The organism is Ensifer sp. CCNWLY38 (assembly GCF_037120565.1).
In the GTDB taxonomy this organism is placed as follows: Bacteria; Pseudomonadota; Alphaproteobacteria; order Rhizobiales; family Rhizobiaceae; genus Ensifer; species Ensifer adhaerens_H.
On record NZ_JBBBBO010000002.1, the window covers coordinates 351,022 to 579,796 of the forward strand.

At 62.3% G+C, this 228,775-nt stretch carries 201 protein-coding genes, 1 tRNA gene, 1 pseudogene and 2 riboswitches (2 of these 205 running past the window's edge); of the genes and pseudogenes, 105 read left to right on the forward strand and 98 right to left on the reverse strand.

Annotated features, from left to right (window positions below):
* The 6 genes from V7S54_RS05940 to V7S54_RS05965 form a co-directional block, all read left to right on the forward strand.
* On the forward strand, nt 1-1,243 hold the 3' portion of the coding sequence (locus V7S54_RS05940) for an extensin-like domain-containing protein (protein WP_065373491.1). Its footprint begins 14 nt before the window's first position; only the last 1,243 of its 1,257 coding nucleotides appear in the window; its start codon lies off the left edge, out of view; it ends in the stop codon at nt 1,241-1,243.
* A 624-nt stretch (nt 1,244-1,867) separates the two neighbouring features.
* A complete protein-coding gene (locus V7S54_RS05945) occupies nt 1,868-2,200 on the forward strand; it encodes an ArsR/SmtB family transcription factor (protein ID WP_065373492.1) in 333 nt (110 codons plus the stop codon).
* On the forward strand, nt 2,197-2,604 hold the full coding sequence (locus V7S54_RS05950) for a YeeE/YedE family protein (RefSeq protein WP_065373493.1): 408 nt from the start codon (nt 2,197-2,199) through the stop codon (nt 2,602-2,604). Before V7S54_RS05945 ends, V7S54_RS05950 begins: the two co-directional genes overlap by 4 nt.
* On the forward strand, nt 2,601-3,083 hold the full coding sequence (locus tag V7S54_RS05955; protein WP_065373494.1) for a YeeE/YedE family protein: 483 nt from the start codon (nt 2,601-2,603) through the stop codon (nt 3,081-3,083). The genes V7S54_RS05950 and V7S54_RS05955 overlap by 4 nt, the downstream gene beginning before the upstream one ends.
* Nucleotides 3,084-3,189: 106 nt before the next feature.
* Nucleotides 3,190-4,116: an ABC transporter ATP-binding protein gene (locus V7S54_RS05960; RefSeq protein WP_065373495.1), complete on the forward strand. Its 927-nt coding sequence runs from the start codon at nt 3,190-3,192 to the stop codon at nt 4,114-4,116.
* Nucleotides 4,113-4,874, forward strand: a complete 762-nt coding sequence (locus V7S54_RS05965) for an ABC transporter permease (protein WP_065373496.1) — start codon at nt 4,113-4,115, stop codon at nt 4,872-4,874. The genes V7S54_RS05960 and V7S54_RS05965 overlap by 4 nt, the downstream gene beginning before the upstream one ends.
* A 37-nt stretch (nt 4,875-4,911) precedes the next feature.
* Here the strand turns inward: V7S54_RS05965 and V7S54_RS05970 are convergent, their stop codons facing one another.
* The 3 genes from V7S54_RS05970 to V7S54_RS05980 are packed head-to-tail and all read right to left on the reverse strand — an operon-like array spanning nt 4,912 to nt 6,656.
* Entirely contained in the window at nt 4,912-5,613 is a 702-nt protein-coding gene (locus tag V7S54_RS05970) for a retropepsin-like aspartic protease family protein (protein ID WP_065373497.1), read from the reverse strand.
* Nucleotides 5,610-5,831 (reverse strand): DUF1289 domain-containing protein, encoded by a 222-nt coding sequence (locus V7S54_RS05975; RefSeq protein ID WP_065373498.1) that lies wholly within the window; start codon nt 5,829-5,831, stop codon nt 5,610-5,612. Before V7S54_RS05975 ends, V7S54_RS05970 begins: the two co-directional genes overlap by 4 nt.
* Before the next feature lie 36 nt (nt 5,832-5,867).
* Complete coding sequence (locus tag V7S54_RS05980; RefSeq protein WP_065373743.1) at nt 5,868-6,656, reverse strand: adenosylcobinamide-GDP ribazoletransferase; 789 nt, start codon at nt 6,654-6,656, stop codon at nt 5,868-5,870.
* Between the two features lie 214 nt (nt 6,657-6,870).
* On the opposite strand from V7S54_RS05980, the gene cobT reads away from it, so the two are divergent.
* Complete coding sequence (cobT, locus tag V7S54_RS05985) at nt 6,871-7,887, forward strand: nicotinate-nucleotide--dimethylbenzimidazole phosphoribosyltransferase (protein WP_065373499.1); 1,017 nt, start codon at nt 6,871-6,873, stop codon at nt 7,885-7,887.
* A 228-nt stretch (nt 7,888-8,115) separates the two neighbouring features.
* Nucleotides 8,116-8,529, forward strand: a complete 414-nt coding sequence (locus V7S54_RS05990) for a diacylglycerol kinase (protein ID WP_065373500.1) — start codon at nt 8,116-8,118, stop codon at nt 8,527-8,529.
* 4 nt (nt 8,530-8,533) lie between these two features.
* Here V7S54_RS05990 and V7S54_RS33265 read toward each other — a convergent pair.
* Together V7S54_RS33265 and V7S54_RS06005 are read right to left on the reverse strand one after the other, a co-directional pair.
* A pseudogene (locus tag V7S54_RS33265) lies at nt 8,534-9,062 on the reverse strand (GNAT family N-acetyltransferase).
* A gap of 3 nt (nt 9,063-9,065) precedes the next feature.
* Nucleotides 9,066-10,601, reverse strand: a complete 1,536-nt coding sequence (locus V7S54_RS06005) for a sensor histidine kinase (protein ID WP_058324053.1) — start codon at nt 10,599-10,601, stop codon at nt 9,066-9,068.
* Between the two features lie 309 nt (nt 10,602-10,910).
* Between V7S54_RS06005 and V7S54_RS06010 the strand changes: the two genes are divergently transcribed.
* The 3 genes from V7S54_RS06010 (at nt 10,911) to V7S54_RS06020 (ending at nt 12,683) form a co-directional block, all read left to right on the forward strand.
* A complete protein-coding gene (locus tag V7S54_RS06010; RefSeq protein ID WP_442892541.1) occupies nt 10,911-11,498 on the forward strand; it encodes a thermonuclease family protein in 588 nt (195 codons plus the stop codon).
* Complete coding sequence (locus V7S54_RS06015) at nt 11,491-12,129, forward strand: uracil-DNA glycosylase family protein (RefSeq protein WP_065373502.1); 639 nt, start codon at nt 11,491-11,493, stop codon at nt 12,127-12,129. Before V7S54_RS06010 ends, V7S54_RS06015 begins: the two co-directional genes overlap by 8 nt.
* A gap of 65 nt (nt 12,130-12,194) precedes the next feature.
* Entirely contained in the window at nt 12,195-12,683 is a 489-nt protein-coding gene (locus V7S54_RS06020; RefSeq protein WP_336408405.1) for an Lrp/AsnC family transcriptional regulator, read from the forward strand.
* A gap of 21 nt (nt 12,684-12,704) precedes the next feature.
* On the opposite strand, the gene V7S54_RS06025 is transcribed toward V7S54_RS06020, so the two are convergent.
* Complete coding sequence (locus V7S54_RS06025; protein WP_336408404.1) at nt 12,705-13,406, reverse strand: DNA alkylation repair protein; 702 nt, start codon at nt 13,404-13,406, stop codon at nt 12,705-12,707.
* Complete coding sequence (locus V7S54_RS06030; protein WP_065373505.1) at nt 13,403-14,272, reverse strand: NAD(P)-dependent oxidoreductase; 870 nt, start codon at nt 14,270-14,272, stop codon at nt 13,403-13,405. Before V7S54_RS06030 ends, V7S54_RS06025 begins: the two co-directional genes overlap by 4 nt.
* A 503-nt stretch (nt 14,273-14,775) precedes the next feature.
* Between V7S54_RS06030 and V7S54_RS06035 the strand changes: the two genes are divergently transcribed.
* Nucleotides 14,776-15,744, forward strand: coding sequence for a DMT family transporter (locus tag V7S54_RS06035; protein ID WP_065373506.1), 969 nt, complete (start codon nt 14,776-14,778; stop codon nt 15,742-15,744).
* Nucleotides 15,745-15,942: 198 nt separating this feature from the next.
* Here V7S54_RS06035 and V7S54_RS06040 read toward each other — a convergent pair whose 3' ends face one another.
* Entirely contained in the window at nt 15,943-16,770 is an 828-nt protein-coding gene (locus V7S54_RS06040; protein WP_065373507.1) for a class I SAM-dependent DNA methyltransferase, read from the reverse strand.
* 204 nt (nt 16,771-16,974) lie between these two features.
* Here V7S54_RS06040 and V7S54_RS06045 point away from each other — a divergent pair, with 204 nt between their 5' ends.
* A complete protein-coding gene (locus tag V7S54_RS06045; RefSeq protein ID WP_065373508.1) occupies nt 16,975-17,700 on the forward strand; it encodes a DUF2270 domain-containing protein in 726 nt (241 codons plus the stop codon).
* Between the two features lie 119 nt (nt 17,701-17,819).
* Here V7S54_RS06045 and V7S54_RS06050 read toward each other — a convergent pair whose 3' ends face one another.
* The 4 genes from V7S54_RS06050 to V7S54_RS06065 all read right to left on the reverse strand — a co-directional run bounded on the left by V7S54_RS06050 (nt 17,820) and on the right by V7S54_RS06065 (nt 20,833).
* Nucleotides 17,820-18,086, reverse strand: coding sequence for an usg protein (locus V7S54_RS06050; RefSeq protein WP_057248840.1), 267 nt, complete (start codon nt 18,084-18,086; stop codon nt 17,820-17,822).
* A 165-nt stretch (nt 18,087-18,251) separates the two neighbouring features.
* Entirely contained in the window at nt 18,252-19,082 is an 831-nt protein-coding gene (locus V7S54_RS06055) for an ABC transporter permease (protein ID WP_065373509.1), read from the reverse strand.
* Nucleotides 19,079-19,882, reverse strand: coding sequence for an ABC transporter permease (locus V7S54_RS06060; RefSeq protein WP_065373510.1), 804 nt, complete (start codon nt 19,880-19,882; stop codon nt 19,079-19,081). Before V7S54_RS06060 ends, V7S54_RS06055 begins: the two co-directional genes overlap by 4 nt.
* A gap of 168 nt (nt 19,883-20,050) precedes the next feature.
* The gene (locus tag V7S54_RS06065) at nt 20,051-20,833 is read right to left on the reverse strand and encodes an ABC transporter substrate-binding protein (protein ID WP_065373511.1); all 783 of its coding nucleotides are present in this window, start codon (nt 20,831-20,833) and stop codon (nt 20,051-20,053) included.
* A 417-nt stretch (nt 20,834-21,250) separates the two neighbouring features.
* On the opposite strand from V7S54_RS06065, the gene V7S54_RS06070 reads away from it, so the two are divergent.
* The 3 genes from V7S54_RS06070 (at nt 21,251) to V7S54_RS06080 (ending at nt 26,318) form a co-directional block, all read left to right on the forward strand.
* Nucleotides 21,251-23,545, forward strand: coding sequence for an OmpA family protein (locus V7S54_RS06070; RefSeq protein WP_065373512.1), 2,295 nt, complete (start codon nt 21,251-21,253; stop codon nt 23,543-23,545).
* Between the two features lie 166 nt (nt 23,546-23,711).
* Nucleotides 23,712-24,455 (forward strand): polysaccharide deacetylase family protein, encoded by a 744-nt coding sequence (locus tag V7S54_RS06075; RefSeq protein WP_065373513.1) that lies wholly within the window; start codon nt 23,712-23,714, stop codon nt 24,453-24,455.
* A 261-nt stretch (nt 24,456-24,716) separates the two neighbouring features.
* Nucleotides 24,717-26,318: a tetratricopeptide repeat protein gene (locus tag V7S54_RS06080; protein ID WP_336408403.1), complete on the forward strand. Its 1,602-nt coding sequence runs from the start codon at nt 24,717-24,719 to the stop codon at nt 26,316-26,318.
* 26 nt (nt 26,319-26,344) lie between these two features.
* Here the strand turns inward: V7S54_RS06080 and mobB are convergent, their stop codons facing one another.
* From mobB to V7S54_RS06095, 3 genes are read right to left on the reverse strand one after another with little or no spacing between them, the layout of a single operon-like run.
* Nucleotides 26,345-26,872: a molybdopterin-guanine dinucleotide biosynthesis protein B gene (gene mobB, locus V7S54_RS06085; protein ID WP_065373516.1), complete on the reverse strand. Its 528-nt coding sequence runs from the start codon at nt 26,870-26,872 to the stop codon at nt 26,345-26,347.
* The gene (gene mobA / locus V7S54_RS06090; RefSeq protein WP_065373517.1) at nt 26,869-27,534 is read right to left on the reverse strand and encodes a molybdenum cofactor guanylyltransferase MobA; all 666 of its coding nucleotides are present in this window, start codon (nt 27,532-27,534) and stop codon (nt 26,869-26,871) included. The genes mobB and mobA overlap by 4 nt, the downstream gene beginning before the upstream one ends.
* Before the next feature lie 10 nt (nt 27,535-27,544).
* Nucleotides 27,545-28,453, reverse strand: a complete 909-nt coding sequence (locus V7S54_RS06095) for a DMT family transporter (protein WP_065373518.1) — start codon at nt 28,451-28,453, stop codon at nt 27,545-27,547.
* 455 nt (nt 28,454-28,908) lie between these two features.
* Between V7S54_RS06095 and V7S54_RS06100 the strand changes: the two genes are divergently transcribed.
* Complete coding sequence (locus V7S54_RS06100) at nt 28,909-31,452, forward strand: methyl-accepting chemotaxis protein (protein WP_065373519.1); 2,544 nt, start codon at nt 28,909-28,911, stop codon at nt 31,450-31,452.
* A 283-nt stretch (nt 31,453-31,735) separates the two neighbouring features.
* Here the strand turns inward: V7S54_RS06100 and moaA are convergent, their stop codons facing one another.
* The gene (moaA, locus tag V7S54_RS06105) at nt 31,736-32,785 is read right to left on the reverse strand and encodes a GTP 3',8-cyclase MoaA (protein WP_083203539.1); all 1,050 of its coding nucleotides are present in this window, start codon (nt 32,783-32,785) and stop codon (nt 31,736-31,738) included.
* Between the two features lie 251 nt (nt 32,786-33,036).
* On the opposite strand from moaA, the gene V7S54_RS06110 reads away from it, so the two are divergent.
* Nucleotides 33,037-33,411 carry a gamma-butyrobetaine hydroxylase-like domain-containing protein gene (locus V7S54_RS06110; RefSeq protein ID WP_065373521.1) on the forward strand — a complete coding sequence of 125 codons (375 nt, stop codon included), beginning with the start codon at nt 33,037-33,039 and terminating at the stop codon, nt 33,409-33,411.
* 18 nt (nt 33,412-33,429) lie between these two features.
* On the opposite strand, the gene V7S54_RS06115 is transcribed toward V7S54_RS06110, so the two are convergent.
* Nucleotides 33,430-33,942, reverse strand: a complete 513-nt coding sequence (locus tag V7S54_RS06115; RefSeq protein ID WP_336408402.1) for a MarR family winged helix-turn-helix transcriptional regulator — start codon at nt 33,940-33,942, stop codon at nt 33,430-33,432.
* 17 nt (nt 33,943-33,959) lie between these two features.
* Between V7S54_RS06115 and V7S54_RS06120 the strand changes: the two genes are divergently transcribed.
* The 3 genes from V7S54_RS06120 to V7S54_RS06130 all read left to right on the forward strand — a co-directional run bounded on the left by V7S54_RS06120 (nt 33,960) and on the right by V7S54_RS06130 (nt 36,465).
* On the forward strand, nt 33,960-34,868 hold the full coding sequence (locus tag V7S54_RS06120) for an alpha/beta fold hydrolase (RefSeq protein WP_065373523.1): 909 nt from the start codon (nt 33,960-33,962) through the stop codon (nt 34,866-34,868).
* 127 nt (nt 34,869-34,995) lie between these two features.
* Nucleotides 34,996-35,604, forward strand: a complete 609-nt coding sequence (locus V7S54_RS06125; protein WP_065373524.1) for a pyridoxamine 5'-phosphate oxidase family protein — start codon at nt 34,996-34,998, stop codon at nt 35,602-35,604.
* 63 nt (nt 35,605-35,667) lie between these two features.
* A complete protein-coding gene (locus V7S54_RS06130) occupies nt 35,668-36,465 on the forward strand; it encodes a M15 family metallopeptidase (RefSeq protein WP_234792954.1) in 798 nt (265 codons plus the stop codon).
* 113 nt (nt 36,466-36,578) lie between these two features.
* Here V7S54_RS06130 and V7S54_RS06135 read toward each other — a convergent pair whose 3' ends face one another.
* Both V7S54_RS06135 and fumC read right to left on the reverse strand, forming a co-directional pair.
* The gene (locus V7S54_RS06135; protein WP_336408401.1) at nt 36,579-37,649 is read right to left on the reverse strand and encodes a GGDEF domain-containing protein; all 1,071 of its coding nucleotides are present in this window, start codon (nt 37,647-37,649) and stop codon (nt 36,579-36,581) included.
* Between the two features lie 191 nt (nt 37,650-37,840).
* A complete protein-coding gene (gene fumC, locus V7S54_RS06140) occupies nt 37,841-39,232 on the reverse strand; it encodes a class II fumarate hydratase (RefSeq protein ID WP_065373745.1) in 1,392 nt (463 codons plus the stop codon).
* 511 nt (nt 39,233-39,743) lie between these two features.
* On the opposite strand from fumC, the gene V7S54_RS06145 reads away from it, so the two are divergent.
* Nucleotides 39,744-41,636 carry a L,D-transpeptidase family protein gene (locus V7S54_RS06145; RefSeq protein ID WP_065373526.1) on the forward strand — a complete coding sequence of 631 codons (1,893 nt, stop codon included), beginning with the start codon at nt 39,744-39,746 and terminating at the stop codon, nt 41,634-41,636.
* A 49-nt stretch (nt 41,637-41,685) separates the two neighbouring features.
* On the opposite strand, the gene V7S54_RS06150 is transcribed toward V7S54_RS06145, so the two are convergent.
* A complete protein-coding gene (locus tag V7S54_RS06150) occupies nt 41,686-42,363 on the reverse strand; it encodes an HAD family hydrolase (protein WP_065373527.1) in 678 nt (225 codons plus the stop codon).
* A 224-nt stretch (nt 42,364-42,587) separates the two neighbouring features.
* On the opposite strand from V7S54_RS06150, the gene rpiA reads away from it, so the two are divergent.
* From rpiA to V7S54_RS06175, 5 genes are all read left to right on the forward strand, one after another.
* On the forward strand, nt 42,588-43,283 hold the full coding sequence (gene rpiA / locus V7S54_RS06155; protein WP_057248861.1) for a ribose-5-phosphate isomerase RpiA: 696 nt from the start codon (nt 42,588-42,590) through the stop codon (nt 43,281-43,283).
* Between the two features lie 121 nt (nt 43,284-43,404).
* Nucleotides 43,405-43,950, forward strand: coding sequence for a DUF2059 domain-containing protein (locus V7S54_RS06160; protein WP_065373528.1), 546 nt, complete (start codon nt 43,405-43,407; stop codon nt 43,948-43,950).
* Nucleotides 43,951-44,137: 187 nt separating this feature from the next.
* A complete protein-coding gene (gene gor, locus V7S54_RS06165; RefSeq protein WP_065373746.1) occupies nt 44,138-45,526 on the forward strand; it encodes a glutathione-disulfide reductase in 1,389 nt (462 codons plus the stop codon).
* Between the two features lie 255 nt (nt 45,527-45,781).
* The gene (locus V7S54_RS06170; RefSeq protein WP_065373747.1) at nt 45,782-47,155 is read left to right on the forward strand and encodes a class II 3-deoxy-7-phosphoheptulonate synthase; all 1,374 of its coding nucleotides are present in this window, start codon (nt 45,782-45,784) and stop codon (nt 47,153-47,155) included.
* 187 nt (nt 47,156-47,342) lie between these two features.
* On the forward strand, nt 47,343-47,741 hold the full coding sequence (locus V7S54_RS06175; RefSeq protein ID WP_057248864.1) for a GFA family protein: 399 nt from the start codon (nt 47,343-47,345) through the stop codon (nt 47,739-47,741).
* A gap of 4 nt (nt 47,742-47,745) precedes the next feature.
* Here V7S54_RS06175 and V7S54_RS06180 read toward each other — a convergent pair whose 3' ends face one another.
* The 5 genes from V7S54_RS06180 to V7S54_RS06200 all read right to left on the reverse strand — a co-directional run bounded on the left by V7S54_RS06180 (nt 47,746) and on the right by V7S54_RS06200 (nt 53,766).
* The gene (locus V7S54_RS06180) at nt 47,746-48,663 is read right to left on the reverse strand and encodes a hypothetical protein (RefSeq protein ID WP_065373529.1); all 918 of its coding nucleotides are present in this window, start codon (nt 48,661-48,663) and stop codon (nt 47,746-47,748) included.
* Nucleotides 48,664-48,858: 195 nt separating this feature from the next.
* Nucleotides 48,859-50,598 carry a pilus assembly protein TadG-related protein gene (locus V7S54_RS06185; RefSeq protein WP_065373530.1) on the reverse strand — a complete coding sequence of 580 codons (1,740 nt, stop codon included), beginning with the start codon at nt 50,596-50,598 and terminating at the stop codon, nt 48,859-48,861.
* Nucleotide 50,599: 1 nt separating this feature from the next.
* Nucleotides 50,600-51,022, reverse strand: coding sequence for a TadE/TadG family type IV pilus assembly protein (locus V7S54_RS06190; protein ID WP_065373531.1), 423 nt, complete (start codon nt 51,020-51,022; stop codon nt 50,600-50,602).
* Nucleotides 51,023-51,148: 126 nt separating this feature from the next.
* Nucleotides 51,149-51,697: a DUF1003 domain-containing protein gene (locus tag V7S54_RS06195; RefSeq protein ID WP_065373532.1), complete on the reverse strand. Its 549-nt coding sequence runs from the start codon at nt 51,695-51,697 to the stop codon at nt 51,149-51,151.
* Between the two features lie 137 nt (nt 51,698-51,834).
* Nucleotides 51,835-53,766 carry an LTA synthase family protein gene (locus V7S54_RS06200; protein WP_083203549.1) on the reverse strand — a complete coding sequence of 644 codons (1,932 nt, stop codon included), beginning with the start codon at nt 53,764-53,766 and terminating at the stop codon, nt 51,835-51,837.
* 268 nt (nt 53,767-54,034) lie between these two features.
* Here V7S54_RS06200 and V7S54_RS06205 point away from each other — a divergent pair, with 268 nt between their 5' ends.
* The 5 genes from V7S54_RS06205 (at nt 54,035) to V7S54_RS06225 (ending at nt 60,599) form a co-directional block, all read left to right on the forward strand.
* Nucleotides 54,035-55,717 (forward strand): NAD+ synthase, encoded by a 1,683-nt coding sequence (locus V7S54_RS06205; RefSeq protein WP_065373534.1) that lies wholly within the window; start codon nt 54,035-54,037, stop codon nt 55,715-55,717.
* A 3-nt stretch (nt 55,718-55,720) separates the two neighbouring features.
* Nucleotides 55,721-56,056: a hypothetical protein gene (locus V7S54_RS06210; protein WP_065373535.1), complete on the forward strand. Its 336-nt coding sequence runs from the start codon at nt 55,721-55,723 to the stop codon at nt 56,054-56,056.
* 27 nt (nt 56,057-56,083) lie between these two features.
* Nucleotides 56,084-56,911: a TolB family protein gene (locus V7S54_RS06215; RefSeq protein WP_065373536.1), complete on the forward strand. Its 828-nt coding sequence runs from the start codon at nt 56,084-56,086 to the stop codon at nt 56,909-56,911.
* Between the two features lie 165 nt (nt 56,912-57,076).
* Complete coding sequence (locus V7S54_RS06220; protein WP_065373537.1) at nt 57,077-58,810, forward strand: ankyrin repeat domain-containing protein; 1,734 nt, start codon at nt 57,077-57,079, stop codon at nt 58,808-58,810.
* 298 nt (nt 58,811-59,108) lie between these two features.
* Nucleotides 59,109-60,599 (forward strand): sensor domain-containing diguanylate cyclase, encoded by a 1,491-nt coding sequence (locus V7S54_RS06225; RefSeq protein WP_336408400.1) that lies wholly within the window; start codon nt 59,109-59,111, stop codon nt 60,597-60,599.
* Here V7S54_RS06225 and V7S54_RS06230 read toward each other — a convergent pair.
* The gene (locus V7S54_RS06230) at nt 60,574-61,593 is read right to left on the reverse strand and encodes a LacI family DNA-binding transcriptional regulator (protein WP_065373539.1); all 1,020 of its coding nucleotides are present in this window, start codon (nt 61,591-61,593) and stop codon (nt 60,574-60,576) included. The genes V7S54_RS06225 and V7S54_RS06230 overlap by 26 nt on opposite strands.
* 104 nt (nt 61,594-61,697) lie before the next feature.
* On the opposite strand from V7S54_RS06230, the gene V7S54_RS06235 reads away from it, so the two are divergent.
* From V7S54_RS06235 to bluB, 3 genes are all read left to right on the forward strand, one after another.
* Nucleotides 61,698-62,891, forward strand: coding sequence for a phytanoyl-CoA dioxygenase family protein (locus V7S54_RS06235; protein WP_065373540.1), 1,194 nt, complete (start codon nt 61,698-61,700; stop codon nt 62,889-62,891).
* An 88-nt stretch (nt 62,892-62,979) separates the two neighbouring features.
* Nucleotides 62,980-63,792: an SDR family oxidoreductase gene (locus V7S54_RS06240; protein WP_065373541.1), complete on the forward strand. Its 813-nt coding sequence runs from the start codon at nt 62,980-62,982 to the stop codon at nt 63,790-63,792.
* Between the two features lie 142 nt (nt 63,793-63,934).
* A riboswitch (cobalamin riboswitch) is annotated at nt 63,935-64,146 on the forward strand.
* A 46-nt stretch (nt 64,147-64,192) separates the two neighbouring features.
* Complete coding sequence (gene bluB / locus V7S54_RS06245) at nt 64,193-64,888, forward strand: 5,6-dimethylbenzimidazole synthase (protein WP_065373542.1); 696 nt, start codon at nt 64,193-64,195, stop codon at nt 64,886-64,888.
* A 56-nt stretch (nt 64,889-64,944) separates the two neighbouring features.
* Here the strand turns inward: bluB and V7S54_RS06250 are convergent, their stop codons facing one another.
* From V7S54_RS06250 to V7S54_RS06265, 4 genes are all read right to left on the reverse strand, one after another.
* A complete protein-coding gene (locus V7S54_RS06250; protein WP_065373543.1) occupies nt 64,945-66,051 on the reverse strand; it encodes a DUF2865 domain-containing protein in 1,107 nt (368 codons plus the stop codon).
* Nucleotides 66,052-66,178: 127 nt separating this feature from the next.
* Nucleotides 66,179-66,820: an acyl-homoserine-lactone synthase gene (locus tag V7S54_RS06255; RefSeq protein ID WP_058328281.1), complete on the reverse strand. Its 642-nt coding sequence runs from the start codon at nt 66,818-66,820 to the stop codon at nt 66,179-66,181.
* Between the two features lie 142 nt (nt 66,821-66,962).
* Nucleotides 66,963-67,700, reverse strand: a complete 738-nt coding sequence (locus V7S54_RS06260; RefSeq protein ID WP_057248881.1) for a helix-turn-helix transcriptional regulator — start codon at nt 67,698-67,700, stop codon at nt 66,963-66,965.
* A gap of 282 nt (nt 67,701-67,982) precedes the next feature.
* Complete coding sequence (locus tag V7S54_RS06265) at nt 67,983-70,295, reverse strand: NADP-dependent malic enzyme (RefSeq protein ID WP_065373544.1); 2,313 nt, start codon at nt 70,293-70,295, stop codon at nt 67,983-67,985.
* 173 nt (nt 70,296-70,468) lie between these two features.
* On the opposite strand from V7S54_RS06265, the gene V7S54_RS06270 reads away from it, so the two are divergent.
* Both V7S54_RS06270 and V7S54_RS06275 read left to right on the forward strand, forming a co-directional pair.
* Entirely contained in the window at nt 70,469-71,305 is an 837-nt protein-coding gene (locus V7S54_RS06270) for a UDP-2,3-diacylglucosamine diphosphatase (protein WP_065373545.1), read from the forward strand.
* 97 nt (nt 71,306-71,402) lie between these two features.
* On the forward strand, nt 71,403-72,623 hold the full coding sequence (locus tag V7S54_RS06275; protein WP_065373546.1) for an MFS transporter: 1,221 nt from the start codon (nt 71,403-71,405) through the stop codon (nt 72,621-72,623).
* Here the strand turns inward: V7S54_RS06275 and dgcA are convergent.
* Nucleotides 72,575-73,558, reverse strand: a complete 984-nt coding sequence (gene dgcA, locus V7S54_RS06280; RefSeq protein ID WP_065373547.1) for an N-acetyl-D-Glu racemase DgcA — start codon at nt 73,556-73,558, stop codon at nt 72,575-72,577. The two genes, V7S54_RS06275 and dgcA, sit on opposite strands and share 49 nt — an antisense overlap.
* 257 nt (nt 73,559-73,815) lie before the next feature.
* On the opposite strand from dgcA, the gene V7S54_RS06285 reads away from it, so the two are divergent.
* From V7S54_RS06285 to V7S54_RS06300, 4 genes are all read left to right on the forward strand, one after another.
* On the forward strand, nt 73,816-74,943 hold the full coding sequence (locus V7S54_RS06285; protein ID WP_065373548.1) for an ABC transporter permease: 1,128 nt from the start codon (nt 73,816-73,818) through the stop codon (nt 74,941-74,943).
* Nucleotides 74,944-74,965: 22 nt separating this feature from the next.
* The gene (locus V7S54_RS06290) at nt 74,966-75,775 is read left to right on the forward strand and encodes an ABC transporter ATP-binding protein (protein WP_065373549.1); all 810 of its coding nucleotides are present in this window, start codon (nt 74,966-74,968) and stop codon (nt 75,773-75,775) included.
* An 81-nt stretch (nt 75,776-75,856) separates the two neighbouring features.
* Nucleotides 75,857-77,227: an MlaD family protein gene (locus V7S54_RS06295; protein ID WP_065373550.1), complete on the forward strand. Its 1,371-nt coding sequence runs from the start codon at nt 75,857-75,859 to the stop codon at nt 77,225-77,227.
* An 85-nt stretch (nt 77,228-77,312) separates the two neighbouring features.
* Nucleotides 77,313-77,927: an ABC-type transport auxiliary lipoprotein family protein gene (locus V7S54_RS06300; protein WP_065373551.1), complete on the forward strand. Its 615-nt coding sequence runs from the start codon at nt 77,313-77,315 to the stop codon at nt 77,925-77,927.
* Between the two features lie 6 nt (nt 77,928-77,933).
* On the opposite strand, the gene V7S54_RS06305 is transcribed toward V7S54_RS06300, so the two are convergent.
* Nucleotides 77,934-78,206, reverse strand: coding sequence for a BON domain-containing protein (locus tag V7S54_RS06305; RefSeq protein ID WP_065373552.1), 273 nt, complete (start codon nt 78,204-78,206; stop codon nt 77,934-77,936).
* Between V7S54_RS06305 and V7S54_RS06310 the strand changes: the two genes are divergently transcribed.
* Nucleotides 78,196-78,534 (forward strand): hypothetical protein, encoded by a 339-nt coding sequence (locus V7S54_RS06310; protein WP_141679339.1) that lies wholly within the window; start codon nt 78,196-78,198, stop codon nt 78,532-78,534. The two genes, V7S54_RS06305 and V7S54_RS06310, sit on opposite strands and share 11 nt — an antisense overlap.
* A gap of 46 nt (nt 78,535-78,580) precedes the next feature.
* Here the strand turns inward: V7S54_RS06310 and hemF are convergent, their stop codons facing one another.
* Nucleotides 78,581-79,492, reverse strand: coding sequence for an oxygen-dependent coproporphyrinogen oxidase (hemF, locus tag V7S54_RS06315; RefSeq protein ID WP_065373554.1), 912 nt, complete (start codon nt 79,490-79,492; stop codon nt 78,581-78,583).
* A gap of 217 nt (nt 79,493-79,709) precedes the next feature.
* Here hemF and V7S54_RS06320 point away from each other — a divergent pair, with 217 nt between their 5' ends.
* The gene (locus V7S54_RS06320; protein WP_057248891.1) at nt 79,710-79,970 is read left to right on the forward strand and encodes a hypothetical protein; all 261 of its coding nucleotides are present in this window, start codon (nt 79,710-79,712) and stop codon (nt 79,968-79,970) included.
* A gap of 15 nt (nt 79,971-79,985) precedes the next feature.
* Here V7S54_RS06320 and soxR read toward each other — a convergent pair whose 3' ends face one another.
* Nucleotides 79,986-80,456, reverse strand: a complete 471-nt coding sequence (soxR, locus tag V7S54_RS06325; protein ID WP_065373555.1) for a redox-sensitive transcriptional activator SoxR — start codon at nt 80,454-80,456, stop codon at nt 79,986-79,988.
* Between the two features lie 76 nt (nt 80,457-80,532).
* Between soxR and V7S54_RS06330 the strand changes: the two genes are divergently transcribed.
* A complete protein-coding gene (locus V7S54_RS06330) occupies nt 80,533-81,108 on the forward strand; it encodes an NADPH-dependent FMN reductase (protein ID WP_065373556.1) in 576 nt (191 codons plus the stop codon).
* 85 nt (nt 81,109-81,193) lie between these two features.
* Here the strand turns inward: V7S54_RS06330 and V7S54_RS06335 are convergent, their stop codons facing one another.
* A complete protein-coding gene (locus V7S54_RS06335; protein WP_065373557.1) occupies nt 81,194-81,655 on the reverse strand; it encodes a tRNA (cytidine(34)-2'-O)-methyltransferase in 462 nt (153 codons plus the stop codon).
* A 6-nt stretch (nt 81,656-81,661) separates the two neighbouring features.
* The gene (locus tag V7S54_RS06340) at nt 81,662-82,234 is read right to left on the reverse strand and encodes a GNAT family N-acetyltransferase (RefSeq protein WP_065373558.1); all 573 of its coding nucleotides are present in this window, start codon (nt 82,232-82,234) and stop codon (nt 81,662-81,664) included.
* Between V7S54_RS06340 and V7S54_RS06345 the strand changes: the two genes are divergently transcribed.
* The 6 genes from V7S54_RS06345 to V7S54_RS06370 all read left to right on the forward strand — a co-directional run bounded on the left by V7S54_RS06345 (nt 82,222) and on the right by V7S54_RS06370 (nt 89,713).
* The gene (locus V7S54_RS06345) at nt 82,222-82,632 is read left to right on the forward strand and encodes a hypothetical protein (RefSeq protein WP_336408399.1); all 411 of its coding nucleotides are present in this window, start codon (nt 82,222-82,224) and stop codon (nt 82,630-82,632) included. The two genes, V7S54_RS06340 and V7S54_RS06345, sit on opposite strands and share 13 nt — an antisense overlap.
* Nucleotides 82,633-82,644: 12 nt before the next feature.
* The gene (locus tag V7S54_RS06350) at nt 82,645-84,498 is read left to right on the forward strand and encodes an ABC transporter ATP-binding protein (RefSeq protein ID WP_065373559.1); all 1,854 of its coding nucleotides are present in this window, start codon (nt 82,645-82,647) and stop codon (nt 84,496-84,498) included.
* Nucleotides 84,499-84,678: 180 nt separating this feature from the next.
* Nucleotides 84,679-86,568, forward strand: a complete 1,890-nt coding sequence (locus V7S54_RS06355) for an ABC transporter ATP-binding protein (RefSeq protein WP_336408398.1) — start codon at nt 84,679-84,681, stop codon at nt 86,566-86,568.
* Between the two features lie 369 nt (nt 86,569-86,937).
* A complete protein-coding gene (petA, locus tag V7S54_RS06360; RefSeq protein ID WP_057248898.1) occupies nt 86,938-87,516 on the forward strand; it encodes a ubiquinol-cytochrome c reductase iron-sulfur subunit in 579 nt (192 codons plus the stop codon).
* A 14-nt stretch (nt 87,517-87,530) separates the two neighbouring features.
* Nucleotides 87,531-88,811, forward strand: a complete 1,281-nt coding sequence (locus V7S54_RS06365; RefSeq protein ID WP_065373561.1) for a cytochrome b — start codon at nt 87,531-87,533, stop codon at nt 88,809-88,811.
* A gap of 32 nt (nt 88,812-88,843) precedes the next feature.
* Nucleotides 88,844-89,713 carry a cytochrome c1 gene (locus V7S54_RS06370; RefSeq protein ID WP_065373562.1) on the forward strand — a complete coding sequence of 290 codons (870 nt, stop codon included), beginning with the start codon at nt 88,844-88,846 and terminating at the stop codon, nt 89,711-89,713.
* A gap of 235 nt (nt 89,714-89,948) precedes the next feature.
* Here V7S54_RS06370 and V7S54_RS06375 read toward each other — a convergent pair whose 3' ends face one another.
* On the reverse strand, nt 89,949-90,422 hold the full coding sequence (locus V7S54_RS06375) for a GrpB family protein (RefSeq protein ID WP_210183790.1): 474 nt from the start codon (nt 90,420-90,422) through the stop codon (nt 89,949-89,951).
* A 269-nt stretch (nt 90,423-90,691) separates the two neighbouring features.
* Between V7S54_RS06375 and V7S54_RS06380 the strand changes: the two genes are divergently transcribed.
* Nucleotides 90,692-91,624 carry a ribose-phosphate pyrophosphokinase gene (locus tag V7S54_RS06380; RefSeq protein WP_065373563.1) on the forward strand — a complete coding sequence of 311 codons (933 nt, stop codon included), beginning with the start codon at nt 90,692-90,694 and terminating at the stop codon, nt 91,622-91,624.
* 169 nt (nt 91,625-91,793) lie between these two features.
* Here the strand turns inward: V7S54_RS06380 and V7S54_RS06385 are convergent, their stop codons facing one another.
* Complete coding sequence (locus V7S54_RS06385; RefSeq protein WP_065373564.1) at nt 91,794-98,567, reverse strand: kinesin; 6,774 nt, start codon at nt 98,565-98,567, stop codon at nt 91,794-91,796.
* A gap of 538 nt (nt 98,568-99,105) precedes the next feature.
* Between V7S54_RS06385 and V7S54_RS06390 the strand changes: the two genes are divergently transcribed.
* On the forward strand, nt 99,106-99,474 hold the full coding sequence (locus tag V7S54_RS06390; protein WP_065373565.1) for an Hpt domain-containing protein: 369 nt from the start codon (nt 99,106-99,108) through the stop codon (nt 99,472-99,474).
* Nucleotides 99,475-99,800: 326 nt separating this feature from the next.
* Nucleotides 99,801-100,121: a 2Fe-2S iron-sulfur cluster-binding protein gene (locus tag V7S54_RS06395; protein WP_065373566.1), complete on the forward strand. Its 321-nt coding sequence runs from the start codon at nt 99,801-99,803 to the stop codon at nt 100,119-100,121.
* A 525-nt stretch (nt 100,122-100,646) separates the two neighbouring features.
* Here the strand turns inward: V7S54_RS06395 and V7S54_RS06400 are convergent.
* Nucleotides 100,647-101,276, reverse strand: a complete 630-nt coding sequence (locus tag V7S54_RS06400) for a DUF922 domain-containing Zn-dependent protease (RefSeq protein WP_065373567.1) — start codon at nt 101,274-101,276, stop codon at nt 100,647-100,649.
* A 107-nt stretch (nt 101,277-101,383) separates the two neighbouring features.
* On the opposite strand from V7S54_RS06400, the gene folP reads away from it, so the two are divergent.
* From folP to folK, 3 genes are all read left to right on the forward strand, one after another.
* Nucleotides 101,384-102,235, forward strand: coding sequence for a dihydropteroate synthase (gene folP / locus V7S54_RS06405; RefSeq protein WP_065373568.1), 852 nt, complete (start codon nt 101,384-101,386; stop codon nt 102,233-102,235).
* Between the two features lie 125 nt (nt 102,236-102,360).
* On the forward strand, nt 102,361-102,729 hold the full coding sequence (gene folB, locus V7S54_RS06410) for a dihydroneopterin aldolase (RefSeq protein WP_057248908.1): 369 nt from the start codon (nt 102,361-102,363) through the stop codon (nt 102,727-102,729).
* Nucleotides 102,719-103,243 (forward strand): 2-amino-4-hydroxy-6-hydroxymethyldihydropteridine diphosphokinase, encoded by a 525-nt coding sequence (folK, locus tag V7S54_RS06415; RefSeq protein WP_065373569.1) that lies wholly within the window; start codon nt 102,719-102,721, stop codon nt 103,241-103,243. The genes folB and folK overlap by 11 nt, the downstream gene beginning before the upstream one ends.
* Before the next feature lie 88 nt (nt 103,244-103,331).
* Here folK and V7S54_RS06420 read toward each other — a convergent pair whose 3' ends face one another.
* Nucleotides 103,332-103,883 (reverse strand): hypothetical protein, encoded by a 552-nt coding sequence (locus V7S54_RS06420; protein ID WP_065373570.1) that lies wholly within the window; start codon nt 103,881-103,883, stop codon nt 103,332-103,334.
* A 292-nt stretch (nt 103,884-104,175) separates the two neighbouring features.
* On the opposite strand from V7S54_RS06420, the gene V7S54_RS06425 reads away from it, so the two are divergent.
* Nucleotides 104,176-104,985 (forward strand): cytochrome b/b6 domain-containing protein, encoded by an 810-nt coding sequence (locus tag V7S54_RS06425; RefSeq protein WP_065373748.1) that lies wholly within the window; start codon nt 104,176-104,178, stop codon nt 104,983-104,985.
* Nucleotides 104,982-105,773, forward strand: a complete 792-nt coding sequence (locus V7S54_RS06430) for a molybdopterin-binding protein (RefSeq protein ID WP_065373571.1) — start codon at nt 104,982-104,984, stop codon at nt 105,771-105,773. Before V7S54_RS06425 ends, V7S54_RS06430 begins: the two co-directional genes overlap by 4 nt.
* 117 nt (nt 105,774-105,890) lie before the next feature.
* On the opposite strand, the gene V7S54_RS06435 is transcribed toward V7S54_RS06430, so the two are convergent.
* The 3 genes from V7S54_RS06435 to V7S54_RS06445 form a co-directional block, all read right to left on the reverse strand.
* On the reverse strand, nt 105,891-106,976 hold the full coding sequence (locus V7S54_RS06435) for a YcjF family protein (protein WP_065373572.1): 1,086 nt from the start codon (nt 106,974-106,976) through the stop codon (nt 105,891-105,893).
* The gene (locus V7S54_RS06440) at nt 106,973-108,469 is read right to left on the reverse strand and encodes a YcjX family protein (protein ID WP_065373573.1); all 1,497 of its coding nucleotides are present in this window, start codon (nt 108,467-108,469) and stop codon (nt 106,973-106,975) included. The genes V7S54_RS06435 and V7S54_RS06440 overlap by 4 nt, the downstream gene beginning before the upstream one ends.
* Nucleotides 108,470-108,600: 131 nt before the next feature.
* On the reverse strand, nt 108,601-109,119 hold the full coding sequence (locus V7S54_RS06445; RefSeq protein ID WP_336408396.1) for a SixA phosphatase family protein: 519 nt from the start codon (nt 109,117-109,119) through the stop codon (nt 108,601-108,603).
* A gap of 48 nt (nt 109,120-109,167) precedes the next feature.
* Here V7S54_RS06445 and V7S54_RS06450 point away from each other — a divergent pair, with 48 nt between their 5' ends.
* Entirely contained in the window at nt 109,168-109,425 is a 258-nt protein-coding gene (locus V7S54_RS06450) for a hypothetical protein (RefSeq protein ID WP_141679342.1), read from the forward strand.
* 112 nt (nt 109,426-109,537) lie between these two features.
* Nucleotides 109,538-109,957 carry an RNA polymerase-binding protein DksA gene (gene dksA, locus V7S54_RS06455; RefSeq protein ID WP_034794589.1) on the forward strand — a complete coding sequence of 140 codons (420 nt, stop codon included), beginning with the start codon at nt 109,538-109,540 and terminating at the stop codon, nt 109,955-109,957.
* 230 nt (nt 109,958-110,187) lie between these two features.
* Here dksA and V7S54_RS06460 read toward each other — a convergent pair whose 3' ends face one another.
* A complete protein-coding gene (locus V7S54_RS06460) occupies nt 110,188-111,189 on the reverse strand; it encodes a flagellar biosynthetic protein FliO (protein WP_065373575.1) in 1,002 nt (333 codons plus the stop codon).
* A 264-nt stretch (nt 111,190-111,453) separates the two neighbouring features.
* Here V7S54_RS06460 and cckA point away from each other — a divergent pair, with 264 nt between their 5' ends.
* Entirely contained in the window at nt 111,454-114,075 is a 2,622-nt protein-coding gene (gene cckA, locus V7S54_RS06465; protein ID WP_065373576.1) for a cell cycle histidine kinase CckA, read from the forward strand.
* Nucleotides 114,076-114,172: 97 nt separating this feature from the next.
* On the opposite strand, the gene V7S54_RS06470 is transcribed toward cckA, so the two are convergent.
* Nucleotides 114,173-115,102 (reverse strand): pseudouridine-5'-phosphate glycosidase, encoded by a 930-nt coding sequence (locus V7S54_RS06470; protein ID WP_065373577.1) that lies wholly within the window; start codon nt 115,100-115,102, stop codon nt 114,173-114,175.
* A 31-nt stretch (nt 115,103-115,133) separates the two neighbouring features.
* A complete protein-coding gene (locus V7S54_RS06475; protein WP_065373578.1) occupies nt 115,134-116,081 on the reverse strand; it encodes a carbohydrate kinase family protein in 948 nt (315 codons plus the stop codon).
* A gap of 320 nt (nt 116,082-116,401) precedes the next feature.
* On the opposite strand from V7S54_RS06475, the gene recA reads away from it, so the two are divergent.
* Together recA and alaS are read left to right on the forward strand one after the other, a co-directional pair.
* Nucleotides 116,402-117,493 carry a recombinase RecA gene (gene recA, locus V7S54_RS06480; RefSeq protein ID WP_057248921.1) on the forward strand — a complete coding sequence of 364 codons (1,092 nt, stop codon included), beginning with the start codon at nt 116,402-116,404 and terminating at the stop codon, nt 117,491-117,493.
* Between the two features lie 228 nt (nt 117,494-117,721).
* Entirely contained in the window at nt 117,722-120,385 is a 2,664-nt protein-coding gene (alaS, locus tag V7S54_RS06485) for an alanine--tRNA ligase (RefSeq protein WP_065373579.1), read from the forward strand.
* 96 nt (nt 120,386-120,481) lie between these two features.
* Here alaS and V7S54_RS06490 read toward each other — a convergent pair whose 3' ends face one another.
* Entirely contained in the window at nt 120,482-122,140 is a 1,659-nt protein-coding gene (locus tag V7S54_RS06490) for a SulP family inorganic anion transporter (RefSeq protein ID WP_065373580.1), read from the reverse strand.
* A gap of 192 nt (nt 122,141-122,332) precedes the next feature.
* Between V7S54_RS06490 and V7S54_RS06495 the strand changes: the two genes are divergently transcribed.
* A complete protein-coding gene (locus V7S54_RS06495) occupies nt 122,333-123,184 on the forward strand; it encodes an AraC family transcriptional regulator (RefSeq protein ID WP_065373581.1) in 852 nt (283 codons plus the stop codon).
* Between the two features lie 237 nt (nt 123,185-123,421).
* Here V7S54_RS06495 and V7S54_RS06500 read toward each other — a convergent pair whose 3' ends face one another.
* Together V7S54_RS06500 and V7S54_RS06505 are read right to left on the reverse strand one after the other, a co-directional pair.
* Nucleotides 123,422-123,901, reverse strand: coding sequence for a GNAT family N-acetyltransferase (locus V7S54_RS06500; RefSeq protein ID WP_065373582.1), 480 nt, complete (start codon nt 123,899-123,901; stop codon nt 123,422-123,424).
* Nucleotides 123,902-124,014: 113 nt separating this feature from the next.
* Nucleotides 124,015-125,229: an NADP-dependent isocitrate dehydrogenase gene (locus V7S54_RS06505; protein ID WP_065373583.1), complete on the reverse strand. Its 1,215-nt coding sequence runs from the start codon at nt 125,227-125,229 to the stop codon at nt 124,015-124,017.
* Nucleotides 125,230-125,504: 275 nt separating this feature from the next.
* On the opposite strand from V7S54_RS06505, the gene V7S54_RS06510 reads away from it, so the two are divergent.
* The 3 genes from V7S54_RS06510 (at nt 125,505) to murI (ending at nt 129,224) form a co-directional block, all read left to right on the forward strand.
* Complete coding sequence (locus V7S54_RS06510; protein WP_065373584.1) at nt 125,505-127,481, forward strand: FUSC family protein; 1,977 nt, start codon at nt 125,505-125,507, stop codon at nt 127,479-127,481.
* 65 nt (nt 127,482-127,546) lie between these two features.
* Nucleotides 127,547-128,392, forward strand: a complete 846-nt coding sequence (locus tag V7S54_RS06515; RefSeq protein ID WP_065373585.1) for an RNA methyltransferase — start codon at nt 127,547-127,549, stop codon at nt 128,390-128,392.
* The gene (murI, locus tag V7S54_RS06520) at nt 128,379-129,224 is read left to right on the forward strand and encodes a glutamate racemase (protein ID WP_065373586.1); all 846 of its coding nucleotides are present in this window, start codon (nt 128,379-128,381) and stop codon (nt 129,222-129,224) included. The genes V7S54_RS06515 and murI overlap by 14 nt, the downstream gene beginning before the upstream one ends.
* Here murI and V7S54_RS06525 read toward each other — a convergent pair.
* A complete protein-coding gene (locus V7S54_RS06525) occupies nt 129,221-129,406 on the reverse strand; it encodes a hypothetical protein (protein WP_141679343.1) in 186 nt (61 codons plus the stop codon). The two genes, murI and V7S54_RS06525, sit on opposite strands and share 4 nt — an antisense overlap.
* A 256-nt stretch (nt 129,407-129,662) precedes the next feature.
* On the opposite strand from V7S54_RS06525, the gene V7S54_RS06530 reads away from it, so the two are divergent.
* Nucleotides 129,663-131,180: an ATP-binding protein gene (locus V7S54_RS06530; protein ID WP_065373587.1), complete on the forward strand. Its 1,518-nt coding sequence runs from the start codon at nt 129,663-129,665 to the stop codon at nt 131,178-131,180.
* Between the two features lie 51 nt (nt 131,181-131,231).
* Here V7S54_RS06530 and V7S54_RS06535 read toward each other — a convergent pair whose 3' ends face one another.
* The gene (locus V7S54_RS06535) at nt 131,232-131,567 is read right to left on the reverse strand and encodes a cupin domain-containing protein (protein WP_065373749.1); all 336 of its coding nucleotides are present in this window, start codon (nt 131,565-131,567) and stop codon (nt 131,232-131,234) included.
* Nucleotides 131,568-131,684: 117 nt separating this feature from the next.
* Here V7S54_RS06535 and V7S54_RS06540 point away from each other — a divergent pair, with 117 nt between their 5' ends.
* The 5 genes from V7S54_RS06540 (at nt 131,685) to V7S54_RS06560 (ending at nt 135,956) form a co-directional block, all read left to right on the forward strand.
* Nucleotides 131,685-132,212 (forward strand): MarR family winged helix-turn-helix transcriptional regulator, encoded by a 528-nt coding sequence (locus V7S54_RS06540; protein WP_065373588.1) that lies wholly within the window; start codon nt 131,685-131,687, stop codon nt 132,210-132,212.
* A 226-nt stretch (nt 132,213-132,438) separates the two neighbouring features.
* Nucleotides 132,439-133,056, forward strand: a complete 618-nt coding sequence (gene rpsD / locus V7S54_RS06545) for a 30S ribosomal protein S4 (RefSeq protein ID WP_065373589.1) — start codon at nt 132,439-132,441, stop codon at nt 133,054-133,056.
* 136 nt (nt 133,057-133,192) lie between these two features.
* Nucleotides 133,193-134,140 (forward strand): glutaminase, encoded by a 948-nt coding sequence (locus V7S54_RS06550; RefSeq protein ID WP_065373590.1) that lies wholly within the window; start codon nt 133,193-133,195, stop codon nt 134,138-134,140.
* A gap of 110 nt (nt 134,141-134,250) precedes the next feature.
* Nucleotides 134,251-135,135, forward strand: a complete 885-nt coding sequence (ttcA, locus tag V7S54_RS06555) for a tRNA 2-thiocytidine(32) synthetase TtcA (protein WP_065373591.1) — start codon at nt 134,251-134,253, stop codon at nt 135,133-135,135.
* Nucleotides 135,132-135,956 carry an inositol monophosphatase family protein gene (locus V7S54_RS06560; RefSeq protein ID WP_065373592.1) on the forward strand — a complete coding sequence of 275 codons (825 nt, stop codon included), beginning with the start codon at nt 135,132-135,134 and terminating at the stop codon, nt 135,954-135,956. Before ttcA ends, V7S54_RS06560 begins: the two co-directional genes overlap by 4 nt.
* Before the next feature lie 77 nt (nt 135,957-136,033).
* On the opposite strand, the gene V7S54_RS06565 is transcribed toward V7S54_RS06560, so the two are convergent.
* From V7S54_RS06565 to V7S54_RS06600, 8 genes are all read right to left on the reverse strand, one after another.
* On the reverse strand, nt 136,034-137,326 hold the full coding sequence (locus V7S54_RS06565; protein ID WP_065373593.1) for a multidrug effflux MFS transporter: 1,293 nt from the start codon (nt 137,324-137,326) through the stop codon (nt 136,034-136,036).
* A gap of 49 nt (nt 137,327-137,375) precedes the next feature.
* A complete protein-coding gene (locus V7S54_RS06570) occupies nt 137,376-138,614 on the reverse strand; it encodes a multidrug effflux MFS transporter (RefSeq protein ID WP_065373594.1) in 1,239 nt (412 codons plus the stop codon).
* Between the two features lie 462 nt (nt 138,615-139,076).
* Nucleotides 139,077-139,415, reverse strand: coding sequence for a Grx4 family monothiol glutaredoxin (gene grxD / locus V7S54_RS06575; RefSeq protein WP_057248938.1), 339 nt, complete (start codon nt 139,413-139,415; stop codon nt 139,077-139,079).
* A gap of 234 nt (nt 139,416-139,649) precedes the next feature.
* A complete protein-coding gene (locus tag V7S54_RS06580) occupies nt 139,650-139,895 on the reverse strand; it encodes a hypothetical protein (protein ID WP_065373595.1) in 246 nt (81 codons plus the stop codon).
* Between the two features lie 6 nt (nt 139,896-139,901).
* The gene (locus V7S54_RS06585) at nt 139,902-140,135 is read right to left on the reverse strand and encodes a BolA family protein (protein WP_057248940.1); all 234 of its coding nucleotides are present in this window, start codon (nt 140,133-140,135) and stop codon (nt 139,902-139,904) included.
* Nucleotides 140,136-140,370: 235 nt separating this feature from the next.
* Nucleotides 140,371-142,602, reverse strand: a complete 2,232-nt coding sequence (purL, locus tag V7S54_RS06590; protein WP_065373596.1) for a phosphoribosylformylglycinamidine synthase subunit PurL — start codon at nt 142,600-142,602, stop codon at nt 140,371-140,373.
* Nucleotides 142,603-142,799: 197 nt separating this feature from the next.
* Nucleotides 142,800-143,312 carry an acyloxyacyl hydrolase gene (locus V7S54_RS06595; RefSeq protein ID WP_234792955.1) on the reverse strand — a complete coding sequence of 171 codons (513 nt, stop codon included), beginning with the start codon at nt 143,310-143,312 and terminating at the stop codon, nt 142,800-142,802.
* Between the two features lie 99 nt (nt 143,313-143,411).
* Complete coding sequence (locus V7S54_RS06600) at nt 143,412-144,830, reverse strand: aminotransferase-like domain-containing protein (RefSeq protein WP_065373597.1); 1,419 nt, start codon at nt 144,828-144,830, stop codon at nt 143,412-143,414.
* A gap of 82 nt (nt 144,831-144,912) precedes the next feature.
* Here V7S54_RS06600 and V7S54_RS06605 point away from each other — a divergent pair, with 82 nt between their 5' ends.
* Nucleotides 144,913-145,167 (forward strand): DUF1127 domain-containing protein, encoded by a 255-nt coding sequence (locus tag V7S54_RS06605; RefSeq protein WP_234792957.1) that lies wholly within the window; start codon nt 144,913-144,915, stop codon nt 145,165-145,167.
* 96 nt (nt 145,168-145,263) lie between these two features.
* Here V7S54_RS06605 and V7S54_RS06610 read toward each other — a convergent pair whose 3' ends face one another.
* The 4 genes from V7S54_RS06610 to purC all read right to left on the reverse strand — a co-directional run bounded on the left by V7S54_RS06610 (nt 145,264) and on the right by purC (nt 147,596).
* A complete protein-coding gene (locus tag V7S54_RS06610) occupies nt 145,264-145,671 on the reverse strand; it encodes a hypothetical protein (RefSeq protein ID WP_057248958.1) in 408 nt (135 codons plus the stop codon).
* A gap of 56 nt (nt 145,672-145,727) precedes the next feature.
* Nucleotides 145,728-146,399: a phosphoribosylformylglycinamidine synthase subunit PurQ gene (gene purQ / locus V7S54_RS06615; protein WP_065373599.1), complete on the reverse strand. Its 672-nt coding sequence runs from the start codon at nt 146,397-146,399 to the stop codon at nt 145,728-145,730.
* A 171-nt stretch (nt 146,400-146,570) separates the two neighbouring features.
* On the reverse strand, nt 146,571-146,813 hold the full coding sequence (gene purS, locus V7S54_RS06620; protein ID WP_065373600.1) for a phosphoribosylformylglycinamidine synthase subunit PurS: 243 nt from the start codon (nt 146,811-146,813) through the stop codon (nt 146,571-146,573).
* Between the two features lie 18 nt (nt 146,814-146,831).
* Nucleotides 146,832-147,596: a phosphoribosylaminoimidazolesuccinocarboxamide synthase gene (gene purC, locus V7S54_RS06625; RefSeq protein WP_065373601.1), complete on the reverse strand. Its 765-nt coding sequence runs from the start codon at nt 147,594-147,596 to the stop codon at nt 146,832-146,834.
* Between the two features lie 337 nt (nt 147,597-147,933).
* Between purC and V7S54_RS06630 the strand changes: the two genes are divergently transcribed.
* Nucleotides 147,934-148,248 carry a DUF1476 domain-containing protein gene (locus V7S54_RS06630; RefSeq protein WP_065373602.1) on the forward strand — a complete coding sequence of 105 codons (315 nt, stop codon included), beginning with the start codon at nt 147,934-147,936 and terminating at the stop codon, nt 148,246-148,248.
* 53 nt (nt 148,249-148,301) lie between these two features.
* Here the strand turns inward: V7S54_RS06630 and V7S54_RS06635 are convergent, their stop codons facing one another.
* Together V7S54_RS06635 and V7S54_RS06640 are read right to left on the reverse strand one after the other, a co-directional pair.
* Nucleotides 148,302-150,836, reverse strand: coding sequence for an EAL domain-containing protein (locus V7S54_RS06635; protein WP_065373603.1), 2,535 nt, complete (start codon nt 150,834-150,836; stop codon nt 148,302-148,304).
* Nucleotides 150,837-151,032: 196 nt separating this feature from the next.
* Nucleotides 151,033-151,587 (reverse strand): RBBP9/YdeN family alpha/beta hydrolase, encoded by a 555-nt coding sequence (locus V7S54_RS06640; RefSeq protein ID WP_065373604.1) that lies wholly within the window; start codon nt 151,585-151,587, stop codon nt 151,033-151,035.
* A gap of 258 nt (nt 151,588-151,845) precedes the next feature.
* Between V7S54_RS06640 and V7S54_RS06645 the strand changes: the two genes are divergently transcribed.
* Nucleotides 151,846-152,661 (forward strand): DUF2189 domain-containing protein, encoded by an 816-nt coding sequence (locus tag V7S54_RS06645; RefSeq protein ID WP_065373605.1) that lies wholly within the window; start codon nt 151,846-151,848, stop codon nt 152,659-152,661.
* Between the two features lie 204 nt (nt 152,662-152,865).
* On the opposite strand, the gene V7S54_RS06650 is transcribed toward V7S54_RS06645, so the two are convergent.
* From V7S54_RS06650 to V7S54_RS06680, 7 genes are all read right to left on the reverse strand, one after another.
* Nucleotides 152,866-153,171, reverse strand: a complete 306-nt coding sequence (locus V7S54_RS06650) for a PilZ domain-containing protein (protein ID WP_058328250.1) — start codon at nt 153,169-153,171, stop codon at nt 152,866-152,868.
* Between the two features lie 152 nt (nt 153,172-153,323).
* Nucleotides 153,324-154,625 carry an adenylosuccinate lyase gene (gene purB, locus V7S54_RS06655; protein WP_065373606.1) on the reverse strand — a complete coding sequence of 434 codons (1,302 nt, stop codon included), beginning with the start codon at nt 154,623-154,625 and terminating at the stop codon, nt 153,324-153,326.
* A 62-nt stretch (nt 154,626-154,687) separates the two neighbouring features.
* The gene (locus V7S54_RS06660) at nt 154,688-155,248 is read right to left on the reverse strand and encodes a hypothetical protein (protein WP_419178155.1); all 561 of its coding nucleotides are present in this window, start codon (nt 155,246-155,248) and stop codon (nt 154,688-154,690) included.
* On the reverse strand, nt 155,245-155,988 hold the full coding sequence (locus tag V7S54_RS06665) for a DUF2259 domain-containing protein (protein ID WP_065373607.1): 744 nt from the start codon (nt 155,986-155,988) through the stop codon (nt 155,245-155,247). The genes V7S54_RS06660 and V7S54_RS06665 overlap by 4 nt, the downstream gene beginning before the upstream one ends.
* Nucleotides 155,985-156,662, reverse strand: a complete 678-nt coding sequence (gene rpe, locus V7S54_RS06670; protein WP_065373608.1) for a ribulose-phosphate 3-epimerase — start codon at nt 156,660-156,662, stop codon at nt 155,985-155,987. Before rpe ends, V7S54_RS06665 begins: the two co-directional genes overlap by 4 nt.
* A gap of 75 nt (nt 156,663-156,737) precedes the next feature.
* Entirely contained in the window at nt 156,738-157,745 is a 1,008-nt protein-coding gene (locus tag V7S54_RS06675) for a P1 family peptidase (protein ID WP_065373609.1), read from the reverse strand.
* On the reverse strand, nt 157,742-158,830 hold the full coding sequence (locus V7S54_RS06680; RefSeq protein WP_065373610.1) for a branched-chain amino acid ABC transporter substrate-binding protein: 1,089 nt from the start codon (nt 158,828-158,830) through the stop codon (nt 157,742-157,744). The genes V7S54_RS06675 and V7S54_RS06680 overlap by 4 nt, the downstream gene beginning before the upstream one ends.
* Nucleotides 158,831-159,160: 330 nt before the next feature.
* Between V7S54_RS06680 and V7S54_RS06685 the strand changes: the two genes are divergently transcribed.
* The 7 genes from V7S54_RS06685 to V7S54_RS06715 all read left to right on the forward strand — a co-directional run bounded on the left by V7S54_RS06685 (nt 159,161) and on the right by V7S54_RS06715 (nt 164,924).
* Entirely contained in the window at nt 159,161-159,610 is a 450-nt protein-coding gene (locus tag V7S54_RS06685) for a flavin reductase family protein (RefSeq protein ID WP_083203551.1), read from the forward strand.
* A gap of 126 nt (nt 159,611-159,736) precedes the next feature.
* A complete protein-coding gene (locus V7S54_RS06690) occupies nt 159,737-160,666 on the forward strand; it encodes an AAA family ATPase (protein ID WP_065373612.1) in 930 nt (309 codons plus the stop codon).
* Between the two features lie 2 nt (nt 160,667-160,668).
* Nucleotides 160,669-161,922: a vWA domain-containing protein gene (locus tag V7S54_RS06695; protein ID WP_065373613.1), complete on the forward strand. Its 1,254-nt coding sequence runs from the start codon at nt 160,669-160,671 to the stop codon at nt 161,920-161,922.
* Between the two features lie 24 nt (nt 161,923-161,946).
* Nucleotides 161,947-162,279: an XdhC family protein gene (locus tag V7S54_RS06700; protein WP_057250185.1), complete on the forward strand. Its 333-nt coding sequence runs from the start codon at nt 161,947-161,949 to the stop codon at nt 162,277-162,279.
* A gap of 2 nt (nt 162,280-162,281) precedes the next feature.
* Nucleotides 162,282-162,989 carry an XdhC family protein gene (locus tag V7S54_RS06705; RefSeq protein WP_065373614.1) on the forward strand — a complete coding sequence of 236 codons (708 nt, stop codon included), beginning with the start codon at nt 162,282-162,284 and terminating at the stop codon, nt 162,987-162,989.
* Nucleotides 162,986-164,602 (forward strand): NTP transferase domain-containing protein, encoded by a 1,617-nt coding sequence (locus V7S54_RS06710; RefSeq protein ID WP_065373615.1) that lies wholly within the window; start codon nt 162,986-162,988, stop codon nt 164,600-164,602. The genes V7S54_RS06705 and V7S54_RS06710 overlap by 4 nt, the downstream gene beginning before the upstream one ends.
* Before the next feature lie 4 nt (nt 164,603-164,606).
* Nucleotides 164,607-164,924: a TfoX/Sxy family protein gene (locus tag V7S54_RS06715; RefSeq protein WP_065373616.1), complete on the forward strand. Its 318-nt coding sequence runs from the start codon at nt 164,607-164,609 to the stop codon at nt 164,922-164,924.
* Nucleotides 164,925-165,075: 151 nt separating this feature from the next.
* Here V7S54_RS06715 and V7S54_RS06720 read toward each other — a convergent pair whose 3' ends face one another.
* The 5 genes from V7S54_RS06720 to V7S54_RS06740 all read right to left on the reverse strand — a co-directional run bounded on the left by V7S54_RS06720 (nt 165,076) and on the right by V7S54_RS06740 (nt 169,957).
* Nucleotides 165,076-165,495 (reverse strand): NUDIX domain-containing protein, encoded by a 420-nt coding sequence (locus tag V7S54_RS06720; RefSeq protein WP_065373617.1) that lies wholly within the window; start codon nt 165,493-165,495, stop codon nt 165,076-165,078.
* Nucleotides 165,496-165,503: 8 nt separating this feature from the next.
* Complete coding sequence (locus V7S54_RS06725; protein WP_065373618.1) at nt 165,504-167,018, reverse strand: DEAD/DEAH box helicase; 1,515 nt, start codon at nt 167,016-167,018, stop codon at nt 165,504-165,506.
* A gap of 200 nt (nt 167,019-167,218) precedes the next feature.
* Nucleotides 167,219-168,550, reverse strand: coding sequence for a M23 family metallopeptidase (locus V7S54_RS06730; protein WP_065373619.1), 1,332 nt, complete (start codon nt 168,548-168,550; stop codon nt 167,219-167,221).
* Nucleotides 168,551-168,653: 103 nt separating this feature from the next.
* A complete protein-coding gene (locus V7S54_RS06735) occupies nt 168,654-169,481 on the reverse strand; it encodes a ferritin-like domain-containing protein (RefSeq protein WP_065373620.1) in 828 nt (275 codons plus the stop codon).
* Between the two features lie 8 nt (nt 169,482-169,489).
* A complete protein-coding gene (locus V7S54_RS06740) occupies nt 169,490-169,957 on the reverse strand; it encodes a peroxiredoxin (protein WP_065373621.1) in 468 nt (155 codons plus the stop codon).
* A gap of 412 nt (nt 169,958-170,369) precedes the next feature.
* On the opposite strand from V7S54_RS06740, the gene V7S54_RS06745 reads away from it, so the two are divergent.
* Nucleotides 170,370-173,762, forward strand: coding sequence for a YhdP family protein (locus V7S54_RS06745; RefSeq protein WP_065373622.1), 3,393 nt, complete (start codon nt 170,370-170,372; stop codon nt 173,760-173,762).
* Between the two features lie 51 nt (nt 173,763-173,813).
* Here V7S54_RS06745 and tyrS read toward each other — a convergent pair whose 3' ends face one another.
* Nucleotides 173,814-175,067 carry a tyrosine--tRNA ligase gene (tyrS, locus tag V7S54_RS06750; RefSeq protein ID WP_065373623.1) on the reverse strand — a complete coding sequence of 418 codons (1,254 nt, stop codon included), beginning with the start codon at nt 175,065-175,067 and terminating at the stop codon, nt 173,814-173,816.
* A gap of 98 nt (nt 175,068-175,165) precedes the next feature.
* On the opposite strand from tyrS, the gene V7S54_RS06755 reads away from it, so the two are divergent.
* Both V7S54_RS06755 and V7S54_RS06760 read left to right on the forward strand, forming a co-directional pair.
* The gene (locus V7S54_RS06755) at nt 175,166-176,293 is read left to right on the forward strand and encodes an anhydro-N-acetylmuramic acid kinase (protein WP_065373624.1); all 1,128 of its coding nucleotides are present in this window, start codon (nt 175,166-175,168) and stop codon (nt 176,291-176,293) included.
* A 135-nt stretch (nt 176,294-176,428) separates the two neighbouring features.
* Nucleotides 176,429-177,628, forward strand: coding sequence for a GGDEF domain-containing protein (locus tag V7S54_RS06760; RefSeq protein WP_065373625.1), 1,200 nt, complete (start codon nt 176,429-176,431; stop codon nt 177,626-177,628).
* A gap of 114 nt (nt 177,629-177,742) precedes the next feature.
* Here the strand turns inward: V7S54_RS06760 and V7S54_RS06765 are convergent, their stop codons facing one another.
* Complete coding sequence (locus tag V7S54_RS06765) at nt 177,743-178,591, reverse strand: alpha/beta fold hydrolase (protein WP_065373626.1); 849 nt, start codon at nt 178,589-178,591, stop codon at nt 177,743-177,745.
* 296 nt (nt 178,592-178,887) lie between these two features.
* The gene (locus V7S54_RS06770) at nt 178,888-179,565 is read right to left on the reverse strand and encodes an alpha/beta hydrolase (protein ID WP_057250211.1); all 678 of its coding nucleotides are present in this window, start codon (nt 179,563-179,565) and stop codon (nt 178,888-178,890) included.
* A gap of 224 nt (nt 179,566-179,789) precedes the next feature.
* On the opposite strand from V7S54_RS06770, the gene V7S54_RS06775 reads away from it, so the two are divergent.
* The 9 genes from V7S54_RS06775 (at nt 179,790) to V7S54_RS06815 (ending at nt 189,067) form a co-directional block, all read left to right on the forward strand.
* Nucleotides 179,790-180,956 carry a cysteine desulfurase family protein gene (locus V7S54_RS06775; RefSeq protein WP_065373627.1) on the forward strand — a complete coding sequence of 389 codons (1,167 nt, stop codon included), beginning with the start codon at nt 179,790-179,792 and terminating at the stop codon, nt 180,954-180,956.
* Nucleotides 180,957-181,107: 151 nt separating this feature from the next.
* Nucleotides 181,108-182,577 (forward strand): Fe-S cluster assembly protein SufB, encoded by a 1,470-nt coding sequence (sufB, locus tag V7S54_RS06780; RefSeq protein ID WP_058328235.1) that lies wholly within the window; start codon nt 181,108-181,110, stop codon nt 182,575-182,577.
* Between the two features lie 80 nt (nt 182,578-182,657).
* On the forward strand, nt 182,658-183,413 hold the full coding sequence (gene sufC / locus V7S54_RS06785) for a Fe-S cluster assembly ATPase SufC (RefSeq protein ID WP_065373628.1): 756 nt from the start codon (nt 182,658-182,660) through the stop codon (nt 183,411-183,413).
* 22 nt (nt 183,414-183,435) lie between these two features.
* On the forward strand, nt 183,436-184,716 hold the full coding sequence (gene sufD, locus V7S54_RS06790) for a Fe-S cluster assembly protein SufD (protein WP_065373629.1): 1,281 nt from the start codon (nt 183,436-183,438) through the stop codon (nt 184,714-184,716).
* A gap of 130 nt (nt 184,717-184,846) precedes the next feature.
* Nucleotides 184,847-186,088 carry a cysteine desulfurase gene (locus V7S54_RS06795; RefSeq protein ID WP_065373630.1) on the forward strand — a complete coding sequence of 414 codons (1,242 nt, stop codon included), beginning with the start codon at nt 184,847-184,849 and terminating at the stop codon, nt 186,086-186,088.
* 69 nt (nt 186,089-186,157) lie between these two features.
* Entirely contained in the window at nt 186,158-186,538 is a 381-nt protein-coding gene (locus V7S54_RS06800; protein ID WP_065373631.1) for an SUF system Fe-S cluster assembly protein, read from the forward strand.
* Between the two features lie 98 nt (nt 186,539-186,636).
* A complete protein-coding gene (gene sufA, locus V7S54_RS06805; protein ID WP_057250226.1) occupies nt 186,637-187,029 on the forward strand; it encodes a Fe-S cluster assembly scaffold SufA in 393 nt (130 codons plus the stop codon).
* A gap of 93 nt (nt 187,030-187,122) precedes the next feature.
* The gene (locus tag V7S54_RS06810; protein WP_065373632.1) at nt 187,123-188,628 is read left to right on the forward strand and encodes a sensor histidine kinase; all 1,506 of its coding nucleotides are present in this window, start codon (nt 187,123-187,125) and stop codon (nt 188,626-188,628) included.
* Between the two features lie 10 nt (nt 188,629-188,638).
* Nucleotides 188,639-189,067 carry a response regulator gene (locus V7S54_RS06815; protein ID WP_065373633.1) on the forward strand — a complete coding sequence of 143 codons (429 nt, stop codon included), beginning with the start codon at nt 188,639-188,641 and terminating at the stop codon, nt 189,065-189,067.
* Between the two features lie 270 nt (nt 189,068-189,337).
* On the opposite strand, the gene gcvP is transcribed toward V7S54_RS06815, so the two are convergent.
* From gcvP to gcvT, 3 genes are read right to left on the reverse strand one after another with little or no spacing between them, the layout of a single operon-like run.
* Complete coding sequence (gene gcvP / locus V7S54_RS06820; RefSeq protein WP_065373634.1) at nt 189,338-192,202, reverse strand: aminomethyl-transferring glycine dehydrogenase; 2,865 nt, start codon at nt 192,200-192,202, stop codon at nt 189,338-189,340.
* Nucleotides 192,202-192,564, reverse strand: a complete 363-nt coding sequence (gene gcvH, locus V7S54_RS06825) for a glycine cleavage system protein GcvH (RefSeq protein ID WP_057250234.1) — start codon at nt 192,562-192,564, stop codon at nt 192,202-192,204. The genes gcvP and gcvH overlap by 1 nt, the downstream gene beginning before the upstream one ends.
* Before the next feature lie 16 nt (nt 192,565-192,580).
* Nucleotides 192,581-193,720 carry a glycine cleavage system aminomethyltransferase GcvT gene (gene gcvT, locus V7S54_RS06830; RefSeq protein ID WP_065373635.1) on the reverse strand — a complete coding sequence of 380 codons (1,140 nt, stop codon included), beginning with the start codon at nt 193,718-193,720 and terminating at the stop codon, nt 192,581-192,583.
* Between the two features lie 141 nt (nt 193,721-193,861).
* Nucleotides 193,862-193,949: riboswitch (glycine riboswitch) on the reverse strand.
* 162 nt (nt 193,950-194,111) lie between these two features.
* Between gcvT and V7S54_RS06835 the strand changes: the two genes are divergently transcribed.
* Nucleotides 194,112-194,501, forward strand: coding sequence for a hypothetical protein (locus V7S54_RS06835; RefSeq protein WP_065373752.1), 390 nt, complete (start codon nt 194,112-194,114; stop codon nt 194,499-194,501).
* Nucleotides 194,502-194,577: 76 nt separating this feature from the next.
* A complete protein-coding gene (locus tag V7S54_RS06840) occupies nt 194,578-195,564 on the forward strand; it encodes a DUF1775 domain-containing protein (protein WP_065373636.1) in 987 nt (328 codons plus the stop codon).
* A 22-nt stretch (nt 195,565-195,586) separates the two neighbouring features.
* Here V7S54_RS06840 and V7S54_RS06845 read toward each other — a convergent pair whose 3' ends face one another.
* Nucleotides 195,587-195,943, reverse strand: coding sequence for a hypothetical protein (locus V7S54_RS06845; RefSeq protein WP_336408395.1), 357 nt, complete (start codon nt 195,941-195,943; stop codon nt 195,587-195,589).
* Between the two features lie 209 nt (nt 195,944-196,152).
* Here V7S54_RS06845 and V7S54_RS06850 point away from each other — a divergent pair, with 209 nt between their 5' ends.
* Complete coding sequence (locus V7S54_RS06850; protein WP_065373637.1) at nt 196,153-196,632, forward strand: nuclear transport factor 2 family protein; 480 nt, start codon at nt 196,153-196,155, stop codon at nt 196,630-196,632.
* Here V7S54_RS06850 and V7S54_RS06855 read toward each other — a convergent pair.
* Both V7S54_RS06855 and V7S54_RS06860 read right to left on the reverse strand, forming a co-directional pair.
* On the reverse strand, nt 196,596-196,910 hold the full coding sequence (locus V7S54_RS06855) for a chaperone modulator CbpM (protein WP_065373638.1): 315 nt from the start codon (nt 196,908-196,910) through the stop codon (nt 196,596-196,598). The two genes, V7S54_RS06850 and V7S54_RS06855, sit on opposite strands and share 37 nt — an antisense overlap.
* Nucleotides 196,907-197,827, reverse strand: a complete 921-nt coding sequence (locus V7S54_RS06860) for a DnaJ C-terminal domain-containing protein (protein WP_065373639.1) — start codon at nt 197,825-197,827, stop codon at nt 196,907-196,909. Before V7S54_RS06860 ends, V7S54_RS06855 begins: the two co-directional genes overlap by 4 nt.
* 269 nt (nt 197,828-198,096) lie before the next feature.
* Between V7S54_RS06860 and V7S54_RS06865 the strand changes: the two genes are divergently transcribed.
* Nucleotides 198,097-198,339, forward strand: a complete 243-nt coding sequence (locus V7S54_RS06865) for a hypothetical protein (RefSeq protein WP_065373640.1) — start codon at nt 198,097-198,099, stop codon at nt 198,337-198,339.
* A 217-nt stretch (nt 198,340-198,556) separates the two neighbouring features.
* Nucleotides 198,557-198,682, forward strand: coding sequence for a hypothetical protein (locus V7S54_RS06870; protein ID WP_268753030.1), 126 nt, complete (start codon nt 198,557-198,559; stop codon nt 198,680-198,682).
* A 173-nt stretch (nt 198,683-198,855) separates the two neighbouring features.
* On the opposite strand, the gene V7S54_RS06875 is transcribed toward V7S54_RS06870, so the two are convergent.
* The 6 genes from V7S54_RS06875 to V7S54_RS06900 all read right to left on the reverse strand — a co-directional run bounded on the left by V7S54_RS06875 (nt 198,856) and on the right by V7S54_RS06900 (nt 209,372).
* Nucleotides 198,856-200,526, reverse strand: coding sequence for an ABC transporter ATP-binding protein/permease (locus V7S54_RS06875; protein ID WP_065373641.1), 1,671 nt, complete (start codon nt 200,524-200,526; stop codon nt 198,856-198,858).
* Nucleotides 200,527-200,552: 26 nt separating this feature from the next.
* Complete coding sequence (locus V7S54_RS06880) at nt 200,553-201,872, reverse strand: glucoamylase family protein (RefSeq protein ID WP_065373642.1); 1,320 nt, start codon at nt 201,870-201,872, stop codon at nt 200,553-200,555.
* A 2-nt stretch (nt 201,873-201,874) separates the two neighbouring features.
* Nucleotides 201,875-205,726 carry a GH36-type glycosyl hydrolase domain-containing protein gene (locus V7S54_RS06885; protein ID WP_336408394.1) on the reverse strand — a complete coding sequence of 1,284 codons (3,852 nt, stop codon included), beginning with the start codon at nt 205,724-205,726 and terminating at the stop codon, nt 201,875-201,877.
* Nucleotides 205,727-205,748: 22 nt separating this feature from the next.
* Complete coding sequence (locus V7S54_RS06890) at nt 205,749-208,211, reverse strand: phosphoketolase family protein (protein ID WP_083203542.1); 2,463 nt, start codon at nt 208,209-208,211, stop codon at nt 205,749-205,751.
* 210 nt (nt 208,212-208,421) lie between these two features.
* Nucleotides 208,422-209,087, reverse strand: a complete 666-nt coding sequence (locus V7S54_RS06895) for a CBS domain-containing protein (protein WP_065373644.1) — start codon at nt 209,085-209,087, stop codon at nt 208,422-208,424.
* 209 nt (nt 209,088-209,296) lie between these two features.
* Nucleotides 209,297-209,372 (reverse strand) — tRNA-Ala (locus V7S54_RS06900).
* Between the two features lie 464 nt (nt 209,373-209,836).
* Here V7S54_RS06900 and adhP point away from each other — a divergent pair.
* Nucleotides 209,837-210,862 (forward strand): alcohol dehydrogenase AdhP, encoded by a 1,026-nt coding sequence (adhP, locus tag V7S54_RS06905; protein WP_065373645.1) that lies wholly within the window; start codon nt 209,837-209,839, stop codon nt 210,860-210,862.
* A gap of 200 nt (nt 210,863-211,062) precedes the next feature.
* Complete coding sequence (locus V7S54_RS06910) at nt 211,063-213,411, forward strand: ethanolamine ammonia-lyase (RefSeq protein WP_065373646.1); 2,349 nt, start codon at nt 211,063-211,065, stop codon at nt 213,409-213,411.
* A gap of 240 nt (nt 213,412-213,651) precedes the next feature.
* Here the strand turns inward: V7S54_RS06910 and V7S54_RS06915 are convergent, their stop codons facing one another.
* From V7S54_RS06915 to uvrA, 4 genes are all read right to left on the reverse strand, one after another.
* Nucleotides 213,652-217,455 (reverse strand): vitamin B12-dependent ribonucleotide reductase, encoded by a 3,804-nt coding sequence (locus V7S54_RS06915; protein WP_065373647.1) that lies wholly within the window; start codon nt 217,453-217,455, stop codon nt 213,652-213,654.
* Between the two features lie 780 nt (nt 217,456-218,235).
* Nucleotides 218,236-219,039 (reverse strand): DUF72 domain-containing protein, encoded by an 804-nt coding sequence (locus tag V7S54_RS06920; protein ID WP_065373648.1) that lies wholly within the window; start codon nt 219,037-219,039, stop codon nt 218,236-218,238.
* 41 nt (nt 219,040-219,080) lie between these two features.
* Complete coding sequence (locus V7S54_RS06925) at nt 219,081-219,533, reverse strand: GNAT family N-acetyltransferase (RefSeq protein ID WP_057250263.1); 453 nt, start codon at nt 219,531-219,533, stop codon at nt 219,081-219,083.
* A 45-nt stretch (nt 219,534-219,578) separates the two neighbouring features.
* A complete protein-coding gene (gene uvrA, locus V7S54_RS06930) occupies nt 219,579-222,500 on the reverse strand; it encodes an excinuclease ABC subunit UvrA (protein ID WP_065373649.1) in 2,922 nt (973 codons plus the stop codon).
* A gap of 279 nt (nt 222,501-222,779) precedes the next feature.
* On the opposite strand from uvrA, the gene V7S54_RS06935 reads away from it, so the two are divergent.
* On the forward strand, nt 222,780-223,340 hold the full coding sequence (locus V7S54_RS06935) for a single-stranded DNA-binding protein (protein WP_065373650.1): 561 nt from the start codon (nt 222,780-222,782) through the stop codon (nt 223,338-223,340).
* A gap of 96 nt (nt 223,341-223,436) precedes the next feature.
* On the opposite strand, the gene V7S54_RS06940 is transcribed toward V7S54_RS06935, so the two are convergent.
* Complete coding sequence (locus tag V7S54_RS06940) at nt 223,437-224,066, reverse strand: MarC family protein (protein ID WP_065373651.1); 630 nt, start codon at nt 224,064-224,066, stop codon at nt 223,437-223,439.
* Nucleotides 224,067-224,488: 422 nt separating this feature from the next.
* On the opposite strand from V7S54_RS06940, the gene gyrA reads away from it, so the two are divergent.
* Together gyrA and V7S54_RS06950 are read left to right on the forward strand one after the other, a co-directional pair.
* Nucleotides 224,489-227,266: a DNA gyrase subunit A gene (gyrA, locus tag V7S54_RS06945; RefSeq protein ID WP_065373652.1), complete on the forward strand. Its 2,778-nt coding sequence runs from the start codon at nt 224,489-224,491 to the stop codon at nt 227,264-227,266.
* A 271-nt stretch (nt 227,267-227,537) separates the two neighbouring features.
* Nucleotides 227,538-227,915 (forward strand): YybH family protein, encoded by a 378-nt coding sequence (locus V7S54_RS06950; protein WP_210183791.1) that lies wholly within the window; start codon nt 227,538-227,540, stop codon nt 227,913-227,915.
* A 117-nt stretch (nt 227,916-228,032) separates the two neighbouring features.
* Here the strand turns inward: V7S54_RS06950 and V7S54_RS06955 are convergent, their stop codons facing one another.
* A protein-coding gene (locus tag V7S54_RS06955) for a LysR family transcriptional regulator (RefSeq protein WP_065373653.1) crosses the window boundary here: on the reverse strand, nt 228,033-228,775 show its 3' portion. The gene runs 187 nt beyond the window's last position; only the last 743 of its 930 coding nucleotides appear in the window; its start codon lies beyond the right edge, outside the window; the stop codon is at nt 228,033-228,035.

Sequence of the window (228,775 nt, forward strand, 5' to 3'; positions counted from 1 at the left end):
TCGTCTCCATCGCCCGCTGACGGCACTCGTTCTGTCGCTATCGCTTGTCGCCTGTTCGACCGACGACGCGCTTTCGCCGCCGGGCCGCATCGATGGCGGCTCCCGGGTCGGTTCGATCGGGCCGGTGCCGGTCGACGCGGTGCCGCAAGACGAGGTGGCGGCCTATCCCGCCGCAACATCGGCTTCGACAGGCAACGGCAATCCGGACTATGTTGCACCGGCGCAGGCGGCGCCCCAACAAACGCGGCGCTCGCTGCCGATGATCGATAGCGACGAGGCGGTCTCCTCCGGCGCGCAGCCGGCGAGTGCGGGCTCCACGGCCATTCCCGATGAAGGCGTCAACATGGATGCCATGCTCGGCGTCGAGCAGCCGGTCGTCGGCCTGGCGCAAGAGCAGAGCAACGAGATCGCCGAAGGCAATGCCAGCCAGCCGGTCGTCGGCGGCATCGGCGAAGACAATGTGCGCCAGCTCGGCGGGGCGTCAGGCGCTGCGCCTGCGGACGAGGAGAACCTTGGCTACGATCCGGACCTGCCGCCGCTTTCTCCCGAGAAGGCTGCGGCCGAAGAGGCGCAGCGTGCACGCGCCATGGAAGAGCAGCGCGCACTTCAGCGGACCCAGGAGCCGCAGCAGGTCGCCATGTTGCCGCGGGCGCGCAATCCGATGTCGACGCCCGACTACACCGGCGAGATGCCGGCTTCCGAGATTGCCTGCCGCCAGCGGCTGAAGAAGCTCGGCGTGGTGTTCCGTGACATTCCGCGCATCAGCAACGGGCCGTCCTGTGGCATCGACTACCCGATCGAGCTCAGCGGTCTCTCCGGCGGCATTGGCGTGAAGCCGGCGGTCAAGCTCAATTGCGAGGTGACGGAAGCCTTCGCCAAGTGGGTGAAGTACGAACTCGCGCCGTCGTCCCGCTACCGCTACTGGTCGGGCGTCAAGACGATCAGGCCGCTCGGCGGCTATTCCTGCCGCACGATGAATTCCCGCCGCGGTAACCCGATGTCCGAACATGCGCGCGGCAACGCCATCGATGTCGGCAAGTTCGTCTTGAAAAACGGCAAGGAAATCGATGTCCGCAAGAAGGGCTTCTTCGCGTTCCGCGAACGCGGCCTCCTGAAGGCCGTGCGCTCCGATAGCTGCAAATATTTCAACACCGTGCTCGGGCCGGGCAGCGACCCGTTCCATAAGGACCATTTCCACTTCGATCTGAGAACCCGCAAGACCGGCTATCGTCACTGCGACTGACGTCGAGTGCCGTGCCTTCCTCCTGCCGCCTATGAAAACCCTATGCCGGCAAAAAAAAGAGGCCGGCGGGGAGGCCGGCCCAACAACCGAAGCAAAAGGGGGGCTCCGGCGTGCAAATCACGAACGCAAATCAAAAGGGCGATATCGCGTCGCGCGAGCAAATTGCTCGAAGACCATCACCGTTTCGTGACAAGGGAACGGGATTGGCGACGATTCATTCGCAGATCTTTCGCCGGATAACGGATGATGCCTGCATTTGCGCCGGCGCTTACCCTCCGTCGAACCGGAGTTTAGCGCGCTCGGGCCGGGGGCCCGAAATGTCGCCGCAGGCTCGTATTTGCGTTTACTATACCAGAAGTTTTACCGCTGCCCGAGCTTGTCCGGGCGGTTGCCCCAAATATGGCGTTTTCACCCTAATTGCAGTCGCGTTGTAACGATCTGAATTTTCTATATGATTTGAAAGCCGACGAACAGGAGCGCTGGCGGCGCGGTCTTGATTCGTCTGGTTTGTTGATAAGTAATACGATATTATATTACTTCGTATAACAATCACGGATAGTAGTCGGCAAACCGCAGCAAGCATTGGGGCTCCACTCACTCCTAGGGCAACGACAGGAGGAAGTTATGGGAACTGTTATGCAATTTCCGGGGGTGCGCGCGGATATGGCCGTGCACGCTGCCGAAGTTTCGAAAATCCTGAGAACTCTCGCCAACCGAAATCGACTGTTGATCGTGAGCGCTTTGCTGGAGGGCGAGCACTCGGTGGCGGCACTGGAAGAAAGCCTGAGCATTCGTCAGCCGACCCTCTCGCAGCAATTGACGGTGTTGCGCGATGCCGGCATTGTCTCGACCCGTCGGCAGGCCAAGCAGGTGTTCTATCGGCTTAGCCACGACAAGGTGGCGCGCCTGGTTGGCGCGCTCTATCAAATCTTCTGTCGGGATGGTTCCAAAACATGAATGAATACGGGAATGCGCTGGCGGGTGGGCTGTTGATTGGCCTTTCGGCGGCGATCCTGATGGTGGCCAATGGCCGGGTGGCCGGGATCAGCGGTATCGCCGGACGTCTGCTGCAGGGCGCGCAGGTTCGCACCGGCGTGTTGTTTGTGCTGGGGCTGATGGCGGGGCCGCTGCTTTTTCGTCTCGTCTTCGGCGCCTGGCCCGTGGTGACGGTCACATCCTCCTGGCCGCTTCTGGTGGCTGGCGGCCTGCTGGTCGGTTTCGGGTCCCGCATGGGCTCCGGCTGCACCAGCGGCCACGGCGTCGTCGGACTTGCAAGGCTGTCGCGGCGTTCGATTGCGGCGGTTGCCACCTTCATGGCCGCGGCGATCGTCACGGTCTTTGTCATGGGCTTGTTCGTATGAGCGGCGCCAATCTCCGCCTCGCGGCGACGCTCGTCTCCGGCCTCGTGTTCGGTTTTGGCCTGTCGCTATCCGGCATGCTCGATCCCGCGCGCGTGCGGGCGTTTCTGGATATCACCGGCAAGTGGAACCCGAGCCTTGCCTTCGTGCTCGGCGGCGCTGTCTTTGTTTCCGCGCTTGGTGTCCTGCTGGCGCGCCGGCTCAAGCGTCCTTTGTTCGACGAAACCTTCCATTTGCCGGACAATCAGGTCATCGACAGGCGACTGATTGTCGGCGCGGCAACCTTCGGCGTCGGCTGGGGGCTGGTGGGGCTTTGCCCGGGCCCGGCGCTCGCTTCCTTGTCGCTCGGTTTGCCGGCGACGATGCTCTTTGTGGTGGCGATGGCTGTCGGAATGCTCATCCATGACCGGCTGGTGGCCCGCAAACCGTCGCGAACGGGCGGCGGCACGGAGGCAGGTGCGCGTCTGTCGCAGCCGCATTGACAAAGCGTCACCTTGTTTTTTCCATCCGGTAGGCTGCAAATCGCATCCAATTGCCCCATATAGGCGAAACCTGCCGACTCTGCCCCCCCCGCATCCGGATCAGCTCATGGCGCCTATCGTTTCCGTTTCCAATCTGTCGAAGACCTATGCCTCCGGCTTTCAGGCGCTGAAGGGCGTCAGTCTCGATATCGAGGAAGGCGAGATCCTCGCGCTTCTCGGGCCGAACGGCGCCGGCAAGACGACGCTGATCTCGATCATCTGCGGCATCGTCAATCCGAGCAGCGGAACGGTGACGGTTGGCGGCAATGACGTGGTGCGCGAGTTTCGCGAGACGCGCGCGATGATCGGGCTCGTGCCCCAGGAACTGACCACCGACGCCTTCGAAACCGTGTGGAACACGGTCTCCTTCTCCCGCGGCCTGCACGGCAAGAAGCCGAACCCCGCCCATATCGAGAAGGTGCTGAAGGACCTGTCGCTCTGGGACAAGAAGGACAACATGCTGCGCGAACTCTCCGGCGGCATGAAGCGGCGTGTGCTGATCGCCAAGGCGCTGTCGCACGAGCCGCGGGTGCTTTTCCTCGATGAACCGACGGCCGGCGTCGACGTCAACCTGCGCAAGAGCATGTGGGAGGTCGTCGAGCGGCTGCGCGCTTCCGGCGTCACCATCATCCTGACGACGCATTACATCGAAGAGGCGGAGGAAATCGCCGACCGCATCGGCGTCATCAACGGCGGCAAGATCCTGTTGGTCGAAGACAAGGTTGCACTGATGTCGAAGCTTGGGCGCAAGCAGTTGCGGGTCGATCTCGCCAATCCGCTGGATGGCGTTCCCGAAACGCTGTCGAGCTACAATCTGACGCTCGAGGGCGATGGGCACTGTCTGATCTACGATTACGACACGAGCGCCGAACGCACCGGCATTACCGCGCTGCTGGCAGCGCTCGCCGAAGCCGGTATCCGGCTCAAGGACATTTCCACGCGGCAGAGCTCGCTGGAAGACATCTTCGTCGAAATCGTGGGGGCAGGGCGATGAACATCGAAGCGATCAAGTCGATCTATTTCTTCGAGATGGCGCGTACCCGCCGCACCCTGCTGCAGAGCGTGGTATCGCCCGTCATCTCGACCTCGCTCTACTTCATCGTCTTCGGCGCCGCGATCGGCGGGCGCATCCAGGAGATCGACGGCGTTTCCTACGGCGCGTTCATCACGCCCGGCCTGATGATGCTGACGCTCTTGACGCAATGTATCGGCAACGGCTCCTTCGGTATCTATTTCCCGAAATTCACCGGCACGATCTACGAGGTTCTGTCGTCGCCGGTCTCGATGGTCGAGATCGTGCTCGGCTATGTCGGCGCGGCGGCGACCAAGGGGCTGATGATCGGGACGATCATCCTTTTGACGGCCTCGCTGTTCGTCGACCTGACGATCGCGCATCCGTTCGTGATGATCTTCTTCTTCGTGCTGACGGCGATTTCCTTCAGCCTGTTCGGCTTCATCATCGGCATCTGGGCCAAGGACTTCGAGCAGCTGAACCTGATCCCGATGCTGGTGATCCCGCCGCTCGTCTTCCTCGGCGGCAGCTTTTATTCGGTCAAGATGCTGCCGCCTTTCTGGCAGGCGGTCAGTCACTTCAACCCGGTGCTCTATCTGATCAGCGGCTTCCGCTGGAGCTTCTTCGAGGTTTCCGACGTCAACCCGATCTTCAGCGCGGTGATCATCCTCGCCTTCCTGGCGGCCTGCATGTCGATCCTCGCCTGGATCTTCCGCACCGGCTACCGCCTCCGCAACTGACGGCGGGCGCTGCTGCGGTTTGTCCGACGCCTGTGGCTCAGTCGCGCAGGCGCAACTCGTCAGTGCGCATCTGCAGCGTCTCCAGCGTCGACAGGAAGCTCATGCCGAGCAGGCTCTGGTCGAGCCGCCCCTTGGCGGCCACCGTCGCGCCGATGTTGCGCCGGGTGATCGGACCGATGGAGATTTCCTGGAGCATGACGGGTGCGGCCTGGGCCCGGCCATTCGCCGTCATGACGGTGACGATGTAGCTGAGGTTTTCCGGATCGAGGCCGATCCGCTCGGCATCCTCGTAGGTCAGCGCGATGCTGCTGGCGCCCGTATCGACCAGCATGTTGATATCCTTGCCGTTGACCGTCACGCCGGTTTCGAAATGGCCGTTCAGCATCTTGTGCAGCACCACTTCCTGCTGGCCTTCACTGTCGGTGATCACGGTCGCGCGGCCGGGAACGAGGCCGGCGAGCAGGCGATTGCCAAAGCCCTGCAGTTCGAAGCGGTAGACATAGGCCGAGACGAGGGCGAGCGTGACGAGGAGCCAGATGGCGACCTGGCGTAGTCCTTCGCCGAAGCGGCGGCGGCTCTGCAGGACCCCGGCGCCGATCAGCGTCGCGATCGCACCCAAGGAGACCAGCCGGCCGAAATCGTCGTTGGCAAGGCCCATGGTGCGGCCGGCATCGTGGTTGACGATCAGCAGAATGAGGCCAATGGCCAGGATCGAGAGCAGAATTGCGAGACGGGTCATGCTTCTCCGCGTTCCTTCGCCATGCGGCTGCGGCGCGTTTCGCGCCGAGGCTTGCGTTCGACCGTCTCGAGACGGTCAGGCAGCGTGGTCATGATCGCCCTGCGTTCGGCGTCGGTATAGAGCGTCCAGCGGCCGATCTCGTCACGCGTGCGGCCGCAGCCGAAACAGTAGCCGGTCTTGTCATCGATCGAACAGACGAGAATGCAGGGAGATTCCATGGCGTTTCCCAGTTTTTCCCGGATTATATCGATGTTTCAAACCGTCAGCGCAAGGGCGCCGAGCACCGCGATTTCCGTAAGCTGCTGCGTGGCACCGATCGTGTCACCCGTATGTCCCTCGATCTTGGCGGCCGCGAGCCGGCCGAAGCCTTTGACTGCGGCGAAGAAGGCGAGGAGCGTCGCGAGCAAGCCGAGCACCGGGACCTTGGCGAAATAGAAGAGCAGCATCGCGGCGAGAAGACCAAAGCCGAGGGCGAAGCGGCCAGCTCCCGGCTCCGGCGTGCCGGCGGAAGCCGCAACACCGCCGCTGCGTGCCGGCGGCAGGCTGGACCAGTGCCAGACCATGGCGGCGCGGCTGAGCGCTGCGGCGCCAAGGATCACCATGCCGGCGCCAAGAGGCGTGAACAGCGGCAGGATAGAGGCAAGCGCCGAGACCCGGAGGCCGAAAGACAGAATGAGCGCGACGGCACCATAGGTGCCGACGCGGCTGTCCTTCATGATCGTCAGCGCCGCGTCGCGATCGCGTCCACCGCCGAAGCCGTCGGCGGTATCACCAAGTCCGTCCTCGTGCAGTGCGCCGGTCAGCAGCGCCTGGATGGCGACGACGACGAAGGCGGCAAAAAGCGAACTCACCTGCAATGCGATCATTGCGCTGGCAGCGGCTGCGGAAGGCAGGACGATCACGATGCCCGCAAGCGGGAAGGCGCGCACGGCCCGGTCCAGCCGTCCGTCATATCCGACGAAGTGGCGTCCGGGCATGGGAATGCGGCTCAGGAAGCCGATCGAGCGCGCCACGTCGTCACAGAAATCGCCCAGAAAGCCCATGGCTCCTCCAAAGATCCGGCCCTCAGCCGCATCGCAGATGTCACCGCTGCCCGCAAGCGAGAGCAGGGTGAGCATGCAAAACCGCGGTGCGTCGAATCGTCCGCCCCGTGACGGATCATGCTCCGGCGACGCCGATTGGCGCAAATGCCGTTGCCCGAATATTCGACGCCCTCTATGAGGAGCGTAGATTCACGATGATGCAAGGATTCCCAGCATGAGTGCCAGCGGCCTGCCGTTTGATGATTTCCGCGAATTGTTGCGCAACCTGCCGGGGCCGGATGCGGCGGCGCTGGTCGCGGCGCGCGAGCGGGACGCACAGCTGACGAAGCCGCCGGGCGCGCTCGGACGTCTCGAAGAGATCGCCTTCTGGCTCGCCGCCTGGACCGGCAAGGCGCCGGCCGTCAACCGGCCGCTGGTGGCGATCTTCGCCGGCAACCACGGCGTCACCCGGCAGGGCGTCACCCCGTTCCCGTCGTCCGTTACCGCCCAGATGGTCGAGAACTTCGCTGCCGGTGGTGCTGCGATCAACCAGATCTGCGTCAGCCACGACCTCGGCCTCAAGGTTTTCGACCTGGCGCTTGAATATCCGACCGGCGACATCACCGAGGAAGCGGCACTTTCGGAGCGGGATTGTGCGGCCACCATGGCCTTCGGCATGGAGGCGATCGCCGGCGGCACGGATCTGCTCTGCATCGGCGAAATGGGCATCGGCAACACCACCATTGCGGCGGCGATCAATCTTGGCCTCTATGGCGGCACGGCCGAGGAATGGGTCGGTCCCGGTACCGGTTCCGAAGGCGAGGTATTGAAGCGCAAGATCGCCGCCGTCGAGAAGGCGGTGGCGCTGCATCGCGATCACCTTTCCGACCCGCTCGAGCTGATGCGCCGCCTCGGTGGCCGCGAGATCGCGGCGATGGCGGGCGCGATCCTCGCAGCCCGCGTGCAGAAGGTTCCGGTCATCATCGACGGTTATGTGGCGACCGCGGCGGCCTCGATCCTGAAGGCAGCCAATCCGTCGGCGCTCGATCACTGCCTGATCGGCCATGTCTCGGGCGAACCGGGCCATATCCGCGCAATCGAGAAGCTCGGCAAGACGCCGCTGCTGGCGCTCGGCATGCGGCTCGGCGAGGGCACGGGTGCGGCTCTTGCCGCCGGCATCGTCAAGGCGGCGGCGGCATGCCACAGCGGCATGGCGACCTTCGCGCAGGCTGGCGTCAGCAACAAGGAATAATCAAGATCCGGCCGGCTTTCGCGGCAAAGCCGGCCGATTGCTGTCCAAAGCCTGTCGCGGGCGCTATTCCCGCGTGTGGCGGGCCTTGATGGCCGCGTGCTTCTCGCCTATCCAAATCGCACATGCAGCCCTAACTATAGGCTTGGGCTCCCGCAACCGGGAAACGCCTTGCATTCGCCTCATTCACGATGTCGAAGCAAGCGCAGTTTCAAGCCCTGTCGAGAAGAAATGGACGCCAAGAACACCACGCACCGTATTGGACAGACGAGTCCCGTCGAGAAGCAGACCGGCATTCGGCATCTCTTCGCTGCCGCCAGCTATTCGCTGGGCGGCGCGAAACGGCTGATCAGCGAGGCTGCTTTCCGCCATGAGCTTATCGCCTTCGGCATCGCCATGGTTGCCTTCGCCATCGTCGGCGCGACCTTCTTCCAGTTCGTGGCAATGGCGATCCTGTTCCTGCTGATGATGGCCTTCGAGGCGATCAACACGGCGATCGAGGAGATCGTCGACCGCGTCTCGCCGGAAATCTCGGAAATGGGCAAGAACGCCAAGGATCTCGGCTCCTTCGCCTGCCTCTGCCTGATCATCGCCAACGGCGTCTATGCCGGCTACGTCGTGATCTTCGCCGGCTTCATGAACTGATCCGTTACCGCCGATCATTCGGCGTGATCCTGTAGAGTACGTGCGGGCGCAGCGGATTGCCTTCCGGCACCGTCACGTCATCGAAATCCTCCGCCGGATCCGAGCGCATGCCGAGCTTTTCCATAAGCGCGCGGGATGGCTCGTTGATGCGCGAGGTATAGCCGATGACTTCGGCAAGCCCGAGCGTCGACCAGGCATGGTGCAGGCAGGTGCTTGCCGCTTCGAGCGCCCTGCCGCCAGTAGGGGCGGGCGAGGATCCAGCCGATTTCGACGTGCGGGCCACCGGGAATTTCGTCTCCCGCATGCGAAAGGCCAAGACCGCCGATGAGCGCTCCGTCCGCCTTGCGCTCGAGGGCCACAAAGCCGAAGCCGTGCTGGTCGCAGTCGGCAATCATCGCCGCGGTCTCTTCCCGCGTCAGCACGTCGGGAAAGTAGTAGCGGCGCACGTCCGGATCGGCATTGGCGACCGCAAAGGGCGCGACGTCGCGCTGCTCCCAGGGCCGAAGCCTGAGACGTGGCGTTTCAATGAACATGGATCAGGCGAAGCTCTTGCGACGACGGATCGGGGCTGCCACGTCCTCGACTGCCGGCAGGCTTTCGAGCACGCGGCGGGCTGGCAGGATGGCGATCGCCTCCGTGCCTTCGCGGAGCTTGGAGCGCAGGATGAATTCGCCATTGTGCTTGGCGAGAATGGCCTGGACGATGGGCAGGCCGAGGCCGGTGCCCTGTTCAGCGCTCTTGATGGCGATCGAGCCCTGGCCGAAGGCCGACAGAACGATCGGGATTTCCTCTTCCGGGATGCCCGGACCGTTGTCCTTGATCGAGAGATATTGTCCGCCGCCGGCCGTCCAGCCGACCTTGAAGGTGACTTCGCCGCCCGAATTGGTGAATTTCACGGCGTTGGACAGCAGATTGAGGATGACCTGCCGCATTGCCTTCTCGTCGACCCAGACCGAGGGCATGCCAAGTTCGAACTGCGAGTGGATGGTGATGTTCTTGGCGCGTGCCCTCAGTTGCACCATGCCGACGCAGTCCTCGGCGATCTCGACGAGGCTGACCGCATCCTCGTTCAGGTCGTAGCGGCCGGCCTCGATGCGCGACAGGTCGAGAATCTCGTTGATCAGGTTCAGCAGATGCTCGCCGGAACGATGGATATCGTTGGTGTATTCCTTGTAGGTCGGGTTGCTGAGCGGACCCAGGACCTCCGTCGACATGACCTCGGAGAAGCCGAGAATGGCGTTCAGCGGCGTGCGCAATTCATGCGACATGGAGGCCAGGAAGCGCGACTTGGCGAGGTTTGCCTCCTCCGCCCGGCGCCGCGCTTCATCCGACATCGATTTTGCCACTTCGAGCTCGGCGATCAGATCGTCCTTCTCCGATTGAACCGAGAGGATGTGGACATTGGCGCGGTTCATGCGATCGGTCATGAACACGAGGAAGAGCAGCGCCAGCGAGATGATGCCGGTGAGGCCGATATAGATCGGATTGCCCGTCGTCAGCGAGACGAAGGCCAGTGCGGCGACCACGGGCGTGAAGGTGCAGAGCAGGGCATTGCGCAGCAGGAACGTGCCCATGGCAGTGGCCGCGAGCGCGAAAAGCAGGGCAGTGCCTTCGAAGAAGCCGAAGCGGACATCGCCGCACGACGCACAGTCCTGCGCAACGAAGGCTGCCCAGCAGAGGCCAATCAACACCTGGCCGAGCAGGAAGCGCCGGCGCCAAACCGGGACCTTTTCGGCAACGATGTCCTTCTTGCACGCTTTCCTCGCCAGCACCAGCGTCACCGCATGCGCCGAAAGGGTCATGACGGCCCAGACGATGATGCTGAGATTGCCGGAGAGATAGACCCCGACGGCCGCAATCAGGGCGACGAGCACCGGTATGGCGATGGCGCCGTGCAGGGCCGAATCGATGTAAAGATTGAGCATTTCGCGCTCGAAGCCCGAAGGCACGGACGAGCCCGTTTGCAGCCGCTCTCGCGTCGCGCGAACCGTCCTCGAAACGGCCTTGTTTCGATGGTTTCGCGACTTGTCGACAATGATCTTATCTGTCGAGGTGCTGGCAGCGATACTCATGCTCATATGCGAAGGTTATGGTTTCCTTGCAGTCTAGTGAGCAATCCTTAAGAAGTTGCTGCGGTGCGTGAAGGATTCGACAACCATTGTGGCGCAGTCGTGTCTTTTCGCCAAAGTGGGAGTTGGCGCATGAGATTCCACCTCTAAGATTATGGAATCGTACATGTTTCTAGTTTTATCCCGCGCCTGGTTGGAGCGCAAAGCTATAGAGGTGCAGGAAACGTGAAATCGGGTCGGGCGAGATACCGCTTCACCGGCGGGCGAGGCGGAGGCTCTTCGGGACGGCCGCGATCGGCCGGCCGTGGCGGCATGCTCGGCGGATGGATCATCCTTTTGCTGCTTTCGATCGTTGCCTACTACGCCGACAAGCTGCCCGTGGGGGAGCGTGCGGCGACCGGGGAGGCGCGCGGAGCCGCATTGGCGAGCGACGGCGACAGTCTTCGCCTTGACGGCAAGCGCATCCGCATCGAGGGGATCGATGCGCCGGAACTCGACCAGAGCTGCGAGCGCGACGGCGCGAGCTGGGATTGCGGCTGCCAGGCGCGCGATCGCCTGAGAGCGCTGATTTCCACCGACGATGTCCGCTGTCGTTTTCACGGTCGCGATCGGTACGGTCGCGACCTCGGCACATGCGAAGCGGGCGGGCGTGACATTGGCCGTGAGATGGTGCTCTCCGGCTATGCGGTCAGCTACGGGCGCTATCAAGCGGAAGAGGCACGGGCAGAGAAGGAGCGGCGCGGTATGTGGGTCGGCACGTTCACGACGCCGCAGGAATGGCGCCGCACGAATGGCCATCCGGACGAGGGGCCGCATCTGGTGGACGGTTGGCTCGAAACCATAAGGCGCTGGCTGATGGAGCGGCTGACCGCCTTGTTTGCGGGTATCGGCGATGCCTGAGAACGATTTCCCGGACCTGGAGCGCCTGAGGGCGGAAATTGCCGCCTGCCGCATCTGCCGCGACAGTCCGCTGCGTGGCGACGACGACCGTCTGCCGCATGAGCCGCGCCCGGTTGCGGTGATCTCGACCACCGCACGCATCCTGATCGCCGGGCAGGCGCCCGGGTTGCGTGTGCATGACAGCGGCTTGCCGTTCAACGATGCATCCGGCGATCGGCTCCGCCAATGGCTGGAGGTGGATCGGGAGACCTTCTACGATCCGGCGAAATTCGCGATCGTGCCGATGGGCTTCTGCTTTCCCGGTTATGACGCGCATGGCAGCGACCTGCCGCCGCGCCGGGAATGCGCGCCGCTCTGGCGGCAGCGGGTGATAGATCAGATGCCGCAGGTCGAGCTGGTGCTGGCGATCGGGCATTATGCGCAGCGCTGGCATATCGGTCCGGAATGCCCGAAATCGATGACGGAGACGGTGAAGGACTGGCGGCGCTACGCGCTGCGCAATGCGGATCCCACCATCCTGCCGCTGCCGCATCCGAGCTGGCGCAACACCGGCTGGCTGAAGCGCAATCCCTGGTTCGAGGCCGAAGTTCTGCCGTTCCTGCGGGAGCGGGTTCTTATGCTCACAACCTGAAACAATTTTCTTTATCTTCACCAAATTCGCGCTATAGAGGGAAAAATAATTCGAGAGGGACTTTCATGGACCGCCTAGACCGCAAAATCCTGCGCCTGTTGCAGGAGGATTCCACGCTGGCCGTTGCCGACCTTGCCAAGAAGGTGGGACTTTCGACCACGCCGTGCTGGCGGCGCATCCAGAAGATGGAAGAGGACGGCGTCATCCGCCGCCGTGTCGCCCTTCTCGATCCGGTGAAGATCAACACCAAGGTCACGGTGTTCGTTTCGATCCGCACGAATTCGCACTCGATGGAATGGCTTCGCCGGTTCTCCGAGGTCGTCGCCGAGTTCCCTGAAGTCGTCGAGTTCTATCGTATGAGCGGCGAAGTCGATTACCTTCTGCGTGTCGTCGTGCCCGATATCGCTGCCTATGACGCTTTTTACAAGCGCATGATCGCGAAGATCGAGATCCGCGATGTTTCCTCCGCCTTTGCCATGGAGCAGATCAAATACACGACCGAGCTGCCGCTCGACTACATGATGATCGACCAGGCGAAATCCAGCGAAGACTGAGCCCGGCTCACGCGGAAGGGTTCAGCTTTCGACGAGGCCAAGCTTGGCGCGGACCTTGTCGCTCGAAAGCTCGCGAACCGCGTCCTTGCCCGTCCAGCGGGCGGCGCGGTTTGTGCTTGCGGCCAGGTGCTCCGCGAGCGCCAATGCCGGACCGTGGCAGGCGGCATCGCGCTTGCCGATCTGCCGGAGCGCCCAGTTGACTGCCTTCTTGACGAAGTTCCGCTCGTCGGTTGCGTGCTTTTCGATCAGCGGCAGCCAGGTGAGGAGCGTCGCGTCCGGTTCCTTCTTCAGGTGAACTGCGGCGGTCGCAATCATCGCGAAGGCGATGCGCCGGACGAATTCACGTTCGTCGGCCGCGAATTCCGGGATCAGTTCGCGCTCGAAGCGGGCGGCGATGAAAAGGTCGGCAACGGTGTCGACCACTTCCCAGGAATTGCAATCTTCAGCCCAGCGGCGCGCCTCTTCCAGCGTCAGAACTTTCGGGTCGGCGGTAAACGCAGCCAAAATGCGCGCCTCGCGGATGCCGGACTGCCAAAGCTCCAGCGCCCGGCGGTGATCCACCTTCGCCAGCCGCGCCACCCTGTGCAGCTCGACATTTGAGAGCCCGAGGGCGGCTTCGGTGACGATACCGAAGCGCGCCATGCCGGCGAGATAATCTTCGGACCTGAGCGACCGCAGGTGAGCGATGATCTCGTCTGCGGTCGAGGACGGGCCGAGGCTCATTTTTCGAGGCGGGCGAGCAGCGAGGACGTATCCCAGCGGTTGCCGCCCATTTCCTGGACATCGCCGTAGAACTGGTCGACGAGAGCCGTCACCGGCAGCTTGGCGCCGTTGCGGCGGGCTTCCGCCAGCACAATGTCGAGATCCTTGCGCATCCAGTCGACGGCGAAGCCGAAGTCATATTTGCCGGCGTTCATCGTCTTGTGGCGGTTCTCCATCTGCCAGGAGCCGGCAGCCCCCTTGGAGATGACGTCGATCACCTTCTCGATGTCGAGACCGGCCTTCTTGCCGAAGTGGATGCCTTCGGCGAGCCCCTGGACAAGGCCGGCGATGCAGATCTGGTTGATCATCTTGGTGATCTGGCCGGCGCCGGCCGTTCCCATCAAGCCGACCATGCGGGCAAACGCTTCGATGACGGGCTTTGCCCGGTCGAAGGCCGCTTCGTCGCCACCGCACATGACGGTCAGCACGCCGTTTTCGGCGCCGGCCTGTCCGCCGGAGACCGGCGCATCGATGAAGTGGGCCTTGCGGACCTTTGCGGCTTCGTAGAGCTCGCGGGCGACTTCGGCAGAGGCCGTGGTGTTGTCGATGAAGACGGCGTCGGCCTTCAGTGTTTCAAAGGCACCGTCCTTGCCGGTCGTGACCGAGCGCAGGTCGTCGTCATTGCCGACGCAGGAGAAGACGAATTCGGCACCATCGGCAGCTTCGGCCGGTGTGCGCGCCGCGCGGCCGCCAAACTCGGCCGCCCATTTCTCGGCCTTGGCGAAGGTGCGATTATAGACCGTGAGTTCGTGTCCGCCGCGGACCTTGAGGTGGCCGGCCATGGGATATCCCATCACGCCGAGACCGATGAATGCGACCTTTGCCATTTTCCGAATACTCCCATTGCTTTCGCTTTGGTGTAGCCGATGGAACGGGAGCGGAAAAGAGTGCTGTTATGCGGCACAGGCCAGCAATGGTGACGAGGGTGGCGTGGCAGTTGCGTACCGCGAGCAGTCACTAGAGCGCCGTGCGTTCAGACGAACGCACTAAGGACGCTCTAGCACTTTGATTCTAGAGCATCTTATCCGCTTTCAGTGATTCCACTTGAAAGCGGGATGCTCTAAGCGCCTCAACTGCCGAGAAAACCCACCCGCCGTACGTTCTGGTACACATCTGCGGTCGCCAAACACACGCCGTATACATGTAGCCGCTCTAATCCAGCGACGTTGGCCCCGAAGTAGAAGTCCAACGCGCCCTTCCAGGCACGGTTCGCTCAATTGCTGGGTGGTTCAAGCGCCGACTTCCAATCTGGAAAAGGTGTTTGTCAAACACATGCATGGCGGACCGTGAAGGGAAGCATTTGCGTCCGAAAAACCAATGAGGCCGGACTATGGACAAGAGTTTCTACATAGGCGTTCTTGCCGCGCTCTTCGCGGCTTTCGCCTTTTCACTCAACTTCGTTGTGCCTTTCATCATCGGCGACTACTCCACCTTTGATTTTGCTCTTGTCCGTCATGTGGTCTCGGCTCTGGTCGGCCTCGGTATTCTGTTTTCGGATAAAGGGGTGATACAACACCTGACGCTCCGAAACTGGCTTTCAGCAATCTGGCTCGCCTTCATCGGCTATGTCGGCTACTTCCTGACGGTGACAGGAGCTGCCATCTTTGCCGGGCCGGTGATCGCTCCCGCCTTTCTCGGTTTGGTTCCGCTCGTTCTGATGGTGGTCGGCAACCAGCGGCAGGGATCGGTGTCATGGCAATCCCTGATGGTGCCTCTCATGTTGGTGCTGCTCGGTCTTGTTTTCGTCAACGGCACAGCGTTCACGGCCGAGGGACTGGAATCCGTCCGTTCCTTCTGGATCGGTGTTCCGCTGGCGCTTGCGGCGGTGGCGTTATGGGTCTGGTTTGCGATTGCCAATCAGGCCGCCTTGGCCGCCCGACCTGAAATGCCCTCTGGTGTGTGGTCCGCGCTTATACTCGTTGGCGGAGGGGTCTTGATGCTGGCCTTCTACCCGGCTGGAGCAGCGATGGGTCTCTTTCAGCTGCCAAAACTCGGTTTTGGGTGGCACGCCGCCGGCTCACTCTATCTTTGGGGTACGTCCTTCGCGCTTCTGGCAACCGTATGCGGAGTGTGGGCGTGGAATGTCGCGTCTCGAAGCTTGCCCGTTGCACTGGCCGCGCAATTGATCGTTTCGGAAACGGCATTTGGGGTCGTCGGCGGTCTGATCGTTCATGCTCGATGGCCGACCGCGATGGAAGCTGCAGGGGTCGCAATCCTCATCGGTGGGGTCGTTCTGTCAGTTCGCATTTTCTACGAAAGGCAGTTTTCATTGGGCAAGACGGCGCTGGCGCACCAGTAAGGGCTCAGCGCCCGATCATCGTCGGCGCCCAGTCGCGCTATGGGCCAAAAGGTGCGACTGGTGGCACCTGTTAGATAGCTCTCGAGAAGAGGGAAGGGCGCAAAGTGGGATGCTCCCTTCGTATGCGGCCATGCCGCGCCGCCTTCAGCGCCGCGGCACCCCTTACATCGCTGACGACTTAAGGAAGCATGCAGGTGATCAGGGCTTGAAGCGGGCGACCACCAGATGGCCGGCGATCGGCTCGCCTTCTTCCAAACGCACGGTGATGTCGCCGACCTCGACGATCTCGAAACCGGTGGCGGCAAGGCGGTTGCGCAGGTAGCTCTCGGCGTGGGCGAAGCGCTGGTGCGGGCCAACCATGAAATCGCGGCCGGCGAAGGTCTCTGTAGGCAGGGTCTCGCTGGAGAAGATCAACAGGCCGCCGGGCACCAGATTGTCGACGGCGCCAAAGAACAGCGCTTCGAGCGCGCCCATGTAGGGAAGCACGTCGGTCGCGACGATCAGATCGAAGGGCTCGTCGTCGTTGTCATCGAGATAGTCGACGGCTTCGGCGACGTAGAGCGTCTCGTAGAGATCCTTCTCATGGGCGATCTCGACCATGTTTTCGGAGAGGTCGACGCCGGTGATGTCGTCGGACATGTCGCGGAGCGCGCCGCCGGTGAGCCCCGTGCCGCAGCCGAGATCGAGCACACGATCGAACGGACCAAGCTCAAGCGCCTGCAGCCGCTGGCGCACGAGGAGCGGCACGCAGTAGCCGAGCTGGTCGACAAGCACGTTGTCGAAGACTTCGGCATGCTGGTCGAAGAGGGTGGCGACATAGGCGTCAGGCGCCTTCACCGGCGTCTCGCCGCGTCCCATCGAGGCAAGGCGCACGGCAGCGCCGCCGTGGTCTTCCGGGTCGAGCGCCAGCACTTCGGCATAGGCGTCGGCGGCGGCATCGAACTTGCCGGATTTTTCCAGGGAAAGGGCGCGGTTATAGGCTTCCGCCAGCGCTTCCTCGTCGATTTTCGTGCTCTTCTGGGTCATGGGCGCTTCTTACGTCCGCAGAGGCGGTTTGGCAATCGCCGTCGCCGATCGTTTACCGGGGCGGATCAAGCGGTATCCGGGAGAGAGTCAGGATTTCATTGGCCTTTTTGAACGAAAAACGGCGCCATGCGACGCCATCGGGATTTATCGGCGAGGGGAAAGGAGTCATCATCGCAAGCATAAGAAAAGACGGGAGGAACGCCGATGTCCGCCGAGCTCGGTCCGCTGATCATCAGTGCGGAGGTCAAGGAGCCGAAGGGGCCGCCGCTGCCGCAAACATCCCAGGAGCAGATCAACGCAGTCGTGCACTATTATCGCGGTGAAATGGGCCGCATGGCCGGCTGGCGCGACCGCATCGACCGAACCTCGAACTGGGCGATCACCGTTGCCGCGGCGCTGCTGTCCGTTTCCTTGTCGACCCCATCGTCGCACCACAGCGTGCTGTTGTTCGCGATATTGCTGATCACGCTGCTGCTCTTGATCGAGGCACGTCGCTATCGCTTCTTCGATGTCTACCGGGCGCGTGTCAGGCAGTTGGAGCGGGGCTATTTCGCGCAAATTCTGGCACCTGATAGCACCCCGAACCTCAACTGGGCGGTGGCGATCGCCAAGAGCCTGCGCAAGCCGGCCTTTCTGATGAGCTACCGCGAGGCCGTCTGCCGGCGGCTGCAGCGCAATTACTGCTGGATGTATCTGATCCTGCTGCTTGCCTGGACGCTGAAGATTTCCTCGCCGAAGATCTCGACCAATGGCGAGCCCTTCGGCCACGTGCGCACCTGGGCCGATGTCGCCCAGAATGCGGCGCTCGGCCCCTTGTCCGGCTGGCCGGTGATCATCGGTGTTCTGCTATTCTATGCCCTGGTGCTCTACGGCTCGCTACATCGGGAACCGCGCGAAGGCGAACTGGCGCATGGGGAGGTGCATGTCTGAGGGCCCATCGCCTGCAGGGGCCGCAACGCAGAGCGATCGCAGTTATCAAGGCTTGCCGATCGCAACGTCGGCAGCTTGACCGAAAGGCCGCTCCAGGCTCCTCGGTTTCGATCGGCGGTTCAGTGCAGGATGAACTCGCCCTTCAGTGCCCGCCATTCCGTGGCTGAGATCAGCTTGCGGTGGACATAGCGCACCGAATGCAGCGGCCCGTCCAGTTTCTCTTCCCAGAATTTCAGGAAGCTGCGCATTTCCGGAAAGTCCGGTGCCAGGTCGTAGTGCTGCCACACATAGGTCTGGAGGAAGGTCGGATGATCCGGCATGTGGTAGAGGATCTGGGCGGTCGTCAGGCCGTAGCCCTTCAGTTGCAGTTCCATTTCGTTCGTCATTAGGACCTCACTTCTCGCAAAGGTTGGTCTCTATGATGAAACGCTCGATTTCTTAATCAAGGGCTAATATTTGCCCTGAAATGAAACTTTCGTCAGAAATAACAAAAGCTTGGCAGCATCTCACGGAGAGTGCTGCCAAGCTTTGTTCGTCGGCGATATCAGGAATTAGCGCTTGAGGTGACGGGTCAGCCGCGCTTCCAGCAGGCTCCAGATGTTGCGCAGGATCTCGACCATGATCAGGTAGAGAATGGCTGCCCAGATATACATCTGGAAGTCGAAGGTGCGGGAAAAGGCGTAACGGGTTTCGCCCATCAGGTCGAAGACGGTGACGATCGCGACGATCGCCGAGCCCTTGATCATCAGGATGATTTCGTTGCCGTAGGGGCGCAGCGCCACGATCATCGCCTGCGGCAGGATGATCTTCCAGAAAGCGACGCGTTCGGGCAGACCAAGGGCGGCGGCACCTTCACGCTGTCCGCGCGGCACGCTCTCGATTGCGCCACGCAGGATTTCCGCCTGGTAGGCTGCGGTGTTGAGCGTGAAGGCGAAGAGCGCGCAGTTCCACGCATCGCGGAAAAACCACCACAGGCCGACCGTTTCCAGCTGCGGGCGGAAACTGCCGAGGCCGTAATAAATCAGGAAGAGCTGCGCGAGCAGCGGCGTGCCGCGGAAGAAATAGACATAGCCGTAGGCGAGCCACGACCAGAGCTTGTTCTTCGACATGCGGGCAAACGCGATCGGCAGCGACAGAATGGCGCCCAGCACGATCGAGATCGAGACCAGCATCAGCGTCACGCCGAGACCGGAAAGGAAGCGCGGACCGTATCTTGCGAATTTTTCCGGGTCCCAGCCATCGACGATGGTCAGGAAGATGCCGACGCCAAGCGCCAGCCAGACTCCGAGCGCGACGCTGCCGACGAAGCGGGTCAGCGTATAGGGCCTGGGCGGAACCGGAGGCGGGGCCTGCGGCGGGATCATCGTTGCAACAGCGCTCATCGGCCCATCTCCGCACGTTTGGTCCAGCGTTCCAGGTTCGCAAAGACGATCGAGGAAATCATCGCGAGGATCAGGAAGAGCACGCAGGCGACACCATAGAATTCAAAGGCTTGCTTGGTAACGCGGGCGGCGATGCCGGTCTGGCGCAGGATGTCGGTCAGGCCCACCACCGAGACCAGCGCGGTGTCCTTGAGCAGCGCCATCCAGAGATTGCCGAGACCGGGCAGCGCGATGCGCACGAGCTGCGGCAGGATGATGAGGCGCATGGTCCTGCCGCGATGCAAGCCAAGGGCATCGCCGGCTTCGTATTGTCCGTGTGGAATGGCCTTGAAGGCGGAGAGCAGCACTTCGGAACAATAGGCGGAGAACACGACGCCGAGCGCGATCATGCCGGCGAAGAAGGCGTTGATCTCCACCGGCCCCTCGTAGCCGAGCGTCGCCAGCAGCTGCTGAACGAGGATCTGCAGGCCGTAATAGACGATGAAGAGCGTCAGCAGTTCGGGCAGGCCGCGGAAGATCGTCGTGTAGATGTTGGCGGCCAACCGTATGGTGCGCTCTTCGGACTGCTTTCCGAGAGCGATGAAAAAGCCGATCAGCAGGCCGACGGGCAGCGTCGCGATGGCAAGGCTCGCGGTTACCACGAAGCCGTAGGCGATATCGTCGCCCCAGCCCGTATCGCCGCAGGCCAGCAAGGTGCCGGGCGCCAGCCAACGAAAGACCCCGACGGGGCCGCAGAATGGATCGACGATCGATCCGATCCAGGAGAGGATGGAATAGAAGCCGGCAAACAACCCGCTCATGTCAGAAGTTTCCCCTTTGCGCCGTTTTTGTGTGTATCGATCGCGCTTTGTTTTAGGCTCTTGTCAAACAAAAACGGCGGAAGGGCAAGCCGTCCGCCGTTGCAATTTTCGCATGAACTGACGTTTCTCCGGCATGATTCACTAGGAAATCGCGCCGGATCCCGTCAATCAGCTGCCGTAAACGTCGAACGGGAAGTACTTTTCGTTGATTTCCTTGTACTTGCCGTTGGTGCGGATCGCTTCGATCGCCTTGTTGAACTTTTCGCGCAGCGCGTCGTCGCCCTTGCGCACGGCAATGCCGGCGCCTTCGCCGTTGATGACGGGGTCGATCGGCAGCGTGCCGAGCAGCTTGCAGCAAGCACCGTCAGTCGACTTCAGCCATTCGGAGAGCACGACGACGTCGTCGATGACGGCGTCGATACGGCCGTTGGCGATGTCGAGCTTGTACTCGTCAGCCGTCGGATAGAGCTTGATGTCCGCACCCTTCATATGCGCTTCGGCATAATTGGAATGGGTGGTGGAGCCCTGCGCGCCGAGCGTCTTGCCCGCAAGCGCTGCCTCGGTCGCCTCGGTGATCGGCGAGTCCTTCGGCACGACGATTGCCGGCGGCGTGTTGTAGTACTTGTTGGTAAAGTCGACCTTTTCCTTGCGCTCGGCAGTGATCGACATGGATGCGATGATGGCGTCGAACTTCTTGGCGATCAGCGCCGGAATGATGCCGTCCCAGTCCTGCGTGACGAAGGTGCACTCGGCCTTCATTTCCGCGCACAGTGCCTTGGCGATGTCGATGTCGAAGCCCGTCAGCGTGCCGTCCGCTGCAAGGTTGTTGAAGGGCGGGTAGGCGCCTTCCGTGCCGATAACGACCTTTTCGCCGTCGGCCATGGCCGAGCCTGCCATGAGCACGAAAACGGCAGCCGATGCGGCGGCTGCCAGCCGCTTGGAAATACGCATGATAGTCCTCTCTGTTGGCCGACATCCGGTTTCTTGTTTTTCACGGATGCCAATTTGCGCCGGAGCGTTTGCCTCCGGTTGCGGCGATATTCGTACTCTTTTCCTGTAAAAATCAACAGGAAAGCGAAGGTGCTCACCGGGAAAAGGATTTCGACCGCAGATTGTGGTGACGGGGCGCGCAATGAACATGAACGGTGCGTTCAGCGCCGGTTAATCTTGCCTCCGCTAGCCCTTATCAAGGAACCGGCGCGTGGCTCGGGCATTGCACTTGACGGCGCGTGTCGTTGGCAACACAAAAAAGCCGGAACCTTGGGTCAAGGCCCCGTGAGTATTCGCGTTCGCATCCATTCTTAGCCGTGTCATACGCTGGGAAGAGGATGCGGGACCAGGACCTCCCAAGAAGAGGAAGGAAGACAAATGTCGATTCGATCCAAACTGTTTGCAACCGTCGCGCTGCCGGTGCTGTCGGTGTCCGTCGCGGTTCCGCCCGCGGTCGCCGACAACCTGATGAAGCCATTCGAGGTTGCACAGGAGGGCGGCGGTCAGTCTGAGGAAGAGCTGCTGCTGCAGAAGCAGCGCCAGGCTGAAGAAGAGGCCGCGCGCCAGGCTGCCGAACAGCAGAAGGCTGCCGAGGAAGAGGCCGCCCGTGCGGCGGCTGAACAACAGAAGGCTGCCGAGGAAGAAGCTGCCCGCGCGGCCGCTGAACAGCAGAAGGCTGCCGAGGAAGAGGCTGCCCGCGCGGCCGCTGAGCAGCAGAAGGCTGCCGAGGAAGAGGCTGCTCGCGCAGCCGCTGAACAGCAGAAGGCTGCCGAAGAAGAGGCTGCCCGCGCAGCCGCTGAACAACAGAAGGCAGCTGAAGAAGAAGCCGCTCGCCAGGCGGCTGATCAGCAGAAGGCCGCTGACGAGCAGAAGGCAGCTGACGAGCAGAAGGCTGCCGAAGAGCAACAGAAAGCCGCTGAACAGCAGAAGGCTGCAGAAGACGAAGCTGCCCGCCAGGCTGCCGAACAGCAGAAGGCAGCTGAAGAGCAGAAAGCTGCCGAGCAGCAGAAAGCTGCGGAACAGGCTCAGCCCGGTACCTGTGTCGTTCCGGAAGGCCAGGATGCATCGACCGCATGCCCGCCGGAAGGTGGCAAGGCAGCCGAACAGCCTGCGACCACCGAGGAGCAGAAGGCTGGCGAGCAGCCGCCCGTGACCGAGGAGCAGAAGGCCGGCGAACAGCCCGCGCCGACCGAAACGGCGCCGGGCACGGAGCCGCAACCCCAGACTGGCGAAGGCCAGCCAGTACCTGGCACGGAGCAACCGCAGACCGGCGAGGGCCAGCCAGTACCTGGCACCGAGCAGCCGCAGACCGGCGAAGGTCAGCCCGTCCCGGGGACCGAGCAGCCGGCGACCGCCGAGCAGCAGCCGCAGGTGCAGCAGCCGGTTCCGGAGGTGGTCGACACCCGCACCGAAGAAGAGAAGGTGAAGATCGCCGAAGACCCGGCGGCGACCGACGAGACCGTCGTTCTGCCGGTTGAAAACGGTGCGGCCGTGCTCGACAGCGACAAGGACGCCGACAATGCCGGCGGCAACCAGGCGCGCGAAGAGCGCCAGAAGCTGCGCGAGGAGCTGCGCGCCAAGGAAGAAGACGCGCCGGCGCCGGCCGACGATGCCGCATCCCAGGCTGCCATCACCGCCGAGACCCCGGCCGACCTGACGCAGAAGATCGAGGCGAACCTTAACGAAAAGGGCACGCGCGTCGATGAGGCGCCGGTCTTCGTGGTTCCGGAGACGACCAACATCGTCAACAACACCGTCATCAACAACACGGTGATCAACAACAACACGACGGTCAACAACATCACCAACAACATCACCGAGGTGAAGGTCGTCGAGCAGGTCGACAACCGCGTGATCCTTGGGGTCGGTGACCAGATCTTCGTACGTGGTGATGATCGTCCGCGCCTGCGCCACGATGCCGAAGAGACCTATTACGACGAGCTTCCGCGCGGTCGCACCCGCGAAACCATCCTGCGTCCGGGCGGCTACCGGATCGTCACCGTCTACAACCGTTACGGCGACATCCTGCAGCGCTCGCGCGTTGATCGCGACGGCAACGAATATCTGATGATCTATGCGCCTGAGCGTGACGAAGGTCCGCGTCCGGCGATCATCGACGTCGGCTATGAACTGCCTCCGATGCGCCTGCGCATTCCGGTACGCGACTATATCGCCGACGTTTCCGACGATCCGGACCGCGACTACTACGAGTTCCTGTCCGAGCCGCCGGTGGAGCGCGTCGAGCGTGTCTACACGATCGACGAGGTCCGTCACTCCGCCCGCCTGCGCGACAAGGTTCGTCGTGTCGACCTCGATACGATCACTTTCCCGACGGGCAGCGCCGAGGTGTCGATGTCGCAGGCAAAGACCATGCGCAAGGTCGCAGCTGCTATGGAGAAGGTCCTCGCCAAGGATCCGGGCGAAACCTTCTTCATCGAAGGCCACACCGACGCCGTCGGTTCGGACCGCTCGAACCTCGTGCTTTCGGACAAGCGCGCCGAATCGGTCGCCTCGCTCTTGACCGAGGTCTACGGCATCCCGCCGGAAAACCTGGTGACCCAGGGCTACGGCGAGCGCTTCCTCAAGGTGCGCACGGAGGACGCCGAACAGCAGAACCGCCGCGTCACCATCCGTCGTGTGACGCCGCTGGTTCGCCCAGTCGCGCAGCGCTAAGCAATCTTCGCGCAGCGCTAACAAAGTCGCCCAGCGCTGATTGAAGTCGCCCAGCGCTGATCAAGTTTCGGGCAGGACTGCCCGGTTAACTCTCGGAAACCCGCCTCGCAAAAGGCGGGTTTCTGTCGTTTCACAGATCTCCAGCCTCTTAAATTTCCGGATTGCCATGAAAGCCGTTGCCCTACCGTTCCTCGCCTTCGCCTTGCTCACCCAATCGGCGCTTGCCGCGCCGGGGCTTGTGGAGCCGGATCTGCGGCTGCCGGCCAATCCCGATGGAAAGAGCGGGGCGCCGCGTGTCGCTCTGACGCTCGATGCCTGCAGTGGCGCGACCGACATGCGCATCCTCGGCACGCTGATCGAGAACCACATTCCGGCGACGATCTTCGTGACCGCGCGCTGGCTGAAGCGCAACGGCCTCGTCGTCGAGGTGATGAAGGCGCATCCGGATCTGTTTGAAATCGAGGATCACGGCGCGATGCACGTGCCGCCGATCGACGTGAAGATCTCGGTCTATGGTCTGGCGGCGGCCGGCTCCGAGGCGGCTGTTGCGGCCGAAGTCGATGGCGGTGCGACGGCGATCAAGGCGCAAGGCCTGCCTGCGCCGCACTGGTTCCGTGGCGCTACCGCCAAATATACCCATTCGTCGATGAGCCAGATTCGCGCCATGGGTTATCGCATCGCCGGCTATTCGGTGAACGGCGACGGCGGCTCGCTGCTCGGCGCAGCGCTTGCCGAGAAGCGGATACGCGCAGCGAAGGACGGCGACGTCATCATTGCCCATATCAACCAGCCGACCCATTCCGCCGGCGCGGGCGTCGCGCGCGGCATTCTCGACCTCAAGGCGAAGGGCTACAGCTTCGTCCGGCTGAACGACGTCCCGGATGAAATGACGGTCGGCGCGACGAATTGACCGTCTTTGGCGGCTAACGCCTGAAAACGTCCGTCATGTAGTGGCTGTCCCTGGGAAAACGTCTGCCATCCAGTGACATCTCTCCAGGGCGTGGCATCGTTCGATGCTCTGCTCGCGTGGTGGATTGCGCGGCCAAACGGCATGCCTCATGGCTATGAAAGGCCGCTGCTCGACGCATTGAGGCGGTCCGTCGAAATCCGTTTTCCGTTGCCGGCGTCTCCCCATAGGCTTGAGGCGCCATGCCTGGCTCTGGAGGGGTGGATGAAACGTGTCGTCTTCGGGCTTGTTATTGCGCTGCTGTCGCAGATGCTCTCGTCATCTGCTCGCGCGGATGGCGCAGGGACGGCATTGCCGCCGTTCGAGCAGGTGTTGCAGCGTGCCGAAGAAGGAGATGTCGAGGCGCAGGTCGATGTGGGCATGCGCTATCAGACCGGCGAGGGCGTTGCCCGCGATGTCATGAAGGCCATCGGCTGGTATCGCAACCCGGCCGAGAAGGGCAATGCGAAAGCGCAGTTCCTCCTTGCTACGATCTATTTCAACGGCGCCGAAGGCGTGAAGCAGAACTATGCCGAGGCGCTCCGCTGGTTTCGGCTCTCCGCCGAGCAGAACACGCCGGCCGCGCAATACAATCTCGGGGTTCACTACGAACAGGGTTTGGGTGTTGCCAAGGACGAGGTGCAGGCCGTCGCCTACTATCGGCTGGCAGCGGACCAGGGCTATGCAACGGCGCAATACAACCTCGGCTATATGCTTCAGGAAGGGCGCGGCACGAAGCGCGATCAGGCCGCGGCCTTCGAATGGTATCGCAAGGCGGCAGAGCAGGGGCTGGTGTCGGCCATGCACAATCTGGCCATCGCCTATTTTCAAGGAAACGGCACGCTGAAGAATGACGCGGAGGCCTACCGATGGACGTCTCGGGCCGCGGTCGCCGGGGAGGCTCGCGCTCAATTCAATCTCGGATTCATGTACGAGAAAGGCGCCGGTGTAGAACGCAATCTGGCAGAGGCCCTACGCTGGTATCTGCGTGCCGCCGAGCAGGGAAACGTCAAGGGACAAGCGAATGCCGGCAGGCTCTATTTCAACAGTGAGGCCGGGCGGGTTAATGCCAAGGAGGGAATTCGCTGGCTGCGGCCTGCTGCTGATGCCGGCAACAAGGATGCGCAAAACCTCCTCTGCAGCGTTTACGTTCGCGCCTTCGGGCTCGGGCGCGACGATCGGGAGGCGGTGACCTGGTGCCGCAAGGCGGCCGACCAGGGCATGGTCTCGGCGCAGGTGGATCTGGCGATCCTCTATATGTTGGGGCGAGGCGTCGAGAAGGACGAGGCTGCGGCGTTCGAACTGTTCCTGAAGGCGGCAAGGCAGGGGCATTCCCAGGCCCAGATGAATGTCGGCGTCATGTACCTGAACGGTACCGGCGTGGCGGAAAACTACGCGGAAGCGCACCACTGGTTCCTGACGCTCGCTGAGCGCGGAGATCCAAAAGGTCAATTCAATCTGGCGGTCATGTACGCCAACGGCCAGGGCCTCGAGAAGAACGTGAAGGAAGCAGCCCGGCTCTATGCGCTTTCGGCCGAGCAGGGCTATGCCCTGGCGCAGTACAATCTCGCAATGGCCTATCTCAACGGGATCGGCGTGGAAATCGACACTGCGGCTGCCGTCAGGTGGTTTCGCAAGGCCGCCGAACAGGGAAATGCCGATGCGCAACTCAATCTCGGCATCGCCTATGCCAGAGGCGACGGTGTGGAGAAGGATCTTTCGGCCGCGGCCGAATGGTATGCCAAGGCCGCCGCGCAATGGATGCAGAAGGCGCAACAGGCGCTTGCCGCGCTGCCGAAAGAGTATCGCGACGCCTCGCAGCGTTGAAGCTTGAGGCGCCGCTCATACGGTCGTCAGGAAGCGTCGCCTTTGCGTTGCAACCCCGTGACCTTTTCGACGAAGTCAGCGATCGCTGTGGTGTCGTCGAGATCGAAGACGGGTAGGTCGCTGTCCGTGACCGGGTGGTCGGCTGCAATCGCGCAGATGTGCGGATCGGTGGGGGCCAGCGGCTCGCGGTTTGCCGACTCAAGACGTCGCGCCTCGATCTTCGGGATCGGTTCGCGCTTGTAGCCTTCGATGAGCACGAGATTGCAGGGGGCGAGCCGCGCAAGGATCTCCTCGAAGCTTGGTTCCGGCGCACCGCGCAGCTCGTGCATGATCGCAAAGCGCGTGCCGGAGACGATCGTCACTTCATGGGCGCCAGCCTCGCGATGGCGGTAGCTGTCGGCGCCGACCTTGTCGATGTCGAAATCGTGGTGCGCGTGCTTGACGGTGGAAACCACGTGGCCGCGCTGCGTCAATTCGCTGACGAGCCGTACCATCAGCCCGGTCTTGCCGGAGTTCTTCCAGCCGGCGATGCCGAAGATCTTCATGGCGCTCATGCATTTCTACCCTTAAACAAGCTCGACCATTCTTCCGCCTCGGTGAGATCCGCAGGCGTGTTGACGTTGAAAAAGGGATCGAATGCACCCTTCGGCGTCATGGTGACAGGAAAATCGACCGTTACCGAGGCATGGCGTTCGATGAAGGCACGGACGCGCCGCTTCGGGTCGTTCGTCAGCCAGCTCTCCAGATCGTCGGCGAGCGCGACCGGCCAGAGTGCGAACAGCGGATGCATCTGGCCGACGGATGCCGCGACGGCAATTTGCTGAGGTTGGGTCAGGGCGCCGGCTAGTCGCGCGACGAGATCCTCCGGAAAGAACGGTGTATCGGTCGGAACGACCACGACATGGGATGCCTCCGGCGCGCTCACCGCCACATGGCGCATGGCCGTCAGCACGCCGGCGAGCGGTCCGAGAAAACCCGGAACCGTATCGGCAATAACGGGCGTATTTCCGCCGATCGCGTATGCCGGCTCGGCGTTGAGATTGACGGCGATACTCGTAACCTGGGGCCGAAGCCGCTCGATGATGTGCGAAAGCATCGTGCGGCCGCCGAGCTTGAGGTCCGACTTCGGGCTTCCCATGCGGCGCGACAATCCGCCGGCGAGGATGACGGCTGGTAGCGGCGCGCTGATCAGCGAGGGGTGTCTGGTCTCCGGCATCGGGCGGCTCCTATTCCAGCGGGCCGGTCAGCGAGCGCTGGGCGACCGCTTTTCGGCCGCGCAGGGTCTCGCGGTAGAAGGTGTAGAGGCCCGAACCGATAATGACCGCGACGCCGACCAGCATCCATCTGTCAGGCACTTCCGCAAAGAAGAATATGCCGATTGCGATCGACCAGATCAGGCTGGTGTAGCGGAAGGGCGCAATGACCGAGATATCGCCGGCGCGCATGGCCAGCACGATCGTCTGGTAACCGAGCATGAGGAGAACGCTTGCTGCCGCGATATGGCCAAACGTCGTCGCTGACATCGGCTGCCAGCCGCCCATCGGCTGGATGAGAACGGCGCCGACGATGGTTGTGACGAGGGAGGTCGACACGGTGATGTAGAGCGAGGGCACGTCATGGCCGATGCGGCGGGTGCAGAGATCGCGGGTCGCCGTGACGAACACGCAGGCGACGACGGTCAGTGCCGCTGGCGTGAAACCCTCGGGACCGGGCCGGAGCACGATCAGCACGCCGATGAAGCCGGCGATGATCGCCGTCCAGCGCCGCCAGCCCACCGGCTCGCCGAGGAACAGGGCGGCGCCGAGCGTGACTGCCAGGGGCAGCGCCTGCATGATCGCCGAGGCATTGGCGAGCGGGATTTGGCCGAGGGCGGAGATATAGGTGACCGAGGCCAGCGCCTCCATGGCGATGCGCAGCAGGATCACCGGCTTCATAAGGGTGCGGAGCGGCCGAAAGGCACGAAAGTGCCAGGCGGCGAGCACCACCATCAGCGTCGTCAGCAGCCCGCGCACGAAGATGATCTGGCCGACATTCATCGCGCCGGTGACGGATTTGACGAGCGCGTCGTTGCAGGAGAACGTGACCATCGCCAGGCACATGAAAAGAATGCCGCGGAAATTGGTGGAGGCTTGCATGCTGGCTGTCCTGCGGCGCCGGAAAGCGGGCTACGCTGTCGACGAATGGGGAGGCGAATCCACGGGATGGATCGCCTAATGTTTAAGCATTGGCTGCCGGCTTGTGCAAACGGGTTCGCATGCGGCAGCCGTTTTTCTTTCAGCGCAAGTAGAACGGTTCGTCCCGGCCGAGTTCAATTGCCCGGAAGACTGTGGCAGGCCGATACAACTTCCGCCGGAGAACATGAGCTTATTCGCGGAATCTTAAGTTTCGCTGCCTATCGTGGCTTGCAATTCCGCATCCATTCGCATGACGCGATCGGCGGGGTGGCGCCGCAGTAAACCTTGCAGGGTGGCCATTCCAGGGACGTCTGCCCAGGCTTAGGAGAGCCTTCGGCACTCGTCCTATCGGTGTTTCCACCAAGAAAAGCCGCCGCGCGGGCCTGCTTCCCATAAGAATAGTTCAGGGGTGCGCAATGTCTTTCATCGATCGCCTGCTGCAGCGCTTGCGGATCGTCACCAAGGTTCTGCTTTTCGTGGTTCCGCTTGTGGCGCTGATTGCCGGTATTGGTCTCATTGGCTTCTTTACCGCCCGCACGCTCAACGGCCATATGACCGTGACGCGGGAAACCATCAATAATCTCTCGGACTTCCAGGCGCTCCGCAGTGCGCTGCAGGCTTTTGCCGATACGCCGAGCGAGGAAACTCGGGCTGCTTTGGCGAGCCAGATCGACGAGCAGGAAAGTGGCGTGAAGACGCTCGACGGCCTGCTGACGCGTGGTGAGGATAAGGCGGAGATCGCCTCGGTGCTGGCGCTGGGCGAGGCGATGCGCAGCCAGACGGAAAAGCTCTGGGCGACCAAGCTCGAACGGGACCAGGTGACGGCATCGTTGGAAACGGCGCTCGCCGAGATGACCGAGCAGGGCAACAGCGCCTACAAGCAGATCGACATCATCCGCAAGGAATCCGGCGAGAAGGAAGCCTTCGCCAAGGCGCTGCTCTTCGATGCCGCCGCCTATCAGGGCCTTGCCGAGCGCATCAAGAAATTCCGACTGCCGGTCACGATGGCCGTCAATCCGGATGCCAAGATCGAACAGGCTGGCAAATTGCTGCCGCATCTCGTGAAGCAGATCGATGAGGCGGAAAAGATTGCCTCGGAAAAGGTGCAGGCGCCGATTGCCGACGTGAAGGAGCAGGCGCTCAAGGTTCAGGCGATCCTTGCCGGTACCGAAGACAGCGAGGCGAAGAAGAACGCGCTGGTGCCGGTTCTCAGCAAATTCTCCAAATATGAAGCGGACTTCGCCAAGGAGGCAGCCAAGAACTCGGATACGGCGGCCAAGCGCTTCGTCGGCATGGATGCCGAGATCTCGCAACTGAAGACCCTGATCACGCTGATGGGCGATACCTTCAAGGGGCTCGACAGCACGCGGCTGCATATCAGCGAGCTGCACCGCAAGCTCGATGCCGCTGGCCGCGAGCCGGTCATGGCCGACCTCCAGGCGGTTCGCGAAACGGCGGGCAAGCTGGGCGAACTCGGCGGCAAGAACGCGGCGCTCCGCGATCTTCCGGCGAAGCTCGGCCCCTCGCTCGACAACATCGACAAGGGCACCGCGGCACTGATCGACGTCGGCGGTCGCTGGCAGGAGACCAAGGCCGAAGCCTCGGCCCTGGTCGCGTCCGCTAGCACCACGCTCGAAAGCTTCGTCAGCAGCGCGCAGGAAGCCGGCAAGGTCGACAGCCAGCGTTCGGCCGACGTCTCGATCGTCGCCATGATCGCCGGCACGCTGCTCGCCATCATCGGCGGCCTGATGCTGGTCGAAACGCTGCGTGGCCCGCTGAAGCGCGTGACCGAAACGATGACGCGGCTTGCCGGCGGCGATCTCGACGTTGCCATCGAGGGTCGCAACCGCGGCGACGAGATCGGCGACATGGTGCGCTCCGTTGCCGTATTCCGCGACAATGCCGTCGAGAACGTGCGGCTGGGGCGCGAGGCGGAGGCAGCACGTGCGCTTTCGGCAGAAGAAGAAGCGCGCCGTGCCGCGGAGCGTGCCCGGGTTGAGGCCGAGCAGATGCAGGCGCTGAACGCGCTTTCGGATGTTCTCGCAGCTCTCGCCGACGGCAATCTCGAGGAAGGCATGGCCGAGGACCTGCCGGCCGACTACGTCATCATGGCGCGCACCTACAACAATGCGGTCGAGGCGTTGCGGGCGACGCTGGCCGACGTGCGTGTCGTGACAGGCGAGATCACCGGTGGCACCGGCAATCTCGCGTCGTCGGCTGACGACCTGGCACGCCGCACCGAGCAGCAGGCAGCCGCACTCGAGGAAAGCTCGCGTGCCCTTCGGCAGTTGACGGAGATCGTTCGCACGACGGCGGAAAGCGCGCGCAAGACGACGGTTTCGGTGGGCGAAACCAACTCCTATGCCAAGCATTCCGGCCAGGTGGTGGCCAAGGCGATCGACGCGATGGCGGAGATCAACCGCTCCTCCGAGAAGATCAGCACGATCATCGGCGTCATCGACGAGATCGCCTTCCAGACCAATCTTCTGGCTCTCAATGCCGGCGTCGAGGCGGCGCGGGCAGGCGAGGCGGGCCGTGGCTTTGCCGTGGTGGCGCAGGAAGTGCGCGAGCTTGCCCAGCGTTGCGCAGGAGCGGCCCGCGAGATCAAGGGCCTGATCTCCGAAAGTTCGGCACAGGTGAGGAGCGGCGTGGCTCTGGTGCAGGAAACGGGCGACGCGCTCACCGTCATCAACATTCACATCACCACGATCCACGACCTCGTCAGCAATATCGAGGCCTCGGCGGCTGACCAGTATACCGGCCTCAACGAGGTCAATTCGGCCGTGCATGAGGTCGAGCTGATCACCCAGCAGAACGCCGCCATGGTCGAGGAGAACACCGCCGAGATCCACGGGCTGCGCCGGCAGGTGGAAGCGCTTAACGAGAAGATCGAGCGCTTCCGCACCGGTACGGAGGGAATGGGTGCGCAGCCGCAGGGGCGTCGCAGCTACGCCGCCTGAGCTGTTCCTCCGACGGCGGCTTTCAAGGCTTGCCGCCCGGCTTATCAGCCCCTCACCCTAACCCTCTCCCCGCAGGCGGGGCGGGGGGACGTGCACGGCGGCAAGACATCCCAATGCAGGTAGCCGGAAAGCGCAAGCCGTCGACGCGTCCGTGCGGAGTACGTGGGGACACGAACGTGTGCCCCACATTCCCTTCTCCCCGCTTGGCGAGGGAGAAGGTGCCGGCAGGCGGTTGAGGGGCCGCCTGCCGGTTGTCGTTCCAATTGTACAATAGGCGAGAGGATCAGCCGCCGGTGACGCTCATGTGGCGGGCGACGGCGGGGCGGTTGTGCTCGCGGTCGATGATGAAGTCGTGGCCCTTCGGCTTGCGGCCGATCGCCTCGTCTATCACCTGGCTCAAATAGGCATCGTCTTCGGAGGCCCTGAGCGCCGTGCGCAGGTCGGCCGCGTCGTTCTGGCCGAGGCACATATAGAGCGTGCCCGTGCAGGTGAGGCGGACGCGGTTGCAGCTCTCGCAGAAATTATGCGTCATCGGCGTGATAAGGCCGAGCCGCCCGCCGGTCTCCGCGACCTCGAGATAACGCGCAGGGCCGCCGGTGCGATAGGGAATGTCGGAGAACGTGAAGCTCTGTTCCAATTGCCGGCGCATCTCGGAGAGCGGCATGTAGTGGTCGGTGCGGTCCTCTTCGATCTCGCCCATCGGCATGGTTTCGATCAGCGTCAGGTCCATGCCGCGGCCATGGGCCCAGCGCATGAGATCGGGGATCTCCGCGTCGTTGAAACCTTTCAGCGCCACCGCATTGATCTTGATCTTGAGGCCGGCAGCCTGGGCCGCGTCGATGCCTTCCATGACCTTGGAGAGGTCGCCCCAGCGGGTGATCTGGTGGAACTTCGCCGGGTCGAGCGTGTCGAGCGAGACGTTGATGCGCTTGACGCCGCACTCGACAAGCTCGGAGGCATATTTCGCGAGCTGCGAGCCATTGGTCGTCAGCGTCAGCTCGTCGAGCCGGCCGGCCTCGATCTCCTTGCCGAGCTCGCGCACCAGGAACATGATGTTCTTGCGCACCAGCGGCTCGCCGCCGGTAAGCCGCAGCTTGCGCACGCCCTTGGCGATGAAGGCGGAACAGAGCCGGTGCAATTCTTCGAGCGTCAGCAGATCCTTCTTCGGCAGGAAGGTCATGTGCTCCGCCATGCAATAGGTGCAGCGGAAATCGCAGCGATCGGTGACCGACACGCGCAGATAGGTGATCGCTCGACCGAAGGGGTCGATCATCGGAGCGGACTTCTGCTTTAGCGGCCTAGCGCCGAACCTGTCTATCGTGGCTGTGTTCAAAACGTCTTTCTCCCAGCCCTTTCAATGTCGTCGTCGAACCTGCTCGCGTCAAGGCGCATACTGTCGCAAACTGTTGATCGGAAGAGCAGGGTAATTCTCGCCGGCCGATTTCTGCGCTAGTGCATACTCATCCCTAAGTCAAAGCCGCTTCAGGGATGGGAGTTTCAGCACGCAAGGTGCGATGAAGCTTCACGCGGATCACGGCGAATGGACGGCATCGCATTTGCCGTTCGCGAACAGGAGCAGGCAATATGAGTGAAATCTGGCCGACGGAACTGCGTGTCTCCAAAGATCGCCACCGGCTCGTCGTCACCTTCAACGATGGCGCATCCTTCGATCTCTCGGCGGAGATGCTGCGGGTGCTTTCGCCCTCTGCCGAAGTCCAGGGCCATGGGCCGGGCCAACGGGTGACGGTGCCCGGCAAGCGCAACGTGCAGATCATTTCGGTGCAGCCGACCGGCAATTACGCGGTGCGCATCGGTTTCGACGATTTTCACGATACCGGCATCTTCACCTGGAGCTATCTGCGCGAACTCGGCGAGAAGGGTGGAGACCTGTTCGGCGCTTACGAGCAGGAACTCGTTGAGAAGGGCATGTCGCGCGACAAGGCGGAAAAGCCGCGCTGACCTCGACCGTGCCTGTCGTCAGGCCAGTTCGTCCTCTTCTTTCAGCAGTATCCCGATCAGCCGCTCCATGGATCGGGTGACCACCATGCAGTCCTCCAACGGCTCGTCGTCCAGCAATTTCTCGATCAGCGCCGTGTGGATCTCCATGGCTGCCTCCGTAAGGTTGCGCCCCTCCTGTGTCAGCGACAACCGCAGCACCCGTTTGTCCTTCTCGTCGCCGCGGCGCAGGATCAGGCCGCGCTTTTCCAGCTGCGGCAACAGCATGCTCATGTTGGAGCGGCCCACCAGCAGTTTGCGTGCCAGCTCCTGCTGCGAAATGCCGTCGAAGCGGTAGAGGTTGATCAGGATATCGAGGTGTGGCGGCTTGATGTCGAGATGGGCGATCTCGCGTGTCACCGTCTGCTGCATGAGCTGGCAGGCGCGCGCAACGGCGATCCAGCTGCGGAAACGGGGGTGGTCCCAGGGGAAATGATGTTCGTTCGTCACTTGATTTTTGTTCAACGTTGTACAATTATGTTCAGCATTGAACATAACAAGAGATTCCCACTATGGCACCCTTTGCGATCAAGGTCATCCGTCAGACGCTGAAAGGCGTGGCAGCGTTCTCGCCCGAGGTCGCCGGCAGGCTTGCCTTCAAGCTTTTCAGCGTGACGCCCGGCAGGAAGCCTAAGAACGCCAAGGAGAAGGCGGCGCTCGCGGCCGCGGCGCCCGTGATCGCCACGGGACAGCCGGTGACGCTTTCCTATGCCGGCGGCTGGGTGCTGGCACGCCAGTTCGCCGCTCCGCGCAATGCCGCCAACGCCAAGCGCATCCTGCTCGTGCATGGATGGGGATCGCGCAGCGACTATCTCGCCGCGATGATCGACGGGCTCGTCAAGGGTGGAGCCGAGGTGGTGACGCTCGACTGGCCGGGGCATGGCGGCTCGCCGGGGCGCACACTCACAATGCCTGCAGCGGTTCGGGCGATCGACGCTGCCTGGCGGCATTTCGGCAATTTCGACGTCTGCGTCGGTCATTCCTTTGGCGGCGGCAGCCTTGCCTGCGCGGCAGGCGGCATCGTCTGTGACGTGCGCAGCCATGTGGCGAAGAAGCTGGTGCTGATCGGCGCGCCGAGCGAGATGACATGGCTTTTCAAAGGTTTCGGGAGAATTCTTCGTCTGGCGCCGAAGACGCAGGCGGCCTTCGAAGGTGTCGTCGAGCGTCTCTCCGGCCAACGCCTCGAGGAATTCGACGCAGCGCGGATCATCGGCGTGCTCGCCGTGCCGACGCTGGTCATCCATGCGGAGGACGACAAGGAAGTCAGCGCCGATCATGCCCGCCGCTATGCGGCGGCCGGGCCGAACGTCGAGATGTTTTGGGCAAACGGCTTCGGCCATCGCCGCATCGTTTCGGCCGCACCCGTGATCGCGCGGATCAATGCCTTCATACACGCGGAAGATCAAAAAGCCGCGGCCTGACTATTTTTCGTTGCTGCCGTCATCAGACTGTCATGCTATCGGTCGAAGGGTCGCTTTAGCCTCCGGAATCGCTTCGCAATCCGCGCCCTGCCATCGATCCGGAGATCTTTCGGTATTGGAGGACGGCATGTCGGTCATCACCTCGGTCGAGGAACTCAACGCGCTCTATGGCGGTGTCAGCGAAGCATCGGTGGCCAAGGTCACCAAGACGCTGACGGCGGAGTATCGGCTGATGATCGAGGCTTCGCCTTTCTGCGCGCTCGCAACCGTCGGGCCGGAAGGGCTCGACTGTTCGCCCCGCGGTGCCGACGATTGCGTGGTTCGCGTCGCCGACGACACGACGGTGCTGCTTCCCGACTGGCGCGGCAACAACCGGGTCGATTCGCTCGCCAACATCGTCCGTGACCCGCGCGTGGCGCTGATGTTTCTGATCCCCGGCTCAAACACGACGATGCGCATCAACGGCACCGCGGTGCTCAGCATCGATCCGGAATTGACTGGGAGCTTCGAGGTTGACGGCAAACACCCGCGCAGCGTCATTGTCGTGACCATCGGTGAAGTCTATTTCCAGTGCGCCCGTGCGGTGATGCGCGCGCAGCTCTGGAACCCGGAACGTTTCCTCGATCCGGCATCGCTGCCGACGCCCGGCACGCTGCTGAAGGCTGCCAAGGCGGATTTCGACCGCGAAACCTATGACCGCGAATGGCCGGAGCGCGCCGCCAAGACCATGTGGTAGGCTGCTGCGGGGTCTGACCGGTACGGTCGCCCATCTCAGCGAAGCGCGCGGGTGGAGGCTTTGGTGCTGCAGCATGCTCTGACAGGTGCATCAGCACTCCTGCTCGCTCTCTTGGCCGGCAAGGCGACAGCCGGCGAGCCAAGTCTATCAGAGAAGCTCAGCCTGCTGGCTACGGCCTACCCCGATGCCATCGAGCGGATCGATGGCAATATCCTGGTCCTGCGGGATGGTGGGGCGCCGCTCTCCATCGACGACGGCAGGAAGAAGAGCCATGCCGAAAAGCTGGCCGCGGCGGATATCGAGGACAGCCTGTCACAGATCTATCCGCTGGGCGCCTGTGCACAGCCGCCGGCCGTCGATTTCGACCCTGGGCGCATTCGCAGTGAAACGCTACTGAAACGCCTCTACGGCGGCAGCGCGGCCGCGGTTGGGCGGGATCTCGTCTCCGTGAACTGGTTCGGCGAATGGCTGCAGGTCACGAGGAAGCAAGGAACGGCCGCGGCGCTGAAGGCGGTCGCCGCGGACCTTTCGCAGCATGCCGAACTCAAGCGCTATCTCAGCCCAAGCGCCGGCACCTTCAACTGGCGGCCGATTGCCGGCGCGGCAACGCTGTCGGTCCATAGCCTCGGCGCGGCTATCGACATCAACACCGATTTCGCCGACTACTGGCGCTGGGCCGGGAAGGCCAAGGGAGCGCACGGCTATCGCAACCGCTATCCGCTCAAAATCGTCGAGATTTTCGAGAAGCACGGCTTCATCTGGGGTGGCCGCTGGTACCACTTCGATACGATGCATTTCGAGTACCGGCCGGAACTGATCGCGATCGCTCGGGCTGCGGGTGCGGATGCCTGCCGTCGCTAAACGGCCGCCTCGCAACGTCCAGAGGGGTTAACCACTCGCAAGTCCTGGCACACAAAAAAAGCGCCCGGGAAGGGCGCTGATTTTGAGGTACATCGCAGGACGCGCGTCTTGGCTCAGCGTCGATAGATCAGCCAATTGCGGCCGGATTCCTTGCGCATGCCGTCTTCGAAGAGAACGGTCTTGTTGCGCCCGCCATTCTTGGCCGAATAGAGCGCGATATCCGCCTTGTTGTAGAGATCGACAGGGTCTTCGGCTGCGGTCGCCATGCAGACACCGACGGAAAGCGTGATCGGGCCGTAGTTGACCCCGGTTTTCGAATTCCGGAAGGGCGTTGCCGCAAGAACCGTGCGGATGCGATCGGCGATCTGCAGGCATTCTTCCTGGGTGCTGTCGCCAAGGATGATGGCGAACTCCTCGCCGCCGGTGCGGGCAACGAAGGCCTCGCGGCGCAGGTTGGCGCGTAGGACGCCACCGACGGTCGCGAGAATCTTGTCGCCGACCGGATGGCCGAAGGTGTCGTTGACCTTCTTGAAATGGTCGATGTCGGCAACGAGCAGGCCGGTGAAGTTTCTCAGGTGCTCGTTATTGTAGACGGCGGCCAGATTGTCGTCGAAGGCGCGGCGGTTGGCCAGCCGCGTCAGCGAATCGGTGTTGGCGATGCGCTTGTACTCGTCGAGTTCCTGCCGGATGACTTCCATCTCGAAGGATTTCTGCACGACGGTCTGCACGCGCTCCTTGCCCTGGCTCATCGTCTCGGCGGTCGCCTCGGTCAGGATGCCGATCGCATGGCGCAGGATGTCGGCGCTCGACGCGCTCTTGCTGACGATGTTGACATAGGCTTCGTCGAGAACCTTGTTGTAGTTCTCGGGCGCGTATTGCTCGTCCTTCAAAAGCGTGACCAGTTCGGCGAGCTTGGCTGCAAGCGTCGTGTGGGCGCGCTCGATGCCGGTCGAGCGGTGAATGTGGCTGAAGTACTGCGCGCCGATCGCATCCAGCTCTTCCTGGGTCGCGCGGCTGCCGAGCGCTGCGAGTTCCTTCGAGAGCTGCGGGTTGGAGCCGAGATAGGCTTCGTAATAGAGCTCGTAGTTGCGGGGGATAGGCGCGACACCCATCATGCGCATGGCATGGGTTACTTGCGCTGCGATATCGGGCGTCTGTGTTTTGCCCGAGTTTGCCGTTTGCATGTGCAAACCCCCTAATATTAATCACTGCTTACGGGTTATGATTTTTAGGGGCAAATGATTTGCGAAGTCTTAATATTTGCCGCCGCTGTGCACCGCAGTTCGATCGATTGCGGCCGTTCCCGCCGATCTATCCTTGCGTTTGCGACTTGAAGCCACGGCGCCGTTGAGGCGCCGTGGTGTGTCAAAATGGATCAGGCCGGGCTGATCATCGTTTCCGGGCGGACGATCGCGTCGAATTCTTCGTTCGTCACGTAGCCGCCGCCGACGGCTTCTTCGCGAAGCGTCGTGCCGTTCTTGTGCGCGGTCTTGGCGATCTTGGCTGCGTTGTCGTAGCCGATCTTCGGAGCGAGCGCGGTGACCAGCATCAGCGAGCGGTCGAGTGCCGCCTTGATGTTGTCTTCGCGTGCCTCGATGCCGACGACGCAATTGTCGGTGAACGACACGGCCGCATCGCAAAGCAGCTGCACCGACTGCAGGAAGTTGTAGGCCATTAGCGGGTTGAAGACGTTGAGCTCGAAGTGGCCCTGGCTGCCGGCGAAGGTGAGGGCGGCGTGGTTGCCGAAGACCTGGACGCAGACCTGGGTCAGCGCTTCGCACTGGGTCGGGTTGACCTTGCCGGGCATGATCGACGAGCCAGGCTCGTTTTCAGGCAGCGACAGTTCGCCGAGGCCGGAGCGCGGGCCGGAGCCGAGGAAGCGGATGTCGTTGGCGATCTTGAAGAGGGCGGCGGCCGTCGCGTTGATCGCGCCGTGGCTGAAGACCATGGAATCATGGGCGGCAAGCGCCTCGAACTTGTTCGGCGCAGAAGTGAAGGCGATGCCGGTGATCTTGGCGATCTCTTCGGCGACCTTCTCGGCAAAGCCGACCGGCGCGTTGAGGCCGGTACCGACGGCCGTGCCGCCCTGAGCCAGTTCGCAAAGACCGGGCAGCGTCATCTCGATGCGCTTGATCGAGGAGGCGACCTGGGCTGCGTAGCCGGAAAATTCCTGGCCGAGCGTCAGCGGGGTTGCATCCTGGGTGTGGGTGCGGCCGATCTTGATGATGTGATCGAATGCCTTGACCTTGGCTTCCAGCGCCTTGTGCAGGTGCTTCAGCGCCGGCAGCAGGTCATGGATCACCCGTTCCGCGCAGGCGATGTGCATCGCCGTCGGATAGGTGTCGTTCGACGACTGGCTCATGTTGACGTGATCGTTCGGATGCACCGGCTTCTTCGAGCCCATGACGCCGCCCATGAGTTCGATGGCGCGGTTCGAAATCACCTCGTTGGCATTCATGTTCGACTGGGTGCCCGAACCGGTCTGCCAGACGACGAGCGGGAAATGGTCGTTGAGCTTGCCGTCGATCACTTCCTGCGATGCCTTGACGATGGCATCGGCGACGGTCGAATCCAGACGGCCGAGCGCCTGATTGGTGCGGGCGGCTGCCTGCTTGACGATGCCGAGTGCCCGGACGATCGAGGCCGGCTGCTTTTCCCAACCGATCTTGAAATTGCCGAGCGAGCGCTGGGCCTGGGCGCCCCAATAGCGGTCGCTTGCCACTTCGATGGGGCCGAACGTATCTGTTTCCGTGCGCGTCGATGTCATCGTGATACCTGCCTTGATCATGCGGTTCATGAAGCCTGGGCGAGGGGGCCGGGCGGCGCATCTCCCCAGGGTGCCGGGCCTCTCTCTGCCCCGCCTGCCGGAGCTTGTAAAGGGGCGTGGCGCGGCTCGCCATGCTACAATCGTTTGAAACGTTGACGTGCAACAAGGCCGGCCCGGAACGATCGTGATTCGGTCGCTTGCGGGCCGCGGGCCCTGTTGTGATGTTTCGGTCACAGGCGCGGCGTTCTTTTTACGCGCCGATCGGCGGCTGCAACCGGCCCATGACCTCCTGCTGAAATAAAATCCATATGGATCAAATTTTTATCCCCCTTCGAACGTTATGGAATCGAGGCGTTTGCTGGGACGAGGAAGGAGATTCAAGGTCGATGTTCGCGGGCGCGTTTCCTTTTCATTCACCATCCTTTTCTATAACTTTCAGTGCACGAGGGCGTGGCGAGAATCTGGCTTCAGTCGAATTCGGCGACAACGCGATACGGGGACGTAGTTTCATATGAGAGTAATTAAGACGGCAGCGATCGTGGCGCTCATGAGCGGCTGTGCGATCGCGACCATGGATGCGCGGCCGGCTTCGGCCTTCACGTTCGGCGATTTCATCCGGGCAGGCCGGAAGAAGACCGAGGCTCAGCAGGTTCAGCCGACCCAGCCGCTGCCCGGCGTTGGTGGTTTCATCGACCCGCAGCAGAATGCGGCCAGGCCGCTGCCGAAGGTCACAGGCCCCAAATATTACACCTACAAGGCGGAGCCGCTGCGTCGCATCTCGACCGACAAGTTGCTCGATCCGGTCGTTACCGGCTCCGTGCGCAACGATGCGCTGCCGCCGATGCTGCGCACGCCGCTTGCCGACGCGCGGCAGTTCCTGCCGGATATCAACGTTCGCGCGTCTGGCGACGTCGCCAAGGCGGTCGAAGCCCATTACGGCGCCCGCATGGATTACATCTGGATTGGCGCCGAAGGCGTGAACGCCAAGGCAAAGGCGGCGGTCGCCGTTCTCGCCGATGCAGCCAAGGTCGGCCTCGACCCGCAGGATTATACGGTCAACGTACCGGCAGACACTTTCGACCGCGGCGACATGATCGCGCGCGAAAAGGAACTGCTGCAGTTCGAAATCGCGCTGTCGGCGGCAACGCTCACCTATGCGCAGGACACGGTGCGCGGCCGCATCGATCCGAACAAGATCTCCGGCTACCACGACTTCAAGCGCAAGACTGTCGAACTCGCCCCGCTTCTCGACAAGCTGTCGGCGAGCAACGACGTCGCCACGCTTCTCAACGACCAGAACCCGAAGAGCGCGCAATTTGCGGCACTCTCCGTCGAACTGGAGAAGCTGAGGGCGGAAACGGGCGCCGAGCAGCGCGTCGAGATCGCGCCGGGCACGCTGCTTAAGCCGGGCCAGAGCAATCCAGAGCTCGCCAACATCATTGCCGGTATTCGCCTCAAGGGCTCGGAAGCGCTGAAGACCGAACATGCTGCGGTTCTTGCCGCTTACCAGGGAACTCCGGAATACACGCCGGAACTGGTAACCGTGGTCGAAGCCTTCCAAAGGGAACACGGGCTGAAGGCTGACGGCGTCGTCGGCCAGGCGTCGGTGCGCATCCTGACGGGTGGCGACAGCGTGGCGAACAAGATCAACAAGCTTGAGATCGCCATGGAGCAGGCGCGCTGGCTGCCGGATGGCCTCGGTGGTCGTTACGTCTTCATCAACCAGCCGGCCTTCACCGCGACCTATACGGACCAGGGCGCCGAGCAGTTCTCGATGCGCGTCGTCGTCGGCTCGAAGGCGAACCAGACGTATTTCTTCCAGGACGAGATCCAGACCGTCGAGGTCAATCCGTACTGGGGCGTGCCGCAGTCGATCATCGTCAACGAGATGCTGCCGAAACTCCGCAGCGACCCGAACTATCTCGATCGCATGGGCTATCAGGTCGAAGTCGGCGGACGGCCCGTGCCGTCGTCGTCGGTCAACTGGTATGGTTCGACCGCATCGGTTGCCGTGCGCCAGCCGCCGAGCAGCGACAATGCGCTCGGCGAACTGAAGATCCTCTTCCCCAATTCGCATGCGATCTACATGCACGACACTCCGTCGAAGAGCTTCTTCAAGCGCGACAACCGGGCACTCAGCCACGGTTGCGTGCGGCTTGCCGATCCGCGTCTGATGGCGGCGGCCGTGCTCGGCACGAGCGTCGAGGACGTCGGCAACGAGATTGCCGGCGGCCACAACAAGGCGCTGCAGGTTCCGGTGAAGGTGCCGGTTTATGTCGCTTACTTCACGGCATGGCCGAACAAGGATGGTGTCGTCGAGTATTTCGACGACGTCTATGAGCGCGACATGTACATGAACCGCGCCTTTGACGCGACGCGCGGCGCCCGCAGGGCCGAAGGATAAGACACAAGAATAAGAAAAGGCCGCTTCGAGCGGCCTTTTTTCTGTTCGATCATCGGGCTTCGAGCAGCGCCGAGACCAGTTCCGGTGTCAGCTCGTCGAAGTGGCTGATGATTTTCGTCGGCTCAAGGCTTTGGACGGGGACGTCCGAGTAGCCGAAAGGAACCGCAATCGACGGTACCGCTGCATTGCGGGCGACGAGGAAGTCGTTGAGGCTGTCGCCGACCATCACCGAGCGTTCGGCCGAGCCGCCGGCATTGGTGACGGTCCTCAGGAGGTGCTCGGCGTTCGGCTTGCGTACGTCGAAAGTGTCGCCACCCGAAATCGCGGCGAAGCGTTCGATAAGCCCCAGGCGTTCGAGCAGGCGCGTTGCCAGCTTTTCCGGCTTGTTGGTGCAGACCGCCAGCTTGAAGCCGCCGCCAGAGAGCCGGTCGAGCGCGTCGATGAGGCCCGGATAGGGCAGCGAATCGCCTGGCATCGAGCCGTGGTAGAAATCGACGAACTCCTTGAGCTGCCATTCCAGCACGTCTTCATCGAGCGGCTTTTGCCGGAGCGCGAAGGTGCGCTCGATCATGGCGCGTGCGCCGTGCCCGACAAGATGGGTGAGATCCGCATAGCCGACCGGTGCGATGCCGGCCTGGGTTACCGCATGGTTGAGGCTCGCGACCAGGTCCGGCGCGGTATCGACAAGCGTTCCATCGAGATCGAAGACGACTATGGGAGATGACACCGAAAAACCTCATGGCACCGGAAACGTTGCCGTTCGGGTAGGCGAAGTGACAGCAGAATGCAATGGGGAGTACATGTCCTAAGTACTACGGAATCCTTGGCGGCATTTTCATTTTGACTTTTGTTTGCGTCGCCGGGCGTGTAAGTGTCTCAGCGGAAAACGGGCCGGCCGTTCGCTGTTTGCAGCAAAGCCGTCCGTCGGAATTACAAGGGAGCGACTGGCGCATGGACGCCCGCGAAATGAAAATCAAAGCCGCGGCTGCGGCTCTGGAATATGTCGAAGACGGCATGCGCCTCGGCATCGGTACGGGCTCCACGGCTGAGGAATTTGTCCGGCTGCTGGCCGAGAAGGTCGCCTCTGGCTTCCGCATCGAAGGCGTTCCCACTTCGGAGCGCACGGCGCGGCTCTGCCTCGAACTCGGTGTACCATTGAAGTCGCTCGATGAGCTGCCGGAACTGGACCTGACGATCGACGGCGCCGACGAGGTCGATGGCCGGCTGCGGCTGATCAAGGGCGGCGGCGGCGCATTGCTGCGCGAAAAGATCGTCGCGAGCACGTCGAAGCGAATGATCGTGATCGCCGACGAATCGAAGGTGGTCGAGGTCCTCGGTGCCTTCAAACTGCCGATCGAGGTCAATCCCTTCGGTCAGGTGGCAACGCGGATCGCGATCGAGAAAGTCGCTTCGCGCCTCGGCCTTTCCGGCGAAATCGCCGTGCGTCAATCGCATGACGGCGCCTTCAAGACCGACGGCGGACACCTCATTCTCGATGCATCTTTTGGCCGTATTCCTGATGCAGATGCGCTCGCGGGAGAGCTGAATGCCATTCCCGGCGTCGTCGAGCACGGGCTTTTCATCGACATCGCGTCGCTGGCAATCATTGCAGGGCCGGAGCAGGCACGCATTCTGACTGCGTCCTGAGCTGGCTCCCGACAGCCCGCAATGGGCTGGGAGCGGTAAAGACAACAGGTTTCCACACATGCGGGCCTGGCGGCGGCAATCGCCCGGGCAGCATGCGACAAACACAGGAGCAAGGGTAAAAATGAACAAACTCGCAGGTCTTGTCCGCACATTCGCTGCCACCGCGGTTCTGCTTTCCGCATCGATTCCGGCGGTGCAGGCCCAGGACGTCTCCGAAGAGCAGATCAAGGCGGCGCGCGCGACGATCGCAGCGCTTGGCGTGACCAACAGCTTCGACAACATTCTGCCGAACCTTGCCGAGCGGCTGAAGAACACGTTGATCCAGTCATCGCCGAACCATCAGGAACTGATCACGGCAACCGTCGACGAGAAGGCACTCAGCCTTGCCGCCCGCCGTGCCGATCTCGAGAACGAAGCGGCGACGATCTACGCGAAGACCTTCTCGCTGGAAGAGCTGAACGCGATCACCGAATTTTACGGCTCGTCCGCCGGCAAGAAGCTCCTGGATAACGGCCCGATCGCTTCGCGCGAACTGCTGAAGGCCGCCGACATCTGGGCCTCAGGCGTTTCCCGCGATCTGACCCAGGAAGCCACCAAGTCGCTCGACGAAAAGGTTGGCCGCACGCAGCCGGCTGCCGAGGGCGCCGTCCAGGCGCCGGCGCAATAACCGTCGCCGACCACGGTTCATCACGTTTCGAGGAGCCCGGAGTGATCCGGGCTTTTCTTTTGGCTGGAGGCACCACTATATGTGCCTGCGGCGCGGCCTTCGGCTGGCCGCACCGGCTGCCGAACGCGAGATCGTTCGGCGCGCTTACCATTTCGCCATTTCGGCCGCTGCTTTCAGGAGACTGCCCATGCCCGCTTTCGACTATGACCTCTTCGTGATCGGTGGCGGATCCGGCGGCGTCAGGAGCGGACGCCTGGCGGCGAGCCTCGGCAAGAAGGTGGCGATTGCGGAGGAGTTTCGCTACGGCGGCACCTGCGTCATCCGCGGCTGCGTGCCGAAGAAGCTATATGTCTACGCGTCGCAGTTTTCCGAACATTTCGAAGACGCCGCCGGCTTTGGCTGGTCGGTCGGCGAAAGCCGGTTCGACTGGAAGAAACTGGTCGCCGCCAAGGAACAGGAAATCACCCGGCTCGAAGGGCTCTACCAGAAGGGTCTGAACAATGCCGGCGCCGAAATCCTGCATACGCGCGCCGAGCTCGTCGGCCCGAACACGGTTCGCCTGCTCGACAGCGGCCGCACGGTGACGGCCGAGCGGATCGTGATCGCCGTTGGCGGTCATCCGACGCCGCATGACGCGCTGCCGGGACACGAGCACTGCATTTCCTCGAACGAGGCTTTCGATCTCACAGACCTGCCCAAGTCGATCCTGATCGCTGGCGGCGGCTACATCGCCGTCGAATTCGCCAACATCTTCCACGGCCTCGGCGTCGAGACGACGCTGATCTATCGCGGCAAGGAAATTCTCTCGCGTTTCGATCACGACCTGCGCCGCGGGCTGCATGTGGCCATGGAAGAGAAGGGCATCCGCATCCTTTGCGAAGACCTTATCCAGTCGGTCGCCCTCGATGATGCCGGGAAGCGCGTCGCGCACACGATGAAGCACGGCGACATCGCCGTCGATCAGGTGATGCTGGCGCTTGGCCGCGTGCCGAACACCACGGGCCTCGGCCTCGAAGCGGCTGGCGTCAAGACCGATGAGCGCGGCGCCATCATTGTCGATGCGTTCTCGCGCACCAGCGCGCCTGGCATCTATGCGCTTGGCGACGTCACCGACCGCGTGCAACTGACGCCGGTCGCGATCCACGAGGCCATGTGCTTCATCGAGACCGAGTACAAGAACAATCCGGTGTCGCCGGATCACGACCTGATCCCCACCGCCGTCTTCTCGCAGCCGGAGATCGGCACCGTCGGTCTGACGGAAGAAGAGGCGGCGCGCCGCTTCGACGAGCTGGACGTTTATCGCGCCGAATTCCGGCCGATGAAGGCGACGCTTTCGGGCCGCAAGGAAAAGATGATCATGAAGCTGATCGTCAACGGTGCCGACCGCAAGGTGCTCGGTGCCCACATCCTCGGCCATGATGCGGGCGAGATGGCCCAGTTGCTCGGCATTTCGCTGAAGGCCGGCTGCACCAAGGACGATTTCGACCGGACGATGGCAGTGCATCCGACGGCAGCGGAAGAACTGGTGACGATGTATTCGCCGTCCTACCGCATCCGCAAGGGCGAGCGGGTCTGAGGCCCCGGCAGCCGGTGCCTTGCTTTGCAGGCGCCGGCGCCGATGAATTCTGGTAGGATGTCTTTCCAAGCCTTCGCTTAACGTCTATAAGCCCGCATCCGCGAAGTCACCGGCTTCGGGCGGCTTGGCGCAATAATCTTGCGTTGGGGCAGGGCACGCGGACATGAGTGAAATTTCCGAATACCGGGCGGCCACCTTCGGCCGTCAGGGCGCGACCCGCGCGGATAGTTCCGCGGCAGACAACAGGTGATCGAAATGGCACAGACTTGGACTCCAAACAGCTGGCGGCAGAAACCCATCCAGCAGGTGCCGGACTATCCGGACCTGGCAGCGCTTGAGGCGACCGAAGCGCGCCTCGCGAAGTATCCGCCGCTGGTGTTTGCAGGCGAAGCGCGCCGTCTGAAGAGTGCCCTTGCAAATGTTGCCGAAGGCCGCGGCTTCCTGCTGCAGGGCGGCGACTGCGCCGAAAGTTTCGCCGAGCATGGCGCCGACACGATCCGCGACTTCTTCCGCGCCTTCCTGCAGATGGCCGTCGTCTTGACCTTCGGCGCACAGCAGCCGGTGGTGAAGGTCGGCCGCATCGCCGGCCAGTTCGCCAAGCCCCGCTCGTCCAACATCGAGAAGCAGGGCGACGTCGAGCTGCCGTCCTACCGTGGCGACATCATCAACGGCATCGAGTTCACTGAGGAAGCGCGTATCCCGAACCCGGAACGCCAGATCATGGCCTACCGTCAGTCGGCCGCGACGCTGAACCTTCTGCGCGCCTTCGCCATGGGCGGCTATGCCAACCTCGACAACGTGCACCAGTGGATGCTGGGCTTCATCAAGGACAGCCCACAGGCAGAACGCTACCGGAAGCTCGCCGACCGGATCTCCGAGACCATGGACTTCATGAAGGCGATCGGCATCACCTCGGAAAACCATCCGAGCCTGCGCGAGACCGATTTCTTTACGAGCCACGAGGCGCTGCTGCTCGGGTACGAGCAGGCGCTGACGCGCGTCGATTCGACCTCGGGCGACTGGTATGCCACCTCCGGCCACATGATCTGGATCGGCGACCGTACCCGCCAGCCCGACCATGCCCACATCGAATACTGCCGCGGCATCAAGAACCCGCTCGGTCTCAAGTGCGGCCCGTCGCTGACGGCCGATGGTCTCCTGGAGCTGATCGATCTTCTGAACCCGGCCAACGAAGCCGGCCGCCTGACGCTCATCTGCCGCTTCGGCCATGACAAGGTGGCCGAGCATCTGCCGCGCCTCATCCGTGCGGTCGAGCGCGAAGGCAAGAAGGTCGTCTGGTCCTGCGATCCGATGCACGGCAACACGATCACGCTCAACAACTACAAGACCCGCCCGTTCGAGCGGATCCTGTCGGAAGTCGAGAGCTTCTTCCAGATCCACCGCGCGGAAGGTACGCATCCGGGCGGCATCCATATCGAGATGACCGGCAACGACGTGACGGAATGCACCGGCGGTGCGCGCGCGCTTTCCGGCGACGATCTCGCCGACCGCTACCACACCCATTGCGATCCGCGCCTCAATGCGGACCAGGCGCTGGAGCTCGCGTTCCTGCTCGCCGAGCGCATGAAGGGCGGCCGCGACGAGAAGAAGATGGTCGTCAACGGCTGATCTCATTCCATGGCATCGTTCAGGGTTTCTGAACGTCGCTTGGGAGTTTTGAATTTGACAATGCCGGGTCGGCTCTGGAAGCTGGTCCGGCATTTTCGTGTCTGGAGCAGGAAGCGGCGCGCGCAATCGTGCCGCCGTATCCACCGCATGACAGGGTGATGCATCACGATTGCGCTTTGGGGGAACAATGCCGGACGTTCACAAGGGAAGCTGTCTTTGCGGGGCAGTGCGCTTTGCCGCACAGGGTGAGCTGCGCGAGCTGATCTACTGCCATTGCAGCCAATGCCGGAAGCAGACCGGGCTCTACTATGCCGCGACGAATGTCCGGAACGACGGCCTTGAGGTCGAGGGAATGGAGCATGTCACCTGGTATCGGGCAAGCGACAGCGCCAGCCGCGGCTTTTGCCGGATCTGCGGCTCGGCCCTGTTCTGGAAGGGGGACGGGCAGGATTACATCTCGATCATGGCCGGCGCCTTCGAGAAGCCGACCGTGCTGAAGGGTGGCTATCACATCTTCTGCGAAGACCAGGGCGACTTCTACGAGATCACCGACGACTTGCCGAAATATGCGGCCGGGCGCAGCTAAGCGATCACTCTGGCGTGCCCGTTGCCTGCCGAACCGCCTGTTCGAAGCCGTTGGCAAGGCCGGCCATCTTGACCGATTGCCACTGGCAATATTCGTCGAGCAGGCGTTCGCCTAGCCAGAACAGCCCGCGCTGGCCTTCGCCGGCGCGGCCGATGAGGCCCGCATCCTGGGCGCGGGTGAAAATGCGCCTGATATGGGTGTTGGAGATCATGTAGTGCGTGGCGAGTTCCGAGAGGCTCGCTTCCAGCCAGACTTTGCCATCGACCGGATCGAGACTTTGCGGCCGCGACATGAGATCGTCGAGCAGCAGGCCGCCGCACTCGGTCCAGACGAAGGCGGCCACAGCTTCCGGCGGCTCGTTCCACCGCCGATCGGCGAGCAGCAGGCGGGTGGCGATCGGTTGGGCGCGCTCGAAGATCGTCCGATCCGCTTCGACGCGCTGAAGGCGGCCCTTGCCGTCGAAACGGTCGAGCGTGCCCATCTGGCTCATGAACCAGCGCAGCATCGCCCCTTCGCTGATTTCGGTCGGCTCCAGGGGCCGCACCTTCTTTCTGGCACGACCGCCAGCGGTATCGCGCAGCAGCTTGTAGGTCAAAAGCTCGGCAATGAAGGCGGCAGCGGTGTTGCGGCTGGCGCCACCCATCTCATGCATGAACTTCAGTAGGCGCGCGGTCGTGATACCCGTCTCCGGATTCGCTCGATCGCGCTCGAGGTGAAGCGTGTAGACGGCTTGGCTCAGCGTCCATTTCTGATGGGAGGCGACGAGGCGGGCGACCCGTGGGAAGACATCAAACACCGACATCAGATCGCGGGCGCTCGCCTGAAGGATCGCCCGGAAGTTCGGATGATTGCGAAAATCTTCTGCGGTGAAGGCAAGCGCACCAACTGGCGCAACGCCCTCATGCTCTGCCACGACACGCATTTGCTGCGCACACCCCCCGAAGCTTGCGCGGCGTGCCGGATGCTTGAATTTCAAGTTGCCCGGTCGTCAGCCGCCACTCAGACTAATCCCATTTAGCAGGAGTAGCTTGCCCATAACGTGCGAACAACCGATTTTGTTCAAACGAGGCACCTGACGTTCAGCCGTCAGGCGCCCCGTTCGATTGCTGGATCTCGATCACTGCACCAGCACAGGCGGCTGGCACTTGACGCCGGTGACGCGCACATCGGCCTCACCGACCCGGACGCCGACGAGCAGGAGCAGGTTGTAGAGGAGGTCATCGACCGGCTTGGTGACGGAACCCAAGGTCTGGGCCAGGGCCTGCTGGATGATCGTCGGGCTGCCGAGCGTGAGGAACAGAACCTGGATGTTGAGATTGAGGTTGTTGAGCAGCGTTTGGGTCGTGGAGGTGAGAATATCCTTCGTGGAGACGGTCTTGACCGATCGAGCCGCAATCTCGGATGGGCTGAAGCTCAGGCGCGAGACCTTGAGGTTCTGTGCTTCGACATGAGCGAGCGCATCGATCTTGACGACGAGGGCATCGACGAGGCGGGCCCTTTGCACGCGGGCATCCGACGAGAAGTTCGAGAGCACTGTCGGATCGACGTCGCCGATGGCGATCTCGGCAATGCCCGGCACCGCGTCCACGCTGACCGCCGCGTTTTCCGGAGTTCCGCCGTAGCAGCGGATGTCGGCAAGTTTCGCCTCGGCATAGGCAAGTTCGACGTAGATCGGCAGTCTGATGCGGATGCCGGCAAGGGCCGCAAGGCCATCGACGTTGACTTCGACGGCGAGGCGGGTCTGCGCGGTGCGCACGGCTGCGCCCGGGGTTCCGAGGCGATGGCTGGGTGTCTGGACCGGCGGCTCGCCGATCGCGAGCTTGACCTTGGCGGAGGCGATGCCGGGAAGCCCGGTCACAGTGTTGAGCGCGATCTGGTGTTCGCCATTGGCAATTGCGGCGGCCCCGGAAACGATCTGCAGCGCGCTGATCTTCATCGCCCAATCGGAACCGGCATCGATCTGCAGGCTCTTTTTCGGATCGAGGTTGAGGATCTGCGCCAGTGTGACGGTCTTCTTGTTGTTTGCGGTCGAAAGCTCGATGCTCTTCAGCGCGGCCGTCACAGTGCCTGAAAGACCCTGGACGAGCCGCATCGAGGAGAGCAGCTGCGGCATGGTCAGATTGGCCTTCAGCACGTCCTCATAGGAGGCGGCGGTCAGGTTCAGCTTTGTCGCGACGATCTTCAGGAACGGCTGGACGTCGACGTCTGCATCGATGAGCGCCTGATAATCCATGACTTTGAGGGAGACGGTCGTGCCGAGCATCTGCCCGAGGATCGAATTCAGCAACCCGTCGTTCAGGCTGGCGAGACGCGAGCCGACAGAGAAGGCGGCAATCTTGGAGCTGGCGGCCGTGCCGATGACGCTTAAATCCGGCGGCGCGCTGAACATGGAGGCAAGGAAAATCTGGCCTTTCTTTTCCAGCAGAACCTGCACGGCATCGGTCGGCGTAGCGTCCTTGACGAAGCGCTGTCCGGCCTCGACGGAAGGGTCGGGAATATAGCGGCCGCGCGCCAGCGTGGCCACGCCATCCACCTTGCCCGTGCCGACGTCGCTCAGGGGCAGCACCTTGCCATCGACGGTCATCAGCCCGGTCGGCGTGGCCACGGCGTAGTTGAGGCCATTGTTGGAGAAATGGTCGAGCACGGACTTCTCGGCCGACAAGATGTTGGCGGCCGCTGCGATCGCGGCAAGGTCGACTGCCGACTGCATCTCACGTTTCTGCACGGTGAGATAGCCGTAGTCGATGCCGAGTCCCATTGAGGCGACGACCAGTGGCATGACCAGTGCAGCGGAGATGCCGATATTGGCGTCCCGTGATTGGAGCAGCGTGCGCAGTCGCGTTGAATTCCACGACATGTCAAACCCCTCCCACGCGTATGGTTGCAAAGCGCTCGATCCGGCTGCTCGGCATTGCGAATGTGAAAAGGTTAAAAATCGGGAGGTCGGCGGCGTCGTATTTGATCCGAACGGTGAACTGGTTGGCGTTGCTTGCGTCGTCCTTGACGGTCACGGTCATGCGCGAGGATTTGATGAAGGCCTGATCCATCGTGGTGCGGCGGATGTAGTCGGTCGCGAGGCGTTCACGCTCGCCTTGGGATAGTCCAGCGATGGCTGTGCGCGCGGCATCGGCGGCGATCTGCTGTATGGAATGCGCTGTGCTGAGATAGACGCCGTAGGCGATCAAGGTCAGCACGCAAAGGAAGAAGAGCGGCGCTATGATTGCGAATTCGATTGCAGCGGCGCCGTCTCGGCCGCCAATAAGGCGCTTGAAGTTGGACATTGCAGCATCTCCGCGTACCCACGTTGCTGTATTTTTTCGAATGTCCCTGCGCCCTTACGATGGTCCTCAAATATTAATTTTTTCATACTCCGATAAGTTGCCGATGGCAGCGAAGCGGGTGTTCGGTCAGTCCTGCCCGGGTGCTGGACGGTACTGCTCGAGCTGGCGGTTGAGCGTTGCGAGGTCGGCACGCAGTTCCGAAATCTCACGCAGCAACACGTCGTCGACCTTGTGATGCAGGGCGATCAGTTCGACTTCCGACTTCAGATTGACCTCGTAGTCCTTGGACGCTGCGAAGCGGTCGCGTTCGGCCTGACGGTTCTGCGACATCATGATGATTGGGGCCTGCAGTGCGGCAAGCATGGAAAGCACGAGGTTGAGAAAGATGTAGGGGTAGGGGTCGAACGCTCCGGTCACCAACAGCACCGAGTTCACGATGACCCAGCAGACGAGAAAGCTGCAGAAGGTGACGATGAAGCTCCAGGAGCCGCCAACGCGGGCAATGTTGTCGGCGAGCCTGTCGCCTAAGGTTTGCTCGGCAGCGAAGGCCGCATTGGTATCGGTGGTCAGCGTGCGCCGCTCGCGAGCGTAGGCGAGGATGCGGCGCTCGATCTCGCCGAGTTCGCTGAGCGGCTTGCCGAAGAACTGGTGCGAGATGTTGTTGAAATGCGGCATGGCGATCTCCGGGGTTGACCGGAGAAAATCTAGAGCATTTCCAGAAAAAGTGCGTGGCGGTTTTGCGTCGGGGAAAAATCTTGCCGACCGAGAGCATGAAGAGCCGGACCGGATATGGCCGGTCCGGCGCTCATGGTTCAGTGGGTCTCGGCCGCGCTTGCGAAGAGGTCGGCGTGGGACTTGAAGAACCGGTCGGTCGAGTAGCGGTCTCCAAACATCATGTCGTGCTGCAGGAAGCGATAGTCACGCAAGAGAGCCGGCACCTTCGGCTGGCGCGACCATTCGGCGACTTCCTTGCCGTTCCTGCGGATCAGCATGTAGCGGTCGACCACGCGGTACTGGTCATACACCTTGCCGAGGAACCCGGTGTAATAGGGGTGCTCGTAGCCGGACTGCTTGAGGATCTGGTAGGAGAGGAAGGCCGGGCTGATCGTGCCGACGTTCTTCTTCGGGCCGGTCTTGTTCGACCAGACGACGAGCGGCGTTTCATGCTGGGCCTTCATCTGGTCCTTCGAACCTTTGCGCTCCGCGGTGACGCCCTTCATGAAGCCGGTGCTGGTATAGACCGTGTTCAGCGGCGGCAAGTGGTCGCCGAAGAGCACGATGATCGTTTCGCGGTCGCGCTTCTTCGCCCAGTCCATCAGTTTCTTCAGGCTCTCGTCGGCTTCCTTGATGCCTTGAGCATAGGTTTCCAGCACCTGCCGGTCGCTTTCGGGCAGGTTGCCTTCGACCTTGATGGTGTTCTTGGCATATCGGTTTGCCTCATAGGGGCCATGGCCCTGCAGTGTCACCGCAAAGAAGAAGAACGGATCGTCCATGGCGTCGGCCTGGCGGATGATCTCATGCGTCAGCGACTCGTCCGAGGCAAAGATGCCGCGCTTCTGCATCGGCGGCATGTTCTCCTCCGACTTGAACATGTCGAAACCGAAGGCCTTGTAAACGGCGGTACGGTTCCAGAACCAGCTCTGGAAGGGATGGATGGCGCGCGAGACATAGCCTTCGCCACGGAAGAAGGTGGCGAGCGACGGGATCGGGTTGCGGATGTACTGCTGGTACGGAATGCTGCCATAGGGCAGGAAGGCGTTGGAGAAGCCGGTCAGCGCTTCGAACTCGACATTGGCGGTCATGCCGCCGAATTCCGGCGAGAAGACGTTGCCCGACTGCATCTCGCGGATCGTCGGCATCGGATCGGGCGAAAGCTTGACGTTCGGCAGGCGGGTCGGATCCCAGAAGGATTCGCTCATCAGCACGATGACGTCGGGCTTGCCGCGGTGCGAGGTGCCAGCCGGAAGCGGCTTCACCGGAATGCGATCGATGGCGTCGGCCATGTAGCCAGCGGGCGCGCTTACATTGGCCATCGGCAGGTTGATGGCGAAGGCGAGAGCAAATCCGTTGTGCTTATAGTTCTCCGTCTGGTCCCACATGATCGGGATGACCTTCAGGCGATCACGGATCCAGGAGAACTGGTTGTAATCCATGATGTGCCAGAAGGCGAAGAGCAGCGGCAGCGCAAAGGCCGCACGAGCGATGCGCTCGCGGCGCGTCAGCTTGGGGAAATTGCGCCAGGCGTAGCGCAGCAAGAGGCCGATGGCGGCAACGGCGGCGATGAGGCCGACGACGATGCCGACGGCGGTCCAGGGGCGGTCCTTCACCAGCACCGGCATCAATTCCATGATCTGGCGGCCGAACAGGAAATCGGTCGGATAAAGCGGATCGGACAGGAAGACCTGCTTCTGCTGGCAGACGACGGCGGGTATGATGGCGAGGGGCGCAATCACCACGGCCGACTTATGTTCGCGACCGAAGATGCCGTCGACGGCCAGCAGCATCAGGAAGAATGCACCGACAGTCGTCAGCGCCGGGCGCGTCGGGTCGAGCATATAGGCGAGCGTATCGGCCATCGACTGGCGCACGATCATCTCGACGGCGAAGACGAGAGCGGCTGCGACGAAAAGGGAGAACAATGCGCTGCGGGTGGCCGCAAGCGTCTTGGCGTGCCGTGCGGTGAAGCCGGGTCTATCGACATAGACGCGCGAACCTCTCGCGACAGCGGAATCGATACTAGCCAACATGTTCTCCAGTTTCATAAATGTGTCGTGTAACTGTCATACGCCCGTCATTTTGAACAGGGGATGAATGGTTTCTTAACGGGGTTTGGGAACAGCTTTTCGTCGCGTGAGGGCGCTGCAACGGCCCTTCATAAGAACCGGGAAAGACAGAATTTTTCGGTTTTTTTCGCGGAGCGGCGATTGCCTGTGGGTATTTTCCTGCGGATTGCGCTAAAGAACATTGCGAAAGTCAGACGCAATCGCTCAGAACAGACCGACAGGCCCGCTCATGACCGCTCATAAAGCTGCCCCTTCGCTTCTTCGTATCGCCGTCGCCCAGCTCAATCCAACGGTGGGCGATATCGCCGGAAACCTGGCCAAGGCGCGTGAGGCGCGTGCCGATGCGGCGCGCCAGGGCGCCGATCTCCTGCTTTTGACGGAGCTGTTCATTTCCGGCTATCCGCCCGAAGATCTCGTGCTGAAGCCGGCATTCCTGAAGACCTGCCTCCAGGCGGTCGAGAAGCTCGCGGGCGACACGGCGGACGGCGGCCCAGGCGTCATCATCGGCTTCCCGCGCCAGGCCAAGACCGGCCGGCACAATTCGGTGGCCGTGCTTGACGATGGCAAGGTGATCGCGTTCCGCGACAAGGTCGATCTGCCGAACTACGGCGAGTTCGACGAGAAGCGCGTCTTCGATCAGGGCGAAATGCCGGGCCCGGTGAATTTCCGCGGCGTGCGCATCGGCATACCGATCTGCGAGGACATCTGGGGCGATCTCGGCGTTTGCGAAACACTGGCGGAAAGTGGCGCGGAAATCCTCCTGTCGCCGAACGGCTCGCCCTATTTTCGCGGCAAGGTGGATGTGCGCCACCAGGTGGTCCTCAAGCAGGTGCTCGAGACCGGTCTGCCGATGATCTATGCCAACCAGCTCGGCGGCCAGGACGAACTGGTGTTCGACGGCGCAAGCTTCGCCTTCAACACCGACAAGTCTCTCGCCTTCCAGATGAGCCAGTTCGAAGAGGCGATTTCGATCGTTGAATGGAAGAAGGGCGAAAGCGGCTGGCATTGCGAAAGCGGGCTGAAGTCGCGCCTGCCGGAGCGTGAGGAGGCGGACTATCGCGCCTGCATGCTCGGCTTCCGTGACTATGTGAACAAGAACGGCTTCAAGAACGTCGTGCTCGGCCTTTCCGGCGGTATCGATTCCGCGATCTGCGCGGCGCTGGCGGTCGATGCGCTCGGCGAGGAGCGGGTGCGCACCGTCATGCTGCCCTATCGCTACACTTCGCAGGAATCGCTGAAGGACGCCAAGGAATGTGCCGCAGCGCTCGGTTGCCGCTACGATATCGTGCCGATCTCCGAGCCGGTCGAAGGGTTCTTGAGCGCGCTCTCCGATATGTTCGAGGGGACCGAATCCGGCATCACCGAGGAGAACCTGCAGAGCCGGACGCGCGGCACGATCCTGATGGCGATCTCCAACAAGTTCGGCTCGATGGTGGTGACGACGGGCAACAAGTCGGAAATGTCGGTCGGCTATGCCACGCTCTATGGCGACATGAACGGCGGCTTCAATCCGATCAAGGATCTCTACAAGATGGAGGTCTATGCGATTTCGCGCTGGCGCAATACCACGGTGCCGCCGGGTGCGCTCGGCCCCTCGGGTATCGTCATTCCCCCAAATATCATCGACAAGGCGCCTTCGGCTGAATTGCGTCCCAACCAGACGGACCAGGACTCGCTGCCGCCCTATCCGGTGCTCGACGACATTCTCGAGTGCCTGGTGGAAAAGGAAATGAGCACCGAAGAGATCGTCGCCCGCGGCCACGACGAGCCGACGGTGCACCGGGTTGAGCACCTGCTCTACATCGCCGAATACAAGCGCCGCCAGTCGGCGCCGGGCGTCAAGATCACGAAGAAGAATTTTGGTCGCGACCGTCGTTACCCGATCACCAACCGCTTCCGCGATCGAGGGTAGCCGATGAGCGCGTTCGGCCAAGGGCGGGACGGCAAGGTAAGCTGTCCGGAGTTCACGGACGAGGAAATCCGCCTGATCCGGTTGTGGTCGCTGAGCGACGTTTCTGCCGGCCGACAGCTCTCGGCGCAGATCGCCTATTTCGCGACGCCGGCGGTCTTCGGCATCTATGGTCTTGCAAGCGGCAGTATCGCCATCGTTGGTGTGGCCTTCGTCTGCATCCTTGTGCTGTTGGCCTGGGGCGTCGTCTCGACCTGGCGAGATCAACGCAGTTCCAATTTGATGCAGTCGATCTGCGCCAAGGTCTCGGCGACGCTGCCGGCCGGCGAAGAACGCAAATAGCTGCCTTGGTTGCGGCGGGAGAACGGGATGCGCAGTTCCATCGAGACCTATGACATCGTTACCGGTGAAACGCGCGTCGTCTGGCAGACGGATCGGCTGGTCGAGGCGCCGAACTGGTCGCGGGACGGCACGCACCTGGTCATCAACGGCGATGGCCGGCTCTATCGGCTCGGCTTCGACGGTTCGGAGCCGGTGGAGATCGACACCGGATTTGCCACGCTCTGCAACAACGATCACGGCATATCGCCCGATGGCGGCACCATCGCGATCAGCGACAAGACCGAGTTCGGCAAATCGGCGATCTACCTGCTGCCGGCTAGAGGCGGCACGCCGCGGCTCGTCACCCGCAATCTGCCGTCCTATTGGCACGGCTGGTCGCCGGATGGGCGAAGGGTGACCTATTGCGGCATCCGTGACCAGGTCTTCGACATCTACACGATTTCGGTTGACGGCGGCGACGAGCAGCGGCTGACGCACGGGGAAGGTCGCAACGATGGGCCTGACTGGTCGGCCGATGGCGAATGGATCTATTTCAACTCCAGCCGCACCGGACGCATGCAGATCTGGCGCGTGCGGCCGGATGGCAGTGACGTCACGCGCATCACCGACAGCCCCTATGGCGATTGGTTTCCGCATCCGTCGCCGGATGGGAAGCATCTGCTGGTGCTCTCCTATGACGGCGATGTTTTCGATCATCCGAGGGATCTCGATGTCCGCCTGCGGCTGATGGATTTGGACGGCGGCAACCCGCGCATCCTGTTCGAACTTTTCGGCGGGCAGGGAACCATCAACGTTCCCAACTGGGCTCCCTCAGGCGATCGTTTCGCCTTCGTTCGCTACCAGCCGGAAAGCTGAGCGCGCTGGACAAGAATAAGGGCGGCGTGCTAGCGATGACGTCGTTCGCAGGGCGCATCCGATCCGCGGGAAGGGCAAGGCCCACCTGTCTCACTGAACTTGGTTGCCACACCTCTTTTCAGTCTGTGGGCGCGGATACCGGACGTGAATGAAAGGAGGTCTTTCATGATCGCGCGCGATCTTCCCGCGAACCTTACCCTCGAAACGATCCGCAAGCAGGCCAAGGCTTTTCTGAAAGCCGTGAAGGCCGATGATGCCAGTGCAAGGCAGCGGGCGCTTCCCTATTTTTCCGATCCCGCTGCAATGGGGCTCCAGGATGCGCAACTGGTGCTCGCCCGCGAGTTCGGCTTTTCGAGCTGGACACGGCTGAAGCGGCATCTTGAGAAATCCGGGAGCAATGCACCTGCAACCGAGCAGCTTGCAAACCGCTTTCTGTCTCTTGCGACCGTCTCCTACTTCGGCGACATAGCCGCTGATCCCGAGCGGTTCACCCAGGCGCTAGCGCTGCTGGAAGAACATCCCGAAATCGCCGATGACAGCATCCACGTTGCAGCCGCGCTCGGCGAAGCAGAGGCAATTCATCGCTGGCTCGATCGCGATCCGAAACTCGTCGGCAAACGCGGCGGGCCGTATGACTGGGAGCCGTTGCTCTACGCTGCCTATGCCCGGGTTCCCGGCCATTCCTCTCTGCCCGCCGGCCGGCGCCTGATCGAGCGGGGTGCCAATCCCGATGCGCATTGGCTCGACGACGGTCAGTACCGCTTCACGGCGCTGACGGGCGTCTTCGGCGAAGGCGAGGCCGGCCCCGAGCGCCAGCCGCAACATCCGGATTGCACGGCCTTCTCGCGGCTCTTGCTGGATGCCGGTGCCCGGGCCAATGACAGCCAGGCGCTCTACAACCGGATGTTCCAGCCGGACAACACGTGCCTCAAGCTGTTGCTCGACTATGGCCTTGGCGCCAACGATCGGAACAATTGGCTGGTGCGCAACGATGGCGGCTTCGTTGAAAACGGCGAACGCGTTTTCGACTACCAGCTCGCTTGGGCGCTTGAAAAACGCATGGGCGAGCGCGTGCGCCTGCTGGTCGAGCATGGTGCCGACGTCAATCGTCCCATCAAGGGCCGGACGCCCTATCAATGGGCGGAGCTCGGCGGTGATGCGGCGCTGGCTGAGTTTCTTGTTTCGCGCGGGGCGACGGAGGCACCGCTCGACGATGTCGACCGGCTGGCCCGGGCTATTTCAGAAATGAAGGCCGATGAGGCGAGGGCGCTCGTCGATGCGGATCCGGCGCTGATCACACGCGCGCAAGCCGCGCATCCGGCGCTTCTGCACGAGGCGGCGGGTGACGACAGGCGCGCTGATGCCGCGCTCATGTTGTCGCTCGGCTTCGACGTCAACCGCATGACATCGCGCACGCCGCTGCACGAGGCGGCGCTGCACGGCAATGTTGATATGGCGAAGCTGTTGCTCGATCACGGCGCCAATTCAACGGCCCGTGATCCCTACCACCACGCGCCGCCCATCGGCTGGGCCGAGTACAACGGCAAGGCCGAGATGGTGCGATTCCTTAAGGAGCAGCCGCTCGATATCTTTGCGGCCGCATCCTTTGGCGTGGTCGAACGGGTTGCCGAAATCCTCGATCGGCAGCCGGAGTTGCTCGAAACGCCGTTCGGAACGTTCCGAGCGCGCGGCCGTCCGGAACCGCAACAGGACTGGATGACGCCACTGGCCTTCGCCGTGGTCAACGGGCAGGCGGCCGCTGTGCGGCTGCTTCTCGATCGAGGCGCAAATGCCGGCATCCGTGACGGCGTCGCAGGTCCCTCGATACGCGATCTGGCGCGTGACAAGGGCAATGAGGTGATCATCGCATTGCTGCGGCCGGCAGCTGCTCCGAAGTAGAACGCTCTGTCCAAACGGGGAGCGCTGACATTGGTTTGCGCTCCCTATTATCCGCCTGCGACTGCTGATTGCTGGCGGATTCAGCCGGTTGAAATCGTTAAGTATTTCAACACCAGCTTATTTAAGCCAAACTTTGATTTTGATCGCTACGGTGCTGCCCGTGTTGGCCGCCGTGGCTGCGTATCGCGCTTGGAGAGACGCGAGAATGCGCGCGACAGCCGGCCGGACGAGGGGGGCGATCGCATCATGGACAAGACTTTGCGGCTGGCGAAGCGGAGCAGAACGGTTTGGGCGATCCATGCCGCCTGCGCTGGTCGCAGTTCTGATCATCGCGAGCCTCATTTTCGTTCTGGATCGATCTGTCGCCGAGGCGGACCGCTTCGGCCTTTCGGCGGAGCGCCGGCTGGTGGCAAACGAACTGCGCCACCAGATGGATGCCGTCGTTCAGTTTCAGGCGCAGCTTTCCTTCTGGGACAAGACCTACGAAGAATTGGCCAAGGGGCACGTCAGCGACGCATTCGTTGCGGACGAGCTGTCGGGCTGGCTGTGGGAAGACTACGGCTTCTCCTGGCTGATCATGACGGACGTGGATCACAATACGTCGACTGTGTTGAAGGACGGTGTTGCCGTGCCGAGCGAGACGGCTCGTGTCCCGCTCGAAGAGGTCGATGACCTGCTCGACGAAGCCAAACGCCGTTACGATAACGTGCTCAGAAACAACCACGGCTCCTACGCGCTGGATGTCGTGACGCCTGAGCCGCAATCGCTGATGCCGTCCGTACCCGGGATCCACGCCGTGGACTTGCGCGAAATCGACGGGCGCATGAGCGTCGCGGTGGTGCAGGCGGTTATCCCGGAAACGCTGGTCGTTCCAGCGGAGCGCCGGGCGCCGGTGCTCATGGTTTCGGTGCGACCGGTCACGGCCAAGATGACGCGAGAGATCGCGGCGCGTTTGGGCGTCCGGGGTCTTGCTTTCGTGCCATTGACCGAGCGGCCGAAGGGCAGCGTCTACACATCGGTCGGCCGCTGTTCCGACGCGTCCTGTCTGGTGGCGGCGTGGATGCCGCAATCGCCTGGTGGTTTCGTGCGTGCCGAACTGCTGCCGAGCGTCATCGTGATGGCGATCGTCGCAGCCCTGCTGATGGCGTTCGTCGCCTTCCGCTTCTCGACGCTCTTTGCCGCCTTGCAGCAGAGCGAGGCGCTCAACCGGCACCTCGCCAAGCACGATCGGCTGACGGGGCTGCTCAATCGCAGCGGTTTCGACGACATGCTGGCGGCGGCGCTGCTGCGGGCGAAGACGCACCCGTTCACGCTCGTCTATGCCGACCTCGACGCGTTCAAGGCGGTCAACGACCGCTATGGTCATGCGGCAGGCGACGCTGTCCTTGTCGCCATGGCCGAGCGCTTCCGCAACCGCGCTGGCCCGAAGGGTACTGTCGCACGGCTCGGCGGCGACGAGTTTGCAATCATCCTCGGCGATTGCAGCGAGACCGACGCTCGGAGCCTTGCGACTGGTCTTGTCGCCGATGCGCAGACACCGGTTGCGTTCAACGGCCAACTGCTGGTCGTCGGCGGCAGCGCCGGCATCGCCTTCGCGCCGCGCCATGGTTTGACCGCGCGTGCCTTGCTGCTGGCGGCAGATGAGGCGCTCTATCTTGCCAAGCGACGTGGCCGTAACCGCGTCGAGACCGCTGACGATACGGTGTTACCAGGTACCTCAAGCGAGCAGCCGCCCGACCGGCCAAGCGGTTCCAGCGATTTTCCTACTCCGGTACGTTATAGGGCGTGATGACCACCACGGCCGAAAGCTGAGGGCCGACTGCGGTGGACGGCGCGCGGCCGTGCAGCATGACGGTGCGGAAGGCCGTGCGCGCGTCGGTCTTCAGGTCGTGATGCAGGACGAAATGAATGCGCCGCGCGCGCAGCAGCGCCAGATTGTCCTCGTCGAGATCATGGGCGATGTAGAGCGCGCAGTTGCGGTTGAGGCGATCGAAGGCTGTCAGCACCGAGCGGTTGCCGCCGCCGATCGAATAGGCGGCGTTGATGTCGGGGTTGGCGGCGAGCGCTGCGTCTGCCAGTGCGCCGGTTTCGCTATCGCGACCATGCCCCTCGCTGATCTCGACGATCCGGATTGTCTGATAGTGCTGACGCAGCACGCGGCGAAAGCCGATTTCGCGCTCTTCCTCACCGCGGAAGCGGCCGCTGGATAGCGTCACGAGGACCGTGGCCGCAGCACCCGCAAAGCGTTCGCCGATCAGATAGGCAGCCGTTTCTCCGGCCGCCCGGTTGTCTGCGCCCGCGTAGGCGGCGCGCTGGGAGTGAGGCAGGTCGGTCACCAGCGTCACGACAGGGATGCCGCCCGTCTCGAAGCGTGCGACGGCGCCAACGATCTCGGGCACATCCGGTGCCTTCAATACCAGCCCGTCGGTTCCGCGCAGGCGGATGCGGTCGAGCAGTTGCACGATGTCCTGCGGGCGCATGGTCTCGGCGAAGTGAAAACGGCAACGAAAGATCGTCGGCGCCAGCGTCATGGCTTCGCTTTCGAAGGCTCGCCGTACCGCATCGGTAAAGCGCTCTGGCGCCTCCATGACGATATCGATAGCGAATTTGCGGCCCTGAATGTCGAGCCCCGCCTGCTGCTTCTCCAGTTCCTCGATGGCCGCGCGAACCCTGGCGATGGTCTGGCGGCGAACGCCCGGGCGCTCGTTGAGCACGCGATCGACCGTCGCGGTGCTGAGGCCGGCCTGAAAGGCAATGTCCTTGACCAGAAACGGATGGGCCATCGCCGTTGCTCTCCTGATGGATTTTTGATGGATTCTTGCTCTATATCATGTTTTGCCGCCGCCTATAGTCGTGCCCATCAAGATGTTCCGGAGGAGGAAACGCGATGAAGACCGACAACAGTGCGAGGCAGCGGATCGAGCGCGTCTGGCTGACCGAAGAGGCCTGCGATATCGAGGCGTTCCGGGCGGAGGTCGAGCGCCGGACCAACCTCGCCGACTATCCCTATGCTTCAAGCTGCGACCAGAACGTGTTGATCTACAACAGCGCCGATCTGATTGCCGCCTGCGGCAATGCCGAGGCGCGGCGGGCGGCGCTTGCCGAAATCTGTGAGGCGCTGGCGACCGGCCCGGGTGTGGCGGTCTTCAAGCGCGCCTTTGCCGACACCGCCGCGGTGGATGTCGCGAGCACCGTCTTCGACGAGATCATCGAGGAACAGCACCGCAGCAACAGCGGCGGCGGCGACCACTTCGCCAAGCCTGGCGCCAACGATCGCATCTGGAACTCGCTGGAAAAGCACTGCCTGAAGGCGCCGGAAAATTTTGCGGCCTATTATGGCAATGCCATCATCGCGCTTGTCAGCGAAGCTTGGCTCGGGCCGAATTACCAGATGACGGCGCAGGTGAACCGCGTCAATCCGGGCGGCGCGGCACAATCGGCCCACCGGGACTACCATCTCGGCTTCCAGACCGCTGCGGTGATCGAGCAGTACCCTGTCCATGTTCACAAGCTTTCGCCGGTGTTGACCCTGCAAGGGGCGGTCGCCCATTGCGACATGCCGCTTGAAAGCGGGCCGACCCTGTTCCTGCCCTATAGCCAGACCTATGTGCCGGGTTATCTGGCGCTCAACCGGCCGGAATTCCGGGCCTATTTCAACGAGCATCATGTCCAGCTTCCGCTCGAAAAGGGCGATGTCGTCTTCTTCAATCCGGCGCTCTTCCACGCCGCCGGCAACAACCGCTCCACCGATATCCGCCGCGTGGCGAACTTGCTGCAGGTGTCCTCGGCCTTCGGTCGGGCGATGGAAACGGTCGATCGGCTGACGATGAGCGCGACGCTCTACCCGGCCTTGAAGACATTGCTGGCGGAGGGCAAGCTGACCGAGGCGGAAGCGGCCAATGCCATCGCGTCCTGCGCCGAGGGCTATTCCTTCCCGACCAATCTCGACCGCGATCCACCGCTCGGCGGGTTGGCGCCGAAGACCCAGGCGCAGCTGATGCGCGAGGCGCTTGCCGCGGGAACAAGCGAGCAGGATTTTCAGGCCGCACTCGACGCGCAGGCGCAGCGCAAGCTGAGCTGACGGTCCGACAGCACATCCGACAGGCTCCCGGAGCGTTTTGCCCGGGGGCCGCACCTGTTTTACACGATCATCCGAGGGAGGAATTTCAATGAGCGGACAAATGGAAGGCAAGATCGCCATCGTCACCGGCGGCACGCAAGGCCTGGGCGCAACGATCGCCGGCCTATTCGCCGAACGCGGTGCGGCGGGCATCGTCATTTGTGGGCGCAATGCCGCCAAGGGACGGGCGAAGGCCGAGGAAATCGACAAGGCCAGCGGCGCGAAAGTGGTCTATGTCGAGGCCGATCTCGAAAAGGTGGACGACGCCCGCAAGGTCGTTGCCGCCTGCGATGCGCAGTTCGGCCGGGTTGATGCGCTGATCAACGCTGCGGCCATCACCGACCGCGGCACGATCCTCGACACGACACCGGAACTCTTCGACCGCATGTTCGCCATCAATGTGCGGGCGCCGTTTTTCCTGATGCAGGAGTCGGTGAAGGTGATGCGGCGTGAGCGTACCGAAGGCACGATCGTCAATATCGGTTCGATGTCGGCAATGGCCGGCCAACCCTTTATCGCGGCCTATTGCTCGTCGAAAGGGGCCCTGGAGACGCTGACCAAGAACACGGCCTATGCGCTTCTGCGCAACCGCATCCGCGTCAATGGCCTGAACATCGGCTGGATGGCTTCCGAAGGCGAGGACCGGATCCAGCGCGAGTTTCACGGTGCTGCCGCGGATTGGCTCGAAAAGGCGGCCGCCAGCCAGCCCTTCGGCAGGCTCGTCGATCCGTCGGAGGTGGCGCGCGCTTGCGCCTACCTGTCTTCCGCCGAATCCGGGCTGATGACCGGATCGATGATCTGCTTCGACCAGTCGGTCTGGGGCGGCTATGACGGTTCGCCGCATCCGGTGGCGCCGCTCTAGATCACAATGATTTTGGGTCGGGGCGACCCAAAATCATAAACGTGATCGGTCCTTAGAAGTTAGAGCGGAATGCGGGCGGAAAACTGCGCGCACTTTTTCCTCATCCCGCTCTGACGGGCGCTTGTCTTTCGCTAGTGGCTGTGCCCTTATGACGCCGTCAGGTGCCTGCGCAAGCGGGAGAATCGGGAATCCGGTGTCATTCCGGAACGTGCCCAACGCTGTGACGGGGACGGTTGCCTCAAGAAGTGCCTTGAATTGATTCAAGGTTTTGCCACTGGATCTTCAATCGATCTGGGAAGGTGAGGCGACCGGTTGAACCGAAGTCAGAAGACCGGCCTGGCGAGATAGACCGAACCCCGCGCGGACGGCGGGAGGTTTTCGCATTGTTGGGGATCAAACGATGCTGACTGAACCGAAGGGCGGCCTTGCGGCTGCCGGTGCCTTTTCGCCGGATGAGCGGGAGGCCGTCTACCGCGCCATCGAAACACGCCGCGACGTGCGCGACGAATTCCTGGCCGAACCTCTTCCCGACGATCTGGTGAAACGCCTGCTCGCCGCGGCGCACAGCGCGCCATCGGTGGGCTTCATGCAGCCCTGGAACTTCGTGCTGGTGCGGGGGGCAGAAACGCGCGAGCGCGTCTGGCAGGCCTTTCGCCGCGCCAATGATGAGGCCGCCTTGATGTTCGAGGCAGAGCAGCAGGCCAAATACCGCTCGCTGAAGCTTGAAGGCATTCGCAAGGCGCCGCTCAGCATCTGCGTCACCTGCGACCGCACGCGCGGCGGCGCCGTCGTTCTCGGGCGCACGCACAATCCGCAGATGGATGTCTATTCGACGGTTTGCGCCGTACAGAACCTGTGGCTTGCGGCCCGCGCGGAAGGGGTTGGCGTCGGCTGGGTCAGCATCTTCCACGAGACCGAGATCAAGGCGATCCTCGGCATTCCTGATCATATCGAGATCGTCGCCTGGCTCTGCCTCGGCTATGTCGATCGCCTTTACCGGCAGCCCGAGCTGGCGGTGAAAGGATGGCGGCAGCGCCTGCCGCTGGAAGAACTGGTGTTCGAGGAAGGCTGGGGGAACTGCAGCGAGAGTTCCTAAAGCCCGTCGCGCAAAAGTGCGCAGCGATCGCGACGCGCTTTAAGGCGGCGCCGGGATCAGTTCTGGACCGGTTGATAGGCCGGTCCCTTCGGGTGCTTCAGGTCGATCGAGGTTTCTTCCTGCGGCAGGAAGGTCGGGCCGACGACGCGCACCTTGCTCTTGGACGGGTCGTAGGGCCGCTCCTCGGCCGGCACCTTGGCGGTCGTGGTATCCGCCGGTTTCTTGGTTTCGATCACGACGATGGACGACTGATCGTCGCCGATCTTGGTGCCGGTCGTTTTCGATGAGGTTGCAGCAGTCTGCGGTATCTGGCAGCCGCACATGCCGGGCTTGCTGACGCCGCGGGTGCGATAGGCAAACGCATTGGGCATTTCGGTATAGGGCAGGCCGGTCACGGCCGAGACCATCTGTTCGCTTTCTTCCGTGTTGATGTCGTGGAAGTAGAGTTCTGTCTCGGCGCCAGGGCAGCGCGCCCGGCAGGCCTGTTCGTCACGCGGGAAGTCGGCCGGCGTCGCATCCGAGGAGATCGGGAAGAAGGCGCCGTCGCAGGTGCGCACGCACATGGTCCTGAGCGTTCCGCGGTAATAGCCATCCTGCGGCGCATAACCGTCTTCGCCATGCCCGAGCATCGGCCCGTAGGCGTCCTCAGGTGGCAGGTCGGCAATGATGTTGCGGTGCGTCTCGGGCTCTTCGGGCTCGACGCTCGCGAATTCTTCGCGGTCGCCGTAGCAGCCGTTGATTTCAAGCGCGGCAAGGATGCGGCGGCGGCTGTCTTCGCTGCCGCCGGCGACGATCTGCTCGCGCTCCGACTTCAGCATGCGCAGATTGTCTTCCATCTCGGCGATGAGGCTGTCGAGCTCTCCGCAGCTGTCGGGGTCGTCGCCATCGAAGACGACGACGCTGCCGCCACCGCAGCCCGCGCGGCGGCGGTCGTTTTTCGCCCGGCGCAACTCGATATTCTGCCGTGAGATGGCGCTGGCATAGTCCCGGACATCCGCAGTGGTGGCGACCATGTCGGGCAGTTGCGCAAGCCGGGTATTCAGCCGGTCGCACACGGTCGATGCCAGCGAAGGATCGGCACCGACCAGGGCCAGCGGCACAAGCACCACAGCGACGTGTTTCAAGCGCGGGAACACGGGCGAAGTCTCTTCCTGCTGCCGCATGATGCCGGCCTTCTGATATGGGCGGCTGCCAGCGGCAATTCCTGTTTCACCTCCATCATAGAGCTTGTCGGTGATCGTGCAACGACAAGCGGCGGTTTGCGTTAACGGCTCCGGCCGGCGATGGCATTCAAGCGGCGCGGGCGGTTTCGAGCGACATCGGGCGTTCGAGAACGGTGCCTTCGATGGCGGCAATGGCCTTCATGCGCTGAAGCAGGTCGTTAGTCACTTCCCAGGCGACGGCAACGGCGAAGACCGAGCCGATGCGATGGGGTTCGGCAATGCGCTCGCCCGGGCATCCCATGCGGCGGAACATGCGCTCCAGGAACACGTCGGTGACCGTGACGATGTGGCTGATGCCGGAGGCGAGACCGAGTTCGCCGACGCCGCACATCAACTCGGCGGCGGCGATCGTCACCTGATTGGAGGCGCGGTCCTGCGAAATCTCGGGCTCGATGCAGAAGCGGCTGGATTCCCAAACCGAAGCGCTGCGGATTTCCGGATTGTCGCCGAGCAGGATCGGGAACGTATCGTCCAGCATGTTGGGGCCGAGCGTCGGCAGCAGCCTCAGCGAGCCACGCAGCCGGCCGTCGGGAGCGTAGGACAGCACATAGAGCGGGTTCGCCGTGTCGTAGTTGTCGATTTCCCATGCGCCGTCCGTCTGAACGTCCCATTTCAGGAAATCGTGGAAGACCCGCTTGCGCAGCCGGAACATGTCGTCGACGGCCCGCGGGTGCTGTGCTCGGGTCTTTCCGTTCAGGATCCTGATCATCTTTTTCTCCATCCTTGTCTTGGGATGGGCGGATGCTGTCAGGCTGGCGGCGGTCGCGTAACTGTCGGTAGTGACAGTTTAAATCAGCGATATTTCCCACTAGATTTCGAGGGGTTTTGGGAGGGCCTTGGCGCGAGCTGCGTCAAACGGTGGGGATCAGTGCATGGCGGACGGCTTGGGCGACGGCTTGCGTGTTGGAGACGACATTCAGCTTGCGCCTCGCATTGGTCATGAAGAAGCGCACGGTGCGTTCGGAAATGCCGAGGATAGTGGCGATTTCCCAATAGCTCTTGCCGGCGGCGGCCCAGGTCAAAACCTCGGTTTCGCGACCGGTGAGGCGCATGTCACGCGCCGAAAGGCCGCCGGCCATTGCGCCGTGTTCCAGCATGGCCGCATGGAAGAGATTCGCGGCGAGCTGGAAATCGCGCAGATGTTGGCGCCGATAGGCCGTCCATTCGTCGGCCGGCATGTTGACGTTGATTGCCAGCAGCGCCGTCCGACCTGCGGGCGATGGCAGCGGCAAGGCAACGCCCTCGGTGGAAATGCCGATTTCCTGCGCGGCCTGGAACAAAGGCTCGCATTCCGGGAACCGATGTCGCGCCATCGTCCATTCCACCGGGCGCACGCCGCCAAGCGCGAGCTTCAGGATCGGATCGATTCGGTGAAGGCCGCGCGAACGGTAGATCTCGGCGGCATAGGCGCCGAAGGTGTGATGCAGGCGGCAGATCTTGAGCTCGTCCGCATAGGGCTCAGCTTCGAGGTACAGGAGATGGGCAATGCGGAACGTGCGGCGCATCAGCGTAAAGAAATGAGCGGGCTCGACACAGCCCCCGCCTTCCAGGATTTCCAGCATGTCGAGGACAGCCTGCTGCTCAGTCATGCCACAACACCGAATCTCGTCCGAAGCCACAGCATGGTTAGAGGTTCACCTTTTGTCCAGCGCAAACTTACCCGTTTGGTGTGTGATGCCAATTTTGCAATTTTCGATTGCCGGTTCTTGCGACCGGATCGCGCGAGCGGGCAACAGAGGATGATTCCGCTGTGATTCTCGGGCGATAGACCGTCGCGCTCAACAATTGCGCGACGTCTGGATATGGCATTGGGGGCGCCGGTCTGGCGCCTGATATCTGCGAAGATCGAAGGCGATCTCCGCGGTATCATTTCAGCCCGGATGGCTGGCTTCGACGACCGCGAGGGCCGCCATGTTGACGACGCCGCGCGATGTGACCGAAGGCGAAAGGATGTGCGCGGGAAGCGCCGAACCCAGCAGGATCGGACCGACATGCAGGCTGTCGGTCATGGTCTTGACGACGCCGAGCGTGATGTTGGCGGCATCGAGATTGGGGAAGACCAGGAGGTTGGCTTCGCCCGGCAGGCTGCTGTCCGGCATGACGCGTTGGCGCAGCGCTTCCGAGATCGCCGCATCGCCATGCATTTCACCGTCGACTTCGAGGTCAGGCGCGAGTTCGCGCACGAGCTGAAGCGCCTTGCGCATTTTGGTGGCGCTTTCCGAATCGCGCGAACCGAAGTTCGAATGCGAGACGAGCGCTGCACGCGGCGTGATGCCGAAGCGGCGGATTTCCTGCGCGGCCATGACGGTGGTCTGCGCGATCTCCTCGGCGCTCGGGCAGTAGCTGACGTAGGTGTCGGTGAAGAAGGTCGCGCCTCGCTGCGAGATCAGCAGGCTGAGAGCCGAGAAGTCGAGCACGCCTTCACGCTTGCCGATGATCTGCGAGACGTCGCGCATGTGCCTGGAGTACCGGCCTTCGACGCCGCAGATGAGCGCATCGGCTTCGCCGCGCTTGACCGCAAGCGCACCGATCACCGTCGTGTTGGTGCGCACGATCGTACGGGCCGCTTCCGGGATGACGCCGAGGCGGCCGACGAGGGCGAAATAGTCCTCGACATAGTCGCGGTAGCGCGGATCGCCTTCGGGGTTCACCACTTCGAAATCGACATCCGGACGGATGCGCAGGCCGTAACGGCGCAGGCGCGTCTCGATGATCTGCGGGCGGCCAATCAGGATCGGCCGGGCCGTGCTTTCTTCCAGCAGCACCTGGGCGGCGCGCAGCACGCGCTCGTCTTCGCCTTCGGCAAAGATCACGCGGTTCTTCTGGGCGTTCTTCGCGGCCGCAAACACCGGCTTCATGATGAAGCCCGAGCGGAATACGAAGCGGTTCAGCTTGTCGAGATAGGCGTCATAGTCCTGGATCGGACGGGTGGCGACGCCGCTTTCCTCAGCCGCCTTGGCGACGGCCGGCGCGATGCGCAGGATGAGACGCTGATCGAAGGGCGAGGGGATCAGGTAGTCGGGGCCGAAGACCGGGGTTTCGCCGGAATAGGCGCGGGCGGCAACGTCGGACGGCTCCTCGCGGGCAAGGCCGGCAATGGCGCGGACCGCCGCCATCTTCATTTCTTCGTTGATCGTGCTTGCGCCGCAATCGAGGGCGCCGCGGAAGATGTGCGGGAAGCAGAGAACGTTGTTGACCTGGTTCGGGAAGTCCGAGCGGCCGGTACAGATCATCGCGTCCGGACGGGCGGCACGGGCAGCTTCCGGCATGATTTCCGGCGTGGGGTTGGCAAGCGCCATGATCAGCGGCTTCTCGGCCATCTGCACCAGCAGTTCCGGCTTCAGCACGCCGGCAGCGGAAAGGCCGAGGAAGACGTCTGCGCCGCCGATGCTGTCGGCGAGCACGCGGTTATCGCTCTCCTGCGCGTAGATGGACTTCCATTCGTCCATCAGCACCTCGCGGCCCTTGTAGACCAGGCCCTCGAGATCGTGCACCCAGATGTTCTCGCGCTTGGCGCCGAGGATGACGAGCAGGTTAAGGCAGGCGAGTGCTGCGGCACCGGCACCCGAGGTGACGATCTTCGCCTTGGCGATGTCCTTGCCGGCAAGCTCCAGGCCATTGAGGATGGCGGCGGCGACGATGATCGCGGTTCCGTGCTGGTCATCATGGAAGACCGGGATCCGCATCTTTTCACGCAGCTGGCGCTCCACTTCGAAGCATTCGGGCGCCTTGATGTCCTCGAGGTTGATGCCGCCGAAGGTGGGCTCCAGCGCCGAGATCACGTCGACCATGCGCTCGATGCTCAACGCGTCGATCTCGATGTCGAAGACGTCGATGCCGGCGAACTTTTTGAAGAGAACCGCCTTGCCTTCCATCACCGGCTTAGAGGCGAGCGGGCCGATATTGCCGAGGCCGAGCACGGCCGTGCCGTTCGAGATGACGGCGACCAGGTTGGCGCGAGCGGTGAAATCCGCAGCCGTTTCCGGGTTGTCGCGGATGGCGATGCAGGGTGCTGCCACACCCGGCGAATAGGCCAGCGCCAGGTCACGCTGGTTGCCGAGCGGCTTGGTGGGCTGGATTTCGAGCTTTCCCGGGCGCGGGTAACGGTGGAAGAAAAGGGCCTGCTGGTCGATGTCGCCGCTGGCCGGACCGATGTGGGATTTCGTCTTGTCGCCCGTGTTCATGCTCTCACATTCCTCATTCGTGGTCGTGCCTTTTGGCATGAATTCGGAGCGAGGTACAGTTTTGCCGTGCCGATTTCGGCGGTCAGACCGGTGGCAAGGCGCTCATGTCATCTTCCTGAAACACGAGTCTGGTTTTCACGGGGGCAGGAAGCGTAACTAAAGACGAGGCTGGCATGACGGCGCAGCAAGACAACTCCGTACGAAAGCTCAGGACGTTGTTCATCTCCGACGTCCATCTCGGGTCGAAGGCCGCCAAGACGGACTTCCTGCTCGATTTCCTGCGGCATCACGAAGCCGAGACGATCGTGCTGGTCGGCGACATCGTCGACGGCTGGCGGCTGAAGCGCAGCTGGTACTGGCCGCAGAACTGCAACGACGTCGTCCAGAAGCTTCTGCGCAAGGCCCGCAAGGGCACCCGCATCGTCTATATCCCCGGCAATCACGACGAGTTCCTGCGCGATTTTCCAGGCGTGCATTTCGGCGGCATCGAGGTGGCGCAGCGCTACATGCACGAGGGTGCCGACGGCCGTAACTATCTGGTGCTGCACGGTGACGAGTTCGACGTCGTGGTCCGCAATGCCCGTGTGCTCGCCTATCTCGGCGACTGGGCCTATGACACGGCGATCGCCATCAATATCGGCTTGGCCGCTATCCGCCGCCGCCTCGGCATGCCCTATTGGTCGTTCTCCTCCTGGGCCAAGCTCCAGGTGAAGCATGCCGTCAACTTCATTGGCGAGTTCCAGAAGGTGGTTGCCGAGGAAGCCCGCCGCCACGACGCTCAAGGGGTGATCTGCGGCCACATCCACCATGCCGTCATCGAGGACATCGGCGATATCCGCTACATCAATACCGGTGACTGGGTGGAAAGCTGCACGGCGATTGCCGAGCATCACGATGGCACGATGGAACTCATCACCTGGCATCAGATGCGCGGTGGCGCCCTCGAGAGCGAAGCCTCTGGTGAAGCCGACAAGCTGCTTGCCCAATTGCTGACCCAGCGCGCCGCGTAACCGGAGAGCGACAGGTCACCTCCTGTCGCGAAAACTAGGTTATGGCGAGGCATGCCAGGGCTGTGCTAGAGATTGACCACAGCCATCAGGTCAGCCGATGATTCCCTCCTCAGCGCCCGCATCCGTGGGCCCTCCGCCGCGCCATTTCGCGCTTCGCATCGCCTTGCTCTTTTGCGCGCCGTTGATCGTCAACGGCTTCGCGATGCCGTATTTTCCGATGTGGCTCAGCACGCTCTCGATGAGCGACTTCGAGATCGGCGTCGTGCTGGCGCTGCCGATGTTCGTGCGCGTCATCACCGCGCCGATCGCGGGCGTCATCGCCGACCGCCTCGGCGAGCGGACGATCGTGCTGATCTGGTCCGGTTTCCTGTCGCTCGCAACCGCCCTGGTGTTGTTCTATTTCCGCGACTTCTGGCCGGTGCTGGTCATCTACACGCTGCAATCGGCGGTCTATTCGCCCTATGTGCCGATCGTCGAGGCAATCGCGCTTTCCGGCGTGCGCCGCTGGGGCTTCGACTACGCCCATATGCGGCTCTGGGGCTCGGTCGCCTTCATCGGTGCGACAATGCTCGGCGGCTGGATGGTCGGCATATTCGGCAGCGACATGGTGCTGCCGGCGATGGCGATCGGTTTCGGCCTGACAATTGCCATGGCCTATGCGGCGCCGCGCGTCGGAAAGCCGCGCCGGCCATCGCCGATCACTGCACTCACCGAGCCGCCGCCGAAGTCGCTCAAGCAGCTCGACCTGCAACTGCTCCTGATCGGGGTGACGCTGGTCAATGCCAGCCACGCGATGCTTTTTGCCTTCTCGGCGATCTACTGGCAGCACATCGGCTATAGCGGCACTGAGATCGGGCTGCTTTGGAGCGCAGGCGTGGCGGCGGAAGTCACGATGTTCATCTTCGCCAAGGCGATCAGCCGCCGCTTCAGCGTGTGGGTGATGATCCTGTCGGGCTGTTTTCTCGCCGTGGTGCGCTGGATCATCTTCCCGATGGATCTCGGTTTCAGCGGCTACTTCATCCTGCAGTGCTTCCACGCCTTCACCTACGCGATCATGCACACCGGCATGCAGCACAAGCTCGTCGAGCGGGTGGTGGAAGCCCAGGAAGCGTCGGCCCAGGGGCTCTATTTCTTCTACACTGGCATTTTCACCGCGATCTTCACGTTCCTGTCCGGCTACTTTTACGCCTGGTACGGTGTGAAGGGGTTCTATTCGATGTCGGTCGTCGCCTTTGCCGGCTGCTGCTTCGCGATTGCCGCCTGGTATCTTCAGCCCCAGAGGCGCGGCTCCGGCGGGAAGACCAGCGACGCCTCGTAGCGCAGGCCCGGTTTGCGGTCCTCGGCGAGCAGCAGTGGCCCGTCGAGATCGACGAAATCGGCGCCCTGGGCCACCAGGATCGCCGGCGCCATCGCCAGCGAACTGCCGACCATGCAGCCGACCATGATCTTGAGGCCAAGGCTCACGGCCTCATCTCGCATGCGTAGCGCTTCGGTGAGGCCGCCGGTCTTGTCGAGCTTGATGTTGACCGCGTCATAGCGGCCGACCAGCGCGGCGAGGTCCTCGGTCGCGTGCACGCTTTCATCCGCACAAATGGGTACGGGGCGGGCAATCGTCGCCAGCGCCTCGTCGCGCCCGGCGGGGAGCGGTTGCTCGATCAGGTCGATCCGTTCCTCGGCGCAGATTGCGAAGTGATAGGCGAGGGTTTCGGGCGTCCAACCCTCATTGGCATCGAGGATGATGCGGCTGTCAGGCGCGCCGGCCCTAACGGCGCGGATACGCGCGGCATCGTCCGGTGTGCCGACCTTGATCTTGAGGAGTGCGCGGTGGGCATATTTCGTCGCCTGTTCGCGCATGGCCTCTGGCTCGGCGAGCGACAATGTGTAGGCGGTGGTCAGTGCGTCGGGTGAGGCTATGCCCGCAAGCGCATGAACTGGCTTATTTTTCTGTTTGGCCTCCAGGTCCCACAGTGCACAATCGACGGCATTTCGTGCGGCGCCCGGTTTCATCTGGCGCTGCAGTTCGACACGGGTCAGGCCAGCCTCGATGCGCGGGCGAATGGAAGCGATCTCGGCCAACACTGAATCGATCGTTTCACCGTAGCGGCCGTAGGGCACGCACTCACCGGAACCGGTGTGGGTGCCGTCGCTGATTCGGCAGGTAACGACGCTGGCCGTCGTCTTGGAGCCGCGCGAGATCGTGAAGGTGCCCGCGATCGGGAAATGTTCCACCGCTGCATCGAGAGAAAGTGACATGAAAACGTCTCCGAGCCTGCATTCTGAAGGGCTGGTATCGCCACCGGTCGAAGGTTCGGGTGACAGCAACGATACGAGCGGTTATGACGGTGTAAGGATTTACGAATCTTTACGGCGGCGCGCGTCCAGATGCGCAAAGCGCGCTGTAACACTTTAGGTCCGCTGCATAAATTTGTCCTGAGACCGACCCCGATCTCGCGAATTATGCAGTAGAAAATCGGGAAAACAGAAGCCACGTGTCGCAACCTGCCCGCAAGATGACCGCTGATGTCGCGCTGGCCGAAAGTGGTGGCGAGCGAAGCTATGTCTTCACCGGTGCCTGGCGGCATGAAACAGCCGAGGCGATGGCGGCGAAGCTGGACCAGCTCGCCCGCAAGGGTGACAGCGCCGCTCAGTTCGACCTTTCCGGCGTGACCGCGATGGATACGGCTGGGGCCTGGATCATCCGCCGCTTCGTGACCCGTGTCGTCGGGCCGTCCAGAGATGACGTTCACTTCGCCGACGGCGGGCAGCGCTATGTCGAGCTGATCGACGCCTTGCCGGCAGAACTGCGTTCGCCCGATGAAGGCAAGGAGCGGGTGCCGCTGTTCCAGCGCATATTCGCACCGGTCGGCGAGGTTGTGATCGCGACCTGGGACGATATCATCGCTGCCATGTACATTCTTGGCTCTGCGGTGCGCGGCGCCCAGCTCAAGCTTGGACGGCACAGCGGCGTGTCGCCGGCGGCGATCGTTCATCAGATCGACCGGATGGGCGTGATGGCAGTGCCGATCATCATGCTGATGTCTTTCCTGATCGGTGCGATCATTGCGCAGCAGGGCGCGTTCCAGCTCCGTTACTTCGGCGCGGAAGTCTTCGTCGTCGATCTCGTCGGCATCCTGCAGTTGCGTGAAATCGGCGTTCTCCTGACGGCGATCATGATCGCCGGCCGTTCCGGCAGTGCCATTACCGCCGAAATCGGCTCGATGAAGATGCGCGAGGAAGTGGACGCGCTGAAGGTGATGGGATTGAGCCCGATCGGCGTTCTCGTCTTTCCGCGCCTCGTCGCGCTCACCGTTGCTCTACCGCTGCTGACGATCATTGCGAACTTCGCGGCCTTGACCGGTGCCGCCCTGGTTGCCTGGGGCTATTCCGGCATCACGATCCCGACCTTCCTTGCCCGTCTGCAGGAAGCGGTCGATTTCTCGTCCGTCGCCGCCGGCATGATCAAGGCGCCGTTCATGGCGCTGATTATCGGGGTCGTGGCGGCCGTCGAGGGGTTGAAGGTCGGCGGCAGCGCGGAATCGCTTGGCCGTCACGTGACGTCCTCGGTGGTCAAGTCGATCTTCGTCGTGATCCTCATCGACGGGCTCTTCGCCATGTTCTACGCGTCAATCGATTTTTGAGGTGGAGAACAGCGTGAACCCATTGGAAAAACGGCACGATGCGTACCAGCCGACCGAGGCGAACGGGCGGGAGTCCGTCCTTTCCGTCCGTGACCTGACGGTGGGCTTCGGCTCCAACATCGTGCTCGACAAACTGAACCTCGAAATCTACCGCGGCGAGATCCTTGGTTTCGTCGGCGCTTCCGGCACGGGCAAGTCGGTGCTGATGCGCACCGTGCTGAGGTTGCTGGCGAAGCGTTCCGGCAAGATCGAGATCCTCGGCGCGGACTACGACAAGATCACCGAAGCCGAGCGCATCGCGCTCGATATGCGCCTCGGCGTTCTCTTCCAGCATGGCGCGCTCTTTTCGGCGCTGACGGTGCGCGAGAACATCCAGGTGCCGATGCGGGAATATCTCGACCTGCCGCAGAGCCTGATGGACGAACTGGCACGGGTGAAGATCGAGCTGGTTGGCCTGGCGCCAGAAGCGGCGGAAAAATACCCGTCGGAGCTTTCGGGTGGCATGATCAAGCGCGCGGCTCTCGCACGCGCATTGGCGCTCGATCCCGACCTGGTCTTCCTCGACGAGCCGACCTCGGGCCTCGACCCGATCGGGGCTGCCGAGTTCGACGAGTTGATTGCCAAGCTGCGCGACACGCTGGGATTGACCGTGTATATGGTGACTCACGACCTCGACAGCCTGTTTTCCGTCTGTGACCGCATCGCGGTTCTCGGCAAGAAGAAGGTTCTGGTCGAAGGGACCGTGGAGGACATGCTGGCCTGCGACGACCCCTGGGTGCAGTCCTACTTCAGGGGCAAGCGGGCGCGTTCGATCGTGCGGAACGATCAATGATTTCGAGAAGGCGGTTTTGACGCTCACGTGTCGAGATCGGAGCAAGAGCCGGTGAAGCGGCCACGAAGGTAGTCGGTACGAATGGAAACGAAAGCGAATTACGCCATTGTCGGTTTCTTCACGGTGTTCGTGATCGCGGCCGCATTCGGCTTCGTCTACTGGATGTCGCAATATGGCCGCAGCGGCGAGATGGTCGAGCTGGTGGTCAATATTCCGGGTTCCGCCAACGGTCTTTCCGTTGGTTCGCCGGTACGCTTCAACGGTATCCCCGTCGGCACGGTGCGCAATCTTGCGATCGACGCCAATGATCCGCGCTATTCGATTGCCGTCACCGAGGTTTCGATCGATGCGCCGGTGCTGAAATCGACCAAGGCGACGCTGGAAGTGCAGGGCTTGACGGGCGCCGCCTATATCGAGCTCAGCGGCGGGCGCAAGGGCGACGAGAACATCCTGAAGTCGGCGATCGAGAAGGGCACGCAGGCGCGCATTCTCGCCGACCAGTCGAGCGTCACCAGCCTGCTCGCCACGGCGGACGCGATCATGGACCGGGCCAACGACGCGATCACCGACATCCAGGGTTTCGTGACCGACGTGCGCGGTCCGTTGACCCAGACCATCCGCAATGCAGAGACGTTCTCCACGGCGCTCGCCAACAATTCCGGCGCGATCGACGATTTCCTCAGGAGCGTGACGGAGCTTTCCGGTTCGGTCAGCGCAGCCTCCAAGAAACTCGATTCGACGCTCGAGGCTGCCGAGACCCTGGTGAGGTCGGTGGATCCGAAGAAGATCGACCACATCGTTTCGAACGTCGAGCAGATCAGCAACGACCTGAAGGCGGCTTCGGGCGGAGTGACGGAGACGCTTGCTGCGCTCCGTCGAACGGTCGAGACCTATGACCAGTTCGGCAAGAACGCCCAGAAGACGCTGGAGCGGGTCGATACGCTGGTGGCCTCGGTGGACAAGGAGAAGGTCGAGCTCGTCGTCAACGACATCACAGCAGCGACCGCCGACGCCCGGAAGACGGTCGCCAACATTTCCGCCTTTGCCGAAAAGATCACGGCGCGGCAGCAGGATATCGACCGTACGATCACCGATGTCACCCAATTGGCGAGCAAGTTGAACGCCTCTGCCAACCGGGTCGACAGCATTCTCGTCAAGGTCGATGGTTTCCTAGGTGATGCGGATGCGCCTTCGCTTTCGGCTGACGCCCGCGCGACGCTCGCGTCATTCCGCAAGATGGCCGATAATCTTAATGCGCAGATCGGCCCGATCGCCGACAACCTCAGGCGCTTCTCGGGCTCGGGCCTGCGCGACGTCGAAGCGCTCGTCACCGATACGCGGCGTACGGTCCAGAGCCTGGAGAACACCATCTCCACCTTCGACAAGAACCCGCAGCGTCTTCTCTTTGGCGGCGAAACAGTAAAACAATATGATGGTCGCACACGGCGCTGAGTCGGGGCGGCAGGACCGGCGTGGGGCCAAGCGGTGTGCTTTCGATCACGGGCGCGCCAAGGTGTGGGACAAGGGTATTGGCAGTATGAATTTTCCGGGGCTGGTTGGTATGCGAGTAGCGGGAGCGCGGCGCTCCGCCCTGATTTTCATGTTGGCAGCCGCACTTGCCGGCTGCGGTACGAAGGCCGTCAACGACACCTTCAGCCTTTCGGCTTCACCTGTCGTTGAAGGACGGGCATCGACCGGCAAGCAGATCCTCGTGCCGGAGCCGACGGCGCTGAAGGCGCTCGACAGCGACCAGGTCGTCATCCGCCTGTCCGGTTCCGAGCTGCAATTTCTCTCCAAGGCACAATGGAGCGACCGCCTGCCGAAGCTGGTGCAATCGAAGCTCGTGGAGGCCTTCGAAGACACCGGCAAGATCGGCGGCGTCGGCAAGCCGGGCCAGGGCCTTGCGATCGACTACCAGCTCATCACCGAAATCCGCGCCTTCGAGATCTCGACGGAAGGTGCAGATACGGCCGTTGTCGAAATCTTCGCGAAAATCCTCAACGACCGCAATGGCACGGTGCGGGTGCAAAAGGCGTTTCGCGCCACGGCCAGCGTGAAGGGTGCGGGCAACCCGGCCTTCATCAAGGCGATGGACCAGGCCTTTGCCAGCGTTACCGCCGAAATCGTGAGCTGGACGCTGGGCTCTATCTGACGCGTTCTATTCTATGCCGGCTATTTCGATCCGGTTGATCACTTCCGCGACGCCTTGCATGTGCCTTGCCGCCTCTTCGGCGCGGGCAACTTCGGCCGCGGTCGCGACGAAGCCGGCAAGGATGATCGTGCTGCCCTTGGCAGTCACCGTGAGATCGGCGGCATCGAGGCCGGGCGCCACCGCCAGAAAATGGGCAACGCGGCGCTCGAGTTCGGCCGGGTGATCCGTGGCCTGCCGCTCCGGCTCATCGCCGTAGAATGTTCGCTTCTTGAAAATCATCGCATCCACCTCGCTCGATGCAGGGGAAACGTCGGGTGCCACGCTTTGTTCGCCTGTTTCATTCGAAACAGCGGGAAATCCTCAGTCGTGCCATGTGTCTCCTCAAGCGACGGGATCTGTCGCGGTCACGATCAGCATGCAGGGGATATCGATGCGCGGCTCTTTTTTCGCCATGGCTCTGGCGATAGCGATGGCACATGCGTCAGCCACACCGGCCCAGGCCGGGAACTACAGCTATGGCTACAGGCAGAGCTGTGTCGTCAAAACCGTCAAGACCTACGGCGCCTATGGCAGAGTCATTCTGAAAAAGGTGCGGATCTGCAGTTGAGGTGGCGAGAGCGCACGTGCCTGGCGAAACGCTCTCTCTCCGTGCCCTATGGCCAGCGCACCACCGGGGGCAGCGACGACAGGATCGACTCGACGTTGCCGCCGGTCTTCAGGCCGAAAATGGTGCCGCGGTCGTAGAGCAGGTTGAACTCGACATAGCGACCGCGCCGTACGAGCTGCTCGTCCCGGTCTTCCTCGGTCCAGGGCAGGTTGAAGTTGGTGCGGACGATCTTCGGGTAGACGAGGGCAAAGGCCTTGCCCACGTCGCGGGTGAAGGCGAAGTCCGCATCCCAGCCACCTTGTTCTTCCGGCGAGTGCAGCCAGTCGTAGAAGATGCCGCCGGTGCCACGCGGCTCGTTGCGGTGCGGCAGGAAGAAGTAGTCGTCGCACCACTTCTTGAATTTGGCGTGGTCGGCGACCGTATGGCGGCTGCAGGTAATTTCCATGGCGCGATGGAACAGCTGCGTGTCCGCATCGGTCATGACGCGGCGGCGGTCGAGCACCGGCGTGAGGTCTGCACCGCCGCCGAACCAGTTGCTCGTCGTCACCACCATGCGGGTATTCATATGCACGGCCGGCACGTTGGGGTTCACAGGGTGGGCAATCAACGAAATGCCGGAGGCCCAGAAGCGCGGATCCTCGGCCGCACCCGGAATTTGGCTGCGGAATTCAGGCGAGAATTCACCATAGACCGTCGACGTGTGGACGCCCACCTTTTCGAAGACGCGGCCTTCCATCATCGACATGCGGCCACCGCCGCCCTTGCCATCGTCGCGGCTCCAATCCTTGGCGACGAAACGCCCGGGCGCGCGATCGGAGAGGGGACCGGTCAGTTCATCCTCGATGCCTTCAAAGGCGGCGCAGATGGTGTCGCGCAGCCCTTCGAACCACGCACGCGCCTCGGCCTTCTTCACTTCGATATCTGCGGGGAGGCCCGGGGGGAGCTGCGGTCGTTCCATGGAAAATTGCGTCCTGTTGGCGGGTTTCCCGATGAAATGCCGCCGATTCGATTGAAGTCGCCACAGTTCACACTTTCGCGCCGATGGCAACGGCGGTCCAGCACCTCGGCGCGGTCTGTCGCACCAGAGCGCTGATGGGTAGCGCGAGCCAGCCGCAGAACAAACCTCTGGCAAAGGTCGAGCGCCGTCACTATCTTAGCTTTCAGAGGTATAGCCCATGGCAAGAATACCTGCAGGCCCGCCGCTCGATGGTTTGCGACGGCAGATCGCCCGGCATCGCCGGGACAAACCGACACGAGGCGATGGCCTTTTCGTGCGGGAAACCTTTCGGCTCGATCGCAGCGCCGCCCGAGCGAAGGCACGGGAATGGTTCGATACCTGGCCGAAAGCCGCCTACTGGACCGAGGTCGAAAGCTGGCGGCAGCTCGATGGCGACGAGATCGAGTTTACGATGCGCCGCCTGCCGAGTGCGGATTGACCCATTTCACTGCCCTCACGGGTGGCCATCATCATCCATCAGCCGCGGTCCGGCGCCTTCCATCGACAGAACGTCGTGCGGGTTGCGCAGCGGACACTCACGCAGCGACAGGCAGCCGCAGCCGATGCAGCCCGTCAGATGATCGCGCAATGCCATCAGGTTGGCGATACGTTCGTTCAGTTGTTCCCGCCAGTTTTCGGACAATCTGCCCCAATCTTCCACCGTCAGCGGACGATCATCCGGCAGGACCGACAATGCATCCTGGATCTCCGACAGGGGGATGCCGGTGCGCTGCGCCACCTTGATGACGGCGACGCGTCGCAGCACGCTGCGCGGATAGCGGCGCTGGTTGCCGCGGGTGCGGTTGCTGCGGATCAGTCCCTTGGCCTCATAGAAATGCAGGGTGGAGACGGCAATGCCGCTGCGTTCCGCCACTTCACCGACCGTCAGTTCGCGGCGCAATTCGTTGTTTTTCACAATTGTCATGATGGCTATTGACCTCAACTATTGTTGAGGTTTTATAGCATTGGCTCCATGACGTCGACAACAGGAGCGTGACCCCATGACTGAGAAAATGACCCTTGCCGTGATCTATGGCAGTGCGCGCCAGGGTCGCTTCTGCGATACGGTCGCCAACTGGCTGATCCGGGAACTTTCGTCTTCGGAGACATTCACCCTGACGATCATCGATCCGGCGCGGTTGAGGACTTCGCGTGGGCTGGGCGCTGCGGTCAATCCGGGCGAGTGGCTCGAGCGCAAGATCGCCGAGGCCGACGCCTTCATCATCGTCACGCCCGAATACAATCACGGCTATCCGGCGGCGCTCAAGGAATTGATCGATTCGGTCTACGAGCCTTGGCACGCAAAGCCTGTCTCCTTCGTCTCCTATGGCGGCGCCTCGGGCGGCATTCGCGCCGTCGAGCAATTGCGCCAGGTTTTCGGGGAACTGCATACGGTGACGCTGCGCGATGGTATTTCGCTCGCCAAGGCGTGGTCGAAGTTCGACGCTGCCGGCAACCTCTACAAGCCCAAGGAACTGCGCGCGCCGCTGTTCTTGATGATGGACCGGCTGACCTGGTGGGCGCGTGTTCTGAAACAGGCACGCAAGAGCGCACCCTACAACGAGGTGGCGGCTTAGGGGTCGCCCACCAAGGGTGGACCGGCTTCGCTTTCCGCGGCGCCGGTCGCGACCAACAGCCAAGGAGGTAGCAATGCTCACGCTGTCAGGCTGGAGAAACTTGCCGGATCGCTTCGCCGGCGATCATCGCGGCGGATATCGCGATGTTCAGCGAGCGCTGGCCCTCCGCCATCGGGATAAGGATGCGGCCGTCGGCACGCTCGTGCACATGGTCGGGCACGCCGGCGCTCTCGCGACCGAAGAGCAGGATGTCGTCGGGGCGGAACTCGTAGCGCGTATAGGGCAGGGCAGCCTTGGTGGAGGCGAGCACCAGCCTTCGCCCGTTCGCCGTGCGCCATTCTTCAAAGCGCTCCCAGTTGACATGGCGAGTGAGCGCCACCGAAGCGATGTAGTCCATGCCGGCGCGCTTCAGGTTGCGGTCGGAAAGGTCGAAGCCGGCCGGCTCGATAATGTCGACGCCAAGTCCGAGACAGGCGGCCATGCGCAGGATCGTGCCGGTATTGCCGGGGATATCGGGCTGGTAAAGGGCGATGCGCAGATTGCTCACGTCAGGTCACTCGTTTCCGGGGGCATCGCGCCGCGCGTCAAATTCCGCGGCCAGGATGCCCATCATGATGTCGTCATGCCACTCGCCGTCGATCAGAGCCGACTCACGTTCGCGGCCCTCGATGGAGAAGCCGGACTTGAGATAGGCGGCAATCGCCCGCTCATTGAAGGCGAGCACTCTGAGCGACACCCGATGAAGGGCAAGTTCATCGAAGGCATAGGCCAATACCCGCTTGATGACCGCCGTGCCAAGCCCCTTGCCGAGGCGTTCCGGATCGAAAATGCCGATGGCGAAGCTCGCGCGCCGATCGACGTGATTGATGTTGTCGAGCCTCACTTCGCCGGTGAGGCCGTGCTGATCGATGATCCAGGCCGCCGGGTGTCCGGCGATCCGCGCAACCCAGGCGGCTGCCTCTCCGTGACTGAAGAGGCCGGGAAACGACCTGCCCGCACCGAACATTCGGTAGATTTCCGGATGGCGGCCGAGCCTCAGGCGCGCATCCACATCACCGTCGCGGGGGCGGCGAAGGACGAAGCCGATACCCTGAAGATCAGGAGGCGTATCCGATGAAGCACTCATCCGTGTTCTCCGCTGCGAAAGGCTCGGCGCTGCCTGCTTTTGCGGTCGCTGATTTTGCCGGCGCTAATCTGTGCCGAAACGGCAACAGATACCCGAACGGTGAAAAAATGTGCAAGAAACAGCCTGCGACAATCTGGCATGCCGGCGCGAATAAGGGTAGAGATCAGGCCACTTCAACGCGAACCGACGGAGGCAAACATGAATGTATTGATGTTGACACGCCTTCCTGGAGTAGTGGGCCACCGTTTGGCCTGACCGGTTCCGCGACCTATCTTTTAAACGAGATCGACGCGCTTCCGGGACTCCGGAGGACGAATCCCTTTTTCGGGCTGCATTTCCGGACTGACCTTTTCATCATAAGAATGCGGGGAAACCCGCTTTCCTTCAAAATACTCTGAAGGAGCAATGCAATGTTCGGCTGGTTTGAATCCCGCCTCAATCCCTATCCGGCAGAGGAGCCGACGCTCCCGCCGAAAAGCCTTTTCGGCTTCTGCTGGCATTATTCCAAGCCGGCCGTGCCGTGGCTGCTGATCATGTCGGTCTGCACCGCGCTGATCGCCGTCGGCGAGGTGGCGCTGTTCCAGTTTCTCGGCAACATGGTCGACTGGCTGTCGAGCGCCAACCGCGAGACGTTCCTCGAAGCCGAGGGCGGCAGGCTCTTCTGGATGGGCGCGCTCGTCCTCATCGGCCTGCCTGGTCTGGTGGCGATCGACTCGCTGATCATGCACCAGGTGCTGCTCGGCAACTATCCGATGATCGCCCGCTGGCAGATGCACCGATATCTGCTGCGTCAGAGCATGACCTTCTTTGCCAACGAGTTCGCTGGACGCGTGGCGACGAAGGTGATGCAGACGTCGCTTGCGGTGCGCGAAACGGTGATGAAGATCCTCGATGTCTTCGTCTATGTCGTCAGCTACTTCGTCACCATGCTCGCGGTCGTGGCGACCGCCGACTGGCGTCTCGTTATCCCGCTCACCATCTGGCTCGCGATCTACATCTGCATCGTCAGCTATTTCGTGCCACGCCTGCAGAAGATCTCCAAGGAGCAGGCCGACGCGCGCTCGATGATGACGGGCCGGATCGTCGACAGCTACACCAATATCGGCACGGTCAAGCTGTTCTCGCATGCCGGCCGCGAGGAAGGCTATGCGCGCGACGGCATGGACAGTTTCCTCGATACCGTGCATCGCCAGATGCGCAAGGTGACGCTGTTCCATATCCTCGTCTATGCCAACAACAGCATCGCACTCTTTGCCATCGCCACGCTTGGCATCCATCTCTGGCTGACGAGTGCGATCTCGGTCGGCGCGATCGCGATTGCGGTCGGTCTGGCGATGCGTATCAACGGTATGTCGCAGTGGATCATGTGGGAAGTCTCGGCGCTCTTCGAGAACATCGGCACGGTCTATGACGGCATCGGCATGATGACAAAGGCGCACGACATCGTCGACGAACCGGATGCCAAGGCGCTGAAGGCGGAGAAGGGGGCGATTGCCTTCGACAATATCCGCTTCCACTACGGCAAGGCCAAGGGCGTCATCGATCATCTGGCGCTCGACATCAAGCCGGGCGAGAAGATCGGTCTCGTCGGTCGCTCCGGTGCCGGCAAGACGACGCTGATGAACCTGCTGTTGCGCTTCTACGACCTGGAGGACGGCGCGATCCGGATCGACGGCAAGGATATTTCCACCGTCACCCAGGACAGCCTGCGCGCCCAAATCGGCGTCGTGACACAGGATACCTCGCTGCTGCACCGCTCCATTCGCGACAATATCGCCTATGGGCATCCGGAGGCGGATGACGAGGCGATCATTACCGCGGCGAAGAAGGCGAACGCCTGGGACTTCATCCAGGGGCTCGAGGACAACCAGGGCCGCAAGGCGCTGGACGCCCAGGTCGGCGAACGTGGCGTCAAGCTTTCCGGCGGCCAGCGCCAGCGCGTCGCGATCGCGCGCGTTTTCCTCAAGGACGCGCCGATCCTGATCCTCGACGAGGCGACCTCGGCGCTCGACTCCGAAGTCGAAGCGGCGATCCAGGAAAACCTCTTCGCGCTGATGGCCGGCAAGACGGTGATCGCGATCGCCCACCGCCTGTCGACGCTGACGGAGATGGACCGGCTGGTGATCCTCGAAGCGGGCCGGATCGTCGAGACGGGCTCGCACGGCGAACTCGTCGCCAAGGGCGGTCTTTATGCCGACCTCTGGTCGCGCCAGTCCGGCGGTTTCATCGCCGACGACGTCGAGAAGGAAGAGGCGGCGGAGTAAGATGCCGTCGGCCCGCCGTTCGAAAGAGCGGCGGGCCGCTGTATCACTTTGAGTTGCAGCATGTTTTTGTCCTTAAATCGAAGACGATTTAAGGAAACATGCAGTAGACGTTACGCATTTGTAATCTGCAATTGTGCGGAAACCGATTGCTGTTCCCGCCGAACCGCCTATATCGGAACCATGCTCAGCGCCATCGTCCGCCTCTTCGAGAACTGGATCAAGCCGTTCGCGCCGCGCGAGCGCCTGCAGCCGCCCAAATCGCTCTGGGGTTTCGCCTGGTTCTACGCCAGACAGGCGAAAGGGCCGTTCATTGCGATGGCGGTGCTCGGCGGTCTCGTCGCCATGCTTGAAGCCGGGCTGTTCTATTTCGTCGGGCGGCTGGTCGACGTTCTCGACACGGTGAAGCCGGAAGCCGGTTGGAACGGTCTCATTGCCGCGAACGGCCCCGAACTTTTGTTCATGCTGCTGACAGTGATGGTGTTCCGCTTTGTTGCGGTGTCGCTGGCGGCGCTCGTCGAAGAACAATCGATCATCACCGGTTTTCTCAATCTGGTGCGCTGGCAGTCCTATGTGCATGTGGCCCGCCAGTCGCTCACCTTCTTCCAGAACGACTTTTCCGGCCGCATCGTTACCAAGGTCTGGGCAGGCGCCCAGGCGACGAGCGATCTGATTGTCTCGCTGCTGCAGGTCGTCTGGTTCATCGTCATCTACACGGCCTCGACCATGGCGCTGGTGGCGCAGCTCGACTGGCGCCTTGCGGCCATGGTCGCCTTCTGGATCGTCGTCTTCCTGGCGCTCGCCCGCTACTTCGTACCGCGCATCCGCAAGCATGCCCGCGATACGGCCGAGATGGCCTCGATGCTGAATGGCCGTATGGTCGATGCCTATTCCAATATCCAGACGCTGAAGCTCTTCGGTCGCGACGACGAGAACGACCGCTATATCCGTTCCGGTTTCGATCGGTTCCAGCACGCGGTCATTCCGTTCACGCGGCTTCTGACGGCGGTGCGCGCTTCGCTGGCGCTGCTTTCCGGCATGATGATCACGGCCATCGCCATCTATGCGATCCATCTCTGGCTCGGCGGCGCGATCAGTTCCGGCGCCGTCGCCTTCACGCTGGCGCTGGTGCTCAGGCTCAACATGCTGCTCGGCCGCATGATGACCCAGTTCAACTCGATCATGCGCAACATCGGCACGATCCAGAACTCGGCCGAACTCGTCTCGCAGCCGATCGGCCTTGTCGACCAGACCGATGCCGCAGAGCTTGAGGTCAGCCAGCCGGAAATCCGCTTCGAACACGTCCGTTTCCATTACGGCAAGGGCGAGCGTGTCCATTACGGCAAGGGCGAGCGTGTCATCGACGATTTTTCGCTCGTGGTTCGCCCGGGCGAGAAGGTGGGTATCGTTGGCCGTTCCGGGGCCGGCAAGTCGACGCTGGTCAATCTGCTGCTGCGCTTCTACGATCTTGAGAGCGGGCGCATCCGCATCGACGGGCAGGATATCGCAGCGGTCACGCAGGAATCCTTGCGCGCCCAGGTCGGCATGGTCAGCCAGGACACCTCGCTGCTGCACCGCTCGATCCGCGACAACATCCTCTTCGGCCGGCCGGATGCGAGCGAGGAGCAACTGATTGCCGCCGCGCGCAAGGCCGAGGCCTACGACTTCATCCTCGGCCTGCAGGACCAGCGCGGCCGCAAGAGCTTCGATGCCCATGTCGGCGAGCGCGGCGTCAAGCTTTCGGGCGGTCAGCGCCAGCGCATCGCGATTGCAAGGGTGATGCTGAAGGATGCGCCGATCCTCGTGCTCGACGAAGCGACCTCGGCGCTCGATTCTGAGGTCGAAGCGGCGATCCAATCCAATCTGGACCGCCTGATGCAAGGCAAGACGGTGCTGGCGATCGCGCACCGGCTGTCGACGATCGCGGCGCTCGACCGGCTCGTGGTGATGGACAAGGGGCGGATCGTCGAAGAGGGAACCCATGCGGAGCTCGTCGCCCGCGGCGGACTTTACGCCGGGCTCTGGTCGCGCCAGTCGGGCGGTTTTCTCGCCCGCGAGGAAGCGGCGGAGTAGGGCGGTTCAAGACCGCTTCAACGCCCGCTCTACCGGCCCGAATTCAGCCTAACTGGCGACCGTCAAGTCCTTGTGCCGATTGGCCGCGCTTTTCCCCGCGACAATCTGCCCACATGCCCTTGTCAAGGCTGGACATAATTTGCGATCAAGCATAGAACGCGCCGGATTGACGGGGAATCTGTGTGCCGTGGGTGCGCAGAATTTTTCCGGATTCTGGTGCCGATGTCGTGTTTGCAGGCGCAAAACGGCGGGGGCGTTAGCACTATGAATAGGGCGTGGTTCCTTGACCTGGATCAAACCGCAAGGGGCAGGAATTTCGCCGGGGGCGGATGCGGTTTCCGCAACATTGCGTGAGAGGATGGTTTAGCCGTGAGCGAACACGACACTTCAAGCGAGGCCTTGGGCGAGCCCACTCGCCGCGATTTCCTTTATCTGGCTACCGGTATGGCAGGCGTCGTCGGCGCCGGTGCTGTCGCTTGGCCGTTCATCGACCAGATGCGTCCGGATGCTTCGACGCTCGCGCTCGCCTCGATCGAGGTTGATGTTTCGAGCCTGCAGCCCGGCATGTCGCTGACGGCGAAATGGCGCGGCAAGCCGATCTTCATCCGCAACCGTACTGAGAAGGAAGTCGAAGAGGCAAAGGCCGTCAAGCTCGACGACCTGAAGGATCCGGTTGCGCGCAATGCCAACCTTCCGGCCGACGCATCGGCAAGCGACGTCGATCGCTCTGCCGGCGAAGGTAAGGAAAACTGGATCGTCATGATCGGTTCCTGCACCCATCTCGGCTGCGTGCCGCTTGGTCAGGCCGGTGACTTCGGTGGCTGGTTCTGTCCCTGCCACGGTTCGCACTACGATACGGCCGGCCGCATCCGTAAGGGTCCGGCGCCGGAGAACCTTCACGTGCCGACCTTCACGTTCGTTTCCGACACAGTTATCAAGATCGGTTGAGGGGACTACTGATAATGAGTGCTGAACATTCAACCTACACGCCGACGACTGGCATTGAGAAATGGGTTGATTCCCGTCTGCCGTTGCCGCGTCTCGTTCATGATAGCTTCATCAGCTATCCGGTTCCCCGGAACCTGAACTACGCCTACACCTTCGGTGCCATGCTTTCGGTCATGCTGGTCGTGCAGATCCTGACCGGTATCGTTCTTGCGATGCACTATGCCGCTGAAACGACCGTCGCCTTCAACTCGGTCGAAAAGATCATGCGCGACGTCAACCAGGGTTGGCTGCTGCGCTATATGCACGCCAACGGCGCATCCTTCTTCTTCATCGCCGTTTACCTGCACATCGCCCGTGGTCTCTACTACGGCTCCTACAAGGCTCCGCGCGAAATCCTCTGGATCCTCGGCGTTGTCATCTACCTCCTGATGATGGCGACCGGCTTCATGGGCTACGTTCTGCCCTGGGGTCAGATGTCCTTCTGGGGCGCGACCGTTATCACCGGCTTCTTCACCGCCTTCCCGCTGGTGGGTGAGTGGATCCAGCAGTTCCTGCTCGGTGGCTTCGCCGTCGACCAGCCGACGCTGAACCGCTTCTTCTCGCTGCACTACCTGCTGCCCTTCATGATCGCCGGCGTCGTCGTCCTGCACATCTGGGCGCTGCACGTCGTCGGCCAGACCAACCCGACCGGCGTTGAAGTCAAGTCCAAGACCGACACCGTTCCCTTCACGCCCTATGCGACGCTGAAGGATGCACTCGGCGTCTCCGTCTTCCTCATCGTCTACGCCTGGTTCGTCTTCTACATGCCGAACTTCCTCGGCCACCCGGACAACTACATCCCGGCTGACGCGCTGAAGACGCCTGCTCACATCGTTCCGGAATGGTACTACCTGCCGTTCTACGCGATGCTGCGCGCCATCACCTTCAACATCGGCCCGATCGACTCCAAGCTCGGCGGCGTTCTGGTGATGTTCGGCTCGATCATCGTCCTGTTCTTCCTGCCCTGGCTCGATACGTCCAAGGTCCGTTCGGCCGTCTACCGTCCGTGGTACAAGCTGTTCTTCTGGATCTTCGTCGTCAACGCCATCATGCTCGGCTGGCTCGGCTCGCGCCCTGCAGAAGGCCTCTACGTCGTGATGTCGCAGATCGGCACGCTCTACTACTTCGGCTTCTTCTTCGTCGTCATGCCGGTTCTCGGCCTGATCGAAACGCCGAAGCGCATTCCGAACTCCATCACCGAAGCGGTGCTGGAAAAGCAGAATGCCAAGGCGCAGCCGGCCGCCGCGCGCGCCTGATCAGAACAGCGATTGATAAGGAACCCACAACAATGAAAAAGCTTGTTACAGGCATTCTGTCACTCGCTGTCGTCGCTGGTCTCGGTCTCGGTGCAGCTATCGCCGAAGAGGCGAAGGGCGGCGAGGAGCACGGCGGCGGTACGCCTCACTATCCGATCCACAAGCCGGAACAGCAGGAATGGAGCTTTGCCGGCCCCTTCGGTCACTATGACAAGGGCCAGCTTCAGCGCGGCCTGAAGGTGTATGCCGAAGTCTGTTCGGCGTGCCACTCGATGAGCCTGGTGTCCTTCCGTACGCTCGAAGGCCTCGGCTACTCGGAAGCACAGGTGAAGGCGTTTGCGGCGAACTACGAAGTTCAGGACGGCCCGAATGCCGACGGTGAGATGTTCACCCGCAAGGCTCTGCCGTCCGACCACTTCCCGTCGCCTTACGCGAACAAGGAAGCGGCTGCGGCATCGAACAACGGTGCAGCCCCGCCGGACTTCTCGCTGATCGCCAAGGCACGCGGCATCGAACGCGGCTTCCCGCAGTTCGTCTTCGACATGTTCTGGCCCTACCAGGAAGGCGGCCCGGACTACATCCACGCGCTGCTGACCGGCTACCAGGAGCCGCCGCAGGGCGTCGAAGTCGCCGAAGGCACGCACTACAACCCGTACTTCGCGAGCGCTGCCGCTCTGGCAATGGCGCAGCCGATCTCCAACGACCAGGTGACCTATGATGACGGTGCGCCGCAGACGGTCGACCAGTACGCCAAGGACGTTTCGTCGTTCCTGATGTGGGCGGCCGAGCCGCACCTCGAAGACCGCAAGCGCACCGGCTTCATGGTCATGGTGTTCCTGCTGATCTTCACCGGCCTCGTCTACCTCACGAAGAAGTCGGTCTACGCCAACAAGGAACATTGATCGTCTGCCGGCTCAAGCCGGCTCTGATCGAGATCCATCAAAAGGCCCCGGTTCGTCCGGGGCCTTTTGTTTTGGAAGTCCGGCCGCGGCAGGATGCAGGCCCCGCTGGGAGCCGGTCGACCTGGCGCTGGCCGCAGAGTGCTCGCGCTCGCTGTGGCGCCTGCGGTCAAGCGTCGGACGGGCCCGGTTGCCAGCCGGTTTGGGCCGCCCAGCGATCTGCACGATGGATAATTGTTCAGAGGTGTTCGGATTTCGCCTCGGTGTAGGCCACCCGATCATTCTGGTATTGCGCCGCCAAGGCACGCTTGAGTTCTGCATAGGGCGCGTGCTCGTGGGTGTGGGCACGCATGTAGTCCCGGAACAGCAAGGACCATTGCTCGCTCCAGCTTCCGCGCCCGCGCACATGAATATGCGTACGCTCGTTGCCTGGCGCCTCTCGGAAATAGCGCTTGGTCAAGTCAGCATTCAATGGCCGCCACACGTATCCAATGGCCGTCATCCTCTCCCTCAGGACTCCGACGGATTGCAGGTCGCCCACCGAAATTTGAATGTCGATGATCGGCTTTGCTGCCAGACCTCGGATCGCCGTCGAGCCAATGTGGTCGATGCGCATAGCGTACTCGTCCAACACGCTTCGGATGAGCTTTGCCTTGACGGCGAACTGAGTTGGCCATTCGGGACACCAGGCGCAGATTTCAATCGGTTGCATGGTCTTTGTCGGCGCTGGGTTCATTGGCGTTGAGAGATCAAGCTCCCGTCGGGCTCGACGCTGGCGGATTGACTCCGGCTGGTTTGGAGACGACGGCGTAAATAGGTTCGTCGTCCGCAATCGGCAAGCGGGCCAAGGCCGCGGTCCAACGGAGACCGATCATCTTGCAGAATGCACAGCGCTGGGTTGTGATTTCACACACAAGTCTCTAAATGTGCTCCGAGCTCAAACTTCTGCTCCCGAAGGCTCCTTGAAACAGGACCGCGCTAATGAAGCTGGTGACCGGTAACTCCAACCGCGCCCTTGCCGAAGCCGTTGCCAACCACTTAGATCTTTCCCTCACGGATTGTACGGTCAAGCGCTTCGCCGACCAGGAAGCCCACGTTCAACTTCATGAGAACGTACGCGGCGAGGACGTCTATGTTCTCCAGTCGACAAGCGCCCCCGCCGACGGCAATCTTATGGAGTTGCTTCTCCTGGCCGATACGCTGCGCCGCTCATCCGCTCGCCGTATCACCGCCGTAATCCCTTACTTCGGCTATGCCCGTCAGGATCGCCGCGCCATTGGTCGCACACCGATCTCGGCGAAGTTGGTAGCCAACATGATCGCCGCTGCAGGCGTCAACCGCGTTATAACGGTCGATGTCCACACGGATCAGATTCAGGGGTTTTTCGATATCCCCACCGATAATCTTTATTCAGCACCCGTGATGACCCGTGACATTGAGCAGCACTACGACATCGAGAATTTAATGGTCGTTTCGCCGGATGTGGGCGGCGTGGCGCGCGCTCGTGCCATCGCCAAGCGCATTGGTACCGATCTTGCGATCGTCGACAAACGGCGACCTCGTGCTGGCGTGTCCGAAGTGATGAACATTATTGGCGATGTTTCCGGGAAAAGCTGCCTTCTGGTCGACGACATCGTCGATAGCGGCGGCACGTTGATCAACGCGGCTGCAGCGTTGTTGACATCTGGCGCCAAGGAGGTTTCGGCCTATATCACCCATGGCGTTCTTTCCGAAGGTGCCTGCGAACGCATTGGTGCCAGCCAGCTCAAGGAATTGGTCGTGACCGACTCCATCCACGAAACCGAAGCGCAACGTGAGACCCCCAACATCAGACGCATCACCATCGCGCCGTTGATAGGCGAAGCCCTGGCGCGTACGGCCAGAGAGCAAAGCGTTTCAAGCCTGTTCTACTAAGCCGACACAAGCCGCGATGACCCCGCCACGGAGGATCGCCCCTCCACAACGCATCGTCGAAGGAACGTGGCAGCGGAAGCTACCAGCAGATTTGCTTCGTGATGATCGCAAACGAAAACGGCCCCGTCTCGCGACGGGGCCGTTTTCTTTGTTCCGTATCTGAGATCGCTTAGCTGAAGCGGCCGGCGGCGTGGGCGAGCATGGTGTAGACCTTGCCGGTATCCGACGTCAGATAGGTCTGGGTGATGCGCTTGTCCGGATCGTTGCGGGCAACATCGGCGAGCAGCTTTTCGAAGTCGGCGATGTAGCGGTCGACGGCGGTGCGGAACTCCGGTTCGCGATCGTACTTGCGCTTGATCTCGTCGAAGGTCTGCTGGCCCTTCAGCGTATAGAGGCGACGGGTGAAGACGTCGCGCTCGCCGCGCTGGTAGCGGCGCCACAGTTCGACCGAGGCATCGTGGTCGATGGCGCGGGCGATGTCGACCGAGAGCGAGTTCAGCGACTCGACGACATGGCGCGGGTTGCGGCTGTCGCCGGTACGGGCCGCAGGCTGGGCTTCGGCCGGGCGCTGCGGCGCCGGCGAGGGGGCCTCTTCGCGCGATGCCGCACGCAGCAGATCGCGCATCCAGCCACCACCTTCTGCAACCTCGCTGGTCACCGCCTGCGATGGCGCGGGCTGGTGAACGGCCGGCGGTTCGATGCCGAGGCTGCCGCGCAGCGCCGGAGCCGGTTCCTGCCGGCGCGGCTGCTCAACCGGCTGCTGCACCACGGACTGTTGGGCTACAGGTTGCTGGGCCACGGGTTGCTGGGCCACGGGTTGCTGGGCAACAGGCTGGGGCTGGACGACCGGTTGCGGCGCCGGCTGCTGCTGCACCGGACGAGCGACCGGAGCGGCGGCAGGCTGCTGACGCAGCGGCTGGGCGACCTCGAGCTGCGTCGAGGACTTGCCGATGATGTCGGACAGTTCCTGCAGCGCCTTGATCTGTTCGCCGACGGCGCGACGCATGACCGCCGCATTTTCCTTGGCTTCTTCCGGCAGGTCGAAGGCGCCGCGCTTCAGCTCCTCGCGGGTCATGTCGAGTTCCTTGCGGATCTCGCCGGCCGAGCGACGGATTTCGTCGGTCGCACCGCTGAAGCGTCCGATCGCCTCGTCGATTGCGACGCGAACCGCGTCGCGCAGTTGCCCTGCGACGCCGTCGGACTTCTTGCCGCTTTCGGCGAGCATGCGCTCGATGTCGGACACCGAGGCTGCGACGCTGCCGCGCAGACGCGAGGCGACTTCCTTGGAGCGTTCCTCGGCATTGGCAAATGCGCCTTCGATCGATGCACCGGCATCTTCGCCGACCTTGGCGATCGCCTGGCGCAGCGCTTCCGAGGCGCCGAGCGCACGGCCCTCGACCGAGGAGAGCGTCTTGTTGACGTCGGCAAACGAGGTTTCGACGCCGGAGCGGAGCGTGTCGGCGATCTGGCGCGAGCGCTCCTCGGCTCGGCTGAAGACCTGCTCGACCGAGGCACCGGCTTCGTCGCCGGCCTGGGCCAGCGTGTTTCGCATCGCTTCGGCTGCTTCGGCTGCGCGCTGTTCGGCGCTGGTCAGCAGGCGGCCAACATCCGAGAAGGACTGCTGGATGCCGCTGCGCAGGTTGCCGGCGACAAGACCCGAGCGTTCTTCGGCCCGCTGGAAGGCGCCATCGACGAAGCCTTCGAGCGCACGCATCGTCCGTTCGATCTCTTCCGAGCGCTGAACGAGCCCGACCGACAGGGTGCGCAGTGCATCCTGGCGCTCTTCGAGTGTGCTGACGAGGTTCGACTGGGCCGCGCCGAGCAGGTCGGACGCCTGGCCGAGCACCTTCGAATGGTCCTCGAAGCGGCCGACGATGCCGCCGATCTTGGACAGGGTGGAGGAGGAAATGTCGGACAGCTTGTCGACCTTGCCCTCGATGAGGCGGGTCGAGGTCGAGAGCATGTCGGAGGCCTGACGGGTCGATTCCGACACGCGGGCCATCGTCGATTCCAGACGCTGGTCCATTTCGCCGAGGTTGTTGCTTGCCTGGTCGATGACCGTGGCGATCGCAGCGTTGTTGTTGGCGAGCTGGTCGATCAGGCCCATGGCGGTCGACTGCAGACGGTTCTCGACCATCTTCATCGCCTTTGCCGTTTCCTCGGCGCGGTGCGAGATCGCGTTCAGCGTTTCACCCGTGCGCTCGGCAATGGCGTTGACCAGGGCTGCATTTTCCGCGCGCAGGCGATCGGCGCTTTCCTGGGTCACGGCGGCGATGCGTTCGGCGGCCTCGCGGCCGGTTGCCGCATATTGGTCGATGACCGGGCGGGCCTGCTCGTCGATCAGGCGCGACAGCTCCAGCGAGCGGCCGGCGAGCATCGAGTTGAGCTCGCGGGTGCGGTCGTCGAGTGTGTTGCGGATCGCTTCACCGCGCGCTTCCAGTGCCTTCTCGGTGTTGGCGAGGCCCTGGTGGATGTTGTCGGCGTGGCTGGCGATCTGGCTGTGCGTGGCAGCAAGCCGTGCCGTTGCCGTATCGGCCGCGTCGGCGATCGAACGGGCAAGATCAGCGTGACGTGCTGCGCTGGCAGCAGCCTTCTGCTCGATCGTATTGGCAAGGTCCGCATGGCGGGCGGCGGTTGCCGCTGCCGTCTGGTCGATCGTGTTGGCAAACTCGGCCTGACGGGCCGCGAGCGCCGAAGCGAAGTCGTCGCCGGCCCTGGAGAGGATCTCGGCGGAGCGTGCCGCTTCCGCGTCGATTTCCCGGGCAACGTCGCTGACGGCGCCGCGAAGGGTGGTGGCGAGGCCGGAAGCCTTGTCCTCGATGCGGATGGCTTCTGCGCCGAGTTCCTGAGCGACATCGCCGACAGCGCCGCGAAGTGTGGTGACGAGGCCTGCAGCCTGGTCCTCGATGCGGACGGTCTCTGCATCGAACTCCTGGGCCACGTTGCCGACTGCGCCGCGAAGCGTGGTGACGAGGCCGGCGGCCTGGTCCTCGATGCGGACGGCTTCTGCATCGAACTCCTTGGCCACGTTGCCGACCGCGCCGCGAAGCGTGGTGACGAGGCCGGAAGCCTTGTCCTCGATGCGGACGGTCTCTGCATCGAACTCCTGAGCCACGTCGCCGACTGCGCTGCGCAGATTGCTGACGAGATCGGTGGTCTTGCCTTCGAGGCGGGAGGCTTCCGCGTCCAGATCCTGCGTCGCTTCGCTGACCGCACCACGCAGGCTGCTGACGAGGACGGCGGCCTTGCCTTCGATGGTCCGGTTGACGTTCTCAAGACCGATGTTGAGGGCACGATCCATGGTGCCGAGACGTTCAGCGATGCGTTCCGCACCAGCCTCGATGGCGCCGGAGATCCGGCTTGCCGCCGTCTCGCTCATGCGATCGATGTCGCCCGCCCGTTCGCCGAGGCTGGAGGCGATGCGCTGGCCGGCGCCGTCGACGACCTCGTTGACGCTGCCGACGCTGTCACGGACGCGTTCCTCAAGCGAACTGAGGCTGACTTCCAGCCGCAGGCCGGTATCGTCGACCAGGGCGTTGACGTCGTTGACGCTGCCGCGAATGCGGTCCTGCAGGGCGCCGAGGCTACTTTCAATGAGGGTGCCGGTATCGCCGACGACCGAACCGACGCTGGTGACGCTGCCGCGGATCCGATCTTCCAGCGCACTGAGGCCGCCTTCGACACGGGCTGCGGCATCGTCGACGACAGAGCCGACATTGGCAACGCTGCCGCGGATGCGGTTTTCAAGCGCGCCGAGGTTGCTTTCGATGCGGGCGCCGGTGTCGTCGACGACCGTGCCGACATTACCGACGGTGTTGCGAATGCGATCTTCGAGCACACCGACCCGGGTTTCGATATGCATGCCCGTTTCGTCGACGATCGAGCCGATGTTGCCCGCGCTTTCGCGCATGCGCTCCTCAAGGGAGCCAAGGCTCGTCTCGATGCGCAGGCCAGTATCGTCGAGGCGGTCGTTGATGCCGTTGATCGACATGTCGACGCGGTTGGTGAGGCTGTCGGCCGCGAGGCTGATCTGGTTGGCGGTCTCGGCCAGGCGCTCTGCGATGTGCCCCGTCGTCGAACGCATGCGCGTGTCGAGCGTTTCGCCGCTGCGGTCGATGACGCCGGCAAGCGCGGACTGGCGCTCTTCCAGCGACATTTCGAGCATGCTGGCGCTGGTGGCGAGCGTGGTGGCGATAGCGGTCGACTGATCGGCCAGCATGCCTTCGAGCTGATCGCGACCCTGGCCGACGGCGAGGTTGATCGCGTTGATCCGGTCATCGAGCGTGGCGCGGATCTGTTCGTGCGTCGACGACAGCGTATCGCGCAGATGCTCGGCGCGGCCGCTCAGCGTCTGCTCGATTTCGGCTGCCTTGCCGGCGAGCGAGGCGGTCGCCTCGGTCGTGCGTGCGGTCAGCGCATCGGCGATGTGAGCGCTGGTCTCGGTCAGCGTGTCGGAAATCTTGCCGACGCGGCCACTGAGGTCCTCGGCGATGCGGGCGCTCGTCTGGGTGAGGGTATCGGAGATCAGGCTGACACGGCCGCCGAGGTTTTCTGCGATCGAGTTGACGCTCTCGGAGAGCTTCTGTTCGATATCGCCGACACGGTCGGTCATGGTTTCGGCGACGGCCGTTGCGCGGAACGTCAGGCTGTCGGCCACGTCTTCGGCGTGGCGGCTCAGCGTGTTGGCCATTTCATTGGCGCGCGACGACATCGTCGAGGTAATGGCGGCGGCACGTTCGGCGAGGACGCCATCGAGGGCCGACGTCTGGTTCGTGAGCGCTTCGGAGATCGCTTCGCCACGCTCGGACAGAACGCGCTCCAGCCGGTCGGCCGTGCCGCTGACGGCATTGTCGATCGAGTCCGCGCCCATGGATAGAATGGTCGAAAGGCTGAGCGTGCGCTCGGAGAGCGTGTTGTCCAGGCGGTGCTGGCTGGCCGCGATCGCGCTGGTGATTTCGTCGGTCGAGCCGCTGAGCGTCTGTTCGATGCGAGCATGGGCGGCGTGCAGGCCGTCGACGAAAGCGGCGGTGCGGGTGTCGAGCCCCTCGGTCAGGCGCTGTTCGCTGGTGGTGAGCGCGCTTGCAAGGGCGTCGGCGCGCTGGCCGAAGCCGTTTTCGATGCGCTCCTGCGCCTGGGAGAGGGCGCCCATGAGGCCGCTGGTCTTCTCGGAAAGAACGCTGTCGATACGGCTGTGCGCATCGCCGACCAGGTTGCCGAGCTCCGAGGTCCGGCTGGTGATCGTTTCCTCGATGAAGTCCTGGGTGGCGCCGAGCGTCGCGGCCAGCGTCAACGACTGGTCGGAAAGGGCGGAGCCGATCTTCTCGATGCTGCTGTCGAGCGCGCCGCCGATCGCTTCCGAGCCGCCGGAGACGGTCTCGTTGATGCGGTGCAGGCTTTCCATGAGCTTGGTGTCGAGCATGCTTGCGCGCTTGTCGAAGGCCGAGGCAAACTCGTGGAAGCGCTCGTCGAAGGCGGTCGCGAGCTGGCCGACGGTGGTCTGCAGCTTCTCTTCGAAGAAGCCGCCGCGCAGGTCCAGATCCATGATCGCATCGTCGGCGCTGGAACGCAGGCTCTGACGGAAGCTTGCGCCTTTCTCGTCGAGCGTTGCGTTGAGCGAGGCGAGGACATGATCGAGGCCGCCGGTGATCGCCTGCTGGCCGACGCTGAGGCTTTCATTGAGGTCACGCGTGCGGGCGATCAGCGTCTCGTTGAGCTGGCGCGCGCGGTCGTTCAATGCCGCGTTCAGCCTTTCGGTGCTGGCGTCGAGCGAGGAGGCGCGCGTTTCGAACTGGCTGAGCAGGTCGTCGCCGCGCTTCGTCAGCGTGTCGCTCAGCTGGTCGAGCCGTGTATCGAATTCGGTGCTGAGGCCAAGGCCGGCCGCCGTCAGGCCGGAAAGCAGCGCATCCGTGCGGGATGACAGCATGGTGCCGATCGACTGAAGGGCGGTGTCCGACTTTTCGCTAAGGGCTGCGGCGCGCGTGTCGATCAGCGAGGCGAAGGCTTCGCCCGAAATCGCGATGCGCGAGGCGATGTCGTCGCTCGCCTGTTCCAAGTCATCCTTCAGCTTGCCGTGCGCGCCAGATATCGCCGAGCGGATACGCTCCGAATGACCGATGATCGCTTCACGCTCGAGGCCGAGTTCCTGGACCAGCGTGCGGACGCGCAGTTCGTTTTCGCTGTAGCTGCGCTCGAGCGCGTTGACTTCGGAATGAACGAGCGTTTCGAGTTCGGTGGCACGCGCGATGGTGCGCTCGATACCCTCGTTCATCGCCGAGACTTCGCGGCGAACGGCCTGGCCGACAGTCATGACGCGATCGGCTGCGGCCGTTTCGGGCTCGGCAAGGCGCAGTGCCACTTCAGCCATGGAGCGGGCGGCGTTGCGCAGCTCCTGCGCACGGGCGATCATGATGGCGAAGGAGAAGAAAAGCATGACCGGCAGCAGGATGCCGATCGCAACGCCGATTGCGCCGGGCGTCGCAGCAAGATCGCTCAGGGAGCGGATCTGCCAGATCTGCGGTCCATAGAGCAGGTTGGCAATGCCGAGGCCGGCGATGGCCCAGATGATCGACACCAGCGCGGCAACCCGGATCGCGGCGCGATTGGAGCGCACGTCGAGTGCGCGCAGCATCGCGGCCGGCGAACGGCGGCCATCGTCGTTGGCGGCGGAAAGGGAAGGCGATTTGGGCGCGGGTTCCGGGGCGAGCGTCTTGGCCGCTTCGGCAGCACGCGCCGCGCGGGATGGCTCCGGTTGAGACTTTGCTCTTTTATTCTGATCGGGCGCGGGCGCCTGATTGCCGGGCTGAGACACATTTTCCTCCGGATCATCCAAGGAAGTCTTGTCGTTCGGGCTCGAGTTAAGCTCGTCGAAATCGATCGTCAGGGCAGCTTCCAAAGCCTGGAAGGCCTTCTCGTCGATTGACTCATTGCTCTTTTTCGTCGCCATAGGGATACGCCTCATTACCTTTTGCCAGCCACAAAGCTGCCAGCGCTCGCGCACAACGGGCGGGCCGGCTTCTTCCTCGCGGGCTGTGACGGCAAGATACGCGCATCGGATCTACGCAATACCCTACTGATCACACACTGCATTGCCTCGACGGATAGTCACATTTGTGGCCGAAAGGGACCACGAGTTGAGCTTATCCACCGGAACGGTTGCCATTTTCGTACGCAGGCAAGTTCCTGAGCGTATCGTAGTGACACATTAGCTGGGTTCTTACAATTATGAGCGCTCGGGCTTAATTAAAATCCTAATGAAATCTTAATGCGATAACGGTGCCAAAGCCAGAAAATACAAGGAAATCAGACGGTTTAACAGCCGTTAACCATCTTCCCAGATTCCTGCCCATATTGCGCCCCGATTTAAGCCGATAGCAGCCCGCACCCGCAAAGGATGTGTATCAGAGTTTGCGCGTGTAGGTGTGGGCTATATGGCGACACCGAAAACAAGACCAACATACAATAAACAATAGGGAATTTGGCTCATGGCGGCCCTCAGGATTGCCTTCGAAGCTCCGGACACCCCGGGAAACTCTGCAGCTACCGGCAAGAAGCCGATCGACTTCGCCCACCTTGCGGCACAGACGATGGGTGACAAGGCACTGGAAATAGAAGTGCTGCAACTTTTCGCGCGCCAGGCGCGCCAGGTCACGAAAGAGATCGTCGAAGGAGAGAGCACGCTTCGCGCTCAGGCCGCCCATCGGCTGAAGGGCGCGGCCCTTGCAGTCGGCGCCATCGACGTTGCCAGCATTGCCGGCGCGATCGAGCAAAACCCGGCAGACGCATCGCTCTCCGACACGCTTTCGGCCGCTGTGCTCGAGGCCGAGCTCTTCATATTGAAGCTCAGCCGCTGATCTAAAGCGCGTCGCGATCTTTCAGATTCGCTCCTTGCGCTTTAAGTTCTTGATATTTCGCATGTCGTTGTCGCAAAACCGCTGCGCAGTTTTGCGCGACAGGCTTTAGCGGCCCGACGGCGCCGGAAACGGCCAACGCTCTCCCGGCGCCCCACATTTCAAGATAGCGGCCTCGCGCCTGCTTCGCGCGAGGCACGGAGTATGGCCGTTGTTGACTGACCGGCGGATTTGTTGGAAGAACTTCCACTGAATTTGCGCCCGAGCGGCGTGCGTTCTGAACAGGCTTTGCGCCTTGCCAGTCCCAGCAGTTCATTCCGGAAAGAGACATGACAAAACTTACGATCGTTGCCTTTGATGGCGCGCGCCATGAACTTAATGTCGAAAACGGCTCGACGGTCATGGAAAATGCCGTTCGCAATTCGGTTCCCGGCATCGAAGCCGAATGCGGCGGGGCCTGCGCCTGCGCGACCTGTCATGTCTATGTCGACGACGGCTGGTCGGCTGTCGTCGGCGCTCCGGAAGCCATGGAAGAAGATATGCTGGACTTTGCCTATGATGTCCGGCCGACGTCGCGGCTTTCCTGTCAGATCAAGATGAGCGACGCACTCGACGGTCTCGTCGTGCATGTGCCGGAGCGTCAGGCCTAAAGCGCGCCGTGAGTTCTCAAATTCGCTCCTTGCGCCTTAAGTAATTGGTATTTCGCATGTCGTTGTCGCAGAACTGCTGCACGGTTTTGCGCGACATCCTCTGGCACCCTCCACTTTGTAGCTGACGCACAAAAAAAGCGCCTCGCCAGTCGTTGGACAAGCGAGGCGAGGAGGGCGCATCGCTGACAGATGAGGGAGGGGACATCTGCAGCACCAAGACACGCCAGGAGAACCCACTTTGGCCTCGCTGTTCAATTTCATCTTTTTAATATTGAACAACGTCGCCTAAACTAAAGTAACGGCAACATTTAAGCTCTTCGCACAACTACTGCGCCGCGCTTAACCCGCTCGTTCGGCGGAGGCTAGTCTTCATCCTGGCCCCTCGCTCCATGGTTTCAATATAGATGAGTCGGCGGCAGCCAGCCATCGTTATATTTCACCAATAAAATACTGTGGGTATTGCCGCTGAAATCGCGCCGAGCCCGACTATAGTCAGGCTCTTCTTCAGGGCATGGGCGCCGCTACCTATTGTTGCGTTTTCTGCAGCGCTTCGAGCCGGTATTGCAAAAGCCGGATCATGCGCTTGTCGAAGTTGGCGGCTTCGGTGCGATCGAAGCGCGCCTGATCCTTGTCGTGCGCTTCGATTGCCGTGACGCTCACCCGCGCGACGCTTGCCTGCATGCGTTCGCAATCGGCTTCCGGCTTCAGGGCGAGGAACATCTTTTCCATGCGGCGGGCGTGGTTGCGGGCAATTTCGGCGTGCCGCTCCTCATGGCGCTTGATGTCGCTCGAGAGTGTGTCCCAAACCAGGGCCAGGTCACGACCGGCCTGACGGCGGTATTTCCAGCGCGGCAGGATGATGCGGGTGCTGAGCGTTACGCGCGCCGAGCCGACCGCGCAGCGGCCGCCACGGCTGACGTAGGTGATGGAGCCGCCGAACTTTATCCGGGTGGCGCCCGGGTGGCGCGCGCCGGTGGATTTCATCATCGGGCCGCTGGCTGAAAGCGCCTTGTCGAGTTCCTCCGCAGTCCGTCCACCGATCGTGAAATAGGAAAAGCTCTTGTTGATCACGGTTTCGCCGGACGCAGCGCTTAAGGGAGCGGCGACCAGGAGAGCGAGGAGGGCGGCTTTGAACGGGACGCGTACTCGGGACATCAATGCGTGGTTCTCTTCAGTTGAACTTCGATCAAGCTTGGGGCATAGCCACGACGGGCGCAACAGCAAATCGCGGGCTCTCGGCCGAATGCGGATCGTGAGGGAAAATGACCTACAATCCATTTCAGAAATTTAGCTGGAAGCTGGCGCATGGGCGCAGCCTGGAACTCGGGCCGCGTGGCGTTTTGATGGCGATCGTCAATGTTACCCCGGATTCTTTTTCCGATGGCGGACGTTTCATCGATGCTGTTGCAGCGGCGGCGCAGGGCGTGCGTTGCCTGCAGGAGGGCGCATTGATCCTCGATATCGGCGGTGAATCGACGCGACCGGATGCGGCGACAGTGAGTGCCGAGGAGGAGCAGGCGCGTATCCTGCCGGTGATCTCCGCGCTCAGCCGCGACACCGATGCCCTGATCTCCGTCGATACCTACCGGGCCTCGACGGCTCGGCTGGCGGTCGAGGCAGGCGCGCATATCGTCAATGACGTGCACGGCCTGCAGCGCGAGCCGGGTATCGCGACCGTTGCCGCCGATACCGGAGCAGGGCTCTGCATCATGCATACGGGCCGCGACCGGCAAAAGCTCGCCGACGTGATCGACGATCAGTTCCATTTCCTCGAACGGTCTCTCGAAATCGCCGAAGCCGCTGGTGTCACGCGCGACCATATCGTCTTGGATCCGGGCTTCGGCTTTGCCAAGGGTACGGATGAAAACCTCGAACTCATGGCGCGATTTGCCGAGTTGCACCGTTTCGAACTTCCGTTCCTGGTCGGAACGTCCCGGAAGCGCTTCGTTGGGGCGGTGAGCGGCCGCGAGGCGGGCGACAGAGATGTAGCGACAGCGGCGACCACCGCGCTGCTGCGTGCTGCCGGCGCCTCGATTTTCCGCGTACACGATGTCGCAAACAGCAGGGATGCGCTGGCCATGGCCGATGCTATGCTCAGGGCCAGAGCGGTATGAGGAAAAGCGTGTGCGGCTCTTCGCCCGCATCCGACTGCCACTTATCAGAATCGATCATGTCCTGAATTAGGTCGGCCTGACCCAATACCAGCGTGATCCCAGAAAAGCCGACGGGACGGAGAAGCATGAGCCCGACTTACACCATCACTCTCAAGAACTGTGCCTTCTTCGCGCGCCACGGCGTCTTCGACGAAGAAGAGCTCCTCGGGCAGCGCTTCTTCGTGGATGCCGAGCTCGAAGTCGAGCAGGGAACGGCGCTCGTCGACGATTCGATCGAAGACACCGTCCACTACGGCATTGCCTTCCAGGAGATCGAGCGCATCGTCACGGGGCGCCGCCGTTACCTGATCGAGGCGTTGGCGCTGGAAGTCGCCAAGACGCTCTGCGTGCGGTTCCCGCAGATCAAGCGCGCCAAGGTTTCGATCCGCAAACCGAACGCGCCCGTGCCCGGCGTGCTCGACTATGTCGAAGTGACGGTCGAGCATGTCGTCTGAGGTGGGCTGGCGGGTCGCAACACTCGGCCTCGGCGGCAACCTCGGCGATCCGCGCAAGGCGATGGCCGAGGCGCTGCGGGCTCTCGATGCGCGCGACGACTGCGTCGTCGAGGCCGTGTCGCGGCTCTATCGCACACCGCCGTGGGGAAAGACCGATCAGGCCTGGTTTTTCAACGCCTGCGCTCAGGTCAGGACGACGTTGAAGCCCGAGGCTCTGCTCGATACGTGTCTCGACATCGAACGTTCGATGAAGCGGGTGCGTGACGAGCGCTGGGGACCGCGCACGCTGGATATCGACGTTCTGACCTATGAAGGGGTGGCCCAGGCTGAAACACGGCTGGAACTGCCGCACCCGAGAATGACGGACCGGGGCTTCGTGCTGATGCCGCTTGCCGACATCGCCGCCGACCTGCCGGTGCGCGGCCGCACGGTCAGCGAGTGGTTGCGTGGGGCGGATGTGGCAGGCATCGAGGTTGCCGATCGCGACATGGCCTGGTGGCGCGCGGACGCCTGACCGATCCCATCAAGTCGACGAGACCTTTTTGAAACAACAAAGCCCCGGCAATACTGCCGGGGCTTTGTTGCTTGACTGTGCTTTGGGATTACTTGATCGAGCCGACGGCGATCGCATCGAGTTGGCGGTTGAGGCTGACGCCGATGACCGGCACCATCGTCTCCTCGACCTTGACCGAAATTGTGATGTTCATCGTCTGGTCGTCCTGAAGGCGGGCGATCATGGCGCCGTTCAGCTTCTTGCGGTTAATGCCGACGACGACCTTGTCCTTGGCGACATTGCCGGAAACGACATCGAGGCCCTTGCCTTCGGCGCCGTCGAGGAACTTGCCGCTGTAGCTGTTGCCCTTGCGGGTGATCACCGCCGACATCGGCTGCTTGAACACGCCGACGCGGCAGAAGCCGTCGAGCTTGATGCCCGTATCGTCACCAGCCACCGGTTCGCCGGAGAGATCGCAGGTGAACTTGGTGCCTTTGTATTTGCCGGCGACGATCTCGCCCGGGCCTTTCCACTGGCCGGCAACCTTCTCGAAGAAGGCCTTGTCCTTGGCGCCGGAAAGGGCTGGCGTCGCAACGCTGACGGTAGCCGCAAGCGCGATGGCGGCAGTGCCGCGAGCGATCAAAGAGGGGCGCGAGAACATAAACGATCCTTGATGGGTCAACGTCCGAAACTGGAAGCCACATTTGCGCGCAAATGGTTAACGGACGGTTTCCGAGCGCCGGATGTTGTGGCTTCTTTGTGGCCATTGGGGCGATTGTTCACAGGGGTTTCCGACGTGTCGGAGCCACCGGCCGGAAGTGCTCTCCCGGGCGCAGCGGACGCGTGTGAAACTTGTCCCGACCGCCCTACGTATAGTCATGGGAAACGGGAGATTTCCCATGAACATGACGGAAAATGATCCCCAAACGATCACGACAGGGTCGCGGACAAGAATGACGATTCGGCGGCACCGACTAGTCACGCGTCTTACCCATTGGGCGTGGGCGGCGGCCCTCTTCTTTCTGCTGCTTAGCGGCCTGCAAATCTTCAATGCGCATCCGGCGCTCTATATTGGCCAGCAATCCGGTTTCGCCTTCGACAACGGCGTCTTTTCAATCCAGCCGAGTCGCGACCGGAATGGCGAGGTCCGGGGTATAACGACTGTGTTGGGGCGAAACTTCGATACCACCGGCGTCCTCGGCGTCAGCGGGGGCGAGCAGGTACGCGCCTACAGGGCCTTTCCTGCCTGGCTGACCGTGCCGTCCTACCAGGACCTTGCTACGGGACGGGTCGTGCATTTCTTCTTCGCCTGGGTCTTTGCGACGGTCTACGCCATCTGGTTCTTGGCAAGCGTGATCAATGGGCACCTGAGGCGCGATATCCTTCCAGGCTGGAGCGATATCCGCGCGTTGCCGCGCACCTTGACCGAACATCTTCGCTTTCACTTCGACCACGATGGGCGCTACAACAGCTTGCAGAAACTCTCCTATGTGCTTGTTCTCCTGTTGTTTTTCCCGCTGATGATCCTGACGGGACTGACGATGTCACCGGGCATGAACGCCGCCTGGCCCTGGCTGCTCGACCTCTTCGGCGGCAGGCAGACGGCCCGCACGATCCACTTCGTCGTTATGCTCCTTCTCGTCGGGTTCTTCGTCGTGCACCTGTTCATGGTGTTTGCCGCCGGGCCGATCAACGAGATGCGGTCGATGATTACCGGCCGCTACCGTCTCGGTGACCGACACAAGGGAGGGAATGCGAGATGACACGCTTGTTCGTCAGTCGCCGCCGTTTCCTGGGCGTCGCCGGGGTGGCTGCATCCACCATTCCGCTTGCCGGCTGCGACATGCTCGACGGGATGCTTGAAGGCGGCGATCCGGTGCGTGGCTTTCTCGCCTCGGCCAACACACTGACCTACCGGTTGCAGCGGTTTTTGATCCCCGCGGATCAGCTCGCGCCAGAGTTCCCGGAAAGCGAGATCCGCCAGGGGCAGCGGCCAAACGGCTCAACGGACCCGACCGACCCGACTTATCTCGCGCTGCAGGACACGGAGTTTGCTGCCTATCGGCTCAATGTCTCGGGGCTTGTGGATCGACCGATGCAACTGACGCTCGACGAACTCCGCAACATGCCGTCGCGCACGCAGATCACGCGGCATGACTGCGTCGAAGGTTGGAGTTGCATCGCCAAGTGGACGGGCGTGCCGTTGGCCCGAGTGCTGGATGAGGCGCGCGTGAAGAGCGACGCGCGTTACGTCGTCTTCCATTGTTTCGACAGCATGTCGCTCGGGCTTGCGGGCTCGGCAGCCTATTACGAATCGATCGACATGATCGACGCCCGCCATCCGCAGACGATCCTGGCCTATGGCCTGAACGGCTCTGCGCTGCCGGTCGCCAACGGCGCGCCGTTGCGTGTGCGCATCGAGCGCCAACTCGGCTACAAGATGGCGAAATACATCCGCGCGATCGAAGTGGTCGCCGATCTTTCGGCCTTTGGTCGCGGGCGCGGCGGGTTCTGGGAGGATCTCGGCTACGACTGGTATGCCGGCATCTAGGGCAATTCCAGGAAAAGTGTGAAACGGTTTTCCGTCGGGAATTGCGCAATTTCAAACAGTTGGAGCAATTCGCTGTTTCAATGAAACAGTGAATTGCTCTGGGACTGGCGGATGCGTCTATTTCTCGGCGGTCTCGCCGGCGACACGGCCCGCGGCGGGGCTGAGATCGGCCAGAAAATCGCCGATGCCCGGACGTTTCAAGGCGCGGAACGGCATCGGACGGCAAAGGTCCATGGCCGCGATGCCGATGCGCGCTGTCATCAGGCCGTTGATCACGCCTTCGCCAAGACGCGCCGAGAGCTTCGAGGCGAGGCCGTGGCCAAGCACCTGCTGGATGAGGCTGTCGCCGGCAGCGATCGAGCCGGTGACGGCGAGGTGGGCGATGACATCGCGCATGAGCCGCAGCAAACCCAGCGTGCCGGGGCGACCGCCATAGAGTTCGGCCATGGCGCGGATCAGGCGGGCGGATTCGTAAAGCACATAGCCGAGATCGACGAGGGCGCGCGGGCTGACGGCGGTGACGATCGAGACGCGCTTGGAGGCGGCAAGAATGAGGCGGCGGGCCTCGCGGTCGAGCGGGCTCAGGAGTTCACGCTCGGTGAGCTCGATGAGATGCGGCCCATCGATGATCTCGCCCTCGGTCTCCTTCAGCCGCGTGCGGCCGCGAGCGGTTCGTGGATTGCTGGCGAGCAGATGGACGAGCTTCGTCTGCGCCGACCGCGCAAGTTTGGTGTTGCCCGAGGTCGCTGCAGCCTCGGTTTCCGATTTCAGCTTCTGGATGGCGGTAAGCTGCATCATCCCGGAAAGCTCACGGGCAACGACGATCAACAGCGCCAGCAGTCCGATCGCGACGACGGCAAGGGCGGTGTAACCGAGCCAATCGGCGCGGGCGAAGAGATCGCGCAGTAGGCGGTCGACCCACAGCCCGGCGGCAAGCGACAGGATGATACCGAGCGCGCCGATCGCGATCTTGCCGACCGACAGGCGACGCTTGCGCGGGCTTGCTTCTGGCAACGCCAGCGCCTCGACCGCCAGCGTGGTCTCGCGGAACGGATCCTCCGCATCCGGCGTCAGCACGACGTTGTCATCGAAGCTCGCGGGCGAGCGCGGCACGCGCGACTGAGGGCCGGGCAGGACGGGCTTCTCCTCTCCAACCGAAAAGGCGCCGGGTCGGCGGCTACGGCCGTTGCTATCGTCACTCATGCGAGCCGGTCTCCGAACAGAAATTGCATGGCTCGGTCGAGGCGGATATGCGGTACCGACAGTTTTAAGCCGCCGCCGGTTTCTTCGAGATGCGGCGGGCGAAAGCGGACGAAGCTCAGCTCCGGCAGAGGGTGGGCGCTTTCGACGAAGGTCGTTCCGCCCGACTGCATCTCGATCGCCTTGAATAGCACTTCAGGATCTTCCGGCAAATCACCGGGAAATATCGCAGTTTTCTTTTCGCCGTCAAAAAACTCGCCGTTGATCTTCTCGCCGGCGATCGGGGTGCCGACGATCACCGGCAGCGCATGGCCGTCGTGGTTGACGGTCGCTTCGCGGGTCGCCCTGACGGATGCAAGCGCCATGACCTCGAGACCGGCGCCACTCATGCCGACGCTCTCAGCGGCGCGATCGACCAGGCGCGCGGCGATGCGCTCCAGCCGGTCGTGGCTTTCGTGATGCAGATGATCCGCCTTGGTCGCGGCAATCAGCACCTTGTCGATCCGGCGCGTCAGGAAGGAGGAGAGCCAGCTGTTGGTTCCCGGACGGAAGCAGGCGAGCACGTCGGCAAGCGCCTGCTCGAGATCGAGCAGCGCTTCCGGGCCGTTGTTAATCGCCTGCAGCGCATCGACCAGCACGATCTGGCGGTCGAGCCGCGCGAAGTGTTCGCGAAAGAACGGGCTGACCACATGCTTCTTGTAGGCCTCGTAGCGCCGCTCCATCATCGCCCAGAGCGAACCTTTCGGCGCGCGGCCATCCGGGAGATCGGGAAGCGGCGAGAAGGTGAGTGCCGGCGACCCCTCGAGATCGCCCGGCATCAGGAAGCGGCCGGGCGGGAGGGTCGAAGGAGAGCGTTCGTCCGCCTTGCAGGCCCGGAGATACCCCGTGAAACTCTCGGCAAGCCTGCGGGCGCTCGCCTCGTCGGCAACGGCCGTCGGTCCGGCCGAAGCGGCCAGCGTCAGCCACTCCGCCGAAAAGACGCTCCGGCTGGCGGCGCGGGCGCGTGCCACGGCGTTGTTGCTAAACGCGCGGAAATCCTGCGCCAGCAGAGGCAGGTCGAGCAACCACTCACCGGGGTAGTCGACGATATCGAGCGACAGGCGGCCCGGCGAGAACAGCCGGTTCCAGCCGCTGGCACTCTCATAGTCGATCGTGATGCGCAGTTGCGAAATGGCGCGGGTCGAATCCGGCCAGATGCGATCGCGCACCAGGGCGGCAATATGATCCTCGTATTGAAAGCGCGGCACGGCATCGTCCGGCTGGGGTTCAAGCCTGACCTTCGAGACCCGCCCGGAACGCACTGGCTCGAAGACCGGCAGGCGTCCGCCGTTCAGGAGATTGTGCACCAGCGACGAGATGAAAACGGTCTTGCCGGAACGCGACAGGCCGGTGACACCGAGGCGGATGGAGGGATTGACGAGGCCGGAGGCTCGGTCGGTCAGATTGTCGAGCGCAATCAGGGCGTCGTCTTTGAAGCTGGTCAGGTTGGGCGCCAAATCTTGCTCTTTCTTGCGGCGTATTTCCGTGGGTCGTTCTGCTGGCGTCGTCCGGCAGAACTGTCGCACGCAGGCAGCTACCGCGATATAGGCAATATTTCCCCGGTCGCAACGAGGGCCCGGCAATTCTTCTATTGGTTGGGCAGCAGGATCGAGACCAATGTCGCGACCGCAGCGCCATCTTTCGGCGCGACGGCGGGCAGGTCGAGGATCGAAAGCCCCGCCGGCGGATAACCGTAGGCAAACGCCTCACGCGCAGCGTCGTCTCCGATCAGCCGGTGAAGCAATTGCTCGATCATCGGGTTGTGCCCGACCAGCATCAGCGAATTCAGATGCCGATGGGCGTCGATGAGGTCGAAATAGACCGTTGCCGGTCCCGAATAGAGTGCATCGATGTAACGGATATCGAGGTCTTCGCTGACGGTGCGAAAGAACGGTTCGGCGGTTTCGCGGCAGCGCACGGCGGTGGAACAGAAAATGCGCTCGGGGCGGATGCCCCGGTCGGCAGCCATCTGCGCGAGCCGTTCGGCATCGACATAACCGACCTCGTCCAGCGCCCGCTCGAAGTCGCGTTGCCCGGGCAACGCCCAGCCGGAACGCGCGTGCCGCAGAAGGTAAAGGCGAAGGGCCTTGGGGGCGCTGTCTTGCATATCGAGCGGTTTCCGGTGGCTGCCTGTCGCTTGTGGCGGCAGGGTCGAATGGTGTTGTCCGGGCACAGCTTGCGCGTCGCCCGGCAGACCTCCACCTTTTCCCTCGGGAACCGCAAAGATCAAGCTGCCGGCTGCTTTTTTCCGGGGATCGGCAAGCTGCTGCGCTTTGCCGCGGTCGCGATCAGGCGATCCAATGGCGCAAACACATCAGTGTCACTTTTCAGCGAGAACTGCCGGACGCAGCGGTACGTACAAGCAGGAATTCAAGTTCCAATGTGTAATTTTGATGAAATATTCGTCGGTTAGCCTGAATCGCGAGCAATATTAAAATACGGTTGAGTGTCTGTTCCGAGGCTTGAATCGAGGCTTCCATAGGTCTATACACCGCCGCAATGAGATGTTCTTCAGGAGAATCGCGTTGAGTGAGAAGATCGATCTTAGTACCTTCGTCCTGTCCGAGGACGATGAATTCATGAATGCCAACCACCGGGCGTATTTCCGGGCCAAGTTGAATGCTTGGAAGAATGACATCCTTCGTGAGGCACGCGAGACACTGGATCACTTGGCAGAGGAGAGCGCCAATCATCCGGATCTCGCAGACAGGGCTTCATCCGAAACGGATCGGGCAATTGAGCTCAGAGCCCGGGACCGTCAGCGCAAGCTGATCTCCAAGATCGACGCGGCGCTGCAACGGCTCGATGAAGGCACCTACGGCTACTGCGAAGAGACCGGTGAGCCAATCGGCCTGAAGCGGCTGGATGCACGGCCAATCGCAACCCTGTCGATCGAGGCGCAGGAGCGTCACGAGCGTCGGGAAAAGGTCTATCGGGACGAGTAAGATATCCGTCTTTCGGAACTGTCTGAAAAAAGGCGCGGGTCAAACCGCGCCTTTTTCTTTTGGACCAATTGCGTGCCAAGGGTGGACCGCTCGCGAGGCCTACAGCGCCGCGCGTCTTATCAGACGCGCAAAGGTCGCTGTAGCATTTTGATTTTCTGCATGTCTTTGTCCTCAAATCGAGGTCGATTTAAGGAGACATGCAGTGGCGGCGTCAGCCGTGAGCGGGGAAGCTATGGCTTCCGGCCGGCGGAGATATCGGCCAGCATGCGGTTCATTTCTTCTTCGATGGTCGGCTCCCTGCGGCCGCCTTCGGCGCCGGGTGTGCCAAGCGTCGGCTCCTGACGGCCGGATGGTGCCAGCGAGCGGCTCTCCGGTGCAACCATGTTCGTGGAGGCAGCGGCGCCGGGGCTCGGTACCGTGGCCGGGCCAAGACGCTGCAGATCGCCGCTGATCTCCGCATCAAGCAGGCGCTCGAAATCCGTGAGAGCAGTGCTCGGCGCCGGCTGGGGCTGCTGGATGACGGGGGCCGGGCGCTGCAATTGCACAGGTTGTACGGGGACTGGTTGTGCCTGGACTTGCTGGACCGCCGGTGCGGGCCTGTTTATGGCGATTTCGAAGTTCGACTGGGGCGCCGAAGCGGTCGTGACCGCCGGGATCTCCGGAACCTGCTGCACGGACGGACGGACAGGCGGACGCTGTTCAGCCTCAAGGACGGGAGCGGCTACGGGGCGCTGCTCCGCGACAACGCGCGGCGGCGCGGCCGGCTCCACACGGGCGACCGGTTGTTCCTCCGGTTGGGCAACAGGGCGGACCTGCGTGACGGCGGCGACGGTTTCAGATTCAAGCGAAGGTGCGGCTTGTTGCGGAAGCTCCCGCGTTGCCGGCCGGCTGTTCACTGCCAGCGGTTCCTCTACCTTGCGCTCAGCGACGGCCGCGCGCTCCTCGGGCGCACCGATCCGGCTTTCGATGACGATATCCGTCGGGCCGCCGATCATGATCAGATGCTCGACATCATCGCGGCGCACGAGCACCAGGCGGCGACGGGTGTCGACGGCGGCAGCATCGAGCACGGCCAGGCGCGGCTGGCGGTTCTTGCCGCCGCGAATGAAGGGCGAGGAGGGGCGATTGCGCATGATCCAGAGTACGGCCACGAGGCAGAGAAGTCCGATCGCGACGGCTGCGGCGGCGATGACGAACCGGCTGCCATTGTCTGCGATGATCGTTTCCATCATAGGCTGAACTCCTTCTGCCTTTCGAGTGCCAGTATTTGACGGCTTTTTTCGGGCCCGGACAAGGACTTCGCCGACATTCCCTGTGAATTGGCTGCAATGCTTCCGCCGAGGTGCTTTTTGCTGTTATCTCTGATTGTTAAAGATGATTCTTGTCCGAATGATCGAGGGCGTATCGGGAATGACCGATTTCGCCCGGCGGATTGCGCGGATACCGGCCGGAAGTGCCGGCCCGCGCGCGCGGTGCCGGCCGCATAAGAGGATCCGATGACGAAATTGCGGCAGTCAGGCGACTACCAGATGCCGGTTGTTGACCGTGGCGTCAGGCCGGGCACCGTGCTGCGGATCGTTCTGCTCGCGATCGTCCTCACCGTGTCAGCCATCGCCTTCGTGATCTTCAAGAACGAGATGGAAAACGAGATCGTTCTCGGCATCCTCGGCGTTCTTGCCATGGTCGGCATCTTCTTCCTCGTCTCCTCCGTCATCGGCTTCATCGAGGTCATGCCGCAGTCGCGCCCGGACGAACTGGCGCGCGCCTTTCTCGATGCCCATGAGGACGGCACGATCGTCACCGACCGCAAGGGGCGGATCATCTACGCCAACGCCGCCTATGGCGCGCTGACGGGTGCCAAGAGCGCCGCCGGCATCCAGTCGCTGGAAACCATCCTGTCGCGCAATCGTGAGGCGACGGAAGCGATCTACCGGCTGACCAACGGTCTGCACGAGGGCAAGCAGGGGCATGAGGAATTCCGCCTGCTGAAGCCGCTGGCGACCAGCACCTCCAGCGGCTCCGGCGCCCATTGGTTCCGCTTGAAGGCGCGGGTGCTGCCGCTCGAAGACAGCGAGCGCAATCCGCTCTATCTCTGGCAGATCGCCGACATTACGGCGGAGCGCGACGATCAGGAACGTTTCTTCAAGGAACTGCAGAACGCCATCGACTATCTCGACCACGCGCCGGCCGGCTTCTTCTCTGCCGGACGCAAGGGCGAGATCTTCTACATCAACGCCACGCTCGCCGATTGGCTCGGCATCGACCTGACCAAGTTCCAGCCAGGGTCGATCAGCATCGGCGACCTGGTGGCCGGCGAGGGGTTGACGCTCGTTCAGGCCGTGCAGGCGGAGCCTGGCCTGAAGAAGACCAAAATGCTCGACCTCGATCTGCGCAAGCTGAACGGCCAGAGCCTGCCGGTGCGCATGATCCACCGCGTCTCCTCGACGCGCGACGGGGCACCCGGCGAAAGCCGCACCATCGTCATGTCGCGCGAAGGCGGCGAGGACAACGAGCAATCGGCATCGAGCGCGGCAATGCGGTTTACCCGCTTCTTCAACAACACGCCGATGGCGATCGCCTCGGTCGATGGCAATGGGCGGATTCTGCGCACCAACGCGCCGTTCCTGAAGCTCTTCTCCGGCCTCGTCTCGCAGGACGAAGTCGAGCGCGGGGCGCTGATCGAAGCTGTGGTGCATGAAACCGAAAAGGGCCGTCTGCACGAGGCGCTGGCGGCAGCCAAGGACCGGCAGGGTGATATCGCGCCGATCGATGCGCTGCACCCGAAGGATGGCGAGCGTCACTTCCGCTTCTATATCAACGCCGTAATCGACCAGAGCGATCAGTCGCCAGAGGAAGCGGCAATCATCCATGCGCTTGAAATCACCGAGCAGAAGGCGCTCGAGAACCAGATGGCGCAGACCCAGAAGATGAACGCCGTGGGCACGCTCGCCGGCGGCATCGCGCACGACTTCAACAACGTGCTGACGGCGATCCTGCTGTCGTCCGACCACCTGCTTCTGTCGGCCCGTACGGCAGATCCGAGCTTTGCCGATCTCATGGAGATCAAGCGCAACGCCAACCGCGCTGCGGTGCTTGTGCGCCAATTGCTCGCTTTCTCGCGCAAGCAGACGATGCGGCCGACGGTGCTCAATATGACGGATGTGATCGGCGATCTGCGCATGCTGGTCGATCGCATGACCGGAACCAACGTCAAGGTCGAGGTGGACTACGGCCGCGATCTTTGGCCGGTCAGGACCGATCTCGGCCAGTTCGAACAGGTGCTGCTGAACCTGGCGGTCAACGCCCGCGACGCAATGCCCGAGGGCGGCACGATCACGCTTCGGACGCGCAACCTGCCTGCTGCCGAGGTTGCGTCCTTCGGACGACGCGAGTTGCCGGACGACGATTTCGTGATGGTCGAGGTCGCCGACCAGGGGACCGGCATCCCGCCGGAGATCCTCGACAAGATTTTCGAGCCGTTCTTCACCACCAAGGAAGTCGGCAAGGGCACAGGCCTCGGCCTGTCGATGGTCTATGGCATCGTCAAGCAGTCGGGCGGTTACATCTATCCGGAATCGGAAGTCGGCAAAGGCACCACCTTCCGCATCCTGCTGCCGCGCCACATCGAGGCGCCGGTCGTGGTCGAAGAGACCAACTCGGCAGCAACGGCGGAGGCGACTCCGGCGCGGGTAGCGCAGGCGATTGCAGCACCGGCGGCAAAGACCGAGGAGCCGGCCGATCTCACCGGGGATTCAGCCGTCGTTCTGCTCGTCGAGGACGAGGAGGCGGTGCGGCGCGGCGGCAAGCGCATGCTGGAAACCCGCGGCTACACGGTCTACGAGGCCGGCTCCGGCGTCGAGGCGCTCGAAATCATGGACGAGCTCGACGGTGCGGTCGATATCGTCGTTTCCGACGTGGTGATGCCGGAGATGGATGGGCCGACGCTGCTGACCGAACTGCGGAAGAAGTATCCAGACCTGAAGTTCATCTTCGTTTCCGGTTATGCCGAAGACGCCTTTGCCCGCAACCTGCCGGCCGACGCGAAGTTCGGCTTCCTGCCGAAGCCGTTCTCGCTGAAGCAGCTCGCAGTCTCCGTGCGCGAAATGCTCGACTCCTAGACCAGCGGTCTGACACCGAAATCATGCCGGTGGAAGCCGGACATGAAAAAGCCCGGCGCTTACGCGCCGGGCTTTTTCGTCTGGTATCCTATCGGAATTACTTGGCGTTGAGCGCGACCGCGATCTCGCCGGCAAGCCGCGCATTGTTCTCGACCAGCGCGATGTTGGTCTCGAGGCTGCGGCCTTCGGTCATGTGGAAGAGATTGTCGAGCAGGTAAGGCGTGACGGCCTTGCCGGTGATCTCGTCGCTCTCGGCATTGTCGAGCGCGCGAGTGATGTAGATTTCCATCTCTTCGCGCGGGATTTCGCTTTCCTCCGGCACAGGATTGGCGACCAGCATGCCGCCGTCGATACCGAGCAGTTCGCGCATGTTCTGGAAGTTGGCGATCGCCGCCGGGCTGTTCAGCATCAGCGGGCTCTTGAGGCCGCTGTCGCGCGACCAGAAGGCCGGGAAGACTTCGCTGTCGTAGGTGACGACGGGGACGCCGCGGGTTTCGAGTACTTCGAGCGTCTTCGGAATATCGAGGATCGCCTTGGCGCCGGCGCAGACGACGATGACACCGGTGCGAGCGAGCTCGTCGAGATCGGCGGAGATGTCGAAGCTGAGTTCGGCGCCGCGATGCACGCCACCGATGCCGCCGGTCGCAAAGACGCGGATGCCGGCGCGGGCAGCCGCAATCATCGTCGCGGCAACGGTGGTTGCGCCCGTGCGGCGCTCGGCGATCGCGAAGGCGAGGTCGGCGCGCGAGACCTTCATCGCACCTTCCGTCTTCGCCAACTCCTCTAGCTTGGCGTCATCGAGGCCGATATGCAGCACGCCATGGATGACGGCGATCGTTGCCGGCACGGCACCCTGTTCGCGGATGATCGCTTCGACGCTGCGGGCCATGTTCAGATTGCCCGGATAGGGCATGCCATGGGTAATGATGGTCGATTCCAGCGCCACGATCGGCGCGCCACGCGCCTTGGCGGCTGCGACCTCGTCGGAATATGCCATCGGCAGGGAGGGAGAAGCGGGTTTGGTCATGGTCTTTCCTTGGGAGTTCTGCTGGCAATTGTCATGACAGCATTTGGGGCGTGGGCACAAGGGCCAGCGCCTGTTCGAGATTGGCCGCGGACATCTCTTCGGATGCGGCCAAGGGAGAGCGCAATGTGATTCCGGCGGCTGCGATGCCGTGCCGCAGGCACTCGGCAAGATTGCGGCCGGCGAGGCGCGCAGAAAGGAAGCCGGAGGCAAGCGCATCACCTGCACCGGTGACGTCGGCAAGTGCCGGGAGCGCCGGCGGAACGGCAACGCAGATGCCGTCGCCATCGAAGGCGACGACCGCGCGGCCGCCGCGTGTGACCACGCCGCCATTGAGGCCCGCGCTTCTCAAAAGCGCCGGCCATGCTTCCGCCTCGGCCGCGTCCTTGCCGGTCAGCGCCCGTGCCTCGGATTCATTCATGAACAGGAAGGAGAGATGGGGGAGGCACGGCCGGTAGCGCATGACCTTGGCGGGCGACACGGCGATGCCGGCGACGAGGCGCCCGTTGCCTGCGGCCGACTGGACCAGCGCGGCGATCGTTTCCTCCGGCAGGTTGGCATCCGTCAGCACGAGCTTGCTCGTGGCGACGACATCGCGGAGCGCCCGGCGTTGCAATTGTCGCGGCGAGAACAGCCGGTAGAGTTCCATGTCGGCGAGCGCGATCACCAGATTGCCGTCGTTTTCAAGGATCGCGGTGTAGCTCGGCGTCTGGCGATCGAGAAAGGTGAGGGGGCTGTCGATGACCCCTGCTGCGGCCGCCGCTGCCGTCACCATCTCGCCGGCGGCATCGCCGCCGCGGGTGCTGACCATGCGCACGCCATGGCCAAGGCGCGCAAGGTTGCGGGCCGCATTGAAGCCGCCACCGCCGGCCTCTTCGAACCAGGTGCCGGGATTGCTGGAGCCCGGTGCGGTCGTTCCCGATATGCGGCCGCGCCTGTCGATATGCGCACCGCCGAAGACGGCGATTTCAGCTTCCGTCATGAATGTTCCTCTGCTTGACCCGTCGGCCGAAATATCTGTTGGCTTTCTGCAATGGCCGAGGTCCGAATTCCAAGGACCCGTGCGCCCGCTCTCTTCGTCTCAAGCGAATCGGCCAAGCCCTGAGGGGCAGGTTTGAAGACGTACTGCGCGCATTTGAGAACCTATGGTTTCAATCCGTGAACATGAAAAGAACGAAGCCAAGATAATCATTGTTTTTCAATATATTGTCCTGCTCTTGCAAATACGGAACAAAACATGTACAAAAACTCCTGCGGCGGCTTCATTGCCTCGGTAGCTTCAATAACCTAAAGGTGGACCAAATGGCACAAAACTCTTTGCGGCTCGTAGAGGACAAATCGGTGGATAAAAGCAAGGCACTTGAAGCGGCACTTTCCCAGATCGAACGGTCGTTCGGCAAGGGATCGATCATGAAGCTCGGTGGGAAGGACAGCATCATCGAGATCGAAACCGTCTCGACGGGTTCTCTCAGCCTCGACATTGCGCTCGGCATCGGCGGCCTGCCGAAGGGCCGCATCGTAGAAATTTACGGCCCGGAAAGCTCGGGTAAGACGACTCTGGCGCTGCAGACGATCGCCGAAGCACAGAAGAAGGGCGGCATCTGCGCCTTCGTCGACGCCGAACACGCGCTCGATCCGATCTATGCGCGCAAGCTCGGTGTCGATCTCGAAAACCTCCTGATCTCGCAGCCGGACACCGGCGAGCAGGCACTTGAGATCACCGACACGCTGGTGCGCTCCGGGGCGATCGACGTTCTCGTCGTCGACTCCGTCGCAGCGCTCGTGCCGCGTGCCGAAATCGAGGGCGAAATGGGCGACAGCCTGCCGGGCATGCAGGCACGCCTGATGAGCCAGGCGCTGCGCAAGCTGACCGCGTCGATCTCGAAGTCGAACTGCATGGTCATCTTCATCAACCAGATCCGCATGAAGATCGGCGTCATGTTCGGTTCGCCGGAAACCACCACCGGCGGCAACGCGCTGAAGTTCTACGCCTCGGTCCGCCTCGACATCCGCCGCATCGGCTCGGTCAAGGAGCGCGAAGAGGTCGTCGGCAACCAGACCCGCGTCAAGGTCGTGAAGAACAAGATGGCGCCGCCCTTCAAGCAGGTTGAATTCGACATCATGTATGGCGAAGGCGTCTCGAAGACCGGCGAACTCGTCGATCTCGGCGTCAAGGCCGGCATCGTCGAAAAGTCCGGCGCCTGGTTCTCCTACAACAGCCAGCGCCTCGGCCAGGGCCGCGAGAACGCCAAGACGTTCCTGCGCGATAATCCCGACCTGGCACGTGAGATCGAGACGGCGCTGCGCCAGAACGCCGGCCTGATCGCCGACCGGTTCCTCGAAAACGGCGGCCCGGAACCCGACGACGGCAGCGACGACGCCGCTGAGGCGTGAAACACCAGGAACTGAAGCTTCCGGAGAACCGGTCGTCCTATGACGGCCGGTTTTTTGCTGCCGTCTGGACAGTATGATACGTGAACGATAAAAGCCTTTGGTTCCGGCGACCGAGGGCGTTGGAGGGCGTGGTCATCATGGATGGCCACGGGGTTTAAGGACAATGGCCTAGTGGCGCGGCAGATGCCGGATCCGGGCCGGAATCGGTGCTTTAGAATAGGACGCAAGATGAGCGGCGTGAATGAAATCCGGTCGACCTTTCTCGACTATTTCCGCAGGAACGGTCATGAGGTCGTGTCGTCGAGCCCGTTGGTGCCGCGCAATGACCCGACATTGATGTTCACCAATGCCGGCATGGTGCAGTTCAAGAACGTCTTCACCGGGCTGGAACAGCGTCCCTATTCGACGGCGGTGACCGCGCAGAAATGCGTGCGCGCCGGCGGCAAGCACAACGACCTCGACAATGTCGGCTACACCGCGCGCCATCACACCTTCTTCGAAATGCTCGGCAATTTCTCCTTTGGCGATTACTTCAAGGAAAACGCCATCGAGCTTGCCTGGAACCTGATCACCAAGGAATACGGCCTCGACGCCAAGCGCCTGCTGGTCACGGTCTACCACACCGACGACGAAGCCTTCGATCTCTGGAAGAAGATCGCCGGCTTCTCCGACGACCGCATCATCCGCATTCCGACGAGCGATAACTTCTGGGCCATGGGCGATACCGGCCCGTGTGGTCCGTGCTCGGAGATCTTCTACGACCATGGCGACCATATCTGGGGCGGACCTCCGGGCTCGGCCGACGAGGACGGTGATCGCTTCATCGAGATCTGGAACCTCGTCTTCATGCAGTACGAGCAGATCACCAAGGAAGAGCGGGTCAACCTGCCGCGTCCGTCGATCGACACCGGCATGGGCCTCGAGCGCCTGGCAGCTGTGCTGCAGGGTCAGCACGACAACTACGACATCGATCTCTTCCGTGCGCTGATCGCAGCTTCCGAGGAAGCAACCGGCGTCAAGGCCGAGGGCGACCAGCGCGCCAGCCATCGTGTCATTGCCGACCATCTGCGTTCGTCCGCGTTCCTGATTGCCGACGGCGTGCTGCCGTCGAACGAAGGCCGCGGTTACGTGCTGCGCCGCATCATGCGCCGCGCCATGCGCCACGCGCAATTGCTCGGTGCCCGGGATCCGCTGATGTGGAAGCTCTTGCCGGCGCTGGTCGGCCAGATGGGCCGCGCCTATCCGGAACTGATGCGCGCCGAAGCGCTGATCTCCGAGACGCTGAAGCTTGAGGAAACCCGCTTCCGCAAGACGCTGGAGCGCGGTCTGAACTTGCTTTCGGACGCATCTGCCGATCTCTCGGAAGGCGACCAGTTCAACGGCGAAACTGCCTTCAAGCTCTACGACACCTACGGCTTCCCGCTCGACCTGACCCAGGACGCCCTGCGCGCCAAGGGCATCACCGTCGATACCGACGCCTTCTCTGTCGCCATGGAGCGCCAGAAGGCCGAAGCCCGCGCCAACTGGGCTGGCTCGGGCGAAGCGGCGACCGAGACGATCTGGTTCGAGCTCAAGGAAAAGCACGGCGCCACCGACTTCCTCGGCTATGACACCGAGACCGCCGAAGGCGTGATCCAGGCGATCGTGCGCGACGGCGCGGTGGTCGCGTCGGCGGCCAAGGGCGACACGGTCCAGGTGGTTCTCAACCAGACGCCGTTCTACGGCGAGTCGGGCGGCCAGATGGGCGACACCGGTACGATCACCACCGAAACCGGCAAGCTCACGGTGACGGACACGCAGAAGCGCGGCGAGGGGCTCTTCGTTCATTTCGCAACCGTTGCTGAAGGTACGGTGAAGACCGGCGACGCCGCGCAGCTCGACGTCGACCATGCGCGCCGCTCGCGCCTGCGCGCCAACCACTCGGCAACCCACCTGCTGCACGAGGCGCTGCGCGAAGTGCTCGGCACCCATGTCGCCCAGAAGGGCTCGCTTGTAGCCCCGGAACGCCTGCGCTTCGACGTTTCGCATCCGAAGCCGATGACGGCGGAAGAGCTGAAGATCGTGGAGGAAATGGCCAACGAGATCATCGTGCAGAACACGCCGGTGACCACGCGCCTGATGAGCGTCGACGATGCGATCGCCGAAGGCGCGATGGCACTCTTCGGCGAGAAGTATGGCGACGAAGTGCGCGTCGTCTCGATGGGCCGCGGCATTCACGGTTCCAAGGCCAACCGCGCCTATTCCGTCGAGCTTTGCGGCGGTACCCACGTGTCGGCCACCGGTGACATCGGTCTCGTGCGCGTCGTTTCGGAAAGCGCAGTCGGCGCCGGCGTTCGCCGCATCGAGGCGCTGACCGGCGAAGCCGCACGCGCCTATCTCAACGAGCAGGACGAGCGCGTGAAGACACTCGCCAACACGCTGAAGGTTCAGCCGGGCGACGTGCTCGGCCGCGTCGAGGCGCTGCTCGACGAACGCCGCAAGCTGGAACGCGAACTGACCGAAGCCAAGAAGAAGCTGGCGCTCGGCGGTGGCAGCGAGGCGGGTTCCGCCGACGCAGCCCGCGACATCGCTGGCGTTCGTTTCCTCGGCAAGGTCGTCTCGGGCGTCGAGCCCAAGGATCTGAAGAGCCTTGCCGATGACGGCAAGAAGAGCCTCGGCTCTGGCGTCGTCGCTTTCGTCGGCGTGTCCGGCGATGGCAAGGCGAGTGCGGTCGTGGCCGTCACCGACGATCTGACCTCGAAGCTCAGCGCCGTCGACCTCGTTCGGGTCGCATCAGCCGCGCTCGGCGGCAAGGGTGGCGGCGGACGTCCTGACATGGCCCAGGCCGGTGGTCCGGATGGTGAGAAGGCGGCCGAAGCCATCGAGGCCGTGGCCGTTGCACTGGCCGGGTAACCGTCAAAGACAGAAACTAGAAGGGCGCCACTTCGGCGCCCTTTTTTGTTCGATGTCCTTAAATTGTTAAGAAACGTCGGCATCGCTCTGAATTCTCTATTCTTTCGTCGCACCGCGGATGTTGTCGAGCGCAAGTTCGATGGACGCAAACGTTGCGACACGTGGCTCGTGCACGTCGTGGCTCGCCAGCATGCGCCGGACTTGGTGCGAGGCGCCGGTAACGATGAAGCGCACGCCGGTCCGTTCGGCCTTTCGGACGGTGCCTTCGATCACGTTAGCCGCGGTTGAATCCATGAAAGGCACGTCGCTGCAATCAAGAATGAAGTTGCGGCGCTGGTCGGCAATCCGATCCAGCACCGAGCCAACAGTTGCCGCTGAGCCGAAGAAGAAGACGCCGGAAATGTGATAGATCACCGTATCCGGGTCGTCGGCGGCAACGGGATGTTCCTCGGCGCCATTTTCTTCCGCGCTGGATCCTGGGCGCTTCGCTTTGCCGATGGCGATGCTCTTGGCCATACGGTCGATGAAGAGAACGGCTCCAAGCGCGAAGCCGACGACGATACCTTCGGTCAGATCGCGAAAGACGACGATTGCAAAGGTGGCGAGCAGCACCACGGCATCGCCGCCTGATGATCGCAACAACGCCATGAAGGCCGGCTTCTCGACCATGTTCCAGGCGACGACCGCAAGCATGCCGGCAAGGGCTGCAAGCGGGATATAGCTTGCAAGTGGAGCAGCCACGAGCATGAAAGCGAGAAGGAAAGCCGCGTGCAGCATGCCCGACACCGGACTGGTGCCGCCGGCCCGCACATTCGTCGCCGTGCGTGCGATGGTGCCGGTGACGCAGATGCCGCCGAAGAGTGCCGAGCCGATGTTGGCAATGCCCTGGCCGATCAGTTCGACGCTGGAGCGATGACGCCGGCCGGTCATGCCGTCAGCGACGACGGCGGAAAGCAGGGATTCGATGGCTCCGAGCAGCGCGAACGAAACTGCATCCGGGAAGACCGCAGCGACCCGGTCGAAGGATAACGGCGGCAGCGCCGGCCTCGGCAGGCCGCCGGGGATGCCGCCAAAGCGGGTGCCGATCGTTTCGGTCGGCAGGTGTAACAGGGCGACGGCGACAGACGCGACGGCGATCGCGATCAGCATGCCCGGCCAATGCGGCCTCAGCTTGCGCAGGGCGAAGATAACAGCAATCGTCAGTGCCGCGGTTGCCACGGTCGCCGGGTTGATCGTGTCGATCGCGGCAGCGAGGGCGGCGATCTTGTCGAGGAAGGGGCCGGGCTCATTGCCCTCAAGCGTGATCCCGAGAAGATCGCGCAGCTGGCTTGCGAAGATGATCACCGCGATGCCGGCGGTAAAGCCAACGGTGACGGGATAGGGAATGAACTTGATGTATTTGCCGAGCCGCAAATAGCCGGCAGCAATCAGCATCACCCCGGCCATCATCGTCGCCAGCAGGAGACCGTCGACGCCGTGGCGATTGACCGTGGCAGCGACCAGCACGATGAAGGCGCCAGCCGGACCGCCGATCTGGGAGCGGCTGCCGCCGAGGAAGGAGACAAGAAAGCCGCCGACAATGGCGGTATAGAGGCCGCGATCAGGCGTGACGCCCGATGCGATGGCGATCGCCATCGACAGGGGCAAGGCAACGATTGCGACAGTGAGGCCGGCGATCGCGTCGGCGCGCAGGCGGGCGCCGTCATATCCTTCAGTGAAAACGCTCACGATCTTCGGAACAAGAGTATCGGTCATCGGCTGGGCCTTCGGCCAGAAGAGTTCCGTATCCGGTGGATCCCGGGCGGAGCCTGCAAGACGGCAATAACAATAGAGCTAGCTTGAGTCGCGGCGCTTGCAAAATTGTGGCGGTACGCCGGAGAAGTCCGCAGGATTCGTCAAATTGATCTATGGTCTACCGATCCGTGAGCAAAGCGCGAAAGGGTAGACATGGACGATCGGGTAGCGTGGGCGACCTATGAACGGCGCCTGCACAGGGTCAGCGACTACATTTATGGCCATCTCGACGGCGATCTCGACCTCGATCGTCTCTCCGAGATCGCCTGTCTATCGCCGCACCACTGGCACCGCATCTATCGTGCGGTCCATGGCGAGACGCTGGCCGCAACCGTGAAGCGGCTGCGACTGCAGCGGGCCTCGGCCGATCTCGCCCAGTCCGATCTTCCTGTCGAAGCGATCGCGCAGCGCTCTGGCTACCCCAATCTCCAATCCTTCAACCGCACCTTCAAGGGAGCTTACGGGCTGCCGCCGGCGCGCTACCGGAAGGAGGGCAGCCATGTCGCCTTTGAAACCGCGTCAACGGAAGGAATCCCTGATATGTATGAAGTCACCCTCAAGGACATCGAAGCCTTCGACCTCGTCGGCGTCGCCCATAGCGGCTCCTACATGGAGATCGGGCGAGCGTTCGAGACGCTCTACGGAACCTTGTTCTCGCGCCAGCTGTTCCGGCCGGACATGGAGATGATCGGCATCTACCTCGACGACCCTGAACTGGTGCCGACCGACAAGCTGCGCTCCTTCGCCTGCGTCAGCGCTCGCGAACAGATGCCGGTGGAGATGCCCCTGACACCGCAGCACCTTGACGGCGGCCGCTACGCCGTGCTGCGCCACAAGGGTCCCTATGCGGATATGCCGAACGCTTACCAATGGCTCTACGGCACCTGGCTGCCACAGTCAGGTCGTGAAATCCGCGACAGCCTGATGTTCGAGAAATATCTCAACAATCCCCGCGAAGTGGCGCCGACGGAGCTGTTGAGCGAGATCTACCTGCCGCTGAAGTGAGGCTTGCAAGACGTCGGTGGTCAGTTGCGATCGGCGAAGTGGAATACCTCTGAAAGGCCGACAAGGTTTCAAGCCTTGTCGGCCTTTTCCTGATGGCACCTGCCGATCCAAGCGCAGACATCCGGCCACACAAACAAGAAGGGCCGGCTGAGCCGACCTCTCCTCGTCCGCCACTTTGCAGTGCCGGTACATCCGTGGCCAGCAATCGCATGCTATCGAGCCGTCGGCTTTCGCCCCTCACGGCCCGCAAGGCTTGATCAACTTGCTCATATTGATGCCGGTAACGCGAAAACCTGCGACATCGTAGACGTGTTTGGCACGTCGATTGTTCTCCGCGACACGCAGCTTTATCTGCTTAAAGCCTTTCGCTGAAAGCTCGGTTTCGAGTGCATTGAGGGCCTGCTTGGCGAAACCTTGCCCCTGCTGGCTGGCAAGGATGTGGAAATCGCTGATGAAGACCGAATGGTCGGCGAGGTCTGGTCTATACCAGAGGTAGCCTATGAGGCTGGAATCGGTCTCATTGATCACACAGAGCAGCACGTTGCCCGGCGTCTTCACGCCCTGCGGCAAATCTTGTGCGATTTCACGTCTTGCCTGCACCAGCGCGTCAGCGTCGGAAAAACCGTAGTTAGCCGAAATTTCAATGGCGTAGTCCGGAATGAAATAGTCGAGATAGGCCGGGTATTCGCTATCAAGCATCGGTCTGAATGAGATCATCGGTCGTTCCCGTAAGGGCTTGCCGCCGCGGAGATCAGCTGAGCGACGGTGCTGGTAAAAAAGAAACCCGGCGCATGGCCGGGTTCCGTGTTTTTCGAAGTGTCTGGCGCAGATCAGGCCGCCATGGCCTTCTGCAGGTTCTCGTCGATCTTGTCGAGGAAGCCGGTGGTCGAGAGCCAGGGCTGATCGGGACCGATGAGCAGCGCCAGGTCCTTGGTCATGAAGCCGGATTCGACGGTGTCGACGCAAACCTTCTCGAGCGTGTCGGCGAACTTCGCGAGTTCGGCATTGCCGTCGAGCTTGGCGCGGTGCGCAAGGCCACGGGTCCAGGCGAAGATCGAGGCGATCGAGTTGGTCGAGGTTTCCTCGCCCTTCTGGTGCTGGCGGTAGTGGCGGGTAACCGTGCCGTGGGCGGCTTCGGCTTCAACCGTCTTGCCATCCGGCGTCATCAGAACCGAGGTCATCAGGCCGAGCGAGCCGAAGCCCTGGGCGACGATGTCGGACTGCACGTCGCCGTCGTAGTTCTTGCACGCCCAGACGTAGCCGCCGGACCACTTCAGGGCCGAGGCGACCATGTCGTCGATCAGGCGGTGTTCGTACCAGATCTTCAGTTCCTTGAACTTGTCGGCGAACTCGGCGTCGAAGACCTGCTGGAAGATGTCCTTGAAGCGGCCGTCATAGACCTTGAGGATGGTGTTCTTGGTCGAGAGGTAGACCGGAACCTTGCGCTGGATACCGTAGTTGAACGAAGCGCGGGCGAATTCGGTGATCGAATCGTCGAGGTTGTACATGCCCATGGCCACGCCGGCCGACGGTGCGTCGAAGACGTCGTATTCGATTTCCTTGCCGTCTTCGCCGACGAACTTCATCGTCAGCTTGCCCTTGCCCGGGAACTTGAAGTCGGTGGCGCGGTACTGGTCGCCGAAGGCGTGACGGCCGACGATGATCGGCTTGGTCCAGCCCGGAACCAGGCGCGGAACGTTCTTGCAGATGATCGGCTCGCGGAAGATGACGCCGCCGAGGATGTTGCGGATCGTGCCGTTCGGCGACTTCCACATCTTCTTCAGCTTGAATTCCTCGACGCGGGCTTCATCCGGCGTGATCGTGGCGCACTTGACGCCGACGCCGTGCTTCTTGATCGCGTTGGCGGCGTCGACCGTCACCTGGTCTTCGGTTGCATCGCGGTTTTCGACGCTGAGGTCGTAATATTCCAGATCGACGTCGAGGTAGGGATGGATCAGCTTGTCCTTGATGAACTGCCAGATGATGCGGGTCATCTCGTCGCCGTCGAGCTCGACGACCGGATTGGCGACCTTGATCTTTGCCATGAATATGCCTCGTAGCTTATGCGGGACAGCGGGAGCGATGTCCCTTCCTCTCTGAAAAATCCTGTGCCCTATAGCACTCAGAACCGGCAAGGCAAAGCATGCTTGGCTGAAACTTTGGATGGAGGCTGCGGCAGGCGGCAAACAAGGCTTCTGCATGTCTTTCCAGCCGGGCTTTCAGCGCGCCGGCCTTGCAAAGATCGCGTCTGCCGCTATGCAGGAGGAGCCGGCAAAGACGGCGAGCCTCAAGCGCGAACGCCGACAGACAAAGGCATCCGATGGCATTTCGTTCCCGTATGCGCGATTGGCTTCTTGCCAACGATCCGGCCTTCTCCCGCCTGCGGCAGGCCTCCCGCATCACCGCGACGATCGTCGTTTCCATTCTGCTGCTGATGGCGTTTCACTATCTCGTGGCGCCGCTGCCGCCGGCCGCCTTCGGCCTCGCTGCGTCGTTGTCGATCGAAGGCGGTCTCGCCGTTCGCGACGCGACGGTGGCAGGCCAGCGCCTGACGCGCATCATCGCCGTTCTCGTCGGCGTTTCAATGGTCGGGCTTGCATCGGTTCTCGAGAATCATCGCTACGCATCTGATGTCGTTTTCCTGCTGATCATCTTTCTCGCCGTCTATGGCCGATCCTTCGGGCCGCGCGGCTTTGCCGTCGGCATGTTCGCCTTCATGTCCTATTTCACCGGCGCCTATCTCCGGCCGACGCTCGATCAGCTGCCGGCGCTGTTCTTCGGCGCGGCGGTCTCCGCCACGGTCGCGCATCTCGTCCGCACACGGCTGCTGCCGGATGATCGCTACCAGGACCTGCTGAGGGCGACGGCCAGCGTGCAGCGCCGCGTCGACCAGATGCTGCTGCAACTGGCCGAGATCGCCCGCAAGCCCGTCCTATCCGAGGTCGATCGGCGTCGGCTGCACACGGCGGAGGAGCGACTGAAGGAAGCGGTGCTGATGGCCGAAAGCTTCATTCCGACCGAGAACCGGCGGCCGGAACCGGAGCCGGGCCTCGCCTCGGCCGATGTCGTCGTCAATCTTTTCGACCTGCATCTCGCGGCCGAAAGCGTGATCGTGGTGAGTTTCCAGTCGATGCCGCCGCCGGCGCTGGTGGAGGCGATGCTGGCGCGTGACGGCGAGCGGATCGACGAGGAGATCGCGCGGCTCGGCGATGCCGCACCACGCCGCGCGGAAACGGTGAAGGCGCTGCTCTGGCTTCGCAATGTCAGGCAGAGGCTTGCCCGCAGCCTTGCAAAGCTGACGCCGACCGACCTCGAAGAGCCGCAGGCACACATGAGTGGCGGACCAAGCCGCTGGAAGCCATCGCTTGCCGACCCGGCGCTGAAGGCAGCGATCCAGATTACGCTTGCTTCCGGCATCGCCATGGTCTTCGGGCTGATGCTGTCACGCGAGCGCTGGTTCTGGGCGGTGCTCGCGGCGTTTCTGGTCTTCACAAACACACGTTCGCGTGGTGACACGGCCGTCAAGGCGCTGCAGCGCTCGGCAGGCACGCTCTTTGGCATCGTGGTCGGCATCGTCGTCGGCACGCTGGTTGGCGGCAATATCTATCTCGTGCTGCCGCTCTGCGCCCTCTGCATCTTTCTTGCCTTCTATTTCCTGGCGGTTTCTTACGCGACGATGACCTTCTTCATCTCCGTCGTGTTGTCGCTGGTCTACAGCCTCATGGGCGTGCTGACGCCGCATCTCCTGCAACTGCGTCTCGAAGAAACCATGATCGGCTCGATCGCCGGCGCGGCCGTCGCCTTCGTCGTTTTTCCGACGCGCACCCGCACCACGCTCGATGCAGCTGTCGCGACCTGGTGCGACGAACTGATCGGCCTGTTGCAGGCTGCGAGGGACGGCACCTCCGGCATGGTTCTCGTTGCCCGTTCTCAGGCGCTCGACCGGGCCTATCGCGAGCTGGCGGCGGCGGCAAAGCCGCTGGGGCTTCCGTGGCAGCTGGTGACGCGCCCCGGCCATGTGCGCCAGGCGCTGGCAATCTTCATGGCCTGCACCTATTGGGCACGGGTCTTCGCGCGGCGCGTCGGCATGGATGCGGAGCTGGAGGGGACCGATTTCAAAGACGACATCGACGCCAATCTCAAACTCGTCCGGTCAGTGCGCGACAAGGCGTCCGCCTATTTCTACGAGGTCGGCCGGATCGGTGCGCCGGTCGATCGGCACTTGCCGATCTCCAAGGACGATGCGGAGCTTGGTCTCGAGATGATCGGGGTCTCTCTCAACCGGCTTCATTTGTAGTGGACTTTAATTTCCGCGGTAATTGTGCAAGGGAAGCGCCGAACGACAGGCGAAGGCACGGGAAAATGGCAGGTACGAACAGCGAGCGCGAACTTCTGGCGGAAGGACCGGCGATCATTCTTGCCTATCCGCAGCTCGGCGAAAACATCGGCATGGTCGCGCGGGCAATGGCGAATTTCGGCCTGGCAGAGCTTCGGCTCGTCAATCCGCGCGACGGCTGGCCGAGCGAAAAGGCGCGCTCGGCTGCAAGCCGTGCCGACCACGTCATCGACGCTGCCAAGCTCTATAGTTCGGTCGAACAGGCGATCGCCGACCTCAACTTCGTCTATGCGACGACCGCTCGCGACCGCGACGGCTACAAGCCGGTCCGCTCTCCGATTGTCGCAGCGCGCACGCTGCGCCAGCGCTTCCAGGGCGGCGAGAAGACGGGCATCCTGTTCGGGCGCGAGCGCACCGGGCTTACCAACGAGGAAGTGGCGCTTGCCGACGAAATCGTGACCTTTCCGGTCAACCCGGCCTTCGCGTCGCTCAATCTCGCGCAGGCCGTGCTCTTGATGTCCTATGAGTGGCTGAAGACCGGCATGGAATCGGAGGACCAGACCTCGTTCCAGGCGATCGAGCAGCGGCCGGCGACCAAGGAACATCTGCAGGGGCTCTTCGAGCATGTCGAGGAAGCGCTCGACGCGCGCAACTATTTCCGCTCCGTCGACAAAAAGCCGAAATTGGTCGAAAACCTGCGCGCTGTTCTGACCAGACCATCCTTTACCGAATCCGAAATCCAGGTGCTGCGCGGCGTCATTTCTTCGCTCGACCGGTTCACGCGGGAAAACCCGCGCGGCTCCGGCGCTCCGGGTGATCACGGCAGGGGCGAGCGCGGCAGGAAAGCACGAGACAACGGTGACAGCGAGTGAACTGAAACCCATCCTCGTCTTCGACAGCGGCATCGGCGGCTTGACGGTGTTGCGCGAGGCGAGGGTGCTGATGCCCGAGCGGCATTTCATCTATGTGGCCGACGACGCCGGCTTTCCTTATGGCGGCTGGGAGGAGGCGGCGCTGAAGGCGCGGGTGATCGAACTTTTCGGCCGGCTGCTTGTCGAGCACGATCCGGAAATCTGCGTGATCGCCTGCAACACCGCCTTCACGCTTGTCGGCGCAGATCTGCGCGCGGCCTATCCTCAGATGACCTTCGTCGGCACGGTTCCGGCGATCAAACCGGCAGCGGAGCGCACGCGCTCCGGACTTGTGTCTGTTCTGGCGACGCCGGGCACGGTCAAGCGCGCCTATACGCGCGATCTCATCCAGTCCTTTGCCAGCCAATGCCATGTGCGCCTCGTCGGCTCGGAGAACCTTGCCAAGATGGCGGAAGCCTATATCCGCGGCGAGAAGCTGGACGACGAGACGGTACTTGCGGAGATCGCGCCGTGTTTTGTCGAGATGGACGGCAGGAAGACCGATATCGTCGTGCTGGCCTGCACGCACTATCCCTTCATGGCCAATGTTTTCCGAAAGCTCGCGCCATGGCCTGTCGACTGGCTGGATCCCGCCGAAGCGATTGCCCGGCGGGCGCGTTCGCTCGTGCCGCTGCCGAACGGCTTCGAGCCGCTGAATGGCCAGGATCCGGCAATCTTCACCTCCGGCAAGCCGGATTTTGCGACGCGGCGGCTGATGCAGGGATTCGGCCTGACGGTAACGCCCGGCGCGTCCGTGGACGACCGGGTGGGACGGACTGAGACGATCGGCTAGAAGAAGATCGCCAGCGAAATGCCGAGCAAGACAGCCAGCACGCAGGCGGTCCGGAAGTGCGTACGGCTGATGCGTGCGGCTTCATCTCTTGACGTGATGCGTTGCCCATCCTTGTAAGCGTCGCGCATGCGCTGATCGAGATTGTTCATCTCCATTTGCTGTTCTGTTTCGTAGTGTTCCATCACTGCCCATGGCAAATCGCTTCGACCATAACCGATATGGGCATTCGTCTTCGCTCGCAAAAGTACGATCTTCAGCCAGCCTCAACTTTATCTTGCGGTGAGCGGATGGGGCATCTGGTTCTTTCTGGGTGACTTTCCGACGTGTATTCCCTGTGGGTTTTCTGCGTCGGAGGCACGCACTCCGGCAAAAGCGTGCTAGGTGTCGCCGGCTCGGCGATCTGCGCCTGAGCGCGAATCAATTCAGCAAGAGGTGGAAATGAAGGTCGGCATCGACATGGGAGCGACGTCCGAAGGGACATCGGCCTCGCTCGATATCGAGGAGCTTCTGGCCACCCGTCTCCTGGTGCAGGGCAATTCCGGTTCGGGCAAGTCGCACCTGTTGCGCCGGCTGCTGGAGCAGTCGGCGCCCTGGGTACAGCAATGCATCATCGACCCCGAAGGCGATTTCGTCACGCTTGCCGACAAGTTCGGCCATGTGGTCGTCGAGGGTGAACGCACCGATGCGGAGCTGATCGGCATTGCCAACCGCATCCGCCAGCATCGCGTCTCCTGCGTTCTGTCGCTCGAAGGTCTCGATATCGAGCAGCAGATGCGCAATGCCGGCGTGTTCCTCAACGCCATGTTCGATGCGGACCGCGAGTTCTGGTATCCGGTTCTCGTCGTCGTCGACGAGGCGCAGATGTTTGCGCCATCTGTTGCCGGCGACGTCACGGAAGAGGTGCGCAAGATTTCACTCGGCGCCATGACCAACCTCATGTGCCGCGGCCGCAAGCGCGGACTTGCCGGCGTGATCGCGACCCAGCGCCTGGCGAAGCTTGCCAAGAACGTGGCGGCCGAAGCCTCCAACTTCCTGATGGGCCGCACCTTCCTCGACATCGACATGCTGCGCGCGGCCGATCTGCTCGGCATGGACCGGCGCACGGCGGAAATGTTCCGCGACCTGAAGCGCGGCTCCTTCGTTGCGCTCGGCCCGGCGCTGTCGCGCCGTCCGCTGAAGGTGACGATCGGCACGGTGGAAACCTCGGCGCGCTCTACCAGCCCGAAGCTCATGCCACTGCCGGAGGCGCCGCAGGACGTCGAGGATTTGATCTTCACGCCGGACCCGGACGAGTTGACCCGGCCGATCATGCGCCGCGCGGTCGTGCCGCCGCGTCCGACGACCGACATTCTTGCCGAACTGTCGCGTCCGAGACCGGAGGCGGCAGCGCCGATCGAAGCGAGGCCGGCTCAGCCAGAGATGACCGCTGACGAGAAAGAGAGCCTGCTCGACAGCGTGTTCGCGGAAATCCTCACCAATCCGGAGGCAGCGTTCCGGCCTGACGCTGAGCTGTTCCAGGACTTCCTGGTGCGCTGCCGCATTCGCCGCCTGCCGTCAGGTGCAGCACTTTCCCTCAGTGCCTTCCGACGCAAGATGGCGGTTGCCCGTTCCGGTGTCGACGCCGAGACGGCGGCGACCGAGACCTGGGCACAGGCCTTGCTGCTTGCCGATCGTGTGACCGAGGATCTGCAAGCCGTGTTCCTGATGATGGCGCAGGCCGCTGTCCGCCGCCTGCCGTGTCCTTCAGACGCGATGATCGCGCGCGCCTACGGCACGCATTCCGCGCGCCGTGCGCGCCGACTGCTTGGATATTTCGAGGAGCATGGGCTGATCGTCATCCATGCGGACTTCTCCGGCAAGCGCATCGTCGCCTTTCCGGACCTTGGCAGCGAAACCGCGCCGGGGGATGCGAACGGACCGGATATAGGCAACACGACGGCCACCGCGGCCGAGTAAGCCGCCTCCATTCCCGCGCCTTTGGGGTACCCACAGCCAAAAGCCCGAACGCTAGAGCCAGGTCTGAACCACCCGATCCGACGCGTGGATGCAAGTCATCTGCAACCGGCTGGTGCCAGTGTTGACGAAACGATGCGGTGTCTCCGGATCGACGACGATGATATCGCCGGGTCTACCCATGATTTTCTGTTCACCGACGGTGAACTCCGCTTCGCCGGAGTGCACGATCCAGGTCTCCGGATAGGGATGGACGTGAAGGGCAGGCCCCTGGCCGGGCTCGGCATCCATCAGAAACAGCGAGATGGGCGTGCCGTATTGCCCGCCTTCAAACAGGATGGTCCGATTGGGGCTCTGCTTCTGCTCTGCACGCGGAATGACATGAAACATGATGGTCTCCATCTCCGGCGGGTTGGCTTCCTGCTGCGGTTGAATTATCTTCACGAGAAGATATTATCCGAAACTATCTTCTCGTCAAGATATATTGATGGAATACCGAGGTGAGCAATGCAGAATGAGAACGAGGCGAGGGATCACGTCGACCGGCTGCAGGCGCAGTGGGCGGCCGAACTGCCCGACCTCAATACCGAGCCGATGACCATCCTTGGGCGCGCCTACCGCCTTTCCAACATTGTGCGCCCGTCGATCGAGGAGACGTTCGCTTCATTCGGCCTCGACCGCGGCGAGTTCGACGTGATTTCGACGCTGAGAAGGTCCGGGCCGCCTTACCGGCTGACGCCGACCGACCTTTATACCTTGCTGATGATTTCGTCGGGCGGGCTTACGCACCGGCTCGATCGGCTGCAGAAAGCAGGGCTAATCGTGCGCGAGCGCTCGGCATCGGATGGCCGAAGCAGCGTCGTCGGACTGACCGAGAAAGGAATAGCGCTTGCGGAAACGGCGATTCGTGCGGATATGACCAGCGAGGCGCAGTACCTCGAAGGGTTGAGCGCGGGAGACCGCGTCGCACTGGCTGGCTTGCTCCGGAAACTGCTCGTCTCGCTGGAGCGGGCCGAAGCCGTTGATCCGGCTTGAACGGATGCCGGTTTGTCACAATTTCGTTGACAATAGGGGCCGGACCCACTAAAGCCGCCCCAACGCCGGGCAGAAATGTCCGGTGTTTCATTGACATGTCCCGTGGCTTCTCCGTCAGCGTGATCGTGAGAAACCTGTCAGAACCCCGAAAATGGGCTCAGAGGAGGGCGTGTTTCCTTGATCCGGTTTGGAAACAGACCGGTGTAACTGTTTGAAAGGAAATGCGATGAGCAAGCGCGAATCGTCCAAGTACAAAATTGACCGCCGTATGGGCGAAAACATCTGGGGCCGTCCGAAGTCCCCGGTCAACCGTCGCGAATACGGCCCGGGCCAGCACGGCCAGCGCCGCAAGTCCAAGCTCTCGGACTTCGGTGTACAGCTGCGCGCCAAGCAGAAGCTCAAGGGCTACTACGGCGACATCCGCGAGAAGCAGTTCCGCGCGATCTTCGCTGAAGCTTCCCGCCGCAAGGGCGACACCCCGGAAAACCTGATCGGCCTGCTCGAATCGCGCCTCGACGCGATCGTCTACCGCGCCAAGTTCGTTCCGACGGTCTTCGCTGCCCGCCAGTTCGTCAACCACGGCCACGTCAAGGTCAACGGCGTCCGCGTCAACATCGGTTCCTACCGTTGCAAGCCGGGCGACGTCATCGAAGTCAAGGATAAGTCCAAGCAGCTCGTAACCGTTCTGGAATCGGTTTCGCTCGCTGAGCGCGACGTTCCGGACTACATCGAAGCCGACCACAACAAGATGGTTGCGACCTTCGTCCGCGTTCCGGGCCTCTCTGATGTTCCGTACCCGGTCGTCATGGAACCGCACCTGGTCGTCGAATTCTATTCGCGTTAATCCGGGGCTCACGCCTTGTGACGTTTCGAAAACCGCCCGGAAACGGGCGGTTTTTTTGTCGATAGCAACTACCGTGGCGCTGCCGTCCATGACGCGATTTCATCCCTTCGACAGGCGATGAGTGAGAGGGAAGCCGATGCCTGAGCAGAACGCTCCGCAAGACCTGCAAGCGATCATCGAGGACATCCATCGGGAACTGAGCCCGCGGTTCGGCCAGGGCAAGGTCGCCGACTACATCCCACAGCTAGCGCGCGTCGACGCCAAACATTTCGGCATGGCGATCGTGACGACCGACGGCAAGCTCTACCGGGTCGGCGATGCCGAAGTGCCGTTTTCGATCCAGAGTGTCTCCAAGGTGTTCACGCTGACGCTGGCGCTCGGCAAACATGGCGAGAACATCTGGCACCGCGTCGGCCGCGAGCCATCCGGCTCGGCCTTCAACTCCATCGTCCAGCTGGAGCAGGAAGGCGGAAAGCCGCGCAATCCCTTCATCAATGCCGGCGCCATCACGATCAGCGACCTGATCCTCGCCGGCCATACGCCGCGGGAACTGATTGGCGAAATCGTGCAGTTCATCCGTTACCTCGCCGACGACGATCAGATCGTCATCGACCACGAGGTGGCACGTTCGGAGACCGCCACCGGCTACCGGAACTTCGCGCTCGCCAATTTCATGCGCTCCTTCGGCAAGCTCGACCATCCGGTGGAGCATGTGCTCGGCGTCTATTTCCACCATTGCGCATTGGCGATGACCTGCAGCCAGCTGGCCAAGGCCGGCCTGTTTCTGGCCGCCGGCGGCAGCAATCCGCTGACGGGCCATAACGTCGTCTCGCGCCAGCGGGCGCGACGCATCAACGCGCTGATGCTGACCTGCGGCCACTATGACGGCTCGGGCGACTTCGCCTATCGCGTCGGCCTGCCTGGCAAGAGCGGTGTCGGCGGCGGCATTCTGGCGGTGGCGCCGGGCAAGGCGTCGGCTGCCGTCTGGTCGCCTGGTCTCAACGAAAACGGCAACTCGCTGCTCGGCTCGCTGGCGCTGGAAATGCTAGCCGCGCGCACCGGCTGGTCGGTATTCGGGCCGTAAGTGGTCGGCCGTTGGCCGATTTCCCTTGATCTTGACAGCTGGAGCGGGCAAGTGCTGGCCAAGATTTGCCGGGCAACCGTTGTGCCCGCCTGCCGCACAGGATCCCCGCCATGGACCTTTCGCACACGCCGTCGCAAGACCAGGCCGAAACCACTTTCGATGAGGGCGAGATCGACGCCGGCACGCATCCGTTGTTCAGCCGCATGCCGTCCTCCGTCTCGTTCAACAAGCTGCGCAAACGCCTCTTGCGCCAGACGCGGCAGGCGCTCGACGACTTCGGCATGCTGAAAGGTTCGAAGCGCTGGCTCATCGGCCTTTCCGGCGGCAAGGACAGCTACAGCCTGCTGGCGCTTTTGATGGACCTGCAATGGCGCGGATTGCTGCCGGTGGAGTTGATCGCCTGCAATCTCGACCAGGGCCAGCCGAACTTCCCGAAGCATATTCTGCCGGAATATCTGCAGTCGATCGGCGTCAAGCACCGAATCGAATATCGCGACACCTATTCGATCGTGAAGGAAAAGGTGCCGACGGGGGCGACCTACTGTTCGCTCTGTTCGCGGCTGCGCCGCGGCAATCTCTATCGCATTGCGCGCGAAGAGGGGTGCGACGCGCTAGTGCTCGGCCATCACCGGGAGGACATCCTCGAAACCTTCTTCATGAACCTCTTCCACGGCGGCAGGCTCGCCTCCATGCCGGCAAAGCTTCTCAACGACGAGGGCGATCTGATGGTGCTTCGCCCGCTCGCCTATGCGGCCGAAGACGATCTCGCCAAGTTCGCGTCGGCCATGGAATTTCCGATCATCCCTTGCGACCTCTGCGGCTCGCAGGACGGCCTCGAGCGCAATGCGATGAAGGCGATGCTTGGCGATCTCGAGCGGCGCATGCCCGGACGCAAAGACACGATGCTGCGCGCGCTCGGCCATGTGAACCCGTCGCATCTGCTCGATCCCAAGCTGTTCGATTTCCTGTCCCTCACACCGGAGCCCAAAGAATGAGCCATTCCGTTGACATCGCCGGCCTTGCCAACCTCCTGCAGGAAGCGGCGGTCAAAGAGATCCTGCCGCGGTTTCGCAATCTTGATGCCGGTGATATCAGGATGAAGTCGGAAGCGATCGATCTCGTGACCGAAGGCGACGAGGCGGCGGAACGGCTGATCAAGTCACGTATCGAAGAGGTGGCACCGGGTGCGCTTTTCGTCGGCGAGGAGTCGGTCGCAGCCGACCCGGCGCTGCTCGACAAACTCGCGGACGCCGACCTCGCCATCGTCGTCGACCCGATCGACGGTACCTTCAATTTCGCCGCCGGCATGCCGCTCTTCGGCGTCATGGCAAGCGTCGTGGCAAAGGGCGAGACGGTCGCTGGCATCATCTACGATCCGCTCGGCAATGACTGGGTGATCGCGGAGAAGGGCTCGGGCGCCTGGATGTGCCGCCCGGATGGGTCGCAGGAGCGTCTCTCGGTCACGGCGGGCGTGCCGCTCGAAGCCATGGTCGGTGGCGCCTCGACTGGCTTTTACCAGCAGGAAGCACGGCGCGAAGTCATGGCCAATATGGCGAAGGTGCGTATGGCCACCAGCTACCGCTGTGCGGCGCACGAGTACCGCATCTTCGCTGCCGGTCACATTCACTTCCTCATGTATCAGAAGCTGATGCCCTGGGATCATCTGGCGGGAACGCTGATTTCGCAAGAAGCCGGTGCCTATGCCGCCCGCTTTGACGGTTCGCCCTATCTGCCTGCCCATCTCAACGGCGGCCTGCTGCTGGCGACCGACAAGGAGAGCTGGGAGACGCTTCGCCGCGAGGTTTTCACGGTCTGATTTCAACAGCCAGAGCTGAAACAAAAAGCCCGCACGGATCGCTCCGGGCGGGCTTTTTCATGTCGTTCGGTGGCCAGTTACATGTGGCCGCCACCGTGATCCATGGTGACGTCCTTGTCGCCAGGATGGGTGAAGAGCTTGCCCTTCTCCGCCCAGAGCGTCGCCAGAACCGTCAGGATGCCGAAGAGGGCGAAGCCGCCGAAGAGCGGCTGCAGCGTACCGTTGAAGAGCTGGCCGACGGTGCCGCCGATCAAGGCGCCACCGGTGGTCGAGACAAAGCCGGTGATCGCCGTCGCCGTGCCGGCGAGGTGGCCCATCGGCTCGAGGCTGATCGCCGTGAAGTTCGTCGCGATCACCGCAAAGAACATCAAGAGCACCGAGAACATCAGGTAGCTGACGACGAAGGCCGGCGTGCCGGAGAGCGACATCACGAAGCCGACGAGCGAGAGCAGCGTGAACAGGATCATCGAGACGTGCGAGATCCGGCGCATGCCGAAGCTGCGGACGAAGAAGCCGTTGGCGAAGTTCGCGACCGCAATACCGCCCGCCGTGCCGGCAAAGGCGATCGGCAGCCAGTCGCCGAGGCCATAGACCTCGCCGAAGATCTGCTGGACCGTGACGATGTAGGCGCAGATGACCGCGGTGAAGAGCGTCATGCCGATCATGTAGCCGCAGGTGATGCGGTTGGTCAGAACGGTCTTGAAACCCGAAGCGACTGCGCCGACGGAGAGCGGCATGCGCTCCTCGCGCGGCAGGGATTCCTGCATGCGGGAAAAGGCCCAGACGAACAGGATCGTGCCGATGACGCCGATCAGGATGAAGATCCAGTGCCAGTTGGCATAGAGGATCACCAGCTGGCCGATCGAGGGCGCGACGATCGGTACGATCATGAAGACGATCATGACATAGGACATGACGCGCGCCATCTCGCGGCCGCCGAAGCAGTCGCGCACGATCGCCATGGTGGTGATGCGGATCGCGGCCGCGCCGATGCCCTGAATGAAACGCAGGATCAGCAGCGTCTCGAAGCTCTGGGTGAGAGCGGCGGCAAACATCGACACGGTGAAGAAGGCGAGGCCGCCGAGCAGCACGCGGCGTCGGCCGAAGGCATCCGAGAGGCTGCCGAAGAAGATCTGCGAAATGCCGAAGCCGAGGAAGAAGACGCCGATCACCAGCTGGCTGTCATTGGTGTTGGCGACGTTCAGCGACTGGCCGATGGCCGGCAACGCCGGCAGCATGCTGTCGATGGCGATGGCGACACTCGCCGTCATGACGGCGATGGTGATGATGAACTCGACGATGCCCATGTTGAGGCGCTGAGCCCCGGAAACCCCGTCGATATGTTCGGATTGATTCGTGATGGTGGTCATTGGGTGAGCCCGTAAATTCTTCAAAAATGAGGACTGGCCGGTTCTGGGATCAACCGGCCGGCTGATGGTGCGGTTTGAAGAGCTTGCCGCGTTCGGCAATCAGAACGAAAACGAGACCGATTGCGGCGACAGTGAAGTAGCCAGTGGCGAGCGGCGTTGCGGTGCCGTCGAAGGACTGGCCGATGAAGGCTCCGATCACGCTTCCGCCGATCGTCTGCATGAAGCCGAGTACGGACGACGCTGTACCGGCAACGTGGCCGAGCGGCTCCATGGCCATTGCGTTGAAGTTCGGCGCGATCAGCCCGAACTGGAACATCGTGGCGCAGTAGAGGACCACGAAGACCGGGAAGGGCAACGGCGCATAGAGCGAGGCCGACATCCAGACGAAGCTCGCCAGCGTGAAGCCGATGAGTGCCGCATGGGATAGCGGCCGCATGCCGAAGCGGCGGACGAGGCGGGAATTGGTGAAGGAAGCGACCGCCATCATACTGGCAAAAGCCGCGAAGACAAGCGGAAACCACACGCCGAGGTCGTAGACACCGACGAGCACCTGCTGCGCAGAGTTGATGAAGCCGAAGAGCGCGCCAAGGATGACCGATGTGGCGAGCGTGTAAAGCAGCGACACCCGGTTCGTCAGCACGATGCGGAAACCGCTGAGGATGACCGACGGCGTGAAGTCGCGGCGATGGGCCGGATCAAGCGTTTCGCCGAGCTTTGACACGACGATTGCGATGTTCATCACGGCATAGAGCGCGACAACGAAGAAGATCATGTGCCACTCGGCAAGGCTGATGATGAGCTGGCCGATCGAGGGCGCCACAACCGGTACGATCATGAACACCATCATGACCAGCGACATGACCTCAGCCATCTGTCGGCCGCCATAGACGTCGCGGACGATCGAGATGGTGATGACACGCGTGGCCGCAGCACCGGCGCCCTGGACGAAACGTAGCGCCAGCATGAGGCCGAAGCTCGGTACGATGGCGATCGCCAGCGCACAGAGCGCATAGAGGGCAAGGCCGGCAATCAGCGGTGGCTTACGCCCGAATCGATCCGAAAGCGGGCCGAAGAACAGCTGTGCCACGCCCATGCCGAGCAGATAGGCGGTGATGATATATTGTCGCTCATTTTCAGAGGCAACGCCGAGGCTGGCTCCGATCTGCTGCAGACCTGGCAACATGATGTCGATCGAGATGGCGTTGGTTGCCATCAGCATGGCCATCAGCGCGATGAACTGGAATTTCGTGAGCCCGGGCCGGGCGTCTTCGTTGGTCGTGCTGGTCATTTGCAAAAAGTCCTAGCGGCGCACCGAGCGCAAGCGAAACAGGTTGGTCCGAAGCAAATCCGGAAAAGAAGGGCGCCGGCTGGCGCCATGCCAGCAGACATATCGAAATTCGAGCGGGGGCAGCCGGGGCGATTGGAAATCAACCGCACGGACCGGGCCGGCATGAAGCAAAGGAAGCGTCGAGCGGCAGGGACCGGACTTTCCGGGCGCCAAGGGGCGAGGCGAGACCCTCTACAGGCAGCTTATGCCGAACGATCGCAACCGATTCATGACAGGCCGCACATCCGGCCCTTCGCTCCACGAAGGAAGCACGCTCTGAACGTATCTTGGCGGCACCTGCGCGAACCGCACGCGCAAGTCCTTCTGAAGGACAACGAAAATTAGGCGATGCGGAATTACAGCCAGAATCAAAAAAGGCGGTTGCCCGCCTTCTCCGAAAGATCGGGACGAGGCGTCCTTAGATCAGGCGGCGGCGCCCTTGACGGCAACGCCCTGCGCCTCAAGGTGAGACTGCAGTTCGCCGGCCTGGAACATTTCACGCACGATGTCGCAACCGCCGACGAATTCGCCCTTGACGTAGAGCTGCGGGATCGTCGGCCAGTTGGAGTAATCCTTGATGCCCTGGCGCAGGTCAGCATCGGCGAGCACGTTGACGCCCTTGTAGTCGACACCGATGTAATCGAGAATCTGGACAACCTGACCGGAGAAGCCGCACTGCGGGAACTGCGGCGTACCCTTCATGAAGAGCACCACATCGTTTGTCTTGACTTCGTTGTCGATGAATTCGTGAATTCCGCTCATCTCGTCTTCCTTCCTGCGCCGGCTTCAAGGGCCGGATATCGATTGGGTTCTAGATAGCATGCATATTGGTGATTTTCACCACCCAATCGCAACAAATATTGATGGGCCTCAAGATGTGGTTTTATTACCACTACAGCGCCACGCGACTTTTCAGACGCGCAAAAGTCGCTGTAGCACTTTGATTTTCTGCATGTTTTTATCCTTAAATCGGCTGCGATTTAAGGAAACATGCCGTCAGGCGGTGCGGCGCCGGGTCTTGCTGCGCGCCGCAGCCGTTCGACGACGGCTGACCTGCTTCTTGGCCGGCTTGCGGATGGCCGCTTCGAGGATATCCGCGAGGATGCCACCGCCGGACGAGGTTGTCCGCGTCCGGCGCTTTGTCCGCTTGGTCGAGGTTCGCTTGACGCCGGTCTTCTTGAGGATTTCCTTCAGCGCGCTGTCGACGACGCCGCTGACGAGTTCCTTGATCAGGTCAGCCATTCCGGCTTACTCCGGTGCGCTCGTCTGCAGGGCAAGGGCATGCAGAACGCCGCCCATGTTGCCCTTCAATGCATTGTAGACCATCTGGTGCTGTTGCACGCGGGTCTTGCCGCGAAACGCTTCGGCCACGACTTCGGCGGCATAGTGGTCGCCGTCACCGGCCAGATCGCGGATCGTGACCTTGGCACCGGGAATCCCTGCCTTGATCATGTCTTCGATGTCGCCTGGTGTCATGGGCATGATACGCCAACTCCCTTTTTATTCTGCAACGTCAGCAGCCTGCCGACGCCATCCATGAAATCAGGGAACCACGATTCAGGGGCGGAACGCAATTGCTGAATTGGGTGAGGGCGGCCCAGTTGCCGGCGCCCGTACGATCCGATGATCACGCTTGATCGCGTCCCCGGATGGCACCTTTCGAGGCATGCAAGGAGCCAGACGGGAGCCGCCGATGAGCGGCTCCCGTTGTCGTTTCTTAGTTCTCGGGAGCGAGATCGCCCTGCATGAATTCCGGGAACCAGCCTTCGTGGGTCGAGCGCAGCTCAGCGACCGAAACCGCCCTGGCATCGCCGAGCTTGACGGCATCGCCACCGGTCCTGCCGATGACGGGCAGGGCAACGCCTGCGGTGTTAGCGCGGGCGGCAACCGCGTCGAGTGCGCCGGCGGCAACAGTTACGACGTAGCGGCCCTGATCTTCGCCATAGAAGGTCGCGATCGGGTCGTGACCGGCGACGGCGTCAAGAGTAGCGCCGATGCCCGAGGCCATCGCCATTTCGGCGACCGCAAGCGCCAGGCCACCCGACGAGCAATCGTGAACGGCCGTTACGAGGCCATCGACGATGAGGCCGCGGACGAAATCGCCCACCTTGCGCTCATGCGCCAGATCGACATGCGGCGCCGGACCGTCGGTGCGGCCGTGAACGTCTCGCATGTAGACCGACTGGGCGATGTGGGCGCCCAGGCCAACAGGTGCACCGGCAAGCAGGATCGTTTCGCCTTCCGCAGCAAAGCGGATGCGCGCCATCTTCGACCAGTCCTTGATCAGGCCCACGCCGCCGATGGTCGGGGTCGGCAGGATCGCCTGGCCATTGGTCTCGTTGTAGAGCGAGACGTTGCCGGAAACGATTGGGAAATCGAGCGCGGTGCAGGCTTCGCCGATGCCCTTGATGGCATGGACCAGCTGGCTCATGATTTCGGGGCGTTCGGGATTGCCGAAGTTGAGGTTGTCGGTGGCGGCCAGCGGCAGAGAACCCGTAGCCGTCAGGTTACGCCAGCATTCGGCAACCGCCTGCTTGCCTCCCTCGTAGGGATCGGCCTCGACGTAACGAGGCGTGACGTCGGAGGAGAAGGCAAGCGCCTTGGAGGCATGGCCCTCGACGCGCACGACGCCGGCGTCACCGCCCGGAAGCTGCAGCGAGTTGCCCTGGATCAGCGTGTCGTACTGCTCGTAAACCCAGCGGCGCGAGGAGTTGTTGGCGGAACCGACCAGCTTGACGAGCGCATCGGCAACATCGGCTGCCGGGATGTCGTTCGTTGCCAGCGGAGCCGAGGTCTTGGCCGGGGTCCAGGGACGATCATATTCCGGCGCTTCGTCGCCCAGTTCCTTGATCGGCAGGTTTGCCACTTCCTCGCCCTGGTGCAGGATGCGGAAGCGCAGGTCGTCCGTGGTCTTGCCGACGATCGCGAAATCGAGGCCCCACTTGACGAAGATCGCCTTGGCGACTTCTTCCTTGGCCGGTTCCAGCACCATGAGCATGCGCTCCTGGCTCTCGGACAGCATCATCTCGTAAGCGGTCATGCGTTCTTCGCGAACCGGAACGCTGTCAAGATTAAGCTCGATGCCGAGGTCGCCCTTGGCGCCCATTTCGACCGCCGAGCAGGTGAGGCCGGCCGCACCCATGTCCTGGATGGCGATAACGGCACCCGTCTGCATCAGCTCGAGGCAGGCTTCGAGCAGGCACTTTTCGGTGAAGGGGTCGCCGACCTGGACGGTCGGGCGCTTTTCTTCGATCGACTCGTCGAACTCGGCAGACGCCATGGTCGCGCCGCCAACACCGTCGCGGCCGGTCTTTGCGCCGAGATAGACGACGGGCAAGCCGACGCCTTCGGCCTTGGAATAGAAGATAGCATCGCTCTTGGCGAGGCCGGCGGCAAAGGCGTTGACGAGAATGTTGCCGTTGTAGCGGGCGTCGAACTCGACCTCGCCACCGACGGTCGGGACGCCGAAGGAGTTGCCATAGCCGCCGACACCGGCAACGACGCCGGAAACGAGGTGGCGGGTCTTCGGATGGTCCGGCGCGCCGAAGCGCAGCGCGTTCATCGCAGCAACCGGACGGGCGCCCATGGTGAAGACGTCGCGCAGAATGCCGCCGACGCCAGTCGCGGCACCCTGGTAGGGCTCGATATAGGACGGGTGGTTGTGGCTCTCCATCTTGAAGACGACGCAGTCGCCGTCATCGATATCGACCACGCCGGCGTTCTCACCCGGGCCCTGGATGACGCGCGGTCCCTTGGTCGGCAGCGTGCGCAGCCACTTCTTCGAAGACTTGTAGGAGCAGTGCTCGTTCCACATCGCCGAGAAGATGCCGAGCTCGGTGAAAGTCGGCTCGCGCCCGATCAGGCTCAGGATGCGCTGGTATTCGTCGGGCTTCAGCCCGTGCGATGCGATGAGGTCCGGGGTGATGGGGCGGGTGTTCGAAATCGTCATCGTCGACCGTCAAATCCTTCGGGCGGCGCGCAATCCACGTAAGAGGAATATGGCGCGTGCGAACCGCAACAGACACAGGGGGCGCTTTGCGGCTTCTTTAGCCTATGCTGCGGCGCGGCGCGACAGAAAAATACGGGCGATCAACAGCGGTTGACGCCCGTATAAAGCTTTGCAGAAGGCCAGTGCTGCGACCAGCGTCAGAACTTGTAGCCGAGCGCAAGGCCGGCGCGTGTCAGGCCGTTGTTGGGACCATCACAGAGATTGGCATGCGAAGCATGTTCCACGGACGCCGAGACGTTCCAGTGTTCGTCGAGGCGGACGCCGGCAACGGCATATTCGCGGAAGAGGAAGCGGCAGCCGAGTTGGGGACCGGAACCATTGGGGTCATCGAGATCGCCGTCATGAACGGTACCGCCGGCGCCGAACTCGACGAAGAAACGCCTCGTCATGTCGAAGGTCCAGCTCAGGCCACCATAAGCCTGATTGACACCGTTGGACGAGGTCGCCACGGCCGCACCTGTATAGACACGCGGGCGCAGCAATTTCTCCCCAAGATCTGTCGCGCCATCCGCATCGAACGGGTCGAAGTATACGGTGAATGACGGAAATACGCCGTCTTCCTGCTTGTCGCCGCTGGCGATCGAGGTCGTCACGCCGAAGCGCATTTCATCGAACACACCTTCGGCGGCGAAGGCCGGCGCGGCGATCAATGTGGCTGTGGCGAGAGAAAGGCAAGCTGCGAGGCGGCACGAACGGGCGGGGCTGGACGATAGCGGCTTGTCCGAAAGTCACTCCGCGGATTTCGATAGTCACTCGAAACTGTCGTAGCCGGCACGTCCGCTGTCGAGCAGCCGCTTCAGCGCCTGGAAGCCGCCCCTTACCTCCGCACGGTCGCGCGGCGAGGAAAAGCCGATGCGAATGCGGTGGAAGACACGGTCGGTGCGGCCGGCCTTGAACTCATCCTCGTCATCGACGAGCACGCCCTCCTGCAGGGCCGCTTGCTTGAAGGTGCCGGAGAGCCACGGATCGGGCAGCTTCATCCAGAGGAACGGAATGCAGGGGTGCGAGGTAAACTCGATGCCTTCGAAAATTTCACGGGCCATCGCCTCGCGGGCGCGCACCTCTTCAATGCCCTTGCTGCGCAGGATGGTAGCTGATCCCGAAAGCACCAGTCGGGCGCAAAGCTCGGCCAGGATGAAGGGCAGGCCACCGCTCACCATCTTGTGGGCAATGCGAATGCGCTGACTGAAATGCGGAGGGCAGGCGACCCAGCCGCCGCGGACACCGGCAGCCACCGACTTCGAAAGACCGCCGACCAGGAAAGTACGTTCCGGCGCAAGCTCGGCCAAGAGCGGCGTCTGATCACCGGTCATCGCGCCATAGAGATCGTCCTCAACGAGCCAGACGCCGTATTTGCGGGCGATGTCGGCGATGGCCTGGCGGCGAGCGAGCGGCATGACGGCGACCGTCGGGTTCTGTGCGCTCGGCATGAGGAAGGCGAGCTTCGGATGCTGCTGTGCGCAGACGCGCTCGAAATCCTCCGGAATCATCCCGAACTCGTCGCTTTCGACCAGCGTCGTCCGGCGACCGACCAGGCCGGCGCTGCGGCTCACCTGCGAATAGGTGAGCGTCTCGAAGGCGATACGGTCGCCAGGTGCGGTGACCGCAGTGATGACGGCAACGACGCCCGCATGGGCACCGAGCGTCGGCACGATGTTTTCCGGCTTCGGGCGGAATCCGCCGCGCGCCAGCCATAGGCAACCCGCCTCGAACCAATGGTCCGGGAAGTTGCGGGCGTAGCTTGCGATGTCCGCATGGTGGTCGTGACTGATCTCGCCAAGCACCTCGCTCAAGACCGTGCCCTGGCCGATATCGGGCGCCGCTGTGCTGTCGAACCTCAACTTGCCGGCAGGTGCTACGAGCGGCCGGGTGCCGGCGAGCGAAGTCGTCAGCGGATCCGCCTGCTCCGGCGGACGGCTTTCGGGATGATCGAGTACATAGGTGCCGCGACCGACTTCACCGCTCACAAGTCCGCGTTCGCGGACGATATTGTAGGCGCGTCCAATCGTGCCGATTGTCACGCCGATATCGTAGGCGAGATTGCGTTGCGGGGGCAATTTGGCACCGACGGGCAGGGCGCCGTTGCCGATTGCCTGTTCGATCTGGTCGGCAATCCGCGCATAGAGCGGACCGTGACCCTGCTGAATGTCTGGGAGCCAATTTGTCATAGTGACAATTCTTTAGATTACAGCACGGAATATGTCAATTATCACCGATACAACGATAGCAATCGCTGCATTGGGGTTATCAATGAGTACAATCGATACAATTTGTTTGTCCCGCCCGGAAGCGAAATCCGTCGAGCGCACCGGCACATTGTTTGGTGGCGACTATTCGGAGGAACGCGAAAGCGTGCTGAGGCGCCTATGGGGGCTCTATTGCGAACTGGCGGCGAAGCGACGCGGTCGCATGGCGCTCGGGGAAATGAGCGATTGGCAGCTTAGGGATATCGGTGTTTCCGAGAGGGACGCGCGCCAGGAATCGACTGTCCCGTTCTGGCGCTAGCCTTTCGGGCAAGAACCACTCAAGAACAATACAAAAGGGCCGGCGCATCGCTGAGGTGCACCGGCCCTTGGATCAATTCGCCAATTCGACTGAGGTCTACTTGCAGCCCTGTCCGCCGGCAGCCCAGCGCTTGATATCGGCCGCCATGCGCGTGCCGACGGGTTCGCTCATTAACGGTCCGAAGGCCTGCAGGCGTGCCGGGTTGCCCTCAGCCTGAACGACGGCGAGCGGGCGTGCTTCCGGCGATTTGCGCGGCACGATCAGTATGCGCGGGCGGCCGGAGAAGGAATTAAGCTCCGGCGCCAGGCGATAGGACTTGAACTCGGAATCGCCCGATTTGAACCAGCAGCCGTTGGCGCCAAGCGCCACGCGCTCCATGGTCGGCAGCGCCGCCGTGTTCGGGCTCGGTGCCGGCGGCTTCGGCGATTGGCACGAAGCGAGAAGGGCCAGGCCAAACGTTGCGCAGGCAAGGCCGGCCAGGCGTGCAGGGACAAATGAAGGCATCGACGGTCTCGCTCGCATTTTGGGGATGGGTCGGATGCCTTCTACCAGCCGGATGGTTAAGCGGCGATTACTTCGAGCGCCGAAGCGAAGAGACCGCGGCCGTCGGAGCCGCCATGCGCCGCTTCGATCAGGTTTTCCGGATGCGGCATCATGCCGAGCACGTTGCCCTCGGCATTCATCACGCCGGCGATATCGTTCATCGAGCCGTTCGGGTTGGTGCCGTCGGCATAGCGGAACACCACCTGGCCGTTGCCTTCGATCGTCTTCAGCGTCTCGGCATCGGCGAAGTAGTTGCCGTCGTGGTGAGCGACCGGCGAACGGATGATCTGGCCCTTGCTGTAAGCGCGGGTGAAGTCGGTGTCGGCATTGACCACTTCGAGCTTGATTTCGCGGCACACGAATTTGAGCGAGGCATTGCGCATCAGCGCGCCCGGCAGGAGGCCGGCCTCGACGAGGATCTGGAAGCCGTTGCAGACGCCGAGAACCTTGACGCCCTTTTCCGCCTTGGCCTTGATCGCCTGCATGACCGGCATGCGCGCTGCGATCGCGCCGCAGCGCAGATAGTCGCCATAGGAGAAGCCGCCCGGGATGACGATCAGATCGACATCGGGGATATCCGTTTCCGTCTGCCAGACGGTGACTGGAGCCTTGCCGGAAATCTTGGTGAGGGCCGCGATCATGTCGCGGTCGCGGTTGAGGCCCGGAAGCTGGACGACGGCTGACTTCATATCTCTGTCTCCGTTAGCGGCGAGATCAAATCTTGATGCCGCACCCCCGACGAGCCAGGCACCACTTGCGACGATCGCAGCACCGCTCCGTTGGGCGTTCGTGCTGCTTCGGCGTTTCTTAACGTCTGGTTCCACGCCCGAAGGCGCGGAACGATTTCGATGCCTGACGGATCAGGCGAACGAGATGCTGTAGTTTTCGATGACCGTGTTGGCGAGCAGCTTTTCGCACATCGCCTTGAGGTCCTCTTCGGCCTTGGCCTTGTCCGCGGTTTCGATCTGGAGATCGAAAACCTTGCCCTGGCGGACCTGGCCGATGCCGTCGAAGCCGAGCGCACCAAGCGCGCCTTCGATTGCCTTGCCCTGCGGATCGAGAACGCCGTTCTTCAGCGTCACGGTTACACGTGCCTTGATCACTTTGATTTTCCCCGAAAGTTATTTCACCAGAACCGGACCAGTGCCACGCACGGGTTCGTTCTCGTTCATGATGCCGAGACGGCGGGCGACTTCCTGGTAGGCCTCGACGAGGCCACCGAGGTCGCGGCGGAAGCGGTCCTTGTCGAGCTTTTCCTTGGTCTCGATGTCCCAAAGGCGGCAGCTGTCCGGCGAGATCTCGTCGGCGAGGATGATGCGCATCATGTCGCCCTCGAACAGGCGGCCGCACTCGATCTTGAAATCGACGAGCTGGATGCCAACGCCGAGGAACAGGCCGGTCAGGAAGTCGTTGATGCGGATGGCGAGCGCCATGACATCGTCAAGCTCCTGCGGGCTTGCCCAACCGAAGGCGGTGATGTGTTCTTCGGAGACCATCGGGTCTTCGAGCGCATCGGCCTTGTAGTAGAACTCGATGATCGAGCGGGGCAGCACGGTGCCTTCCTCGATGCCGAGACGCTTTGCCAGCGATCCGGCAGCAACATTGCGCACGACGATCTCAAGCGGAATGATCTCGACTTCCTTGATCAACTGCTCGCGCATGTTGAGGCGGCGGATAAAATGTGTCGGAATGCCGATGCGGTTCAGATGCGTGAAGATGTACTCGGAGATCCGGTTGTTCAGAACGCCCTTGCCGTCGATCACGTCATGCTTTTTCTTGTTGAAGGCGGTCGCGTCGTCCTTGAAGAACTGGATCAGCGTGCCTGGCTCCGGGCCCTCATAGAGGATCTTTGCCTTGCCCTCGTAGATACGGCGGCGACGATTCATGGATTCTGTCTCTGTGGTTGTTGGCGCTCTTGGGTCGCGCGCGTGGAATATCTCTCGGGGTCCATAACCGAAAAGAACGGATTTCACAATCGGCGTATCTTCCCGTCCCCTTGAATTGCGTAGGGCGCCCGCGCGTCTCTACCTGGACGCGTCAAGGTCGCCGTGTCACTTTGGGCGCTGCGACGTTTGTAGTCCCTGAATTGAACGCAATTTCAGGAACCATCCGAAGGGTAACATGAAAGTCATCAAACCGGAAAACTACGCATTGCAGTTTGACCTCCGTTTTGGTTTATGGCGATAACTGTTTCCGGCATGGAATTTTCAGGGAGATCGATTGATGACGACGATGCAGGATCGCGAAAAGGCCTTCGAGGCGAAGTTTGCGCTGGACGAAGAGCTGAAGTTCAAGGCTGAAGCGCGCCGCAACAAGCTTGTCGGTCTCTGGGCTGCCGGTCTGCTCGGCAAGGCCGACGCCGACGCCTACGCCAACGAAGTGGTGGCTGCCGATTTTGAAGAGGCCGGCCACGAAGACGTCGTCCGCAAGATCAAGGCCGACTTTGACGCTGCAGGCGTTGCCCAGACGGAAGATCAGATCCGCTTGCGCATGCTCGAGCTTCTCGGCGAAGCCGTCCAGCAGATCCAGAACAAGTAAGTCTTCAGGCACCAATGCCGACCATTCACGCCCGGCCATAAAGCCGGGCGTTTTTATTTGTCCTCCGTGCCGAAGACCGGCTTCCATCCGCGCCGCAGGCGCCGCTCAAGTTCCAGACGATCCATCGGGCGCGCCAGCGCGTAGCCCTGCAGCACATCGCAGCCGAGATCCCGCAGCATCGCTGCATGCTCCCAGGTCTCGACGCCTTCGCCGACGACCTCGATGTTGAGCGAATGGCCAATGTCGATGATCGCGCGGACCAGCTTGGCCTGTTTCGGGCTCTCCGTGATCGGTCCGACCAGCGCCCGGTCGATCTTGAGCCGCGCCGGATTGAGATTGAGCAGGCCGATGATCGAGGCGTGCCCGGTGCCGAAGTCGTCGATCTCCACCTCGATCCCAAGCGCGCCGAGGGCAGAGATAGTCTCGGCGATTTCATCTTCCGGATCGTCGAGGAAGATGGATTCGAGCAATTCGAACGAGAGGACGCCAGGGGCGATCTGCAGATCACGCAGGTCGGCGATCAGGCCGGGATCACGCAGGCGCGGCGACGACATGTTGACCGAGATCTTGGGAATGGCGAAGCCGGACTGCCGCCAGGACTGAAAGTCGGCATAGGCGATCTCCACGACCTTTCGGTCGATGGCCGGCAGGACATTGATCTCCTCGGCGACCTTCAGGAAATGGAAGGGGGCGAGCACCCCGCGCTCAGGATGGTTCCAGCGGACCAGAGCCTCGACACCGGTTATCTCGAGCGAACGCGCATCGAACTGCGGCTGATAGTAAACCGTGAACTGCCCTTCCTCGATCGCCTGGCGAATATCGTCGCCGATCCGTTTGGCAGTCAGAATTTGTGTCTGGATCTGCTCAGAAAAGGCTTCGACCCGGTCCCGGCCGAGGCTCTTTGCCCGGTAGAGCGCGATGTCGGCGTTCATCAACAACTGCTTCGCATCGAAATCGTCATGCCCTTTCCAGGCAATGCCGATGCTCGCGCCCAGGCGGCAGAGCTGGCCTTCGTAGGGAATTGGGCGACGGAAGGCGTGCACGATACGCTCGGCAAGCTCGGAGAGCTGTGGCAGGTTGCGACCGCGGCGGCAGAGAATGACGAATTCGTCGCCGCCGATGCGGGCAATGAAATCGTCATGTCGAGCGTGCGCGCGAAGGATGGCAGCCGCATGGGTCAGCATGGCATCACCAGCCTGGTGCCCAAGCGTGTCGTTGATCTGCTTGAAACGATCGAGGTCGATATGCAGGATGGCGTTGACCGCGACGTTTTCCGCCAGCATCTGGTCGAGGTAGCGCCGGTTGGGCAGATCTGTCAGGTAGTCGTGCAGGGCGTTGTATTCGATCCTGATCCGCGCCAGCTCGAGCTCGCGGTTGCGCGCTTCGGCGGAAGCCTGGGCCTGACGCAGGTCCTCCTGCAATGCGATGTCTTCGGTGACGTCCCAGTTCGCCCCGATGAGCTTTCGCGTCCCGAGATGATCGATATAGGTTGCCGCATTGGAGCGGATATGCCGGATCGTGCCGTCGGGGCGCACGATCCGAAAGGCATTGCTATAGGGCTTGCCGGAAGCGATGCCTTCGTTGGTCCGAGCGATGACCTTGTCGCGGTCGTCGGGATGCAGCGTGTTTTCCCAGACTTCGGAGCTCGGCGGCCCATCACTTGGGTCGAGGCCGTAGATCTCGAACATGCGCTCGTCCCAGTCGTCCCTCTGGGCGTCGAGGTTGAAGTCGAACACGCCGATCTTCGAAACGCCGAGAGCGAGCCTCAGGCGGCGAGAGACCTCTTCGAGACGGGCCTCCGCCTCCTTGCGCGCCGTGATGTCCGTGTCCGTCCCGATGATGCGGGAGGGTCTGCCATCGGGCCAATAGGCAACGGACGCGCCACGGCTCTCGATCCAGACCCAATGCCCGTCTGCATGGCGCTCGCGGTATTCGAAGGTATTGAACACAGCCTCGCCGGAATCCTGCCGCTCGATTGCGGCACGCACATGCGTGTGGTCGTCGGGGTGGACGTTCTGGATCCAGGTCTCAAGGCTGCCGTCGACTTCGGCATCATCGGGCAGGCCACGAAGCCGCTTCCAGGTGGTGGAGTAAAACAGGTTCCCGCTTTCGAAGTCGTGGTCCCACACGCCTTCAAGTGCGCTGTCGAGCGCATATTTCCAGCGGGTTTCGTCGTTGCGCAGACCGGCGATTTCGTCGACGAGCTCATGGGCGGGGAGCATCAGCAGCAGAAAGGCGTCCTGGTCGGCGAAAAGCACAGGTGACCAGGAGACAAGCATCGGCAGCGGACCGGAAAGGCTTTCGAAACGGAGCGTCGTGGACGCGGTCGTCGTGGGCGGCAAGGTGTTCCGCCCTGGCAACAGCGGCCGGTCCTCATCCAGCACGAGATCTGCGAGAAAGGCTTTCCGGAGCGAAGCGGGTGTCCTCAGCAGCAGTTCGCCGGCGCGCGCGTTGGTCGTTATGATCCGTCCCAGATCGTTGGCAATGATTGCCCCGGCCGGCAAGCGCTCCAGAGCGGCCTGCGTGAGAATATCCGAATTCGCTGGCGCGCCACGCGCACCTTTGGTGAGACCTTCGTTGACGGCCACTTATCCCATGTCCAGCGTTTGCGACCGCATTTCCAAGGCACGGGAAGCCGGAAATCAGGCTGCAAATCAAGATTCGACAACGATCAACGCCCCTTGAGGACGAGTCACGTTGTCATGCCAAACGATGATGACCGCGGACAATGAACGTCGGATTAATGGGAAATCGCAGGAGGCCGTCAACCAGGGCGACGAAGCATCAGGGCTTCAGGCGGCTCAGGAACTGAGCGAACACCATCGTTCCCTCCGGCCAGGGGCCATGCCCGGACTCGGTGTTGATATGGCCCGATTCGCCGGCGTCGACGAGCAGCGAACCCCAGGCATTGGCGATATCGTCTGCGTGTTCGTAGGAACCGAAAGGATCGTTGCGGCTTGCAACCATCAGCGACGGGAACGGCAATGGATCACGCGGATAGGGGCCGAATGTCATCAGATGCTTCGGGCGGATCGTCGGATTGGCCACATCCGGAGGTGCTACCAGGAAGGCGCCAGCGATCGGCTTGTTGAAGTGGGGCAGGGCGTGCACGGCGGTCGCGACGCCAAGCGAATGGGCGACGATGACGACCGGCTTTTCCGCCGCATTGACCTCTTCGACCATGCGCGCCACCCAATCTTCGCGCACGGGCTTTGCCCACTCCGCCTGCTCGACGCGGCGCGCGGTGGACATCTTGCGCTCCCAGCGGGTCTGCCAGTGCTCCGGTCCGGAGTTGGTGTAGCCTGGGACAATGAGGATATGGGCGTCGGATAGTTTCATAGTGGCCGCGATGTGGCGCTGAAAGCGACCGAAGTCAAGACCTGCAACGCCGTGCGCTATTTGAGAGGCGCTATGGTCGCAGCAACACGATGAGCGACTGGATGTTTTCAACCCTGGATCGGTGACGATCTGAGAAAACATGGGGCAGGCGACAGGGCCTTCATTTTCTGTATAATCGACATGACGGTCGCGGTTGGTGCGACTTTGTTTTGTCGCATCTCTGTTCCGTGGCCGCTCTAGTTCGTTGAGGAGTGAGCCATGACAACATTCCATGTTCTGTCGGGGGCGGACGCGAGTGTCGCCCACCCCGGGATAAAGAAGATTGGTGTCTCGGATGTGTTCGACGCCTTGCGTCTCGGATTTGAAGATTTTCGCGAAAAGCCGTCGCACTACGTTTTTCTATGCCTGATCTACCCGATTGCCGGCGCCGTGCTGATTACCTGGAGCGCGGGCGCAAATATGCTGCCGCTGCTTTATCCGCTGGTCTCCGGCTTTGCCCTGATCGGCCCCGTCGCAGCGATCGGTCTTTACGAAATCAGTCGACGGCGTGAACTCGGCATGGACTATTCATGGCCGCATGCGCTTCGCCTGCATCGCTCTCCAGCCTTGCCATCGATCATGGCCGTTGCCGCCATGCTCTTCGTGGTTTTCATTGTTTGGCTGTTGGTGGCCCAGGCGCTCTACGTACAAATCTTCGGGGCCGAACCGCCGGCTTCGATCGCTGCCTTCTGGAATGGCATCATCGGTACCGAACAGGGCTGGAACCTGATCCTCGTCGGCAACGCCGTCGGCTTCGTCTTCGCCGTCATCGTGCTCGCGACAACGGTCGTATCCTTCCCGTTGCTGATCGATCGCGATGTCGGCGCCGTCGCGGCGGTGGAAACGTCGATCCGCGCGACCCTCGTCAATCCGGTACCCGTCGCCCTCTGGGGCTTCATCATCGCGGCTGGTCTGGTGATCGGCTCGATCCCGGTCTTCGTCGGTCTTGCCGTCATCATGCCGATCTTCGGCCACGCCACATGGCACATCTATCGCAAGATGGTGGAGCCAGGTCCGCGCGCCCGCTCACGATAGGCGGGTCACGGCGAGAGCCGACGCAACCTATCAACGCGAAAAGCGCCGCAGGTCAATCGACTTGCGGCGCTTTCAGGCGTGAGCGGAGGTCGGTCTTACGGCCTAGATCACATCATTGTTTGATCGAAACACTGAAGTGATCTAGGTCTTTGAAATTACGCAATTCCGGACAGAAAACCGTTTCGCGCTTTTCCTGGAATTGCTCTAGCGAAAGTGCTTGTAGTAGGAGGAAATCTGCGCCGCCGTATTGGACGACAGATTGAGCTTGATGCCGATCTTGTCGCCGCGGTACCAGCGCACCATGCCGGTCAGGAAGCCCAGTTCCTCGCTCCTGATCGTCACTTCCTGCCCCGTCTTGGCGCCGATGTCGAAATAGAGCTGGAAGCAGATGCCTTCGTCCGAAAGGTCCTTGACGACGCCGTTGCTGGACCCGGTCTTGCAGGTGACCATGCCGGTGATCTTCGTCTGTGTGCGTGCTGCCGCACGCTCCGTACTGTCCTTGTAGGCCATGTGATCCTCGAACCTGAATTGACAGGCCCGGATCGTCACACACGATCACTGAACATCGCGCTAAAAGAAATGCCCGCATTTGAGCGACGTGCGCCAAATGCGGGCATATTCATGAAATGCAACGCGGGCGCGTTACCCGCGCACAGTCAGGTTCAGCCGAAGACGCGCTTGAAAATCGTGTCGACGTGCTTGGTGTGGTAGCCAAGATCGAACTTCTCGCGGATGTCTTCCTCGGAAAGCGCTGCACGGACTTCCGTATCGGCCAGCAGTTCCTCAAGGAAATCCTTGCCCTGTTCCCAGACCTTCATGGCGTTGCGCTGCACGAGGCGGTAGGCATCTTCGCGCGATACCCCTGCCTGGGTCAACGCCAGCAGCACGCGCTGCGAATGCACGAGACCGCGGAACTTGTTCATGTTCTTGATCATGTTCTCGGGGTAGACGAGCAGCTTGTCGATCACGCCGGTCAGGCGGGCAAGCGCGAAGTCGAGCGTCACCGTCGCGTCCGGTCCGATCATGCGCTCGACGGAGGAGTGCGAGATGTCGCGCTCGTGCCAGAGGGCAACGTTTTCCATTGCCGGTACCGAGAAGGCGCGGACCATGCGGGCGAGACCCGTCAGGTTCTCGGTCAGGACAGGGTTGCGCTTGTGCGGCATTGCCGACGAGCCCTTCTGGCCCGGCGAGAAATACTCTTCGGCTTCGAGCACTTCGGTGCGCTGCAGGTGACGGATTTCCGTCGCCAGGCGCTCGATCGACGAGGCGATGACGCCAAGGGTGGCGAAGTACATGGCATGACGGTCGCGCGGGATGACCTGGGTCGAAACCGGTTCCGGCTTCAGGCCAAGCGCCTTGGCGACATGTTCTTCCACACGCGGATCGATGTTGGCGAAGGTGCCGACGGCGCCGGAGATCGCGCAGGTGGCGACTTCCTCACGTGCGGCCAGCAGGCGCTGCTTGCAGCGGTCGAACTCGGCATAGGCAAGCGCCAGCTTCACGCCGAAGGTGGTCGGTTCAGCGTGAATACCGTGCGAACGGCCGATCGTCACCGTGTCCTTGTGTTCAAAAGCGCGGCGCTTCAGGGCTTCGAGCAGCTTGTCGAGATCCGCGAGCAGTAGATCGGTCGCGCGGACGAGCTGGACGTTGAAGCAGGTGTCGAGCACGTCGGACGAGGTCATGCCCTGGTGGATGAAGCGGCTGTCCGGGCCGACGAATTCGGCAAGATGCGTCAGGAAGGCGATGACGTCATGCTTGGTGACGGCTTCGATCTCATCGATGCGCGCGACGTCGAAGGTGGCAGCGCCGCCCTTTTCCCAGATCGTGCGGGCTGCATCCTTCGGGATCACACCGATTTCGGCAAGCGCATCGCAGGCATGAGCCTCGATCTCGAACCAGATGCGGAACTTGGTTTCCGGCGACCAGATGGCCACCATTTCCGGACGGGAGTAGCGCGGGATCATGGGCTTTAGCTTTCGTCGTCAGTGGAGGATGGCCGTGCCTCTAGCAAAGATAGCCGTGAAGCTCAACGCGTTTGGCTCGTGCGCTCGCTTGCCAGCCACAGGCTGACGCCGACGAGTATAGCACCACCGACGGGCAGATAGAGGCGAAGCCCCATCACCAGAAACTGGTAGAACGCGATGAGCGAGGTGAAGGCGACCTGGAAAAACCAGGTCCTAGTGCCGGCAGGCGCGTGCCATTGGGCGTAAAACTGCCGGTAGTCGAGGGCATAAAGCATCGCCGTCATCGCGACGGTGCCGAGTGAAAGGAAGAAGAGGTAAGCCGCAAAACGTGTTTCCGGCCGACGCCCCAAGGCTGCAAGTCGAGCCAGGAACAGCGATGGCGCCCAGGCCAGAAGCGCCCCGACGCCGAAGATCAGAAGCAGCTCGGACAAATGAAAGGTGAGAGCACGCTCGCGAAGCCAGAGGCCACACCAGGCCGAAAGCACCATCGCGCAGCCCCAGAGCGGCGCACCGATGACAAGCTCCCGCATCGTCGGAAGGGATCGGGCGAACCGGCGTCGATGCAGGACACCTACCGGCGCCAGATCTGCTTTTGCCTCGACGCCGGCCACCGCGTCGTTCATTTCGCGATCCGGGTCGGGATCGCGATCCAGCGTCCATCGGTTGTGCCTTCGAAGCCGAGCGACTTGACGAGAACCATGATGACATGGGTTTCGGAGCCGTCGTCATTCCGATGGGTGACGGCGCCACCGACCTGATAGCCGGTGGGGCAGCGGCGGCTCTCGGGCAAGCGGCTATCGTCCTGCAGGACGTCTGTCGCCGGCTTGCCGGCCTTCATCGTCATCGACAGACGAAAGCCTTTGACCTCCTTCAGGAAGTCCTTGCAGATGCCTTCGGGCTCGAAGGTTTTTTCTTCGAGCGTCACCGAGTAGGTCTCGCGGAACCCTTCGTCAGCCGCAAAGGAATCGTAGGTCAGAGCCAGCGGCTTGGTGTTCGCCTCGGTGATCGGATTGAAGGCGGCAAGCAGCCCGGGCGCATCGGTGAGGCGATAGGCGTCGATCAAGGGCGCTGCACGGCGGCGGGCCTCGTGGCGCGCCTTGGACAGCGGGCTGCCGTCCTCGCGGCTGATGGCACGCACGGGCGCGCCGGGCAAGAAGCTATCGTTGCGCGTATCGACCACATAGATGGTCGAATAGGGAAAGCCGGAGCCATCCTGAACGCCGTATTCCTCAAACGCGAAGACATTGCCATCGGCGGAAAAGCCAATCGGCTGGAGCGCGGCATAGTCGCCCGCCAAGGCCGGCGCTGCGGCTGCCGCAGCGCCCAGCAAAAGCACGCCGGGCAGTGCCGCGCGCGGCTTCATCGATAGGCCTTTTCTGCCGGCGTGCGGATCGCCTCGATCCCCGTGCGATAGGTTTCGACGGAGCCGCCCTTGAAGATCGCCGAACCGGCGACGAGAACGTTGGCGCCGGCGCCGGTTGCGAAAGCCGCCGTGTCGGGCGCAATGCCGCCGTCGACTTCGATCTCGATCGGACGATCGCCGATCATCGCCTTGATGCGGCGGATCTTTTCCGCCGTAGCTTCGATGAACTTCTGTCCGCCAAAGCCCGGGTTCACGGTCATGACCAGGATGAGATCAACCTGATCGAGCACGTATTCGATGGCGCTTTCCGGCGTTGCCGGGTTGAGCGAGACACCGGCCTTCTTGCCGAGCGACCGGACGGTCTGCAACGAACGGTGAAGGTGCGGACCGGCTTCGGCATGCACGGTGAGGATATCGCAGCCGGCTTTCGCAAAGGCTTCCAGAAACGGATCGGCGGGCGAAATCATCAGGTGGCAATCGAACGTCGCATCGGTGTAGCGGCGCAGCGACTTGATCACGTCGGGCCCGAAGGTGATGTTCGGCACGAAGTGCCCGTCCATGACATCGAGATGGATCCAGTCGGCGCCGGCATCGACGACGTCGCGGACTTCCTGTCCGAGCTTGGAGAAATCGGCCGCCAGGATCGACGGAGCAATGCGGATAGGATGGGTCATGGCGCACTCCAGCGTGTTTTCCGCGCAATAGCACCGGCGGACCGCGCAAACAACATGCCTGCGATCAAAGCTGCGTCAGCTGAGCTGCGACCAGCACGGCATGAGGTCGTTTTCGGCCGGGGCCGCGTCGTGGACGCCACGGGCGATGGCGCGTGCCATCGTCGATGCCGCCACCGCGCCGAGGTCGATGAAATCCTCAAGAGTGGGGGTCTTGCCGCTGGCGCCGGTGGCAAGCGCAAAGATGAGATCGCCGTCGAGCGGCGTGTGCGCCGGCCAGAGCGCTCGGGAAAAACCGTCATGGGCGGCGATTGCCAGGCGCTTTGCCTCGGCCTTTGTGAGCACCGCATCCGTCGCGATGACGGCGATCGTCGTGTTGGCGGCGGCAGACTGCCGGTCGCGAAACTTGATGCGGATATCGGCGGCGTCAGCGGGCAGGGGATGCGGCAGGCCGAGCGCACCGAACTCGCCATCCAGCTCGAAGGGCGCTGACCAGAAATGCCCGGTATCACCAACGGTCGCCGAGCCGAGCGCGTTGACCGCGACGAGCGCGCCGATGGTGATGCCGCTTGGCAGAACGGTCGATGCCGAGCCGAGGCCGCCCTTGAAGGTGGCCGTCAGAGCGCCGGTACCGGCGCCAGCGGTTCCGGTCGCGAACGACGGGCCGGCGCGACGAACCGCCTCGAAGCCGAGTTCGCGATAGGGCGGGTAACGCCCCCAATCCTTGTCGCCGCCGTTGATCAGGTCGAACAGAATGGCGGTGGGCACGATCGGTATCCGGTGCGGACCGACGGCAAAGCCGCGGCCCATTTCCCTCAGCGCGGCCTGGGCTCCGGAGGCAGCGTCGAGGCCAAAGGCCGAGCCGCCAGAAAGCACGAGCGCATCCACCGTCTGTACCGTGTTGTGCGGATCGAGCAGATCGGTTTCCCGCGTTCCGGGCGCGCCGCCCAGCACCTGAACCGCAGCCGTTGCCGGCGGATCGCAGACGATGGCGGTGACGCCGGATTTCAGCCGATGATCCTCGGCATTGCCGACCGTCAGGCCCGCCACGTCGGTAATCAGGTTCAGCGGTCCGGTGCACATCATTGGGCGGTTCCTTCGGCGGGCGCTGGCACGAAGCGGCTGCCTTGCCACTGCATCAGGCGATAGGGATTTTCGGCGCGCTCGTGCTGCGCGTTGAAGGCAATGGGGCCGAGCACGGTGGGATAGGGTCCCTTGGCGAATGCGTCGAGAAGGGGCTTGTCGTCTTTCTCCGCCTGGTCCTTGGCTTGCTCGAGCAGGGAGACCGCCGCAAAGGCGGATAATACGTAGCCATCCGGCTCGGTTCCGGCGGCGCGCAAGGCGTCCGCGTCCGGCTTGCCTTCGGGCGATTGCGATGCGTCCGGCAGGGTGACCGCGAAAACGCCATCGGCGAGCGGCACGGTGAGATCGGCGGCATTCAGCGCGTCGCCACCGAGCAAGGCGAGGCCCGCGCCTTCGCCTTGCGCATCGCGCGCGATCACCGCCGTGTCCTGCCTGTCGCCGCCGGTAAAGACATGCGTCGCGCCGCTCTTCACCAGTCGCCGCACCAGGTTGACCTGCTGCTCCTGGGCGGGCCGATAGGTGTCGGTGAAGACCGGTGTCAGCCCAATTTCACCGAGAGCGGAGCGCACGCTTTCGACCAGTTCCCGGCTGTGGATGGTGCCGTCATCGATCAACGCGATCGGCTTGCCCTTCCAGCGCTGGACGATGGTGTCGACGATGCTGGCAGCTTCAGCGTTGCCGCTCGGCGCAAGACGGAAGAGCGGCCACTTCTTCTTCAGCGCATCCTCCATCAAGATATCGGAACGCACACTGAGGGTGATGGCAGGAAGGCCCGCTTCGGCAAGCGCCGGAAGGGTCGCGTCCAGGCTTTCGGTGCAGAGGAACCCGATCGCTGCCTCGGCGCCGGCCGCAAGCAGCGCCTTGGTCAGCGCTTCATTGCCGGCCGTATCGCAGGTCTCGGGAATGACGACGATCTCACTGCCGCGATCACCCGCCTGGAATGCGGCACCATCGATGATCTGCTTGCCGAGAGGTGCAAACGGGCCTTCGACCGGCGCGACGACGGCCACCTTGATGCCGGCTGCCGCGGCGGGTGCGGCCTGTACCAGTCCGGCCACGACAAGGCTGGCGACGATCGATCGAAGCATTCATTTTCTCCGCTGCCGCATTTTCCCCGGATCAGGAGGATCCTGACCCTGCGGCGAGCCCAAACATTGCCTTATCCGTGCCGGTCGCGACGGGCGCGCGGCACGGTAGTGGCCGCATGTTTTAAGGATGTGCCCTGCCGCGTCAAAGGAAAAGATGTGACTTCGGCCGCGGATGGTTCTATCCGCGTCGCTGCCGTGTCGCAGAACTGCAAGATTCTCCTTGCAGCGGGTTTCATATTTCCCGGTACTGTCTATGTATGTGGCTGACTTCGCTCGGAGAAAGAAGTGTTGGACAAGAGCCGGCTGGACCCCATCAGTTACCGCGACGCCATGAGTCGCCTGGCCGGTCACGTGCAGATCGTCACCGTGGCCGATGGTGGCGAGCGGCGCGGTGTCACCGTCACCGCATCCTGCTCCGTGTCCGACAGTCCGCCGACGGTTCTGGCTTGCCTCAACGGCGCCAATCCACGCAATGAGATCTTCACGCGCAGCGACAGTTTCGCGCTCAATCTGCTTGGCGATGAGCATCGCGCCATGGCACACGCTTTTTCCGGCCGCGATCAGCTCGACATGGATCTGCGCTTTGCCCTTGGCCATTGGACCAAGCTGACGACAGGCTCTCCGATCCTCACCAACGCGATCGCTTCGTTCGATTGCCGACTCATCGAGGTGAAGACGATCGCCACGCATCTGGTGCTTTTCGGCGAAGTCGTCGATGTCGCAATCGGGCCGGCGCGGCCGCCACTCATTTATGTGGACCGCGGATACCACTCGCTATAAGTTTTACGTGGCGAGAACGCGTGTCCATCAGGACATGAGAAGATCGCCGTAAGCCTTTGAGTTAGCTGGGCGAAGTCATTCGCTTGCTTACATCAAGCGACCGATTCGAGCCGTGGCGGAGGAGACATGGCGACACAGGCGACAATAGCCCTGCCGCAGTCCATCGAGGAGACGATGGCGCTGCTGGAGGCGCATGACTACCTCGCGGGAACGGCGCTGGCGACGGTGCTGTTTCTGGCACTCAGGATGAAGCGCCCGCTTTTTCTCGAGGGCGAAGCAGGCGTCGGCAAGACCGAGATCGCCAAGGTCCTGGCAAAGGCGCTCGACCGGCCGCTGATCCGGCTGCAATGCTACGAGGGCCTCGACGTCGCCTCGGCCGTCTACGAATGGAACTATCCGGCACAGATGCTGGAAATCCGCCTTTCGGAAGCAGCCGGCAAAGTCGATCGGAAACGGGTCGAAAGCGATATCTTTTCCGAACGCTTCCTGATCCGCCGCCCGGTTCTGCAGGCAATTTCTTCCAACGCGGGCCGCGCGCCTGTCTTCCTGATCGACGAGCTTGACAGGACAGATGAGGCCTTCGAGGCGTTCCTGCTCGAAGTTTTGTCCGATTTCCAGGTCACGATACCGGAACTTGGAACAATCCGGGCGGACGAACCGCCAATCGTCATCATCACCACCAACCGCACCCGTGAGATCCATGACGCGCTCAAGCGGCGCTGCCTCTATCACTGGGTCGATTACCCCAAGGCGGCGCAGGAGCTGGAAATTATCCGCCGCAAGGTGCCCGGCTGCAACGCGACGCTGTCACGCGAAGTCATTGCCTATGTGCAGCGGCTGCGGACGATCGATCTTTTCAAGAACCCGGGCGTTGCCGAAACCATCGATTGGGCAACGGCCCTGACGGAACTCGACCGGCTGGCGCTCGATCCGGAGACGATCGCCGATACGCTCGGAACATTGCTCAAGTATCAGGACGACATCGCCAGGATAGAGGGTGCCGAGGGGCGCAAGCTGCTCGCCGAAGTCAAGGCGGAACTGCTGGCAGCGGGCTGACCATGGAGGAGCGGGAGCAGCACAGGGATGGTGCCATTGTCCCGCCGCTAGGGGAAAGCGACGGCCGGCTTGCCGACAACATCGTCTTCTTCGCACGCGCCCTGCGTCGCGCCGGCATCAAGATCGGGCCCGGGGCGATTGCCGATGCCATCGATGCGGTGGCGCTGATCGGGATCGGCGGCCGGGATGCATTTTACGCCGCACTGCAATGCGTCTTCGTGAAGCGCCACGAGGACCAGCCGGTGTTCGACGAAGCTTTTCGGCTGTTCTGGCGCTCGCGCGGCCTCGTCGAGAAGATGATCGCGATGATGTCGCCGCTGGCGCCGGAGCGCGAAAGCGAGCGGCAACAGCGGCGGGCCGGCGAGACACGCGTCAGCGATGCGTTGCTTTCCGGGCACGAAGCGGATCGACCGCCACGTGAGGAACCCGAAATCGATATCGATGCGCGCTTCACGGTTTCGGGCCGCGAGCTCCTGCGCCGAGCGGATTTCGCGCAGATGAGTGCTGCCGAACTTGCCGAAGCGAAGCGCGCCCTTGCCGCGCTGACGCTGCCGATGGACCGCGTCGTAACCCGTCGCTTCCGTCCATCGAAGAGGCAGATCCGCATCGACCCGCGCGCCACCATGCGTGACGCGATGCGTTTCGGCGGGGAACTGATCCTGCCGCGGTTCCGGGAGCGGCGTGTGGTGCATCCGCCGCTCGTCGTGCTTGCCGACATCTCCGGCTCGATGAGCCAGTACACCCGCATCTTTCTGCATTTCCTGCATGCGTTGACCGAAGAGCGGCGGCACGTGCACACCTTCCTGTTCGGCACACGGCTGACCAATGTCTCCCGCCAGTTGCGCAATCGCGATCCGGACGCCGCGATCGACGACTGCGTGGCGGCGGTGAAGGACTGGTCCGGCGGTACGCGCATTGGCGAAACGCTGCATGAGTTCAACAGACGCTGGTCGCGGCGCGTGCTCGGACAAGGCGCCATCGTGCTGATGATCACCGATGGCCTGGAGCGTGACGATGTGGGCGATCTTGAAATCGAAATCGATCGACTGCACCGGTCCTGCCGCCGGCTGATCTGGCTCAACCCGCTGCTGCGCTTCGACGGCTTCGAGGCGCGTGCGCGCGGCGTCAGAGCGATGCTGCCGCATGTTGACGAATTCCGGGCAGTGCACAATCTTGAATCGATTGGGGAACTGGTGAAGGCGCTTTCCGGACAGGGCTCCCGGGAGGCTGACCCGCGGCGGTTCCTCAGATCTTGATCGGTCCGGCGGGAGGGTGACAATATGCTGGAAGCTGCAAATGTTCTGGACCCGCTCGACATCGCCCAAGCCTGGATGAAGGAGGGGCGCAAGGTGGCGATTGCCACCGTCATCGAAACCTGGGGCTCGGCGCCGCGCCCCGTCGGCAGCCATCTGGTGATCGACGGCGACGGCAATTTTCAGGGCTCGGTTTCCGGCGGCTGCGTCGAAGGCGCCGTCATCACCGAAGCGGCAGATGTGATCGCTTCGGGCGCGCCAAGGATCCTCGATTTCGGCGTTGCGGACGAGACCGCCTGGCGCGTGGGACTTTCCTGCGGCGGCAGGATTCGGGTCTTTGTTGAACGGGTCGAAGGCTAGCGATGGAACGGAGCATTCTTGAAGCGCTCAATGCGGCGCGTTCGGCGCGTCGGGTCGCGGTCACCGTCAGTGATCTCGCCGGCGGCGGCGGCCAGGTCTATCTCGAGGGCGATGATTGTCCGGATGTCTGGCGCGGCCCGGTCGCGCGCGCCCTGCAATCCGGCAAGGCCGGGATCGTGGAGACGGAGCAGGGCTCTTTCTTCCTCAATGTCTACTTGCCGCCGCCACGCATTCTCGTGATCGGCGCCGTGCATATTTCGCAGGCCTTGGCCCAGCTGGCGCCCGTTGCCGGTTTCGACATGACGATCATCGATCCGCGTACTGCCTTCGCAACGCCGGAACGCTTCGCTGGCGTCGAGCTCATCGCCGAATGGCCTGAGGATGCCTTGAAACAAAGGCCGCTCGATCGCTTCACCGCCGTGGTGGCCGTCACCCATGATCCGAAGATCGACGACGAACCGATCCGCGTCGCTCTTGCAGCCGGCTGTTTCTACGTCGGCGCGCTCGGCAGCCGGAAAACCCATGCGACACGGGTCGAGCGGTTGCGACAGGCCGGTGTTTCCGATGCCGACATAGCCCGAATCCGCGCGCCGATCGGCCTCGATATCGGTGCGGCGAGCCCGGGCGAGATCGCAGTCGCTATCCTGGCCGAAATCATCGAGGCGCTTCGGCGCCGTGATACCAGCCATGTCAAAGGAGTGCTTGCGTGAGGTTCGGGCCGGTCAAGACCAGCGAAGCGGAGGGCGCCATGCTGGCGCATGCGGTCAAGACGGATGAATTCCGGCTGCCGAAGGGCCACCGGCTTTCGGAAGCCGATATCGCCGCCTTGATGGCTTGCGGCACGCTAGAGGTGATCGCTGCACGCCTTGACCCCGGCGATCTGATGGAAGACGAGGCCGCAACGCGCATTGCGGCGGCAATCGCACCCGATCACCTGCGCTTCTCCCAGGCAGCAACCGGCCGGGTGAACGTCTACTCTCGGGTTGCCGGTCTCTTCGTCGCGACGCGCGAGACTGTCGACCGATTGAACCGCATCGATCCGGCGATCACGCTCGCCTGCCTTGCCGACCATGTGCCTGTGCAGGCCGGCGACATGGTTGCGACGATCAAGATCATTCCACTTGCCGTGGCCGGTCAACTCGTCGAGGAAGCACAGAAGCTGCTCCGGAGCCATGCCGCCTTCGAAGTAAAACCCTTTTCCGCGCGACGCGCAGCGCTAATAGCAACTCGGTTGCCAACACTGAAACCCCAGGTCATGGACAAGACGAAAACCATCCTGGCGGCTCGCCTGCGGCAATCGGGAAGCGAGCTTGTGACCGAGCGACGCGTCGCACACACGGAAGGCGCGGTCGCCGCGGCAATCGACGAACTCCAGGCCGACCATGACCTGCTGGTGGTCTTCGGGGCTTCCGCGGTCGCCGATCCGGATGACGTCATTCCTGCGGCTGTCCGGCGAGCGGGCGGCGTCGTCGATCATGTCGGCATGCCTGTCGATCCCGGCAATCTTCTCGTCCTTGGCCGTGTCGGCGAGATCCCTGTGATCGGGGCTCCCGGATGCGCCCGCAGCCCGCGCGAGAACGGATTCGACTGGATCCTCGACCGTATCCTCGCCGGCGAGTGGCCGAGCTTCGACGACATAACCGGCCTTGGCGTCGGCGGTTTGCTCAGCGAAATCCCGACCAGGCCGCAGCCGCGCGAAAAAGCAACGGCGTTGCCGTTAGGGCCGGTCGAGATCGTCGTTCTGGCCGCTGGCCGCGCCAGCCGGATGGGACCGGACGGCGGACACAAGCTGCTTGCGACCTTTGACGGCGTACCGCTGGTTCGCCGCAGCGTCGAGGCGGCGATTGCTGCGGCACCCGGTAGGGTTGTCGTGGTCACCGGTCACCGCGAGGCCGATATCCGCGTCGCGCTGGAGGATCTGCCGGCGACGCTGGTCTCGAATCCAGACTACATGTCGGGAATGGCCTCATCTCTGACGACCGGACTTTCGGCCGTCAACGAGCGGGCCGCGGGCATGTTGGTCATGCTCGCCGACATGCCGGGCGTCAGCAGCGGCGATCTGCGCAGGCTGCTCGATCGTTTTGAGGCCGAAGGCGGCCGCGCCGTCATTCGGGCAACCGCCGACGGGCAACGGGGCAATCCGGTCATTTTGCCGCGACAGACCTTTTCCGCTGTCCGGCTATTGGTTGGAGACGTTGGCGCAAGGCACATCATCGAGAAATGCGGACTGCCGGTTATCGATGTCGAGCTTGGCCCGGCCGCCCGGCTGGATCTCGACACGCCGGAGCAGATTGTCGCTGCCGGCGGCGTCCTGGAGGAATGAACGCGTGGACAATGCTGCCATCGAGGAGATGTTCGAGACGCTGGGGCCGGTGACCATCAAGCGGATGTTTGGCGGCAAGGGGATCTATTGCCAGGGCATCATCTTCGCACTCGAGGTCGACGGAGAGATCCTCCTGAAGGGAGACGACCGGACGGCGCCGACATTCGAGGCGGCCGGCTCCCGGCAATGGGCCTATGACGGCAAGGGCAAACCGGTGAAGATGCCCTATTGGAGCATCCCGGACGACGCCTTTGACGACCCTGACGAGATGGCACGCTGGGCGCGGCTTGCCTATGAAGCGGCGTTGCGATCGAGAAAATAGAGCGTTCAACCCGCCAGCGGATGCTGTCCGCGTCGACTGCGCCGCTAGAGCATCCCGCTCTCAAGTGGAATCATTGAAGGCGGAAAGATGGCCTAGGCGCCGATAGGAAAAGGACCACATGCGTGTGGTCGAGAGGCCGCCGGACGCGAACCTAGTGCTCCAGCCTGCGCAGCGCATCGACGGCGTCTGCGGCAAAACGTGACAGCGGCTGGGGCAGGGCATCGAGATCGAACCAGCCGAGAGCGGAAAGCTTGTCCGGTTCGGTGAGTTCCGGCTCACCGCTGAAATCCCGGGTCACATAGATCATCGAGATCCAGTGCTGACGGTCAGCCTCGATCACCTGTTCGCTGAAGCACAGGAACTCGCTCGAACGAATCTGGAGGCCGCTTTCCTCTTCGGCCTCGCGCCGCGCGGCGGCTTCCGAGCGTTCCATATGATCGACCTTGCCACCGACGATATTCCAGTGCTCGGCTTCAGGCGCGTTAATGCGCTTGTAAAGCAGGATCTTGCCGTCGCGCACGATTGCAAGTCCGCAGCCGAGACCCGGAAAATCGATGCCCGGCAGGCCCATAGGTTTAATCAGGCCTTGCCGGCAATCAGCATGAAAGCGGGGATTTCGTCGCCGAAGCCAACGGGCGTCGGGCCGTCATCATAGTCGCGGCGGTGACGGTTGCGGCGATCGCGATTGTCATCGTTGGCCGGGTTCGATGCGCGCACCGGACGATCGGCGCGGTTGTTCTGTCCCTGCTTGTTTTCTGCGCTACGTGCCGGTTTCACCGATTCCGCCCTTTCCACGACTGTTTCAATTTCGGCCTCACTATCGACACGCACGGTATCGGATTTATGATCGGCGCGAGCCCTCGGGCCGCGTTCCCCATCTTTTTTCCGGTCCTTGCGGCCATCGCGATCACGACCGCGATCGCGGCGACCGCTGTCGTGGCTTTCCATCGGCTCAGGCAGATTGGAAAGGTCGCCGTTCAGCCATTCGACCTTCTGGCCGATCAGCTTCTCGATGGCATCGGAGAACTTCGTGTCGCGCTTGGTCACCAGAGTGAAGGAGGCGCCAGAGCGACCGGCACGGCCGGTGCGGCCGATGCGGTGAACATAGTCTTCCGCATGGATCGGAACGTCGAAGTTGAAGACATGGCTGACATCGGGGATGTCGAGGCCGCGGGCAGCAACATCGGATGCAACGAGCAGCGTGATATTGTTGTCCTTGAAGCCGGCAAGCATGGCCATGCGCGAGCGCTGGTCCATGTCACCATGCAGGGCGCCGACCGAGAAGCCATGACGCTCGAGCGACCGAAAGAGGTCGGCGACATCCTTCTTGCGGTTGCAGAAGATGATGGCGTTCTTCAGATCGCCCTGTGCGCGAATCAGATCGCGCAGCACCGCGCGCTTTTCGTAATCCTTGGCGTGCGCCGCAACGAAGCGCTGTGTCACCGTCTGTGCCGTGGAGGCCGGGCGGGCGACTTCGACGCGCTCCGGGTTCTGCAGGAAGCGATCGGCGAGCTTCTGGATTTCCGGCGGCATGGTCGCCGAGAAGAACAGCGTCTGGCGCGTGAACGGGATCATCTTGGCGATGCGTTCGATATCGGGAATGAAGCCCATGTCGAGCATGCGGTCGGCTTCGTCGATGACCAGGATCTCGACGCCGGTCATCAGCAGCTTGCCGCGCTCGAAGTGATCGAGCAGACGGCCGGGCGTGCAGATCAGCACGTCGGCGCCGCGCTCGAGCTTGCGGTCCTGCTCATCGAACGACACGCCGCCGATCAGAAGCGCTATGTTGAGCTTGTGGTTCTTGCCATACTTGTCGAAGTTCTCTGCGACCTGGGCGGCGAGTTCGCGCGTCGGCTCCAGGATGAGCGTGCGCGGCATGCGGGCGCGAGCGCGGCCCTTTTCCAGCAGCGTCAGCATCGGCAGCACGAACGAAGCTGTCTTGCCCGTACCCGTCTGGGCGATGCCCAGAATGTCACGACGCTGCAGCGCCGGCGGAATGGCGCCAGCCTGGATCGGGGTCGGGATTGTGTAGCCCGCATCGGTGACAGCGGAGAGAACTTTTTGGCTCAGGCCAAGGTCAGCAAAATTGGTCAAAGGGAAATCTGTTTCCGTTCCGGTTCAATAGAACACTGATCGATCGATGGAAAACGCACGAGCACGTGGCCGCGCTCATAAGCTGAACGTCGCTGAAAGTCAAGAAATCCAGCACGTTGAAGCAGCAAAAGGTAAATAGTGGCGAATCTGTCGCATTTCTTGTCAAGCCGCGCAAGACCTGGAGACAGCCAAACGACCCGTCAGTTCATGTAGGAGGCGAGCTTCCGGCTGGCATCGAGAAAGCGAATGGGATCCACCGCCTCGCCGTTGAGGCGGATTTCATAATGAAGGTGTGGACCGGTGGAACGACCCGTATTGCCGGACTTGGCAATGACTTCACCTTCCGTCACCTGGTCGCCGACCTTCACCAGAACGGCGGAGAGGTGGGCGTATCGGCTCGACACGCCGTTTCCGTGGTCGATTTCGACCATGTTCCCGTAGCCGCCGGTCAAGCCGGCATTCGTCACGGTGCCGGGCGCGGCTGCGCGAATGCGCGTGCCGACCGTCGCGCGGAAGTCGATGCCGGCATGAAGCGCCAGGCGACCGAGGAACGGATCGAGACGATTGCCGAAGTCGCTGGTGATGTCGCTCGCCGGAGACGGGTTGCCGAACGGCAGCGCGCGGACCTGCGCCCGCGTCCGTTCCAGCTCCAGCAGAGCCGTATCGAGAGCCGCTAACGACCGGCCGAACTCGTCATCATCAGCCGGTTCGACGAACGGGCCGCCAATGGCGCTATCGGCCGATTCCGAAGTCGCGGCGGGGACCGTTGCTGCGACATCGCCGACCGGCAGATCGACGCCGGTCCGACCGACGATCGAGCGAATCGCACCCGACGTCTTTGCAGCACCATCCGTCAGTCGTTTCAGTCGCGCCATTTGTTCGAGTTCGACGTCCTTCAGCGACAGCGTCACCTTCGAGAAGATCCGGTCGGCACGGTCGGAGGTCGATTCGGCCGCATCGGGTGCGGCATAGGCGAGGGGAGCGGGACGAATTGCACCGGTGACCGAGGCGGTGTTCAGACCCATCAGCTTCTCGATCGCCTTTACGCCGCCGCTGCTGGCGTCGGCCCGTTTCTCATAAGCGAGGGGTTCGATCTCCGGGGTCTCGGTGCTTTCCGTCGTCAGGCCGGAACTTTCGGCCCTTTCGACCAGGGGGCCGAGCTTTCCGTTGCGCGAGGTCAGCGCCATCTGCTGGCGCAGCAGCTTCTCGACCTTTTCTTCGACCATCTGCTGGTCGAGGAGTTGCCGGCTGGTGACGCGATCGACCTGCGCCCTCAATGCCGTGATTCGATCCTCGTATTCGTGCTGCATGCGTGCCTGGCGGGCAATCGTGCCGCCGATGAGATCGTCGCGCAGGACCAGATAGGATGTGGCCGCGAGGTAGCCGATGCTGCAGACGCCGGCGAAGGATACGGCGATTGCCGCCATCCAGGGACGAACCGTCATGTGGCGAACCTTGTCGCCACTTGCCAGGATCAGAACGTGATTTTCCTTACGTTTTCCGAAGGCACGATTTGCCGAACGTCCAGACACCCGTTCTCTCCCGCCATGTGCGCGTTGCCTCGCATCACCTGCGGATCATTACACTTCGTTAGGGTTAACAATTGGTAAGGATGATTGCGGCTGCGTGATGCGGCTATCGGTTGGTCGAGGCGGTCATCGAGCGATAGAAGGACGGCGTCAATCCTGCCTCGGCGCGGGCGATGTCGTTGAACGGCGCCTTCAATGGTCCGCGAAAATTGGCGCGCACCAGCGCCTGGAAGGTCGCTGCGGGATCCTTCTTCTCGCGGGCGCAGAGAAAACGGAACCATTTGGCGCCGACGGCAACATGGCCTTTCTCGTCTTCGTAGATCACATCCAGGACAGCGGCGCTCTCGAAGTCACCTGTCTCGCGCATCTTGGCCTGAAGGGCCGGCGTCACGTCGAGACCGCGCGCTTCGAGAATGAGCGGCACCACGGCAAGGCGCGCCGTCAGGTCGTTGCGGGTATCGTGCGCCGCCTGCCAGAGCCCGTCATGGGCAGGCAGGTCGCCATAGTCTGCACCGAGATCGTTCAGCCGCTGCCGGACCAGCCGGAAGTGCTTGGCCTCCTCGAAGGCGACACGCATCCAGCCGTCGAAGAAGGAATTGGGCACCGGCTCGGTCGCAAAACGGGCGACGATATCGAGGGCCAGGTCGACGGCGTTCAACTCGATATGGGCGATCGAGTGCAGCAAGGCGATGCGTCCCTTGAGGGAACCGAGCGACCGTCGCTTCACCTGCGTCGGCGGTGTCAGTATCGGCTTGTCCGGCCGCCCGGGGCGAACCGGAACGGGTCGGTCGAGCGGCGAGCGCAGCGACAGCGTGCGCCGCTGCCAGCGCCGTGCCGTTTCTTGCGCAAGTGCCGTCTTGACCTCGAGGTCCGCAGCGCGAATCGCTTCGACTGCGCCGCCCCGCAGGCTGTGAAACACGGGCAATTCGGTCATGGGTTTCCTCAGAGGGCCTTTGCGGCGGCCAGGACCTCCTGGGCGTGACCGTCGACCTTCACCTTTTCCCATACCCTGACGACGACGCCGTCGGCGCCGATCAGGAAGGTGCTGCGTTCGACGCCCATGTACTTGCGGCCGTACATCATCTTTTCGACCCAGACGCCGTAGGAGGTCACCACCGCCTTTTCCTCGTCGGCGGCGAGCGTCACCGTGAGGTTGTGCTTCTTGGCGAAGCGATCGTGCTTTTTCACCGAATCGGGTGAGAGGCCGATCAGCGTTACGCCGGCTGCGGCAAACTCTTCGGCAAGTTCGGAGAACGAGATCGCCTCCAGCGTGCAGGCCTGCGTATCGTCCTTCGGATAGAAGAACAACACGACAGGGCGGCCGCGAAAGGCAGAAAGCGAGATCGTGCCGCCGCCATCGCGCGGCAGCGTGAAATCGGGAGCGACATCTCCGGGAACGGGTCTTGCCATGATTAAACCTTCCTTCTGCCAAGTTTTGCAGACAATCGAACGCTACTGCATGTGGCCCTTGATCGTCGCCGATCAATGCGAAATATGCGGCAACTCAAAGTTCTACAGCGACTTTTGTGCGCCTCGTGAGGCACGCGACGCTGTAGGGCATATCGAAATTCGTCGACTGCCGTCCAGCGCATTTGTGCTAGATTTGACAGGTTTCGGACGGCACCAGCCGCTACGAAACGTTGCAGTCGCTCGCCCGCGCGATTCCCGTTGAGGGTGGTGGCTTTCCACAGCATGGTCCAGCGTCTCATGGTGACTCTGCACGACGACATGTGGTCTACAGGAAACGAGAAACAGCCGTCCGCAACGATTGAAAAGAAGGCGCGGCGAAAAAGCTCGTATCGAACGGAGGACGTCCGCGCTGATGAGTGAGATCCGCGGCGAAAAAGTCGGCTTTCGCAAGAAAGACATCGTCGCGCTGCATGCGTTGCCTTCGGCGCAGGCTCACGATCCCATGATCGTGCATGCACCACGCAAGCGCGCCCTGCCGCGTCTGTGTGCCAAGATTGCCCTGTCCATATCCCTGCTCGCCCTCATCATAGGGGCGATCCTCGTGACCGTGATCGAAAGCGGCATGATGGACAGCACGTTGAACGCGCGTGCCAGGACGGCCCTCAATGCCGCGCTCGGAGACGCCTACCGCGCCGACGTCGGCAGCACGGTCGTGCGCATGACGGCAAGCGGCGCGATTGCGCTCAAGGCCCGCGAGGTGGCGCTCAGCGAAGCGGCATCCGGCCAACCCGTCGCGAAGCTTCGCTCGATCTCGATCGCACTCGACCCACTGGCGCTGATGACCGGCCGCATCGCCGTCTCTCGCCTTGAAGCGGAAGGCGGCAATTTCGATACCGGGCTCCTTCCTCGGGGCGAGCCGCTCGATCTTACCAAGATCCGTATCGCCGATGTCGGCGATGCGCTCGAGGCTCTGTTCTCCCATGTCGACCGCATGTCGCAGTTGGCGGCCGGGCGAGGCAGCCAGACCGTAGCGCTCTCCGACTTCAGTTTTTCCATCGTCGGCGCCCGCAACCGCGTCGTTCCGGTCGTCGCCTCCGCGCTCGAATTCAACCGCGATGCCAGCGGCTCGATGAGCGTCAAGGGCAGCGCCACCGTCGATGGCGTCGAGGTCGATATCACCGCCGACGCGCTTGGCCAGAGAGGGCACGTGACCGGCTTTGATGCGGCGATCACCAATCTGCCTCTCGCGCCGTTCTTCTACCACGGCAAGTCAGGTGCGGAGCAGGCCTTTGGCATCGACGCGACAGCAGGGCTGACGTTGAAGGCGACGCGGGCAGTCGGGGAGGCGAAGCCGGATCTGCGCGTGGCTGTGCGCACGTCCAAGGGCACCTTCCATGCCGGCGGCCTCGTCTCGACGCTCAATCCGTCGCAAATGGACATCGCCTATGATTTCGGGCGCTCCGCGGTCGAGATCCTGCCATCGGTCGTCAAGATCGGCCGTTCGACCTTTCCGTTCACCGGCGCGGTCATCGACCTCGACAAGCTTGCCGGCGCAACGGAGAAGGGCTTCGCGATCGATCTCCTTCTTAGGAACGCCAGTTCGGCCCCGGAAGACGTCACCGATCAGCCGCTGACTTTCGATGCAAAGGCAAGCGGCCGGTTCACCGCGGACACCCACCGGCTGATCTTCGATCAGCTCGCCGTGTCGAGCCCGCTTGGCTCGATGTATGGCTCGCTTTCGGTCGCCTTCGGCAAGACCTCGCCGCAGATCAGCTTTGCCGCCGTCAGCGACCGCATGGAGGCGACGGCCGTCAAGCAGTTGTGGCCGTGGTGGCTCGCCAAGGGCGCTCGCCGCTGGGCGATCGGCAATCTCTTCGGCGGCATAGTCACCAATGCGCGCATCGAAGTGTCGGTTGCCGAGGGCCGGATTGCCAATAACGAAGGGGAGTTGAAGCTCAACGAACAGGAGCTCAACATCACCTTCGACATCGACGACACCCGCATCAACATTACCGGCGAGATACCGCCGCTGCGCGACACCTCCGGTAAGTTCAAGCTGAGCGGCCAGCGCATGACGGTTGAGATCGGGCAGGGCACTGCCTATTTCCCGTCGGGGCGGTCCGTGGCGCTCAATGGCGGCGACTTCATCCTTCCCGATGTCTACACCAAGCCGCTGATGGCGGAGATGAAGATCGAGGTTGGAGGCGCCGCAGATGCGATTGCCGAACTCGTCACCTACAAGCCGATCCAGGCACTGCAAAAGACGTCGCTGCTGCCCGAGGACTTCAGCGGTCCTCTCACCGCGCTTGTCGGTGCGCGCTTCGGCCTGATCTCGGACCAGCACCCGCCCAAGCCGTTGTGGCAGGTGGAGATGCAATTGGACAAGGTCAGCGTCAACAGGGCGTTCTACGGCCGGCCGGTATCCGACCTCGTCGGGACGTTCCGGGTCGATAACCAGCAGGCCGTGCTCGATGCCGACGCACAACTGGAGGGCGCCAAGGTCAGCATTGCGTTGACGGAACCGGTCGATAGCGATTCGAAGGTCAAGCGCTCGCGTGAGATTTCAGGCACCTTGGACCAGGCTGTCTGGCAGAAGCTGGCGCCGGGCCTGTCGAAGATCGTATCCGGACCGATCAGTGCCGACGTGACGATTGGCGATCAGGATCGGGTAGAGGCGAAGATCGGGCTCGCAAAGGCCGCTCTGTCCTTGCCGTGGATCGGCTGGAGCAAAGGAGCGGGCATTCCAGCGGAGGCGCGTTTCACGGCGAGCAAGTCCGATGACACCATCGTCATCTCCGATTTTGCCGTCGCCGGAGACGGTTTCGGTGCACGGGGTGGTCTGCAGGTGGACGGCGGCGGACTGGTCTCCGCCCGCCTCGACAGCGTCCGCCTGGCCCAGGGCGACGATTTCAAGGTTTCGGTCGACCGCGGCAAGGGGGGCTATACGGCCACGCTCAGCGGCGCGGCTGCAGACATCAGGCCGATCCTCGCGCAGATGAAGGCGGGAAGCGACCAAAGCCAGGGCGGCGGCGGCGACATCACCATCAAAGCCCAGCTCGATCGCGTCACCGGCTTCAACGGCGAATCCCTGTCGAACGTGAACCTGGTCTATTCCGAGCGCGGAAGCCAGATCGAGGACGTCAATCTTTCGGCCGTCACCGGCAGCGGTCAGGCGCTCGTCGCCCGGATCGCCAAGGCCGGTGCCGATAATACGCTTGAGCTAACCACAGGCGACGCCGGCGCGCTGGCACGCTTTGCCGATATCTACCAGAACATGCGCGGCGGCCTGCTCAATCTCAAACTGCGCGATCGTGGCGGGCGTTCCTGGCGCGGCAGCGTCGACATCCGCAAGTTCCAGCTCGTCGGCGAACAACGCCTGCAATCGATGGTGTCGACGCCAACAGGCGCCGACGGGCGAAGCCTCAACCAGGCCGTCCGCCGCGACATCGATGTGAGCTCGGCCCGCTTCGAGCGCGGCTTCGCCCAGCTCGCGCTCGACCGCGGCGCGATCCGCGTCGACGGCGGCGTGTTGCGCGGCACCGACGTCGGCGCGACCTTCCAGGGGACGGTGCGCGACAACAACGGCATCATGGATATGACCGGCACCTTCATGCCGGCCTATGGCCTGAACCGTATCTTCGGCGAACTGCCGCTGATCGGCGTTCTGCTCGGCAATGGCCGCGACCGTGGCCTGCTCGGCATCACTTTCAAACTCAACGGCCCCTTCAATCAGCCGAAGCTGACGGTCAATCCCCTGTCGATCATCGCGCCGGGCGTCTTCCGCAGCATCTTCGAGTTCCAATGAAAAAGGCCGGCGCGAAGGCCGGCCTCAGTCATCTATTCGTTGTGGCTCGGCTTAGGCCGGGCGCACGAGGATGTGCTTCTTCTTGCCGAGCGAGAGCTTGACGACATTATCGGCGGTGACGTCACCGGTGCCGATCAGGCGGCGCTCATCGCTGACCACCTCGTCGTTGATCCTGACGGCACCGCCCTGGACATGGCGACGGGCTTCGCCGTTGGAGGCGGCGAGGCCGGCGCGCACGATCAGCGTCAAAAGCCCGAGGCCGGCTTCGAGCTCGGCGGTCGGGATTTCGACCGAAGGCAGGTTGTCGGCGAGCGCGCCTTCTTCGAACGTTTTCCGCGCGGTTTCCGCCGCTTGCTCCGCAGCCGGGCGGCCGTGCAGCATGGCGGTAATTTCCGTCGCCAGGATCTTCTTGACCTCGTTGATCTCCGAGCCGCCGAGCTTCGAGAGCCGCTCGATCTCCGCCATCGGCAGCGTCGTGTAGAGCTTCAGGAAGCGGGTGACGTCGGCGTCCTCGGTGTTACGCCAGTACTGCCAGAAGTCATAGGCCGACAGCATATCCGGGTTGAGCCAGATCGCGCCGTTGACCGACTTGCCCATCTTGGCGCCCGACGACGTCGTCAAGAGCGGCGAGGTCAGGGCGTAGAGCTGCGGCGTGCCCATGCGGTGGCCGAGGTCGATGCCGTTGATGATGTTGCCCCACTGGTCCGATCCGCCCATCTGCAGGCGGCAGCCGGTGCGCTTGTGCAGTTCCACGAAGTCGTAGGCCTGCAGGATCATGTAGTTGAACTCGAGGAACGACAGCGATTGCTCGCGATCGAGCCGCGTCTTGACGCTGTCGAAGGACAGCATGCGGTTGACCGAGAAGTGACGGCCGACGTCGCGCAGGAACTCGAGGTAGTTGATCCCGAGCAGCCAATCGGCGTTGTTGATCATCAACGCGTCCTTGGGGCCGTCGCCATAGGTGAGATAGTTGGAGAAGACCGTCTTGATGCTGGCGATGTTGGCTTCGATCGTCGCCGGCGTCATCAGCTGGCGCGCCTCATCCTTGAAGGACGGATCGCCCACCATGCCGGTGCCACCGCCCATCAGCGAGATCGGCTGATGGCCGGTCGCCTGCATCCAGTGCAGCATCATGATCTGGATGAGACCGCCGGCATGCAGGCTCGGTGCGGTCGGGTCGAAGCCGATATAGGCCGTCACGATTTCCTTCCGGAACAGTTCATCCAGGCCAGACTCGTCGGAGATCTGGTGGATGAAACCACGCTCGCTGAGGGTGTGAAGGAAATCGGACTTGAAACCGGACATGATCTGTCTCTCTTGCGGGGAAGTTTTTGAACGAACGGGCGTTTAGCACTGTTTCCGCGCATAATCACTTCAAAAGTGATTCTGGAAATGTTGAAGGCATGACACGGACAAGAACGGCAATCGGCCTGATGAGCGGCACGAGCATGGACGGCATCGACGTCGCCATGCTGAGGACCGACGGCGAAGACTTCGTCGAGCGCGGCCCCTCCGCCGGCTTTGCCTATGACGCCCGCTTTCGCGACCGGCTGAAGCAGGGACTGGTCGACGCAAAGACGATCACGCAACGGGATCAAAGGCCCGGCGCGCTGTCGCAGCTTGAGCGCGACCTGACGCTGCGGCATGCCGAAGCAATCAAAGCCTTCCTGCAGCAAAACGACCTGTCGCCGGCGGCTATCGACGTGATCGGCTTCCACGGGCAGACCGTGCTGCACCGTCCCGACGAGGCCTTGACGGTGCAGATCGGCGACGGCCCGCTGCTTGCCGGCGAAACGGGTATTGACGTCGTCTACGACATGCGCGCCAACGACATGGTGCATGGCGGGCAGGGCGCACCGCTGATCCCCGCCTATCACGCCGCTCTGGCGCGGGGCGCCGCCGGCCTTGCGGCACCGGTCGTCTTCGTCAATATCGGCGGCATCTCCAACCTGACCTTCATCGGCGCGGGCGAGACGCTCGTTGCCTATGACAGCGGCCCGGGCAACACGCTGATCGATCAATGGGTCGAGGCGCATGCCGGCATTCCCTTTGACCAGGGCGGCATGATCGCCAGCGAGGGGACCGTTCTTCCCGATCTTACAGAGCGCTACCTCGCCAATCCCTTTTTCACCGCGAAGCAGCGCCGGTCGCTCGACCGAAACGATTTCGCGCCGCCGGCGGGAAGCGACGCTGGCCTTGCCGATGGCGCCCGCACGCTTGCCCATGTGACCGCAGCGGCGATCCTCAAGTCGGCCGGGCATTTGCCGCAGCGGCCAACGACCTACATCATCTGCGGCGGGGGCCGCCTCAATCCGGTGATCATGCGCGACCTCGCTGCGCTCGCCAAGGAAGAGGGTGCAGCGGTGCTGCCGGCGGAGGACGCCGGCTTTAACGGTGATTCCATGGAGGCCGAGGCCTGGGCTTATCTCGCCGTACGATCGCTGCAGGGCCTGTCGCTGACCTATCCGGGAACGACCGGGGTCCGGCAGCCTGTCACGGGTGGAAAACATGCCGCCAGACCTGCTCGCTGAGAGGTCCGAAACGGCGTATGCTGTCCACCGAACGGATTAATCAATTCTTCGCATCGGCCAATTAGGATCGGCCTCCGCGACCGCCGGAGGTGGCGAAAGGCGGCTAGCCGCAGGACGAAGGTTTCGGGTTCTTCGATGGGTGGTGCGATTTCTCTGCTGGCTGTGAACTTTATCATTGCGCAGATTTTCACGGTCGCATTCCTCACCATTGCCGTAAAGAGCCGACAGCGCCGCGCGGCACTGTGGTGCGCGGCCGGTTTTACCGTCGCCTCGCTTGCTGCCGTTTGCGAAGCGATCGTTCCCTTCTCGTCCACACCGCGGCTCTTTGCCATCGGCGCCTTCGCCTGCGTGCTTGGCGGCTTCTGTCTTCTGCGGTTCGGCCTCGGCCTCTTCTATCAGGTTCCTGTGCGTTGGCCGGTGCTTGCCGCGTGTTTCGTCGTGGGCGTTGCGCTGGACATGGCGATCTTCGATCTGCCGCGCGGCACCTGGCAGCACGCCATCCCTTACCAGATGCCTTTCTTCCTGATCCAGGTGTGGACCGCGTCCGTGGTGCTGCGCTCGGGGCGACGCTCGTTCTTCGACTGGCTGCTTTTCGGTCTTCTGGCGCTCTGCTCGCTCTATTATCTCGTGAAAATCTATGCCGCCGTTGCGGCCGGCTCGGGCGTCACCGCCCAGGACTACGTCTCGAGCCCATTCGCGCTCATTTCCCAGGCACTCGGCGCAATGCTGATCGTCGGGGCAGGGCTTGCCATGCTCGGCGTGATGGTGAAGGACATCGTCGACGATGTTCAGGCCCGTTCGGAAATCGACCTGCTTTCGGGGCTCTACAATCGCCGTGGCTTCATGGATCGCGTCATGCCGCTCTTGCATGCGCGTGCGACCCAGACGCCGGGCACGCTTATCCTCGCCGACCTCGATCGCTTCAAGCTGGTCAATGACACCTATGGCCACCTCGCCGGCGACGAGGTGATCCGTCGTTTTGCGCGGGTGCTGATGGACGTCATGCCAAACCGTGCCGTGGCCGGTCGCCTTGGCGGTGAGGAATTCGCGGTGTTTCTGCCCTGCACGGACTTGTCAGAAGCGCGCGTCGTCGCGCACGGCATGCGCGCTGCCATCATGTCCCAGCAGATCGCCGGCCTGCCGGAAGCGGCACGCGTGACGGCGAGCTTCGGCGTCACCGTCGTCGGCAGCGGCGAGGCCTTGGATCCCGTCATGCAGCGCGCCGACATGGCGCTCTACTCGGCCAAGGCGAACGGGCGCAATCGGGTCGAATGCACGGAGACGCCGACCACGGTCGTCAATCCCACCGTGCCGCAGTGGGCCAGCCGCCCCTAGAGCATGCCGCTTTCAAGTGGAATCACTTGAAAGCGGAAAGATGCTCTAGAAACAAAGTGCTAGAGCGACCTTAGTGCGTTCTTCAAAACGCACGGCGCTCTAGAAGCAACGGGCTCAAGCGTAACTTGGACGGGCGTCCGCAAGGGCACCGGATATCTTGCCGATACCCTTCGCCTGCAGAAAGCGAAAAATGTCCTGAGTGAACTGGTCAGGATCCTGCAAGAGGGAGAAGTGACTGACTTCCGGTTGGATCAGCAAACCGGAGTTCGGAATATTGTCGGCGATGAACAATGTGTCCGTTCGTTTGATGACTTCCTCATGATCGCCATCCACGACCCAGACGGGAACCCGGATTCCCTGGAGATCGCGGTCCGCCATGTTTGGCTGTGAGGTCCACATCTTCAGCATCTGATCATAGAAGGCAGCGTATCCGCCGGGAGTGCGGGATAACCGCTCGTATTCGACGCGGGCCCGGGCCTCGTATGCGTTGAACATGGCGCTATTGGTTAGATCGAAGGTTCCGGACGGGTTGCTGTTTGCCCCGAAGGCGAATACGCCGCTGACCCGCTCGGGATGCAGCATCGCCAGCTTGAGGCCGGTAATGGCACCGTCGCTCCAGCCGACAATGGCACTTCTGGATATTTTCAGCTGTTCCATCAGCCCGACGACGTCGGAAACCATGAGGTCGTAACCGACAAGGTTGCCGCAGGTGCTGCGGCCGTGGCCGCGGCTGTCGAGAACGATGACTTGGTAGAACTTGGCGAGTTCAGGAACCTGGCGCCCCCAATATTCGGAATTGGCCAGGCCTCCATGCAACATGATAACGGGCTCGCCTGAGCCGTAGACCGAATACCAGATCTCCGCACCCGATACCGGTACCATCCCGTTCCGCGTGGCCGCTGGAAGCGCCGGAGTTTCCGGAAGGGTCTGCCATTTCGTCTCGCCAAGTGAAACGCCCAACATTCCCGTCATCGCTCTCCCCCCCAAAAAAAGCGCCTGGCGTGACTCGCACGCCAGCACGGACAAACGGATCAACTCAGAATAACACCACCATCCAGCAAACAGCTCAGGCTTGCACCATACGCCGTTTGCGCGGCTCTGAAATCACCCCACCGGGTGAAGGACGACCGGTCTTCGGAGTTAGTGAGGGTAGCGGCGACGCAGCACAGGCGCTCAAACGTCAGCAGGGCTCGCCCGCAAACGAAAAGAGCCGTGCGGTCCGAAGAACGCACGGCTCTACTGTTCAATCTACCAAACGGTCAGCGAATGCGCTTGGCGGCCGGCTCCGGCGTCAGTTCGCCGTTCAGGCGACGGTCGAGATAGTCCTCGCATTCGCCCATCAGTCCATCGACCTGACCATTGAAGAAGTGGTTGGCGCCGGGAACCGTGCGGTGGGTGATGAGAATGCCCTTCTGCGCCTTCAGCTTCTCGACGAGACCGTTTACGTCCTTCTCCGGCGCGACCTTGTCGGAATCGCCGTTGATGATCAGGCCGGAAGACGGGCAGGGCGCCAGGAACGAGAAGTCGTAGATGTTCGGCTGCGGTGCCACGGCCATGAAGCCTTCGATCTCCGGACGGCGCATCAGGAGCTGCATGCCGATCCAGGCGCCGAAGGAATAGCCGGCAACCCAGCAGCTCTTGGAATCCGGATGCAGGCTCTGCACCCAATCGAGCGCGGACGCCGCATCCGACAGTTCGCCGGCGCCGTGGTCGAACTCACCCTGGCTGCGACCGATGCCACGGAAATTGAAACGAAGCGTGGTGAAGCCGCGCTTCTGGAACATATAGAAGAGCTGGTAGACAATCTGGTTGTTCATCGTGCCGCCGAACTGCGGGTGCGGGTGCAGGATGATGGCGATCGGCGCGCTCTTCTGCTTCGAAGGCTGATAACGGCCTTCGAGGCGGCCGGCAGGTCCGTTGAAAATGATTTCGGGCATTGGCTCTCCGGGAGTGTTCCTGGTTCGAATCTTGGGTTCAGATCGCGATCAGTCTTGACGAAAGCAGTCAGCTTTTCTAAAACCTAGTTTAGAACCGTTCAAAACTTCTGTGCGGGCATTCCGCCTTGTGCTTCGTCTCTTAAGGCAAGCGACGCGGAAAATTCAAGGAAAATGCATCGCCAGAGGTTGCCGGCTTGCGGCCTGTTGTTCTAGCGAAGGAAATCATGTCGGGTTCGCGCATCTACATGGACTGGAACGCCACGGCGCCGCTTCTGAACGAAGCGCGCGAGGCCTGCCTGTTCGCGCTTGACCTCGTCGGCAACCCTTCTTCCGTCCATGGCGAGGGCCGCGCGCTGCGCACGCTCATCGAAAATGCCCGCCGTGATGTGGCCGCCCTTTGCGGTGCGAAAGCTGCCAGCGTCATCTTTACCAGCGGTGCGACGGAAGCGGCCAATCTGGTACTGACGCCCGATTTCCGCATGGGCCGCACACCGCTCAAGATCAGCCGGCTCTATGCGTCGGCCATCGAACACCCGGCAGTGCGCGAAGGCGGGCGCTTTCAGCGCGATGCCGTAAGCGAAATCCCCGTGACCTCTGCGGGAATCGTCGATCTTCAGGTGCTTCGCGAGCTGCTCGCCGCGCATGACCGTGAACTTGGCTTGCCGATGGTCGCCGTCATGCTGGTCAACAATGAGACCGGAATCATCCAGCCAATTGCCGAGATTGCCGAAATCGTTCGCGCCAAAGGTGGTATACTTGTCGTCGACGCGGTGCAGGCCGCGGGCCGGCTGCCGCTGGCGATCGAAGAGCTGAACGCCGATTTTCTCATTCTCTCTTCGCACAAGATCGGTGGCCCCAAGGGTGCCGGTGCACTCGTCGCGCGCGGCGAGATCATGATGCCGGTGCCGCTGATCCGCGGCGGAGGGCAGGAAAAGGGGCATCGTTCAGGGACTGAAAATCCTGCGGCGATTGCCGGCTTTGCCGCCGCCGCCAGAAAGGTCGGCGAAGGCGTCGGCCAGCGGATGAGCGCCGTTGGAGCGTTGCGCGACAAGCTCGAAGGCGAGATGCTGAAAGCGGCAACGGATGTGGTCATACACGGCCGCGACGTTTCGCGCGTTGGCAACACGACGTTCTTCACGCTTCCTGGCCTCAAAGCCGAGACGGGACAGATCGCCTTCGACCTCGAAGGCGTCGCGCTTTCGGCCGGATCGGCCTGTTCGTCCGGCAAGGTGGGACAGAGTCACGTGCTGATGGCGATGGGCTACGATCCGCGCCAGGGTGCGCTGCGAATTTCGATCGGCGAGGCGACGACGGCGGCTGAAATCGAACGTTGCGCCGCGGCCTTCGCAAAGGTAGCAGCACGACGCCGGGCACCGGGACAGGCGGCTTAAGGCGGGGCGATGGGACGAAATTGCGGAAAAGCAATTTTCCGCTTGGCAAACAGGGTGAAAAGCGCCTTTTAGCCATTACATAAGCGGTGCGCCACGTCGCATCGTGTTGACAAGCTACCGGACCTTGGATCCGGAAAGATTGGAGAACGACATGCCTGCCGTGCAGGAGACCATTGATCAGGTCCGTCAGATCGACGTCGACCAGTACAAATACGGCTTCGAAACGACCATCGAAGTCGAGAAGGCCCCGAAGGGCCTGTCGGAAGACATCATCCGCTTCATTTCGGCCAAGAAGAACGAGCCGGAATGGATGCTCGAGTGGCGCCTTGGCGCCTATCGCCGCTGGTTGACGCTCGAGGAGCCGACCTGGGCCCGCGTCAGCTATCCGAAGATCGACTTCAATGACATCTACTACTACGCAGCGCCGAAGGGCCTCACCGGTCCGACGTCGCTCGACGAGGTCGACCCCGAAATCCTCAAGGTCTACGAAAAGCTCGGCATTCCGCTGAAGGAACAGGAAATCCTCGCCGGCGTGCAGAAGTCGAGGATCGCCGTCGATGCCGTGTTCGACAGCGTCTCGGTCGTCACCACCTTCAAGGAAGAGCTGAAGAAGGCCGGCGTGATCTTCATGTCGATCTCCGAGGCGATCCGCGAACATCCCGAGCTGGTGCAGAAGTATCTCGGCTCCGTCGTTCCGACGACCGACAACTACTATGCGACGCTGAACTCCGCGGTCTTCACCGACGGTTCCTTCGTCTACGTGCCGAAGGGCGTTCGTTGCCCGATGGAGCTTTCCACCTATTTCCGCATCAACGAGAAGAACACCGGCCAGTTCGAGCGGACGCTGATTATCGCCGAGGAAGGCGCTTACGTGTCCTATCTCGAAGGCTGCACGGCGCCGCAGCGCGACGAGAACCAGCTTCACGCTGCCGTCGTCGAGCTCGTCGCCCTCGATGAGGCCGAGATCAAGTATTCGACGGTGCAGAACTGGTATCCCGGCGACAAGGAAGGCAAGGGCGGCATCTACAACTTCGTCACCAAGCGTGGCGATTGCCGTGGCAAGAACTCCAAGATCTCCTGGACGCAGGTCGAAACCGGCTCGGCGATCACCTGGAAGTATCCATCCTGCATCCTGCGCGGCGACGGTTCGCGCGGCGAGTTCTATTCGATCGCCGTCTCGAACGGCCACCAGCAGATCGACTCGGGCACCAAGATGATCCACCTCGGCAAGAACACGTCGAGCCGCATCGTCTCCAAGGGCATCGCTGCCGGCGTTTCGGAAAACACCTATCGCGGCCAGGTCTCGGCCCACCGCAAGGCCGAGAACGCCCGCAACTTCACCCAGTGCGATTCGCTTTTGATCGGCGACAAGTGCGGCGCGCACACCGTGCCCTATATCGAGGCGAAGAACTCGACGGCACAGTTCGAGCATGAAGCGACGACGTCCAAGATCTCCGAGGACCAGCTGTTCTACTGCCTGCAGCGCGGCATCCCGACTGAAGCGGCGATCGCACTGATCGTCAATGGCTTCGTCAAGGAAGTCATCCAGGAACTGCCGATGGAATTCGCCGTCGAAGCGCAGAAGCTGATCGGCATCTCGCTGGAAGGCTCCGTCGGCTAAGGCCCTGAACTGAATATTGAATGGCGCGCACGTCGTGTTTGCGCGCGAACAAACGTTCGTTTCCCAAGAGGACGATAGAAATGCTTGAAATCAAGAACCTGCACGCCCGCATCGCCGAAGATGGCACCGAAATCATCCGTGGCCTGAACCTCACGGTGAAGGCCGGCGAAGTTACTGCCATCATGGGCCCGAACGGCTCCGGCAAGTCGACGCTCTCCTACATCCTCTCGGGCCGTGAAGACTACGAAGTCACCGAAGGCGACATCCTCTATAACGGCGAAAGCATCCTGGAGCTCGACGCTTCCGAGCGTGCGGCCAAGGGCATCTTCCTTGCCTTCCAGTATCCGGTCGAAATCCCCGGCGTTGCCACCATGCAGTTCCTGAAGGTGGCAATGAACGAGCAGCGCAAGTATCGCGGCGAAGACGAACTGACGACGCCGGAATTCATGCGCCGCGTCAAGGAAGCTGCAGCCGAGCTGAAGATCGCTCCGGAAATGCTGCGCCGTCCGCTGAATGTCGGCTTCTCCGGCGGTGAGAAGAAGCGCGCCGAAATCCTGCAGATGTCGCTGCTCCAGCCGAAGCTGTGCGTGCTCGACGAGACAGACTCGGGCCTCGACATCGACGCGCTGAAGATCGTCGCCGACGGCGTCAACGCGCTGCGCTCGCCGGACCGCGCCGTCGTCGTCATCACCCACTACCAGCGCCTGCTCGATTATATCGTTCCGGACACGGTGCACGTCCTCTACAAGGGCCAAGTCATCAAGTCGGGCGACAAGATGTTGGCGCACGAACTCGAAGCCAACGGCTACGCCGACATCATCGATGCCGCGGCTTGACGCCTGTTGAAGGAGTGTTCGAATGAATATGCAACAGGCAATCAAGATGACGGCGGCCGAGACGGCGCTCGTCGATGCCTATACCGCGCAGATCGGCGATTTGCCGGGCGACGGATCGGTGCTTTCGGTTCGTGACACGCTGGTGCACGAACTGAAGACGGCAGGCCTGCCGACCCGTCGCGTCGAATCCTGGCACTACACCGACCTGCGCACCCTGCTGCGCGCGGTGCCGGCAGCCGACCCGACGGCCTTTGCCGATCGCGTCGATGCGCTGGTTCCGGGCTCGACCGTACTTTCCGTCCGCAACGGCCAGGCTGAGGTCAAGGGTAGCCTGCCTGATGGCGTGACCGTCCGTTCCTATGTCGACAGCCTGCTCGACGGTTCGGCGGCCGCCGGCCTCGCCGTGCTCGGTTTCGACGACGCGATCGGCCGCATCAATGGCGGTCTTGTTCGCGGCGGTCTCGAAATCGACGTGGCTGCTGAAACTGCTCTGGAAGATCCACTGGAAATCCAGCTGGTGCAGAGCCTCGGCCAGGCCCACACGCGCTTCCCGGTCGCTTTCGGCGCCAACACCAAGGCAACCGTGATCGAGCGGCATCTTTCGACCGATGCCGGCGAGAGCTTCGTCTCGTCTGTCAGCGACGTGACGCTTGCGGAAGGTTCCGAGATCATCTGGATCATCCTGCAGCAACAGGGCGCTGCCGATACCCATCTCGGCCAGATCCGCTTCGACCTCGGCAAGAACGCCAAGCTGCATCTCTTCCTGATCAATGCCGGCGGTAAGCTGGTGCGTCAGGAGATCCACGGCAAGACGAGCGGCGAGGGCGCAGATTTCAAGCTGCGCGGCATCAACCTGCTCGGCGGCGAAAGCCACACGGATGTCACCTTTACGCTCGGCCACGACGTGCCGCACACGACCTCGACGGAGATCATCCGCAGCGTCGTCTTCGATCGCGCCAAGGGTGTTTTCCAGGGCAAGATCCTAGTCGCCAAGGACGCGCAGAAGACCGATGCGAAGATGGCGTGCAACACGCTGCTTCTGTCCGATGACGCCGACTTCTCGGCGAAGCCGGAACTCGAAATCTTCGCCGACGACGTTCAGTGCGGCCACGGCGCGACGGTTGCCGATATCGACCATACGCAGCTCTTCTACATGCTGGCGCGCGGCATTCCGGAGAACATGGCACGAGCGATGCTCGTCAAGGCCTTCGTTGCCGAGATCGTCGAAGAACTGGAAGACGACGAGGCGCTGGTTGAGGCACTCGAAGATGTTATCTCGACCTGGCTCGACAAGCACGCCTAAGAGGCTACTGCATAATTCCTTAAATCGGAATCGATTTAAGGATAAAATTATGCAGCAGTTCAACATGTTACAGCGACCTTAGCGCGTCTTAAAAGACGCGCGGCGCTGTAGTGCAATTGGATTGAAAGACATGGAACACTCTGTACCGGTGCCCGCCTACGACGTCGAAGCGATCCGCAAGGATTTCCCGATCCTATCGCGAACCGTTTATGGCAAGCCGCTTGTCTACCTCGACAACGGCGCATCGGCGCAGAAACCACAGGTCGTGATCGACGCGGTGGCCCATGCCTATTCCAACGAATATGCCAACGTCCATCGCGGCCTGCATTTCCTGTCTAATGCCGCGACGGAAGCCTATGAGGCGGCGCGCGAAAAGGTGCGCCGCTTCCTGAACGCCCCGTCGCCCGACAACATCATCTTCACCAAATCCTCGACCGAGGCGATCAACACGGTCGCCTATGGCTACGGCATGCCGAAGCTCGGCGAGGGCGACGAGATCGTGCTGTCGATCATGGAGCACCACTCCAACATCGTTCCCTGGCACTTCATCCGTGAGCGCCAGGGCGCCAAGCTTGTCTGGGCACCGGTGGATGAGAACGGCGCCTTCCATGTCGAAGACTTCGTCAAATGCCTGACGGACCGCACCAAGCTCATCGCCATCACCCATATGTCGAACGCGCTGGGTACGGTGGTTCCGGTCAAGGAGATCTGCCGCATCGCTCGCGAACGCGGCATTCCTGTTCTGGTCGACGGCAGCCAGGGCGCCGTGCACATGCCGGTCGACGTCCAGGACATCGATTGCGACTGGTATGTGATGACCGGCCACAAGCTTTACGGCCCCTCCGGCGTCGGCGTGCTCTACGGCAAGATGGACCGACTGAAGGAAATGCGGCCGTTCCTCGGCGGCGGCGAGATGATCGAGGTGGTGACCGAAGATCACGTCACGTACAACGATCCGCCGCACCGCTTCGAGGCCGGCACGCCGCCGATCGTGCAGGCGATCGGGCTTGGCTATGCGCTCGACTATATGGAAAAGCTCGGCCGCGCAGCGATCCAGGCGCATGAGGCGGACCTGACAGCCTATGCGCGCGAGCGTCTTTCGGCGGTCAATTCGCTTCGGGTTTTCGGCGACGCGCCCGACAAGGGCAGCATCTTTGCCTTCGAGATCGCGGGCATCCATTCCCACGACGTCTCGATGGTCATCGATCGTGCCGGGGTCGCAGTTCGTGCCGGCACGCATTGCGCCCAGCCGCTCTTGAAACGCTTCGGTGTTACCTCCACATGCCGTGCATCTTTCGGCCTCTATAATACCAGGGCCGAGGTGGACGCACTGGCGGACGCGCTGGAGCATGCACGCAAGTTTTTCGCCTAAGAAGTTGGTAAAAGGTTCAAAGAGTTCTCGTAGTCTTTTGAACCAAAAGAGAAAGTCCAGGAGGCCGATATGAGCCTTGATGCAACGGAAGAAAAGGTCGATGTTCGCGAGGGCATCGTGCATTCGGCGATCCCGGCCGAGGAACTGGCGCGCCTCAGCGACGATATCATCGCCGCACTGAAGACCGTCTACGATCCGGAAATCCCGGCCGACATCTTTGAGCTTGGCCTCATCTACAAGATCGACATCGAAGACGACCGGATGGTCAAGATCGACATGACGCTGACCGCACCGGGCTGCCCGGTTGCCGGCGAGATGCCGGGCTGGGTCGAGAATGCCGTCGGCGCCGTCGAGGGCGTGTCGGGCGTCGAAGTCTCGATGACCTTCGATCCGCCGTGGACACCGGACCGCATGTCCGAGGAGGCGCAGGTCGCGGTCGGCTGGTACTGAGCCGAGACCTGCATATTGATCCGTTAAGGCACGGATACTACATTTGATTCTGTAAGGCGCCGGGCCTTTACCCCGGTGACGACAAGGAGAATGAGCCCATGGGCTTTGCCGTAATGAGCCTGACCGATTCGGCCGCCGACCGCGTCCGTTCGATCGTCGAAGGCGCCGGTGCCGATGCCAAGGGCATTCGCGTCGGCATCAAGAAGGGTGGCTGCGCCGGCATGGAGTATGCCGTCGACCTGGTGACCGAGCCCAACCCCAAGGACGACCTGATCGAACATCAGGGCGCCAGGGTCTGGGTCGCGCCAGAAGCCGTGCTCTACCTGCTTGGCACGCAGATGGATTTCGAAGTCACGACGCTACGCTCCGGATTCACCTTCAACAATCCGAACCAGACGTCCGCCTGCGGCTGCGGCGAATCGGTCGAACTGAAGCCCGCCGACCTCGCGGCTCTGGCCGCACAGGGCGATGCGGTGGTGCGCGCCAACTAAGTTTCCTCCATTCCTTCAAACAGATAGGTCGGCCCGGTTTTCGCCGGGCCATTTTTCTGCTGAGATGCTTGGACATGGAACAGGGGATTGGGCATGGCGGCGTTCAATGAGGATCTCGTCTTCAAGGCGCTCTACGAGACGTTTCCCGATCCGGTGATCATCATCGACGCCGAGCGCGTCATCCGCTCCGCAAACAATGCCGCCCTGCACCAGTTCGGCTATACCGCCGAAGAATTCATCGACCGCTCGGTGCGGCTGATCTACGCCAACGACGCGGAATACGAGAAGCGCCTGCGGAACCGCGCGGCACGCGTCGATGAAACGGCCGCCCGGACGTCGAACTATCTCTATGTCAGGCGCGACGGATCGACATTTTCCGGCCACCTTCGCACGACGCCGCTGCTCGACGATCAGGGCGCGGAACTGGCGCTCATCGGCATCATCCGCGACGTTTCGGATCTGACGGAGGCTGTGAGCGAGCGGCAGAAAGCTTCCGAGATGCTCAACGCAGCGCTGGAAGCGATGCCAGAGGGCTTTGCCATTTTCGACCGGCAAGAACGGCTGGTCGTCTATAACAGGGCGTATCAGGCCATCTGTGGGCCGGCCGGCGCGGCGCTGAAGCCCGGCATCACGGCCGAGGAGATCCTGCTTTTGGCGCGACAGGGCGGTCATTATCCGGATGCCTTGCCAGGCACCCGCGAGGGCGACGAGTGGATCGCTTCGCGCCTGCGCGATTTCCGTCACCCTGATGGTCGACCCAAGATATACCGCTATGCCGATGATCGTTGGCTGCGCGTGGAGAACATCAAGGCGAAGGATGGCAACACCGTCGTCGCACGCGTGGACGTCACCGATCTCAAGCGCGCCGAGCTCGTGCTCGAGCGCCAGAGGCAGGAACTCGAGCATAAGAACGAGGCGCTCGATCAATTCACCGCGACGGTCTCCCATGATCTCAAAGCGCCGCTCAGACACATCGCCATGTTCTCCGAAATGATCGAGGACGATCTGGCGGCAGGAGACCAGGCTGAACTCGCCGAGAATGCGCGTCATCTGCGCGACAGCGTGAAGCGGATGAACCGGGTGATCGACAGCCTGCTCGACTATGCGCAGATCGCGCACCGGATCACCCATTGGACGGAGGTGCGGCTCGCAGACATTGTTGCCGAGACACTGACCATACTTGCCAGTGACGTACAGGATGCGCAGGCAACCTTCGAGATTGGCGACCTGCCGAAAGTGGAAGGGGATCCTGAGCTTCTCCGGCGCCTGGTCCAGAACCTGATCGGCAATGCGATCAAGTATCGGCACGCCGACCGCCAACCGGTGATCCGCATTCACGGCGGTGTCGCCGATCAGATCTTCGAGCTGGTGGTTGAAGACAATGGCATCGGCATCGACCCGCGCTTTTCGACGCGTATCTTCGAAGTGTTCCAGCGGCTGCACAAGGACGAGACCGTCTATGGCGGCACGGGAATCGGTCTGGCACTTGCCAAGCGCATAGCCGAAAGCCACGACGGCTCGATCCGACTTGACACCACCTTCCGCGAAGGCGCACGTTTCATCGTGCTTCTTCCGAGGCGGCTACGGAAGGCAAACTAGGGCGGAACAGGTGGTCTCGACGCCAAAGCGACTGCTCTTGGTGGAGGACGACGCGCACGACGCGCGCTTCGTCATGCGTGCCTTCGCACAGATCGACGAGACCATCGATCTGGTGCTGGCGGCGGATGCGGACGACGCGATCGCCCAGCTTGCCCACACCCATTTCGACTATGTGCTCCTGGATATCAAAATGCCCGGCAGCGACGGTATCGAGCTTCTGCGGCGCATCCGCAGGGCGCAGGCGACCGTCCTGATCCCGGTCATTGTGCTGACGTCGTCCAGCAACCCGACCGACGTGCTCCATTGCTACCGCGCCGGTGCCAATGCCTACGTCGCCAAACCTGCTTCGGTCGCGGGCTACAGGCACTTTGCCGAGGCCTTCGTCCGCTTCTGGATTGAAAACACCATCCTGCCTCCCGGAATGACCACGCGTCGGTAAGCGCGCACCCCCAAAAAAAGCGGGCGGACGAACGCGTCATGTCCAACTGCATGTTTCCTTTAATCGTAGCCGGTTAAAGGACAAAAACATGCAGCAATTCAATGTGCTACAGCGACCTTTGCACGTCTGATAAGACGCGCGGCGCTGTAGTGTCGATCCTTGTAGATTTCGGGAATCAATCTGGATGAGGGCACGCGCTGCGCGCTGCCACGGGCGCCGGAAGGCTCTGAGGAAACCGGCGGAGCGAGCGCCCCGCCGGTTCTATTGACGTTACTCTGCCGCTTCCGCGTAACTTTCCAGCGGCGGGCAGGTGCAGACGAGATTGCGGTCGCCAAAGACGTTGTCGACGCGGTTGACCGGCGACCAGTACTTGTCGACCCGGAAGGCGCCCGGCGGGTAGCAGGCCTGTTCGCGCGAGTAGGGACGATCCCACTCGCCGACCAGGTCTTCGACCGTGTGCGGTGCGTTCTTCAGCGGGTTGTTGACCTTGTCCATGCGGCCTTCCTCGATGGCGCGGGCTTCCTCGCGGATTGCCAGCATCGCATCGCAGAAACGGTCGATTTCGGCCTTGGTTTCCGATTCCGTCGGCTCGATCATCAGCGTGCCGGCAACCGGCCAGCTCATGGTCGGCGCATGGAAACCGCAGTCGATCAGGCGCTTGGCCACATCGTCAACGGTGACGCCGGCGCTTTCGACCAGCGGACGGGTGTCGATGATGCACTCATGCGCCACGCGGCCCTTGGACGACTTGTAGAGCACCTCATAGGCGCCCTTCAGCCGAGCGGCAATGTAGTTGGCGTTGAGGATCGCCACCTTGGTCGCCTGGGTCAGGCCTTCGCCGCCCATCATCAGGCAGTAGCTCCAGGAGATCGGCAGGATCGAAGCCGAGCCGAAGGGAGCCGCCGAGACCGCACCCTCGTGTCCGTCCGTTTCCGGATGGCCGGGCAGATAAGGGGCGAGATGCGCCTTGACGCCGATCGGGCCCATGCCGGGACCGCCGCCGCCATGCGGAATGCAGAAGGTCTTGTGCAGGTTCAGGTGGCTGACGTCGGAGCCGATGTCGCCGGGGCGGGCAAGGCCGACCATGGCGTTCATGTTGGCACCGTCCAAGTAAACCTGGCCGCCGTGCTTGTGCACGATCTCGCAGACCTCACGCACGTTCTCTTCGAACACGCCGTGCGTCGAGGGGTAGGTGATCATGCAGCACGAGAGGTTTTCCGCGTACTGCTCTGCTTTCGCACGGAAATCATCCATGTCGATGTCGCCGTTGTCGCTCACCTTGATGACGACGACCTTCATGCCGGCCATCTGGGCAGACGCCGGGTTGGTGCCGTGCGCCGAGGTCGGGATCAGGCAAACGTCGCGATGATCGTTGCCCTGCGCCAGGTGGTAGGCGCGGATCGTCAGCAGACCGGCATACTCGCCTTGCGCGCCGGAGTTCGGCTGCATCGAGATCGCGTCATAGCCGGTGACGGCGCAGAGCTTCTCCGACAGGTCCTCGATCATGTGCTGGTAGCCAGCCGCCTGATCCTTCGGCACGAAGGGATGGATCTCGGAGAATTCCGGCCAGGTGATCGGCAGCATTTCCGCGGTCGCGTTGAGCTTCATCGTGCAGGAGCCGAGCGGGATCATCGCCCGGTCGAGCGCGAGGTCGCGGTCCGACAGACGGCGGATGTAGCGCGTCATCTCGCTTTCTGCGCGGTTCATGTGGAAGATCGGGTGCATCAGATACTCGCTGGTGCGCAGCAGCGGCTGCGGCAGGCGGTAACCCGGCTCGAACTGTTCCACCTTGAAGTCGCCGCCGAAGGCGCGCCAGACGGCTTCCAGCGTGACCGGGCGCGAGCGCTCGTCAAGGCTGATGCCGATCTTGGTCTCGCCGATCTTGCGCAGGTTCACTTCCTCGGCGACCGCGGTCTTGAGGATGATGCCCTGCAGCTTACCGACCTCGACGGTGATCGTGTCGAAGAACACGTCGGGCTCGACGGTATAGCCGAGCTTTTCAAGGCCCATGGCAAGACGAACGGTCTTCTGGTGAACGCTCTGGGCGATCGCCTTGATGCCCTTCGGTCCGTGGAAGACGGCATACATCGAGGCCATGACGGCGAGCAGCACCTGCGCGGTGCAGATGTTCGATGTCGCCTTTTCGCGGCGGATGTGCTGTTCGCGGGTCTGCAGCGACAGGCGATAGGCGCGGTTGCCGCGCGCATCGACGGAAACGCCGACGAGGCGACCCGGCATCGAACGCTTGTGTGCATCCTTGACCGCCATGTAGGCCGCATGCGGGCCGCCGTAGCCGACCGGGACGCCGAAGCGCTGGGTGCAGCCGATCGCGATATCGGCGCCCATTTCGCCGGGCGACTTCAGCAGCGCCAGCGCCAGCGGATCGGCGGCAACGGTCGCGATCGCGCCGGTCTGGTGCAGGCGGGCGATCAGGCCGGTGAAATCGTTCACGTGGCCGTAGGTGCCCGGATACTGGAAGATCGCACCGAAGACGTCGACCGGATCGAGATCGGTGAAGGGATTGCCGATGACAATCTGCCAGCCGAGCGGCTCGGCGCGGGTCTTCAGAAGCGCAATCGTCTGCGGGTGGCAGTTCTCGTCGACGAAGAAGGCCTTGGCCTTCGACTTCGAGACGCGCTCGGCCATGGCCATGGCTTCTGCTGCAGCGGTCGCTTCGTCGAGCAACGACGCGTTAGCGACGTCGAGACCGGTCAGGTCGCAGACCATGGTCTGGTAGTTGAGCAGCGCTTCGAGGCGGCCCTGGCTGATTTCCGGCTGGTAGGGCGTATAGGCCGTGTACCAGGCCGGGTTTTCCAGGATGTTGCGCTGGATCACCGGCGGCGTGATGGTGCCGTAATAGCCCTGGCCGATCAGCGACACGAGCTTCTGGTTGCGATTGGCCGTTTCGCGCATCTTGTCGAGCGCCTCGCGCTCGGTCATCGGCGCGCCCCAGGCGAGCGGCGTCTTCTGGCGGATCGACGGCGGCACGGTGTCGTCGATGAGCGCATCGAGCGTCGGGTAACCGACAACCTTCAGCATCTCGTCCATTTCGGCCGGCGACGGGCCGATATGACGCCGGTTGGCGAAGTCATACGGCTTGTAGTCGGTAAAGGTGAAATCCTTGGGCATGCTCATCAGGCGACGAGCTCCTTGTAGGCCGCTTCTTCGAGAAGGGCGTCGGCTTCGCTGGGGTTGGCAAGCTTCAGCTTGAAGAACCAGGCAGCACCCTGCGGGTCGCTGTTGACGAGCGACGGGTCGTCGACAATCGCCTGGTTGACCTCGACGATTTCGCCGTCAAGCGGACAATAGACGTCGGAGGCTGCCTTGACGGATTCGACGGTGGCAGCGGTGTCGCCCTTGGCGAAGGTCGAGCCGGTTTCCGGCAGTTCAACGAAGACGAGGTCGCCAAGCTGGCCGGCGGCGTGCTCGGTGATGCCGACGGTTGCAACACCAGCTTCGATCTTCAGCCACTCGTGTTCCTCAGTGAACTTCAACATGTGCGCTCTCTCCTGATCAGCGTTTGTAGGTTTGTTTGACAAAGGGCAGGGCGGCGACCGCTACAGGCAGGTACTTGCCGCGCACTTCCGCAAAAAGGGTGGTGCCGTATTCGATGTGGCCGGCATCGACGTAACCCATGGCGACGGGGCCATCGACGGACGGACCGAAGCCGCCCGAGGTCACCTGGCCGACCAGTGTCTTGCCCTCGGAATCGGCAAACAGGCTGGCGCCGCCACGAACAGGGGCGCGACCCTCCGGCTTGAGGCCGACACGACGGCGCGAGGCGCCATCGGCAAGCTGGCCGAGAATGCGATCGGCACCGGGGAAGCCCCCCTCACGGGCACCGCCGGCCCGCCGGGCCTTCTGCATCGCCCATTCGATGGCGCCCTCGACCGGTGTGGTCGTGGTGTCGATATCGTTGCCATAGAGACAAAGGCCCGCTTCGAGACGCAACGAATCACGCGCGCCGAGGCCGATCGGCTTGACATCAGGATGTTCGAGCAGGCGCTGGGTCACATCCACTGCGGATGCAACGGGAATGGATATTTCGAAACCGTCTTCGCCGGTGTAGCCGGAGCGGGAAATGATGCAGGCAACATCGTGCAGATCGGCTTCGGCGACGTCCATGAAGCGCATGGCCGAGACGTCGGCCCACAATTCGCCCAGCACGGCTTCGGCATGCGGGCCCTGCAGTGCGATCAGCGCGCGGTCGTCGAGCATGGTGACATCGCAGGTGTCGGCAAGTCCCTTTTTCAGATGCTCGAAATCCGCATCCTTGCAAGCGGCGTTGACAACCAGGAACAGGTGATCGCCACGGTTGGCAATCATCAAATCGTCGAGGATGCCGCCTTCGAGATTGGTGAAGATCGCATAGCGCTGCCGACCCTCGCCAAGGCCGAGCACATCGACCGGCACCAGCTTTTCAAGCGCAAGTGCGGCGTCTTCGATCTTGCCGGACTTCGGCCGGACGATGACCTGGCCCATGTGGGAGACATCGAAGAGACCGGCGGCAACACGTGTGTGCTGGTGTTCCTTCATCACGCCATCAGGGTACTGCACCGGCATGTCGTAACCGGCAAAGGGCACCATGCGTGCGCCCAAGGAAAGGTGCAGCGCATGCAGCGGCGTATGTTTCAAATGGGGATTCTGTTCCAAATCCGGCCTCCAGGTCTGGCGCTCCCGCGCCGGCTCACACTTCCGGCGTCAATCGCCGTCGATTCGAGCCCCCTCTGTCCCTTTGCCTGAGATTGTTATCCCTTCGGCGAGCGCAAAAACGCTTCTCTCCAGAGTCCTACCGGCACCTTGCTGGTCCTTTGGCCTGAGAGTTTCCGGGGCGGTTGCTCCTTCGGCACCGGTTTGAGCCGGCTTCTCCCAACAAGATCGTCTCCAGATAACGGCGAAGGCGGGAGCTTGGCAAGGGGGCGGTGTCGCGGTGAAACACATTTTTGTCGCACGACCAAAGGCCGCAGCCCGGGCGGGTGCGGCAATTCTGTCTTTGCATTCTTCTCCGGTTGAGGATAACCCAAGTGAAATACCGGGGATGACCATGACAGGGCGCGAAGGAAAATTCGGGATAGCAGTGCGGCTCGTCGCCGTATTCGCGCTTGTTTTCCTGGCCTTTGCCCACAAGCCGCTCATGGCCAAGACGCTGACGCCGGCCGAGATCGCCGCCTATCAGCTGCCTGATGGTTCGATGGCCGAAATCTGCTTCGGCCTGGACGGCGTCGACCACCAAAGCGGCAAGGGCCAATCGATGGCCCCGATCTGCGAAGCCTGCCGGCTCTCAGGTTCGACCCTCCTGCCAGTTCCGCCGACCGAGAGCGTTCGCGCCGATGCCGGCGAATGGCAGCTATCGTCGGTTCACGCTGAGAGCGCCACCCGCTATCAGCATCTGCGCCTGCTGCCGCCTTCGCGCGGGCCACCTGCGCGTTCGTAATCCTCCTCACGCATTCCCATGACAATTCGCCGCCTTCAAGCGGCTTGGACCACCCCCGTGGTCAGGAGATTACGACATGAACACGACCAGACTGGCTTCGCTTTCGCTCGGCCTTACCCTTGCTGCCAGCGGTATCGCCCACGCGCACGCCACCTTCGAAAACGACGCGGCGCCGGTGGATAGCACCTTCAAGGCGGTGCTGCAGGTGCCGCACGGCTGCGACGGCAAGCCGACGACGGAAGTGCAGATCAAGCTGCCCGAAGGCTTTGTCTTCGCCAAGCCGCAGCCGAAGCCCGGCTGGGAGCTCGAGGTGATCAAGGGCGATTACCAGAAAACCTACGACAATCATGGCGAGAAAGTTTCGTCCGGCCCGGTGGAAATCCGCTGGAAGGGCGGCAACCTCTCGGACGATTACTACGACACCTTCGTCGTTCGCGGCAAAGTCTCGGGTTTCGACAAGGAGACCGTGCTTGCCTTCCCGACCACGCAGCTTTGCGGAACCGAAGGCAAGGTCGTCTGGGATCAGGTTGCTGCCGAGGGCCAGAATGCGCATGACCTGAAGAGCCCGGCGCCGACGGTGACGGTAACCATGGCCGACGCTGCCGATCCCCATGCCGGCCATGGTGGGCAAGTGGCTGCTGCCGACGGGGCAGCGAAACTTGGCGATCTCGAGATATCAGGCGGCTCGGTCAAGGCCATGCTGCCCGGCGCCAAGGTCGGCGGCGGCTTCCTGACGATCAGGAATGGCGGGGCAGGCGAGGATCGGCTCGTGGCCGTCGAAAGCCCCGCGGCCGCTCGCATCGAGATCCACGAGATGAAAATGGAAAACGACGTGATGAAGATGCGCAAGCTCGATGACGGCGTTGCCGTACCGGCCGGAGAAACGGTCGAGCTCAAGGCCGGCGGCCTGCACCTGATGTTCATGGACGTGAAGACGCCGTTCAAGGAAGGCGAAGCCGTTCCCGTCACGCTCGTCTTTGAAAGGGCCGGCAAGGTCGAGGCGACGTTCCCGGTCGGTTCGGCCAAGGGCGGCGAGGCGGCCGGCGGCGGCAAGCATCACTGATTGAGAGATTGCGACGCTCGCCTCAGGCGGCGTCGCTTTCATCCTCCTGGCCGGCCGGTTCATCCTGCCGGCCTTCGTTTTCCTGCTTCTCGGATCCGTCGTCGTCATCGCGCATGAATTCGAGATAGCGGCGCAGCGCTTCGGTTTCCGAGCGTTCCGGCAACCGGCCATCGGCGCTCATGAGCATGAAGGAGAGGGGCAGGGCGCCCTTGGTCTTGGGGATCGAGACCGGCGTCAGTGCGGGCTCCTCGGCGCGCCGGGTCGAAAGCAGCGTGATCGCTTCGTCGGTCGGACCGTCACCCCGCACGCGTGCAGACGGCTTCAGCGCTTCCGCTGCATAGGCCGCTGTCGTCGCGGATACGGTGACGACCTGTGTCACGTCCTGCACACCTTCTCGTTGCCAATCCTTTCCTTTCGCTCAGTTTCACTTGAAGGCGGGTGAAAACGCGCGGTCGCATTTTATGAAAATCGGTGGGATCGCCGCAAAGCCGACTTCCGCGAGGACATCATCGGAGGCGAGTCACCTATACTTGCGATGTTCCTAAAGTGCGAGCACACTCGCTCAAATAGAAGGACGGGAGGCTCCCCATGCCTAGATCAAGCGAACTGAAACGCACCGTGCAGGCCCTCTATCGCGCCCGCATTGCCAACGACATTGATACCATCATGGCCCAACTCGATCCGGAATTCAGTTTCCGCATCGCCGCAAGCGGCCGGCTCGGGCCGATGGCCATGGCGGTGAACACGCCAGAAAGCGTACGCAGCACGTTCCTGGATCTCATGGACAGTTGGGACCTCAGCGGGATGAAGACAGTCGGAACCTATGTCGATGGCGATACCGTCGTGACCCACCGATCCGGAACCGTCCGCTTCATTCCATCTGAAACCGAAGCCCAAACCGAACTCATAGACAAGTTCACGTTCCGCAACGGTCGAATTATCGATCTCACGGAATTCGTGGATACGTTGTTCGTCGCTGAGACGATCGGCCTCTTCGATGAACGGGGCGCCCAACGTGATGAAACGGCAGACTATTCTTCCTCGACCCTTGACAGGATCAACCTCTGAACCTCCGGCTCCTGTGAGCGGATGGCGTTCATCAACACAGCGAGGCGGCCGCGCAGGCCGTGGATTTGGTCGAGCAGCCGCATGGCGACATCGACGCCGTCGTCGTTGACGCCCATCGGACCCGTCAGATCCTGGATCAGACGGGCGCGGGCAAGGTCGTCCTCTTCGAAAAGCCAGCCTGCTTCCGCCTCCCTTGGCATCAGCCAGCGCTGTTCGATCCAGATGCGCAAGACCTTCACCTCGATGTCGAGATGTTCGCAAAATTCGCGGTCGTTCATGCCTGCCCTCCCATGCCTTTGCGCGGGTCTTCCGTCTTTCCGCCTGCCCAACTCTCAACGAAGGCGGACAGCGCCGGATCGGGGGTCTGCGGCAGCACGATCTTCAGGCTGACATAGGCATCGCCATGGCCGCCGCCGGACTTGTGCAGGCCCTTGCCCTTCAAACGCAATGTCTTGCCGGTGTTGGAGTGCGGCGGGATCGTGACATTGACCGCACCGTCGATCGTCGGAACCCGGATCTTGCCGCCGAGCACCGCTTCACTCAGTGAGATCGGCACCTCGTAGCGCACGTCGTCGCCATCGGCTGCAAAAAGAGGATGCGGCCTGACGCGGATATCGATCAACGCATCGCCGGCCGGTGCACCGTTGAACCCGGGCTCGCCCTTGCCACGCAACCGCAGCGTCTGGCCGTCGCGCGTGCCGGGCGGGATGGTGAGATCGAGTACCGGTCCGCCACCCGGCAGGTTGATTTCGGTCTTGGTGCCGTTGGCCGCATCGAGAAAGCCGATCTCCATGGAAAAGTGCTGATCGCGCCCGCGCTGGCGTTGTTGCTGGCCGCCGCTACGACGGGAAAAGAAACTCGAGAAAATATCGTCCGCATCCGCGAAATCCGAAAAGCCATGTGCGCTCTCGTAGCGTCCCGCCGTATCTCCGGATGAAGCATAGTCGCGGTAGTAGTGGCGGGGCGCAGTCTCTGCACCCGTCTCGTCAATTTCGCCGCGATCATATTTGCCGCGTTTCTCCTCGTCACTGAGGAGGGCATAGGCCGCTGAAACCGCCTTGAAGCGGTCCTCCGCTCCTTTGTCTCCCGGGTTAAGATCCGGGTGCAATTTCTTGGCGAGTTTGCGATAGGCGCTCTGGATGTCCTTCTGTGTCGCTTCGCGGCTGACGCCGAGCGTTTCGTATGGGCTCGTCATGCGGTCTCCCTCAGGCGTCAACGATCGAGGCCGCATCGCAGATGCCCTGCGTGCGTTGCGATCATGCGTCTTCAATCACTCGCCTAAGAGCATAGGGCGGATTTTCGCGCGCGACAGGGGCGCCGCACCATGCGTGACGCATTGTCGCCGGCGCGGCCCGTTGCGGTCCTGCACCTTCGACCATTTCGCGAATTCGCGATCTCTGATACAATCAGCGCCGGGAAGTTTTCTTCGGGTGCAACGTTGCCTCGAAGCTCGGGGAGGTCGAAATGTCCGTCCGACTGCAACTCGCCATCATGGTCGGCCTGATGATCAATGCCATTCTGTTTGGGATCGGCATCGTAACGGTTTTGTCGATCCCGGTTCTCGCCGACAACGCCAAGTATTCGATCCCAGCGCTGGTGGTTGCGTGCTTTGTCACGACGCCGTTCATCGCCTGGATCATGGCGCCGCGGCTTCGCCTCAGATACTGGCAGGAGCGGGAGCGGGGGAACAAGCAGCAGCCGATCTAGCCCGCGCGCTCATCGATTATTGACCAAGATTCACGTAAATCCATGGAAATCCTGGGTGCGCGAGCGGCCAGGTGGTCGCCGGTACAAATTACATCTTCAACGATCAAACGTTTTGTTATACCACCGACTAGATGCTGCTTGTCCCGTACGCTAATCCTCATATACCCACTAGTCTCAAGGACATAGCCGCTGTTAAGGCCCGAAAGGAACCGACTTCATGAGAACGATCGTATTGCTGTTCGCACTCGTCACTCTGGCCGCTTGCTCGCAGACCGGCGGTGGTGGCACGCGCTATGTTGGCGGTGACGGCGACTACTACCAGGGCATCGTCGCCCCACGGTAACAGCGGTCGTTTTCCGCGATCACTTGGCTGCCGCGAGCGCGCCTTGGCAAGAGGGAAAAGGTCCGGCTAGCCTGGTGGGCCAGCGCCCGCCAGGCGCAAAGTGACAGGCTCTGGCCGCCGCCGCATCGCGCTTGATGTTGCCCCGAGCGCGGCGCAAGGCGAAGCAGTCATGTTCAGCGATGGGTCCATGTCCAGCGGCCATCCTCCTGACAATCCAGCACAGCTTCGTAGAGATCACGCGCATCGCCTTCTTCGCCGTTGTTGATGCAGGTGATCGAGCTCTCGGCAAGCAGGTTCAGTACCTTCCGGAAGGTTTCATGCCCGAGGGTTGCTTCAAGCCGGTCAAGAAAGACATATCGCGGTCTGGCGAGAAGCACCTTGGCGACAGCCAAGAGCTGTTGCTCGCCCAAGGACATTTCCCGGTCCTGCTCCTTCTCCAGTGCTCGAGCATCGCCAACAAGGTTTTCGAGACCAACAGCCTGTACGACCTCAAGAATTCGACTGTCGGAGACATCGCCCGGGTAGTCCGGAGGCAGAAGAATTTGCCGGAGCGAACCCGGCGGCAGGTAGGGGCGCTGCGGTAGAAACATCAGGTCGTTCGGGCGCAGGATCCGCCCGGTGCCGGCGGTCGGAATTCCGGCGGTTGCCCTGAAGAGCGCTGCGCCTGCAGCCGCGTGCGACCCCGATATCAACACCGGTGTTCCCGGTGGGATCGATACCGACAGATTGTGTAGCAATGCGCGGCCGCCAACCGAGCCCAACGTCACCTGGTCGAAGACCAAATCGCCCTCTTGCTTGACCAGTTCGATGCCGGTCCCACCACCCCTTGCTCGGCTCTTTTCAATGGCTTCCAGTAGGGAACTCAGCCGGGAAACCACCGCGGCGAAGTTTGAGATCGAGTTGAATTGCCGAACGATCAAGGAGAACGCGCCCACGAGCATGGCAAAGGCCGCGCCTGATTGCGTGATCACTCCGAATTCGATTTCCCCCCGCATGAAAGCCGGAGCAATGATCAAGTCCGGGATGATCTGGATCATCCAATTGTAGCCGCTCGTAAAATAGGCCAGGTTCCGGTTAACCGCGGTAATGGTGAGGATGTTGGCGACCAGATCATCGAGGCGCTGCATCAATCGCGTCTTTTGCTGGCCTTCAACGCTCGCCACCATCACCGATTCAGCGTTTTCGCGCACATGCATAAGGCTGGACCTGAAGCTCGCTTCCTTGTCGAGTCGCTCATAGTTCAGGCCGATGAGAGGGCGCCCCAAAACGATCGTCATGTAGGAGCCGCAAGCCGCATAGAGCACGGCCACGACAAACAGCAGCGGACTTATGGACCAAAGCACGCCTGAGAACGTCACCACCGTCAGCGTACTGCTGAACAGCATAATGATGTAGGAGAGGGTGGTGACCGTGAATGCCTGGATGTCTTCGGATATCCGCTGGTCCGGGTGGCTCAGCGTCCCTGAGACCTCCAGCCGATAGTAGGCCTCATTCTCCAGATAGAGATCGACGGCGCGTCTCGTCAGGAACTCGCGCCAAAGCAGCGCCAGCCGTTCTTCGACAAAGCGCGCGATGACGCCGACAACGGTGAGGACGGCAAAGACACAGACGTAAAAGACCGCTTGCCGAACGAACTCATCCATCTGGCGCTCGGCGATCGCAGTCATGAAATTGCGGCCGACGTAATTGTTCACGACGTTGAGGCCGTTCAAGCCGAAGAGCAGCGCCATGAGCCCGGCAAACATCCACCTGGCTCTGCCGCCAACCTCGGATGCCAGGAAAAATCGAACAGCTCTTGCGAAACGAAATGCGGTCGTTCTGATCGGTACTGGCTGGCTGTCCATCTGAGTACCTTTTGTTGGTTTGGCCCTCAGAGCCAGCCGCCGGAAAAACCTGCACGCCTCAAACCCACCACCACGGGCGCGCACCGGCGCATGATGTTCCACAGCAAGCCAGTTCGGTAGTTCTCGATCATCAGGACGACCGGGCCCTGGTCGATGCCGAAGTGGTAGGGGCTGACCCACCAACCGGCTTCGGTTCCTTCCACCGGAAAGCTTCGGTTGAACGATGGCTTGAAGCCGTAAAGCCTGGTCATGCCGAGCTTCATGCGGGCGCAGTTCCAGATTGTCGGGATGACGATCTCCGGCGCGAACGGCAGCGAGGCGACGACGGCCCAGGGCGACACGGTTCCGTCATCCGGGCCGAAAGGCGCGCCGCGGGCGAGATAATCGAAAAACTCCCTTTCGCTGCCGTTCACGGTACGCTTGGTCCAGCCTGGCCCGTCGCTCGCCGTGAAGCCCCAGCAATGCTCGCCGTAGCCGACGAAATTCAGCGGATTGCGGATGGCATATTCCTGCTGGACGAATGTCGCGTGCCGGCTGTTCTGGAAGTAGTCGCTATTGTGTTCGCGCATGAACTCGTCACGGATCCCGCGGAAATCGATCCACATATGCGAGAGCTGGTGCGTGAAGAGAGGGCCCGAATAGAGCAACTCGCGACCGTAAAGGTTCCGCCAGTCGTAGCTTTCGGTATAGGCGGCGTAAGCTTCGGCCGGCAGCGGATGGGTCGGCGAGCCGAGGCCGAGTATGTAGAGAAGCAGGCCCTCGTCGTAGCCGCGCCAGCGATAGGGAATGAAGCCGTTCTCCGGCCGCCAGCCATGGGTCAGCGTAAGTCCGTGATCGCAGGCCCAGTTCCAGTCGGCACGCTCATAGAGCGCATTTGCCGACCGGCGAATTTCGATTTCATCCGGCGTATCGCCGTCAAAATAGGCGGCCACCGTCAGTGCCCCGGCGAAAAGGAAGGCGGAGTCGATCGTCGACAATTCGCATTCCCAAACGCGCCTGCCGGTCTCGATATCCAGGAAGTGATAGAAGAAGCCCTTGTAGCCCGAAGCGTCCGGCTCCGGCCCTTGCGGACATTGCAGAAGAAACTGCAGCCGTCGACGCGCGATCTTTGCGGCGAACTTGCGAATGACAATGCCCCGCTCGATAAGCACGGGGATCGTCGCGAGCGCCATGCCGATCGCCGCAATACTTGCGGGTGCATCTTCCTGTGTCTTGTCGCGCACGAGGCCGTTGTCGGGATTGGTGCAATGCAGATAGTACAGAAGCGTCGTGAACTGGAGCCGGGCAAGATCCTGCTCGGTCGGCATCCGGTTCAATTCGGGGTCTGTCGACAACAATCCCGGCATGGCTAGGCCACCACGAGACGGACGTCGTGATCTCGTCCGTCATCCACGAGTGGAACACTTCGGTCAGCGACCTTCTTGCCATCGAGGCTCAGCGAATAGTGTTCCTGTCCTCGTTTGGAATCTCGGCTCACCTTGATACGGTATGTTGATCTGCCATGCCGAAAATCAACATCGTATGTCGACCATTGTGTGGGAATGCACGGCTCGACAAAAAGCCGGGGTCCCTGACGGCGAATGCCGAGAATGGCCTCAAGACCAACCCGGTACAGCCAGCCCGCCGATCCGGTATACCAGGTCCAGCCGCCGCGGCCGGTGTGAGGAGCGGCCCCATAAACGTCGGCGCTGACAACATAGGGCTCGACCATGTAGCGGTCGGTGTCTTTGGGTGACAGGGCATGGTTGATGGGATTGAGCATGCTCCAGAACCGAAACGCCCGATCGCCATCCCCCAGCAATGCTGTCGCCAGCGCCACCCACGTGGCCGCGTGGGTGTACTGGCCGCCATTCTCTCGAATTCCGGGCACATAGCCCTTTATGTAGCCGGGCTGCAGCGAGCCCTTGTCGAACGGCGGATCGAAAAGCTGTATCAAGCCGCTGTCGGTACGAACGAGCCGCTCCCAAACCGCGCGCATTGCCTGCGCGGCGCGCTCGGCATCTGCAGCACCCGAGATAACTGCCCAGGCCTGCGGGATCGCGTCGATCTGGCACTCGTCGTTCGACTGGGACCCGAGGGGAGTGCCATCGTCGAAGTAGGCACGGCGATACCAGGCGCCATCCCAGGCATGGGTCTCCAGGGATATGCGCAGGGTCTCGGCGCGCTCCTTGCACCATTTGGCTCGTTCGTCATCTGCCATCGCCGATGCGATGGCGGCAAAGGATCCAAGGACGGTTAGAAAGAACCATCCGTTCCATACGCTCTCGCCTTTGCCTTCCGCGCCGACCCGGTTCATGCCGTCGTTCCAGTCGCCCGTTCCCATAAGCGGAAGCCCGTGGCTGCCTAGCCGCAAACCTCGGTCAAGTGCCCGACAACAGTGCTCATAGATGGTCCCGCTTTCCTGGCTGGCCGGAGGGACCTCGTAGCGCTCCTCCTCGTCGTCCGTTAGAGGCGGCGAGACGAGGAAAGGAACCTGCTCGCTGAGGAGCGCGTAGTCTCCGGAGACCGATACATAGTGCTGGACGACGTAGGGTAGAAAGTAGAGGTCGTCCGTCATGCGTGTGCGCACACCGGCACCCGATGGCGGATGCCACCAGTGTTGAACGTCTCCCTCGGTAAACTGCCGCGAGGCAGCGCGAAGGATGTGCGTTCGCGCTTCATCGGGCGCGCAATGGACGAGGGCTGCGACGTCCTGGAGCTGGTCGCGAAATCCATAGGCGCCGCCGGATTGGTAGAACCCTGTTCGCGCCCAGATACGGCAAGCCAACACCTGATAGAGCAACCAGCGGTTCATCATGAGGTTGAAGGCCGTATCTGGCGTTCGGACCGTGACGGCGTTCAGCAGATGATCCCACTGTTGTGAAACGGCTGCCAGCGCGTTCCTGGCGCCCCTCGGTTCGGCATGTTCGCGGACGAGCCTGCGCATTTCCTCGCGGCTTTCGGCCTGCCCGAGCACGAATACCAGCTCGACGGTCACCGCCGGCGGGATTGAAATGCTGACCATGAGGGCTGCGCAGGGGTCGAGCAGAGAACCGGTTTGTCCCCCGAGATCGAAGCCTTCCAATCCCACCGGCTGAGCGATGGAACCGTTTCTGCCGAGGAACGCGCGCCGATCGCATGTGAACGATCGGACAGGCGCGCTTGAGGCGGCGAATGCCAGCGTTCCGGAAAAATCACCCTCCCAGACGTTCCGGGCAACGATAGCACCGATCTCGCTGTCAAATTCGCATTCGACCCGGGAGAATGCGCTTTCGCGCAGCGTGCCGAGAACCCATTCAACGAAGTAGGTGGCGGTAAGGCGGCGAAGTCGTTTTCCGTCGTTGCGAATAGCAAGGCGCACAACCTTGATCGCTCCCGAGGCCGGCACGTGGACAGCCATTTCATGATGCAATGGTCCGCGACTGCTTTCGTAGCACGTGTAACCTTGGCCATGCCTCGTTCTCGTCGTCGATGTTTGACCAAGAGGCAAAGGCGTCGGCGTCCATAGCTCCGCCGTCTGCTCATCGCGCAAGTAGATAACTTCACTCGGCGGGTCCGAGACCGGGTCGTTCGACCAAGGCGTGAGCCTGTTCAGTTGGCTGTTGCCCGCCCAGGTGTACCCAAGACCGCTGTCGCTCGTCAGGCAACCAAACGCGCTATTGGCAAGGACGTTACACCACGGCGTTGGCGTCGCATCCGCTGCGATCACATATTCGCGCCCGTCTTTGGTAAACCCTCCACGGCCATTCCAAAAAAGCAGGCCATCTCGTGGTGCCTCGTGACGCCTTTCGCGGGCAGCGGAGACATGCGTCCTGGTCTCCTTCAGCGTCGGAAAAGTGGTAGCCGCTCTCGCCGAAAGTTGAGCTGAAAGGGATCCTTGACTGCAGCAAAGGACGAGGCGCGCGGCGGCCGTGATCGCATTTTCTGCACCGGCCGAAACACTGGCCCTCGGTGGGAAATGAATACCCCCGGCTTTGCCGAGGGTTTGCTCCACATGGGCCGTCGCCTTGGCGCTCAACTGCAAGCTTTCGCTGGATTCCCTTTCATCAAGGACCACGAGGTCGAAGGGAAATCCGCGACTGGCAAGGAATGCGTGGGCATTGATGACGTTGTCGACGAGAGCGTTCTCGTCTGTTTTGTCGATACGCAGCAGGAGAATTGGGATGGCTCCCGATAGTCCCGCCGATCCCAAGTCGTCGCGGTTCAGCCGCCTCGTGTCGGGCGTGCTGCCTTCCCTTAAGCCGGGAACAGAAAATGCCAGATACGCAGCGAGCCGATTGTAGACGGCCAACTCTTGCGGAGAGGGTGACCGGGGCGGGCCTTCATTGTTTTTCTCGGCATCCACCAACGCTTGACGCGCGGCGTCGATATGGGCGAAGCGTCTTGCTATTGCCGAAGCGTCTACATCACTATCGGCTGCGCCCGTTACGAACGCGATCACTTCCGCTCCGGAGGGTTCCAGATCGACTGTCCGGCGCAGGCTGAAGATAGGATCGAGCACGGGACCCGTCGTCCCTGATAGACGGCTCCCCGGCACCAGGGCGTCAGGGTTTGACGCCGTCCGCCGCCGGCCAAGAAATCTGTAGCGGTCCGTTTCATATTCCACCGCATGGCCCTGGCGGCTTGACGCAGACACGTGCACCGCCCAGACGGGGCGCTCCGATGCGCTGCGCGGCCGGCGCCGCGCGAACAAAGCGGTTGTTTCGGTATCGAACCAGGTTTCGATGAAAAGCTTGGCAAATGCCGGATGTGCGCTATCGGCGCTTCGGCCATTCAGGCAGACTTCGGAATAGCTTGTCAGCTCAAGCTTTCTCGCTTTCCCGCCCTTGTTGCAGAGTTTCAGCAAACGCACCTCGGCATCGCAATCCTGTGCGACCGACACGTTCCATCGAAGATCGATGTCTCCGAGCAAACAGCGATACTCCGCACGATCGCCGTGAAACGTGTATTCGTAGATCGCATCCGGATGGCAGATCGGCTGCCGGCCAATCGTCCAGACCTCGCCGCTCTCAAGGTCGCGGATGTAGCAGAACTGGCCCCAGCAATCGCGTGTGCCGTCCTCTCGCCACCGCGTGATATCGAGGCCGCGCCAGGTCTCATACCCGGCACCGGCCTCGGTCAGAAGCACGTTGTAGTTCCCATTCGAAAGCAGGGTCGTGTCAGGAGGCACGCCTGCCGGACGTGTCGCACTGACGTCAACCTTGCCAACTGGCCGGACCATCAGACCGATCCTTCATTGCGGGCTACACGTTGTCACCCTCGGTCGACGTCCTCGGCTTCGCCTGTTGCGCACCCTGAACGCCCCATTTCCAACCGCTGATCGACGGCATGTCATCGCCATGCTTCTCGATATATTCGCGATGCTCGATCAGCTTGGCTTGAATTGCCTGCTTGAAATAGGCCGCGCGCGCCCCGAGGTGGGGCAGGCGGTCGATGACATCGCCGGCGAGATGGAAACGATCGAGCTCGTTGAGCACCACCATGTCGAACGGCGTCGTCGTCGTACCTTCCTCCTTGTAGCCACGAACATGCAGGTTGCCGTGGTTGGTCCGGCGGTAGGTGAGGCGATGGATCAGCCACGGATAGCCGTGGAAGGCGAAGATGATCGGCTTGTCCCTGGTGAAGATACCATCGAAATCACGGTCCGTGAGGCCGTGGGGATGTTCTTCCGCCGGTTGCAGTTTCATCAGGTTGACGACATTGACGACCCGCACTTTCACTTCCGGAAGATGCTCGCGCAGCAATTGCACCGCGGCCAGCGTTTCGAGCGTCGGAACGTCGCCGCAACAGGCCATGACGACATCCGGTTCGCTGTCGGCATCGTTGCTCGCCCAGTCCCAGATGCTGACGCCCATGCTGCAATGGCGCACGGCCTGTTCCATTGTCAGCCATTGCGGCCCGGGTTGCTTTCCCGCCACGACGACGTTGATGTAGTTGCGGCTGCGCAGGCAATGGTCGGTGACAGACAGCAGCGTGTTGGCATCCGGCGGCAGGTAGACGCGGATGACGTCAGCCTTCTTGTTGACGACGTGGTCGATGAAGCCGGGATCCTGATGGCTGAAGCCGTTGTGGTCCTGCCGCCAGACATGGGAACTCAGGAAATAGTTCAGCGACCCCACCGGCCGACGCCAGGGGATCTCGTTGCAGACTTTCAGCCACTTGGCATGCTGGTTGAACATTGAATCGATGATGTGGATGAAGGCTTCGTAGCAAGAGAAGAAGCCGTGACGGCCGGTGAGCAGATAGCCTTCGAGCCAGCCCTGGCACTGGTGTTCGCTCAGCACCTCCATGATGCGGCCATCCGGTGAGAGGTGGTCGTCCTCCGGATAAATCTCGGCCATGTAGCAGCGATTGGTGACCTCCAGCACGTCCTGCCAGCGATTGGAATTGTTTTCATCCGGACTGAACAGGCGGAAGTTCTTGGCGTCCATGTTGGATTTCATCACGTCGCGCAGGAACTTGCCCATGACGCGGGCTGCTTCCACAGTGGTCCCGCCGGGACGGGGAACCTCGACGGCATAGTCGCGGAACGCCGGCATCTTCAGGTCGCGCAGCAACAGGCCGCCATTGGCGTGCGGATTGTCGCTCATGCGGCGATGCCCCGTTGGCGCGAGCGCTGCGATCTCCGGCTTCAGCCGGCCTTGATCGCTGAAAAGCTCCTCGGGGCGATAGCTCTTCATCCATTGCTCGAGGATGCGGATGTGCTCGGGCTTGTCCATTTCGCCCATCGGCACCTGGTGCGCCCGCCAGTAGCCCTCGCATTTCTTGCCATCGATCTCCGGGGGGCAGGTCCAGCCCTTCGGCGTGCGGAAGACGATCATCGGCCATGCCGGCCGCTTCAGATTGCCCCTCACGCGGGCATCGTCCCAGATCTGCCGGATCTCGGCCATCGCCGTATCCAGCACAGCGGCGAGTTGCTGATGCACGCTTGCCGGATCATGCCCCTCGACGAAATAGGGCTTGTAGCCCATGCCCTCGAAGAACTTCTGCAGCTCGTCGCGCGGAATGCGGGCGAGGAAGCACGGATTGGCGATCTTGTAGCCGTTCAGATGCAGGATCGGCAGCACGCAGCCGTCGCGGGCAGGGTTCAGGAACTTGTTGCTCTGCCAGCCTGTCGCAAGCGGCCCGGTCTCGGCCTCACCGTCGCCGACCACGCAGGCGACGACGAGGTCCGGGTTATCGAAGGCGGCACCGTAGGCATGGCTCAACGCATAACCAAGTTCGCCGCCCTCATGGATGCTGCCGGGCGTTTCCGGCGCCACGTGGCTCGGGATGCCGCCTGGAAAGCTGAACTGCTTGAAGAGCCGCTGCATGCCCTCGGCATCTTCACCGATGTTCGGATAGAACTCGGTGTAGGTCCCTTCGAGATAGGCATGCGCCACCAGCGACGGCCCGCCGTGCCCCGGCCCAATGATATAGATCATGTTGACATCGTCGCGCTTGATCACGCGGTTGAGATGCACATAGAGCATGTTGAGGCCAGGCGAGGTGCCCCAGTGGCCGAGCAGGCGCGGCTTGATGTGTTCGCGTTTCAGCGGCTCGCGCAGGAGCGGATTGTCGAGCAGATAGATCTGGCCGACAGAAAGGTAGTTCGACGCGCGCCAATAGGCGTCCATCAGTCGGAGTTCGTCTGCCGATAATGGCGTTGTTGAATGCGAGCTCCCGGATGCCGTCTCTTTCATCGATACCGTTTCAGGCGAAACCATCTGAACCTCCCGATCATTAGGACATTGCCTGGATTTCTCCGGCTTGCCGTCGTGCAAGCCACTGCAGTCTCTTGAATTCGATGCGGTTGTTGCTGTTTCCCGGTGGCGGCGGAATGGTGGAGCGCCTGTCTTCGGACGACAGCGGCAGGGATCGTCTTGCTAACTCGGTGCCGCGAACACCTGCGTGTCGCGGCACACTTAAAAGGGGCGCTATTGCGGATATGGTTCCGAGAAATGCTCGACCACGCCCCGAACGCCGCGGACATTTTCGGCAACGATCCGTGCGGCCCTCCGGCACTCGGCGGTCTCCACATTGCCCCAGAGATGAACGATGCCATCGGTCACGGCGACCTTCACATCCAGTCCTTCGAGGCCGGTGTTCTCGCCGAGGCGCACAAGAATGCTGCGTCGGATGGCTTCATCACCTGCGGCAGTCTCGTCCTGCTTTGCTGACAAAACCGCCTGCAACAGATCGGCGCGGCTGACGATGCCGACCAGTACGCCGTTCCTGAGAACGGGAAGGCGCTTGATGCCACGTTCCTGCATCAGCGCCGCCACCCGCGCGAGCGGCGCATCCTCGTCGATGGTAACGGGATCGGCTGTCATGGCGTCGCCCACCCTCCAAGAGGATCGGCGTATATAGGCGTGGGCCCTGTCGCCGGCCGCAAGCGTCGCGTCCGCCAGCGGTCCGCCGCCACCGAGTTCCGTGCGCCGGATCAAGTCGCCCTCGCTGATCAGCCCAATGAGACGGCCTTCATCGTCAACGACCGGAAGGCCGCTGACGTGGCTGTCGAACATGATCCGGGCTGCCTGTCTGACGCTGTTGTCAGGCGAAAGCCTGACGATCTTTGTCGTCATCACATCTTTGACGCGCATGTCGATCCAACTCCGAAAAGGACCTTGGTACCGTCATTAGCGGGCGTAAGGTAAACCTAACGCGGCGGTTCGACAACCTGTTCGTGGGGGAGATGTTCGAGTTGGGCGCTGGCGCTGGCAGAACCCATGCTGCAGCTTCTAGGCGAGCGCAAACACTCGTGCACAGCCCGACTGGATTTAACTATCTCTCGACGCGCGCGGTGGTGTTCTGGTGGAGCCGAAGGGAGTCGAACCCTCGACCTCCGCAGTGCGATTGCGGCGCTCTCCCAACTGAGCTACGGCCCCATTGCATCCAGTCAACACGACACGCGCCGAGCATGTCAATACACTTGAGACGACGCGCCTGGTTGGACATCATTGCGCGAAGCGACGCGCTCGATCGGTTCGTCGGGCGATCCGTCTCAAAACCGTTTCTTCGAAAGTAAGGGGCAGACGCGCCATTGCCGCTCGGGGCCTTCATCGACGCGCGCCGCTGTATGTTACAGTAGGTCACGCCCCCAAGCGCGGGGAGCCATTGTCGAACTATGCTCGCGGGTTTACGCTGATGCCTAACGAAAGCGCGGCCCGAACCTCGCTGAAATTCTGGCGATGCGTGTCAACGATGAGATGACGCCCGAGTCCCGGCCGCGAACGTCCATGGCGTCCGGATCAATGTGCACTTTTTCGGTATCCGACGTAGGCGCCTGCCGGCTCCGCACTTCCCTTAATGGGCCTCTCCGTGGGCCTGGCGATTTGGAGGAGGATTAGCAATGGCCCAGACGATGAAGGCCGCCGTCGTTCGACAGTTCCGCGCGCCCCTCGTGATCGAGGAAATGGCGGTGCCCACGCCGCAACCGGGGCAGATCCTGGTCAAGTATGAAGCAACGGGCGTCTGCCACACCGACCTCCATGCAGCAAATGGAGACTGGCCGGTGAAGCCTAGTCCGCCGTTCATTCCGGGCCACGAGGGCGTCGGCTATGTCGCGGCAGTGGGTGCCGGTGTCAAGAGAGTGAAAGAGGGGGACAGGGTCGGCGTTCCCTGGCTTCACAGCGCATGTGGTTACTGCCCGCATTGCCGCACCGGTTGGGAGACACTCTGCGCATCACAGTCGAACACCGGATATTCCGTCAACGGAACATTTGCCGAGTATGGACTGGCGGATCCTGACTTCGTCGGCAGCCTGCCCACCGGGCTGGACTTCGGCCCTGCTGCGCCGGTTCTTTGCGCCGGCGTGACCGTTTACAAGGGATTGAAGGAAACGGAAGTACGGCCCGGCGAATGGGTCGCCGTCTCCGGCATCGGTGGCCTTGGCCACATGGCTGTGCAGTACGCAAAGGCGATGGGCATGCATGTCGTCGCCGCGGACATCTTTGACGACAAGCTGGCACTTGCAAAGCAGCTAGGCGCCGACATTACAGTCAACGGCAAGGCGAAGGATGCCGTAGAGCAGGTCATCAAGGCGACCGGCGGCGTGCATGGGGCGCTCGTAACTGCGGTTTCACCTGCTGCAATGGAACAGGCGTTCGGATTCCTGCGATCGCGGGGCACGATGGCGCTCGTCGGCCTTCCCCCTGGGATGATCTCCGTGCCGGTATTTGAAACGGTGCTCAAGCGCATAACGCTGCGCGGATCGATCGTCGGCACCCGCCAGGATTTGGAGGAATCGCTGCAGTTTGCGGCTGAAGGCAAGGTGGCGCCGCATTTCTCATGGGACAGCCTGGAGAACATCAATGAGATCTTCCACCGGATGGAGGCCGGCAAGATCGACGGGCGCATCGTGATGAGCCTGCAGTAGCCGGCGCAGACGCGTCTTCTGATCGCAAGCCCGTCCGTCGAGGGGCGGCGGCGCATCGATCAAGGGACCTGCGGGCGCCGCATCATCGCCCGATATGGAGCATGTGACGCGCACGCAATCTGCGCGCCTCCTCAAATCGCCGACCACACCAGGGCCGTTTGGCGAAATGCCTATAGACCTTTTGCAGAAAGGAAATGGCAATGAGCAAGGGCATGTTCTCGGATCAGCACGGACTGTCCAGACGAGATCTCCTGTTGGTGGCAGGAACTGCGGCGGCCACGCTTGCCACATACAGCCAGGCTGCCCGGGCAGCACCGGGCGAAGGCACCCTTGCGATCGATGAGGTGAAGCAGGGCGAGGACGTCTTTGCCTATATCAGCAGGATCAAGGGCGCTTTTGACGAAACGACCTATCTGCAGGTGCTGGGCTGTGCGAACGCGTTCAAGGAAGGAGATCAGACGATCGGTGTGGCGGCGGACAATGAGACGTCACGTTCGAATGCTCGGACCCTTCTGGCAAACACGAAGATCGGCGACCTTCATCAGCGCCCGCTGCTTGAGGACGATCTGCAACGACTGATCTGGCAGACCACGGACAAGGCCCAGCATGACAAGGTCAAAGACTGGACCATGGGCCAACTGAAGGAATTTCTTCTCACCGGATCGGAAGAAGAGATCAAAGGCATCATGAATGGCCTGACCAGCGATACCATCGGCTGCGTGCCGAAACTGATGAGCAACGAAGAGCTCATCTCCGTCAGCCAAAAGATCTTCAACGTCATGCCGGACACCAAGTTGGGGGCCAAGGGGTATATGGGCGCGCGTATTCAGCCGAATTCGCCAACCGACCACCCCGACGACATCATGTGGCAGGTCTTCGACGCATTCTCCTATGCGACTGGCGACATCGTCATCGGCACCAATCCCGTGGACAGCACCGTCAACAGCGTCGTCACGGTGGAACGTGCCCTCAAGGATATCGTCGATACCTTCAAACTGGTTGACGTCATTCCCTGGTGCGTGCTCGCCCATATCGACGTTCAGGCCGAGGTGAGCGAGAGCTTCCCGGGGACGGTATCCACGGTGTTCCAGAGCCTCGCGGGAACCGATGACTGCAACAAGATCTTCGATATTACGAATGAGAAGATCCTGAAATATGCGAGCGCGAAGGCAGGGGAGAGATATGGCCTCTACTTCGAGACCGGGCAGGGCTCGGAATTCACCAACGGCGTGGCAAACGGCGTCGACATGATGGTGCTCGAGTCGCGAAAGTACGGCTTCAGCAGGGCCGTCGGCATGGAGCTTGCGAAGGTGCAGCCCAAGGGCGCCTGGCTCCATGTCAACGATGTGGCCGGCTTCATCGGGCCGGAAGTGTTCAAGAGCCGCGAACAACTCGTCCGCTGCTGTCTCGAAGACATGGTCATGGGCAAGCTCCATGGGCTGACCATCGGCCTCGATATCTGCACCACCCTGCACATGACGGTGAGCCTGGACGATCTGGATTGGTGCCAGGACCAGATCATGCCGGCCAATCCGGCCTACCTGATTGCTCTACCCACCAAAAATGACCCGATGTTGAGCTATCTCACGACCGCATTTCAGGACCACGTACGCGTTAGGGAGAAATTTGGCTTCAAGGTCAACGATGCCATGTGGGATTTCTACAAGCGCATCGGGATCGTCGGTAACGACAACAGCTACACGTCAAACTACGGGGATCCCCTCTGGGTCTATTATCAGTACCGCCTCGCCAAGGGTGACAAGCGGCCAAAGGAGGCTGTCTACGACGAAGGCAAGCAGATGATGATGGAGGTCGAAGCGAGAGGCGTCGACCTGGCGACGGGCCACGGAGAGAAGATCTGGGATCTCAACCCGGCGCTCGCGACGAAAGTAAGGGGTCTGTATGACGACGCCAAACTATCGCTTTGGGCCGAACTTACGCCGGAGTTCGTCGCGGCCGTGCCCAACGTCGTTCCGGTTCGCACCCTGTCCAAGGACCGGAACGACTACATCGCACACCCAACCACCGGCGAAACGCTGAGCCCGGACTCAATCAGGGAGATTGAACGGATAAGGGCATCCTGGAAAGACGACATGCCCAAAGGTCAGATCGTCATTTCGGACGGCCTGAACGCCAAGGCCATCATGGACGACGGCCATCTTTCTCCTTACCTGGAGGAGATGCGCAGGTTGCTTGGAGACGCCGGTGTCACGGTGAGCGACAAGAACATCCTGGTGACCAGCGGCCGGGTGCGGGCCGGCTACAGGATCGGCGAGATGCTTTTTGGAGATGCAGATCCCAACAGTTTCCGGGGAATTCTCCACATCATCGGCGAGCGGCCCGGAACCATGCACCACGCCTACTCGGTCTATATCACCGTCGCCAAAGGCAAGCGTTGGGCGGAGAAGGACATCGATCACGACATGACGAAACTGGTCAGCAACGTCGCCGATACCGCGCTTGCACCCAAAGAGGCGGCAAGGGAGACCTTGACCATCATCCGGGAGATCATCGGCAAGGATGTGAACGGCAGCCGTCGTTATGGATGATTGCACGTCGTGCTGCAGGACAGCAGAGCGGTATCTGCCCTGGGAGCGGGGACAGCGGTGTCAGCTTTGCACACAAGCACGACAGGACGCGTGACCGTGTCAGGTCTCGTCCACGAAAAAACCCAGGGGCACGGCTCAACGCCCCTGGGCAAAATTCTGGTCGGGAGACAACCGCGCGTTCTATGAAAACCGCCTGACTGACTGATTCGTCACCACAACCATATCTCGGTGGAGAGCCGCTTAGCTGCAGCCGCTGGTCGCGCCGCAGGTGTCGCACTTCTCGCAGGTGCCGTTGCGCACCATCGTGAAGTTCTGGCACTCGGTGCACATGTTGCCGGTGTAGCCCTGCATGATCGAACGGGCGCGGCGTTCGGCTTCGAGCTTCTTGGCGTCCGTCTTGGCCGATGCCGCTTCCGCAGCCGCCTTGTCGGAGAAGAGAGCCGTCACTTCCGTTACCGTCTCGACCGTTTCCTCGGCGATCTCTTCGGCAAGTTCCGCTGCACGCTCTTCGTAGTCGCGCTTGAAGGCGACGATTTCCGACGTGGCAATCGAGGTTGTCGTCTCCAGCTTGCGCACCGTGTTGCCAGCGATCGCCGTCACCGTCGCGCCGGACGAGGCGCGGGCAGGGGCTGTCGTGGCCGAACCCTTCGGCTCGCCGGCGCGATCCGCCGTGCCGCCGACGATGGTCGGCTTGTAGCCACGGGTCCAGCCAGTGGAGATCAGGTTGGTCTTGCCTTCCTGGATACCCTTGCCGAGTGCGGTGTTACTGAAGTCCGACGTGTCGACATGGGCCAGATCGTGGCGGCCGAGATAGGATACGGCCAGTTCACGGAAGACGTAGTCAAGGATCGATGTCGCGTTCTTGATCGCGTCGTTGCCCTGGACCATGCCGGCCGGCTCGAACTTGGTGAAGGTGAAGGCCTCCACATATTCTTCGAGCGGCACGCCGTATTGCAGGCCGAGCGAGATGGCGATGGCGAAATTGTTCATCATCGCACGGAAGGCAGCCCCTTCCTTGTGCATGTCGATGAAGATCTCGCCGAGGCGGCCGTCACCGAATTCGCCAGTGCGCAGGTAAACCTTGTGCCCGCCGACGACAGCCTTCTGGGTGTAGCCCTGGCGGCGGTTCGGCAGCTTTTCGCGGGCGCGGATCACCTTTTCGATGACGCGCTCGACGATCTTTTCGGTGATGGTGACGGCCTGGGCGGCGGCCGGCGCCTGGATCAGATCCTCCAGCGCATCCTCGTCCTTGTCGTCCTCGATCAGCGAGGCGTTCAGCGGCTGCGACAGCTTGGAGCCATCGCGATAAAGGGCGTTTGCCTTCAGTGCCAGCTTCCAGGAGAGCATGTAGGCGTTCTTGCAATCCTCGACGGTCGCCTCGTTCGGCATGTTGATCGTCTTGGAGATGGCGCCCGAGATGAACGGCTGGGCAGCCGCCATCATGCGGATGTGGCTTTCGACCGAGAGGTAGCGCTTGCCGATCTTGCCGCAGGGGTTGGCGCAATCGAACACCGGCAGATGCTCGTTCTTGAGGAACGGGGCGCCTTCGAGCGTCATCGCTCCGCAAACGTGGATGTTGGCCGCTTCGATGTCCTTCTTCGTAAAGCCCATGTGGTCGAGGAGGTTGAAGTCCATCGCGCCGAGCTGCTCGTCCGTGACCTTCAGCGTGCCCTTCAGGAAGTCGGCGCCAAGCGTCCACTGGTTGAAGACGAACTTGATGTCGAAGGCGCTCTTCAACGCGGCGTTCACCGCTTCCACCTTCTCGTCGGTGAAGCCCTTGGCCTTCAGCGTCGACGGGTTGATCGCCGGCGCCTGGTTCAGGTTGCCATGGCCGACTGCGTAAGCCTCGATCTCGGCGAGTTGGCTTTCGCTATAGCCGAGCGAACGCAGCGCTTCCGGAACGGCGCGGTTGATGATCTTGAAGTAGCCGCCGCCGGCGAGCTTCTTGAACTTGACCAGCGCGAAGTCGGGCTCGATGCCGGTCGTATCGCAGTCCATGACGAGACCGATCGTGCCGGTCGGCGCGATCACGGTCGCCTGGGCGTTGCGGTAGCCGTGCTTCTCGCCGAGTTCCAGTGCCTTATCCCATGCGCTCATGGCGTGGATGACGAGGTCCTGGTCCGGATTGTCGCCATGGATGAGGGCGACCGGGTTGACCGAGAGCGCCTCGTAGCCGGTCGTCTCGCCATAGGCGGCGCGGCGGTGGTTGCGGATGACGCGCAGCATGTTGTCGCGGTTCGGGGCAAAGCCCGGGAACGGACCCAGCTTCTCGGCCATCTCGGCCGAGGTGGCGTAGGAGACACCGGTCATGATTGCGGTGAGCGCACCAGCGATGGCGCGGCCCTCGGCGCTGTCATAGGGAATGCCCGAGGACATCAGCAGGCCGCCGATGTTGGCATAGCCGAGGCCGAGCGTGCGGTATTCGTAGGAGAGTTCGGCAATCTCGCGGGACGGGAACTGCGCCATCATGACCGAGACTTCGAGGACGACGGTCCACAGGCGGACGGCGTGCTCGTAGTCGGCGATGTTGATGCGCTTGGTCGCTGCATCCTTGAACATCATCAGGTTCAGCGAGGCGAGGTTGCAGGCGGTGTCGTCGAGGAACATGTATTCCGAGCACGGGTTCGACGCACGGATCGGGCCGGCGGCCGGGCTTGTGTGCCAGTCGTTCATCGTCGTGTTGAAGTGCAGGCCCGGATCGGCAGACGCCCAGGCGGCGTAGGAGATCGACTCCCAGAGGTCACGGGCCTTCAGCGTCTTCATCACGCGGCCGTCCTTGCGGGCGGTCAGGTGCCAGTCGCCGTCTGCTTCAACGGCGCGCAGGAAGTCGTCCTTGATCGAGACGGAATTGTTGGAGTTCTGGCCCGAAACCGTCAGATAGGCTTCCGAATCCCAGTCGGTGTCATAGGTCTTGAACTCGAGGTCCTTGTAACCCTGCTTGGCGAACTGGATGACGCGCTGGACGTAGTTTTCCGGAACCAGCGCCTGCTTGGCGGCGCGGATCTCGCGCTTCAGCGCCGGGTTCTGCTTCGGGTCGTAGCAGGCGTCGTCGGTGCCGTCGCAATTGACGCAGGCCTTCATGATCGCCTTCAGGTGCTTGGCGACGACCTTGGAGCCGGTGACGAGGGCAGCAACCTTCTGCTCTTCCTTGACCTTCCAGTTGATGTATTCCTCGATATCCGGATGGTCGATATCGACAACAACCATCTTCGCGGCGCGGCGGGTGGTGCCACCCGACTTGATCGCGCCGGCGGCGCGGTCGCCGATCTTCAGGAACGACATCAGGCCGGAGGACTTGCCGCCGCCCGAGAGCTTTTCGCCTTCGCTGCGCAGGTGCGAGAAGTTGGAACCGGTACCCGAGCCATACTTGAACAGGCGCGCTTCGCGCACCCAGAGATCCATGATGCCGCCTTCGTTGACGAGATCGTCAGCGACCGACTGGATGAAGCAGGCATGCGGCTGCGGATGCTCGTAGGCCGACTTGGACTTGGTCAGCTTGCCGGTGAAGGGGTCGACATAGAAGTGGCCCTGGCCGGGGCCGTCGATGCCATAGGCCCAGTGCAGGCCGGTGTTGAACCATTGCGGCGAGTTCGGAGCGACACGCTGGGTGGCGAGCATATAGGCAAGTTCATCCTGGAAGGCGGACGCGTCTTCTTCGGTGTCGAAGTAGCCGCCCTTCCAGCCCCAATAGGCCCAGGTGCCGGCCAGGCGATCGAAAACCTGGCGAGCATCGGTTTCGGAACCGTAGTGTTCTTCTTTCGGCAGCGCCTTCAGCGCGTCCTGATCGGGAACGGAGCGCCAGAGGAAGGAGGGGACATCGTTCTCCTCGACGCGCTTCATTTTGGCAGGCACGCCGGCCTTGCGGAAATACTTCTGGGCGAGAATGTCGGCCGCGACCTGGCTGAACTGGGCCGGCACGTCGATATCGGCAAGGCGGAAGACGATCGAACCATCGGGGTTCTTGATTTCACTCGTAGCCTTGCGGAATTCGATTTCCGCATAGGCGGATTGCCCGGCCTTCGTGAAACGACGTTCGATCTTCATTGTCCCTGGTCCTTCGTGTTGCCTAGCGCCCGCCACAGGCGCAATTGTCCCCGCCCGGCCGCAAGGGGCATCCCGCAGCCAGTCTCAGCTTCCGTCCATGGAGAGAAACCCATAACTGGGTGACCCTGTATCTTGTGAGATAGGCTGACTGCAAGCACTAAATATAGTGTTAACAGCTGATTTATGCCAGCCAAATATTGCCCCGGCAGGCCCAAAAAACCGCACAGAAATCCTCACGGCGACCGCATGGTGAAATCCATGACTGCCGCCTGTCAGAACCGCCGATTTGGTGAGATGAACCGGGCGCTAAACAATCCGGTCCGCCGCCGTCGCAACGTGAAATCCATTAACCGTGAATCGTCCGGGGGCGTCAAGGGGTGGTTTGTGACGGAAGTTTGAGCGCTAGATGTTGTGTGGACCGACTGTGGAAAACGGGGACATCGGCCAACCCCATGAAAATCAGGCACTTCCAGAGGTTGCCTGTGAGACTAACGCAACGGTCAGCGCCAAATCAAAAAATTGACGGGTAAAAAACCGCATAAAAACCATCCCCAACGGTACCCTCGGTTGCGCTGAGGAAAACGATATGGGGTGGGCGTGGTGATTCGCGCCTTACGCCTTGAGGCCGCTGGCCTTTTGGCTTCCGAACGGAGTACCGGCACTACCTATAGCGCCTATTTAGATCTCACTCCTGGCCCGTGAAACGGCGCAGGTACAAAGACTGGCAGGTTCGTGAGAGGTGAGCGGGATCAGCGGCACGCACTGATCCCGCCTTGGAACTCAATCGACGCGCTTCTGCAACTCGCGGGCACCATTCGGCGCATTCACCTTGCCCTCGGTGATGAAGTAGGCAAACACATCGCGCGGCTCTTTCTTGGCCTTGCGGTCCGGGGCGCTCTTTTCAAGCCCGCTCGGCTCGTCGCCACTGGCAAAGCTCTTGGCGCGCTCGGCCCAGAGGTCGAGCTTGTCGGCCGCATAGCAGGTCTCGATATCGTCGCTGCCCTTCTGCAGACGCAGATAGACGAAATCGGCGGTAACGTCGGCGATCATCGGATAATCCGCATGTTCGGCGAGCACCACGGCAACGCCGTATTTCTCCAGCAGCGCCACGAACTCCGGAGCCTGGAAGGTAGGATTGCGCACCTCGACCACATGGCGGAGCGGAAGCCCATCCTGCTTTGCCGGTAATAGTTTCAGAAAACCCTCGAAGTCGCCAGGTTCAAACTTCTTCGTCGGCGCGAACTGCCAGAGGATCGGTCCAAGATGCGGCCCGAGTTCGGTCAACCCTTGTGTCAGGAATCGCTCCATGGATTCACCGGCTTCCGAGAGAACCTTGCGGTTGGTGACGAAGCGGCTCGCCTTTAGTGAGAAGATGAAATCCTCAGGCACCTCGGAGGCCCACTTGGCGAAGGTCTCGGGCTTCTGCGAAGAGTAGTAGGTGCCGTTCACCTCGATCGCACGCAGCTGCTTGCCGGCGTATTCGAGCTGCCGCTTCTTGGCCAGCGTGCTCGGATAGAAGGTGCCCTCCCAGGGCTCGAAGGTCCAGCCGCCGATGCCAACGCGGATCTTTCCGGATTTTGCCATGCCATCCTCCTCAACAACGGTCGTCGCTTGACCGCGTGCTTTCAGTCTTTGATCGATTTCGTCATGTCCACGAGTGTCCACCCTGGACGATAGGGATTGGGTCGGCGACCCGTTTCTTGAAATCCATAGGCGCGATAGAGCGCGATGTTTCGCTCCATTCGTGAATTGGTGTAGAGCCGCACCTCCGGCAAGCCCCACTCGACCGCCTTGCTGTCCAGGAATTTCAGCAGTTCAATGCCCAGCCCCTGACCCTGACAGGCTGGCGCAACTGCAATGCTGAAAATCAGCAGGTGATCGGCGTGCCGCTCGAAAACGGCAAGGGCCGCGACAACGTCATCCTGCTCCCGAAGCCAAATCTCGCTGCGAAGAATGCGGGGCGCGTAGTCTTCGGTTACCGGGAGCGGCGGCCCGCCAAGCAGCGCCCGATAGGGCTCGTAGGCCGCCTCCGTGACGCTTTGCATCGCAGCCAGATCTTCCAAACGCGCAGGCCGCATCACAACGCGCTCACCTCTTCCGGTCGCTGATAGGCGCCGAGGCGTTCACTCCGCCGCCTCGACCTTTTTCATCGGCCGGCGATCGAGAAGTTCCTTCAGGAACTGGCCGGTATAGGAACGCTTCTCCTTGACCACCTCCTCAGGTGTGCCCTTGGCGATGACCTCGCCGCCACCATCGCCGCCCTCGGGACCGAAGTCGATGACCCAGTCGGCGGTCTTGATGACTTCGAGATTGTGCTCGATGACGACGACGGAATTGCCCTGGTTGACGAGCTCATGCAGAACTTCAAGAAGCTTGGCTACGTCATGGAAATGCAGCCCGGTCGTCGGCTCGTCGAGGATATAAAGCGTACGGCCTGTCGAACGTTTCGACAGTTCCTTGGCGAGCTTAACGCGCTGGGCTTCGCCGCCCGAGAGCGTGTTTGCCTGCTGACCCACCTTGATGTAGCCGAGGCCGACCTGGTTGAGCGTCACCAGCTTGTCGCGCACGGCCGGGACGGCGGCGAAGAACTCGACGCCTTCCTCGACCGTCATGTCGAGCACGTCGGCAATGGACTTGCCCTTGAAGTGCACATCGAGTGTTTCGCGGTTGTAGCGCTTGCCGTGGCAAACGTCGCAGGTGACGTAGACATCCGGCAGGAAGTGCATTTCGATCTTGATGACGCCATCGCCCTGGCAGGCCTCGCAGCGGCCGCCCTTGACGTTGAAGGAGAAGCGGCCCGGCTGGTAGCCGCGCGTCTTTGCCTCCGGCAGACCGGCGAACCAGTCGCGGATCGGCGTGAAGGCGCCGGTATAGGTCGCCGGGTTCGAACGCGGCGTGCGGCCGATCGGCGACTGGTCGATGTCGATCACCTTGTCGATATGCTCGAAGCCATCGATACGGTCATGCTCGGCTGGGTTCTCGCGCGCGCCCATGATGCGGCGGGCGGCGGACTTGTAGAGCGTTTCGATCAGGAAGGTCGACTTGCCGCCTCCGGAAACGCCAGTTACGGCGGTGAAGACGCCGAGCGGGATCGAGGCGGTGACGTTCTTCAGGTTGTTGGCGCGCGCGCCGACGACGGTGATTTCCTTTTTCTTCTTGGGCTTGCGGCGCTCGCTCGGAACCGCGACCGAAAGCTCGCCGGACAGATACTTGCCAGTCAGCGATTTCGGATTGGCCATGACATCGGCGGGCGCCCCTTGCGCGATGACCTCGCCGCCGTGGATGCCGGCGGCCGGACCGATATCGACGACATAGTCGGCCGTCAGGATCGCGTCTTCGTCATGCTCGACGACGATCACGGTGTTGCCGATGTCGCGCAGGTGGCGAAGGGTTTCGAGCAGGCGGGCGTTGTCGCGCTGGTGCAGGCCGATCGACGGCTCGTCGAGCACGTAGAGCACGCCAGTCAGCCCCGAACCGATCTGCGACGCGAGCCGGATGCGTTGGCTTTCACCGCCCGAGAGCGTGCCGGAGTTGCGCGACAGGCTGAGATATTCAAGGCCGACATCGTTGAGGAAGCGCAGGCGGTCGCGGATTTCCTTGAGGATGCGAACTGCGATCTCATTCTGTTTGGTGTTGAGATGCGCCGGCAGCGCTTCGAACCAGTCGCGCGCGATGCGGATCGACATCTCGGTGACCTGGCCGATGTGCAGCTTGTCGATCTTGACCGCCAGCGCCTCGGGCTTCAGGCGGAAACCGGCGCAGGCCGGGCAGGGCGCCGCCGACATGTAGCGCTCGATCTCCTCCCGCGCCCAGGCGCTGTCGGTTTCCTTCCAGCGACGCTCGAGATTGGGCACGATGCCCTCGAAGTTCTTGGTGGTGTTGTAGGAGCGGGCGCCGTCCTCGTAGTGGAAGACGATCTTCTCTTCCGTTCCGTGCAGGATCGCATTCTGCGCCGCGGAGGACAGTTCGTTCCAGCGATTGCCGAGCTTGAAGCCGAAGGCCTTGCCGAGTGCTTCGAGCGTCTGGTTGTAGTAAGGCGAGGAGGACTTGGCCCAGGGCGCGATCGCGCCGTCGCGCAGCGTCCGGTGCTCCTCCGGAACGATCAGCGCCACGTCGATCTTCTGCTGGCTGCCGAGACCGTCACAGGTCGGGCAGGCGCCGAAGGGGTTGTTGAACGAGAACAGGCGCGGCTCGATCTCGGAGATCGTGAAGCCGGAGACCGGGCAGGCGAATTTTTCCGAGAACAGCACGCGCTCATGAGTCTCGTTGAGCGACTTGTTGGCCGAACCGCCGGCGGCCGTTTCTTCCGGCGGCAGCGGCTTGTCGGCGAATTCTGCAACGGCGAGACCATCGGCAAGCGTCAGGCAGGTCTCGAGGCTGTCGGCAAGGCGCGAGGCAAGGTCGGGCCGAACGACGACACGGTCGACCACCACATCGATGTCGTGCTTGTATTTCTTGTCGAGCGCCGGAACCTCGGCGATCTCGTAGAAGGTGCCGTCAACCTTGACGCGCTGAAAGCCCTTCTTCATCAGTTCGGCGAGTTCCTTCTTGTATTCGCCCTTGCGGCCGCGAACGAGCGGCGCAAGAATGTAAAGGCGCGTGCCTTCGCCGAACTCCAGCACGCGGTCGACCATCTGGCTGACCGTCTGGCTTTCGATCGGGAGGCCCGTCGCCGGCGAATAGGGCACGCCGACGCGCGCAAAGAGCAGGCGCATATAGTCGTAGATTTCGGTGACCGTGCCGACCGTCGAGCGCGGGTTGCGCGAGGTCGTCTTCTGCTCGATCGAGATCGCCGGCGACAGGCCGTCGATCTGGTCGACATCCGGCTTCTGCATCATCTCGAGGAACTGACGGGCATAGGCCGACAGGCTCTCGACATAGCGGCGCTGCCCTTCGGCATAGATCGTATCGAAGGCGAGCGAAGACTTGCCGGAGCCGGAAAGGCCGGTCATCACGATCAGCTTGTTGCGCGGCAGATCGAGGTCGATGCCTTTCAGATTGTGCTCGCGCGCACCACGAATGGAGATGGTCTTGAGTTCACTCATCGGAAGCCAGCTTTTGCATGTCGGTTGAAAGCCCCCTATGTAATGACGCTAACGCCCATGTCGAGGCGCAATCGGCAAAACAGGCGACCAATTCGAGTCGGTTGACAGGATCATAGCCAAATACTAGAACAAATAAAGAACAAAGCGCACATAAAACGACCAAAACTGTTGTGGATTATGTGCTGGGCGGGGCGTATCGGCGGCATCGGGCCGCTAAGATGCGCGCTCTTGAAATTCCAAACCGGGCCGACGGCCCGGTGAAACCACGGGAAAAGCAACATGGCTGGAAGCGTCAACAAGGTAATCTTGATCGGAAATGTCGGGGCTGACCCGGAAATCCGGCGCACGCAGGACGGCCGGCCGATTGCCAACCTGCGCATCGCAACCTCGGAATCCTGGCGCGACCGCAACAGCGGCGAGCGCAAGGAAAAGACCGAATGGCACACGGTCGTCGTCTTCAACGAGGGCCTCTGCAAGGTCGTCGAACAATATGTGAAGAAGGGCGCCAAGCTCTATATCGAAGGCGCGCTGCAGACGCGCAAGTGGCAGGACCAGAACGGCAACGACCGATATTCGACCGAAATCGTGCTGCAGGGCTTCAACTCGACGCTGACGATGCTTGACGGTCGCGGCGAGGGCGGTGGCTCCGGTGTCAGCCGTGGTGGCGGCGGCGACTTTGGCGGCAGCAACTACGGCGGCGGCGGCGGCGGCGGTGGTTACGACGACTACGACCAGTCGCGCCAGCCTTCCGGTGGCGGCCGTTCGGGCGGTGGCCAGGGCGGTCAAGGCGGCCAGGGCGGTGGCTTCTCGCGCGATATGGACGACGACATTCCGTTCTGATCGCAGACCGATCGGCATTCACAAAAAACGCCGTGTCCTCGGACACGGCGTTTTTTGTTGTCTGCACTCTTGCCGCCCGTCGACGGCGACGAGAGCTTAGAGCGCCATTGCGGATTTCACGCCGTCGACGACGAATTGAACCGCGAGCGCCGCGAGGATGACGCCGAGCAGGCGGGTGAGGATGGCGCGACCGGTGACGCCGAGAAAGCGATCGATGCGCTCGGCGATGACAAGCGCCAGAAACAGGCTGAACATCGACAGCGCGATGACGATCAAGAGCTGCGTGCGCTCGACCGCCGTCGGGAAGGAGCCGGCAAGCAGGATCGTCGCCGAGATCGCGCCTGGCCCGGCTATCAGGGGAAGCGCGAGAGGAAAGACCGCGATGTTGTGGATGTGGTCCTTGATCGTCGCGTTCTCGCCGGTCTTTTCCTTCCGTTCCTGCCGCTTCTCGAAAATCATCTCGAACGAGATCCAGAACAGCAAAAGACCGCCGGCGATGCGGAAGGCGCCGATCGATATGCCGAGCAGCCCCAGGATGCCGTTGCCGAACACGGCGAAGGCGGCAAGGATGAAGAAGGCGATCAGCGAGCCGCGTGTGGCCACCTGAAAACGCTCCTGCCGGCTGAGCCCGACCGTCAGGCTCAGAAAGATCGGCGCGAGGCCAGGCGGATCGAGCGTGACGAGAAGCGTGGTGAGCGCATTGACCAGGAGGTCGACATTGAACATCCGTTTCCCCTTCCGGATTTCGCCCCGGGTCTTCCCGGTGGCATGAAGGCATTGTTAGGCAAGCGGCGAGCGCTTGGAAAGAGGGCGGCAAACAAAGTCTCAGCAATGACTTAATGAGCAATCCATTGCGGCAATCGGAGCGCAAATGCGCGCCGTCGCGGCGATTGGCGGCAGGGGTCTTCCGATTTCCCGCGCGATGCCCTAGAAAAGCCTGCTCCGGCGGCAAAAGACTGTTCACAACTGCCGCATGGCTCTTCGGCTCCCGATCCGGAACGTCGAACGAATCATGCAGCGAATCAAAGCGTTACAGTGACATCTTCACACTTGGGCGGACGAATGGTGCCGTGGGCCGCAAATTGGCGATTCCGGTGGTAATCCGCTATAAATATCCGACTGATTCTGAACAAAGATCGTGATCACCATTGACTGAGCAAAGCACTCCCGGCGGCGGAAAAACTCCGCCAGGCATCGAGCCGATTTCCATCATCGAGGAAATGCAGCGGTCCTATCTCGATTACGCAATGAGCGTCATCGTCAGCCGCGCGCTTCCCGACGTGCGTGACGGTCTGAAACCCGTGCACCGCCGCATCCTCTACGGGATGAGCGAGCTCGGCATCGACTGGAACAAGAAATACGTCAAATGCGCCCGCGTCACCGGGGACGTGATGGGTAAGTATCACCCGCACGGCAACGCAGCGATCTACGATGCGCTGGCGCGTATGGCGCAGGACTGGTCTCTCCGCCTGCCGCTGATCGACGGCCAGGGCAACTTCGGTTCCGTCGACGGCGACCCGCCGGCAGCCGAGCGCTACACCGAATGCCGCCTGCAGAAGGCAGCGCATTCGCTGCTCGACGATCTCGACAAGGAAACCGTCGACTTCCGCGACAACTATGATGGCACGCTGAGCGAGCCGTCCGTCGTTCCGGCGAAGTTCCCCAACCTGCTCGTCAATGGCGCCGGCGGTATCGCCGTCGGGATGGCGACGAATATCCCGCCGCATAACCTGGTCGAAGTCATCGACGGTTGCATGGCGCTCATCGACAATCCGGCGATCGAACTGCCGGAATTGATGGAGATTATCCCGGGCCCGGACTTCCCGACCGGCGCATTGATCCTCGGCCGCTCCGGCATCCGTTCGGCCTACGAGACCGGCCGCGGTTCGGTCATCATGCGTGGCCGTGCGCATGTCGAGCCGATGCGCGGCGACCGCGAGCAGATCATCATCACCGAGATCCCCTTCCAGGTGAACAAGGCGACGATGATCGAGAAGATGGCCGAACTGGTGCGCGAGAAGCGCATCGAGGGCATCTCGGATCTGCGCGACGAATCGGACCGTCAAGGCTATCGCGTCGTCATCGAACTGAAGCGCGACGCCAATGCCGACGTTATCCTGAACCAGCTCTACCGCTACACGCCATTGCAGACCTCCTTCGGCTGCAACATGGTGGCGCTGAACGGCGGCAAGCCGGAACAGATGACGCTGCTCGATATGCTGCGTGCTTTCGTCTCCTTCCGCGAGGAAGTCGTTAGCCGGAGAACGAAGTACCTGCTGCGCAAGGCGCGTGACCGCGCCCACGTCCTAGTCGGTCTCGCAATTGCCGTTGCCAACATCGACGAAGTGATCAAGCTGATCCGGCATGCGCCTGATCCGCAGACCGCACGCGAACAGTTGATGGAACGCCGCTGGCCCGCCCATGACGTCGACAGCCTCATCCGGCTGATCGACGATCCGCGCCACCGGATCAATGAAGACAACACCTACAACCTGTCGGAAGAACAGGCCCGCGCCATCCTCGACCTGCGCCTCCAGCGCCTGACTGCGCTCGGCCGCGACGAAATCGGCGACGAACTCAACAAGATCGGCGAGGAAATCAAGGATTACCTCGACATCCTGTCCTCGCGCCTGCGCATCATGACCATCGTCAAGGACGAGCTCATCGCTATCCGTGACGAATTCGGCACCCCGCGCCGAAGCGAGATCATGGAAGGCGGCCCCGACATGGACGATGAGGACCTCATCGCCCGTGAAGATATGGTCGTGACCGTCTCGCATCTCGGCTACATCAAGCGCGTGCCGCTGACGACCTATCGGGCGCAGCGCCGCGGCGGCAAGGGCCGCTCGGGCATGGCGACCAGGGACGAGGATTTCGTTACCCGGCTATTCGTCGCCAATACCCATACGCCCGTTCTGTTCTTCTCCTCGCGTGGCATCGTCTACAAGGAGAAGGTCTGGCGCCTGCCGATCGGCACCCCGCAATCGCGCGGCAAGGCGCTGATCAACATGCTGCCGCTGGAGCCCGGCGAACGCATCACCACGATCATGCCGCTGCCCGAGGACGAGGCGACCTGGGAAAACCTCGACGTCATGTTCTCGACGACCCGCGGCACGGTTCGCCGCAACAAGCTGTCGGACTTCGTCCAGGTCAACCGCAACGGCAAGATCGCGATGAAGCTCGAGGAGGAGGGCGACGAGATCCTCTCCGTCGACACCTGCACGGAGCATGACGACGTCATGCTGACGACGGCGCTCGGCCAGTGCATCCGCTTCCCGGTCGACGACGTACGCGTCTTTGCCGGCCGCAACTCGATCGGCGTTCGTGGCATCAACCTCGGCGACGGCGACCGCATCATCTCGATGGCGATCCTTGGCCATGTCGACGCCGAACCATGGGAGCGTGCAGCCTATCTCAAGCGCGCTGCCGCCGAGCGGCGCACGACGAATGGCGAAGAGGAAGAAATCGCTCTGGTCGGCGAGGAAGTCACCGAAGGTGGCGAACTCAGCAACGAACGCTTCGAAGAACTAAAGGCACGCGAACAGTTCGTGCTGACGGTCTCGGAGAAGGGCTTCGGCAAGCGCTCGTCGTCCTACGATTTCCGCACCTCGGGCCGCGGCGGCAAGGGCATCCGCGCCACCGACACCTCGAAGACGGCGGAAATCGGCGTACTCGTTGCGGCCTTCCCGATCGAAGACAACGACCAGATCATGCTTGTCTCCGATGGCGGCCAGTTGATCCGCGTGCCGATCAATGGCGTCCGGCTTGCAAGCCGCGCGACCAAGGGCGTCACCATCTTCTCGACCGCCAAGGACGAGAAGGTCGTTTCGGTCGAGCGCATCAGCGAGCCTGAGGGCGACGAGGAAGGCGAGGAGACGGCTGTCGAGAACGGAGCGCCGGAAACGCCGGCCGAATCCGAGGGTTAACTGCCGACGCGATAGACGCGCCAAATTATTAAAAGCCCGCCATCTTGGCGGGCTTTTTTTTGGCGGTGCACGCGTCCCTTAGCGGGCGATGCAACTTGCCCACGAGATCGAGGCGTGTTGCGCGCGAACCATGGAAATGTCGGCAACGTCAACGCTTCGATTATTCGCACCATTCATCGAATGGTGGGTTGTCGCGCGCTCCTTTTCCTAAGGCAGCAACCCGCCGCAAGAAGGGTTTTGTTTATCCGTCTTGCGCCTCCAGGAGACGGACATGTCAGATCACGAACTGAAACAGGTTATCCAAGCTACCGACCGTGCAATCACGGCGGAAGATTTTGAGAGCCTCATGGACTTCTACGCCGACGACGCGACGCTGGTCGTCAAACCCGGTCTCAACGCGACCGGAAAGTCCCAGATCCAAAAGGCGTTCGTGGCGATCGCCGCCCATTTCAAGAACCAGATGAAAGTCCGCCAGGGCGAGATGAAAGTGGTCGAAGGAGGGGGCACCGCGCTCGTCATCGTGGAAACGGTGGACGCGGAGGGGGGCCGATGTCTCCATCGTGAGGCGGGCAACCTATGTCTTCCGCAAGACGGATGCCGGCAAATGGCCTTGCGTCATCGACTATTCCTACCGCACAACGCTGCTTGATGGCTAGTCGCCGCGCTAGATCATTTCAGTGTTTCATTGAGACACTGAAATGATCTAAGTCTTTGAAATTACGCAATTCCGGACGGAAAACCGTTTCGCACTTTTCCTGGAGTTGCTCTAAGTGGAAGCATCACCGTCCTGGGCCGCAGGTGCGACACCACGAATGTAGTCGCGCAGCCCCTTGGCGAGCGCATCGAAAGTGACGCGGCAGCGCGGCGCCGTCTTCAGGTTCTCGTGCATCACCAGCCAGGTGTCGAGCTTCATCTCGAAGAGGCCAGGCAGCACCGGCAGAAGGTCGGGGTCGCGCGCTGCCAGCCCGTTCTGGCAGATACCGATGCCGAAGCCGGCGCGGATCGCTGCGAGCTGGGCAAGGTTGCTGTCGGCCTTGAGCGCAAACCGTGCGGCCGGCAGTTCGGGCGACCGGGCGATGATCGCCCGGATCGCCGCGGTTTCCCGGTCGTAGCCGATCAGGCTGTGATCCGCGAGGTCGGTCAGTGCCCGAGGCATGCCGCGCCGCGCGATGTAGCGGCGGTGGGCGTGAAAACTGATGGGGACGACGCCGAGGTGGCGGGCGATCAATGCATCCTGCGCGGGCGCGACCATACGCACCGCGATATCGGCCTCCTGGCGCAACAGGTCTTCGACCGCATCGGAGGCGGAAAGTTCGATCGTCAGCTCCGGATAGGCCTCGTGCAGCTCCGCCAGGATCGGTGGCAGGACCTCGATGCCGATGACCTCGCTGGCGCTGATGCGCACGGTACCGCTGACGGCATCACGCTGGCTGGACGCCGCCCGCAACAGCGCCGCAGATGTCGCGGAGAGCGTCTCGGCATAGGGCTTGAGCGCCAGCGCGGCATCGG

Bases quoted from the DNA above. Each gene is read 5' to 3' on its own strand.
- V7S54_RS05945 (WP_065373492.1), top strand. From the start codon at position 1,868: ATGGGAACTGTTATGCAATTTCCGGGGGTGCGCGCGGATATGGCCGTG.
- V7S54_RS05950 (WP_065373493.1), top strand. From the start codon at position 2,197: ATGAATGAATACGGGAATGCGCTGGCGGGTGGGCTGTTGATTGGCCTT.
- V7S54_RS05955 (WP_065373494.1), top strand. From the start codon at position 2,601: ATGAGCGGCGCCAATCTCCGCCTCGCGGCGACGCTCGTCTCCGGCCTC.
- V7S54_RS05960 (WP_065373495.1), top strand. From the start codon at position 3,190: ATGGCGCCTATCGTTTCCGTTTCCAATCTGTCGAAGACCTATGCCTCC.
- V7S54_RS05965 (WP_065373496.1), top strand. From the start codon at position 4,113: ATGAACATCGAAGCGATCAAGTCGATCTATTTCTTCGAGATGGCGCGT.
- V7S54_RS05970 (WP_065373497.1), bottom strand. From the start codon at position 5,613: ATGACCCGTCTCGCAATTCTGCTCTCGATCCTGGCCATTGGCCTCATT.
- V7S54_RS05975 (WP_065373498.1), bottom strand. From the start codon at position 5,831: ATGGAATCTCCCTGCATTCTCGTCTGTTCGATCGATGACAAGACCGGC.
- V7S54_RS05980 (WP_065373743.1), bottom strand. From the start codon at position 6,656: ATGGGCTTTCTGGGCGATTTCTGTGACGACGTGGCGCGCTCGATCGGC.
- cobT (WP_065373499.1), top strand. From the start codon at position 6,871: ATGAGTGCCAGCGGCCTGCCGTTTGATGATTTCCGCGAATTGTTGCGC.
- V7S54_RS05990 (WP_065373500.1), top strand. From the start codon at position 8,116: ATGGACGCCAAGAACACCACGCACCGTATTGGACAGACGAGTCCCGTC.
- V7S54_RS06005 (WP_058324053.1), bottom strand. From the start codon at position 10,601: ATGAGTATCGCTGCCAGCACCTCGACAGATAAGATCATTGTCGACAAG.
- V7S54_RS06010 (WP_442892541.1), top strand. From the start codon at position 10,911: ATGCTCGGCGGATGGATCATCCTTTTGCTGCTTTCGATCGTTGCCTAC.
- V7S54_RS06015 (WP_065373502.1), top strand. From the start codon at position 11,491: ATGCCTGAGAACGATTTCCCGGACCTGGAGCGCCTGAGGGCGGAAATT.
- V7S54_RS06020 (WP_336408405.1), top strand. From the start codon at position 12,195: ATGGACCGCCTAGACCGCAAAATCCTGCGCCTGTTGCAGGAGGATTCC.
- V7S54_RS06025 (WP_336408404.1), bottom strand. From the start codon at position 13,406: ATGAGCCTCGGCCCGTCCTCGACCGCAGACGAGATCATCGCTCACCTG.
- V7S54_RS06030 (WP_065373505.1), bottom strand. From the start codon at position 14,272: ATGGCAAAGGTCGCATTCATCGGTCTCGGCGTGATGGGATATCCCATG.
- V7S54_RS06035 (WP_065373506.1), top strand. From the start codon at position 14,776: ATGGACAAGAGTTTCTACATAGGCGTTCTTGCCGCGCTCTTCGCGGCT.
- V7S54_RS06040 (WP_065373507.1), bottom strand. From the start codon at position 16,770: ATGACCCAGAAGAGCACGAAAATCGACGAGGAAGCGCTGGCGGAAGCC.
- V7S54_RS06045 (WP_065373508.1), top strand. From the start codon at position 16,975: ATGTCCGCCGAGCTCGGTCCGCTGATCATCAGTGCGGAGGTCAAGGAG.
- V7S54_RS06050 (WP_057248840.1), bottom strand. From the start codon at position 18,086: ATGACGAACGAAATGGAACTGCAACTGAAGGGCTACGGCCTGACGACC.
- V7S54_RS06055 (WP_065373509.1), bottom strand. From the start codon at position 19,082: ATGAGCGCTGTTGCAACGATGATCCCGCCGCAGGCCCCGCCTCCGGTT.
- V7S54_RS06060 (WP_065373510.1), bottom strand. From the start codon at position 19,882: ATGAGCGGGTTGTTTGCCGGCTTCTATTCCATCCTCTCCTGGATCGGA.
- V7S54_RS06065 (WP_065373511.1), bottom strand. From the start codon at position 20,833: ATGCGTATTTCCAAGCGGCTGGCAGCCGCCGCATCGGCTGCCGTTTTC.
- V7S54_RS06070 (WP_065373512.1), top strand. From the start codon at position 21,251: ATGTCGATTCGATCCAAACTGTTTGCAACCGTCGCGCTGCCGGTGCTG.
- V7S54_RS06075 (WP_065373513.1), top strand. From the start codon at position 23,712: ATGAAAGCCGTTGCCCTACCGTTCCTCGCCTTCGCCTTGCTCACCCAA.
- V7S54_RS06080 (WP_336408403.1), top strand. From the start codon at position 24,717: ATGAAACGTGTCGTCTTCGGGCTTGTTATTGCGCTGCTGTCGCAGATG.
- mobB (WP_065373516.1), bottom strand. From the start codon at position 26,872: ATGAGCGCCATGAAGATCTTCGGCATCGCCGGCTGGAAGAACTCCGGC.
- mobA (WP_065373517.1), bottom strand. From the start codon at position 27,534: ATGCCGGAGACCAGACACCCCTCGCTGATCAGCGCGCCGCTACCAGCC.
- V7S54_RS06095 (WP_065373518.1), bottom strand. From the start codon at position 28,453: ATGCAAGCCTCCACCAATTTCCGCGGCATTCTTTTCATGTGCCTGGCG.
- V7S54_RS06100 (WP_065373519.1), top strand. From the start codon at position 28,909: ATGTCTTTCATCGATCGCCTGCTGCAGCGCTTGCGGATCGTCACCAAG.
- V7S54_RS06110 (WP_065373521.1), top strand. From the start codon at position 33,037: ATGAGTGAAATCTGGCCGACGGAACTGCGTGTCTCCAAAGATCGCCAC.
- V7S54_RS06115 (WP_336408402.1), bottom strand. From the start codon at position 33,942: ATGTTCAATGCTGAACATAATTGTACAACGTTGAACAAAAATCAAGTG.
- V7S54_RS06120 (WP_065373523.1), top strand. From the start codon at position 33,960: ATGGCACCCTTTGCGATCAAGGTCATCCGTCAGACGCTGAAAGGCGTG.
- V7S54_RS06125 (WP_065373524.1), top strand. From the start codon at position 34,996: ATGTCGGTCATCACCTCGGTCGAGGAACTCAACGCGCTCTATGGCGGT.
- V7S54_RS06135 (WP_336408401.1), bottom strand. From the start codon at position 37,649: ATGCAAACGGCAAACTCGGGCAAAACACAGACGCCCGATATCGCAGCG.
- fumC (WP_065373745.1), bottom strand. From the start codon at position 39,232: ATGACATCGACGCGCACGGAAACAGATACGTTCGGCCCCATCGAAGTG.
- V7S54_RS06145 (WP_065373526.1), top strand. From the start codon at position 39,744: ATGAGAGTAATTAAGACGGCAGCGATCGTGGCGCTCATGAGCGGCTGT.
- rpiA (WP_057248861.1), top strand. From the start codon at position 42,588: ATGGACGCCCGCGAAATGAAAATCAAAGCCGCGGCTGCGGCTCTGGAA.
- V7S54_RS06160 (WP_065373528.1), top strand. From the start codon at position 43,405: ATGAACAAACTCGCAGGTCTTGTCCGCACATTCGCTGCCACCGCGGTT.
- gor (WP_065373746.1), top strand. From the start codon at position 44,138: ATGCCCGCTTTCGACTATGACCTCTTCGTGATCGGTGGCGGATCCGGC.
- V7S54_RS06170 (WP_065373747.1), top strand. From the start codon at position 45,782: ATGGCACAGACTTGGACTCCAAACAGCTGGCGGCAGAAACCCATCCAG.
- V7S54_RS06175 (WP_057248864.1), top strand. From the start codon at position 47,343: ATGCCGGACGTTCACAAGGGAAGCTGTCTTTGCGGGGCAGTGCGCTTT.
- V7S54_RS06180 (WP_065373529.1), bottom strand. From the start codon at position 48,663: ATGCGTGTCGTGGCAGAGCATGAGGGCGTTGCGCCAGTTGGTGCGCTT.
- V7S54_RS06185 (WP_065373530.1), bottom strand. From the start codon at position 50,598: ATGTCGTGGAATTCAACGCGACTGCGCACGCTGCTCCAATCACGGGAC.
- V7S54_RS06190 (WP_065373531.1), bottom strand. From the start codon at position 51,022: ATGTCCAACTTCAAGCGCCTTATTGGCGGCCGAGACGGCGCCGCTGCA.
- V7S54_RS06195 (WP_065373532.1), bottom strand. From the start codon at position 51,697: ATGCCGCATTTCAACAACATCTCGCACCAGTTCTTCGGCAAGCCGCTC.
- V7S54_RS06205 (WP_065373534.1), top strand. From the start codon at position 54,035: ATGACCGCTCATAAAGCTGCCCCTTCGCTTCTTCGTATCGCCGTCGCC.
- V7S54_RS06210 (WP_065373535.1), top strand. From the start codon at position 55,721: ATGAGCGCGTTCGGCCAAGGGCGGGACGGCAAGGTAAGCTGTCCGGAG.
- V7S54_RS06215 (WP_065373536.1), top strand. From the start codon at position 56,084: ATGCGCAGTTCCATCGAGACCTATGACATCGTTACCGGTGAAACGCGC.
- V7S54_RS06220 (WP_065373537.1), top strand. From the start codon at position 57,077: ATGATCGCGCGCGATCTTCCCGCGAACCTTACCCTCGAAACGATCCGC.
- V7S54_RS06225 (WP_336408400.1), top strand. From the start codon at position 59,109: ATGCCGCCTGCGCTGGTCGCAGTTCTGATCATCGCGAGCCTCATTTTC.
- V7S54_RS06230 (WP_065373539.1), bottom strand. From the start codon at position 61,593: ATGGCCCATCCGTTTCTGGTCAAGGACATTGCCTTTCAGGCCGGCCTC.
- V7S54_RS06235 (WP_065373540.1), top strand. From the start codon at position 61,698: ATGAAGACCGACAACAGTGCGAGGCAGCGGATCGAGCGCGTCTGGCTG.
- V7S54_RS06240 (WP_065373541.1), top strand. From the start codon at position 62,980: ATGAGCGGACAAATGGAAGGCAAGATCGCCATCGTCACCGGCGGCACG.
- bluB (WP_065373542.1), top strand. From the start codon at position 64,193: ATGCTGACTGAACCGAAGGGCGGCCTTGCGGCTGCCGGTGCCTTTTCG.
- V7S54_RS06250 (WP_065373543.1), bottom strand. From the start codon at position 66,051: ATGCGGCAGCAGGAAGAGACTTCGCCCGTGTTCCCGCGCTTGAAACAC.
- V7S54_RS06255 (WP_058328281.1), bottom strand. From the start codon at position 66,820: ATGATCAGGATCCTGAACGGAAAGACCCGAGCACAGCACCCGCGGGCC.
- V7S54_RS06260 (WP_057248881.1), bottom strand. From the start codon at position 67,700: ATGACTGAGCAGCAGGCTGTCCTCGACATGCTGGAAATCCTGGAAGGC.
- V7S54_RS06265 (WP_065373544.1), bottom strand. From the start codon at position 70,295: ATGAACACGGGCGACAAGACGAAATCCCACATCGGTCCGGCCAGCGGC.
- V7S54_RS06270 (WP_065373545.1), top strand. From the start codon at position 70,469: ATGACGGCGCAGCAAGACAACTCCGTACGAAAGCTCAGGACGTTGTTC.
- V7S54_RS06275 (WP_065373546.1), top strand. From the start codon at position 71,403: ATGATTCCCTCCTCAGCGCCCGCATCCGTGGGCCCTCCGCCGCGCCAT.
- dgcA (WP_065373547.1), bottom strand. From the start codon at position 73,558: ATGTCACTTTCTCTCGATGCAGCGGTGGAACATTTCCCGATCGCGGGC.
- V7S54_RS06285 (WP_065373548.1), top strand. From the start codon at position 73,816: ATGACCGCTGATGTCGCGCTGGCCGAAAGTGGTGGCGAGCGAAGCTAT.
- V7S54_RS06295 (WP_065373550.1), top strand. From the start codon at position 75,857: ATGGAAACGAAAGCGAATTACGCCATTGTCGGTTTCTTCACGGTGTTC.
- V7S54_RS06300 (WP_065373551.1), top strand. From the start codon at position 77,313: ATGAATTTTCCGGGGCTGGTTGGTATGCGAGTAGCGGGAGCGCGGCGC.
- V7S54_RS06305 (WP_065373552.1), bottom strand. From the start codon at position 78,206: ATGATTTTCAAGAAGCGAACATTCTACGGCGATGAGCCGGAGCGGCAG.
- hemF (WP_065373554.1), bottom strand. From the start codon at position 79,492: ATGGAACGACCGCAGCTCCCCCCGGGCCTCCCCGCAGATATCGAAGTG.
- V7S54_RS06320 (WP_057248891.1), top strand. From the start codon at position 79,710: ATGGCAAGAATACCTGCAGGCCCGCCGCTCGATGGTTTGCGACGGCAG.
- soxR (WP_065373555.1), bottom strand. From the start codon at position 80,456: ATGACAATTGTGAAAAACAACGAATTGCGCCGCGAACTGACGGTCGGT.
- V7S54_RS06330 (WP_065373556.1), top strand. From the start codon at position 80,533: ATGACTGAGAAAATGACCCTTGCCGTGATCTATGGCAGTGCGCGCCAG.
- V7S54_RS06345 (WP_336408399.1), top strand. From the start codon at position 82,222: ATGAAGCACTCATCCGTGTTCTCCGCTGCGAAAGGCTCGGCGCTGCCT.
- V7S54_RS06340 (WP_065373558.1), bottom strand. From the start codon at position 82,234: ATGAGTGCTTCATCGGATACGCCTCCTGATCTTCAGGGTATCGGCTTC.
- V7S54_RS06350 (WP_065373559.1), top strand. From the start codon at position 82,645: ATGTTCGGCTGGTTTGAATCCCGCCTCAATCCCTATCCGGCAGAGGAG.
- V7S54_RS06355 (WP_336408398.1), top strand. From the start codon at position 84,679: ATGCTCAGCGCCATCGTCCGCCTCTTCGAGAACTGGATCAAGCCGTTC.
- V7S54_RS06365 (WP_065373561.1), top strand. From the start codon at position 87,531: ATGAGTGCTGAACATTCAACCTACACGCCGACGACTGGCATTGAGAAA.
- V7S54_RS06370 (WP_065373562.1), top strand. From the start codon at position 88,844: ATGAAAAAGCTTGTTACAGGCATTCTGTCACTCGCTGTCGTCGCTGGT.
- V7S54_RS06375 (WP_210183790.1), bottom strand. From the start codon at position 90,422: ATGCAACCGATTGAAATCTGCGCCTGGTGTCCCGAATGGCCAACTCAG.
- V7S54_RS06380 (WP_065373563.1), top strand. From the start codon at position 90,692: ATGAAGCTGGTGACCGGTAACTCCAACCGCGCCCTTGCCGAAGCCGTT.
- V7S54_RS06385 (WP_065373564.1), bottom strand. From the start codon at position 98,567: ATGGCGACGAAAAAGAGCAATGAGTCAATCGACGAGAAGGCCTTCCAG.
- V7S54_RS06390 (WP_065373565.1), top strand. From the start codon at position 99,106: ATGGCGGCCCTCAGGATTGCCTTCGAAGCTCCGGACACCCCGGGAAAC.
- V7S54_RS06395 (WP_065373566.1), top strand. From the start codon at position 99,801: ATGACAAAACTTACGATCGTTGCCTTTGATGGCGCGCGCCATGAACTT.
- V7S54_RS06400 (WP_065373567.1), bottom strand. From the start codon at position 101,276: ATGTCCCGAGTACGCGTCCCGTTCAAAGCCGCCCTCCTCGCTCTCCTG.
- folP (WP_065373568.1), top strand. From the start codon at position 101,384: ATGACCTACAATCCATTTCAGAAATTTAGCTGGAAGCTGGCGCATGGG.
- folB (WP_057248908.1), top strand. From the start codon at position 102,361: ATGAGCCCGACTTACACCATCACTCTCAAGAACTGTGCCTTCTTCGCG.
- folK (WP_065373569.1), top strand. From the start codon at position 102,719: ATGTCGTCTGAGGTGGGCTGGCGGGTCGCAACACTCGGCCTCGGCGGC.
- V7S54_RS06420 (WP_065373570.1), bottom strand. From the start codon at position 103,883: ATGTTCTCGCGCCCCTCTTTGATCGCTCGCGGCACTGCCGCCATCGCG.
- V7S54_RS06425 (WP_065373748.1), top strand. From the start codon at position 104,176: ATGACGATTCGGCGGCACCGACTAGTCACGCGTCTTACCCATTGGGCG.
- V7S54_RS06430 (WP_065373571.1), top strand. From the start codon at position 104,982: ATGACACGCTTGTTCGTCAGTCGCCGCCGTTTCCTGGGCGTCGCCGGG.
- V7S54_RS06435 (WP_065373572.1), bottom strand. From the start codon at position 106,976: ATGAGTGACGATAGCAACGGCCGTAGCCGCCGACCCGGCGCCTTTTCG.
- V7S54_RS06445 (WP_336408396.1), bottom strand. From the start codon at position 109,119: ATGCAAGACAGCGCCCCCAAGGCCCTTCGCCTTTACCTTCTGCGGCAC.
- V7S54_RS06450 (WP_141679342.1), top strand. From the start codon at position 109,168: ATGGTGTTGTCCGGGCACAGCTTGCGCGTCGCCCGGCAGACCTCCACC.
- V7S54_RS06460 (WP_065373575.1), bottom strand. From the start codon at position 111,189: ATGATGGAAACGATCATCGCAGACAATGGCAGCCGGTTCGTCATCGCC.
- cckA (WP_065373576.1), top strand. From the start codon at position 111,454: ATGACGAAATTGCGGCAGTCAGGCGACTACCAGATGCCGGTTGTTGAC.
- V7S54_RS06470 (WP_065373577.1), bottom strand. From the start codon at position 115,102: ATGACCAAACCCGCTTCTCCCTCCCTGCCGATGGCATATTCCGACGAG.
- V7S54_RS06475 (WP_065373578.1), bottom strand. From the start codon at position 116,081: ATGACGGAAGCTGAAATCGCCGTCTTCGGCGGTGCGCATATCGACAGG.
- recA (WP_057248921.1), top strand. From the start codon at position 116,402: ATGGCACAAAACTCTTTGCGGCTCGTAGAGGACAAATCGGTGGATAAA.
- alaS (WP_065373579.1), top strand. From the start codon at position 117,722: ATGAGCGGCGTGAATGAAATCCGGTCGACCTTTCTCGACTATTTCCGC.
- V7S54_RS06490 (WP_065373580.1), bottom strand. From the start codon at position 122,140: ATGACCGATACTCTTGTTCCGAAGATCGTGAGCGTTTTCACTGAAGGA.
- V7S54_RS06495 (WP_065373581.1), top strand. From the start codon at position 122,333: ATGGACGATCGGGTAGCGTGGGCGACCTATGAACGGCGCCTGCACAGG.
- V7S54_RS06500 (WP_065373582.1), bottom strand. From the start codon at position 123,901: ATGATCTCATTCAGACCGATGCTTGATAGCGAATACCCGGCCTATCTC.
- V7S54_RS06505 (WP_065373583.1), bottom strand. From the start codon at position 125,229: ATGGCAAAGATCAAGGTCGCCAATCCGGTCGTCGAGCTCGACGGCGAC.
- V7S54_RS06510 (WP_065373584.1), top strand. From the start codon at position 125,505: ATGGCATTTCGTTCCCGTATGCGCGATTGGCTTCTTGCCAACGATCCG.
- V7S54_RS06515 (WP_065373585.1), top strand. From the start codon at position 127,547: ATGGCAGGTACGAACAGCGAGCGCGAACTTCTGGCGGAAGGACCGGCG.
- V7S54_RS06525 (WP_141679343.1), bottom strand. From the start codon at position 129,406: ATGGAACACTACGAAACAGAACAGCAAATGGAGATGAACAATCTCGAT.
- V7S54_RS06530 (WP_065373587.1), top strand. From the start codon at position 129,663: ATGAAGGTCGGCATCGACATGGGAGCGACGTCCGAAGGGACATCGGCC.
- V7S54_RS06535 (WP_065373749.1), bottom strand. From the start codon at position 131,567: ATGTTTCATGTCATTCCGCGTGCAGAGCAGAAGCAGAGCCCCAATCGG.
- V7S54_RS06540 (WP_065373588.1), top strand. From the start codon at position 131,685: ATGCAGAATGAGAACGAGGCGAGGGATCACGTCGACCGGCTGCAGGCG.
- rpsD (WP_065373589.1), top strand. From the start codon at position 132,439: ATGAGCAAGCGCGAATCGTCCAAGTACAAAATTGACCGCCGTATGGGC.
- V7S54_RS06550 (WP_065373590.1), top strand. From the start codon at position 133,193: ATGCCTGAGCAGAACGCTCCGCAAGACCTGCAAGCGATCATCGAGGAC.
- ttcA (WP_065373591.1), top strand. From the start codon at position 134,251: ATGGACCTTTCGCACACGCCGTCGCAAGACCAGGCCGAAACCACTTTC.
- V7S54_RS06560 (WP_065373592.1), top strand. From the start codon at position 135,132: ATGAGCCATTCCGTTGACATCGCCGGCCTTGCCAACCTCCTGCAGGAA.
- V7S54_RS06565 (WP_065373593.1), bottom strand. From the start codon at position 137,326: ATGACCACCATCACGAATCAATCCGAACATATCGACGGGGTTTCCGGG.
- V7S54_RS06570 (WP_065373594.1), bottom strand. From the start codon at position 138,614: ATGACCAGCACGACCAACGAAGACGCCCGGCCCGGGCTCACGAAATTC.
- grxD (WP_057248938.1), bottom strand. From the start codon at position 139,415: ATGAGCGGAATTCACGAATTCATCGACAACGAAGTCAAGACAAACGAT.
- V7S54_RS06580 (WP_065373595.1), bottom strand. From the start codon at position 139,895: ATGGCTGACCTGATCAAGGAACTCGTCAGCGGCGTCGTCGACAGCGCG.
- V7S54_RS06585 (WP_057248940.1), bottom strand. From the start codon at position 140,135: ATGCCCATGACACCAGGCGACATCGAAGACATGATCAAGGCAGGGATT.
- purL (WP_065373596.1), bottom strand. From the start codon at position 142,602: ATGACGATTTCGAACACCCGCCCCATCACCCCGGACCTCATCGCATCG.
- V7S54_RS06600 (WP_065373597.1), bottom strand. From the start codon at position 144,830: ATGACAAATTGGCTCCCAGACATTCAGCAGGGTCACGGTCCGCTCTAT.
- V7S54_RS06605 (WP_234792957.1), top strand. From the start codon at position 144,913: ATGAGTACAATCGATACAATTTGTTTGTCCCGCCCGGAAGCGAAATCC.
- V7S54_RS06610 (WP_057248958.1), bottom strand. From the start codon at position 145,671: ATGCCTTCATTTGTCCCTGCACGCCTGGCCGGCCTTGCCTGCGCAACG.
- purQ (WP_065373599.1), bottom strand. From the start codon at position 146,399: ATGAAGTCAGCCGTCGTCCAGCTTCCGGGCCTCAACCGCGACCGCGAC.
- purC (WP_065373601.1), bottom strand. From the start codon at position 147,596: ATGAATCGTCGCCGCCGTATCTACGAGGGCAAGGCAAAGATCCTCTAT.
- V7S54_RS06630 (WP_065373602.1), top strand. From the start codon at position 147,934: ATGACGACGATGCAGGATCGCGAAAAGGCCTTCGAGGCGAAGTTTGCG.
- V7S54_RS06640 (WP_065373604.1), bottom strand. From the start codon at position 151,587: ATGAAACTATCCGACGCCCATATCCTCATTGTCCCAGGCTACACCAAC.
- V7S54_RS06645 (WP_065373605.1), top strand. From the start codon at position 151,846: ATGACAACATTCCATGTTCTGTCGGGGGCGGACGCGAGTGTCGCCCAC.
- V7S54_RS06650 (WP_058328250.1), bottom strand. From the start codon at position 153,171: ATGGCCTACAAGGACAGTACGGAGCGTGCGGCAGCACGCACACAGACG.
- purB (WP_065373606.1), bottom strand. From the start codon at position 154,625: ATGATCCCGCGCTACTCCCGTCCGGAAATGGTGGCCATCTGGTCGCCG.
- V7S54_RS06660 (WP_419178155.1), bottom strand. From the start codon at position 155,248: ATGAACGACGCGGTGGCCGGCGTCGAGGCAAAAGCAGATCTGGCGCCG.
- V7S54_RS06665 (WP_065373607.1), bottom strand. From the start codon at position 155,988: ATGAAGCCGCGCGCGGCACTGCCCGGCGTGCTTTTGCTGGGCGCTGCG.
- rpe (WP_065373608.1), bottom strand. From the start codon at position 156,662: ATGACCCATCCTATCCGCATTGCTCCGTCGATCCTGGCGGCCGATTTC.
- V7S54_RS06675 (WP_065373609.1), bottom strand. From the start codon at position 157,745: ATGATGTGCACCGGACCGCTGAACCTGATTACCGACGTGGCGGGCCTG.
- V7S54_RS06680 (WP_065373610.1), bottom strand. From the start codon at position 158,830: ATGCTTCGATCGATCGTCGCCAGCCTTGTCGTGGCCGGACTGGTACAG.
- V7S54_RS06685 (WP_083203551.1), top strand. From the start codon at position 159,161: ATGAGTCGCCTGGCCGGTCACGTGCAGATCGTCACCGTGGCCGATGGT.
- V7S54_RS06690 (WP_065373612.1), top strand. From the start codon at position 159,737: ATGGCGACACAGGCGACAATAGCCCTGCCGCAGTCCATCGAGGAGACG.
- V7S54_RS06695 (WP_065373613.1), top strand. From the start codon at position 160,669: ATGGAGGAGCGGGAGCAGCACAGGGATGGTGCCATTGTCCCGCCGCTA.
- V7S54_RS06700 (WP_057250185.1), top strand. From the start codon at position 161,947: ATGCTGGAAGCTGCAAATGTTCTGGACCCGCTCGACATCGCCCAAGCC.
- V7S54_RS06705 (WP_065373614.1), top strand. From the start codon at position 162,282: ATGGAACGGAGCATTCTTGAAGCGCTCAATGCGGCGCGTTCGGCGCGT.
- V7S54_RS06720 (WP_065373617.1), bottom strand. From the start codon at position 165,495: ATGGGCCTGCCGGGCATCGATTTTCCGGGTCTCGGCTGCGGACTTGCA.
- V7S54_RS06735 (WP_065373620.1), bottom strand. From the start codon at position 169,481: ATGACCGAATTGCCCGTGTTTCACAGCCTGCGGGGCGGCGCAGTCGAA.
- V7S54_RS06740 (WP_065373621.1), bottom strand. From the start codon at position 169,957: ATGGCAAGACCCGTTCCCGGAGATGTCGCTCCCGATTTCACGCTGCCG.
- V7S54_RS06745 (WP_065373622.1), top strand. From the start codon at position 170,370: ATGAGTGAGATCCGCGGCGAAAAAGTCGGCTTTCGCAAGAAAGACATC.
- tyrS (WP_065373623.1), bottom strand. From the start codon at position 175,067: ATGTCCGGTTTCAAGTCCGATTTCCTTCACACCCTCAGCGAGCGTGGT.
- V7S54_RS06755 (WP_065373624.1), top strand. From the start codon at position 175,166: ATGACACGGACAAGAACGGCAATCGGCCTGATGAGCGGCACGAGCATG.
- V7S54_RS06760 (WP_065373625.1), top strand. From the start codon at position 176,429: ATGGGTGGTGCGATTTCTCTGCTGGCTGTGAACTTTATCATTGCGCAG.
- V7S54_RS06765 (WP_065373626.1), bottom strand. From the start codon at position 178,591: ATGTTGGGCGTTTCACTTGGCGAGACGAAATGGCAGACCCTTCCGGAA.
- V7S54_RS06770 (WP_057250211.1), bottom strand. From the start codon at position 179,565: ATGCCCGAAATCATTTTCAACGGACCTGCCGGCCGCCTCGAAGGCCGT.
- V7S54_RS06775 (WP_065373627.1), top strand. From the start codon at position 179,790: ATGTCGGGTTCGCGCATCTACATGGACTGGAACGCCACGGCGCCGCTT.
- sufB (WP_058328235.1), top strand. From the start codon at position 181,108: ATGCCTGCCGTGCAGGAGACCATTGATCAGGTCCGTCAGATCGACGTC.
- sufC (WP_065373628.1), top strand. From the start codon at position 182,658: ATGCTTGAAATCAAGAACCTGCACGCCCGCATCGCCGAAGATGGCACC.
- sufD (WP_065373629.1), top strand. From the start codon at position 183,436: ATGAATATGCAACAGGCAATCAAGATGACGGCGGCCGAGACGGCGCTC.
- V7S54_RS06795 (WP_065373630.1), top strand. From the start codon at position 184,847: ATGGAACACTCTGTACCGGTGCCCGCCTACGACGTCGAAGCGATCCGC.
- V7S54_RS06800 (WP_065373631.1), top strand. From the start codon at position 186,158: ATGAGCCTTGATGCAACGGAAGAAAAGGTCGATGTTCGCGAGGGCATC.
- sufA (WP_057250226.1), top strand. From the start codon at position 186,637: ATGGGCTTTGCCGTAATGAGCCTGACCGATTCGGCCGCCGACCGCGTC.
- V7S54_RS06810 (WP_065373632.1), top strand. From the start codon at position 187,123: ATGGCGGCGTTCAATGAGGATCTCGTCTTCAAGGCGCTCTACGAGACG.
- gcvP (WP_065373634.1), bottom strand. From the start codon at position 192,202: ATGAGCATGCCCAAGGATTTCACCTTTACCGACTACAAGCCGTATGAC.
- gcvH (WP_057250234.1), bottom strand. From the start codon at position 192,564: ATGTTGAAGTTCACTGAGGAACACGAGTGGCTGAAGATCGAAGCTGGT.
- V7S54_RS06835 (WP_065373752.1), top strand. From the start codon at position 194,112: ATGACAGGGCGCGAAGGAAAATTCGGGATAGCAGTGCGGCTCGTCGCC.
- V7S54_RS06840 (WP_065373636.1), top strand. From the start codon at position 194,578: ATGAACACGACCAGACTGGCTTCGCTTTCGCTCGGCCTTACCCTTGCT.
- V7S54_RS06850 (WP_065373637.1), top strand. From the start codon at position 196,153: ATGCCTAGATCAAGCGAACTGAAACGCACCGTGCAGGCCCTCTATCGC.
- V7S54_RS06855 (WP_065373638.1), bottom strand. From the start codon at position 196,910: ATGAACGACCGCGAATTTTGCGAACATCTCGACATCGAGGTGAAGGTC.
- V7S54_RS06860 (WP_065373639.1), bottom strand. From the start codon at position 197,827: ATGACGAGCCCATACGAAACGCTCGGCGTCAGCCGCGAAGCGACACAG.
- V7S54_RS06865 (WP_065373640.1), top strand. From the start codon at position 198,097: ATGTCCGTCCGACTGCAACTCGCCATCATGGTCGGCCTGATGATCAAT.
- V7S54_RS06870 (WP_268753030.1), top strand. From the start codon at position 198,557: ATGAGAACGATCGTATTGCTGTTCGCACTCGTCACTCTGGCCGCTTGC.
- V7S54_RS06875 (WP_065373641.1), bottom strand. From the start codon at position 200,526: ATGGACAGCCAGCCAGTACCGATCAGAACGACCGCATTTCGTTTCGCA.
- V7S54_RS06880 (WP_065373642.1), bottom strand. From the start codon at position 201,872: ATGCCGGGATTGTTGTCGACAGACCCCGAATTGAACCGGATGCCGACC.
- V7S54_RS06885 (WP_336408394.1), bottom strand. From the start codon at position 205,726: ATGGTCCGGCCAGTTGGCAAGGTTGACGTCAGTGCGACACGTCCGGCA.
- V7S54_RS06890 (WP_083203542.1), bottom strand. From the start codon at position 208,211: ATGGTTTCGCCTGAAACGGTATCGATGAAAGAGACGGCATCCGGGAGC.
- V7S54_RS06895 (WP_065373644.1), bottom strand. From the start codon at position 209,087: ATGCGCGTCAAAGATGTGATGACGACAAAGATCGTCAGGCTTTCGCCT.
- adhP (WP_065373645.1), top strand. From the start codon at position 209,837: ATGGCCCAGACGATGAAGGCCGCCGTCGTTCGACAGTTCCGCGCGCCC.
- V7S54_RS06910 (WP_065373646.1), top strand. From the start codon at position 211,063: ATGAGCAAGGGCATGTTCTCGGATCAGCACGGACTGTCCAGACGAGAT.
- V7S54_RS06915 (WP_065373647.1), bottom strand. From the start codon at position 217,455: ATGAAGATCGAACGTCGTTTCACGAAGGCCGGGCAATCCGCCTATGCG.
- V7S54_RS06920 (WP_065373648.1), bottom strand. From the start codon at position 219,039: ATGGCAAAATCCGGAAAGATCCGCGTTGGCATCGGCGGCTGGACCTTC.
- V7S54_RS06925 (WP_057250263.1), bottom strand. From the start codon at position 219,533: ATGCGGCCTGCGCGTTTGGAAGATCTGGCTGCGATGCAAAGCGTCACG.
- uvrA (WP_065373649.1), bottom strand. From the start codon at position 222,500: ATGAGTGAACTCAAGACCATCTCCATTCGTGGTGCGCGCGAGCACAAT.
- V7S54_RS06935 (WP_065373650.1), top strand. From the start codon at position 222,780: ATGGCTGGAAGCGTCAACAAGGTAATCTTGATCGGAAATGTCGGGGCT.
- V7S54_RS06940 (WP_065373651.1), bottom strand. From the start codon at position 224,066: ATGTTCAATGTCGACCTCCTGGTCAATGCGCTCACCACGCTTCTCGTC.
- V7S54_RS06950 (WP_210183791.1), top strand. From the start codon at position 227,538: ATGTCAGATCACGAACTGAAACAGGTTATCCAAGCTACCGACCGTGCA.